This window comes from Rhodococcus sp. WS3 (genome assembly GCF_003797085.1).
Taxonomy (GTDB): Bacteria; Actinomycetota; Actinomycetes; order Mycobacteriales; family Mycobacteriaceae; genus Rhodococcus_F; species Rhodococcus_F globerula.
In genome coordinates this window covers 1889819-2120504 of record NZ_RKMA01000001.1, presented here as the reverse complement: position 1 = coordinate 2120504, position 230686 = coordinate 1889819, and the positions used below count along the sequence as shown (strand labels likewise).

At 61.8% G+C, this 230686-nt stretch carries 210 protein-coding genes and 1 pseudogene (2 of these 211 cut by a window edge); 107 read left to right on the top strand and 104 right to left on the bottom strand.

The features are described from left to right. On the top strand, positions 1–540 hold the 3' portion of the coding sequence (locus EEB13_RS09545) for an esterase/lipase family protein (RefSeq protein WP_261984486.1). Its footprint begins 285 nt before the window's first position; only the last 540 of its 825 coding nucleotides appear in the window; the start codon falls outside the window, past its left edge; it ends in the stop codon at positions 538–540. Between the two features lie 15 nt (positions 541–555). On the opposite strand, the gene EEB13_RS09540 is transcribed toward EEB13_RS09545, so the two are convergent. From EEB13_RS09540 to EEB13_RS09530, 3 genes are read right to left on the bottom strand one after another with little or no spacing between them, the layout of a single operon-like run. Continuing rightward, on the bottom strand, positions 556–1749 hold the full coding sequence (locus EEB13_RS09540; RefSeq protein ID WP_141485115.1) for an acetyl-CoA C-acetyltransferase: 1194 nt from the start codon (positions 1747–1749) through the stop codon (positions 556–558). Beyond that, positions 1746–2408, bottom strand: coding sequence for a CoA transferase subunit B (locus EEB13_RS09535; RefSeq protein WP_095887077.1), 663 nt, complete (start codon positions 2406–2408; stop codon positions 1746–1748). Before EEB13_RS09535 ends, EEB13_RS09540 begins: the two co-directional genes overlap by 4 nt. Continuing rightward, entirely contained in the window at positions 2405–3172 is a 768-nt protein-coding gene (locus EEB13_RS09530) for a CoA transferase subunit A (protein WP_172937628.1), read from the bottom strand. Before EEB13_RS09530 ends, EEB13_RS09535 begins: the two co-directional genes overlap by 4 nt. A gap of 169 nt (positions 3173–3341) precedes the next feature. Between EEB13_RS09530 and EEB13_RS09525 the strand changes: the two genes are divergently transcribed. Further along, a complete protein-coding gene (locus EEB13_RS09525; RefSeq protein ID WP_084702460.1) occupies positions 3342–4121 on the top strand; it encodes an IclR family transcriptional regulator in 780 nt (259 codons plus the stop codon). Between the two features lie 11 nt (positions 4122–4132). On the opposite strand, the gene EEB13_RS09520 is transcribed toward EEB13_RS09525, so the two are convergent. Then, positions 4133–4987: an alpha/beta fold hydrolase gene (locus tag EEB13_RS09520; protein ID WP_045064837.1), complete on the bottom strand. Its 855-nt coding sequence runs from the start codon at positions 4985–4987 to the stop codon at positions 4133–4135. 201 nt (positions 4988–5188) lie between these two features. Here EEB13_RS09520 and EEB13_RS09515 point away from each other — a divergent pair, with 201 nt between their 5' ends. Further along, the gene (locus EEB13_RS09515) at positions 5189–5392 is read left to right on the top strand and encodes a PspC domain-containing protein (protein ID WP_033237019.1); all 204 of its coding nucleotides are present in this window, start codon (positions 5189–5191) and stop codon (positions 5390–5392) included. 9 nt (positions 5393–5401) lie between these two features. Here the strand turns inward: EEB13_RS09515 and EEB13_RS09510 are convergent, their stop codons facing one another. Then, positions 5402–6061 carry a TetR/AcrR family transcriptional regulator gene (locus tag EEB13_RS09510; RefSeq protein ID WP_261984485.1) on the bottom strand — a complete coding sequence of 220 codons (660 nt, stop codon included), beginning with the start codon at positions 6059–6061 and terminating at the stop codon, positions 5402–5404. 100 nt (positions 6062–6161) lie between these two features. Between EEB13_RS09510 and EEB13_RS09505 the strand changes: the two genes are divergently transcribed. Further along, positions 6162–7661 carry an MFS transporter gene (locus EEB13_RS09505; RefSeq protein ID WP_092803601.1) on the top strand — a complete coding sequence of 500 codons (1500 nt, stop codon included), beginning with the start codon at positions 6162–6164 and terminating at the stop codon, positions 7659–7661. A gap of 61 nt (positions 7662–7722) precedes the next feature. Here the strand turns inward: EEB13_RS09505 and EEB13_RS09500 are convergent, their stop codons facing one another. Continuing rightward, complete coding sequence (locus EEB13_RS09500; protein WP_045064834.1) at positions 7723–8427, bottom strand: TetR/AcrR family transcriptional regulator; 705 nt, start codon at positions 8425–8427, stop codon at positions 7723–7725. 142 nt (positions 8428–8569) lie between these two features. Between EEB13_RS09500 and EEB13_RS09495 the strand changes: the two genes are divergently transcribed. Both EEB13_RS09495 and EEB13_RS09490 read left to right on the top strand, forming a co-directional pair. Further along, positions 8570–9007: a GtrA family protein gene (locus tag EEB13_RS09495; protein WP_045066699.1), complete on the top strand. Its 438-nt coding sequence runs from the start codon at positions 8570–8572 to the stop codon at positions 9005–9007. A 35-nt stretch (positions 9008–9042) separates the two neighbouring features. Next, entirely contained in the window at positions 9043–9813 is a 771-nt protein-coding gene (locus EEB13_RS09490) for an ABC transporter permease (protein ID WP_045064832.1), read from the top strand. Here the strand turns inward: EEB13_RS09490 and EEB13_RS09485 are convergent. Beyond that, positions 9791–10462 (bottom strand): NAD(P)H-binding protein, encoded by a 672-nt coding sequence (locus EEB13_RS09485; RefSeq protein WP_095887074.1) that lies wholly within the window; start codon positions 10460–10462, stop codon positions 9791–9793. The genes EEB13_RS09490 and EEB13_RS09485 overlap by 23 nt on opposite strands. A 184-nt stretch (positions 10463–10646) precedes the next feature. Between EEB13_RS09485 and EEB13_RS09480 the strand changes: the two genes are divergently transcribed. After that, positions 10647–10895: a hypothetical protein gene (locus EEB13_RS09480; protein WP_133637934.1), complete on the top strand. Its 249-nt coding sequence runs from the start codon at positions 10647–10649 to the stop codon at positions 10893–10895. Here the strand turns inward: EEB13_RS09480 and EEB13_RS09475 are convergent. Continuing rightward, positions 10808–12271 (bottom strand): flavin-containing monooxygenase, encoded by a 1464-nt coding sequence (locus tag EEB13_RS09475; protein ID WP_141485114.1) that lies wholly within the window; start codon positions 12269–12271, stop codon positions 10808–10810. The two genes, EEB13_RS09480 and EEB13_RS09475, sit on opposite strands and share 88 nt — an antisense overlap. A 184-nt stretch (positions 12272–12455) precedes the next feature. Between EEB13_RS09475 and EEB13_RS09470 the strand changes: the two genes are divergently transcribed. Continuing rightward, positions 12456–13589, top strand: a complete 1134-nt coding sequence (locus tag EEB13_RS09470; protein ID WP_141485113.1) for an alpha/beta hydrolase — start codon at positions 12456–12458, stop codon at positions 13587–13589. Here EEB13_RS09470 and EEB13_RS09465 read toward each other — a convergent pair. The 4 genes from EEB13_RS09465 to EEB13_RS09450 form a co-directional block, all read right to left on the bottom strand. After that, positions 13586–13960 (bottom strand): CD225/dispanin family protein, encoded by a 375-nt coding sequence (locus EEB13_RS09465; RefSeq protein WP_095887071.1) that lies wholly within the window; start codon positions 13958–13960, stop codon positions 13586–13588. The genes EEB13_RS09470 and EEB13_RS09465 overlap by 4 nt on opposite strands. Positions 13961–14032: 72 nt before the next feature. Beyond that, positions 14033–14596: an FMN reductase gene (gene msuE / locus EEB13_RS09460; protein WP_045064822.1), complete on the bottom strand. Its 564-nt coding sequence runs from the start codon at positions 14594–14596 to the stop codon at positions 14033–14035. A gap of 8 nt (positions 14597–14604) precedes the next feature. Continuing rightward, positions 14605–15663 (bottom strand): LLM class flavin-dependent oxidoreductase, encoded by a 1059-nt coding sequence (locus tag EEB13_RS09455; protein WP_141485112.1) that lies wholly within the window; start codon positions 15661–15663, stop codon positions 14605–14607. Positions 15664–15674: 11 nt separating this feature from the next. Further along, positions 15675–16178 carry a MarR family winged helix-turn-helix transcriptional regulator gene (locus tag EEB13_RS09450; protein WP_141485111.1) on the bottom strand — a complete coding sequence of 168 codons (504 nt, stop codon included), beginning with the start codon at positions 16176–16178 and terminating at the stop codon, positions 15675–15677. 118 nt (positions 16179–16296) lie between these two features. Here EEB13_RS09450 and EEB13_RS09445 point away from each other — a divergent pair, with 118 nt between their 5' ends. Next, on the top strand, positions 16297–17559 hold the full coding sequence (locus tag EEB13_RS09445; protein ID WP_141485110.1) for a vWA domain-containing protein: 1263 nt from the start codon (positions 16297–16299) through the stop codon (positions 17557–17559). On the opposite strand, the gene EEB13_RS09440 is transcribed toward EEB13_RS09445, so the two are convergent. Then, complete coding sequence (locus tag EEB13_RS09440) at positions 17494–18171, bottom strand: TetR/AcrR family transcriptional regulator (RefSeq protein WP_141485109.1); 678 nt, start codon at positions 18169–18171, stop codon at positions 17494–17496. The genes EEB13_RS09445 and EEB13_RS09440 overlap by 66 nt on opposite strands. Positions 18172–18332: 161 nt before the next feature. Between EEB13_RS09440 and EEB13_RS09435 the strand changes: the two genes are divergently transcribed. Further along, positions 18333–19457 (top strand): phosphotransferase family protein, encoded by a 1125-nt coding sequence (locus EEB13_RS09435; RefSeq protein WP_261984484.1) that lies wholly within the window; start codon positions 18333–18335, stop codon positions 19455–19457. Next, positions 19442–20554, top strand: a complete 1113-nt coding sequence (locus EEB13_RS09430; RefSeq protein WP_261984483.1) for a hypothetical protein — start codon at positions 19442–19444, stop codon at positions 20552–20554. Before EEB13_RS09435 ends, EEB13_RS09430 begins: the two co-directional genes overlap by 16 nt. 8 nt (positions 20555–20562) lie before the next feature. Here EEB13_RS09430 and EEB13_RS09425 read toward each other — a convergent pair whose 3' ends face one another. Together EEB13_RS09425 and EEB13_RS09420 are read right to left on the bottom strand one after the other, a co-directional pair. Beyond that, the gene (locus EEB13_RS09425; protein WP_033237005.1) at positions 20563–21621 is read right to left on the bottom strand and encodes an alpha/beta fold hydrolase; all 1059 of its coding nucleotides are present in this window, start codon (positions 21619–21621) and stop codon (positions 20563–20565) included. A gap of 89 nt (positions 21622–21710) precedes the next feature. Then, positions 21711–22538 (bottom strand): SDR family oxidoreductase, encoded by an 828-nt coding sequence (locus EEB13_RS09420; RefSeq protein ID WP_045064808.1) that lies wholly within the window; start codon positions 22536–22538, stop codon positions 21711–21713. Positions 22539–22608: 70 nt separating this feature from the next. Between EEB13_RS09420 and EEB13_RS09415 the strand changes: the two genes are divergently transcribed. The 4 genes from EEB13_RS09415 to EEB13_RS09400 are packed head-to-tail and all read left to right on the top strand — an operon-like array spanning position 22609 to position 26604. Further along, entirely contained in the window at positions 22609–24186 is a 1578-nt protein-coding gene (locus EEB13_RS09415; RefSeq protein ID WP_033237029.1) for a methylmalonyl-CoA mutase family protein, read from the top strand. After that, the gene (locus EEB13_RS09410) at positions 24186–24614 is read left to right on the top strand and encodes a cobalamin B12-binding domain-containing protein (protein ID WP_033237028.1); all 429 of its coding nucleotides are present in this window, start codon (positions 24186–24188) and stop codon (positions 24612–24614) included. Before EEB13_RS09415 ends, EEB13_RS09410 begins: the two co-directional genes overlap by 1 nt. Continuing rightward, the gene (locus EEB13_RS09405; protein WP_033237003.1) at positions 24599–25555 is read left to right on the top strand and encodes an LLM class F420-dependent oxidoreductase; all 957 of its coding nucleotides are present in this window, start codon (positions 24599–24601) and stop codon (positions 25553–25555) included. The genes EEB13_RS09410 and EEB13_RS09405 overlap by 16 nt, the downstream gene beginning before the upstream one ends. After that, complete coding sequence (locus EEB13_RS09400) at positions 25552–26604, top strand: CaiB/BaiF CoA transferase family protein (RefSeq protein ID WP_033237002.1); 1053 nt, start codon at positions 25552–25554, stop codon at positions 26602–26604. Before EEB13_RS09405 ends, EEB13_RS09400 begins: the two co-directional genes overlap by 4 nt. Positions 26605–26606: 2 nt before the next feature. Here the strand turns inward: EEB13_RS09400 and EEB13_RS09395 are convergent, their stop codons facing one another. The 10 genes from EEB13_RS09395 to EEB13_RS09350 all read right to left on the bottom strand — a co-directional run bounded on the left by EEB13_RS09395 (position 26607) and on the right by EEB13_RS09350 (position 40296). Further along, a complete protein-coding gene (locus tag EEB13_RS09395) occupies positions 26607–27524 on the bottom strand; it encodes a LysR family transcriptional regulator (RefSeq protein WP_033237001.1) in 918 nt (305 codons plus the stop codon). 55 nt (positions 27525–27579) lie between these two features. Next, a complete protein-coding gene (locus EEB13_RS09390; RefSeq protein WP_072782747.1) occupies positions 27580–29817 on the bottom strand; it encodes an arylsulfatase in 2238 nt (745 codons plus the stop codon). Positions 29818–29849: 32 nt separating this feature from the next. Continuing rightward, positions 29850–31298, bottom strand: coding sequence for an ABC transporter substrate-binding protein (locus tag EEB13_RS09385; protein ID WP_315985021.1), 1449 nt, complete (start codon positions 31296–31298; stop codon positions 29850–29852). Positions 31299–31678: 380 nt separating this feature from the next. Continuing rightward, complete coding sequence (locus EEB13_RS09380) at positions 31679–33253, bottom strand: ABC transporter substrate-binding protein (protein WP_141485106.1); 1575 nt, start codon at positions 33251–33253, stop codon at positions 31679–31681. 39 nt (positions 33254–33292) lie between these two features. Further along, complete coding sequence (locus EEB13_RS09375; RefSeq protein ID WP_141485105.1) at positions 33293–34312, bottom strand: ABC transporter ATP-binding protein; 1020 nt, start codon at positions 34310–34312, stop codon at positions 33293–33295. Positions 34313–34320: 8 nt separating this feature from the next. Continuing rightward, positions 34321–35319: an ABC transporter ATP-binding protein gene (locus tag EEB13_RS09370; protein ID WP_033236997.1), complete on the bottom strand. Its 999-nt coding sequence runs from the start codon at positions 35317–35319 to the stop codon at positions 34321–34323. A 52-nt stretch (positions 35320–35371) separates the two neighbouring features. Next, entirely contained in the window at positions 35372–36940 is a 1569-nt protein-coding gene (locus EEB13_RS09365) for an ABC transporter substrate-binding protein (RefSeq protein WP_033236996.1), read from the bottom strand. A 90-nt stretch (positions 36941–37030) separates the two neighbouring features. Beyond that, positions 37031–37933, bottom strand: a complete 903-nt coding sequence (locus EEB13_RS09360) for an ABC transporter permease (protein WP_141485104.1) — start codon at positions 37931–37933, stop codon at positions 37031–37033. Then, positions 37930–38883: an ABC transporter permease gene (locus EEB13_RS09355; protein ID WP_033236994.1), complete on the bottom strand. Its 954-nt coding sequence runs from the start codon at positions 38881–38883 to the stop codon at positions 37930–37932. Before EEB13_RS09355 ends, EEB13_RS09360 begins: the two co-directional genes overlap by 4 nt. 366 nt (positions 38884–39249) lie before the next feature. Next, positions 39250–40296 (bottom strand): ferredoxin--NADP reductase, encoded by a 1047-nt coding sequence (locus EEB13_RS09350; RefSeq protein ID WP_045064797.1) that lies wholly within the window; start codon positions 40294–40296, stop codon positions 39250–39252. A gap of 139 nt (positions 40297–40435) precedes the next feature. Between EEB13_RS09350 and EEB13_RS09345 the strand changes: the two genes are divergently transcribed. Genes EEB13_RS09345 through EEB13_RS09330 form a run of 4 tightly spaced genes read left to right on the top strand, consistent with a single transcriptional unit; the run spans position 40436 to position 44572 of the window. Further along, positions 40436–41842 (top strand): class I adenylate-forming enzyme family protein, encoded by a 1407-nt coding sequence (locus EEB13_RS09345; protein ID WP_141485103.1) that lies wholly within the window; start codon positions 40436–40438, stop codon positions 41840–41842. After that, a complete protein-coding gene (locus EEB13_RS09340; RefSeq protein WP_033236991.1) occupies positions 41823–42728 on the top strand; it encodes an acyl-CoA dehydrogenase family protein in 906 nt (301 codons plus the stop codon). Before EEB13_RS09345 ends, EEB13_RS09340 begins: the two co-directional genes overlap by 20 nt. Further along, complete coding sequence (locus tag EEB13_RS09335) at positions 42715–43803, top strand: acyl-CoA dehydrogenase family protein (RefSeq protein WP_141485102.1); 1089 nt, start codon at positions 42715–42717, stop codon at positions 43801–43803. The genes EEB13_RS09340 and EEB13_RS09335 overlap by 14 nt, the downstream gene beginning before the upstream one ends. Position 43804: 1 nt before the next feature. After that, positions 43805–44572, top strand: a complete 768-nt coding sequence (locus EEB13_RS09330; RefSeq protein ID WP_033236989.1) for an enoyl-CoA hydratase/isomerase family protein — start codon at positions 43805–43807, stop codon at positions 44570–44572. Between the two features lie 60 nt (positions 44573–44632). Here the strand turns inward: EEB13_RS09330 and EEB13_RS09325 are convergent, their stop codons facing one another. Continuing rightward, positions 44633–45526, bottom strand: coding sequence for a TIGR03619 family F420-dependent LLM class oxidoreductase (locus EEB13_RS09325; protein WP_116103663.1), 894 nt, complete (start codon positions 45524–45526; stop codon positions 44633–44635). Positions 45527–45720: 194 nt separating this feature from the next. Continuing rightward, on the bottom strand, positions 45721–46482 hold the full coding sequence (locus EEB13_RS09320) for an SDR family NAD(P)-dependent oxidoreductase (RefSeq protein WP_033236987.1): 762 nt from the start codon (positions 46480–46482) through the stop codon (positions 45721–45723). 52 nt (positions 46483–46534) lie between these two features. Between EEB13_RS09320 and EEB13_RS09315 the strand changes: the two genes are divergently transcribed. The 3 genes from EEB13_RS09315 to EEB13_RS09305 are packed head-to-tail and all read left to right on the top strand — an operon-like array spanning position 46535 to position 50056. Beyond that, a complete protein-coding gene (locus EEB13_RS09315; RefSeq protein ID WP_045064786.1) occupies positions 46535–47998 on the top strand; it encodes a class I adenylate-forming enzyme family protein in 1464 nt (487 codons plus the stop codon). Then, on the top strand, positions 47991–49130 hold the full coding sequence (locus EEB13_RS09310) for a thiolase family protein (protein WP_033236985.1): 1140 nt from the start codon (positions 47991–47993) through the stop codon (positions 49128–49130). The genes EEB13_RS09315 and EEB13_RS09310 overlap by 8 nt, the downstream gene beginning before the upstream one ends. A 47-nt stretch (positions 49131–49177) precedes the next feature. Continuing rightward, entirely contained in the window at positions 49178–50056 is an 879-nt protein-coding gene (locus EEB13_RS09305) for an ArgK/MeaB family GTPase (RefSeq protein WP_033236984.1), read from the top strand. A 9-nt stretch (positions 50057–50065) separates the two neighbouring features. Here EEB13_RS09305 and EEB13_RS09300 read toward each other — a convergent pair whose 3' ends face one another. From EEB13_RS09300 to EEB13_RS09290, 3 genes are all read right to left on the bottom strand, one after another. After that, positions 50066–51097, bottom strand: coding sequence for a dihydrodipicolinate reductase (locus tag EEB13_RS09300; RefSeq protein ID WP_230590429.1), 1032 nt, complete (start codon positions 51095–51097; stop codon positions 50066–50068). Positions 51098–51187: 90 nt separating this feature from the next. Beyond that, the gene (locus EEB13_RS09295) at positions 51188–52012 is read right to left on the bottom strand and encodes an acyl-CoA thioesterase (protein ID WP_141485101.1); all 825 of its coding nucleotides are present in this window, start codon (positions 52010–52012) and stop codon (positions 51188–51190) included. Positions 52013–52068: 56 nt separating this feature from the next. Next, positions 52069–52725 (bottom strand): TetR/AcrR family transcriptional regulator, encoded by a 657-nt coding sequence (locus EEB13_RS09290; protein WP_230590427.1) that lies wholly within the window; start codon positions 52723–52725, stop codon positions 52069–52071. Between the two features lie 176 nt (positions 52726–52901). On the opposite strand from EEB13_RS09290, the gene EEB13_RS09285 reads away from it, so the two are divergent. Genes EEB13_RS09285 through EEB13_RS09275 form a run of 3 tightly spaced genes read left to right on the top strand, consistent with a single transcriptional unit; the run spans position 52902 to position 55852 of the window. Then, complete coding sequence (locus EEB13_RS09285) at positions 52902–53900, top strand: acyl-CoA dehydrogenase family protein (RefSeq protein ID WP_033236981.1); 999 nt, start codon at positions 52902–52904, stop codon at positions 53898–53900. Further along, a complete protein-coding gene (locus tag EEB13_RS09280; protein ID WP_033236980.1) occupies positions 53884–55059 on the top strand; it encodes an acyl-CoA dehydrogenase family protein in 1176 nt (391 codons plus the stop codon). Before EEB13_RS09285 ends, EEB13_RS09280 begins: the two co-directional genes overlap by 17 nt. Before the next feature lie 10 nt (positions 55060–55069). Further along, the gene (locus tag EEB13_RS09275; protein WP_033236979.1) at positions 55070–55852 is read left to right on the top strand and encodes an enoyl-CoA hydratase; all 783 of its coding nucleotides are present in this window, start codon (positions 55070–55072) and stop codon (positions 55850–55852) included. 57 nt (positions 55853–55909) lie between these two features. On the opposite strand, the gene EEB13_RS09270 is transcribed toward EEB13_RS09275, so the two are convergent. Next, positions 55910–56491: a nuclear transport factor 2 family protein gene (locus EEB13_RS09270; RefSeq protein ID WP_141485100.1), complete on the bottom strand. Its 582-nt coding sequence runs from the start codon at positions 56489–56491 to the stop codon at positions 55910–55912. 199 nt (positions 56492–56690) lie between these two features. Between EEB13_RS09270 and EEB13_RS09265 the strand changes: the two genes are divergently transcribed. The 3 genes from EEB13_RS09265 to EEB13_RS09255 are packed head-to-tail and all read left to right on the top strand — an operon-like array spanning position 56691 to position 58805. Next, entirely contained in the window at positions 56691–57617 is a 927-nt protein-coding gene (locus tag EEB13_RS09265) for a TIGR03564 family F420-dependent LLM class oxidoreductase (protein ID WP_033236977.1), read from the top strand. Between the two features lie 17 nt (positions 57618–57634). After that, a complete protein-coding gene (locus EEB13_RS09260; protein ID WP_045064778.1) occupies positions 57635–58264 on the top strand; it encodes a PaaI family thioesterase in 630 nt (209 codons plus the stop codon). Further along, complete coding sequence (locus EEB13_RS09255) at positions 58242–58805, top strand: PaaI family thioesterase (protein ID WP_141485099.1); 564 nt, start codon at positions 58242–58244, stop codon at positions 58803–58805. The genes EEB13_RS09260 and EEB13_RS09255 overlap by 23 nt, the downstream gene beginning before the upstream one ends. 11 nt (positions 58806–58816) lie before the next feature. On the opposite strand, the gene EEB13_RS09250 is transcribed toward EEB13_RS09255, so the two are convergent. From EEB13_RS09250 to EEB13_RS09180, 15 genes are all read right to left on the bottom strand, one after another. After that, positions 58817–59614, bottom strand: a complete 798-nt coding sequence (locus EEB13_RS09250; RefSeq protein ID WP_218833729.1) for an acyl-CoA dehydrogenase family protein — start codon at positions 59612–59614, stop codon at positions 58817–58819. Then, positions 59611–60705 carry an acyl-CoA dehydrogenase family protein gene (locus EEB13_RS09245; protein ID WP_033236975.1) on the bottom strand — a complete coding sequence of 365 codons (1095 nt, stop codon included), beginning with the start codon at positions 60703–60705 and terminating at the stop codon, positions 59611–59613. Before EEB13_RS09245 ends, EEB13_RS09250 begins: the two co-directional genes overlap by 4 nt. After that, entirely contained in the window at positions 60702–61121 is a 420-nt protein-coding gene (locus tag EEB13_RS09240; RefSeq protein WP_045064773.1) for a nuclear transport factor 2 family protein, read from the bottom strand. Before EEB13_RS09240 ends, EEB13_RS09245 begins: the two co-directional genes overlap by 4 nt. After that, complete coding sequence (locus EEB13_RS09235) at positions 61108–62319, bottom strand: metal-dependent hydrolase family protein (RefSeq protein ID WP_033236973.1); 1212 nt, start codon at positions 62317–62319, stop codon at positions 61108–61110. The genes EEB13_RS09240 and EEB13_RS09235 overlap by 14 nt, the downstream gene beginning before the upstream one ends. Positions 62320–62373: 54 nt before the next feature. Continuing rightward, complete coding sequence (locus tag EEB13_RS09230) at positions 62374–62697, bottom strand: hypothetical protein (protein WP_033237421.1); 324 nt, start codon at positions 62695–62697, stop codon at positions 62374–62376. After that, positions 62681–63946: an aromatic ring-hydroxylating oxygenase subunit alpha gene (locus EEB13_RS09225; protein ID WP_033237420.1), complete on the bottom strand. Its 1266-nt coding sequence runs from the start codon at positions 63944–63946 to the stop codon at positions 62681–62683. Before EEB13_RS09225 ends, EEB13_RS09230 begins: the two co-directional genes overlap by 17 nt. A 3-nt stretch (positions 63947–63949) precedes the next feature. Next, positions 63950–64486 (bottom strand): carboxymuconolactone decarboxylase family protein, encoded by a 537-nt coding sequence (locus tag EEB13_RS09220; RefSeq protein ID WP_033237414.1) that lies wholly within the window; start codon positions 64484–64486, stop codon positions 63950–63952. 217 nt (positions 64487–64703) lie between these two features. Next, complete coding sequence (locus EEB13_RS09215) at positions 64704–65015, bottom strand: DUF1330 domain-containing protein (RefSeq protein ID WP_033237409.1); 312 nt, start codon at positions 65013–65015, stop codon at positions 64704–64706. A 41-nt stretch (positions 65016–65056) separates the two neighbouring features. Then, complete coding sequence (locus EEB13_RS09210) at positions 65057–65245, bottom strand: ferredoxin (RefSeq protein ID WP_045064766.1); 189 nt, start codon at positions 65243–65245, stop codon at positions 65057–65059. Then, the gene (locus EEB13_RS09205) at positions 65245–66537 is read right to left on the bottom strand and encodes a cytochrome P450 (RefSeq protein ID WP_141485098.1); all 1293 of its coding nucleotides are present in this window, start codon (positions 66535–66537) and stop codon (positions 65245–65247) included. The genes EEB13_RS09210 and EEB13_RS09205 overlap by 1 nt, the downstream gene beginning before the upstream one ends. Positions 66538–66640: 103 nt before the next feature. Next, complete coding sequence (locus EEB13_RS09200) at positions 66641–66982, bottom strand: hypothetical protein (RefSeq protein ID WP_045064761.1); 342 nt, start codon at positions 66980–66982, stop codon at positions 66641–66643. Beyond that, positions 66979–68244 (bottom strand): aromatic ring-hydroxylating oxygenase subunit alpha, encoded by a 1266-nt coding sequence (locus tag EEB13_RS09195; RefSeq protein WP_095887052.1) that lies wholly within the window; start codon positions 68242–68244, stop codon positions 66979–66981. The genes EEB13_RS09200 and EEB13_RS09195 overlap by 4 nt, the downstream gene beginning before the upstream one ends. A gap of 293 nt (positions 68245–68537) precedes the next feature. Then, positions 68538–68861 (bottom strand): hypothetical protein, encoded by a 324-nt coding sequence (locus tag EEB13_RS09190; RefSeq protein WP_033237421.1) that lies wholly within the window; start codon positions 68859–68861, stop codon positions 68538–68540. After that, the gene (locus EEB13_RS09185) at positions 68845–70110 is read right to left on the bottom strand and encodes an aromatic ring-hydroxylating oxygenase subunit alpha (protein WP_033237420.1); all 1266 of its coding nucleotides are present in this window, start codon (positions 70108–70110) and stop codon (positions 68845–68847) included. Before EEB13_RS09185 ends, EEB13_RS09190 begins: the two co-directional genes overlap by 17 nt. 175 nt (positions 70111–70285) lie before the next feature. After that, positions 70286–70753 carry a pyridoxamine 5'-phosphate oxidase family protein gene (locus EEB13_RS09180; RefSeq protein WP_141485097.1) on the bottom strand — a complete coding sequence of 156 codons (468 nt, stop codon included), beginning with the start codon at positions 70751–70753 and terminating at the stop codon, positions 70286–70288. Between the two features lie 191 nt (positions 70754–70944). Between EEB13_RS09180 and EEB13_RS09175 the strand changes: the two genes are divergently transcribed. From EEB13_RS09175 to EEB13_RS09120, 12 genes are all read left to right on the top strand, one after another. Further along, complete coding sequence (locus EEB13_RS09175; RefSeq protein ID WP_033231790.1) at positions 70945–71259, top strand: hypothetical protein; 315 nt, start codon at positions 70945–70947, stop codon at positions 71257–71259. 106 nt (positions 71260–71365) lie between these two features. Next, positions 71366–72532: an acyl-CoA dehydrogenase family protein gene (locus EEB13_RS09170; RefSeq protein WP_033231878.1), complete on the top strand. Its 1167-nt coding sequence runs from the start codon at positions 71366–71368 to the stop codon at positions 72530–72532. Continuing rightward, complete coding sequence (locus EEB13_RS09165; RefSeq protein ID WP_033231789.1) at positions 72532–73299, top strand: SDR family NAD(P)-dependent oxidoreductase; 768 nt, start codon at positions 72532–72534, stop codon at positions 73297–73299. The genes EEB13_RS09170 and EEB13_RS09165 overlap by 1 nt, the downstream gene beginning before the upstream one ends. Further along, positions 73299–74540, top strand: coding sequence for a CaiB/BaiF CoA transferase family protein (locus EEB13_RS09160; protein WP_045064751.1), 1242 nt, complete (start codon positions 73299–73301; stop codon positions 74538–74540). Before EEB13_RS09165 ends, EEB13_RS09160 begins: the two co-directional genes overlap by 1 nt. Next, positions 74540–75361 carry an enoyl-CoA hydratase/isomerase family protein gene (locus tag EEB13_RS09155; RefSeq protein WP_116103656.1) on the top strand — a complete coding sequence of 274 codons (822 nt, stop codon included), beginning with the start codon at positions 74540–74542 and terminating at the stop codon, positions 75359–75361. The genes EEB13_RS09160 and EEB13_RS09155 overlap by 1 nt, the downstream gene beginning before the upstream one ends. Before the next feature lie 28 nt (positions 75362–75389). After that, positions 75390–76535 (top strand): thiolase family protein, encoded by a 1146-nt coding sequence (locus EEB13_RS09150; RefSeq protein WP_033231788.1) that lies wholly within the window; start codon positions 75390–75392, stop codon positions 76533–76535. Positions 76536–76547: 12 nt separating this feature from the next. Then, complete coding sequence (locus EEB13_RS09145) at positions 76548–77696, top strand: acyl-CoA dehydrogenase family protein (protein ID WP_045064746.1); 1149 nt, start codon at positions 76548–76550, stop codon at positions 77694–77696. Between the two features lie 150 nt (positions 77697–77846). Continuing rightward, complete coding sequence (locus EEB13_RS09140; RefSeq protein ID WP_033231786.1) at positions 77847–78452, top strand: TetR/AcrR family transcriptional regulator; 606 nt, start codon at positions 77847–77849, stop codon at positions 78450–78452. Beyond that, entirely contained in the window at positions 78449–78958 is a 510-nt protein-coding gene (locus EEB13_RS09135) for a hypothetical protein (RefSeq protein WP_141485575.1), read from the top strand. The genes EEB13_RS09140 and EEB13_RS09135 overlap by 4 nt, the downstream gene beginning before the upstream one ends. A 259-nt stretch (positions 78959–79217) precedes the next feature. Next, positions 79218–79700: a VOC family protein gene (locus EEB13_RS09130; RefSeq protein WP_141485096.1), complete on the top strand. Its 483-nt coding sequence runs from the start codon at positions 79218–79220 to the stop codon at positions 79698–79700. Next, complete coding sequence (locus EEB13_RS09125; RefSeq protein ID WP_141485095.1) at positions 79697–80542, top strand: SDR family oxidoreductase; 846 nt, start codon at positions 79697–79699, stop codon at positions 80540–80542. The genes EEB13_RS09130 and EEB13_RS09125 overlap by 4 nt, the downstream gene beginning before the upstream one ends. Before the next feature lie 17 nt (positions 80543–80559). Further along, positions 80560–81204 (top strand): TetR/AcrR family transcriptional regulator, encoded by a 645-nt coding sequence (locus tag EEB13_RS09120; RefSeq protein WP_052683470.1) that lies wholly within the window; start codon positions 80560–80562, stop codon positions 81202–81204. A gap of 6 nt (positions 81205–81210) precedes the next feature. On the opposite strand, the gene EEB13_RS09115 is transcribed toward EEB13_RS09120, so the two are convergent. Beyond that, the gene (locus EEB13_RS09115) at positions 81211–81876 is read right to left on the bottom strand and encodes a TetR/AcrR family transcriptional regulator (RefSeq protein ID WP_033231872.1); all 666 of its coding nucleotides are present in this window, start codon (positions 81874–81876) and stop codon (positions 81211–81213) included. 93 nt (positions 81877–81969) lie between these two features. Between EEB13_RS09115 and EEB13_RS09110 the strand changes: the two genes are divergently transcribed. The 8 genes from EEB13_RS09110 (at position 81970) to EEB13_RS09075 (ending at position 90280) form a co-directional block, all read left to right on the top strand. Next, positions 81970–83268 carry a hypothetical protein gene (locus EEB13_RS09110; protein WP_141485094.1) on the top strand — a complete coding sequence of 433 codons (1299 nt, stop codon included), beginning with the start codon at positions 81970–81972 and terminating at the stop codon, positions 83266–83268. 11 nt (positions 83269–83279) lie between these two features. Then, positions 83280–84692: an acyl-CoA reductase gene (locus EEB13_RS09105; RefSeq protein WP_033231782.1), complete on the top strand. Its 1413-nt coding sequence runs from the start codon at positions 83280–83282 to the stop codon at positions 84690–84692. Next, positions 84685–85668 carry an aldo/keto reductase gene (locus EEB13_RS09100; RefSeq protein ID WP_233365064.1) on the top strand — a complete coding sequence of 328 codons (984 nt, stop codon included), beginning with the start codon at positions 84685–84687 and terminating at the stop codon, positions 85666–85668. Before EEB13_RS09105 ends, EEB13_RS09100 begins: the two co-directional genes overlap by 8 nt. Positions 85669–85756: 88 nt before the next feature. Then, a complete protein-coding gene (locus EEB13_RS09095; protein ID WP_242484624.1) occupies positions 85757–87202 on the top strand; it encodes an aldehyde dehydrogenase family protein in 1446 nt (481 codons plus the stop codon). Then, entirely contained in the window at positions 87199–87630 is a 432-nt protein-coding gene (locus EEB13_RS09090; RefSeq protein WP_261984481.1) for a carboxymuconolactone decarboxylase family protein, read from the top strand. Before EEB13_RS09095 ends, EEB13_RS09090 begins: the two co-directional genes overlap by 4 nt. Continuing rightward, complete coding sequence (locus tag EEB13_RS09085) at positions 87627–88541, top strand: NAD(P)-dependent oxidoreductase (RefSeq protein ID WP_033231781.1); 915 nt, start codon at positions 87627–87629, stop codon at positions 88539–88541. The genes EEB13_RS09090 and EEB13_RS09085 overlap by 4 nt, the downstream gene beginning before the upstream one ends. 108 nt (positions 88542–88649) lie before the next feature. Further along, a complete protein-coding gene (locus EEB13_RS09080) occupies positions 88650–89276 on the top strand; it encodes a TetR/AcrR family transcriptional regulator (RefSeq protein WP_172936621.1) in 627 nt (208 codons plus the stop codon). A 161-nt stretch (positions 89277–89437) separates the two neighbouring features. After that, positions 89438–90280 (top strand): TauD/TfdA dioxygenase family protein, encoded by an 843-nt coding sequence (locus EEB13_RS09075; protein ID WP_141485092.1) that lies wholly within the window; start codon positions 89438–89440, stop codon positions 90278–90280. Positions 90281–90411: 131 nt separating this feature from the next. Here the strand turns inward: EEB13_RS09075 and EEB13_RS09070 are convergent, their stop codons facing one another. From EEB13_RS09070 to EEB13_RS09030, 9 genes are all read right to left on the bottom strand, one after another. Continuing rightward, positions 90412–91752 (bottom strand): HNH endonuclease signature motif containing protein, encoded by a 1341-nt coding sequence (locus tag EEB13_RS09070; protein ID WP_141485091.1) that lies wholly within the window; start codon positions 91750–91752, stop codon positions 90412–90414. A 121-nt stretch (positions 91753–91873) separates the two neighbouring features. Then, a complete protein-coding gene (locus tag EEB13_RS09065) occupies positions 91874–92635 on the bottom strand; it encodes a GntR family transcriptional regulator (RefSeq protein ID WP_162487724.1) in 762 nt (253 codons plus the stop codon). An 80-nt stretch (positions 92636–92715) separates the two neighbouring features. Further along, entirely contained in the window at positions 92716–93522 is an 807-nt protein-coding gene (locus EEB13_RS09060) for an NAD(P)-dependent oxidoreductase (RefSeq protein ID WP_033231778.1), read from the bottom strand. Then, on the bottom strand, positions 93519–94337 hold the full coding sequence (locus EEB13_RS09055; RefSeq protein WP_045064732.1) for an NAD(P)-dependent oxidoreductase: 819 nt from the start codon (positions 94335–94337) through the stop codon (positions 93519–93521). The genes EEB13_RS09060 and EEB13_RS09055 overlap by 4 nt, the downstream gene beginning before the upstream one ends. Positions 94338–94357: 20 nt before the next feature. After that, positions 94358–94861: a DoxX family protein gene (locus EEB13_RS09050; RefSeq protein WP_141485090.1), complete on the bottom strand. Its 504-nt coding sequence runs from the start codon at positions 94859–94861 to the stop codon at positions 94358–94360. A 4-nt stretch (positions 94862–94865) separates the two neighbouring features. Next, entirely contained in the window at positions 94866–95831 is a 966-nt protein-coding gene (locus tag EEB13_RS09045) for an alpha/beta hydrolase (protein ID WP_141485089.1), read from the bottom strand. Between the two features lie 83 nt (positions 95832–95914). Beyond that, positions 95915–96775, bottom strand: coding sequence for a mycofactocin-coupled SDR family oxidoreductase (locus EEB13_RS09040; protein WP_141485088.1), 861 nt, complete (start codon positions 96773–96775; stop codon positions 95915–95917). A gap of 82 nt (positions 96776–96857) precedes the next feature. Further along, positions 96858–97577, bottom strand: a complete 720-nt coding sequence (locus EEB13_RS09035; protein WP_230590010.1) for an SDR family NAD(P)-dependent oxidoreductase — start codon at positions 97575–97577, stop codon at positions 96858–96860. 23 nt (positions 97578–97600) lie between these two features. Beyond that, a complete protein-coding gene (locus EEB13_RS09030) occupies positions 97601–98404 on the bottom strand; it encodes a TauD/TfdA dioxygenase family protein (RefSeq protein WP_080711616.1) in 804 nt (267 codons plus the stop codon). A gap of 319 nt (positions 98405–98723) precedes the next feature. On the opposite strand from EEB13_RS09030, the gene EEB13_RS09025 reads away from it, so the two are divergent. The 11 genes from EEB13_RS09025 (at position 98724) to EEB13_RS08975 (ending at position 111307) form a co-directional block, all read left to right on the top strand. Beyond that, positions 98724–99917: an OB-fold domain-containing protein gene (locus tag EEB13_RS09025; RefSeq protein ID WP_033231773.1), complete on the top strand. Its 1194-nt coding sequence runs from the start codon at positions 98724–98726 to the stop codon at positions 99915–99917. Continuing rightward, positions 99914–101074 carry a thiolase C-terminal domain-containing protein gene (locus tag EEB13_RS09020; protein WP_033231772.1) on the top strand — a complete coding sequence of 387 codons (1161 nt, stop codon included), beginning with the start codon at positions 99914–99916 and terminating at the stop codon, positions 101072–101074. The genes EEB13_RS09025 and EEB13_RS09020 overlap by 4 nt, the downstream gene beginning before the upstream one ends. A gap of 926 nt (positions 101075–102000) precedes the next feature. After that, positions 102001–102861: an MlaE family ABC transporter permease gene (locus tag EEB13_RS09015; RefSeq protein ID WP_141485087.1), complete on the top strand. Its 861-nt coding sequence runs from the start codon at positions 102001–102003 to the stop codon at positions 102859–102861. Then, positions 102862–103716, top strand: a complete 855-nt coding sequence (locus tag EEB13_RS09010; RefSeq protein WP_033231770.1) for an ABC transporter permease — start codon at positions 102862–102864, stop codon at positions 103714–103716. 3 nt (positions 103717–103719) lie between these two features. Further along, the gene (locus EEB13_RS09005; protein WP_141485086.1) at positions 103720–105042 is read left to right on the top strand and encodes an MlaD family protein; all 1323 of its coding nucleotides are present in this window, start codon (positions 103720–103722) and stop codon (positions 105040–105042) included. After that, entirely contained in the window at positions 105039–106076 is a 1038-nt protein-coding gene (locus EEB13_RS09000) for an MCE family protein (protein ID WP_033231769.1), read from the top strand. The genes EEB13_RS09005 and EEB13_RS09000 overlap by 4 nt, the downstream gene beginning before the upstream one ends. A gap of 7 nt (positions 106077–106083) precedes the next feature. Next, positions 106084–107136, top strand: a complete 1053-nt coding sequence (locus tag EEB13_RS08995) for an MCE family protein (protein WP_141485085.1) — start codon at positions 106084–106086, stop codon at positions 107134–107136. Continuing rightward, positions 107133–108239, top strand: a complete 1107-nt coding sequence (locus EEB13_RS08990) for an MCE family protein (RefSeq protein ID WP_261984480.1) — start codon at positions 107133–107135, stop codon at positions 108237–108239. Before EEB13_RS08995 ends, EEB13_RS08990 begins: the two co-directional genes overlap by 4 nt. Further along, the gene (locus EEB13_RS08985) at positions 108236–109345 is read left to right on the top strand and encodes an MlaD family protein (RefSeq protein ID WP_033231768.1); all 1110 of its coding nucleotides are present in this window, start codon (positions 108236–108238) and stop codon (positions 109343–109345) included. Before EEB13_RS08990 ends, EEB13_RS08985 begins: the two co-directional genes overlap by 4 nt. Beyond that, the gene (locus EEB13_RS08980; protein WP_080711615.1) at positions 109342–110649 is read left to right on the top strand and encodes an MlaD family protein; all 1308 of its coding nucleotides are present in this window, start codon (positions 109342–109344) and stop codon (positions 110647–110649) included. The genes EEB13_RS08985 and EEB13_RS08980 overlap by 4 nt, the downstream gene beginning before the upstream one ends. 49 nt (positions 110650–110698) lie before the next feature. Next, positions 110699–111307, top strand: coding sequence for a hypothetical protein (locus EEB13_RS08975; RefSeq protein ID WP_181933068.1), 609 nt, complete (start codon positions 110699–110701; stop codon positions 111305–111307). A 49-nt stretch (positions 111308–111356) separates the two neighbouring features. Here EEB13_RS08975 and EEB13_RS08970 read toward each other — a convergent pair whose 3' ends face one another. Beyond that, positions 111357–111587 carry a ferredoxin gene (locus EEB13_RS08970; protein ID WP_410055748.1) on the bottom strand — a complete coding sequence of 77 codons (231 nt, stop codon included), beginning with the start codon at positions 111585–111587 and terminating at the stop codon, positions 111357–111359. A 141-nt stretch (positions 111588–111728) separates the two neighbouring features. Next, on the bottom strand, positions 111729–112328 hold the full coding sequence (locus EEB13_RS08965; protein WP_033231766.1) for a TetR/AcrR family transcriptional regulator: 600 nt from the start codon (positions 112326–112328) through the stop codon (positions 111729–111731). 275 nt (positions 112329–112603) lie between these two features. Here EEB13_RS08965 and EEB13_RS08960 point away from each other — a divergent pair, with 275 nt between their 5' ends. The 8 genes from EEB13_RS08960 to EEB13_RS08925 all read left to right on the top strand — a co-directional run bounded on the left by EEB13_RS08960 (position 112604) and on the right by EEB13_RS08925 (position 120924). After that, the gene (locus tag EEB13_RS08960) at positions 112604–113911 is read left to right on the top strand and encodes a cytochrome P450 (protein ID WP_045064720.1); all 1308 of its coding nucleotides are present in this window, start codon (positions 112604–112606) and stop codon (positions 113909–113911) included. Positions 113912–113984: 73 nt separating this feature from the next. Further along, on the top strand, positions 113985–114758 hold the full coding sequence (locus tag EEB13_RS08955) for an SDR family NAD(P)-dependent oxidoreductase (protein WP_141485082.1): 774 nt from the start codon (positions 113985–113987) through the stop codon (positions 114756–114758). 228 nt (positions 114759–114986) lie between these two features. Beyond that, positions 114987–116369: an ABC transporter substrate-binding protein gene (locus EEB13_RS08950; protein WP_202026128.1), complete on the top strand. Its 1383-nt coding sequence runs from the start codon at positions 114987–114989 to the stop codon at positions 116367–116369. Further along, a complete protein-coding gene (locus tag EEB13_RS08945; RefSeq protein WP_033231764.1) occupies positions 116369–118492 on the top strand; it encodes an ABC transporter permease subunit in 2124 nt (707 codons plus the stop codon). Before EEB13_RS08950 ends, EEB13_RS08945 begins: the two co-directional genes overlap by 1 nt. Beyond that, complete coding sequence (locus tag EEB13_RS08940; RefSeq protein WP_261984479.1) at positions 118470–119183, top strand: ABC transporter ATP-binding protein; 714 nt, start codon at positions 118470–118472, stop codon at positions 119181–119183. Before EEB13_RS08945 ends, EEB13_RS08940 begins: the two co-directional genes overlap by 23 nt. Continuing rightward, the gene (locus tag EEB13_RS08935; protein WP_033231763.1) at positions 119180–119887 is read left to right on the top strand and encodes an ABC transporter ATP-binding protein; all 708 of its coding nucleotides are present in this window, start codon (positions 119180–119182) and stop codon (positions 119885–119887) included. The genes EEB13_RS08940 and EEB13_RS08935 overlap by 4 nt, the downstream gene beginning before the upstream one ends. Then, complete coding sequence (locus EEB13_RS08930) at positions 119884–120237, top strand: hypothetical protein (protein ID WP_033231762.1); 354 nt, start codon at positions 119884–119886, stop codon at positions 120235–120237. Before EEB13_RS08935 ends, EEB13_RS08930 begins: the two co-directional genes overlap by 4 nt. A 153-nt stretch (positions 120238–120390) precedes the next feature. Continuing rightward, positions 120391–120924: a hypothetical protein gene (locus EEB13_RS08925; RefSeq protein WP_033231761.1), complete on the top strand. Its 534-nt coding sequence runs from the start codon at positions 120391–120393 to the stop codon at positions 120922–120924. A 74-nt stretch (positions 120925–120998) separates the two neighbouring features. Here the strand turns inward: EEB13_RS08925 and EEB13_RS08920 are convergent, their stop codons facing one another. The 5 genes from EEB13_RS08920 to EEB13_RS08900 are packed head-to-tail and all read right to left on the bottom strand — an operon-like array spanning position 120999 to position 125917. Continuing rightward, positions 120999–121475: a MaoC family dehydratase gene (locus tag EEB13_RS08920; RefSeq protein WP_033231760.1), complete on the bottom strand. Its 477-nt coding sequence runs from the start codon at positions 121473–121475 to the stop codon at positions 120999–121001. Continuing rightward, positions 121472–121705 carry a DUF3263 domain-containing protein gene (locus EEB13_RS08915; RefSeq protein ID WP_095887037.1) on the bottom strand — a complete coding sequence of 78 codons (234 nt, stop codon included), beginning with the start codon at positions 121703–121705 and terminating at the stop codon, positions 121472–121474. Before EEB13_RS08915 ends, EEB13_RS08920 begins: the two co-directional genes overlap by 4 nt. A 32-nt stretch (positions 121706–121737) precedes the next feature. Further along, a complete protein-coding gene (locus tag EEB13_RS08910; RefSeq protein WP_095887036.1) occupies positions 121738–123165 on the bottom strand; it encodes a FadD3 family acyl-CoA ligase in 1428 nt (475 codons plus the stop codon). Further along, the gene (locus tag EEB13_RS08905; RefSeq protein WP_033231757.1) at positions 123162–124343 is read right to left on the bottom strand and encodes an amidohydrolase family protein; all 1182 of its coding nucleotides are present in this window, start codon (positions 124341–124343) and stop codon (positions 123162–123164) included. Before EEB13_RS08905 ends, EEB13_RS08910 begins: the two co-directional genes overlap by 4 nt. A gap of 41 nt (positions 124344–124384) precedes the next feature. After that, positions 124385–125917, bottom strand: coding sequence for an AMP-binding protein (locus EEB13_RS08900; protein ID WP_141485081.1), 1533 nt, complete (start codon positions 125915–125917; stop codon positions 124385–124387). Between the two features lie 90 nt (positions 125918–126007). Between EEB13_RS08900 and EEB13_RS08895 the strand changes: the two genes are divergently transcribed. Together EEB13_RS08895 and EEB13_RS08890 are read left to right on the top strand one after the other, a co-directional pair. Next, a complete protein-coding gene (locus EEB13_RS08895) occupies positions 126008–126772 on the top strand; it encodes an enoyl-CoA hydratase/isomerase family protein (RefSeq protein WP_045064706.1) in 765 nt (254 codons plus the stop codon). A 62-nt stretch (positions 126773–126834) separates the two neighbouring features. After that, on the top strand, positions 126835–128469 hold the full coding sequence (locus tag EEB13_RS08890) for an FAD-dependent oxidoreductase (protein WP_141485080.1): 1635 nt from the start codon (positions 126835–126837) through the stop codon (positions 128467–128469). A 5-nt stretch (positions 128470–128474) separates the two neighbouring features. Here the strand turns inward: EEB13_RS08890 and EEB13_RS08885 are convergent, their stop codons facing one another. The 3 genes from EEB13_RS08885 to EEB13_RS08875 form a co-directional block, all read right to left on the bottom strand. Beyond that, entirely contained in the window at positions 128475–129095 is a 621-nt protein-coding gene (locus EEB13_RS08885) for a superoxide dismutase (RefSeq protein WP_033231754.1), read from the bottom strand. Further along, the gene (locus EEB13_RS08880; protein ID WP_141485079.1) at positions 129092–129649 is read right to left on the bottom strand and encodes a flavin reductase family protein; all 558 of its coding nucleotides are present in this window, start codon (positions 129647–129649) and stop codon (positions 129092–129094) included. The genes EEB13_RS08885 and EEB13_RS08880 overlap by 4 nt, the downstream gene beginning before the upstream one ends. A gap of 109 nt (positions 129650–129758) precedes the next feature. After that, positions 129759–130604, bottom strand: coding sequence for an LLM class F420-dependent oxidoreductase (locus tag EEB13_RS08875; protein ID WP_033231753.1), 846 nt, complete (start codon positions 130602–130604; stop codon positions 129759–129761). Positions 130605–130816: 212 nt separating this feature from the next. Here EEB13_RS08875 and EEB13_RS08870 point away from each other — a divergent pair, with 212 nt between their 5' ends. After that, positions 130817–131044 carry a hypothetical protein gene (locus EEB13_RS08870; RefSeq protein WP_033231855.1) on the top strand — a complete coding sequence of 76 codons (228 nt, stop codon included), beginning with the start codon at positions 130817–130819 and terminating at the stop codon, positions 131042–131044. A gap of 3 nt (positions 131045–131047) precedes the next feature. On the opposite strand, the gene EEB13_RS08865 is transcribed toward EEB13_RS08870, so the two are convergent. The 3 genes from EEB13_RS08865 to EEB13_RS08855 all read right to left on the bottom strand — a co-directional run bounded on the left by EEB13_RS08865 (position 131048) and on the right by EEB13_RS08855 (position 133259). Next, complete coding sequence (locus EEB13_RS08865) at positions 131048–131566, bottom strand: GNAT family N-acetyltransferase (protein WP_141485078.1); 519 nt, start codon at positions 131564–131566, stop codon at positions 131048–131050. A 107-nt stretch (positions 131567–131673) separates the two neighbouring features. After that, positions 131674–132645: a hypothetical protein gene (locus EEB13_RS08860; RefSeq protein ID WP_141485077.1), complete on the bottom strand. Its 972-nt coding sequence runs from the start codon at positions 132643–132645 to the stop codon at positions 131674–131676. 2 nt (positions 132646–132647) lie between these two features. Beyond that, the gene (locus EEB13_RS08855; RefSeq protein ID WP_141485076.1) at positions 132648–133259 is read right to left on the bottom strand and encodes a hypothetical protein; all 612 of its coding nucleotides are present in this window, start codon (positions 133257–133259) and stop codon (positions 132648–132650) included. Positions 133260–133369: 110 nt separating this feature from the next. On the opposite strand from EEB13_RS08855, the gene EEB13_RS08850 reads away from it, so the two are divergent. Next, on the top strand, positions 133370–133750 hold the full coding sequence (locus tag EEB13_RS08850; protein ID WP_033231749.1) for a DUF1801 domain-containing protein: 381 nt from the start codon (positions 133370–133372) through the stop codon (positions 133748–133750). Positions 133751–133755: 5 nt separating this feature from the next. On the opposite strand, the gene EEB13_RS08845 is transcribed toward EEB13_RS08850, so the two are convergent. Continuing rightward, positions 133756–134823 carry an alpha/beta hydrolase gene (locus tag EEB13_RS08845; RefSeq protein ID WP_261984478.1) on the bottom strand — a complete coding sequence of 356 codons (1068 nt, stop codon included), beginning with the start codon at positions 134821–134823 and terminating at the stop codon, positions 133756–133758. Between the two features lie 19 nt (positions 134824–134842). Here EEB13_RS08845 and EEB13_RS08840 point away from each other — a divergent pair, with 19 nt between their 5' ends. From EEB13_RS08840 to EEB13_RS08830, 3 genes are read left to right on the top strand one after another with little or no spacing between them, the layout of a single operon-like run. Then, positions 134843–135607, top strand: a complete 765-nt coding sequence (locus EEB13_RS08840) for an MBL fold metallo-hydrolase (RefSeq protein WP_141485074.1) — start codon at positions 134843–134845, stop codon at positions 135605–135607. Next, on the top strand, positions 135604–136260 hold the full coding sequence (locus EEB13_RS08835) for an alpha/beta fold hydrolase (protein ID WP_045064687.1): 657 nt from the start codon (positions 135604–135606) through the stop codon (positions 136258–136260). Before EEB13_RS08840 ends, EEB13_RS08835 begins: the two co-directional genes overlap by 4 nt. A gap of 41 nt (positions 136261–136301) precedes the next feature. Continuing rightward, positions 136302–136853: an SRPBCC family protein gene (locus tag EEB13_RS08830; protein ID WP_033231745.1), complete on the top strand. Its 552-nt coding sequence runs from the start codon at positions 136302–136304 to the stop codon at positions 136851–136853. Here EEB13_RS08830 and EEB13_RS08825 read toward each other — a convergent pair. Then, positions 136820–137878, bottom strand: a complete 1059-nt coding sequence (locus tag EEB13_RS08825) for a LacI family DNA-binding transcriptional regulator (RefSeq protein ID WP_141485073.1) — start codon at positions 137876–137878, stop codon at positions 136820–136822. The two genes, EEB13_RS08830 and EEB13_RS08825, sit on opposite strands and share 34 nt — an antisense overlap. 135 nt (positions 137879–138013) lie before the next feature. Between EEB13_RS08825 and EEB13_RS08820 the strand changes: the two genes are divergently transcribed. Further along, positions 138014–139186: an acyl-CoA dehydrogenase family protein gene (locus EEB13_RS08820; RefSeq protein ID WP_141485072.1), complete on the top strand. Its 1173-nt coding sequence runs from the start codon at positions 138014–138016 to the stop codon at positions 139184–139186. Next, positions 139183–140331, top strand: a complete 1149-nt coding sequence (locus EEB13_RS08815) for a CaiB/BaiF CoA transferase family protein (RefSeq protein ID WP_141485071.1) — start codon at positions 139183–139185, stop codon at positions 140329–140331. Before EEB13_RS08820 ends, EEB13_RS08815 begins: the two co-directional genes overlap by 4 nt. Here the strand turns inward: EEB13_RS08815 and EEB13_RS08810 are convergent. Next, the gene (locus EEB13_RS08810; protein ID WP_095887028.1) at positions 140300–141298 is read right to left on the bottom strand and encodes an NADP-dependent oxidoreductase; all 999 of its coding nucleotides are present in this window, start codon (positions 141296–141298) and stop codon (positions 140300–140302) included. The genes EEB13_RS08815 and EEB13_RS08810 overlap by 32 nt on opposite strands. 112 nt (positions 141299–141410) lie before the next feature. Here EEB13_RS08810 and EEB13_RS08805 point away from each other — a divergent pair, with 112 nt between their 5' ends. After that, entirely contained in the window at positions 141411–142313 is a 903-nt protein-coding gene (locus tag EEB13_RS08805; protein WP_141485070.1) for an alpha/beta fold hydrolase, read from the top strand. Here EEB13_RS08805 and EEB13_RS08800 read toward each other — a convergent pair. Further along, positions 142310–142906 carry a phosphoribosylanthranilate isomerase gene (locus EEB13_RS08800; protein ID WP_141485069.1) on the bottom strand — a complete coding sequence of 199 codons (597 nt, stop codon included), beginning with the start codon at positions 142904–142906 and terminating at the stop codon, positions 142310–142312. The two genes, EEB13_RS08805 and EEB13_RS08800, sit on opposite strands and share 4 nt — an antisense overlap. Before the next feature lie 109 nt (positions 142907–143015). On the opposite strand from EEB13_RS08800, the gene EEB13_RS08795 reads away from it, so the two are divergent. Together EEB13_RS08795 and EEB13_RS08790 are read left to right on the top strand one after the other, a co-directional pair. Then, positions 143016–144317, top strand: a complete 1302-nt coding sequence (locus EEB13_RS08795; protein ID WP_116103614.1) for an alpha/beta hydrolase — start codon at positions 143016–143018, stop codon at positions 144315–144317. Between the two features lie 103 nt (positions 144318–144420). After that, on the top strand, positions 144421–145650 hold the full coding sequence (locus tag EEB13_RS08790) for an acyl-CoA dehydrogenase family protein (RefSeq protein WP_141485068.1): 1230 nt from the start codon (positions 144421–144423) through the stop codon (positions 145648–145650). Here EEB13_RS08790 and EEB13_RS08785 read toward each other — a convergent pair. From EEB13_RS08785 to EEB13_RS08775, 3 genes are all read right to left on the bottom strand, one after another. Next, positions 145647–146438, bottom strand: coding sequence for an alpha/beta fold hydrolase (locus EEB13_RS08785; RefSeq protein WP_141485067.1), 792 nt, complete (start codon positions 146436–146438; stop codon positions 145647–145649). The genes EEB13_RS08790 and EEB13_RS08785 overlap by 4 nt on opposite strands. 30 nt (positions 146439–146468) lie before the next feature. Next, positions 146469–148076, bottom strand: a complete 1608-nt coding sequence (locus EEB13_RS08780; protein WP_141485066.1) for an ABC-F family ATP-binding cassette domain-containing protein — start codon at positions 148074–148076, stop codon at positions 146469–146471. A 181-nt stretch (positions 148077–148257) separates the two neighbouring features. Continuing rightward, positions 148258–148812: a hypothetical protein gene (locus EEB13_RS08775; RefSeq protein WP_033231734.1), complete on the bottom strand. Its 555-nt coding sequence runs from the start codon at positions 148810–148812 to the stop codon at positions 148258–148260. Positions 148813–148898: 86 nt separating this feature from the next. Here EEB13_RS08775 and EEB13_RS08770 point away from each other — a divergent pair, with 86 nt between their 5' ends. From EEB13_RS08770 to EEB13_RS08750, 5 genes are all read left to right on the top strand, one after another. Beyond that, positions 148899–150704 carry a penicillin-binding transpeptidase domain-containing protein gene (locus EEB13_RS08770; RefSeq protein ID WP_141485065.1) on the top strand — a complete coding sequence of 602 codons (1806 nt, stop codon included), beginning with the start codon at positions 148899–148901 and terminating at the stop codon, positions 150702–150704. Positions 150705–150811: 107 nt separating this feature from the next. Further along, positions 150812–152491, top strand: coding sequence for an NTF2-like N-terminal transpeptidase domain-containing protein (locus tag EEB13_RS08765; protein WP_141485064.1), 1680 nt, complete (start codon positions 150812–150814; stop codon positions 152489–152491). Positions 152492–152572: 81 nt separating this feature from the next. Continuing rightward, positions 152573–153475, top strand: a complete 903-nt coding sequence (locus EEB13_RS08760) for an LLM class F420-dependent oxidoreductase (RefSeq protein ID WP_116103609.1) — start codon at positions 152573–152575, stop codon at positions 153473–153475. Further along, positions 153472–154332, top strand: a complete 861-nt coding sequence (locus EEB13_RS08755; protein WP_141485063.1) for an SDR family NAD(P)-dependent oxidoreductase — start codon at positions 153472–153474, stop codon at positions 154330–154332. Before EEB13_RS08760 ends, EEB13_RS08755 begins: the two co-directional genes overlap by 4 nt. Before the next feature lie 45 nt (positions 154333–154377). Next, positions 154378–155115 (top strand): sulfite exporter TauE/SafE family protein, encoded by a 738-nt coding sequence (locus EEB13_RS08750; RefSeq protein ID WP_033231729.1) that lies wholly within the window; start codon positions 154378–154380, stop codon positions 155113–155115. Between the two features lie 3 nt (positions 155116–155118). Here the strand turns inward: EEB13_RS08750 and EEB13_RS08745 are convergent, their stop codons facing one another. The 4 genes from EEB13_RS08745 to EEB13_RS08730 form a co-directional block, all read right to left on the bottom strand. Continuing rightward, positions 155119–156591 (bottom strand): peptide MFS transporter, encoded by a 1473-nt coding sequence (locus EEB13_RS08745; RefSeq protein ID WP_033231728.1) that lies wholly within the window; start codon positions 156589–156591, stop codon positions 155119–155121. A 57-nt stretch (positions 156592–156648) separates the two neighbouring features. Then, on the bottom strand, positions 156649–157026 hold the full coding sequence (locus EEB13_RS08740; RefSeq protein ID WP_033231727.1) for a DUF3054 domain-containing protein: 378 nt from the start codon (positions 157024–157026) through the stop codon (positions 156649–156651). Between the two features lie 71 nt (positions 157027–157097). Beyond that, the gene (locus EEB13_RS08735; protein WP_033231726.1) at positions 157098–157652 is read right to left on the bottom strand and encodes a YceI family protein; all 555 of its coding nucleotides are present in this window, start codon (positions 157650–157652) and stop codon (positions 157098–157100) included. A gap of 28 nt (positions 157653–157680) precedes the next feature. Continuing rightward, positions 157681–159456: a 2-isopropylmalate synthase gene (locus EEB13_RS08730; RefSeq protein WP_141485062.1), complete on the bottom strand. Its 1776-nt coding sequence runs from the start codon at positions 159454–159456 to the stop codon at positions 157681–157683. Positions 159457–159621: 165 nt separating this feature from the next. Between EEB13_RS08730 and EEB13_RS08725 the strand changes: the two genes are divergently transcribed. After that, on the top strand, positions 159622–160302 hold the full coding sequence (locus tag EEB13_RS08725; protein ID WP_141485061.1) for a FadR/GntR family transcriptional regulator: 681 nt from the start codon (positions 159622–159624) through the stop codon (positions 160300–160302). Here the strand turns inward: EEB13_RS08725 and EEB13_RS08720 are convergent. Together EEB13_RS08720 and EEB13_RS08715 are read right to left on the bottom strand one after the other, a co-directional pair. Beyond that, positions 160299–161405 (bottom strand): TIGR00374 family protein, encoded by a 1107-nt coding sequence (locus EEB13_RS08720; protein WP_051730285.1) that lies wholly within the window; start codon positions 161403–161405, stop codon positions 160299–160301. The genes EEB13_RS08725 and EEB13_RS08720 overlap by 4 nt on opposite strands. A 9-nt stretch (positions 161406–161414) precedes the next feature. Further along, a complete protein-coding gene (locus EEB13_RS08715; protein ID WP_033231724.1) occupies positions 161415–162893 on the bottom strand; it encodes an adenylate/guanylate cyclase domain-containing protein in 1479 nt (492 codons plus the stop codon). A 224-nt stretch (positions 162894–163117) separates the two neighbouring features. Here EEB13_RS08715 and EEB13_RS08710 point away from each other — a divergent pair, with 224 nt between their 5' ends. From EEB13_RS08710 to EEB13_RS08690, 5 genes are all read left to right on the top strand, one after another. Continuing rightward, complete coding sequence (locus tag EEB13_RS08710) at positions 163118–164311, top strand: AI-2E family transporter (RefSeq protein ID WP_141485060.1); 1194 nt, start codon at positions 163118–163120, stop codon at positions 164309–164311. 19 nt (positions 164312–164330) lie between these two features. Further along, positions 164331–165536 carry a MacS family sensor histidine kinase gene (gene macS / locus EEB13_RS08705; RefSeq protein ID WP_141485059.1) on the top strand — a complete coding sequence of 402 codons (1206 nt, stop codon included), beginning with the start codon at positions 164331–164333 and terminating at the stop codon, positions 165534–165536. Between the two features lie 64 nt (positions 165537–165600). After that, complete coding sequence (locus EEB13_RS08700) at positions 165601–166233, top strand: response regulator (protein ID WP_045066679.1); 633 nt, start codon at positions 165601–165603, stop codon at positions 166231–166233. A 39-nt stretch (positions 166234–166272) separates the two neighbouring features. After that, positions 166273–167004: a DUF1707 domain-containing protein gene (locus tag EEB13_RS08695; protein ID WP_141485058.1), complete on the top strand. Its 732-nt coding sequence runs from the start codon at positions 166273–166275 to the stop codon at positions 167002–167004. 86 nt (positions 167005–167090) lie between these two features. Next, entirely contained in the window at positions 167091–168986 is a 1896-nt protein-coding gene (locus EEB13_RS08690; protein ID WP_141485057.1) for a DUF2339 domain-containing protein, read from the top strand. Here the strand turns inward: EEB13_RS08690 and EEB13_RS08685 are convergent. The 3 genes from EEB13_RS08685 to trmB are packed head-to-tail and all read right to left on the bottom strand — an operon-like array spanning position 168961 to position 173340. Further along, a complete protein-coding gene (locus tag EEB13_RS08685) occupies positions 168961–171867 on the bottom strand; it encodes an MMPL family transporter (RefSeq protein WP_141485056.1) in 2907 nt (968 codons plus the stop codon). The genes EEB13_RS08690 and EEB13_RS08685 overlap by 26 nt on opposite strands. Positions 171868–171877: 10 nt before the next feature. After that, a complete protein-coding gene (locus tag EEB13_RS08680; protein WP_033231717.1) occupies positions 171878–172585 on the bottom strand; it encodes an NYN domain-containing protein in 708 nt (235 codons plus the stop codon). Then, on the bottom strand, positions 172582–173340 hold the full coding sequence (gene trmB, locus EEB13_RS08675) for a tRNA (guanosine(46)-N7)-methyltransferase TrmB (protein ID WP_045064652.1): 759 nt from the start codon (positions 173338–173340) through the stop codon (positions 172582–172584). The genes EEB13_RS08680 and trmB overlap by 4 nt, the downstream gene beginning before the upstream one ends. Before the next feature lie 172 nt (positions 173341–173512). Between trmB and EEB13_RS08670 the strand changes: the two genes are divergently transcribed. From EEB13_RS08670 to epsC, 6 genes are all read left to right on the top strand, one after another. Then, positions 173513–174457, top strand: coding sequence for a hypothetical protein (locus EEB13_RS08670; RefSeq protein WP_261984477.1), 945 nt, complete (start codon positions 173513–173515; stop codon positions 174455–174457). Positions 174458–174633: 176 nt separating this feature from the next. After that, positions 174634–175809 (top strand): hypothetical protein, encoded by a 1176-nt coding sequence (locus EEB13_RS08665; RefSeq protein WP_141485055.1) that lies wholly within the window; start codon positions 174634–174636, stop codon positions 175807–175809. Positions 175810–175931: 122 nt separating this feature from the next. Further along, positions 175932–176297, top strand: coding sequence for a DUF6802 family protein (locus EEB13_RS08660; protein WP_141485054.1), 366 nt, complete (start codon positions 175932–175934; stop codon positions 176295–176297). 329 nt (positions 176298–176626) lie between these two features. After that, positions 176627–178456 carry a phosphoenolpyruvate carboxykinase (GTP) gene (locus tag EEB13_RS08655; RefSeq protein WP_033231714.1) on the top strand — a complete coding sequence of 610 codons (1830 nt, stop codon included), beginning with the start codon at positions 176627–176629 and terminating at the stop codon, positions 178454–178456. 197 nt (positions 178457–178653) lie between these two features. Then, the gene (gene cysK, locus EEB13_RS08650; RefSeq protein WP_141485053.1) at positions 178654–179589 is read left to right on the top strand and encodes a cysteine synthase A; all 936 of its coding nucleotides are present in this window, start codon (positions 178654–178656) and stop codon (positions 179587–179589) included. Positions 179590–179594: 5 nt separating this feature from the next. After that, on the top strand, positions 179595–180173 hold the full coding sequence (epsC, locus tag EEB13_RS08645; RefSeq protein ID WP_033231712.1) for a serine O-acetyltransferase EpsC: 579 nt from the start codon (positions 179595–179597) through the stop codon (positions 180171–180173). A 58-nt stretch (positions 180174–180231) separates the two neighbouring features. On the opposite strand, the gene EEB13_RS08640 is transcribed toward epsC, so the two are convergent. The 7 genes from EEB13_RS08640 to EEB13_RS08610 all read right to left on the bottom strand — a co-directional run bounded on the left by EEB13_RS08640 (position 180232) and on the right by EEB13_RS08610 (position 187227). Next, positions 180232–180540, bottom strand: a complete 309-nt coding sequence (locus EEB13_RS08640) for a hypothetical protein (protein WP_141485052.1) — start codon at positions 180538–180540, stop codon at positions 180232–180234. 16 nt (positions 180541–180556) lie between these two features. Beyond that, positions 180557–181504 (bottom strand): cation diffusion facilitator family transporter, encoded by a 948-nt coding sequence (locus EEB13_RS08635; protein WP_141485051.1) that lies wholly within the window; start codon positions 181502–181504, stop codon positions 180557–180559. A 119-nt stretch (positions 181505–181623) separates the two neighbouring features. Then, positions 181624–183072 carry an aldehyde dehydrogenase gene (locus tag EEB13_RS08630; RefSeq protein ID WP_141485050.1) on the bottom strand — a complete coding sequence of 483 codons (1449 nt, stop codon included), beginning with the start codon at positions 183070–183072 and terminating at the stop codon, positions 181624–181626. Further along, positions 183072–184229: a hypothetical protein gene (locus EEB13_RS08625; protein ID WP_141485049.1), complete on the bottom strand. Its 1158-nt coding sequence runs from the start codon at positions 184227–184229 to the stop codon at positions 183072–183074. The genes EEB13_RS08630 and EEB13_RS08625 overlap by 1 nt, the downstream gene beginning before the upstream one ends. Before the next feature lie 2 nt (positions 184230–184231). Further along, positions 184232–185395 (bottom strand): phosphotransferase family protein, encoded by a 1164-nt coding sequence (locus EEB13_RS08620; protein WP_141485048.1) that lies wholly within the window; start codon positions 185393–185395, stop codon positions 184232–184234. A 133-nt stretch (positions 185396–185528) separates the two neighbouring features. Beyond that, positions 185529–186419, bottom strand: coding sequence for an ROK family protein (locus EEB13_RS08615; RefSeq protein ID WP_141485047.1), 891 nt, complete (start codon positions 186417–186419; stop codon positions 185529–185531). A 1-nt stretch (position 186420) separates the two neighbouring features. Beyond that, positions 186421–187227, bottom strand: coding sequence for a class I SAM-dependent methyltransferase (locus EEB13_RS08610; protein ID WP_051730282.1), 807 nt, complete (start codon positions 187225–187227; stop codon positions 186421–186423). A gap of 153 nt (positions 187228–187380) precedes the next feature. Here EEB13_RS08610 and EEB13_RS08605 point away from each other — a divergent pair, with 153 nt between their 5' ends. Continuing rightward, positions 187381–188601 (top strand): glycosyltransferase family 4 protein, encoded by a 1221-nt coding sequence (locus EEB13_RS08605; RefSeq protein WP_045064630.1) that lies wholly within the window; start codon positions 187381–187383, stop codon positions 188599–188601. On the opposite strand, the gene EEB13_RS08600 is transcribed toward EEB13_RS08605, so the two are convergent. After that, a complete protein-coding gene (locus EEB13_RS08600; protein WP_141485046.1) occupies positions 188542–190275 on the bottom strand; it encodes a hypothetical protein in 1734 nt (577 codons plus the stop codon). The two genes, EEB13_RS08605 and EEB13_RS08600, sit on opposite strands and share 60 nt — an antisense overlap. Positions 190276–190308: 33 nt before the next feature. Between EEB13_RS08600 and EEB13_RS08595 the strand changes: the two genes are divergently transcribed. After that, entirely contained in the window at positions 190309–191505 is a 1197-nt protein-coding gene (locus EEB13_RS08595) for a polysaccharide biosynthesis protein (protein WP_033231704.1), read from the top strand. Positions 191506–191593: 88 nt separating this feature from the next. Here EEB13_RS08595 and EEB13_RS08590 read toward each other — a convergent pair whose 3' ends face one another. Next, entirely contained in the window at positions 191594–192718 is a 1125-nt protein-coding gene (locus EEB13_RS08590) for a DUF3068 domain-containing protein (protein WP_045064624.1), read from the bottom strand. Between the two features lie 216 nt (positions 192719–192934). Here EEB13_RS08590 and EEB13_RS08585 point away from each other — a divergent pair. Continuing rightward, positions 192935–193984 (top strand): annotated as a pseudogene (locus tag EEB13_RS08585) (acyltransferase family protein); the annotation flags it as partial. A 23-nt stretch (positions 193985–194007) separates the two neighbouring features. Here the strand turns inward: EEB13_RS08585 and EEB13_RS32315 are convergent. From EEB13_RS32315 to EEB13_RS08565, 4 genes are all read right to left on the bottom strand, one after another. Next, positions 194008–198306, bottom strand: coding sequence for an alpha-(1->3)-arabinofuranosyltransferase (locus EEB13_RS32315; RefSeq protein WP_315985018.1), 4299 nt, complete (start codon positions 198304–198306; stop codon positions 194008–194010). Between the two features lie 46 nt (positions 198307–198352). Then, complete coding sequence (locus EEB13_RS08575; RefSeq protein WP_072782243.1) at positions 198353–198526, bottom strand: DUF2613 domain-containing protein; 174 nt, start codon at positions 198524–198526, stop codon at positions 198353–198355. Between the two features lie 118 nt (positions 198527–198644). After that, positions 198645–199733 carry an isochorismate synthase MenF gene (locus tag EEB13_RS08570; RefSeq protein ID WP_141485044.1) on the bottom strand — a complete coding sequence of 363 codons (1089 nt, stop codon included), beginning with the start codon at positions 199731–199733 and terminating at the stop codon, positions 198645–198647. Between the two features lie 34 nt (positions 199734–199767). Next, positions 199768–200235, bottom strand: coding sequence for a universal stress protein (locus EEB13_RS08565; protein WP_033231847.1), 468 nt, complete (start codon positions 200233–200235; stop codon positions 199768–199770). 102 nt (positions 200236–200337) lie between these two features. Here EEB13_RS08565 and EEB13_RS08560 point away from each other — a divergent pair, with 102 nt between their 5' ends. Further along, positions 200338–201519 (top strand): glycoside hydrolase family 3 N-terminal domain-containing protein, encoded by a 1182-nt coding sequence (locus EEB13_RS08560; protein ID WP_141485043.1) that lies wholly within the window; start codon positions 200338–200340, stop codon positions 201517–201519. Positions 201520–201590: 71 nt separating this feature from the next. Next, positions 201591–202190, top strand: coding sequence for a TetR/AcrR family transcriptional regulator (locus EEB13_RS08555; protein WP_033231699.1), 600 nt, complete (start codon positions 201591–201593; stop codon positions 202188–202190). An 89-nt stretch (positions 202191–202279) separates the two neighbouring features. Here the strand turns inward: EEB13_RS08555 and EEB13_RS08550 are convergent, their stop codons facing one another. Then, positions 202280–203143, bottom strand: coding sequence for a MaoC/PaaZ C-terminal domain-containing protein (locus tag EEB13_RS08550; protein ID WP_187328518.1), 864 nt, complete (start codon positions 203141–203143; stop codon positions 202280–202282). Then, positions 203143–204489, bottom strand: a complete 1347-nt coding sequence (locus tag EEB13_RS08545; RefSeq protein ID WP_033231697.1) for a 3-oxoacyl-ACP reductase — start codon at positions 204487–204489, stop codon at positions 203143–203145. Before EEB13_RS08545 ends, EEB13_RS08550 begins: the two co-directional genes overlap by 1 nt. Positions 204490–204620: 131 nt before the next feature. On the opposite strand from EEB13_RS08545, the gene EEB13_RS08540 reads away from it, so the two are divergent. Continuing rightward, complete coding sequence (locus EEB13_RS08540; RefSeq protein ID WP_033231696.1) at positions 204621–205964, top strand: acetyl-CoA C-acetyltransferase; 1344 nt, start codon at positions 204621–204623, stop codon at positions 205962–205964. A gap of 284 nt (positions 205965–206248) precedes the next feature. Continuing rightward, a complete protein-coding gene (locus tag EEB13_RS08535; protein WP_410055747.1) occupies positions 206249–208306 on the top strand; it encodes a VanW family protein in 2058 nt (685 codons plus the stop codon). A gap of 7 nt (positions 208307–208313) precedes the next feature. Here the strand turns inward: EEB13_RS08535 and EEB13_RS08530 are convergent, their stop codons facing one another. Then, positions 208314–209297: an LLM class F420-dependent oxidoreductase gene (locus tag EEB13_RS08530; protein WP_033231695.1), complete on the bottom strand. Its 984-nt coding sequence runs from the start codon at positions 209295–209297 to the stop codon at positions 208314–208316. Between the two features lie 78 nt (positions 209298–209375). Here EEB13_RS08530 and EEB13_RS08525 point away from each other — a divergent pair, with 78 nt between their 5' ends. Genes EEB13_RS08525 through EEB13_RS31980 form a run of 3 tightly spaced genes read left to right on the top strand, consistent with a single transcriptional unit; the run spans position 209376 to position 213768 of the window. After that, positions 209376–211949 carry an AMP-binding protein gene (locus tag EEB13_RS08525; RefSeq protein ID WP_141485040.1) on the top strand — a complete coding sequence of 858 codons (2574 nt, stop codon included), beginning with the start codon at positions 209376–209378 and terminating at the stop codon, positions 211947–211949. Continuing rightward, entirely contained in the window at positions 211946–212878 is a 933-nt protein-coding gene (locus EEB13_RS31985) for a glycosyltransferase (protein WP_045064603.1), read from the top strand. The genes EEB13_RS08525 and EEB13_RS31985 overlap by 4 nt, the downstream gene beginning before the upstream one ends. Then, the gene (locus tag EEB13_RS31980; RefSeq protein WP_261984476.1) at positions 212875–213768 is read left to right on the top strand and encodes a glycosyltransferase; all 894 of its coding nucleotides are present in this window, start codon (positions 212875–212877) and stop codon (positions 213766–213768) included. Before EEB13_RS31985 ends, EEB13_RS31980 begins: the two co-directional genes overlap by 4 nt. Before the next feature lies 1 nt (position 213769). On the opposite strand, the gene EEB13_RS08515 is transcribed toward EEB13_RS31980, so the two are convergent. Genes EEB13_RS08515 through EEB13_RS08505 form a run of 3 tightly spaced genes read right to left on the bottom strand, consistent with a single transcriptional unit; the run spans position 213770 to position 216415 of the window. Beyond that, positions 213770–214645 (bottom strand): ABC transporter permease, encoded by an 876-nt coding sequence (locus tag EEB13_RS08515; RefSeq protein ID WP_141485039.1) that lies wholly within the window; start codon positions 214643–214645, stop codon positions 213770–213772. Next, positions 214642–215457, bottom strand: a complete 816-nt coding sequence (locus EEB13_RS08510; protein ID WP_373557455.1) for an ABC transporter permease — start codon at positions 215455–215457, stop codon at positions 214642–214644. The genes EEB13_RS08515 and EEB13_RS08510 overlap by 4 nt, the downstream gene beginning before the upstream one ends. Further along, positions 215450–216415: a daunorubicin resistance protein DrrA family ABC transporter ATP-binding protein gene (locus tag EEB13_RS08505; RefSeq protein ID WP_045064598.1), complete on the bottom strand. Its 966-nt coding sequence runs from the start codon at positions 216413–216415 to the stop codon at positions 215450–215452. Before EEB13_RS08505 ends, EEB13_RS08510 begins: the two co-directional genes overlap by 8 nt. Before the next feature lie 259 nt (positions 216416–216674). On the opposite strand from EEB13_RS08505, the gene EEB13_RS08500 reads away from it, so the two are divergent. Further along, positions 216675–230686: the 5' portion of a non-ribosomal peptide synthetase gene (locus EEB13_RS08500; RefSeq protein ID WP_141485038.1), read on the top strand. The gene runs 3256 nt beyond the window's last position; the window shows 14012 of its 17268 coding nt (coding positions 1–14012); the start codon lies at positions 216675–216677; its stop codon lies off the right edge, out of view.

Below are 230686 nucleotides of genomic sequence, written 5' to 3'. Positions count from 1 at the left end.
TGGAACCTCGGCATCAACACCGGGCCGACGCCTCAGGTTGTCGACGGTCTGCCTGGGGTCCTCGCAGGTCTGGCGGATCGCTACGACAAACCGGTGTCGGTGATCGGGTGGAGCTTGGGCGGAATCTATGCCCGCCAACTTGCGCGGGATCTCCCGCACGCCGTGCGCCAGGTGATCACCCTGGGAAGTCCATTCGGGCTGAGTAACCTGCAGCAAACGCGTGTCGGTGCGCTGTATTCACGTATGTCCGGCAACCATGCGATTCTCCCACCCGTCAACGGTATCGAGTGGGAACTCGGTCACCCGTTACCCGTTCCGGCAACGTCGCTCTACTCCAAGCGGGACGGTGTGGTTCCGTGGCAGGTGTGCCGCGACTTTCCTTCGGATCGTTCGGAAAGTGTTGCGGTACATGGCAGTCACATGGGGTTGACGCACAATCCTTCGGCGTTGTGGGCCGTGGCCGACAGGCTCGCGCAGGCCGCAGATACCTGGGATCCGTTTGTCGTTCCCAGGCATCTGCGGCGACTGTATCCGCGCTGAACCGTCGTCTGGCCTCTAGGCCTTGGGTACGCGGACGATCAGTGCGTCGCCCTGCCCGCCGCCGCCGCACAGTGCGGCCGCGCCGATGCCGCCGCCGCGGCGCGCCAACTCGAGTGCCAGGTGCAGCGCGATCCGGGCACCGGACATCCCGAGCGGGTGCCCGACGGCGATGGCGCCGCCGTTGACGTTCACCTTCGCCGGATCGAGGCCGAGCTCACGCGTGGAGGCGATACCGACGGCCGCGAACGCCTCGTTGATCTCGACGAGATCGAGATCGGCGGGGTCGATACCTTCCTTCGCGCAGGCCTTCGCGATGGCCCGCGCCGGCTGGGACTGCAGAGTCGAATCGGGACCGGCGACCACACCGTGGGCGCCGATCTCCGCGATCCACGCCACACCGAGTTCTTCGGCCTTGGCCTTGCTCATCACCACCACGGCGGCGGCGCCGTCGGAGATCGGGGAGGCGGAGCCGGCGGTGATGGTGCCGTCCTTGCTGAACGCGGGACGCAATTTGCCGAGGGATTCGACGGTGGTGTCGGCGCGGATGCCCTCGTCCTGCGCGAAGACGATCGGATCGCCCTTGCGCTGCGGGATCGAGACGGGGACGACCTCGTAGTCGAAGAGGCCGTCCTTCCAGGCGCGGGCCGCGTTCTGGTGCGAGGCCGCGGCAAACGCGTCCTGCTCCGCGCGGGTGATGTGGGTTCCGTCCTGCTGATTGACCTGTTCGGTGAGCAGGCCCATCGCCTGGTCGGTGAAGATGTCGTGCAGGCCGTCGTACGCCATGTGGTCGCGCATCGTGACGTCGCCGTACTTGAACCCTTCGCGGCTTTTTTCGAGCATGTGCGGTGCGCGGGACATCGATTCCTGCCCGCCGGCGACGACGACGTCGAATTCGCCGGCGCGGATCAGCTGATCGGCCAGGGCGATGGCGTCGACACCGGAGAGGCAGACCTTGTTGATGCTCAGAGCGGGAACGCTCATCGGGATGCCCGCGGCGACGGCGGCCTGGCGGGCCGGCATCTGACCGGCGCCGGCGGTGAGAACCTGACCCATGATGACGTACTCGACCTGCTCGGGGGCGACACCGGCCTTGTCCAGGGCGCCCTTGATGGCGATGCCACCGAGATCGGACCCGGACAGGTCCTTCAACGAACCCATGAGTCGACCCATCGGGGTACGGGCTCCGGCAACAATCACAGAACTGGTCATGTCAGGTCTACTTTCAATTCGGTGCCGGTGGCACTGACAACGTCATCGACCGTGACGCCGGGGGCCAATTCACGCAAGGTGAGTGTGCCGCCGTCGGTGACGTCGATGACCGCGAGGTTCGTGATGATGCGATCTACGACGCCTTGGCCGGTCAGCGGCAGGGTGCATGCGTCGACAATCTTGGGGTTGCCGTCGCGATCGGTGTGTTCCATGACGACGATGACACGACGGGCACCATGGACAAGATCCATCGCGCCGCCCATGCCCTTGACCATCTTGCCGGGCACCATCCAGTTGGCGAGGTCGCCGGTCTTCGAGACCTGCATGCCACCGAGAACTGCGGTGTCGATGTGGCCGCCGCGGATCATGCCGAAGGAAAGAGCGGAATCGAAGTATGCCGCACCGGGATTGACGGTGACGGTTTCCTTGCCCGCGTTGATGAGATCCGGGTCGACGTTGTCCTCGGTGGGATACGGGCCGGTGCCCAGGATTCCGTTCTCCGAGTGAAGAACTACCCGAACGTCCGAGCCGAGGTACCCGGGGATCAAGGTGGGCAGACCGATTCCGAGGTTCACGTATTCGCCGTCGATCATCTCGGCCGCGGCACGGGCCGCCATGTCGTTGCGGGTCCAACCGGTCACTGTTGCTGATGCGGTCATCGTGTTGCTCCTTCGGACGCGCTGACGGTTCGCTTTTCGATTCGTTTGTTCTGGGGCCCGGTATGGACAACACGCTGGACGAAAACCCCGGGAAGATGAACTGAAGCCGGGTCGATCTCGCCAGGCTCGACAAGCCGTTCCACCTGGGCGATGGTGATTCGCCCCGCCATAGCGGCGAGTGGGTTGAAGTTCATCGCCGTCTTGTCGAAGACGAGGTTGCCCTCGGTGTCACCCATGACGGCGTGAACCAGGGCGTAATCGGCCGTGATTGCTTCTTCCATCACGTATCGCTTGGTTCCGAAGGTGCGAGTTTCCTTGGGTGGGGACGCAATTGCGATGGAACCGTCGCTGTTGTAGCGCCAGGGCATGCCGCCGTCGGAGATAGGGCTACCGACACCTGCCGGAGTGAAGAACGCCGGGATTCCGGTTCCGCCGGCGCGCAGGCGTTCTGCCAGTGTTCCTTGCGGTGTCAGTTCCACTTCGAGTTCGCCAGCCAGGTACTGACGCGCGAATTCCTTGTTCTCTCCGACGTACGACGCCGTCACGCGCCGAATTCGACCGGCAGACAGCAGGATTCCGAGTCCGTGATCGTCAACGCCGCAGTTGTTGGAGAACACTTCGAGTTCCCGTGCGCTGGTTGCCGCGATCGCTTCGATCAAGGCGTCAGGGATTCCGCACAGTCCGAATCCGCCGACGGCCAGGGTCGCGGCGTCGGTGATGTCGGCGACCGCATCGGTCGCGGACTGGTACACCTTCGTTGCCATCGTCATCTCCCCATCTTGCGTTCATCTGACGAACGCATTGTTTTTCTCTGGATGAATTCAACTATGCGCAGATCCAGCAATCAATGACGATGGGAAAGATGATAGAAAATGGTCGCTGGGCGACCAATTCTCGTTGATACGTTCATTCAGTGAACGCTAGGATGGACACATGGCATCGAGGGAGCAAGCGCCGCACATGGTGGCGCGGGTGGCAGCGGTTTTGCGTGCGGTCGCCGCGTCGGAACCAGACGGCGCAACGACCACTGAGCTGAGCAAGGCGGCCGATCTCGCTCGTCCGACGGCTCACAGGCTGCTTACGTCGCTGGCGGAAGAGGGTCTGGTGGACCGCGACGCGAAGAGTGGGCGTTGGTCTCTGGGGCCGGAGTTGTATCTCCTCGGTACCGCTGCGGGCAGTCGATATGACATCACCGACTCGGCGCGCGATGTTCTCGAGGATCTGGCCCGATTGACGGGGGAGAGTGCCTTCTTGTCCGCACGGCGCGGCGACGAAACAGTGTGTGTCGTGAGGCAGGAGGGGAGCTTTCCTCTGAGATCCCATGTGCTCTATGAAGGAAAACGATTTCCACTAGGCGTCGCGTCGGCTGGTCTGGTGATCCTGAGTCACTCGCCTGCCAGTGAGGTCGACAGTTATTTCGCGCGTAGAGATCTCGCCGCGGAGTGGGGAGACGGCCACAGTGAGGAAGCCGTTCGCCGTCGAATCAGCCTGACCCGCGCCGCCGGCTACGCCGTCAATCCGGCTCTCCTCGTCGAGGGGAGTTGGGGAATGGGCGCCGCCGTCTTCGACCGACGGGGACGGCCGGCGTGGGCCCTGAGCTTGACCGGTGTCGAGACTCGATTCCGGCCGGACCGGATCCCCGAACTGGGAAGACTCCTGCTCGAGCAGGCACATGTCCTGACGACTCGGCTCAAAACCCACTCCGTACCGTAGAACTTGCCGCGTCACTTCCGGAGGAGGAACTCGAGCGTGACTCGTTCGAATGCTTCTTTCGCTTCGACCATGACCCAGTGCCCGCAGTTCGGGAAGATGTGCAACTCGGCGTTCGGTATGAGTCGCATCGGGATCATCGGCATGTCGGGCGGGCACTGACGGTCGTCGAGGCCCCAGGTCAGCAATGTCGGGCATTGCACGGCGTGCATCATGGACCAGTACGGTGGCCGATTCGACTCGGACGTCATTTTCTGCTGCGCGGCAAAGGCTTTGGACCCGTACATCGCTGCGAGGCTCTTGTGGGATTCCGGATCCTTGGCGCTCTCCCAGCGTTCCTCGATGCGTTCTTCGGTAATGATGCCGGGGTCATGCACCATGCATCGAAGCCATCGAATCAACTTCTCCCGAGTGGGACCGTCGGCAAATTCCTGAAGCAGTCGAGTGCCCTCGCTCGGGTTCTGGCTGAAAATGTTGGGGCCAACACCGCCGATCGTGACCAGTTTCTTCACTCGCTCGGGGTGCCGCATCGCCACGTTCGACCCGACGACACCGCCCATCGAGTTGCCGATCATCGCAGCGGATTCGATGTCCAAAGCATTCATGAAGCGAGTGACTGAGGAACCTGCGGTGACGACGGGATGCCCGTCGACGGGATCGCTGATACCGAAGCCGGGGAATTCCAGTACGTAACAATGGAAGTGCTGCGCGAAGGTGGCAAGGTTGCCGCGGTAGTTTCGCCATCCACTGACTCCGATTCCGGATCCGTGCAACAGAATCAGCGGTGGACCGTCGCCCGCCTCGTGATAACGCAATACCCCTTTGTCGGTAGCGATTTCTCTCTTGGTTCCCTCGTAGCTCACGTCCATTCGGCAATGCTAGAACAGGTTTCAGTTTTGAGGTGCTTTTCTGTCGGGGTCAACCCTGATTGCGACTCGGGGTAGCACTGATACCTGAGGATGAACCGTGGCCGGAAAGATGGGTCCTGCGCCCGATGTGCGGCGCGGCAGTTCGGCGGATAGTTGATGTCAACGCGGCAGTCGCCGCGACACGTACCGAAAGGTCAATCCATGACGTCATCGATGAAGACCCGCAAGCTCACTCGCGCACGGTCGGGCGCAATGTTCGGCGGTGTGTGCGCCGGCATTGCACGCTACTTCGGGTGGAAGGCGTCGACTGTTCGGTTGCTGTTCGTACTGTCGTGCTTGCTGCCCGGACCGCAGTTTCTGATCTACCTCGTGATGTGGATTTTCATTCCGCGCGAGGCGATCTGAGCGCGCTGTTCAGCGTTTGCGAGATTTGAGGATCAGCTTTGCCTCATGCAGCTCGTCCGGCGTCAGGGGTGGCAAAGGTAAGGGGTCTCGGTGTTTGCCCTCGGCGCGGAGTCCGTCGAGCATCACCGACAGGAACCGGCGCCACACCGTCGGGTTGACGGGTTGGGCGAACTCGGTGACCGCTCCCACCATGAAGATAAGTCCGAAGAGATCGGTGGACACGGCATCGGGACGCAGCATTCCGGCGTCTCGGGCTCGCCGAAAGATCTCTTCGACGGCAGGTTCGATGATGGATCGCTGACTCGCGACCTGCTCGCATCCTTCGTCTGTTCCGTTGAGTACGTCCTTGAGTCCACGGTTGACAGACATTCGGCCACAAGCGAATTCGGCAAATGTCACCAAGGCGTCCCAGGGGTCCGGATTGGCGAGTGACGCCTCGGTGGCAGCGGCCATGTCGGCGAAGTTCTGCTGGAAGACGCCGTCGATCAATTCTTCTTTGTTTGAGAACCGTCGGTACACCGTGCCGACGCCGACGCCGGCTCGGCGAGCCACGTCGTCGAGTGTGACGTCGATGCCTTCTTCTGCGTACAACTCACGCGCGGCGTCGATGATCAATCGCCTGTTGCGGGCGGCGTCGGCGCGAAGAGGGCGCTCCATTGCGGTGCTCATGGTGTCCAGTTTACTCGCCAAGTGGAGACATGATCTCCATTTGGGTGTACCGTTTTTGCTAACCGGAGAAGCCATCTCCGCATAGCTCGGGCGAGGGAACATGTCAGAAACTGCTGAGTGGACTGAAATCGACAAGTCCCCGGCGCCTTCAGGGGACAACCACGCAAAACGGTGGCTGATTCTCGCGGTTCTGGGAATTGCGCAGCTCATGGTGGTCTTGGACGCCACTATCGTCAACATCGCGCTGCCGGCAGCGCAGCGTTCATTGGAATTCGGGGATTCCGATCGTCAGTGGATCATCACCGCGTATGCCTTGGCCTTCGGTAGCTTGCTGCTGCTCGGTGGCCGGTTGAGCGACCTGTTCGGCCGCAGGCGCACCTTTATCGTCGGGCTGATCGGATTTGCGGTTACCTCGGCAATCGGCGGCGCGGCGGTCAATTTCGAAATGTTGGTCGCCGCGCGTGCAGGTCAGGGCGTCTTCGGTGCGCTACTTGCTCCGGCGGCACTGTCACTGCTGTCGGTGACCTTCACGGATCCGGCAGAACGGGCAAAGGCGTTCGGCATCTTCGGCGCAGTGGCCGGCGGCGGTGGCGCTATCGGATTGCTCCTCGGCGGTGCGCTTACCGAGTGGGTGGACTGGCGCTGGTGCCTGTATGTGAACCTGTTCTTCGCGGCAATCGCGCTGGTCGGAGCCGTGCTGCTGTTTGCGCCCCACGTCACTACCGGAGCCAGGCCGAAACTCGACATCCCCGGAACGGTTCTGGTGTCGATCAGCCTCTTCAGTATCGTCTTCGGATTCTCGAAGGCTGAATCGAACGGTTGGGCTGCCGGTACCACCATTGCGTGGCTGACCGCGGGCGTCGTATTCATGGCCGCATTCATCTACTGGCAGACCAAGTCCGACCATCCGCTGCTCCCGCTGCGAGTGGTCACCGATCGAATCCGCGCCGGCTCGTACCTGGCTATCTTCCTTTCCGGCGCAGGCATGTTCGCGGTCTTCTTGTTCTTGACGTACTACATGCAGTTGATCCTCGGATACACGCCGATCGTGACCGGTCTGGCCTTCATGCCCATGGTGTTCGGAATCGTCACGGCGGCAACGCTGTCCACGGCAGTGCTTCTGCCGAGATTCGGTCCTCGTATCCTGATCACCAGCGGAATGGTCATCGCCGCAATCGGAATGACAATTCTGGCGCAGATTTCGGTGGACAGCACGTACGCCGTCCACATTCTGCCCGGACTGGTCGTCACCGGCCTCGGTATGGGCAGCATCTTCGCGCCGTCGATGCAGGGCGCAACCTCGGGTGTGCGCTACGAAGATGCCGGAGTTGCGTCGGCAACGGTCAACACGATGCAACAGGTGGGCGGTTCCATCGGGACAGCACTACTGAGCACCATCGCGGCATCCGCGTCTACGAATTACCTCGTCGGTCGTGAGGTCAACCCCATCACGCAGGCGCAGGCCGCCGTCGAAAGTTACACCACGACGTTCTACTGGGCTGCAGCCATTTTTGCGGTCGGCGCTGTGCTGACGGCATTGGTTGTTCGGAGTGGACTACTCCCGACGGCACCTGAGGGTGAACCGGTTCTGGTGCACTGAGACAAAGGTCGGGGCCGCTGTCTGAATGAACTGGTCAGCAGGCGGCCCCGACCTTCTCGACTCAGCAGGGGCCGTCCGGTCCACTTCCGTAACGGTGCATGACGTGGTCGAGTTGTTCGGTCGTGAGGGCCGGCACGGGAAGTTCACGGTGCGTGGTCCGCGATGCCCGCAAGCCGTCGATGATGAAGCCGAGAACGCGGCGGTATGCCTCCGGAGCATCGTCGCCCGTGAAATTCTGCGACAGCTTGATGGTCTGGATGAGAAGTGGAACGTCGCTGATTTCGAAGTCGTCGCGCAAGGTGCCCTCATCCTTCGCACGGTTGACGAGGGCGGCGGTACTGCGAGTGATGCTGGCACGGGCACGGGTGAACGCGTCGGACGTGAAACGGGCGTCCATCAGAATGTCGCCGAATCCGCGACTGTCTGCCATACGACGCGAGATCGCTTCGAGGTAGTGGACAAGCCCGTCCCAGGCGCCGGGAATCTCGAGTGACGTTGTCGCAAGGGATTCGATCTCCGCGCAGCGGGAGTCGAACAAGGCCTGGATCAATTCGTCCTTGCTGGCGAATCGTCGGTAGACGGTGCCGACTCCGACGCCCGCGTGACGAGCGACATCCGCCAGCGTGGCATCGAGGCCCTGGGCCCCGAAGACTTCACGCGCGGAACAGAGGATGCGTTCGAGGTTCGCTTGGGCGTCGGCACGCAGACGTGGCTGTCCGCAAATGTCCGACGATCCCACTAGTGCATCGGGGTGACTTGTCGGCATCCTCACAGTCTACGACACTAAGCGGAACATACGGTTCCGCTAGTGTTATATTGCTAAGCGGAACGAATGGTTCCGATTAACTTCACGAGAGAAGCCATTTATGAGCACGTCTGACATCTGGGTCGGGAGTAAAACGACCTCGATGATGGGTACGCGGAATATCGGCTTCTCGGGCCGCGCACTGCGGGCTCTCTCCGGTGACGGTGCGTTCATCCAGCTCATCCGATTCGCTCTTGTCGGCGGCATCAGTAACATCCTGTACTTCGCCGCGTTCCTTGCTCTGCATGGCGACGGAGTCCTTGTCGCCAACGCCGTGGGCGCGGTGCTCAGCACTATTCTTGCCAACGAACTTCATCGGCGGCTCACGTTCCACGCCGCTGACCGCGTCCACTGGTTCACCGCGCAGTGGGAAGGCGGCGGACTGGCACTTGTCGGACTGCTCGCCAGCTCGGCTGCCATCAGCGCACTCGGTTTCCTGTTCCCCGGCGCAACTGGCGTTGTACAAGCCGGCCTCGTGATCGGAGTCAGCGCACTCGTCGGAGGCCTGCGCTTTGTCGCCCTCCGCGGATGGGTGTTCTGACCGAACCAGACGCAGCGTGCGGAACACTGTGAGTCATGAGCATGTCGATAGCCGACTCCGGTATCCGTCTCGGGCTGCTCTGTCTGGCGATGGCGGTGTTGGCGGCGCTCGTTTATCGCTTCACTCGCATCGGCAGTGTTCGTGTCGTCCCCGGTGCGCTGGTGCGCGGCGCCATCCAATTGGCAGCGATTTCCTTGATCCTGGCTGCTGCTCTCGCTCACCTCTGGTCGGCGGTACTCGTGCTGATCGGGATGTTTGCGGCCGCGTCATTCACGGCTGCGCGTAGATCGAACTCCGGTCGCTCCGGCGTTTGGCTGAGTGCCGCTGTGCTCGCGGGCATCGCCGTTGTGCTCCCACTCATGCTCATATCAGGGGTGGTTCCCTTGGAGGGGGTTGCGATCGTGCCGATCGGCGGGATCGTGATGGGCGGCGCTATGACCGCGACATCGATGGCCGCTAAACGTGGACTCGACGCCGTCGACTCCCGATACGGTGAGGTCGAAGCTGCCCTCAGCCTTGGTTTTTCGCAGCGCGACGCCCGGTGGGAGGTGGCGAGAACTGCCGCCGCCGACGCTTTGCTGCCAGGAGTCGACCAGACGCGAACCGTCGGCCTGGTGACTTTGCCCGGAGCGTTTGTCGGCGTTCTGCTTGCGACGGGATCCGCGGTGCAGGCCGGGGCTGTGCAGATCCTCGTATTGGCAGGGCTGTTGTTGGCGCAAACCTGCGCGGTAGCTGTTGCCGTGGAGTTGGTTGCGCGAGGCCGCGTCTACCGAGGTAGGAGAGTCAGAGCTGCGCGAGTTCGTTGATCTTGTTGCTGCGCAGGACCCGATCGGGCAGATCAGGGGCGTTCGACGCGAGAGTGATCATTGCCGTACCGATGTTCTCACTTGTTGTGACGCTTGCCGGCAGCACAATGCGCAGCAGTGGGTACAACCCCGCTGACAGTTGATAGAACGCCTTGTACCACCACGTCTTCGACGGTGATCCGGGGTGCGGGCGGATAAACCCCGGCCGGAAGATGTAGACGGTCAGAGGTAGTGCCAGCAGTGCGTTCTCGGTTGCGCCACGTACCCGCTTCCACATGGTCGTGCTGGTCTCTGTGGAGTCGGCACTCTCGCCGGAAACGTAGACGAACACCATGTGCGGATTCAGCCGTGCGAGTGTCGTCGCGGCAGCGAGTGTGAGGTCGCGGGTGATCCGGGTGTAGTCGGTTTCGTTCATTCCGGCAGACGAGGCACCGAGGCAGAAGAAGCAGGCATCGGCGCCGATGAGGTCTCCCTCGATGCTCGTGAGATCAAGCAGATCGCGATGAACGATGTCGACTATTTTTGCGTCGCCGATCGTGATCGGATTACGGCCGACGGTCACTACCGTGTCGATTCGCGAATCCGTCAGGCACTCGCGCAGAACACTGTTGCCCACCATTCCCGTTGCCCCGAAAATTACGACCTTCATCTGTGTTGCCCCCCGTTGTCGAATTCTGCGTTGTCGAATTCTGCGAACACACTACGCAGCGGTGTCGGGGCGGAGTATGCCGGAGCGCCAACTGAACGTTTGACCTGCAACGATTGGTCTCTTTCATCCAACTTGCGACCAAAGTCCCTACAAACCGTCCGGACGGTAGGGAGAGGATGGGTGCATGGACGAAGCGGGGGACGAGCTACATGTGCTCGGGTCGGAAACCGCCGGTCGATGTGTGGAGGCGTTGACCATCATCGTTTTCGGCGCGCTGTGTGCTGTTGTCGCAGGTTCCGCGATGTGCCTTCTCATCGGTGTGGTGGTGGGACTCGTTCGACTGGTCTACCTGTTTGCGCGCGAGTTGTTCTTCGAGAACGACATGTGGTCGTTGATGCTCCCGAACGTCGAGTGGAAGCGATCCAGGATGTAATTCTGACGCATGTTCCAGGGCGACTTCGATCCTTGCTTCGGGAATTGTTCGACGGCACGCATCACATATCCCGACTCGAGATCGAGAATGGGGCGTTGATCCATGTCCTCGGTTACCTGCGGAACGCAGGTGGAGTATCCGCGCTTGTCCATCTCGGCGAGCAGGCGGCACACGTACATAGACGTCAGGTCTGCCCGCAGCGTCCACGACGCGTTGGTATACCCGACGCACATCGCGAGATTCGGAACTTCGCTGATCATCATGCCTTTGTAGACGTATCGATCGCCAAGGGATACCGGCTCACCGTCTACGTCGAGGGACATTCCGCCACAGGCTTCCATCTTCAATCCTGTTGCTGTGACCACGATGTCCGCGTCGAGTTCAGTGCCGGACATCAAGCGAATCCCGGACTCGGTGAACGTCTCGATGCGATCGGTTTCGATGGAGGCCTTGCCGGATTTCAGCGCCTTGAACAGATCGCCGTCGGGTACGACGCACAACCTCTGGTCCCACGGATCGTACGTGGGCGTGAAGTGCGGATCGATCGGAACATCATGGGGGAGTTGCCGCTTGGCGGCTATGCTCAACAGCTTTTTCGCGCGAGCCGGGCTGCGACGGCACAGTTGGTAGAAGCCGAGATTGACCAGGACGCTTTTCCACCGGGCCACACTGTGTGCCACCTTGCTCGGCAGGTACTTGCGGAAGGAATCCGCGATCTTGTCTTTCGATGCCAACGTCAGAATGTACGACGGCGACCGCTGCAGCATCGTGACGTGCTCGGCGCTCTTGGACATCGTAGGAACCAAAGTGACTGCGGTAGCGCCACTTCCGATCACAACCACCTTCTTGCCGTTGTAATCGAGATCGTCCGGCCAGAACTGTGGATGCACGACGGTTCCGCCAAACGTTTCCAAGCCTGGGAAATCGGGTGTGTATCCGGCGTCGTAGCTGTAGTACCCGCTGCAGAGATAGAGAAAATTGCAGGTGAGTGTGTGTTCCCGATCCTCGGACACGACAGTGAGCGTCCAGACCGACGTTTCCGACGACCAGGACGCCGCAGTCACTTTCTGGTTGTACCGAATCTTCTGATCGATACCGTTCTCACTGGCGGTGTCCCGGACGTATTGCAGGATCGACGGGCCGTCGGCGATTGCCTTGGCATCGGTCCACGGGCGGAACGGATACCCCAGCGTGAACATGTCGGAGTCGGAGCGAATGCCGGGATACTTGAACAGATCCCAGGTTCCGCCACTGTTCGAGCGAGCCTCGAGAATGGCGTACGACTTTCCGGGAAGCTCGGTTTGAAGGCGATACGCAGCACCGATACCCGACAGGCCTGCACCGACGATCAGTACATCGAGGTGTTCGGTGCTCATCTGTGTACTCCGTATCGAGTGCGCCGTCCCGGTGAAAAGGTGGTCGAAACCCAGCCTACTGACCGATGCGCCGGCGATCGAAATCGGAACCTCGCGCCGCGAAGCTCCACAATTCACGGCTGTTATGGCAGATGATGGGATGTCCGAGTACACGTCATGGGCATTGTTGTGGAGAAAAGAAAACATGGGCTGTTCGAGTAGGGTCGGCGCGGCACTGGTGGTTGTGTGTACAGCGCTGTCACTGAATGCGACAGTTGCGCGCGCGGAAGAACCGATCGCGGGATCGGTTGTCTCTCATATGCCACTCGCCGCGGCGACGCTACCGATTGGAGCCGCCGTTTCCGAACAGATTGTCTACCGAACTCTTCGGACGGCCGATCGGCAAGGAATCTCGTCGGGTTCGATATTCCTGCCGGAGGGGGCACCGCCGACGGGTGGGTGGCCGGTGATCTCGTACGCCCACGGAACTGTGGGCAGCGCTGATCGCTGCGCGCCTTCGGTGGCCGGGTTCTACGAGACCGAACGACGCCCCATCGAGCGATGGTTGGCGGAGGGCTACGCAGTTGTGGCGACGGACTACTCGGGACTCGGGACCGAGGGCGCTCTGGCCTACCTCGACGGCCCAGCCGCGGGTGCCAACGCAATCGACATCGTTCGCGCCGCGCACGAGGTGTACGGCGACGTGCTGGACGAACGCTGGATGGTGGCGGGTCTGTCGGAAGGTGGGCATGCTGCCTACTTCGCCGGCCATGAAGCAAGTTCCCGCGCACCGGAATTGGATTTCCGGGGCACAGTGGTTGTTGCCGGACCTACTCACCTTGAGGGGTTGTTCCCGCTCGGTGGCCCGTTGTTCCCGGAGTTGGGTATTCCCGGCCTCGTGGTTTATGTCCTCTACCTTCTCGGCGGGATCGATGATCAGCGCCCGGAAGAGAATGTCCGACAGTATCTTTCGCCCCTCGGAATTTCGTGGATGGAGAAGGCCGCGACGCAGTGTGCGGTCGATATCGGTAAGACTGTTGCAAGCGAGAGGGTTCCCTTGGGTGCTCTCTTTTCTCAATCGCTGTGGACGCCACACATTTACGAATTGATGCGAGAGATGCTTCAGGTTCCTGTCGACGGTTACGACCGGCCGTTGCGCATCGTTCAGTCCACCGCCGACACAACACTCCCCATTCCGTTCACCTGGGCGCAACTCGTCGATCTACGTTCCAGAGGTACGCAATTCGAGTATCAAGAAATCCAGGGAGTCCCCCACAGTCAGTCCGTGATTGCATCTATGGATCAGACTGTCGAGTTCACGCAGCGAGTAATGCGCTAGCGCATGCGGCGATGAAAATCGCTGTCGCCGGTCTGCGCGAACCACACTATTGCCGCGATCGCGTACAGGATGACGAAGATCAACAGCAGTCCGCCCGCTATCACGAGTGATATCTGTCCAAGCCTCTTGACCCGGTCCGATGCGTAGCGTGAACCGTCCGCGTCGCCGTCCGCCCACAACGGATACACGTTGAACGCGTGGTTGAAAGCCGAGAAGGCCAGCGGCCAGAAGAAGAGCAAGGACACCACCGCCCACCCGGCATTGACCGGTGGGCGGTCGGGGTTCCGTGGGAAGGCTGCAGACGTGGGTTGCGCAGCGGTGGGTTGCGCAGCGGTGGGTTGCGACCGAGGGGGTTGTTCCGAACTTGTCATGATGGGCTCCTGACATGAGGGTTCTCCTCGACGCTACTGCGATTCAGCTCGAGAATCATCGGAGTAACCCAACTAGGCGGAAACCGATGTGTGATCCGCGAGCAACCTGGCTACCGGAAGAACGTCCTTGACGGCCATGTCGATACGTTCGAATACCTCAGGGTTGAGGATGGTCGTCCCGTCGAAATCACCGGCGCTGAGATAGATGCCGACAGGAGCAGTCCATGCTTGGAAGAACGCAAAGAGTGGCCGCAGTGCCTGGTCGAGAACCAGTGCATGCCGATCACTTCCGCCGGTTGCCGCGAGAATGACAGGCGTGTTCGCGAGAGCATATTGATCGACGAGATCGAAGAAATGCTTGAACATTCCGGTGTACGAACCGCGGAACACAGGCGACGCCGCAATCACGATGTCTGCGTTTTCGACCGCGTTCAGCGCGTCGGCGGTGGCTGCGTCGACGTGGTCACGATCGAGTGCGCCGGCCAAGCCGGGTACCAGATCCACGATCTCGATCACCCGAGCGTCGACTTGCTCGACGTCTCCCATCGTCTCGATGACGAGGTCGACCAGTGCCCGGGTTTTCGACGGCCTGGACATGCTGCCGACAACGGCAACAACTTTCAGGGGTGTTGTCATGAGTTGTCCTACTTCTCGGTTGGTGTCAGGGATTCGATTTCCTTGCGGACGACGGGAGCGACTTCGGTGCCCAGGATCTCGATGGCTCGGAGCATGTCCTTCTGGGGAACGTTGCCGAAACCCATCTGGATCATGATCCGGTCGTGGTGAAACAGTTCGTACTGCGCCATTGTCTTGTCGATGATCTCTTGCGGACCACCGAGGAAGAAGGCTCCGGCTGTTGTCGCCTGCGCTTCGTATGCCCTGCGCGGCATGGGAACTCCATTGCCACGCTGGTGGTGGTTCTGCATCCAACCGGCTTTGAAGTACGGGTACGACGTATCGAGAGCGGCCTGCTTCGACGTGTCGACGAAGCCTGGCGACGCAATCGAAACCTTCAGGTTCTTCGGGTCGTGGCCGAACTCCACGGCGGCCCGGCGGTACAGGTCGACAAAGGGCTCGAACTGCTGGTAACTACCGCCGATGATGGCCAGCGACAACGGAAGTCCCAGCTTGGCTGCCCGAACTACCGACGCCGGGGTGCCGCCGACAGCGATCCACACCGGGATCTGACGGTCAGGCCGAGGTGTTACGTCACCGTCGACGAGGCTGGGACGCAGGTGTCCCTCCCACGTGATCGGATTCTCGTCCCGCAGTTTCAGGAGCAGATCGAGCTTTTCGGCAAAAAGCTCGTTGTACTGGGACAGGTCGTATCCGAACAGTGGGAACGATTCGGTGTACGACCCGCGTCCGGCGATGATCTCCGCTCGTCCCTCGGACAGGAGGTCGAGCGTCGAGAACTGCTGGAAGACGCGGACCGGATCGTCGGAGCTGAGTACGGTGACAGCGCTGGAGAGTTTGATGGAGTCGGTGGCCTGCGCCATCGCGGCGAGCACCACAGCGGGCGACGAGACCGCGAAGTCCGTCCGATGATGCTCGCCGACTCCGAAGACGTCCAACCCGACCTGGTCGGCAACGGTTGCCTGCTCCACCAAATGTCGAAGGTGGACACCGGGGTTCATCGTCTTGCCGGTTTCGGGGTCGGGCGTGAGTTCGCCGAAATGGTAGATGCCGAGTTCGAATGCCATGGTGATTCTCTCTATCGTGTCGTGGGGGTGATGGGGACGCGCGTGCCGCCGACATCACAGGTGTCAGTTGTTGTGGTGTGGTGAGCCGCGAGGCGGCTGAAGAAGCGATCGAGGACCGGAAGTTCTTCCGCTTCGACCAGGTCGGCGAAGTACTCCGCTATTCCGCGCGAATGAATGGCAGATGCGGCTCGCAGAGTTTCCTTGCCTGCGGGCGTCATCGAGACCGTGACGACCCGTCGGTCGGCGTCGGGGCGCACTCGCTCCACCAGTCCGGCGTTGACCAGTCGATCCGCGACTCGGGTGACGCCACTGGTGGTAACCAGGACTTGCTGGGCGAGGTCGCCCATACGCAGTGAATTGCCGGGGGCTTCGTGCAGTCGCAGCAGTACGTCGTACTGACCGAGCGTCAGCCCGGTGCTTGCGCGCAGGTCAGCCTCCATTTTTCCGAGGATGACGCTGTGCGCGACGACAAGATTGCGCCACACCCGGCCGCGCGTCCGTTTGTCCTGGTCCATCGCCCTCGCTCCTCGATTTATTTGCTTACGCAAGTATTGCTTACTCAACTATTACACTGGGAGGGCGGAATCTATTCCCGAACGCTCTGAGAGGTCCGGATCTCGATAGTGTTCCCGCATGGAGTTGGTACGCGGAGCGAACACAACGGTCGACGGACACACGCTGAGAGTGGCGGTGACGGGTGCCGCCCCTGGCAGCGTCGACCTGATGGTTTTCCAGCTCGACGGCAACAACAAGGTCCGCAGCGACGCGGATTTCATCTTTTTCAATCAGCCGAATTCGCCGGAAGGTGCGGTACGCCTGAGCGACGGAGGAGTTGTCGAGATCGACAGCGCCGGCGTGCCGGCCGACATCATGATGCTCAGCGTTGCGGTCGCGCTCGACGGCAATGTGTCCGGTGCTCTTGCCGACGTGCCGCAGTTGGGGGCCATGGTTGATCAGGCAGGGGGCGATCAGGCAGGCGGTGAACGGATCGCTGCCCCTGCGCTGGGGTTGACCACCGAGCGGGCGGCTGTGCTGGTCGAGATCTACCGCCGCGGTGAGGCGTGGAAGATCCGCAACGTCTCAGCCGGATGGGACGGGGGATTGGCGGATCTGGTGACCACTTTCGGGGTCTCGGTCGACGAGGAGCCTGCAGAAGCGTCGACGGACGGTATTCGCAGCGTTCCCGACGAAGCCAAGCTGTCGATGGTCAAGCGCGAGAAGCTCGACCTTCGTAAACGCGAAGTCGCGAAGGTGCTGTTGACCAAGGGCGGCAACGGAATCCGCGCCCGCGTGATCCTGGTGATCGACAAAACCGGCAGCATGAGCAAGCAGTACAGGTCGAAGGTGGTTCACCGGGTCGTCGAGCGAATGGTTCCCGTCGCGATTCAGCTCGACGACGACGGCAAGCTCGAGCCGTACCTGTATGCGGTTGGCTTCCACAAACTTCCGGAGATATCGGTGCACGACGCCGAATCCTGGTCGGAGGAATACCTCCACCTGCGCGGATCGCACGGGGGATTCGACTACGACGCGATCGGTGCGTCCAACCGCGAAATTCCGATCATGACGGAAATCGTCTCCGGCTTGCGCTCCGGTACGGCGCCAACGCTTGTCCTCTTCTTCACCGACGGAGGATTCACCGAGCGTCGGGAAATTACGGCGCTGATGCGCGACGCGTCGGCGCTACCGGCGTTCTGGCAGTTCGTCGGGATCGGCAAGGCCAAGTACGGAGTGCTCGAGAAGCTCGACGACATGGACGGGCGAGTGGTCGACAACGCCGGGTTCTTTGCACTCGACGACATCGATTCCGTTTCCGACTCCGAGCTCTATTCACGGTTGTTGAGCGAATTCCCCGACTGGCACAAGAGTGCCGTCGCCGCCGGAATCACGAGATAGCTCTCGCGGTTCGAGTGCTTCGGCGATGAAGCGTAGAGCGTCGTCGAAGCTGTCGGTGTTATCCGTGTTGTCGGCTGCCGGTGGCCGCGAGTATTGAACCGATGAGATATACACGGCAGCAACGGTCTGAGCGAGAAAATGGGCCGAGAAGTCCGTGCGCACTTCGCCGTCTACGATTCCGCGATCGAGTAGTCGGCGGATTTGATCGTGGAACTGTTCGGTGCGTTCGGGACTGATCTGTTCGCGCGCCGGGTCCCGCTCGAGTTCGCCGGCGCGGAGGTACTCCCTGAATCTGTGCGTTGCGTCGGTGACGTCTTCGAGGACGAGGCGAATCCGTTCATTTGTGGTCATTTCGCGCTCGAGCAGTCCGTCGATCAGAACGCCCAGCTTCTGCATGTGGCCGTCGTGTAGTGCCGAGACCACCGCATCCTTGCTGGGGAAGTAATTGAAGAACGTCGCGCGCGAGACATCGGCTGCCTCGGCGAGGTCGTCGATCGTCGTGCCTGTTACACCCCTTTCGGCAAACAATGTGCGGGCTGCGCTCAGGAGTCGCTGGCGTGTCTCGTACTTGTTGCGCTCGCGGCGTGAGAGCGGCATCTGTTCGTCGGTCATCAATTCTCCCGAAAACCTTCCACAAAACTAAACTCAAGTCTATATTTGGCCTGCAGTACAGAAAGTTTAGCCCAATCACGGAACTTTTGACGCTGCCGGCGATTTTCTCGGAGTCGAAGATGCGGCGCGAACGTGAATCAAGTGAAGGAAGGCTCCCTGAAGTGACAACGAGCATGCCGGACGACGTGGAAGCGTCGATCACCACAACGGAGACCGACCTCGAGGTTGTCTCTGCGCAACTCGAAAAGTGGCTTGTCGGAACGCTCGGCGCCGCCACCGATGTGCGTGTGTACAACGTGAGCAGGCCGGCCCATTCGGGAATGTCCAGTGTCTCAGTGCTGTTCGATCTGGACTGGACCGAGGAAGGAGCCCCGCAGTCGGCACAGTTGGTGGCGCGACTGGCACCTGAGGTCTCGGCATTTCCTGTTTTCCCCACGTACGACCTCCAATATCAGTTCGACGTCCTGACCGCGGTACGCGAGCGAAGTGATGTGCCCGTCCCGCACGTTCGCTGGGTCGAGACCTCGTCGGAAGCCCTCGGGACCTCGTTCCTGGTCATGGACCGAGTGACCGGCGCAGTCCCGGTGGACAACCCGCCCTACGTATTTGGTGGATGGCTTCTGGAATCGAGCAGTGAAGACCAGGCGCGTGTCCAGTCGAGCAGTATCGATATTCTGGCGCGGATTCACGGCATCGACGCAGAACTGCCCTTTCTGAGGGGCATGTCAGGTTTGCGCCGACACTTCGAGGGCGAGCGTGCATACTACGACTGGACCCGCCGCGACGACGGACTACGAATCCCGCTGTTGGAAGCTGCTTTCGAATGGCTCGAAGCCCACTGGCCGATTGAGCCGAGTGCAGATGTGCTGTGCTGGGGTGACTCTCGGGTTGGCAATATCATGTTCCAAGGGACCACTCCGGTCGCGGTCCTCGACTGGGAATCGGCAGCCGCGGCGCCGTGCGAAGTTGATCTCGGTTGGTTCATATTCTTCCACCGTCAGTTCCAGGACCTGGCGGAACAGTTCTCCATGCCCGGACTGCCGAAGCTGTTCCGACGCGAAGACGTAGTCGCACAATACGAGCAGGCGACGGGTGTGGCAGTGCGTGACCTCGACTTCTATCTGGTGTACGCGGCGCTGCGGCACGGAATCGTCATGTCACAGATCGCTCGACGTCGAATCCACTTCGGGGAGATAGAGGCTCCGGAGAATCCCGACGAATACGTACTGCATCACCGCATGCTTGCCGACCTCATCGATGGAACCTACGAATGGGACAAGAAATGAAGCCGATCGATCTGGACGAATACCCGGTGCACCAGGCGCCGCTGTCCATGGCGCGCGTTGCCAGCACGGACCGCAATTTCTACGACCGATGCTACTTCAACGCCCACGACCGCACCGGGGACGTCTTCCTCGTGACCGGACTCGGGGTGTACCCCAACCTCGGCGTCGTCGACGCATTTGCCACCGTCCGCACCGGTGATACGCAAGTAGCAGTGCGATTTTCGGATGCACACGACGGTGCGTCGACGAAGACCGAAGTAGGTGGGTACCGGGTCGAGGTGATCAAGCCGCTGCAGACCTTGCGGGTTGTCTGCGAACATGAAGACCTTTCCTTCGACATGACATGGGAGGGTGCCTTCGATTCGGTTCTCGAGGAACACCACACTTTGATGTCGGGTCCGCGAGCGATCCTCGACGCCACCCGCTTTGCGCAGGTCGGCAGCTGGTCCGGCACGATGAGCGTGCACGGCACCGATATTGCCGTCGATCCGGCAGTGTGGACGGGAAGTCGTGACCGCTCGTGGGGGATCAGACCCGTCGGCGAGCCGGATCCAGCGGGCCGCATGGGCGACGAGCCCCCCGGCGGTCACTGGTGGACGTATGTGCCGCTTCGATTCGACGATTTTGCGTTGATGATCATCGTGCAGGAAAGCCCCGACGGCTACCGCACTCTGAGCCACGCGACGCGGACCTTCCCGGACGGACGAGTCGAGCAATTGGGTTGGCCGCGTACCGAAATCGCGTACCGACCCGGAACCAGGCATCCCGAGAGTGCACGTATTCACCTGACCACGCCGGCCGGCGAGGCTCTGGTTGTCGATATCGACACCATCGGATTTGTTGCTCTCAACGTCGGTGCCGGCTACGGCGGCGACAGCGACTGGACTCATGGAGAATGGCGCGGCCGTAACTGGAGCTCGTCGTCGGTGTACGACCTCACCGATCCGGCGATCGTCGCGAAGCTTCCCTACGGAACAATTGACCACATCGCGCGGGCAACCTGCAACGGGTCCGAGGGGTGGGGCATGTTCGAACACGCCGTCATGGGGCGCCACGACCCGTCCGGCTTTGTGGGTTGGCTCGACATGGCGAAGTGAACGTGTATCTAGAGAGCCGTAACCATCTGCTGGGTAACGTCTTTCAAGAAGCTGTCGATGTGCGCCCAGGTGGAGTTCTCTGACGTCGGGCCGGCCACAATGCCGAGGTGGCTTCCCGGCACCTCCTCGAATCGAACGGACGGTGATCCGGTCAGGACCGACCGGATTGCCGCCACCGAGGCGGCGGGTGCGATGACATCGGATGTTCCGCCGATGGCGAGTACCGGCACATTCAGTTCGGACAGGTCGATGCTTCGGCCTCCCAGAACGATTGTGTTCTTGTACAACCCGTTTCCCAGGATGAGTTGCCTACAGATCTGCCTGAATGCCCGCCCGGGGTAGCCGGGCATGTCCGCCATGAAGGTGTCGATCGATTCCATGCGGGCAAGGGTCTCGGTGTTGTGCAGGTTCTTGGCTATGAACCACGGCTTGAGTAGTTCCCGTTGCGGCGCGGTCACGCGATAACTAGCTTGCACCAGGGGAGCGGGAAGCCCGCCGATCAGATCGGTGGCCGTCGTGAGTGGGCGATCGCCGGTGTATCCACCGATCAGCCGAAGTGGGCTGATTGTGGGAATTTTGGTGTAGTCGACCGGGGTGCCGATCGCTGTGATCGACGCTATCGGCAGGTCGGAGTGAGCCGACGCGGTCAACAGCGTCATGGTTCCACCGAGGCTCCATCCGATGACGGAAACATCTGTGCCGTCGTGCAATTCGGAGACCGCACGTATGGCATCGGGGATGATGCCGTCGATCCAGGATTCAAATCCCATGTGCCGATCTGTGTATTGCATCGTTCCGTAGTCGAGCGCGTACGGCGTATGTCCACCTCGAACGAGATGGGAAGCGAGACTCTGGCCGGGCCGGAGATCGTAACAATATGCGGGGACAGCCAACGGGGGCACCAGGAGTACGGGTCGTCCCTGGATTTCTCCGAAGCGGTACAGATCGCGGTGCGGACCTTCGGAGATCAGGGTGGACGGGGTGCGCCGGCGCCCTTCGACTCCGTCGCCGAAGGACAGACCCCACGCGTTACGCGCACTCGTGATCAAACGCCTCGTATCCAACACAGCTGTCCCCTCGCAGTCGGCAGCCGTGCTTCGGCCACAACGAGTGTATGTTACCTACGATCACATACACCCGCTGCAGTGTGTTCGAATCAGTCCAGGAACAGATCAAGCTGCGGATTGTCGCCGCCGCCGTAGACCGACAGGTCCGTGATTCCCGACTCGATGAGTACATCGGCGTCGATGAAGCAGTTGCCGGTGGTCTTCGTGGACGGCTGGGAGAAGATCTCGACGGCCGCGTCGGCCATGATTTCCGGACTACGTGACGAGGACAGCAGGCTGTCGCCGTCGGCCATGTTGGCGACCGCTGCAGTGGCGATGTACGTCTGTGGCCACAAGCAATTCGCGGCGATGCCGGCGTCGGCAAATTCTGCCGCAAAGCCCAAGGTGAGCAGGCTCATTCCGTACTTCGAGAGCGTGTATGCGGGGTGTGCGCCGAGCCAGTACGGGTTCATGTTCACCGGTGGTGCGATGGTGAGGATGTGTGCGTTTTCCGACTCGCGCAGGTGTGGCAGGGCAGCCTGTGTAAGTAGGAACGTGCCTCGCGAATTGATTTCCTGCATGAGGTCGTACTTCTTTGCCGGCAGGTTTTCCGTGCTTTCGAGGGCTATTGCACTCGCATTGTTGACGCAGATGTCGACGCCACCGAAATTCTCGACCGCGACGGCGACAGCGCGCCTGGCGTCTTCTTCTTTCCGGACGTCGCCGACGACGGCAACGGCCTTTCCGCCGGCAGCTTGGATGCCTTCGACGGCTGTGTGCACGGTTCCCTGAAGTCTCGGGTGTGGTTCGCCTGTCTTGGCGAGCAGAACGACGTTCGCTCCGTACTTGGCTGCTGCGGTGGCGATGGCAAGGCCGATTCCACGGCTTCCGCCGGAAATGACCAAGGTGCGATCGGTGAGTGCGTTCTGGCTGGGCATCGTTCTCCTAAGTTCTCGTTCTCTGGAATGGTATTGGCATTCTCATTTTTTGCAAGTACCGTATTCAACGATGAACGACTTCACGGAAACCTCGTCCGGCATCCCTCTCGCTCCGGTCTACGGACCGGAGGACAGGACTGTCGATCCGCCCGCACCGGGCGCGTACCCCTTCACCCGCGGCAACTTCTCCTCGGGATATCGAGGGCGCTTGTGGACTTTTCGGCAGTACTCCGGGTTCGGCACCGCGGAAGAGTCCAACGCTCGCTATCGCTATCTCCTCGCGCAAGGCGGCACCGGACTCTCGGTTGCCCTCGACCTGCCCACCCAATGCGGCTACGACTCCGATGACCCAGAGGTCACCGAAGAAGTCGGGCGCGTCGGTGTAGCCGTCGATACCCTTGCCGACGCGGAGGTGCTGTTCGAGGACATCCCGCTCGACAAGATCAGCACCAGTTTCACGATCAACGGAACGGCCGCGATTCTGCTGGCGTTCTACGTGGCTGCTGCTGAACGCAAGGGTGTTCCGCGGGAGAAGCTCACCGGGACAATCCAGAACGACATCCTGAAGGAATATGCCTCCCGAGGTACGTGGATCTGGCCCCCGGAGCCGTCGCTGCGGTTGATTGCCGACACCATCGAGTTCTGCGCCGCCGAGGTGCCCAGGTTCAATGCAATCTCGGTGGCCGGAGCGCACTTCCGTGATGCCGGCGCCACCGCCGTCCAGGAGATGGCCTTCACACTCGCGGACGGTGTCACCTACTGCGACACAGTGGTCGAGCGTGGACGCATGACCATCGACGAGTTTGCGCCGCAGATTTCGTTCTTCTTCTACACGCACGGCGACTTCTTCGAGGAGATCGCCAAATACCGTGCCGGACGCCGTCGTTGGGCCACCATCGTCCGGGAGCGTTACGGCGCCACCACGGACAAGGCGTCGATGTTCCGCTTCGGTTGTGTCGCCGGTGGCGCGTCGCTGTACGCGCCGCAGGCGCAGAACAACCTCGTGCGTGTGGCGTACGAGTCCATGGCGTCGGTACTCGGCGGCGTCCAGTCCATGTTCACAGCGGCCTGGGACGAACCGTTTGCTCTTCCCAGTGAAGAGTCCGCAACGCTGGCCCTGCGTACCCAGCAGATCCTCGCTTACGAGACCGGCGTGACGCGGGTGGCTGACCCGCTCGGTGGGTCCTACTTCGTCGAAGCCCTTACGGACGCAACGGAAGAGCGACTCATCGAGATCATGGCGGATCTCGAGGCGCACGGCGGCATGGTTCGAGCCATCGAGGACGGTTACCTGCAGGGGCTGATCGCCGATGAGGCCTACCAACTCCACAAGGACGTCGAATCGGGCGTAAAGCCGGTTGTCGGTGTCAACCGGTTTGTCTCCGAGGAACCCGCGCCGGAGATTTCGACTTACGAGCTCAACGCCGAAGGGCGTGAGCTGCAACTGAAACGGCTCGCGAGGGTCAAAGCGGACCGTGATCCTGACGAGGTGGCGAGGTCACTGACGGCACTGTCCCGAGCAGCGGAAGGAACGGACAATCTGATGCACAAGTTGATCGACTGCGCCAACGCGTACTGCACAGTCGGCGAGATGGTTTCGTCCCTCAAGGCAGTATGGGGCGAATTCCAGCAGCCGGTGGTGTTCTGATGAGCGCCCGCGTTCTTGTCGCAAAGCCAGGCCTCGACGGCCATGACCGTGGTGCCAAGATCGTCGCACGAGCGTTGCGCGACGCCGGATTCGAAGTTATCTATACCGGTATCAGGCGGACGGTCGAAGACATCGTCACCATTGCGCTGCAAGAAGATGTGGCTGTTGTCGGACTCAGTATTCTCTCCGGTGCTCACGTCGCGCTCACATCTCGAACCGTCGAGGCTCTTCGGGCTGCGGACGCAGGAGATATCAAAGTTGTTGTAGGAGGCACAATCCCGCAGTCGGATGTGCCGCGCCTGCTCGAGGCCGGTGCCTCGGCAGTGTTTCCCACCGGCGCTTCACTGGAAGAGCTGGTCAGCGGAGTACGCGCATTGACTGAAACATCGGCAACAGCAAATCTGGAGGAACCGTGCGCATCGGAGTGATGATCGGCCCCGAGCGGGGCGACTCCGCGAAGAAGGTCGCCCGCATGATGGCGGACGTGGAGTGGGCAGAGGCCGCCGGTCTCGACAGTGTCTGGGTGCCGCAGGTTCCCAGCGACTTCGACGCGTTGACGGCTGTGTCCCTGATGGGCACGCGGACGTCGAGAATCGAAATCGGCACAGCCGTGGTTCCGCTGCAGGCACAACATCCGATTGCACTGGCGCGGCAAGCACTCTCGGCTCACGCGGCAACCGACGGGCGGTTGGCGCTCGGTGTCGGTCCGTCGCATCACTGGATCATCGAGGACATGCTCGGCTTGCCCTACGACAAGCCGGCCGGGCTCACCCGCGACTACCTCGAGGTCCTTGCCGCTGCCCTCAACGGCCCCGGTCCGGTAGACGTGGAGAACTCGACGTTCACGGTGCACAATCCGCTCGAGATCGGTCCCGTATCTCCGATGCCAGTTCTGGTTGCCGCTCTCGGACCAGTCATGCTGAAGATCGCCGGCGAGCGCGCAGACGGAACCATACTGTGGATGGCAGACCAGCGTGCGATCGAAGATCACGTCGTTCCTCGGATCAGCAAGGCAGCAGCCGACGCCGGCCGTCCCGATCCGCGCATCATCGCCGGCATCCCGGTCTGTCTGTGCAGTCCGTCCGAAGTCGACAAAGCGCGCGAGCGAGCCAACCGGATCCTCGGTGAAGCCGAGGTGTCGCCGAACTATCAGAAACTCTTGGAAAAGGGTGGCGCCAAGGACATTGGTGATCTGTGCGTTGTGGGTGACGAGAATGCGATACTCGAGGGATTCCGCAGCTACGAGGCCGCCGGGGTTACCGATCTTTCGATGCGACTACTCCCCATCGGTGACAACCGGGACGAGCTGATCGCCTCCAAATACCGGACGCGCGAAGTGATCGCACAGATCGCAGCGGAGTTCCGGTGACCTCCGGGCCGCTGGCAGGCATCCGGATCCTCGAGATCGGGCACATGCTCGCCGGACCGTACGCCACCATGATGCTGGCTGATCTCGGAGCCGACGTCATCAAGATCGAACCGCCGAGCGGAGACATATCGCGCCAGGTCAGCGATTCTTACTTCGCGAGTCTCAATCGCGGCAAGCGGAGTATCTGCATCGACCTCACGACAGAGGCCGGGCAGGCGCGACTCGGCGAATTGGTGGAGGAATCCGATGCGCTGCTGGCAAACCTGAAACCGTCGGCCATCCACCGGTACGGCCTGACCTACGAGGCTCTGCGTAAATGGAACGAACAAATCGTCTGCGTTGCACTCACCGGATTCGGGCTGGCCGCCGGTGACGATCCTGCCTTCGACTACGTCATCCAGGCAGCAACCGGCGTAGCTTCGCTGACCGGTGACCCGTCCGGTCCGCCGACACTTCCCGGATACTCCTCGGCAGACAATTCCTCCGGGCTTACTGCGGCTCTTGGACTTCTGGCGCAGATCGTATCGGGTAGCGGCGGACAGGTCGAGGTGTCGTTGCAAGACGTCATGCTCTCGCAGCTCAACTATCGAGCGTCGTCCTACCTCAACGACGGTGTGGAGCCGCGTCGACTCCCTTCAGGCGCGCATTCGTACTATGTTCCCGCTCAACTATTTCCGACGGCAGACGGACACCTCGCACTGTTCATCACACACGACGGTTTCTGGCGCTCGTTTGCCGGCGAAGCCGGCATCGTGGGATTCGAGACGATGGCTGAGCGAGCTGAGCGCAGAGACGAGGTACTGGGCGCCGTTACCGAAGTGCTGGCCACGGACACCGCCGCCAACTGGGAATCTCGCCTGCGCCCATTAGGAGTGCCCGCATCTGCAGTGCGTTCACTACCTGACGCGCTCGACGCGCTTCCGGAGGCGATAGTGACCGCGGGGGACTACCGTCTGGTCGGAAGTCCGATCCGCGTCGCTGGTTACGAACCCGAGTACGGCCCGCCGCCCCTGCTCGGTGAGCACGGGGACATTCCGGCTCGGATCTGATGTCACGCCGGCCGTGCACCGAGCTCGAATTGCGCTACTTGCGGAAAGTTGTCCGTGAAATATTCTCGCGCAAGGGATTTGAATGCGTGCACGGTCGGGGGAACCGAGTGACTTCGGTTGATGACTCCGATCTTCGTGGGAATCGGGGGATTGATGGAGTCGATTCGAAACCCCGGCAAGCCGAGTACCGATACTCGGTCTGCAATCGTGGAACCCAAACCCATTCGTGCCATGTCCACGCGTGACTCGAAATTCTCGCTCTCGATGCAGACCTTCATCTGCAATGACTGTTCGATGAAGATACGCTCCAACCCCACCCGCACAGGGCTGCCAGCAGACGGTGCGATCAACTCCAACTCCGCGACGTCTGGCCAACTGAGAACTCTCGGCGGGCAGTCGTCGGCAGTAGCGGCGCTCAGCACCACCAGTTCGCTCTCGTACAAGACCTGGAAGTCGAGCCCGGGTAAACGTCCGCCGATCCGGCAGAACCCCACGTCGCACTTGCCTTGATCGACAGCGTCGAAGACCTCCTCGTCGGTCATCGGATCCGTGACGTCGATGGAGACCAATGGGTACTTCTCGTGAAAGCGGCGCACCAACTCGGTGGTCGTACGCATGAACGTCCGGCGTGTGGCGATCCGCAATGCACCCGTCGTGACGCCTTTGATGCTGTCGACGACGGAATTCAATTCGCCGAGACTGTGCAACACTCGCCGGGCTGAATCGACAACTCTGGCGCCGTCCACGCTCACTTCCGCCCCGCGCGGGGTCCGAACGAAAATCTTGAGCTCTAGTTCCTTCTCGAGCTTCGCGATGGCATTGGACAGTGCCGGTTGAGTGAGGTGCAAAGACTGTGCGGCGCGGGTGAAATGGGCGTAGTCGGCAACGGCGACGATGCAGCGGAGTTGCTGTACTTCCATGCGCGCGAGTCTACCTGCCGGGATGTCGTGTCCCGACAGGTAGAACGGTGCCCCGCTACTCGACCTGGAGCGCGATTCTGATGACATCCTTCTCCGGAATGATCTGCGTACCGGCCTCGATCCGAACCTGGTGCAGCACTCCGTTCCACGCGAAAGGCGGACGGTAGCTGTTACTGACCGGGAGGCCGCGGTCGTACCCGAGCGTCATCGATGTGCCGCCGTGTTGCCAGGCATGGGGCAGAGAATGATCGCTGTGCCCGGTCCCGACAATGTTGCCGTCGACGAAAATCTGCACGCGCGCACCGCCTTCGGGTACAGGACTGAGAACACACCCGAGCTGATGACGTCCACTGGTGAGTTTCCGATCGGCCGAGAGCAGGATCTCCCCGCCCGGTGTCGCCACCGTGACGGTAAGGACCCCGTCGCAGACGTACGCCGCGAAGCCACCGGTCCAATCTCCGAGAGCAAACAGAACGCCCTCGGGATTCTCGGCTGCCACATCGACGTCAGCGGTGATACGCCCGCCTGCAAAAAGTCGGGGAATCGCCTCGTCCGAGACCGGACCGCCCTTCGGATAGAGCGTGATGTCCGAGCCGACGGGATAGTCCCGCGGCACAATGCTTGCAGTGCGGCCCCGCAGGTTGTCGGCGATCGGTGTGACGTTGTTCCGTTCCGCCTCGGCGAACCACAGCTGCTCGAGTTTCGCTACGACGTCGGGGAATTCGTCGGCCACGTCGTTGGCTTCGGAGAAGTCGGATTCCAGGTTGAACAACGACCAACGGTCGTTGTCGAAATCGCGACTGCCCTCCATCAGCAGTTCCTCGTCCATCACACCCATCGACACGTGATTGGTTGTTGCCTTCCACCCGTCCGCCACGATCGATCGTGAACCGAGCATCTCGAAATACTGAACAGTCCGCGGGTCGGGAGCAGATGCGTCGCTGAACGTCGACAGCAGGCTTGCCCCGTCGACCGACTGCTGTGCGACGCCTCCGACTGTATCGGGAGCGGTGACGCCGCAGGCTTCCAAGATTGTGGGGAAGACGTCGATAACGTGCGCGAACTGCCCACGCACCGCGCCGCCAGAGCTGATGCCCTTGGGCCAGTGCGCAATCATCGGGACACGAGTACCGCCGAGCCAGGTGTATCGCTTCCACAGTTGGAACGGAGTGTTACCGGCCCAGGCCCAACCCCAGGCGTAGTGCGGGTATCCGTGAATTCCACCCCAATCCTCGAGTTGATCGAGACTCTCCTCGATGTTGTCGTGAATGCGGTGCGTGAACCGGTGTTCGTTGGATGTGCCGGCGACCCCACCCTCAGCACTGGCGCCGTTGTCTGACATCACGAATATCAGTGTGTTGTCGAGGATCCCCAATTCCTCGAGACTGTCCACGACGCGGCCGATCTGAGCGTCGGTGTGTGTCAGGAACCCGGCGTACACCTCGTGCATACGTGAGTACAGGCGCCGCTCGTCAGAGGTGAGCTGCTCCCAGTCCGGAACCCACGACGGTCGCTCCGTCAGTATCGTATCGGCGGGGACGATTCCTTCGGCCACCTGCCGCTCGAAGACGTTCTGGCGCCATCGATCCCAGCCGAGGTCGAATTGACCGGCGTAGTCGTCCGCCCATTTCCTCTCGACATGGTGCGGCGCATGCATGGCGCCGGTGGCGAAATAGAGGAAGAAGGGTTTGCCCGGCGCCGACTCCTGCTGGTTGACCACCATCCGAATAGCCTCGTCTGCAAGATCTTCGGTGAGGTGATAGCCGTCCTCTGGGCCGCTCGGAGGATCTACGTACGAGTTGTCGCGGACCAACTCGGGAGCCCAGTGGTTGGCGTCGCCGCGCAGGAAACCGTAGTACTTCTCGAAGCCAAGTCCCGACGGCCACCGATCGTACGGTCCGGCGCTGCTGCGTTCACCGGACGGGAGTAGGTGCCACTTGCCGACGGCCATCGTGTTCCACCCAGCGTCACGCAGGATGCGGGGGACGGTTGCCGCTTCCGGCGGAATCTTGGCGGTGTAGCCGGGATCCGACGTCGGGATATCGGCGAGAAACCCCATTCCAACGGCATGGTGATTGCGCCCGGTCAAGAGGGCGGCACGCGTCGGCGAGCACAGAGCGGTGACATGAAATCGGTTGTAGCGCAGTCCACCCTGGGCCAGTTTGTCGATGTTCGGAGTCTCGATATCCGAACCGTAGCAGCCGAATTGGCCGAAGCCCAGATCATCGAGAACGATGACGACGACGTTGGGTGAACCTTCTGGTGCCTTGCGGCTGTGCGCATTCGCGGACATCCCACTCCTTCGGTGAACGGTGTGTTGACGGGTCAGTTCTGGAACCAGAGTTCCTCGGGTAGTGGAGATCCAAGGCCGTACATCAGTGCGCCATGTACATTTTTGCCGGTGATGACGGACGGTGACGACCGCACGTACCAGATCCCGGGATTCAATGCGACCAGACGATTCTGCACTGTTTCGTAGGCTTCCTTGCGCGCAGCCGGGTCTTCGGCAACGCGGCCGGCGTCCAGCGCAGCGGTGAGCTCTCGATCGTCGACGCCGATCGTGTTTCCGCGTGAGGTCGAGTGAAAGGCGTTCCACAGACCGGAATCCGGATCCTGGATGAGCGCAGACGTGATGGTCATATCGAAATCGTGCGCCGCGGTTCGCGCCGTGGCGGCAGCAAAGTCGACGACATCGATCTTGGCTTCGACGTTCTCGAATGCACTCAACTGGGCCTGAACGCTCTCGGCCGTTGCCTTGGCTTCCGGCGTCGGGTAGGTGGTGAAGGCAAAGGAGACAGGCTTGCCTTCGGCTGCCAGTTCGTCGAACAGTTTCTGAGCTTCGACCTTGTCCGGACTCGGCAGCGCAATATCGGTGAAGTAGGGGGAGTTCTTCTGGAACAGGGTGGCGGGAACTTGCCCCTTGCCGTTGTACACGGCGACATTGACCGATTCCGGATCGATCGCGAGAATGACTGCCCGGCGAGCCCTGGGATCGTCGAAAGGTGCTCGGCGGAAATTCATTCCGATGAACTGGCCGCCGCCCAGCGGCACCGTCTGAGTGGGGAATCCGGCCTCTTCTGCCTTTGCGAGGTTCGCCCAACTCGTTTCTGCTGCGACGTCGACAGCGCCAGTCGTGACCGCGTTGAGTCGCTGAGCGTTATCGCTCGCGGCGCGGAGGGTAATGCTGTCGAGGTATGGACGTGGCGCGTCCCAGTAACCCGTGTTCTTCGACAGTTCGATGACATCTTGGCGCATCCACTTGGCGAGGGTGAATGGACCGGCTCCGACGGGTTCCGCGTCGAATGCCGCCTGTCCCTTCTGTAGAGCCGTGGGTGAGGCTATCCAGTTCATGGCGCCGGCGAGCAGGTTCTGCGGGAAGTGCGGACTGGGGGAGGTCATGGTGACGCGAAGTGTGGTTGCGTCCACCACATCGTTGCTCGCGACCTGCGCGGCCTGTCGGAGCGACGTCGATGCCAACGCAGGGTCGCGCAATCGGTCCCAGTTGAACTTCACGGCAGCGGCATCGAGCGCAGTGCCGTCGGTGAACTGAAGCCCCGGGCGAAGCTTCAACATGAAGGTCCGGCCGCCGTCGGTGGTAGAGAAGTCCGTGGCCATCTTGTACTCGATCGCGAGGGTATCGACGTTGTTGACGATCAACGTTCCGTACAGTGCGTTACCCAGAACCGCCTGGTGTGCCCACGTGTTGGACAGTGCTGCAGGGTCGAGGGTGCGAGGCTCGCTGTTGTACGTGAGCGCTGCGCTGCCGCCGGCCACCGGATCTCCTGCAGTGGTCGATGTTTGATCGACAGTTCCGCCGCCGCAAGCACTCAGGAAGAGCACCGCCGCACACGCCAAGACTAGTGTCGTTCTAGCTTGCCGTGTGGGTCGAAACTTTCTCAAAGACACTCGCTGCGCTCGAGTCATCGTCAGCCTTTCGGAGGAATCGCGTGCCGGGGAAGTTGCCTGATCGGCAAGGGGTGCTTGTTATTACAAGTCAGCGCCAGGCGGTACGTCCAATAGACATTTCGTATCGAGACAATCATTGGAATGTATCGACGCCGCGTGTCCTGTGACTTCGGCCTTGCCGGACGACGAAGATGGTCCCGCGAGTTCGCAACTCGCGGGACCATAGTTGTGTCTTCAGTTGTGGAAGATCAGTTGGTCATCCAGAACTCCTCGGGCAGTGGTGATCCGAAGCCGTACATCACAACGCCATGTGCATTCTTTGCAGTGATGACCGACGGTGCAGACTTTGCGTACCAAATACCCGGATTGAGTGCTACCAGACGCTTCTGCACGGTTTCGTACGCCGCGCGGCGTTCCTCGATCGTCTTCCCGACACGGCCGGCGTCCAGGGCGCCGGTGAGTTGCTGGTCGCTGATTCCGGTGATGTTTCCCTGCGAGGAGGAATGAAATGCGGTCCACAGCGCGGCATCGGGATCCTGGAACAGTGCCGATGCAATGATCATGTCGAAATCGTGAGTGGCATTGCGGGAATTTCCGGTCGCGGCATCCACAACTTCGATATCCATGGACACATTCTTGAAGGCGCTCAGTTGCGCCTGCACAGTTTCGGCGGTTGCCTTGTTCTCCGGCAGTGCATAGGTGGTGAAGGTGAAGGACAGGGGTTTGCCCTCGGCTGCCAACTCGTCGAAGAGTTTCTGCGCCGTTTCCTTGTTGGGGGTCGTCAGTGGAATGTGGGAGAAGAACGGTGACGTCTCCGGGAAGAGTGTTTGCGGGACAACGCCTTTGCCGTCGTTGATCACGGTGTTGACTGCTTCGAGATCCACAGCCATGGAGACTGCCCGACGGGCGCGTTCGTCGTCGAACGGTGCGCGCCGCACGTTCATGCCCATGTAGAGTCCGCCGCCGAACGATACTGTGTCAGTGGACAAACCGGCGTCCTGCGCCTGAGCCAGGCTCGCCCAGTTCGTTTCCATGGCAAAGTCTGCGCCGCCCGCGATCATCGTGTTGAGGCGTTGCGTGGCGTCAGCGACCGTTCGGAGGGTCAGCCCGTCGAGGTACGGCTTCGGTGCATCCCAGTACTGCGGGTTCTTCTTCAGCTCCATGACGTCCTGGCGTGTCCACCTCGTCAGCGTGAAAGGCCCGGCACCGACGGGGTTTTCGTCGAAGGCGGCTTGCCCCTTCTGCAATGCAGTTGGTGAGGCGATCCAGTTCATGGCACCGGTCACCAGCGCCTGTGGGAAGACCGGACTGGGCGCTGCCATCACGACGTTCAGAGTCGTCGCGTCCACCACCTCGGTGGACGCCACCTGCGACGCCTGCCTGATCGAATCGGATGGATTCGCAGGATCACGCAGACGATCCCAGTTGAACTTCACGGCAGCCGCATCCAACGGTGTTTCGTCGGAAAATGTCAGCCCGGGGCGAAGTTTCAGTGTGAACGTCGATCCGCCGTCGACTGTGGAGAAGTCTGTCGCCATGGTGAACTTCATGTCGAGCGTCGAGGGATCCTCGATCATCAACGTCCCGTACAGCGCGTTTCCGAGAAGGCTTTGCCGCGTCCACGAATTACCCAGTCCAGCCGGGTCGAGAGTGCGAGGTTCGCCGATGACAATGGCACGCGCCACCCCACCAGCTACCGGTTCACCGGCATCGGCGCTGGTTCCTGTGGTTTCTGCGGGGCTGGTGCCGCACGCACTGACAAACACTGCCACGGAACACACCGCGGCCAGAGTCGCGGCTAGTGCGCGCCTCGTTCGGATCATGGTCGACCTTTCAGAAGTAATGCAGCTGGCAAGTCGAGATCACCCGGCGACGCTGTCCACCGGAAGGTTCTTGCTCACCGAAGCCAGGGGGAAGTGACACGCTGCGAACTGGCCGGGACGAACCTCTCTCATCTCAGGTTCCTCCGTAACGCAACGTTCCTCGACCTGGGGACAACGGGTGCGGAATCGGCATCCACTCGGCGGTGAAAGCGGCGACGGCACATCCCCTTCCAGCGCTGGCCCGGCAAAGCCCTTCTCCGGATCGGTCAGCGGTACGGAATCGAGTAGTGCGCGGGTGTAAGGGTGTGCGGGGTCGTCGTAGACCTCGACGGAGTCGCCGAACTCGCAGACTTTGCCCAAGTACATGACCATGACGTTGTCGCTGACCGTTCGCACCACACCGAGGTCGTGGGCGATGAAGACAACGGTGAGGTCGAACTCGCTCTTGAGTACCTCGATGAGGTTCAGGATCTGTGCCTGCACGGAGACGTCGAGTGCGGAGACGGGTTCGTCGCAGATCAACAGTCGTGGGCTCAGCGCGAGTGCGCGCGCGATCGCTACACGCTGTGCCTGGCCGCCGGAAAGTTGGCGCGGCAACATCTCTGCGAACCGCGTACCGGACAGGCCGACCTGTTCGAGTACCGATGCCGAGGTGGTGACTTTTTCTGCGGTGGGGGCGCCGGCGACTGCCATGCCCTCGACGACGATGTCCTTGACGGAACGCCGCGGGTTCAGCGACGCTACCGGATCTTGGAAGATCATCTGCATGTCGCGGCGCAGTTTACGCATCTGCGATTCGTCGGCGTTTTCGATCCAGTCCTCGCCGAAGCGGATTCGGCCTGCGGTGACTCGGTCCAGACGCAGAACTGCGCGTCCGGTGGTGGACTTTCCGCAACCGGATTCGCCGACGATGCCGAGGGTTTCGCCGGGCAGGACGTCGAAACTGATCTTGGATACGGCCTGAACGGTTCCGGAACTTGTGTGGTATTCCACGACAAGATCTTGAACACTCAGGAGAGCGTCGTCGCCCCGTAGATGGGCGCTACCACTACCAGCCATGAGATTCTTTACCTTCCGGACATTGCCGACGCCGGAACGGCGACCGGGTTGAGGCACGCCACGTCATGGTCTGCGCCAACTGATTCCAACTGCAGGCCGGGAGTGGAACACTCTGCGACGGCCTGACCGCAGCGTGGCTCGAAGCGGCAACCCTCGGGTGGGGATGTGGGGTCGGGGAGCGATCCGTCGATCAAACGCAACGGTGAGTGGCGTTCGTGGTCGATGGTGGGCGTTGCTCCCAGGAGGGCGTGGGTGTAGCGGTGGCGTGGCTCGTCGAATACTTCTCGGGTGGAGCCGATTTCGGCGATCTTTCCGGCATACATGACGGAGACGCGGTCGGTTCGGCCGGCGACGACAGCCAGGTCGTGGCTGATCAGCAGCATCGAGGTGCCACGTTCGCGTTGGATGCGTCGCAGCAGGTCCAGGATCTGGCGCTGAATCGTCACGTCCAATGCCGTGGTGGGCTCGTCGGCGATCAACAGATCCGGCTCGCACGCGAGTGCGATCGCGATCATGACGCGTTGGCGCATGCCGCCGGACATTTCGTGGGGGTAGTTGCTCAGACGTCGTTCGGGGTCGGGCACCCCGACCTCCTTGAGGAGGTCGAGGGCCCGACTGTGAGCTTCGGAACGGCTGACTCCGAGATGGCGGCGCATCCCTTCGGTCATCTGTCGTTCCACTTTGACTACAGGGTTGAGTGATCTGCCCGGATCTTGGAAGACCATGGCGATCTGGTTGCCCCAGATCTCGAGCTTTTCCTTCTTCGTCAGCGACAGTAGATCGCGTCCTTGGAACGTGACTTCCCCTGATCGGCCCGAACGCGGTGGCATCAGGCCCATGATGGCCCGTGCCATGACGGACTTGCCGGAGCCGGATTCACCGACGATTCCCAGTGCTTGACTTCGGTCCAAGGTCAAGGAGACCCCGTCCACGGCACGCACGATTCCGCGTGGTGTGCCGATGTGGGCACGTAGGTTCCTCACTTCGAGGAGTGGCTGAGAGTTCATGGTGATCCGGCCCTTTGATCTGTAGTCGGCTACTGCGTCGAATTGCTTTCGGCTACTTCGCGATCCACATAGCGTCGGTGAGCGGCGAGCCCGAGCCGTACATGGTGACGCCCTGTACGTCCTTGCCCGTCACGGTCGACGGTGCTGCGCGGATGTACCAGAGTCCGACGGTGAGGTCGGCGAGGCGCTCCTGCACGGTCGTGTACGCGGCCTTGCGCTCGTCCTGCGACTGCGAGGTACGGCCGACATCGAGTGCGTCGCTCAGTTCCTGATCGTCGACACCGATGATGTTGCCAGGGGACTTGTTGTGGAAGGTCGACCACATGGAATCCGGATCCTGGATGATCGCGGAGGAGATCACCATGTCGAAGTCCTTGGTGCCCATCTTGGCGGTAGCGGCGGCGTAGTCGACCACGTCGACCTTGGCCTCGACGTTCTTGTAGGCGCTCAACTGTGCCTGCAGTGCCTCGCCGGCGGTCTTGCTCTCGGCCGTCGGGTACGACGTGAAGGTGAACGAGACAGGCTTGCCTTCAGCGGCGAGCTCGTCGAAGAGCTTCTGCGCTTCGGCCTTGTTGTACTCGCCCAACTTGATGTCCGCGTAGAACGGGGAGGATTCCTGGAACAGGGTCTCCGGGACCTCGCCCTTGCCGCTGTAGACGACGGTGTTCATGGCGTCGAGGTCAACTGCGAGTGACACTGCACGACGGGCACGCTCGTCGTTGAAGGGGGCGCGTCGGAAGTTCATGGACAAGTACTGGCCGCCGCCCATCGGAACGATTTCGGTCGGGAAGCCCGCGGTCTCGGCGGTATCCAACGTCTGCCAGTTCGATTCGTTGATCAGATCAGCGCCACCGGTCGAGAGTGTGTTGTAACGCTGATTGGTGTCAGCGGCCACACGGATGGTGAGGGTATCCAGGTACGGGCGCGGTGCGTCGTAATACGTGGGGTTCTTTGCCAATTCGATGGAGTCCTGCCGCGCCCACTTGGTGAGCGTGAACGGTCCGGCACCGATGGGGTTCTCGTCGAATCCGGCCTGACCCTTCTGCAGTGCGGCCGGTGAGGCGATCCAGTTCATCGAGCTGGCGATGAGGGTCTGCGAGTAGTGCGGGGTAGGCGTAACCATCGTGACCGCGAGGTTGGCCGGATCGACGACGCTCAAATTGGCGATCTGTGCGACGTAGCGAGCAGACGTCGAACCGAGAGCCGGGTCCTTGAGACGCTCCCAGTTGAACTTGACCGCCTCGGCGTCGAGGGGTGTTCCGTCCGAGAACTTCAGGTTCGGGCGAAGTTTCAGGTTGAACGTGGCACCACCGTCGGCGGTCGAGAAGTCCTCGGCCATGGTGTATGTGACGTCAAGGGTCTTGGTGTCGTTGATCATCAACGTGCCGTACAGCGAGTTGCCGAGGATGCCCTGGTGTGCCCAGGTGTTGGACAGCGTGGCCGGGTCGAGGGACCGCGGCTCGCCCGCCATGATCGCGCGGCCGGCACCGCCGGATACGGGATCGCCTGCAGCCGTGGTGCCCTCGTTGCTGCTGCCGGAATCGGAGCCGCAGGCGGTCAGCACGAATGCTGCGGTACACACCATCGCGACCGCTGTCAGTAAGCGTCTTTTTCGGATCATGGAAAGCCCTCTCAGGTGGAACGTGGAAATGAGTACGTCGTGTCGAGCGGGAAAACGGTCTTGGTCGTTCAGTCGTGCAGTCCTCGAGGTTCAGTCGTGCAGAGTGCGGTCGAACTTGTTGCGGAGGAAGTCACCTGCCTGATTGAGGGCGAACACCGTGAAGAAGATCGCCAACGAAGGAACGAAGACCAAGTATGGGTAGTCGGCAATGTAGTTCTTGCCGTCGCCGATCATTCCGCCCCAACTGGGCTGTGGCGGTGGGATTCCCAGGCCGAGGAAGCTCAGTGAGCCTTCGGCGACGATCAGGGCGGCCATGATGATCGGAAGGAACGCAGCCAGGGGAGCGAGGACGTTCGGCAGGATTTCCTTGAACAGGATTCGCCAGTGGCCGGCGCCCATGTTCCGTGCGGCCCGGACGAATTCCCTCGAGCTCCACGACATTGTGTTGGCTCTGGCCAGACGGATGAATCCGGGGATCACGACCAAGGTCAGTCCGAGCAGCATGGTCGGAATGGAGGGGGTCAGGACGGACGCCAGCGCCAGCAGCAGGATCAACGGCGGGAATGCGAGCATCGCGTCGGCAAGGAGGGTCACGCCGGAATCGAGACGCCTACCGAAGTAGCCGCCGATCAGGCCGATGAAGGAGCCCACCACAAATCCGATCAATCCGGCTACAGTGCCGACAAGGAGCGAGACACGGGCGCCGTAGATGATGCGGGAGAGCATCGACCGCCCGAGGGTGTCCGTCCCCAGTAGCAGATCGAGGGATTCGAACGACGGTGAAAGGCGCGGTGCGCCAACCGGAACGGAGTAGGAGGCAATGGGCAGGACATTTGCCAGCGCCGCTGCGAGAAGCACAGTGACGAGCCAACCGAAGGAGAGGTACACCAGAATGGATCGTGACTTCTTCGCCGGTGGCACCAGAGGTGCCGGCGGGTCCGACGGTTGCTCGTCCTGCGAGCCGGTCCGGTCTTCGACTACTGATCGCGTCATGCTCCGACAACCTTCCTGACCCGTGGGTCGATCAATCCGTAGCTGAGGTCGACCAGGGTGTTGATACCCACGTACACAATCGCGATGAAGACCACGATTCCCTGGACCATGATCACGTCGCGCGACGTGATGGACGAGGAGATGAGCTGTCCCAAACCGGGTAGACCGAAGAGTGTTTCGACGATGACGGTGCCACCGATGAGTCGACCGAGACTGATGCCGGCAACGGTGATCAGGGAGAACGACGACGGTCGGAGCGCGTGCCGGAACATCACGTACCACCCGGGCATTCCCTTCGCCCGAGCCGCTGCCACGTAGTCCTCGCGCAGGGTTCCGATCAGGTCGGTGCGCAGCAGACGGTGGAATGCGGCGATCTCGGTCAACGCGATTGCGATCGCGGGCAGCAGTGCGCTCTGGAGGTTTGCACCGAGGCCTTCGCTCATACGCGACCAGCCTGTCACCGGGAAGAGCTGGAATTTGATCGCGAAGTAATAGATCAGGACCGGGCCGGCGATGAACGCGGGAACCGAGAGGCACACAGCCGAAACGACATTGATGCCGCGGTCGAGCTTGCTTCCTGGGCGCGACGCGGAGGCGACGGCCATCAGAACGGCAACAACCAGAGCAATGATCAGGCCCATAGCGGCCAACTGCAGAGTGACAGGGAGGCGCTCGACGATCGCCTCGCTGACTGACTGTCCGGTGAGCGGCGAGGTTCCGAAGTCTCCGCGGAATGCGTCACCGAGCCAATTGAAGTACTGAGTCCAGACGGGAACGTCGAGTCCCATCTTTGCTTCCATCGCCGCAACGGCCTCGGGGGTAGCGTTTTCACCCAGGATCACCTCGGCGGCAGACCCGGGTGCCAGGCTCAACAGCAGAACAGCTGCTGCCGCTACCAACAAGACGACCACCAAGCTGCGGCCTACACGCCTCGTAATTGTGAGAATCATCCAACTCGACTTTCATCATGCAAGCGCGGCCAAAGTTCCTTGTATGCAGAGATTTTGGACTGTTACGAAGCTTGCGTGTGATTATGCGCACTCTTGGCGCACCTGGATTTGTTGTAATATATTCAATGATCGCTGCGAATAGCAAGAGAAACCTGGATCGAACTCCCGTTGGTGCATTTCGACGTTCGCCGATTTCCAGTTAATGATCTTGTAATTCAACAGGATTGAGGGTCGTCAAAGTAGCGCCCTCAGCGTGTCTGCCGAAATTGGGCGCGGCGATGTTGCTCATGTCGGCGAGCTGATGGCCCCGAGCGAATGCGTCAATTCTGTTGTTTTACAACGACTTTTGGCCTGGAATCTCCTGTCTCACTCGTATTTCACCGTGATCGACTCGGAGTCGGGTATTGCCTGGCAGGTCAGAACGTAGCCGTCCGACACCTCCTCGTCGGTCAGTGCGTCATTGATTCTCATCACGGCGCTTCCCGAGGTGACGTGTGCCATGCAGGTTGCGCAGTTTCCGGCTTCGCAGGAGAACGGCGGCGTAAGTCCAGCGCGCCGAGCACTTTCCAGCAGAGTCTCGTTGGGGTGTCGTGGTACCGAGGTCTTCTTTCGCCCGAGAACGATGGTCACTGTTCCGGTGACTTCGGTGGAAGTTGGTTCGGTAGCGGCAGATTCACCCGTGCTCACCGGTTCGGCCGCAATCGGTTCGGCCACAATCGGTTCGGCCGCACTGCCGAATCGTTCGCTGAAGACGCGGCCCGGTCCCGGTAGGGCCGATTCGATCAGGTCCATGAAGGGTTCGGGGCCACACAGGTAGCTGTCGGCGCCCACGTGCTTGCCGACAAAGTCGAGTACTGCGGCCTTGTCGAGGAATCCGTTCTTGTCGTCGAGGTGGCGTGTGACGGTGAGCCGACCGGGGTAGCGGTCGACGAGTTCCGAGAGAACGCGCTCGAAGATCATCGAGTCGTGATCACGATCGGCGCACAGAAGGTGAACCTCGCGATCGGTGGTGGCGAGAGTGGTCTTGGCGAGCGACAGGATCGGGGTGATGCCGCTGCCGCCGCTGAACCCGAGCAACGGCGCCTCGGATTCGCGAAGGCGAAACGTGCCGGCCGGCCTGGTGACGACCACCTCGTCACCTTCGGAGACATTGTCGTGTAGCCAGTTCGAGACCTTGCCTCCGGCAACACGTTTGACGGTGGTCATCAATTCGTTGTCGGTGTCCGGTGAGCTCGACATCGAGTACGAGCGGAACAGTTCGGTGCCGTCGACCTCGACGCGGAATGTGCAGAACTGCCCGGCGCTGTAGGTGAACGGACCGTCTGCCGGAGCGAGAACAAATGTACGCGCGTCGGAGCTCTCTTTGACGATCCGGGTGACGGTCGCTCGTTGGAACAACGGTGGTCTCGCCATGGCTACCTCCTGCTGATATTGAGATTCTATAAGTTTGAGAATACTATTCTCTCAAACGAGATAGGATCTTCTCAATGAAGCATTTGTACACGCGAGACGGGGGATGCGCTAGCCCCCATCCCCCAGTGAGGAGCCAAGGATGAGCGGGCAGAGCGTCCTTGTGTTCGACGAACAGAAATACAGCCGAGACGAGCTGGAGGCGCTTGCCGACGCGCTTGCATCGCGATTGGTTCGGGATGGTGTCACTGCTGGTCAACGCGTTGCTCTCATGTCGTCGAATCGTCCGGAGTTTGTCGTCGCGGTACTTGCGATCTGGCGCGCGGGCGCCGCTGTCGTGCTGATCAGTCCGGTGTGGAAGAGCGTCGAGGTTGCGCACGCACTGGCGACAACGAGCCCCGTGTATGCAATCGGAGACAATCCTGTGCTCGCGGAACTGATGCCGATGCTGAGCCTTGACGAGTCGGTCTCGTGCAGCGCCGATACCGAAACGTTCGGCGAGCCCGATCCCGCGTCGGATGCCGTTCTCGTCTTCAGTTCGGGAACAACCGGCTTACCCAAGGCGGTCCGGCACACTCATGCGTCGTTTGCCGTTGCCGTCGAGCAGTGGCGAGACGTGCTGGAGCTGACGGAACGCGATCGCATGCAGATCGTGACTCCGCCTTCACACATACTCGGGCTGCTCAACATCGTGACGGCACTCGAGTCCGGTGCATGGCTGCGGCTTCACCGCCGATTCGATCTCGATACGATGCTGCACCACATCGAGGTAGACCGGATTACCGTCGAAATGGCCGTGGCGCCCATCGCTCTGGCAATCGCCTCGCATCCGAAACTCGAATCGTACGATCTCTCGTCGCTGCGCTACATCATGTGGGGCGCAACGCCGGTGACACCCAGCGTTGCCGAGGAAGTCACGCGGCGAACAGGTGTCGGGTGGATGCCGGCGTACGGTGCCAGCGAGCTGCCCGTCATCGCGTGCAACCCCGTCGAGGGTGCACAACTCGACAGCGTGGGGCGTGCGGCACCGGGCGTGAGCCTTCGAATCGTGTCCACCGAAACCGGCGAGGTGCTCGGCACCGGCGAGACCGGAGAAATCCAGGCACTGTCGGCTTCGGTCATGGCTGGGTATCTTCCCGACGAGGAAACCGCCGGTGCGTTCGCCGGCGGTTGGTACCGCACCGGTGACGTCGGACATCTCGACAACGACGGTTGGCTGCGAATCACCGACCGCCTCAAGGAAATGATCAAGGTTCGCGGCTTCCAGGTAGCCCCGGCCGAGATCGAAGCAGTCCTCCACGGACACCCCGACGTCGCGGATTGCGCGGTGTTCGGAATCCCCGACCCGAAAGACGGCGAAGCGATCGTCGCGGCTGTCGCGACAAGCGGCTCGATCGGGGAAGTGGAACTCATGGAACTCGTAGCCGGCCGGATGGCCGGCTACAAACGCCTGCGGCGAGTGGTGTTCGTGCCCGAAATTCCTCGCCTGCCCTCCGGCAAGGTGTTGCGCCGAGAACTCAAGGAGCGCTATGGACGTACGTCTGACTAATGAACAGCGGCAGCTGCGTGACGCTGCCGCAAAACTGGCCGACGATTTGGGACCGGGTTCGGTCCTCGATTTGGAGGACGGCTCTCGCATCGCTCGTCTGGAGAAGGCGGTGGCCACAACCGGCTGGCGTTCACTCCGCTCGGACGGAGCGTCTGGCGTCGAAGTTGCTATCGTCGCAGAGGAATTCGGCCGCGGACTGGTCGACGTTCCATTTCTCGGACCGGTGCTTGCCGACGATCTACGTCGTCATGTCGCCGATGATCAGCTCACGTGGGCAATAGCTGTCGGTGACGAGGCGGTCGACGCGACCGGTCTCGACCACGCTCTCGTCTTGCGTGAGAACAAGGCATTTGCCGGCCGCGTCGGACCGGTAGCTGCAGGCGCCGATCTGACCAGAGGTTTTGCCGAGTTGCTCGATCCGACGGATTCCCTCGGGGAGATATCGACGGACGACGTGACGCGGTGGGAGGCACTTGCGCTCGTCGCTACCTGTGCCGATCTGGTCGGCACGGCGCGGGGCGCTCACCATGTTGCGACCGAGTACGCCAAGGTCCGTGAGCAGTACGGCACGGCGATCGGGTCGTACCAGGCTGTTGCACATCTGCTGGCCGAAGGCCTCGCGCTGATCGAAGGATCGGTGAGTGTGCTCCGGTACGCGGCGTGGGCCGTGGACGAGCTGCCGCCGACCGAGGCGATCGCAGCGGCGCGGATCGCAAAGATCTACTGCGCACGGGCAACTCGAACCGTGTGTGAAACCGCAGTGCAGGTGCACGGCGGAATCGGCAACACGTGGGAGTGCCTCGTGCATGTGTACCTGCGGCGGGCATTGACGTCCACCGAACTGTTTCCCGTAAGGCTGGAGGAGATCGACCTTGGACTTTCGTGATTCGCCGGAAGAAGCCGCTTTCCGAGACCGACTGCGGTCATGGGCAGCTGAGCGGGCAAAGACATTCCCGAGCTCGGGAGACGAGTACTGGGCACGGCAGGGCGAGTGGCATCAGGCGCTCTACAGCGGCGGATTCTTCGGCGCATCGTGGCCCAAAGAATATGGCGGACAGGAACTGCCGCCCGTCTACGACGTCATCGTCGACGAGGAACTGGCCATAGCGGGTGCTCCGCCTCGGCCCAGCCTCGGATACCTGGTGCACGGACTCGGCAGGCACGGCAGTGAGGATCTTCGGCGTCGTTTCCTTCCCGGAATGATCAACGGCACCGAACGCTGGTGCCAGGGATTCAGTGAGCCAGGTGCCGGTTCGGACCTTGCCTCGCTCACGACCACCGCCGTCCGTGAGGGCGACGAGTACGTCATACACGGCCACAAGATCTGGACAAGCTACAGCGATGTCGCCGACTGGTGCCTGCTCTTGGCGCGGACGGAACCCGATGCAAAGCGTCACCGCGGACTGACCGCATTCATCGTCTCGATGGACCAGTCCGGTATCGAGCAGCGTCCGCTCAAGATGATGAACGGTGTCACCAAGGAGTTCGGCCAGGTGCTCTTCGACGGTGCTCGTGTGCCGGTCGATCAGATGGTCGGTGCTCCCGGTGAAGGCTGGGCGTTGGCCATGACGGTTGTCGGGCACGAACGTGAACCCTCCACGCTGGGCTATGCGGCGCGCTACGGCAAACTGGTCCGCCAGCTCGCAGCCAGGAGCGACGGACCGCCGTCGACGGAATTAGCTTGGGCTGCAGTGGAAACGGAGATGTTGCGGCTACACGTGCGTCGCCGGTTGTCCGAGCAGTTGGACGGACTCTCCCACGGTTCTGAGGGCTCGCTCGACAAGCTCCTGATGACCTGGGTGGATCAGGCCGTCGGGCACGCAGCGTTGACGGAGGCGGGTAGCCGCGACACCGAGATGCTCGGTTCGTACCTGTACAGCCGCGCCCAGAGCGTCATGGGTGGGACATCACAAATTCAGAAGAACATCATTGCCTCGCGCATTCTCGGATTGGGAGTTTGACATGTACGACATGCCCGAAGAGATTGACGTCCGCGCAGAAGGCTCGCTGCGGATCATCACTCTCAATCGACCGGACGCGCTCAACGCCGTCAACGACAGTCTGCATACCGGCTTGGCGGAGTTGTGGCCACGGCTCAGCGCGGATCGTGACGCCCGTGCCGCAGTACTCACCGGCAACGGTAAGGCTTTCTCGGCGGGTGGCGATTTTGCCTACCTCGCAGAGTTGGCCGAAGACTCCGAAATGCGGGCTCGCACAATCGCGCACGGTCGTGATCTGGTGCTCGGAATGGCTCGGTGCCGTGTCCCCGTGATCGCGGCTGTCAACGGCCCGGCCGTCGGCCTGGGATGCAGCCTCGTTGCACTGAGCGACATCGTCTACATCGCAGAATCCGCCTACCTGGCCGACCCGCACGTACAGGTCGGACTGGTTGCCGCCGACGGTGGACCGCTGACGTGGCCGCTGCAGATCAGTCTGCTGCTGGCAAAGGAATACGCATTGACCGGGACGCGCATCGGAGCGGAGAAGGCCTGCACGCTCGGCCTGGCCAACCATGTGTCGCTCGATCCACTTGCCGACGCCATCGAATGCGCGAAAAAGATTGCCTCGCAGCCGCGTCAGGCCGTCGAGAGCACCAAGCGACTGCTGAACATGCACCTCGAGCGGGCGATTCTCGCGACACTCGACTTTGCGACGACGGCCGAAGAGCTGACATTCCAGAGCGAGGATTTCCGGGACAACATCGCGAAGCTCACCGCCGTCAAGAGCTGAATCGGAGAAAGTGGAAGAGGCTGGGCACCAGGGGATCTGTGCCCAGCCTTTTCTTTCACGTCACAGGCACTTGGAGACGATCTCTTCGGCGAACTTCTCGATCGGCGCTCGGTACTGCTCCGCGCTTCCCTTCAGGTGCGAGTGGTCTCCGCTGTGCTGGAGGTCCCAGTTGGCCCACGGTGAGCACATGACGCCGGTGATCCCGATGTCTTCTGCCCGCTTGTACAGGTCAGGTGTCCGCTCGTCGAACAATCCGAGAATGATCTCGAAAGGCTCGTTTTCGCGTCCGTATTCGCGGCGGTAGCCCTTGATTCGGTCGATCCACACTGTGGCTTCTTCGAGCGTGTACGCGGTCCCGACCCAGCCGTCGCAGTAACGTGCTGCGCGTTTGAGGGCGGCAGCGGATTCGCCGCCGCAGAGGATCGGGACCGGGGCAGGCGGGTGCGGTTCGATCATCATTTCCGGGATGTCGTAGTACTCGCCTTTCCACGACACCCAGCCGCCCTTCCAGAGGGCCCGCAGTGCCTGGATCATTTCGTTGAGTCGTGGTCCACGGTTGTCGAAGTCCTGGCCGAGTAGTTCGAATTCCTCACGCATCCAGCCGGCTGAGAGTCCGATGGACACGCGTCCGTTGGACAGTGCACCCGCGGTGCCCACCTGTTTGGCGACCTCGAGGATGGGGCGCGCGGGAGCGATGTAGACGTTGTTGCCGAAATGCAGGTTCTCCGTCACCGCGGCCATTGCGCCGATGAGAACCCAGGCATCGGGCCACTCGGTGTCGGGTTGCCAGTACGGCACGCCGCTTTCCGTTGCCGGATAACGTGTTTTGAGTTCACGCGGGAAGATGAGGTGGTCCGATACGAGGACGCCGTGGTAGCCGTTTTCGTCGAGCATCTTTGCGACGGAGGGCATCTCGGCGGTGTTCATGAAGGCTGTGCCGGTCCAGAATTTCATGCTTCTGCCCTACGCTGGCCGCTGGTTGTCGAATGTATGGAAGTCATGCGGACACAGTATGGGACTGGCATTCAAGTTGTCGGATAACCAGAATCTTTGATTGTTATTGCAGAACAAAGGTTTTCATAGTGTTTCGCGAACGGTCGGGGGCGTCGCACTGGCGTCGACGCCCCCTGGCGTCGCGGTCCGGCAATTTACTTCGGGGGGAACCGCAGTGCGCCGTCGAGGCGGATGACCTCGCCGTTGAGGTAGTCGTTCTCCACGATCGAGGAGACCAGCGTGGCGTACTCCGGCGAGCGGCCCATGCGCTGGGGATGCGGAACCTGCGGTCCCCAGTACGCCTCGAGCTGATCGCCGGCCTTTCCGTATGCGGGCGTCAGGAAAGTGCCGGGAGCGATCGTCACGACGCGGATGCCGAGCGGCGAGAGGTCGCGTGCGGCAACAAGAGTCATGCCGACAACGCCGCCCTTGGCTGCGGAGTATGGCAGCTGGCCGATCTGGCCTTCGTACGCGGCGATGGACGCCGTGTTGATGATGACGCCGCGCCCACTCTCGAGAGCCTCCTGACGACCCATCGCTGCTGCCGACAGGCGCATCACGTTGAACACCGAGATCAAGTACGAATTGATCGTGGTCGTGAACGCCTCGAGGCTCATGGCGCTGCCGTCCTTGCCGACCAGGCGGCCGCCACCGGCGGGGCCGCCGTGGCAGTCGACCGAGATGCGCAGCGGACCCAGTGATTCGGCTTCGGCGATTGCGGCAAGAACGCTGTCTTCGTCGCCGGCATCGGTGCGGACGTATCGAACGCCGAGTTCGCGTTCGAGTTCCTTGCCCTTGTCGTCGGCAACGTCGGCCACGACGACCTTGGCTCCCTCCGAGTGGAGACGGCGAACCGTAGCCTCGCCGAGCCCTCCGGTGCCACCGACGACGATGGCGGAACAACCGTTGATCTGCATTTTGATTTCCCTTCTTGCAAGTATTGATCTCTGTTGAGAGAATAATGTTCTCATGAACATCACCATGATTGCAGAAATGGCCGCATCGAGTTGCGATCGGGCCGTAGTGACCGTCGAAAATCGGTCATTGACCGCCGCGCAACTCCTTGCCCTTGCCCGCCGCGCCGCCGACCGATTCCGGCAATACCCTGCCGTGCTCTACCTCGGCACCAACCACCTCGCGTACCCCGTCGCGCTGTTCGGCGCCGCGATGGCCGGGGTTCCGTTCGTGCCACTCAACTACCGATTGGGCGATCAGCAGTTGACTGCCCTGATCGACCGCCACCCCGGTGCACTGGTGCTGCGTCTCGACGATCTCGACGAACTGATCGACATCGAAGCGATACAGCAGGATTCGGCCGAATCCGAAGCTCCGGCTCCATCCGATGCTCCGGCTCCACAGTGGGACGGTGACAGCGTCGCCGCAATCATCTACACCAGCGGAACCACCGCTGATCCCAAGCCCGCGATACTCCGGCATCGGCATCTACTTGCTTACGTGCTCAACACCATGGAGTTCTCGTCGGCCGACGAGAGCGACGCGTCGTTGGTCTCTGTTCCGCCGTACCACATCGCAGGTCTGACGAACCTGCTCTCCAATCTCTACACCGGGCGTCGGATCGTCTATCTGGCCGCTTTCGACGCCAACGTGTGGCTCGACACCGTCCGGAGCCAAAGCGTCACTCACGCAATGCTCGTTCCCACGATGCTGGCGCGTGTTGTCGCCGAATTGGGGGAGAACGATGCAAATACTCCCTCGCTGGCAAGTTTGGCGTACGGCGGATCGAGAACACCCCGGCCGGTACTCGAGCACGCGCTGCGAAGCTTCCCGGATACCGGATTCGTCAATGCCTACGGACTCACGGAGACAGCGTCGTCGGTGGCAGTTCTCGGCCCCGACGATCACCGGATTGCGTTTGCCTCTACCGATCCGGCAGTGCGTGATCGTCTCGGATCGGTCGGAAAAACGCTGCCGGGCATCGAAATCGAGGTGCGCAGCGAGGACGGTGATCCGGTCGGTGCCGGGGTTACCGGCCTGGTGTTCGTTCGAGGCGAGCAGATTTCCGGTGAGTACGGAAATCGGAGCGTCCTCGACGAGAACGGCTGGTTCGCCACGCGTGATCTCGGCCGACTCGACTCCGACGGTTTCCTGTTCATCGAGGGGCGCGCGGACGACACCATCATCCGAGGGGGTGAGAACATCGCCCCCGCAGAAATCGAGGACGTGCTTCTTGCGCATCCCGCCATCATCGAGGCTGCTGTGATCGGCGTTCCGGATCCTGAATGGGGACAGCGGATAGTTGCTGTTCTCGTCGGTGAGGTCGATCAGGCAGAGATCAAGGCGTGGGTCAAGGAACGACTGCGTTCGTCCAAGACTCCCGACATCGTCGTGTTCCGACACGAACTCCCGAAGACCGAAACCGGAAAACTACTGCGCCGCGTTCTGCTGGCCGAATTGGAGAACACCCATGCCTGAAGCAATTATCGTCTCCGCTCTGCGAACCCCCATCGGTACCGCGGGTAAGGGAACGTTGCGAGACACCACCGCTCACGACCTCGCGCACCATGTCGTCGCGGCGGCAGCAGAAACTCTCGACGCGAGTCAGATCGACGACGTCATGCTCGCCGAGGGACTGTACGGCGGCGGCGTGATCGCCCGCCACGCGGCAATTACCGCGGGCCTGACTACGGTGCCAGGCCTGGCACTGAACCGGCACTGTGCGGCTAGCCTGGGCGCCGTGCAGGCCGCTGCAGGGTCCATCCGTTCCGGGATGGACAAGCTGATCATCGCCGGTGGCGTCAACTCCTCGTCGACCAGCCCGCGGTCGTTGTTCCGCGTCGACGGCGAATTTGTGCCGTGGATGTCCCCGACGCACCCGGATCGCCCCGATGCGCCGAACAAGGACATGTCGATCACGGTGGGCTGGAATGCCGCGGTGAAGGCCGGAGTCTCGCGCGAGGACATGGACGCGTGGGCTCTGCTCTCGCACCAGAAGGCAGTGAGCGCCATTGACGAGGGGCGGTTCAAAGAAGAGATCGTGCCCATCAGCACACCGCACGGACTCTTCTCCGTCGACGAGCATCCGCGCCGTGAGACGAGCCTGGAGAAGCTCGGCTCGCTCAAGGTGCTGCACCCCGAGATCGAAGGCTTCAGCATCACCGCCGGAAATGCGAGCGGCGCCAACGATGCTGCTGCGGTTCTCACCATCGCCAGCAGCGATCTGGGGATGCCTGGACTGGGAACGGTAAAGTCGTGGGCATCCGTCGCGGTCGATCCCGCATTCACGGGTCTGGCTCCTGTCGAGGCAATTCCGAAGGCGTTGGCACGCGCGGGAATGTCGTTGGCCGACGTGGATCTGTTCGAGATCAACGAGGCGTTCGCAGCTATGTGCGTGGCGACGATCAAGATGCTCGGAATCGATGCCGATCGTGTAAATGTCAGCGGCAGTGGATGTTCTCTCGGGCATCCCGTGGCAGCCACCGGTGCGCGCATGCTGGTGACCCTGGTGCACGAGCTGCGACGCCGCGGCGGTGGAATCGGTGTGGCAGCTATGTGCGCCGGTGGCGGTATGGGTTCGGCGGTTGTCATCGAGGTTCCGGCTCCGTGATGTCGACTCCGGATATCGACTGGCACCGAGAGGTATTCGAGTAATCGATGACGGTCATTACTGTTGCAACGATCGAGGATCTTGTCACCGCGGCGCGCTCAGGTTCACTGCGCGCCGCGGGTCGGCTGTTGAGTCTGGTCGAGAGTAGTCGGAGAGAAGAAGTTCTCGACATCGTCGGCTCACGACCGGTGCGGGTGGTCGGAGTGACCGGTCCGCCGGGCGCAGGCAAGTCGACCACCATCGCAGTCCTCGTGCGGGCCTACCGTCAGCGCGGACTGCGGGTTGCCGTTCTTGCGGTCGATCCTTCCTCGCCGTACAGCGGCGGGGCATTGTTGGGCGATCGAATCAGGATGGCAGAGCACATCGACGACGCCGACGTCCTCATCCGCTCGGTGGCCACTCGCGGTCACCTGGGCGGTCTGGCCGTTGCCGTACCCGCAGCGATCCGCCTCCTCGCGGCGCTCGACTACGATCTGATTCTGCTCGAATCGGTGGGCGTCGGGCAGTCCGAAATCGAGATCTCGGCCATCGCCGATCCCGCAGTGGTCGTTCTCAATCCCGGTGCGGGGGATGCAGTTCAAGCGGCCAAGGCCGGACTGCTCGAGGTTGCCGACATCCTGGTAGTGAACAAAGCGGATCGAGAGGGCGCGGATCAGACCGTCCGGGACTTGCGCGCCGAGGCCGGCGTCCCCATTCTCAAGCTGATTGCGTCCAAAGGTGTTGGTGCGGAAGAACTGGCTGATGCCATCGACGCTCACCAGCGTGCAGACACCCTTGCCCGGCGAACGGCTCGGGCAAGGGTGCAGATTCTGTCGTTGGCGCAATCGAGGTTGCGTGCCCACGCAGACCTCGACGAACTTGCCGCTGCCGTCGCAGCGGGCCGCAGCGATGCGTACACCGCTGCGGCGCGACTGCTCGGAACGTAGGAAAGCCAGCTAGCTCAGATGCGCGACAATCTGCGGAAGATCGTGTGTCGTACGAATTCCCGGAGCTGCATCACAGACAGAAGGAATGGCGTTGACTGCCCGGTTTGCCGTGTAGGCCGGGGCGGTCTCGCTCATCCTCTCCAAGGGGATGGGGAAACGAAGATCGATGTCGAGTGGCGCATCGCCGTCGACGTCGATGTGCCAGCCGGTGTCACGAATCTTCCAATCCACGTCGAGTTCGCTCGAGCAGTACCACGTTGCGCAGAAGCTCAGCAGTTCTCGGCCGGCATGTTTGCCGCTCACGGTGATCCGTTGAGCGGCAACGGTGCCCGCCTCCAGGGTTCCCGCTGCGATCTGGACTGTAGTTCGGGTGGTGGCCAGCTCGCCGTGGGCGTCGACGGAGTCCAGCGGCATACCGATCGACTCGGCGACCAGCTGGAGAGACGGACCGAAGTTCGACTTCACGTGTGCGATTCGGTTCTCGTCGAAATCGGTCGGGGTGAGCCCGAATCCCATGACATCGAAGAGTATCCCGGGTGAATTACGTTGGGAGAGATCGGCGAATTCACTGATCGCGAGGTGGTTCAGGCGACGTTGAATCGAGCTCAACACCAGGGGGAGTGCCTCGGTCACGAATCCGGGACTGCTGCCGGTGCTGTGGATCGACGTTCCTCCGGTTCGGCACGCGGCTTCGATCCGCTCGCGCAGTGCTGGGTCCATGCCGGCAGGGTAGTGAAATTCTCCACGAGTGGTGACGATGTTCGAGCCGGCCGCGAGAATGCGGCATACTTCGTCGGCGTCGAACTGGCGTGGCATGTACAGCACACAATCCGCGGCCAGTCCGATGACGTCGTCGATGCTGTTGGTGGCCACCACCCCGGCGTCGTCGATACCGCACAGTTCACCGGCGTCTCGACCGGCCTTGTCAGCCGAATGCACGTATACCCCGGCCAATTCCAGATTTGAATGTTCGATGACGCCGCGCAACGAGCGGGTGCCGATGTTGCCGGTCGCCCACTGAACCACCCGGTAGGGTCTCACGGCAGAGATTCTCTGAACAGAGCTGTCGGACAGTGTATTTGAACTCATGTCACACCTAACTGATCGGTCGGTGCTACCGAGAATCGGTTGTCACGGTAGGCGGAGCAGGGCTTCCTGTGCATACGAGGCAACGAGGTTGCCGTCCTCGGAGTACACGTCGCCGCGGCCGAAGCAGCGCCCGTGAGCAGTCACGGGGCTGTCCTGACGCAGCAATAGCCACGAGTCGGTCGTGAAGGGTCGGTGAAACCACAGATTGTGTGAGGTGACTGCGGACGTGAAGGTGGTTCCGTTGCCGAGTTGGCTCAATCCGTCGACCGGGCGTAGGGCGGTGCCGATCAGCGTGAGGTCGGTGGCGTAGGTGGCGATGGCGGGCGCGAGGTTCTGGCTGACCGGTGGGGTGCGCATCCACATTTCGAACTCGGGCGCGCCGATGTCGGTGGAGTTGAGGTCGACGTCGGTGCGTATTTCCCACGGGATCAGGTCGACGTCGGTCCGGAACTCTTCGCCGAGTGGCGACGCAATTGTGTTCTCTGACTGACGATCCGGGCCGTCCTCGGGAGCATGCATTGAGATCAGGGACGTGGCGATGACGCCTTTGGATTGGCGCGCAATGATGGTCAATGTTGCGAAGGAACGGCCTTCGTGTTGACGCGTCACTTCGTAGCGGACGGTTTCGTCGGCGCTGCCTTCCCTGGCAAACAGGGAATGAAGCGACTTGATGCTCTTGTTCGGACAGGTCAATTCGGCCGCGCGGACGAACTGACCGAGAATTTGCCCGCCGAAAAGTCGGTGGTACGTCAAATGCAGGTTGGGACCCTCGAAAACGAGGGTTGTCGCATTCTCGTCGGTATCAGTTCGTCCGGTCTGCGGTTGCAGGTCGAGGCAGGCGAGGAGGTCGTTCCATAACTCGGACATCGGCCGAGTGTATATAAAATTTCCTCAATTGAGAATGAAGTTCTCAATCCTGTTTTTCAGCCCTTGTGTGCGAACCCCTGTGAACAGAAGGCCCAGACCTCGTCGGAGGAAATGGGATGGACGGTCGCGTCGTCCGGGGCGCCGCTGGACTGCGCAATGAACATCACCGTCTGCATGGTCATGGCGGCAATTCGGCGGGGGTTGACGCCCTCGCGCAACTGTCCGGCTTCGCTCACCTTTTCCATCAGTTCGACGAAGAACGCGAGAAGCGAGGAGTGGGCAACCTTGACCTCGGCCGGATGCGACAGCAGCAACTGGGGGGCGAAATCGGTGAACAGCGGACGCTGCGCAGCCGGGTCGGGGCGACAGAACTCGAAAAGAAGCTCGACGGCGATCTTGAGTTGGTCCATCGGTTCGGATGTACCGGCGGTCGCTGCACGGATCTGTTCGGCGCTACGGCTCAGGGCGTCTTCGAACAATGCCAACAGTAGTTCGTGCTTACCGTCGAATTGGAGGTAGAAGCTACGCAAGGACAGTTTGGACCGGTCGACCACCTCTTGCACGGTGAAGTCGGTGGTGCCTTTTTCGGTGATGATCGACTGTGCCGCATCGAGAAATCGCTGCACGCGTTGCTCTGCGCGAAGCTTTGCGGTCTTGATGGAACGCTCGACCGACCGTTGCTTCCATGCCGGCTCTTCGCTGGGCGTGGTCACCACTGCACCAGCCCCCTTCCGATTGTCAAAAACATGTTTGCACTGTACCGGAGATGTCTGTGTCACAGTGGAACGACCAAGTGTTATTTACATTTTCGAGACTATTACTATCGCTAAGCGAGAATGCTATTCTCAAACAATAATGCACCGCAGCTCCGACAGGGAGGCAGTTCGGGATGCTCTTCGAGTTCGACTCCGATCAGCGACTATGGCAAAACACCGTGCGCGAAGTGACGGCAAAGGAATGCCCGTCGTCGCTGATCCGGGAGGTCGTCGACAACGACGCCAACCCGATACAAATTTGGAAAACTTACGTTTCGCTCGGTTGGACCGAGTTGACCGATCCTGATACCGCAGTTGAATTGGCAATCGTCTTGGAAGAGTTGGGCCGAGCGACGGATCCCACTCCCTACCTGGCGACAATGACACAATTTGCTCCACTTTCGAGTGAGCCGATCGATCCTGAGCAGCCGGGAACGGCAGTATTCGAGGGCGTCAGTGCCAGCCGTGACGGAAACGGGTGGCGTCTGGACGGCACGGCGCACCGCGTACTCGACGGTGATCGCGCCGAGAAGTTGGCCGTCGTCACGTCGGCGGGAGTCTTTGTTGTTCCGGCCGCGGACGTCACAGCGACGCGCAGTCCGATTTTCGATCCGGTACTTCATGTTGCGGAAGTGTCGTTCGACGGCGTGCGGGTCGGCGTCGACCAGCGCAGTAGCGCAGATCCGGCACGGGCCATGGACCTCGCGCTCACCGGAATGGCGCTCACGACAGTCGGAGCGTGTCAGCGCGTCCTTGATCTTGCACTCGACCATGTGCGGAACCGCAAGCAGTTCGGTTCCCTCATCGGATCGTTCCAGGCTGTCCAGCACAAAGCTGCCGACATGCACCTCGCAATCGAGCGTGCCCGTGCCCTCGCGTACTACGCAGCGCTGACGATTGCCGAGAACGACCCGAGACGGCGGCTGGCCGCGTCCATGGCCAAGGCTGCAGCCGGGGAGTGCCAATCGTTGGTGTTCCGCAACGGAATGCAGCTGTTCGGAGCGATGAGCTTCACCTGGGAAAACGACCTACAGTTTGCGCTCAAGCGTGCCAAAGCCGGTGAGCTACTGCTCGGCGGTGCGGCACAGCATCGGGCGCTGATCGCCGAGGAGTACCGTGCAACTCAACTTTGACGCCGACGTCGAGGAATTCCGGGCAGAGTTCCGCGCTTTCCTGGACGAGAATCTTCCCAGCGAGGCGCAGGCCGCGGAGCGCGCCGGATCCAGCGCGGATATTCCGCAGTGGGCGCGCGAATGGCAGCGTCTGCAGTTCGACAACGGTTGGCTGTTACCGGGCAACCCGCCGGAATTCGGTGGGCGCAATGCTGGGATCCTCGAGCAGTACGTGCATCTGGAGGAACTGTCGAAGCGGCGGATCTATCACAGCTTCAATCCGCAAGGACTGGGCATCATCGCCGCGTCGTTGCTCTCGTTCGGAACCGAGGAGCAGAAAAAGCAGTGGGCCGCACCGATTTTGCGTGCTGAGATCACCGCTGCACTCGGCATGAGCGAGCCAGGCGCAGGTTCGGATCTTGCGTCGCTGCGCACCCGTGCCGATCGTGACGGAGACCATTTTGTGGTCAACGGTCAGAAGGTCTGGACATCCGGCGCGCATGACGCCGACGTGATCCTGACCTTCGTCCGCACCGATCCCGACGCCCCCAAGCATCAGGGCATCAGTGTGCTGATGATCCCCACCGACTCACCAGGCTTGGTTCGCCGGCCCTTTGCATCAATCTGCGCAGACGATGATCTCGATTTCAACGAAGTGTTTTTCACCGATGTGAAAGTTCCGGCAGAGAACCTGATCGGTGAACTGAACAAGGGGTGGTCAGTGGCAACCGGTTCGCTCGGACACGAGCGAAACCTGTTGTGGCTCAGCTTTGCCGATCGCCTGCAAGATCTGATGGCGGACTTCCATCCGGCGACGGACATCGACCGGGATCACTACGCGACGCTCGTGATGGACCATCAGGCACTGCGTCTGCTCGGTTCGGCAGCGTTGGCGCGCGCTGCTCGCGGTGAACAGGACGTGGCCGCCCTGTCGATACTCAAACTGCTCGGTTCCGAAGCGGTACAACGCTCTTCGGAAGAGGCCTTGATCGCCGCCGGACCTGAAGGTTTGGTTCATCCGGCTTTGACGTCGGCGTACAACCCGATGGACAACGAGGCCTTCAGTTCGAGTTGGTTCGAACGTTATGCACGAAGCTTCGCCGGCACGATCGCCGGTGGAACCTCCGAAATCCAGCGCACTATCGTCGCCGAGCGCGTGCTCGGCCTTCCCCGAAGCTGAGGAGCCTGACATGTACATTCTCTACGAGGTGGCCGACAAGATCGCGACCATCACCCTCAACCGTCCCGAAGTTGCGAACGTCCAGAACATGCAGTTGCTCGACGAACTCGACGCAGCCTGGACCCGTGCGGCCGAGGACGACGACGTCGCGGTGATCGTAGTTCGCGCCGAAGGCAAGCACTTCTCGGCCGGTCACGACCTCAATGATCGTTGGCCCTCGCCCAAGGAAATCACCTTGGAATGGATCTACCGCGCCGAAAGCCGTCGATACCTGGAATACACGTTGCGCTGGCGCAACACTCCCAAGCCGTCGATCGCAGCGGTTCAGGGGCGCATCATCGCGGGTGGCTTGATGCTGTGCTGGCCGTGCGACCTCATCATTGCTTCCGAGGACGCATTGTTCTCCGATCCGGTTGCGCTGATGGGCATCGGCGGCGTCGAATACCACGGTCACACTTGGGAACTCGGCGCCCGTAAGGCAAAGGAAATCCTCTTCACCGGTCGTCCGGTGACGGCCGAAGAGGCTGAGAAGACCGGCATGGTCAACAAGGTTGTGCCGCGCGATCAGCTCGATGCCGAGGCGCGCGCCATGGCCTTGCAGATTGCCGAGATGCCGTCATTCGGCCTCCGTCAGGCCAAGCGCGCAGTCAACCAGACACTCGACGTGCAGGGCTTCTATGCTGCCGTGCAGTCCGTGTTCGACATCCACCAGACCGGTCACGGCAACGCCCTCAGTGTTTCGGGCTACCCGATCCTGGTGAAGTTGGACGAGATGAAGGAAAAGATCAAGTAGGGCCTTCGGCCCTGTGCGCCTTTCTGGTAGTTCGCGCTACCGGAAAGGCGCACAGGGTTATTCCCACCTTGCGGGTGCAGGCTTCTCCAACGTCAGCGGACGTTCGTATGACAAATCCTCGCGGTCGCGGGTGCCGACGAGGTAGCCCTTTTCTGTGAAGAAGGGCGATTGTAGCACCCGTGCGTCGGCGATGAACATTGCCTCGACGGTTGATCTCCGAACTGCAATGCGCCACTGCCCCTCTCGCCGTTCCAGGCGATCGAGATAGCGTCCGCTGATGAACTGCGCGCTCTTGCCGTCATTGCCGACGAGGACAACGATGACATAGCTCTCGGCATGTGCGACCTCGCCGTCGATGTCGCATGAGTGCGTGGTGATGTTGTGCGTGTGTACCTGCGAGGTTTCGGCGTGGGCAGTGTTCGCCCATTCACCGTATTCGGGACCGGTATTGGTTGCGAACCCGTGCTCGTCGACGCCGTCGTCGTGGTACGCGGCGGTGATGAGATCGATGTCGTGTCGATCGCATCCGCGGGCGTGCCGGCTGATGCAGTCCAGGATCGCGGTGCGATCCATGAGATAGCGAACTTCTTTCTGTAGTGTCTCGAGCTGCTGGGTCTCGGTGGAGTTGTCGAGGGTCATCCTCTGCTCATTTCAGCTGATGTGATGTCGGCGGGAAAGTCTGCCGCGATAGACGTATTGGACTATACAGTTGTATAGTCCAATCGTGGCGTGATTCGGCCGGGGGTCGTCTTTCTCCGTCGAGGCCAACCCAATTCTCTGGCAGCGTGATTCGCGCCAGACGGTGGCCGGGATCAGCCACTCCAACATTGGAGGAATCATGCGAATCGGATTGACCGGCGGCGCTTCGTCCACCGACAAAATTGTCCAGCAAGCACAACGAGCAGAGGCAGACGGTTTTACCTCACTCTGGTATGCCAGCACGGTAGCCGGTGATCCGCTGACTGCACTTGCGGTAGCCGGGCGGGCCACGACGTCGATCGAACTCGGAACTGCTGTTCTGCAGACCTATCCGTGCCATCCACTGCTGCAGGCGAATCGCGTTGCTGCCGTAGCAGAGGCCATGGGACGCAAGGGATTCACATTGGGGCTCGGACCTTCGCACGAATCGCTGGTCCGGGACGTGTACGGCTTGTCCTACGACCGCCCGGGTCGCAATACCGAAGAATATGTACAGATCGTCACCGCACTGCTTCGCGGGGAAGACGTCGACTTCCGCGGCGCGGATTGGTCGACGCGCAGTGCCGGCCGGATGGCCAAGGTCGTCCACGACGTCCCGGTGCTGCTCTCCGCCATGTCGCCCCGCATGTTGCGGGTGGCAGGACAATACGCCGATGGCACGGTGTTATGGATGGCGTCGGGCAAGGTGATCGAGTCCCACATCGCTCCCGCGCTCCATACTGCTGCGGAATCTGCGGGTCGCCCAGCGCCTCGAATTGTCGCCGGGTTGCCGGTGGCGGTTCACGACGATGCCGACGAAGCTCGCGCCGCTGTTGCTGCAAATGCCACCGCGTATGCCGGAATGCCCAACTATCAACGGGTTCTCGACGCCGGCGGAGCAAGCAGCCCAGCGGATGTGGCGATTGTCGGCAACGCTCGATCGGTGCGCGCACAATTGCAGTCCCTGGTGGATGCCGGTGCGACCGATATCTGGGCTGCCGTCTTCCCCGTCGGTGCGGACCGGAAGGAATCCGTCCGCCGGACCACTGATCTTCTCGCCGAAATGGCAACTCCGGTAACAGGGTAACTTCCGGGAGGAACCGAATGAGGTACGACGTGGACACGGTGGCACAGCAGGATTCGGATGAGGTTGCCCGAGCTGTTGTGTCCGTGCGGCGGCTGACAGCGGCTGTAGCGGCCGCCCGCTCCGACATGCCGGGGCTCTCTGCCGTGGCCTCGCGGATACATGCTCTCGCTGACGATCTCGAGGCTCGCTCCTGCTCTGCCGCGGAGCGGGTGAATCAGATGAACACTATCGGCAGGATCGTCCGATACAGTCCGGTAGTCGGATCCGCCAATGTGCTTGCAGCTCCGCTCCACTTGCGTCACATCGGCGACGGTAACGAGGGGACAGTCACTTTTTCGGTCGCGCATCAGGGTTCCCTCGGAGTAGTGCATGAGGGTTTTGCGGCGATGGTCCTCGACGTTGCTCTCGCGGAAGCGAACATGGCAGCAGGAGTCCCCGCCATGACAGCAGGTTTGACGCTTCGCTACCACCACCCGATGCCGGTGTGCTGCGACCTGACGGTACGGGCCTGGCATGTGTACGTAGACGGCCGAAAGTCGTGGTGCCGTGGAGAAATCTGGTGGGAACACGACCTGTGCGTGAGTGCAGAAGGACTGTTCATCGTTCCGCGCGAAGGAGGGGCTCGTGGCCAGGATCGACAGGGCTGACGTGATTAACCCGTCACCGATCGACGACGCGGCGGACGGACTGCGGCGATTGACTGACCTTCTCCTGAGGGTGGACGAGAACGATCCCGCCCTGGTCGCGGTAGCCGACGAACTCGACCGCATCGAAGCGGCGCTCGAGCAGAACGCTGGACCCGTGGAGTTCCGTGACCCTGTCAGTGGGAGAGGCAATGCCCTCGCACCGCCCCTGGATATGGAGAGATTGCCTGACGGCACTGTCCGGGCGACCGGCTCGCTCGGCCTGCCCTACCAAGGACCGCAGGGACTTGTGCATGGTGGGATGTCGGCGCTGATGCTCGATCACATACTCGGCCTGACACACCCGGAGGGATCGACCCTTCTGGAGGAACTGGTGGTGCGCTACCACCAGCCGCTCCCACTCTTCGAAGGCGTTGTGATCACCGGTCGTCGGATGAGCGACGAAGACGAGAAGGTCCGCGCTCACGGTGAGATCACCGTGGACGGGTACCTGGCGGTGTCGGCGGAGGCGCTCTTCCGTGACGCGCCTCCGCCGACGACCTGACTTGTGTGAGCTCAGCTCAGTTGCGTCAGACGTGGAGCAAATCCCTGAGTTCGGATGGTTGCCCCCGCCTCACGGGTGAGTTCCCGTGCACTGCCGAGCAATCCGTCGAGAAGCATGGCCCGACGGACGTGACGGTGAAGGTCGTGTTCGGCAGTGAAACCGATCCCGCCGAGTACTTGCTGGCAGTGGCGGGCCGTTGTCAGAGCGGCTTTGCCGGCCGCGGCCTTCGCCAGCAGCGAGCCGAGGTCGTCGGTGGCGGTATTCAACGTTGCTTCCGCGCCCTCGATGGCGACCAGCGTCTCGGCAAGCCGATGACGAACAGCCTGGAACGATGCCACCGGCTTACCGAACTGCATGCGGTTCAAGGCATGGGTGCGGGCGAGATCGAGCATTGCGCGACTGGTACCCACCAACCACCATCCGAGTGCCCGGCGACCCGCCGCGAGCGGGACGGCATCACCGGCCTCCACGACGCGTAGCGGAACATCGGTGTCCAATGTTGTTCCGGGTCCCTCGCTCCGTTCCCACAGGACCCAGCGCCCACCGGAGTACGGCAGCGCGACGGTACCGCCCACGGGCAGACTCAGCGCGGTATCGGCCAACACCACGTCGTTGACCAGTGGTGCATGGGCGCCGGTCTCGCCGAGCAGGCGAAATACCAGAGGCACTGCTACATCGGGCATTTCGGTGAGCATCTCGGTCCAACCGAGTTCGGTCATGGCGGCATCGAGTTTGCTGCCGGACACACTGAGCATTGTCTTGCGGAGCGTTTCGGTGAGCAGATTCAGCTCGTCGTCGTGCATGCTCATTCCTTCCCCAGATCCAGCAGCCGCCGCGCGATGATGTTGCGCTGAATTTCAGCTGTACCGCCGTAGATGGTGGCTGCACGCGAGTACAGGAACTCCGACCGCCATGGCGTCTCGTCGAGTTCGATGGTGCCAGGCAACAAGTCGCGCACGGTATCGAACAACTGCTGCTCGGAGGTCGCCAGCAGAACCTTGTCGATCGATGTCTCCGGGCCGATCTTTGCGCCCTCCGCCAATCGGGTTTGTGTCGCGAGGGACCGGGCTCGCACGGTGTGCAGTGCCAGGTAGGCGGCGCCGAGTTCGGCGTCATCTGTTGCGTCTGTGTCGGATTCGGCGAGCAGCTGATCCAGACGGGAGAACAGGTACGCGATCCGATGCCAGAAGCACGTGGAACGCTCATGGGGCAGTAGATCCATCGCCACTCGCCAACCGTCGCCCGGCTTGCCGAGCATGCGGTCCGCCGGAACGACGACGTCGTCGAAGTAGACCTCGGCAAACTCGTCGACTCCGTGCATGGTGCGCAGCGGCCGGACGGTGATGCCTGGAGTGTCCATGTCGACGAAGAAGGCGGTAATTCCGTCGTGGCCCGGCCCGGTACGGGTGAGCAGGACACATCGCGCCGAATACTGAGCCAGCGACGTCCAGACTTTCTGACCGTTGACAACCCAGTTTTCCCCGTCTCGGACTGCCCGGGTGCTCAGCGACGCGAGATCGCTACCCGAACCGGGTTCGGAGAAGCCCTGGCACCATTGCTCACGTCCACTGAGAAGTCGCGGAACCATTTCCGCTGCCAACTCCGGCCGGGCGTACGAAATCATCGTGGGAGCAAGGACTTCGATCATCGAGTAGATGCCGGGCTCGGCGAGGTCGCGAGTGGCAACTTCCTCGCCGAGAACCGCACGCAGGACAGCGGGCCCACCGAGCCCGCCGACCTCCTCGGGCCAGCCGTACCGCATCCAACCCGCGTCGAACAGTGCACCTCGAACGCGGCCGAGCTGTTCTACCTGACCGTCGAGCGAATGATCGGATCCGGGGGAGAGATCGTTTTCGGCCAGCCAGGTCTGAACGGCCGACCGAAATTCGGGGACGTTCATGCCCCCGGACGATCGAAAGCGTGAGGAATACCCGAATCATGATCGCCGTTGCGGCGCAGGAACGTCATCGCGCGCGTCTGCAGCCGCCAACCGTCTTCGGTGCGCAGGTACGTATCGCTGTAGTAGCCGATCCGCATGTCGTGCGTTGCATGATCGACGAAGCACAGTGTCTGGCTTCCGGTTGCCGTGTCGGCACCGGTGAATTCGACGACGGGTGTCCCCGTCATGAACAGCCCCTGGGGAGCGGCCGCAACCAGAGCGGGAAACTCGTCGAGTGGGTACTTGTCGCCGAAAGCGCTGTACGTGCCGTCCGGAGTGAACACAGCGACAACACCGTCGACATCGCCCTTGGTCATGTTGACCGCATAGCGAGCGAGAAGTTGCGAGATCTCCATGATCTCGTCAGTTGTTGACATAAATCTTTCCGCCCTTCATGACGAAGCCGACTCGCTGGGTAACCGTGATGTCCTCCAACGGATCTCCGGGTACCGCAATGATGTCGGCGAGTAGACCTTCGGCCAGACGGCCACGGTCGGTGACGTTGATGAGATCTGCGGCGACGGTGGTGGCCGCCCGCAACACCGCGATATTGCTCATGCCGCGAGAGACGAGGGCAACCAGTTCGTCTGCATTCTTTCCGTGCGGGATTGCCGGCGCATCGGTGCCTACGGCGATCTTCACACCGGCGTCGTATGCCGCCTTGACCGAAAGTCGTGCACGCGGGAACATTTCGGCCGCCTTGGCCTGTAGCTCCGGCGCGGCCTTGGAGGTATCCATGGCGTCGGCCAAGCGCGTGGTCGGCACCAGGAAGGTGCCGTGCTCGACCATCATTGCGATGGCCTCGTCGTCGACCAGGAAGCCGTGCTCGATGCAGTCGATGCCGGCTTCGATTGCCGCCTTCACTGCTTCTGCGCCGTGCGTGTGCGACGCGACACGCAGACCGCGTCGGTGCGCCTCGTCCACGATCGCACGCAGTTCTTCGTTGGAATAGTGTTGCGCACCAGGTAGTCCGGTGTGTGACATGACTCCACCCGAAACGCAGACCTTGATCAACTGAGCGCCGTGCTTGATCTGGTAGCGAACAGCCTTACGGCACTCGTCGACACCGTTGGCGATGCCCTCTTCGATAGTCAGGTCCAACACGCCGGGAGCAAACGCCGCGAACATCGTCGGATCGAGGTGGCCACCAGTGGGAGTGATCGCGTGGCCGGCCGGGATGATTCGCGGTCCGTCGACCCAACCCGCATCGATTGCCTTGCCGAGAGCCACGTCGAGCAGGTAGCCACCGGTTTTCACGAACAGTCCCAGGTTGCGAACAGTGGTGAAACCCGCGCGCAGAGTGCGACGTGAGTTGCCGACGGCACGCAGCATCCGGAGCGGCGGATCATCCTGAACCGTTGAGTAGACCGGCTTTTCGCCGCGTCCACCCATCAGCAGGTTTACCTCCATGTCCATGAGTCCGGGAAGAAGAATCTGGTCGCCGAGGTCGACGATTTCGCCTTCGGGTGTTCCGCCGATTCCGACGATCTTGCCTTCGTCGACCTTGATGACGGCCGGCCGGACGATCTCGCCGCTGTCGACGTCGAGCATTCCCGCTGCTTTGAGTGTGATCATGTTCAGTCCCTTTGAGATCAGAAGATCAGAAGATCAGACGATCGGTAGATCGGGTCAGACGACGGGTTCGACGGTGACGGCTACGTAGGCTGCGCCGCTGTCGGGGACGCGGGGTTGTTTCCAGACTTCGATGGGGAAGGTGACCATGACGAAGGATTGCATGAGGTGTACGAGTGCTCGTGCGTCGTCGGGTAGGTCGTCGAGGGGGAATTTGTCGCAGTAGGTGATGGCGTCTTCGAGTCGGTTGAAGGCGGCGTCGTAGAAGTCTTGCATTTCGGGCATGGTGGAGGCGAGGCGTTTTGCGTAGCGTTCGCCTTCGGTGGGGAGGATCCAGTCGGCGAAGCGTTCGAGGTCGGCGAAGTCAGTTGGTAGTGGCATCGCGGTGCTCCTTGACGTGTGTTCGTGCGGTGTGGTGAAGGTGGCGGATGAGGAGTTCTTGGTCGCAGAGGGGGAATTCGGTGACGGTGCGGGTGGCCATCATTGTTTGTGAGGCTTCGAGGGTGTTCGCGTCTTGGAGTGCGTATTCCTTGAAGGTGACTGCGGCGAGTTCGTGTGCGAGTCGTTCGCGGGTGTTCTTGGGGGGTACGAAGTAGAGGCTGGCTTCGAAGATGTGTTTGTCGACTGCGGTGGGCCAGTAGTGGTAGGTGAGGTACCAGCCTGGTGCCCAGATGAGGAGCATGAAGTTGGGGAAGATGGTGAAGCTGTCTTCGCCCCAGGCTGCGTGGCGTGCGGGGTTGAGCGTGGGGGGTAGGGGGTCGAGGCCTTCGATGTCGGGGCGGTCCCAGGGGCCGAAGAGTCCGCTGCGCAGTGCGCGTTCGATGGGCTTGACCATGTTGAGGTCTTTCGGCGGTGCCATTCCGCCCCATGAGGAGATGAGGGAGTGGGGTCCGTCGAGTTCGTAGTGGAGTGCTTCGAAGCCGGTGGCGGCGAGTTTGTCTGCTTCGGCCTTGGTTGCCTGCTTCTGGTGCAGGATGGGGGCGTGGTAGAACTCGGCGAATGCGTCGATGAAGAGTTTCCAGTTGCTGCCGATTTCGGCGCGGTAGCTGTAGACCTCGGTCATTTCGTGGAAGGGGTAGCCTTCGACGCCCTTGAGCATGGGGCCGAGGTATTCCTCGAGGCTTTGCTGGGGGTTGAGGTTGACGAAGATGAAGCCTTGCCAGGTTTCGCAGGTGACTTCGACGAGTCCGTAGTCCTGCTTGTCGACGTCGAAGAATTCGCCTTCTTGTTGGATGAAGGAGAGTTTGCCGTCGAGGTCGTAGCGCCAGGCGTGGTATTTGCAGGTGAACTGGCGGCAGGTGCCTGAGGTTTCGTCGCCGGGGATTTCGTTCCATACCAGCTTGTTTCCGCGGTGGCGGCAGACGTTGTGGAATGCGCGGATGGTTCCGTCGGCGCCTTTGACGATGATCAGGGAGGTGTTGACGGCGGCGAGTTCTTTGGTGAAGTAGCTGCCGGTGCGGGGGACTCGTTCGACGCGTCCGACGTTGAGCCAGGTGCGTTTGAAGATTGCTTCGCGTTCGGCTTCGTAGTGTTCGGGGTCGATGGAGTCGGTGTAGTCGACGGGTGCGGTGCCGAGGTGGGGATACTGTTCGGTCCAGCTTCCCGCGGCCGGTTTGGCGAAGTGTGGCACGGTCTACTCGCTTTCGTGGTCTGGCTCGATGCCAAATGAGTTGAAGGCCATGGCCATCAGGCCATAGCAGCCGACGGTGAAGACAAAATCCATCAGCTGTCGTTTGTCGAAGTACTCGCTGAGTGCAGCCCAGGTCTCGTCGGAGACGATCGAATCGACTTCGAGCTCTTCGACGGCGCGCAACACCGTGATGTCGGGTTCGACGAGGGCTTCGCCGCGCATCGCCGATTCGATCTCGGTCGGCGTCAGGCCTGCTTCCTCCTGGGCGATGATGATGTGGTGGGTCTTCTCGTAAGCGCAGTTTCGGCGCGTTGCAACCCTCAGGATGGCGAGTTCGCGCAGGCGCGGCGGAAGGCTGTTGCGGTACAGCATTCGCGTGCTGAAGATGAGGAAGTCCCTGGTCAGTTCAGGGTGATTCACCAGAGTGGACAGAGCCGGTCCGGCACCTTCCGGGTTCTGCCGCTCACGGGGCAGCATTCCGCGCAACGACATTCGGACCTGGTCGTCCCAATCTGCTTCGGGTAACGGAGATAGCCGCATCAGATGTTCGTTTCCTTTGCTGTCATCGAAAGGCGCAATATTTTCGATCTCATCTTTGAGAATCACATTCTCTTTAACTGAGCGCAATATTTCCACAGTCCTCACCCGTCGTCAACGTCGGCCGGGTTCGGTCGGTCTACACACAAAAAACACGCGGTGTTCGACAGACGAACACCGCGTGAGATTCAGGGTCTGCTCGACCCGTTAGAGGTCGACATCACCCACGGCGACTCGGCATCTCGAATCCTGACAGGATCACGGCATTGGTCTCGGCAGCACTCTCGCGCAACACCTTTGCCTCCTGGTACTCGTCGGACTCGTACCAAGTGCGGGCCGCCTCGACCGATGCGAACTCGAGGACGACTGTCCGGTCGCCGTGCCAATCGCCCTCGAGTACGCGAGGTGTCGTCTCGACCGACAGAACTGTGGCGCCGCCCTTTGCCAGTGAGGGCGCAGATGCCCGGCCATAGGCATTCATGCCGGCTTCGTCCTTGACGGCTTCGGTCAAGATGACATATCCCTTGGGCATTACGTACTCCTGGTAGTCGTGATTGATGGTTGAAAGTGAAGTCAGGTCAGGGTGATTGCGCGCTCGGGGCAATTCGAGACAGCGTCACGAACTGCACCTTCCGAGTCTGTCGGAACCTCGTCGGCAATCGCCTCGGCGTAACCGTCGTCGGTGAGAGTAAAGACCTCAGGGGCGATCGTGAGGCAGACGCCGTGCCCCTTGCATCCGTCCGGGTCGACAGTGACCTTCATCAGGCGCCCTCCTCGGCGAGGGTGTACTCGAGATTCAAGTTGGTGAGACCGCGGAGGATGAACGTCGGGACATACTGGAATTTACGGTTATCCGCCGTTCCGTGAATACTCTCCGAAATTCGGATGTCCGTGGTGCGGTCCAGAAGGCGCTCGAGGCAAATCCGGGCTTCCGTACGAGCGAGTGGGGCGCCGGGGCAGCTGTGAATGCCACGGCCGAAGGCGATATGTGTGCGGGAATTGGGTCGATCGATGTCGAACGTCGCAGCATCCGGGAACTGGCGCGGATCGCGATTGGCAGCGCCGTTGACCAGCATTACCGTGGTGCCTGCCGGGATATCTACTCCGCCAATGGTTGTGGGAACCCGAGAGAGCCGGAAATCGCCTTTGATCGGGCTTTCGATCCGCAGTGTCTCTTCGATGAAGTTGGGAATGCGGTCGCGTTCCTTGCGTAGAAGTGCTTGGAGCTCCGGCTCTTCGGCAAGAATCTTGAGTGCGGAGCTGAGCAGGCGGACCGTGGTTTCCTGGCCGGCCGAAAAGAGGTTGGCAGCAACATGTACGACGTCTGCGACATCGGGGGTCGAGCCGTCCGGGAACGTTGCGGTGGCCAATCCGGTCATGACATCGTCACGTGGTTCACGGCGACGATCCTCGACGTAGGCGGTGAACTGCGCGTACATGAATTCCATCGGAGTGTGTGCCATCGTGTCGTCGCCGGTGCTTCCGACACCGCCGCCCCCACCGCCGTGCGGTTGTCCGAGATTCCGAACAAAATCGTTGCGATCGTCCTCGGGAACACCGAGCAGATCGGCGATGGCCAGCAACGCATACGGGAGGGCGAACTCGCTGATGAATTCACCTTCGCCGCCCTCGAGTGCCTTGTCCAGCAACTGGTCTGCGAGCGTCCACATCCAGTCCTCGTTCTCCTTGAGGCGCTTGGGGGTGATCAATCGCATGAGCAGCGCGCGGTGATCGGTGTGCATCGGGGGATCGAGTGTCGGTAGCTGATCGTTCATCGGGAGCTTGTGTCGGTGCAGTTCGATCAATTCCGAGACGTCGTCGCCTTCGAGTGGGACCGGGAAACCTGGGAACGGACCGGTAACCGACGTGCACGACGAGAATGTCACGCTGTCCTGCAGCACCTCCACGGCTTCCTCGTACCCCGTCACCATGACTACGTCGTGGTGCGGTTCGCGCTTGACGGGGCATTGACCGCGCATCGCCTCGAAGTACGGATACGGGTCCACGACAAGATCGTCGTCTTTGAAAAAGTTCTTGGTCTCGAAGTCGGTCATGGCTACACCGTTTCCCGCGACATCGCTCGCGCGTATGTCTCGATTCTTGAGGCGAGGGGCTGCTCACCTGAGTCAGTGGGTCATTTCGAACAGTGGGACATTTTCAGAAGGATGGTTCGGTGAGACGGTTCAGGACCGCGTCGCCGCCGTCTACGACCCTGGGCTGATGCCAGATTTCGACGCACATCGCGACCATGATGACGGAGTGCACCAGGCGGAGCAGATTGCGCGCGTCGTCGGGGAGATCGTCGAGCGGAAACTTGTCGCAGTAGGCAAGAGCGTCTTGAAGGACGGGGAAACCGGCGTCGTAGAACGCCTGCATCGTTGCCATGCTGCTCGTCATCCGCATATTCCAGCGTTCAGCCTCCGTTTCGAGACTCCACACGGCGGCAAAACCCTCGAGTTCCGAGAATTGCTGAGGAAGAAGAGGATTGATGTTCGTCATGCATTCACCCCGGAGCCTTGGTAATTCGCGACCCAGTCGGCAACGGACTTGTGGAAATGCCGGACGAGGAGTTCCTGGTCGTTGAGTGGGAAGTCGCTCGAGTCGCCCAGAGCGTCGAGACCCTGTTGAGTTCCGACGAGGGTGCCGGCGTCCTGCAGAGCGAACTCCTTGAACATGACGACGGCGCATTCCTGTGCAGCGCGGTCGCTGGCGGTTTTGGCCGGTGGGAAGAAGAGCGTGCCCTCGAACCGGTGCGTGTTATGCGACGTAGGCCAGTAGCGGTAGACGAGGTACCACCCGCTCGCCCAGATCAGGATCTCCAGGTTGGGGAAGATCTGGAAGTTGTCGGCCGCCCAGGCCTTGATGCGTCCAGGGTTGGTTCCGGACAGCTCGCCCCCGAGATCGGGTTCGTTCCACGGGCCGAACAAGCCGCTGCGCGTTTCCATTTCGATCGGATACTGGAAATTGGCCGGCCACAGTCGACGCGGAACGCTGGACGTGGACACCATTCGATGGGGCCCGTCGAGTTGATAGTGCGGCGCCTCGAAACCCTTCATCATCTGGGGCCTGGCGTCGGGGGTTGCTTCCTGGGTATGCAGCGACGGGACGTGGTAGTACTCCTGGAATGCGTCCAGGAAGACCTTCCAGTTGCAGTCGATGTCGGCGCTGAAATCGTAGCGCTCGGGCATCTCCTCGAACGGATACCCCGCCAGATCGGTGATCATCGAACCGAGGAATTCGGTAAGAGTGGTGGGCGGTTCCTTGGCGAGATTGACGAAGATGAACCCGGCCCAGACATCGCAGTGGACCGGGACCAGTCCGTAATCGGCCTTGTCCAAGTCGAAGAACTCGCCCTCCTGCTGCACAAACGTCAGTGACCCGTCGAGCGAGTAACGCCACGCGTGGTACTTGCAGGTGAAGGCGCGGCACGAGCCGCTGGTCTCCGCACTGGGAATGTCGTTCCACACCAACTTGTTTCCGCGGTGACGGCAGATGTTGTGGAAGGCGCGAACCTGCCCCTCCAGATCGCGCACGATGATGAGCGAGGTATTGGCGACCTCGATTTCCTTGGTGAAATAGCGACCTTTGTCAGCGACGTCCTCGACGCGCCCGACATTGAGCCACGCCTGCTTGAACACTGCTTCGCGTTCGGCTTCGTAGAATTCGGGCGAAATGCAGTCCTGATAGGACACCGGCCCGGTTCCGACGTCCGGATAGTGCTGGGTCCAGCTTCCTTCGGCAGGTTTGGGAAAGAGTGCCATGCGGATGTCCTTCTATAGTGGCGGCGCTTCCGATGCTTCCCAGCGCGCCGTCAATTGTCAAGAATTGCATTCTGTTACAAGAGTATTCGTATCCTAGGCAGTGATGCCAAGACTTTGTCCGTAATTGTGCATTGTGGTGCAACATATTTCGATATCTCGGGCAGTGCGGGCGAAAATGAAAAGACCGCAACGCCCGGCATGCGTGAAGCTATGCATGCCGGACGCTACGGTCTGTACAGTTTTCTTGCTTCCCAACCACTCTCGTGGGAATCCGTGCCTAAATGATCAGCAGGTCAGACGACGGGTTCGACGGTGACGGCTACGTAGGCTGCGCCGCTGTCGGGGACGCGGGGTTGTTTCCAGACTTCGATGGGGAAGGTGACCATGACGAAGGATTGCATGAGGTGTACGAGTGCTCGTGCGTCGTCGGGTAGGTCGTCGAGGGGGAATTTGTCGCAGTAGGTGATGGCGTCTTCGAGTCGGTTGAAGGCGGCGTCGTAGAAGTCTTGCATTTCGGGCATGGTGGAGGCGAGGCGTTTTGCGTAGCGTTCGCCTTCGGTGGGGAGGATCCAGTCGGCGAAGCGTTCGAGGTCGGCGAAGTCAGTTGGTAGTGGCATCGCGGTGCTCCTTGACGTGTGTTCGTGCGGTGTGGTGAAGGTGGCGGATGAGGAGTTCTTGGTCGCAGAGGGGGAATTCGGTGACGGTGCGGGTGGCCATCATTGTTTGTGAGGCTTCGAGGGTGTTCGCGTCTTGGAGTGCGTATTCCTTGAAGGTGACTGCGGCGAGTTCGTGTGCGAGTCGTTCGCGGGTGTTCTTGGGGGGTACGAAGTAGAGGCTGGCTTCGAAGATGTGTTTGTCGACTGCGGTGGGCCAGTAGTGGTAGGTGAGGTACCAGCCTGGTGCCCAGATGAGGAGCATGAAGTTGGGGAAGATGGTGAAGCTGTCTTCGCCCCAGGCTGCGTGGCGTGCGGGGTTGAGCGTGGGGGGTAGGGGGTCGAGGCCTTCGATGTCGGGGCGGTCCCAGGGGCCGAAGAGTCCGCTGCGCAGTGCGCGTTCGATGGGCTTGACCATGTTGAGGTCTTTCGGCGGTGCCATTCCGCCCCATGAGGAGATGAGGGAGTGGGGTCCGTCGAGTTCGTAGTGGAGTGCTTCGAAGCCGGTGGCGGCGAGTTTGTCTGCTTCGGCCTTGGTTGCCTGCTTCTGGTGCAGGATGGGGGCGTGGTAGAACTCGGCGAATGCGTCGATGAAGAGTTTCCAGTTGCTGCCGATTTCGGCGCGGTAGCTGTAGACCTCGGTCATTTCGTGGAAGGGGTAGCCTTCGACGCCCTTGAGCATGGGGCCGAGGTATTCCTCGAGGCTTTGCTGGGGGTTGAGGTTGACGAAGATGAAGCCTTGCCAGGTTTCGCAGGTGACTTCGACGAGTCCGTAGTCCTGCTTGTCGACGTCGAAGAATTCGCCTTCTTGTTGGATGAAGGAGAGTTTGCCGTCGAGGTCGTAGCGCCAGGCGTGGTATTTGCAGGTGAACTGGCGGCAGGTGCCTGAGGTTTCGTCGCCGGGGATTTCGTTCCATACCAGCTTGTTTCCGCGGTGGCGGCAGACGTTGTGGAATGCGCGGATGGTTCCGTCGGCGCCTTTGACGATGATCAGGGAGGTGTTGACGGCGGCGAGTTCTTTGGTGAAGTAGCTGCCGGTGCGGGGGACTCGTTCGACGCGTCCGACGTTGAGCCAGGTGCGTTTGAAGATTGCTTCGCGTTCGGCTTCGTAGTGTTCGGGGTCGATGGAGTCGGTGTAGTCGACGGGTGCGGTGCCGAGGTGGGGATACTGTTCGGTCCAGCTTCCCGCGGCCGGTTTGGCGAAGTGTGGCACGGTCTACCTCTCGTTCTCATGTTCGTGTTCCGCCGCGATGCCGAAGCGTGATTTGGCTGTGCGCTGCGGCTGGTTCGGCTGGTACAGATTTCTGAAGGATGCACTCTCTCGAATGAGAATGCGATTCTCAACAACGAAATTCAGACTGCCATACGCGAATGTCGGTAGTCAACCGCTATCGCCGGAGTTTGGAGAAATCCCAGCTCACGATGTTCTCGGGAACGAGTTGGAGCCAGCCGTGCCGGCCGTCGTAACTGAAGTTCCCGTCCTTGCCGATGTACTTGTCGGCAAACAGGCGCTCGGGGGTGATCAAGGCGTCGTCCGGTTCCCCGTGGCGAGGTATTTCGCCTACTTGTCGCACCTTTCCCTCCAGCTCAACGCCGCGTAAGCCGAGGAAGTCCGTATCTCCCTCGTCGACGATGACGCTTACCCGGGGATCGAGTTCGAGATCGGTCCACCGTCTGCTCCGGGTGAGTGAATTGAGCCAGATCGAGGTTCCGTCCCAGACGAACCACAGGGCGCTGACGTGCGGTCTTCCGCTCTGTCCGACGGTCGCCACTCGGCAGATCGGCTGCGCGGAGAGGAACGAATGGCGTTCCTCCTCTGTCATGGCGATGGCGGTTCCACGACGCTGTCCTGACATTTTTCCTCCTGCGAATAGTCAAAGAGAGCTTGATTCTCTAGTATGGAGAATATAATTTCCTAGGAAGTCGTCAATTTGGACGATCCACCGACGAGTACCTGTCGGCTCGGCCTGATTTCTTCGCGTCGACACTTGACGCCCACAGGTTCGGCCCTGCTCGGCGATCGACCTATCGAAAAGGGAGGTTCACCATGACCGCACCAATACCTTTGCGGCCGGGAGGCCAGCTCGCCAGTTCCGTGTGCACCACGCGGGTGATCGTCGTCCGCGCACCTGCAGCCGGAAACCCGGTAATCGCCTGTGGGGGTAGCCCAATGGTTCCCGCTGCGCCGGGGCAGGCGGCCGCCTCAACAGTCACCGACGCGGTCACGCTCATCGGGAAACGCTATGTAGACGCCGATCAGAGCCTCGAAGTGCTGTGCACGTCGTCCGGAGTAGGTGAACTGAGCTGCGACGGCGTTGCCATGACCCTCAAGGCTGCCAACGCGCTCCCCGCCTCCGATTGAACACGTAGACAGCAACGAAAGTCGGTGCGGGAGTTCGGGTAACCGGGCGCCGCACCGACGAGCCTTCAGGTGATGCACAGCAGAGGAGTCGATTGTGTCCGGCGGTATGAATTTCGAACTGACCGAGGATCAGGAATTGATCCGCAAGTCGGTCGCTGAACTGGTGAAGAAGTTCGACGATCAGTACTGGATGGAGAAGGACCGGGCGCACGAGTTCCCCGTCGAGTTCTACAACGCCATCGCCGAGGGCGGTTGGCTGGGAATGACCATCCCCGAGGAATACGGCGGTCACGGGCTCGGAATCACCGAAGCCACAATACTTCTCGAAGAGGTGGCCAGGTCCGGCGGCGGCATGAACGCCGCCAGTTCGATTCACCTGTCCATCTTCGGCATGCATCCGGTGGTGGTCCACGGATCCGATGAACTCAAAGCGCGAACACTGCCGCGTATCGCGTCAGGTGACCTGCATGTCTGCTTCGGAGTGACGGAACCTGGGGCCGGTCTGGATACGTCTCGAATCTCGACCTTCGCCAAGCGCGACGGAGACCACTATGTGGTCAACGGGCGTAAGGTGTGGATCTCGAAAGCACTTGAATCCGAGAAGATTCTGCTTCTGACCCGTACCGAGCGTTATGACGACGTCAAGAAGAAAACCGACGGAATGACGTTGTTCCTGACCGATCTGGACCGCAGTTGTGTCGACATCCGGCCGATTGCGAAAATGGGTCGAAACGCCGTCACGTCCAACGAATTGTTCATCGACAATCTTCGGATTCCCGTCGAGGACAGGGTTGGTGAGGAAGGTAAGGGGTTCTCGTACCTCCTCGACGGCCTGAATCCGGAACGCATGCTCATCGCGTCCGAGGCGCTCGGTATCGGCCGGGTGGCACTCGAGAAAGCAGTGAAGTACGCCAACGAGCGTGAGGTATTCGGTCGGCCGATCGGCATGAATCAGGGCATTCAGTTTCCGCTTGCGGACGCGCTTGCCCATCTTGATGCCGCAGAGCTGGTGCTGCGCAAGGCAACCTGGTTGTACGACCAGGGGAATCAGTGTGGTCGCGAAGCCAACACGGCCAAGTATCTGTGTGCCGAAGCAGGTTTTGCAGCTGCGGACCGAGCACTGCAAACTCACGGTGGGATGGGCTATTCCGAGGAATACCACGTCGCCCGCTACTTCCGTGAGGCCCGACTGATGCGGATTGCACCCATCAGTCAGGAAATGATTTTGAACTATCTGGGATCACATACTTTGGGAATGCCGAGGAGCTACTGATGACCGCAACCAATCCGATGTTCGACTTGACGGGACGATCAGCACTGGTCACCGGCGCGGCCGGCGGTATCGGCTCCGCCGTTGCGCGGGCGTTTGCGACGGCTGGAGCGACCGTGCTGGTCACCGACGTCGACGGTGACGCGGCAGCTGCTGTTGCAGAACGTATTACGGCGGCGGGTGGCAAGGCGGACAGTTTTGCGCTCGATGTCAGGGACCGTGCAGCCGCCGACGCCGCGGTGGCACGCGCCGCCGGTTTCACCGAGGGGAAGCTGCACATCCTGGTGAACAATGCCGGCGTGACCGCGCCCGCGATGTTCAAGGATCTTGCGCAGGATTCGTTCCAGCGGATGCTCGACATCCACCTGCTCGGCGCATTCCATTGCTCGCAGGCAGCTTTGCCGTTCCTGGCTACCGACGGGACAGGGCGAATCATCAACGTGACGTCCTCGGCCGGAATCACCGGAACGCTCGGCCAGGTGAACTACTCGGCCGCGAAGGCCGGGATCATCGGCCTGACCAAGTCTCTGGCTCGGGAACTGGCGCGTAAGAACATCCTGGTCAACGCACTTGCCCCATTGGCTGCAACGCCGATGACCGAGACCATTCGCACCGACGAGAAGTTCGCCGCGAACATGATGACGCGAATCCCGTTGCGCCGCTGGGCGGAGCCCGAGGAAATCGCGGGTGCCTTTGTGTTCCTGGCGTCGAATGCTTCTTCCTTCGTCACCGGGCAGGTGCTGCCGGTGGATGGTGGCATGGTGATGTGATGTCGGGTTCGGAGCCTGCCGCGGGCTCCTCTGCTACATCAGGGGGGCCGCTCGCGGGAATTACCGTGGTGACGTTGGAGCAAGCCGTGTCCGCTCCGATGTGTACGCGTACGTTGGCGGATTTCGGCGCCCGCGTGATCAAGGTCGAGAATCCGCAGGGTGGCGATTTTGCGCGAGACTACGACGATGTCGTGAATGGTCTTGCCGCACATTTTGTCTGGGCCAATCGCGGTAAGGAATCAGTCACCTTGAACTTGAAATCCGAGGCCGGGATCGAAACCATGCACAGGCTGTTGGACAAGGCTCACGTGTTGGTGTCGAACTTGGCGCCGGGCGCGATGGCACGACTTCGTCTGTCGGCGAGTGATCTGGCCGAACGGCATCCGGATTTGATCACGGTGGAAATCGACGGCTACGGCGCCGGTGGTCCGCTGTCGCACAAGCGGGCGTACGACCTTCTCGTCCAGGCAGAGTCCGGTGCATGTGCCGTCACCGGACGCCCGGGCGAGCCGGCAAAACCCGGACCGCCCGTCGCCGATATCTCCTCGGGACTGTATGCGGCGCTGTCGATCCTGGCGCTGCTGTGCGGCAAGGGTCGTGGAAACGGCGGCGAACTGTCGTCGGTGTCGGTGAGTCTGTTCGACACCATGACGGAGTTGATGGGCTACCCGCTCACGTACACGAAGTACTCGGGGATCGATCAGCAACCATTGGGGATGAGTTCGCCTGCCGTATCACCGTACGGTTCGTACGGGACCCGAGACGGGCAGACGGTTGTACTCGGCACGACCAACGACCGTGAATGGCAGCGACTTGCCCGCGAGATACTGGAGCGTCCCGACCTGGCGGACGACACGCGGTTTGCCGGCAACTCCGGGAGGGTTCGTCATCGGGAGGTTCTCGACGAGGCCATCGAATCATGGTGTGGTCGACACGATCTCGAGCACATTCAGAAGACTGCCGACGCTGCCGGAATCGGAAACTCTCGCTACAACCTCCCCAGCGAAGTGCTCGAGCACCCACAACTGAGTGCTCGTGACCGCTGGCGGCAGGTCGACACATCTGCCGGCCCGATCGAGGCACTGCTGCCACCGCCGATCATTGCGGGCTTCGAGCCGCCGATGGGGGCGGTACCGGGACTCGGGCAGCACACGGATCGTGTGCTCGCGGACTTCGGTTTCACCGGAGACGACATCGCGGCGTTGCGCGGCGACGGCGCGATCGGACCGGCGTACTGCTGATGGCGCACGAGAAAAACACATCGGTGGCGCCCGGCCCCGTCCTGCTGAGCGACGACCGCGACGGCGTTCGGACACTGACGCTCAACCGCCCGCACCGTAAGAATGCGATCAATCCGGAACTATGGGCAGCACTGCGCGATTCGCTGGTATCCCTCGAGACCAACCGCGATGTTCGGGCGCTGGTCATCGAGGGGGCAGACGGCGCGTTCTGTTCGGGTGCGGATCTGTCGGAAATCGCCGACATCCACCCCATGCACAAGTTGCGCGTCCTCACCGATGTTGCCCTGCTGCTCCACGAACTGCCGATACCGACCGTCGCCAAGGTGTCCGGAGTGGCCGTCGGTGCAGGGTGGAATCTGGCGCTCGGGTGCGACCTGGTGGTGGCCACACCCGAATCGACGTTTTCGCAGATCTTCTCCAAGCGCGGGTTGTCATTGGACCTCGGCGGATCATGGCTGCTGCCAAAACTTGTCGGTCTACAACAGGCCAAACGCCTTGTATTGCTCGCCGAGACCATCGGCGCCGAGGAAGCCGAGGCACTTGGCCTGGTGACCTGGGTTGTGCCGAAATCGGAGATCGACGGATATGCCCGCGACCTGGCACAGCGATTGGCGTCAGGACCACCTATCGCGCTGGCACAGAGTAAATCGTTGTTGAACGAAGGCGCCGACCGCACGATGCGGGATGCGCTCGCCAACGAGGCACGCGCGCAGGCAATGAATTTCGGTACCTCCGACGCACCGGAGGCGTACGCCGCATTCGCGGAGAAACGTGAACCACGATTTGCCGGCCGCTGGGCCGTGCCGCGAATCGGTAGTTGAACAGAATCAGTTCGGAGAGTGGAGAGACATGCGTGAAGTTGTAATCGCCGAAGCAGTTCGGACTCCGGTGGGGAAGCGCAACGGCGGGTTGTCGAGCGTACATCCGGCGGACTTGTCCGCAGTGGTCCTCGCCGCCCTGGCCGAGCGCACCGGAATTGATCCTGGGATCGTCGACGACGTGATCTGGGGTTGCGTCTCCCAGGTCGGTGACCAGTCGAGCAATATCGGCCGCTACTCGGTACTCGCAGCCGGATGGCCCGAGTCCATCCCGGGTACGACGGTCAACCGGGCGTGCGGTTCGAGCCAGCAGGCACTTGATTTTGCGGTGCAGGCCGTCATGTCGGGTCAGCAGGATGTTGTTGTCGCGGGCGGCGTCGAAGTCATGAGTCGGGTTCCGCTGGGCGCCGCCAAGGCGTCCGGGCAGCCGTATGGCCCCAAAGTCTTCGAACGCTACGACAATTTCTCGTTCAATCAGGGATTGTCGGCTGAGGCCATCGCACAGAAGTGGGCTCTCACGCGTACACATCTCGACGAGTTCTCCGCCCTCTCACACGAGCGTGCCGCCGCGGCCCAGGACGACGGCGCTTTCGAGAGCCAGATCGTCTCGGTGACAACCGATTCCGGAGTCGTCTCGGCTGACGAAGGTATTCGCCGCGGAACCTCGGTGGAGACTCTCGCGAAGTTGAAGCCCGCATTCGCAGATGACGGAGTCATTCACGCGGGCAACTCGTCGCAGATTTCCGACGGCGCCGCAGCACTGTTGGTGACGACGCCGGAGCGGGCACGTCAGCTCGGACTGACGCCGATTGTTCGCTACTGCGCAGGCGCTGTGACCGGTTCCGATCCGGTGCTCATGCTCACCGGTCCGATTCCGGCGACGGACAAGGTCTTGAAGAAGGCTCGAGTCGACCTGAACGAGGTCGGAGTGTTCGAGGTCAACGAAGCCTTCGCGTCGGTGCCACTGGCGTGGCTTGCGGAAACCGGTGCGGATCCGGCATTGGTCAACCCCCTCGGCGGCGCGATCGCGCTCGGACATCCGCTCGGTGGTTCCGGAGCGGTTCTGATGACTCGAATGATTCATCACATGCGCTACAACGGAATTCAGTACGGATTGCAAACAATGTGTGAGGGTGGCGGCACCGCGAACGCCACGCTCGTCGAACTGGCTGTGTGAGGAAGATACAAAATGCGCAGAGAAGTGTTCACTCCCGATCACGAGTCATTCCGTAAGCTCGCTCGCGATTTCATCGAGAAGCACGTTGTCCCCGAGTACCCGTCGTGGGAAAAGGCCGGCCAGATGCCGCGGGCAACTTTCGAACAACTCGGCTCGTTGGGGCTGCTCGGTACCGCAATCCCCGAGGAGTACGGGGGAGCAGGGATGCCCGACTATCGGTACAACGTCATCTTGCAGGAGGAGTCGGCGCGCGCGCTGGTCACGTTGAGCACGGTCCGCACACAACTCGATGTGATCCTTCCGTATTTCCTTGCCTACGCTAACGAGGAACAGCGATCACGTTGGTTCCCCGGGTTGGCGGCAGGAACACTTCTCTCGGCGATCGCGATGACCGAACCGGGTACCGGTTCAGATCTTGCGGGCGTACGCACCACTGCGGTGCGCGACGGGGACGAGTACGTGATCAACGGTGCCAAGACATTCATCACCGGCGGCTTGCTCGCTGATCTCGTGATCGTTGTCGCGCGCACGTCGACGGATCCGGAGAATCGACGCGCCGGTCTTTCACTGCTGGTCGTGGAGGATGGAATGCCCGGGTTCACCCGCGGGCGTGTCCTCGACAAGATGGGCTGCAAGGTTCAGGACACAGTCGAGTTGTCGTTCGACAATGTGCGAGTGCCTGCTGCGAACAGATTGGGCGACGAAGGCGCCGCGTTCGGCTACCTCGGTCGCAATCTTCCGCAGGAGCGGATGACTGTTGCTGTCGGTTCGGTGGCTCAGGCTCGGGCCGCGGTGACGGCAACTATCGAGTACGTCAAGGAGCGCAAGGCTTTCGGGACACCGGTTGCGTCGTTCCAGAATACGAAGTTCGAATTGGCGGCTATGTCGGCGGAGATCGAGGCCGGGCAGACGATGATCGATCGGGCGGTTCTCGATCTGGTCGACGGCGAGTTGTCGGGTGCTGATGCAGCACGGGTCAAGTTGTTCTGCACCGAAATGCAAGCGCGCGTGGTCGACCGATGCCTTCAGCTTTTCGGTGGTTACGGCTACATGATGGAGTATCCGATCGCGAGGCTGTACACAGATGCCCGGGTGGCACGTATTTATGCAGGTACGAGCGAGGTTATGAAGGTGATAATCGCGAAGTCCCTCGGGTTGTAAGCGATTTAGGGGTCTTTGCGCGCGCGGCGACCGAAAAGCGGCACATTAGCTGTGTCCTGTTGCACAACTTCATCTTTGATGAGACGCTTGTCACAGAGCTGAAAACAACCTACTGTGTGTTCAGTAGGTTGCTTTGAGCAGAGGAGTTCGATGACCGCGCAGCGCCCGTATGCCACTCTTTTAGCAAAGGGCGAAGACCGGAAACAGCTCATCCTTTCCGCTGCTCAGCGACTACTTGCACTAAACGGGTGGCGCAGTACGACGCTTGCGCAGATCGCCGGTGAAGCCGGTGTGACGTCGGCTGGACTTTTGCACCACTTCGAGTCCAAAGAACAGTTACTGCATGCCGTGCTCGACGCGCGGGATGCAGATGACGATGCTCATGCTGATCGAACTGGCGATGTCATAGAACAGCTCGAGCAAGTGGGTGCGCGGTTCGAACGCTCGCCTCACTTGATCGGGATGTACTCGGTGCTTCTGATCGAGAGTTTGGATCCGGAAGCCCCGTTGCATGGTCGCCTGCTCGCTCGGCAGCGTGCGGCAATCGACACGATTGCCGCAGGTATTCTGCGCGGTCAACGCGCAGGAAAATACCGCAATGATATTGACCCGGCCGTCAAGGCCGTAGAGATTGTCGCGTTTCTCAACGGAATGGAGACCTCATGGCTGCTCGATCGTTCGATTCCACTGACCGAAATCTTCAAGGACTACACGCAATCGCTGACTCGACAGCTCGCGCTCGCCGGCACAGCCTGAGGTACCGTCTGGCAGTCCTCGCGCCCAGCGTTGTCGACGTGGTGCGCCATGCCGGCGGGTGGATGTTCGACCAGGTAATGGCTGGCTGGGACGTCACGGTTATCGTCGAAAAGCACGAGAACACCCGGCCGTTGCAGATTCTCGGGGCAACCACGTTGGATTTGGACTCCGTGATGGCCGCGCCCAACGGGCCGCGCCCGCAAGCGATTGCTCTGGCAGGTGATCTGTTCGAGTCCAATGCGATGGTGCGTGAAGGATTGCTCGATACCCTCGATCGCGGCATTATCGACGTCACGTTGTGGGGTGACACGGTCCCGAGCGATCTTGCTCATCACTTCGGGCCGAGCTCGCACCAGTTAAGCCGCGCTGCAATGGTTTTCAAGTCCCACGCCCTCGCTGCCGCATCCAGCTCGCCCGATCCCGTCGGCGCGACCGAAATGTTTCGTGGGGTCAGTCTGTTCGGCAAGTGTCCGGCAGACGGAGTGAACCTCGTGTCAGTCGGTTAGTGAACCACTTCCCGCGCACAGTCCGGTGCGGGAAGGATCGAGAAGCCGCATGCTCCGGCTGTTGATACGCGTGAACGTGTATCAACAGGCGGAGCATTGTTGTGGAAAGCATTGGTCGCGTGTTGTTTTGCGGGGATCGCGAGATTTCCTTGCATTCCGCGCATCCGGGTGAGAATATTCTTCTCATGCCAAAGAATCTTGTTCTGGGTGTTTCGGGCGCACGGGTGTCACAGGCGCCGCGGATCGAGGTGATCGAGGAATGAAGGCCGAGGATCTTTTCCATCTCGGGATCGTCACCGAAACGTTCGAGCAGACCAGGGACGAACTGTCGTCGCTGTTCGGGTACGAATGGGGCCCTGAGGTCGGTGGCCCGATCAACGTCACATTGCCGAGCGGCGATACCACCGTTGATCTGCGATGTGCGTATTCGGTGACCGCGCCGCGCGTGGAAATCGTTCGCGCCGTTCCGCAGTCGACTCTGTGGGATGCAAGTAGAGGGCAAGGCATTCATCATGTCGGGTACTGGTCCGACGACGTCGCGGCAGATTCTGCAGAGCTGGCGCGTCACGGATACGTCACCGAGGCAACACGTCTCGGGTCTGATGGCATACCGTTCTTCTCGTTCCAGCGTAGTCCTTGGGGATTTCGGATCGAACTCGTGAGCAGAACCGCGAAGACCGGCCTCGAACAGTGCTGGGCGACACCGGTCGTGCGGGAAGCGGAAGTTGGTGCGAAGTCATGACTACTGTCGGAATTGTGACCGGCGCGGGACGTGGCATGGGTTTTGCCTGCGCGCGGCGTCTGACCGACTCGGTGGAACGTTTGTTGCTGGTCGACATGGATCCGGAAACCGTGGCGGCGGCAGCAGCTGAACTTTCCGGGACCGGCCGCGCCGTCGTAGAACCGTTTGTTCTCGATGTCACGGACCCTGCTGGCCTTGCTCGTCTAGTCGATCGAGTGAGTGAACTCGGAACCTTGCGGTCGGTCGCACATGTCGCCGGAATCTCGCCGACCATGGCCGACTGGCGCAGAATCTTTTCTGTCGATCTTGTGGGTACCGCCTTGCTCGCGCAAGCGTTGCGCCCGCTCGCCACGGCTGGCACGGCAATGGTGTGTTTTGCATCCATGGCGCCGACACTGGCGTCGCTCGAGCCGGACGCTGCCACCGCTGCAGCACTGGAAGATCCTCTGCGAGATAACTTTCTGGACGAGATCTACGAAGCGGTCGGGTCCGCGATCGAACACACCGGCGCCGCGTATGCATGGGCGAAATACGGTGTTCAGCGTTTCGTGAAACACGAGGCCGTGCGATTGGGAGCCGTCGGCGCACGGGTCTGCTCGCTGTCACCCGGATTGATCGACACCCCTCAAGGCCGACAAGAAGCCGAGAACAACGCGCATCTGAGTGCGCTGGTCACACAGACGCCTCTTGCCCGGACCGGTACTGCTGGCGAAGTAGCAGCAGTCGTGTCGTTCCTGCTCTCGGATGGCGCCAGCTTCCTCAACGGAACAGATATTCTCGTCGACGGTGGAATCTGCGCCGCGGTGCATACCAGCGGCGGACTGAGTGCGGCTCGTTCGTGACGGGGTATCTTCTTCCGATGGACATGAGTGGTTCGACCACCGAGCCGACACAAGATCTGGCAACCCGAATTGCTGCGCGGGCCTTGGCAGATCGAGGCGCTGTGTATGCCAGCGAGGTTCGCCGATTGCTTGACGCCGCGTTGGTGGTCATCAGGTCACTGGGAACGAACTCCCGCCCTCGCGTCGCGGATATCGTGGCACAAGCGGGACTGTCCAACGATGTCTTCTATCGGCACTTCAAGTCGAAAGATGCACTGGTTTCGGCAATCTTGGAGGATGGCTCCGAGCGATTGACAACGTATGTTGCGCATCAGATGGACAAGGAGAACACCCCAGAGGGGAAGATTCGGCGGTGGGTCGAAGGTGTCCTGTCCCAGGCCGACGAAGATTCGGCGGCCACCACCCGAGCGGTGCTCTGGAATGCGGGTGGGACGGGCGTCGGCGCAGTTTCGGGGCCACCGTCGGCGAGCGGTCCACTGGCGACCCTGCTGCGTGGTCCCCTTGCGGAACTGGGCAGCGCAGCACCGGAGTTCGATGCCACATTGGCGGCACACGCGACAGTCGGAAAGCTTTCCGACTACCTCTGGCAGCGGATTCAGCCTACCGATTCGGATATCGACCGGATCACCGAATTCTGTTTACGCACAATAACGCCCGCCTAGTCGATCTCAATCAGGTCTGAGACTTCGAAGAAACAGTGCTACCGCGGACTGAACATGCCGTTCTTGATCTGCGGGGTCATGCACAATTCCGAACGAGGCCAGGCGGGCCGGACCGCCGGACGCCATGCCGAGAAAGAGTTCGGCGAGTACGTCCGGTTCCTCGGCGACGATCTCGCCGGCCTCGGCATGCCGCACGAGTAGATCTGTGACCAACTGTTTGCGCGGCCAGAATCCCGTGCCGTGAGTTCGACGAGCGATGTCCGGAAAGCGCTCAGCGTAGGTGATCGCGATCTGTTCGAGTTTGATCATGGACGGGTTCAGGGCGCGGCTCAGTGCCGTCCTCGCGATGGTGGTCAACGCGACTTCCAGATTGTCGAGATCAGGTGCAGGTGGTTCTGGCACAGGCCAATCCGTGCGTTGGACGGCCCAGCCGAGAACCGAGCGGAAGACTGCTTCCTTGGTGGGGAATCGTGTGTACAGCGTCGGTTTGGTAGTGCCGGCCGCGGCAGCGATGGCATTCATCGACGTCCCCTCGTATCCATGCTCGAGGAACATGGCGAGGGCGCCTTCACGTATGGCGTGATCCAGTGCGGTGGCTTGCTCGAGAGTGGGGCGCCCCCCGCGGCTTCGGCGTGCTCCGGCTGCGCCCGGTTCGGACCTGTGCGACGTCATGAACATCAGTGTGCCAGTCGAACTCAGCTATAGACAGAAAACTAAACCCATGGGTAAAGTTAATTCCGGGGGGCAACATCGACTGGAGGCACAATGTCAGGGACGACCACACAGCGAGATGAGATTGTCGAGCGACTCGACGCGCGATTCCAGGAACTGCGTCAGCAGGTACCGGTACTGAAGCAGCGGGCAGACGACGAGGGGATCACCGAAATCGCACGGCGTGAGGACATGATTCCTCTGCTGTTTCCGCATACCACGTACAAGAGCTACCCGGAATCGTTGATCGCTAAAGGTCAATGGGCGCAGCTTAATCGGTGGCTTGATTCGCTTTCGGCGCATCGCGTCGAGGGAGTGGACGTGTCGGACGTCGTCGACGTCGACGGGTATATCGATGCCCTCGAAGCTGTCGGGCACCTGGTGTCGAGTTCGAGTGGAACGAGCGGGAAGAGTTCCTTCCTCAACAAGTCCGTACAGGATCGCGAAGTGTCCATGCAGAACATGCTGGACTGCCTGACGGACTTGGGGATTCATCGCGACAACTCGTGGCACGTTATCCCGGTCGGGCCGGAAACGGGTCTGAGTGGACACAACGCCCTGCGTGATCTCATCTACAAGGAGTACGGCCGACCGGACGGAATCGAGCGGCCGTCGGGCGCGGAGGCAAGCGGTCACTATGCGTATATGGCGCGTCTGTCCGCCATGCGTAAGGCGATGGCAGACGGGACCGCGGCGCCGGACGAGCTCGCTACCCATGAGGCAGCTTCCGCTGCCCGCCAAGCGGAAAACGAACGCCGTCTGCGGCATTGGGCAGAGCAGATCATCGAACACCGCACCGAGAAGATCTTCTTCAATTCTCAGTTCCCGAACCTGTTCCGCCTCACCGAGATTCTGCGAGAACTCGGAATGAAGGAAGGAGACATCACGGGGGAGAACGCGATGACTGCGGGCGGCGGGCTCAAGGGCATGTCACTGCCGGCTGACTACCAGAACCAGATCTTTCGAATGCTGAATATCGATCCGAGCCGGTTCTTTCACTACTACTCGATGCAAGAGTTGAATATTCGTTTGCCGAAATGCGCGTCGGGTCGGTACCACGTTCCTTCGGAGCTGGTTCTGTTCGTTCTCGACAAGAACGGCGAAGCGCTTGCACCCGAGTCGGATGGCAAGGTGGAAGGCCGCGCCGCGTTCTTCGACACTACCGTCGACGGACGTTGGGGCGGAACGATCACCGGAGACAAGATCTCGGTCGAACTCGGTGACTGCTCCTGTGGCCGAACCGGCCCCACGGTTGACGCAGACATCACCCGCTACTCCGATCTGGCAGACGACGACAAGATCACCTGTGCCGGCACCACGGACGCGTACGTCCGCGGATTCCTCGAGGACTGAGAGAAACTTCAATGACTACGTCATCAACACTCGCACCGAGTAAGTCCAAGATCCGTGTACCTCATTTCATCCGAGGCAAGCTCGTCTGGGGTGAGGACACCGAGTATCTGTCGCGGGACTTCGGGGTTCCGTTTGTCACGCCGGCTCTGGAACTGAACAGATTGTTCGTGCCACGCACCGAACCCGGACCGGCATTCGACGTGCCGGTCACGGACATCATCGACTTCCTGGTCGAGACGGCAAAGCATCTCACGCTAGAGACAAACGAGTACCTGCAGGAATCCCTCGAGATGACCCTTCAGGTCAGTGCGCTGCCCAGGAGAATCATCGAGAACACCTTCGCGCGGCCGGGCCAGTTCCTGACGCGGGAGGCGCTGGAATACCGTCTTGACCGCACCTTCGGTGATCGCAACCTCCTCGACGGATGGGTGGAGCGCACCGACCCCAACGGTCGTGTGAGCCGGGTCCGGGCATTCCCACCCCGCCTCGTGCACATGCTTGCCGGAAACTCGCCGAGCGCCGCTATGACATCGATCGCAGACGCGGCGCTTGTCAAGGCAGTCAACGTCTTCAAGATGCCATCGGCCGACCCGTTCACCACCGTGGCGGTACTGCGCACCATGTCCGACATCGAACCCGATCATCCGATCCTGCGCTCGATGTCCGCCGTGTACTGGCGCGGCGGTGACGAGAAGGTCGAGAGCGTGCTCTACCGCTCCCAGTACTTCGACAAGCTTGTGGCGTGGGGTGGTGGCCCCGCCATCGAGAACGCCGCGAAGTACGCCGGTCCCGGCTTCCAGCTGATCTCCTTCGACCCCAAGGTCTCGATGTCCGTCATCGGACGCGAAGCCTTCGAGTCCGAAGAGACCCTCCGTGAGGTGGCGGAGCTGGCAGCGTCCGATGCCACGATCTTCAACCAGGACGCCTGCCTCGCGGCGCGTCACATTGCCGTCGAGGGTGACATCGAGCAGGTGGATCGCTTCTGTGCGTTGCTGTGTGAGCGTCTGGGAGTCGACCGCGACTTTGCCGAGGCCGTTGGTCCCAAGACGCCGCGCGATATTCGCGAAGAAGTCGAGGGCATGCGGTTCCTCGAGCCCGACTACCGCATCTGGGGCAGCTACGACGGCAGTGGTCTTGTTGTCCGCTCACCGGAACCGGTGGACTTTCACCCGACCAACAAGACGGTCAACGTCGTCCCCATTGCATCGATGGCCGACGCGGCGCATTTCGCGACGGTGGCAACACAGACCGTGGGTGTTTACCCGACACACCGCAAGGCCGAGGTACGAGATCGCCTGGCAACAGCAGGAGTTCAGCGTGTGGTGAAGCTCGGTAGCGCGTTGACCGGCAGTATGGGCAGCCCGCACGACGGCATGTACCCGTTGCATCGATTCGTCAACTGGGTAGTGGACGACGATGCCTGAAGCCGTGAGTGGTGCAGGCATGCCGCTGCGAGTGCTCGGCAGATCCGGACTGCGAGTCAGTGAAATGTGTCTGGGCGCCATGACGTTCGGAACGGACTGGGGCTTCGGAGCCGACGAGTCCATTTGTCAGGATATCTACAAGGAGTTCCGCAGTGCCGGCGGTAATTTCATCGACACAGCCAACAATTACACCAACGGTGCGAGCGAGACGATTCTCGGGCGGCTGATCGCTTCCGAGCGTGACGATGTTGTCGTGAGTACCAAGTACACGCTGCCGACACATCCGGGTGATCCCAATTCCGGTGGAAACCATCGGAAAAGCTTGCGTCGCAGTGTCGAAGAGAGTCTGCGACGCCTCGGCACCGACTACATCGACTTATTGTGGGTGCATGCGTGGGATCGGCAGACGCCGGCCGAGGAGACGCTCCGCGGACTCGACGATCTGGTCCGCAGTGGCAAGGTCTTGGCGATCGGTATCACCAATACTCCGGCCTGGGTGGTTGCCCGCTCGAACGCAATCGCCGAGTTGCGGGGTTGGAGCGCCTACTGCGCCATGCAGGTCGAATACTCCTTGGTGGCACGAAGTCCCGACCGTGAGCTTCTTCCGATGGCGAGCGAATTGGATTTAGCCCTGTGTGCGTGGAGTCCTTTGGCTCGCGGCCTACTTGCCGGAAAGGGAGACCCCGAACGACTCTCGCCTGCCGGTCGGGAGGCCCGAACCGTTGCCCAAGACATTGCAGCCGAACTGGGAGTCAGCCCCGCGCAGGTTGCCTTGGCGTGGGTCATACGTCGGGGGCTCATGCCGTCGATCGGCGCGCGCACGGTGGAACAGCTTCGAGACAACCTCGGCGCTCTGCAGGTGATGCTCGACGAAGGGCAGCAGGAGCGTCTCGACGCAGCATCGCGGGTGCGACTCGGCTATCCGCACGATTTCCTGAACGAGCGGCGCGCGGTGTTGGAGCCGCAGGAGTTGTAGCAGCTTCAATTTCTGAAAAGCATCGACAAAGGGTCGGCACTTTGTTAGATTCTCGACATTAGAGTCGGCTTATTACGTCATCTTGTAGATGGGAAGTGCGTTGGACAAGCTCGATCATTGGATCGCCGGTAGTGCGGTGATGCCGACCAGTGCCAACTACATGGCTGTCACAGACCCGGCAACCGGATGTGAGGCAAGACAACTCGCGTGCGGCAATGCTCACGACGTCGACCTGGCGGTTCAGGCCGCATCTGCTGCCGAAACGGCATGGAAGCAGATACCGGCGCTTGCTCGGGCGCGGTTGTTCGGTGACCTCGCCCGGGCCATGCGCGCCGATTCTGCGGAGTTGGCCCGGTTGGAGATCAGTGAAACCGGTAAACCGGAGGCCGTTGCACTGGCTGAAGTCGAGAACTCGGCGACGTACTTCGATTTCTACGGCGGGTTGATCGGCATGCCGGCCGGTGACACTCTCGACGTGGCACCGGATCAGCATGTGTACACCCGCCGTGAGGCTTTCGGAGTAATCGGAGTCATCACGCCGTGGAATGTGCCACTGAATCAGGCAGCGAGGGCGTGCGCACCAGCTTTGGCTGCCGGCAACACGGTGGTGGTCAAGCCGTCGGAGAGCACGTCGGCGTCGACGGTTCGGTTGGCTCAACTCGCGACCGAGGTGGGTTTTCCGGCCGGAGTCTTCAACGTGGTTCTCGGTACGGGTCAGGATGCGGGTGCCGCGTTGGTGGCCCATCCGGATGTGTCCAAGGTGGCATTTACGGGTTCCGTGGGCACCGGCCGTGCGATCGGGCATGTTGCTGCAGACCGAATCATCCCGGTGACACTGGAATTGGGTGGAAAGTCCGCCAACATCGTCTTTGCCGACGCCGATGTGGAGAAGGCGGTTGCAGGTTCGCTGCTTGCATTCACGGCCAATGCCGGCCAGGTGTGTTCCGCCGGCACAAGGCTCCTGGTTCATCGGTCGATCCACGACGAGGTCGTACAGAAATTGGCTGCGAGTGCCGCAGCGGTGCGTCCCGGGCGCGATATCGGTCCGCTCATTACCAGGGCGCAGTTCGAACGAGTGCAGGAGTACTTCAAGATCGCGGAATCCGAAGGTGCACAGGCTGTAACCGGAGGAACAGTATCTGTGGTGGCACAGGAGACCGGCGGCTTCTACATCGATCCCACGGTGTACATCGGAGTCGACAACTCGGCCCGGATCGCGCGCGAAGAGATATTCGGACCCGTGGTTCTCGTGCTCGCGTTCGATACCGAAGACGAGGCGATCGAACTGGCCAACGACTCTGATTACGGACTGGTAGCGGGTGTTTGGACCAGCAATGTGTCGCGGGCACTGCGAGTCAGTGAGCGGATCCGAGTTGGTCAGGTGTTCGTCAACACCTGGTCAACCGGATCCGTGCAGACTCCGTTCGGTGGGTGGAAGAACAGCGGCTACGGGCGCGAAAAAGGTGTGGAGGCACTCCATCACTACAGCCAGGTCAAGTGCGTGACCATCAAATTCGAGGGAGATTCACAGTGACACAAGAGAGCCCGCTCGATCTGGCTCACCAGACCGTCTTCGAGGCCGGCCTGGCGGTGCGTAGGGAAGTCCTCGGTGCCGAATACGTCGATGCGGCAATGACCCGTAATGCCGGGACTGACGGCGAAGAGTTGCAGAAGTTCGTGAGCGAGTTCGTGTGGGGCGGTGCCTGGACAAGGCCAGGCCTGGACCGTCGGAGTCGTTCGCTGATCAATCTCGGAATACTGATCGCCCTCAGCCAGCCCCATGAGTTGTCCGTCCACGTTCGCGTGGGTCTGAGCAACGGCCTGACTCGCACAGAGATCACCGAAGCCGTTATCCACGCCACGGCCTATGTGGGAGTGCCCATGGGTATGGCGGCGATGCGTGTGGTTCAAGAAACCCTGACTGCCGAACTGGGCCCCCTCACCGCGGAGGTCTCGGCATGAGCGTGATTCCGTTGCCGGGTAAAAGTGTCGGTCTTGTCGGACTGGGTGCGATGGGCGGCCCGATAGCCCGCAACTTCGTCAACTCCGGCCAACCGTTGATCGTCCGTGACGCCGATGCCGCGTCGCAGCAACGGTTTCTCGACAGTCATCCGAGCGCTGTGGGCACAACGGATTTCGCGGACTTCGCGAAGTGCGACGTGGTGGTGCTGGTCCTGCCGACCAGTGACATCGTCGATGCCGTGGTTCTCGGTGAGGGGGGACTACTGTCGCAACTGCAGGCAGGTAGCACCATCGTGGACATGGGGTCGAGCATTCCGGACCGCACTCAGAAGTTGGCTGGAATAGCCGCCGAGCAGGGTGTTCGAGTTGTCGACGCCCCGGTCAGTGGCGGAGTCGGACGTGCACTGAAGGCGGATCTTGCCGTGATGGCGGGCGGTGACGCCGATGTGGTTGCAGAGGTTCTGCCGCTCCTGCGTGCCACCGGAACGGCAATCATCCACGTCGGTCCGGTTGGGTCGGGGCACGCTGCAAAGGCACTCAACAACCTTCTTGCAGCCAATGGTCTTGTTGCCGCAGCGGAGGCCATGTTGGTGGGCCGCAAATTCGGTATCGATCCGGCGACGCTCCTTTCGGTGATCAATGCCAGTAGCGGCCGGAACCAGGCAACGGAGACGAAGTATGAAAAGTTTGTTCTGTCAGGAACATTCGACTCAGGATTCGCCGCAACTCTGATGCGCAAGGACATCGGAATCGCTTTGGATTTGGCTCGTTCTCAGGACGTATCCACTGTTCTCGGCGACACGCTCGGCAAGATCTGGGAAACCGCTGTCGACGGCTTGGCTCCAGGAGCAGACCAAACCGAGGTTGTGCGATACCTCGAGGAGCTTGCGCAGGTGTCGCTTCACGATTAGCTCCGTGTAGGTGATGCGAGGCGCGTACCCCTCATTCCACGACACCCCGTCGGATGCGAAGATGATTCGAATCCAACGGGGTTTCGAATTCAGCGGAGTGAGGTGGTCATGGCTTCATCGCCGCGGCGCGTGGGTGCCGAGAAGTCGAAGACGCGAGATGTTCTGCTGGACAGTGTCGAGAAGATGATGCTGGACACCGGCTACGCCAGCGTGACCTATCGATCTTTGGCAGCAGAGGCCGGTGTGACCGCGAGCCTGGTCCAGTATTACTTTCCCACTCTTGACGACATCTTCCGCGCCGCAATTGCGAGGTACACCAATCGCAACCTCGCGGTACTGCAATCTGCGCTGCAGAAACGAGCCGAAGATCCGCTGCATGTGTTGTGGGAGTACAGCTGGGATGAAGCCACAAGTGCTCTGATGACGGAGTTCATGGCTCTCGGGAATCACCGTGAGTCAATCCGTGCTGAAATCGCCGAAGTCACCGAACGGGTCCGGCAACTGCAGATGGAGGCCGTGGCTCGCAAGTTCGGGCCGGATGCTCGACCGGACGGCCGACTGTCTCTCGGCGCAATGGTGTTGCTGATCACCGGGATTCCCAAGTTCCTCAATCTGGAATCGGGTATCGGCGTCGACACTGCGCATGCCGAAGTGGTGGAAGCACTCGAGGGCTACATCGATTCGGTGGAGCCTCGCATCACGCAGACTGCGCGCACAAAGCGGCCGCGGACGTAAGAAACGGATCGCGAACTTTTCTCGAAAATTGGTACGACTGTATAGCAAGTGCGCTACTGTCCTGTAGTGCGCGAGCTCGCTTGACCTCAGACTGCTTACCGAGCGCCAAAAGTACCTCTTCCCAGTATTTTTCGAGAAACGTGCCGATCGAGGAGTTCTTCTTGCCTGCTTCCATACGTCCCATCACGTCGACCGTCGGACTGGAGGTCGCAGGTCTGACTGCCGACGATCTCATGAAGTCGGACTCTGCCCGAGAGATTCGGCAACTCCTGGACCGGCATGGGGTCCTGGTGTACCGCGAGATCAACATCGACGACGACGCCCTGTTGGCTCTCAGTCGTGCACTGGGCACCGTCGTAGTCCAATCCACCGGCGAGCACCGCCTCCCGGAGATTCAGACCATCACCATGGATCCGTCCAAGACGAATGCAATTCTCGCGTCGTATCGAGCGGGAAACTTTCACTGGCACATCGACGGTGCCACACAAGTCATTCCGCAGCAGGCGACGCTCCTGAGCGCTCGTGAGGTCGATCCAGCCGGGGGCGACACCGAGTTCGCCAGTACGTACGCGGCCTATGACGGCTTGAGCGACGAGGAGAAGGCCGAGTTCGAGTCTCTCGAGGTTGTGCACACGTTTGGGCATGCACAGTCGCTGGCGAACCCGGATCCAGACGAAGCAACCAGGCGAGCCTGGGCACGGGTACCAGCGCAGGTTCATCCGTTGGTATGGACGAGAAAGAATGGACGGAAGTCGCTGTTGCTGGGCGCTACCGCGTCCGAAGTTGTCGGTTGGCCGATCGAGCGAAGTCGTGCGTTGTTGGATCGACTGCTCGAGTGGTCCACGCGACCCGAATACGTCCTGCGCCAGGTGTGGCGCAAAGGTGACCTGGTCATCTGGGACAACACCGGAATGCTGCATCGAGCGACGGAGTTCGAGCCCTCGTCTCAGCGTCTCATGCACCGCACGACCTTGGCGGGGGAGGAATCAGTCTGTCGTGGTTAGGGTCTGTGGTGGTTGAGGATTGGCCGAGTCCGTGAACACTATTTGCGACTATGACATGCGTGTGGGCTTCGCATCGTCTTTGTTGGTGATGCGAAGCTTGCACGCCGTATATGGTTCTGGCAGAGTCGGGTTCAGTCTCGGTGGACTGGGCCTTGGCGGGTTGTGGAGCGGCGGCGTCGTTGTTTCGGGTCGATCGCGGCTGGTGGGATGAACCACGGTTTATGATCGTCGCCCATCTTGACTTCCCAGATGCCGCGGAGCCCGCTGGTGCTGTGGATCAATCGGTGATGATTTCGGCAGAGGAGGGTGAGATTGTCCATCACCGTCAAGCCTCCGGTTGACCAGGGTTTTATATGGTGCGCGTCGCACCAAGCGGGTACGGCATCACAGTTGGGGAAGGCGCATCCTTTGTCCCGGGCGATCAGCGCGGTGCGTTGCTCGGGTGTGACGAGGCGTTTGTGTGGGGTCGCATCCAGCGGTGCACCGTTGCCGTCCATCAGGACGGTGGAGAGCATGCAGTCACAGGCAAGCATCCGGGTGAGGCTCACACTGAGTGGTCCCATCCAGGGCATGTATCCGACGTCAAGATCCTCGACATCAGGCTCATCGAAATCCGCTGCGACATCGTTGCGCATGGTGGCGCATTCCCGATGCTCGGCAAGATCTTTCGCGGTGATGTGCACGTTCACGTGCGGACGCTGACCGCCATCAACACCGGTCATGGCGTTGTCGAGGTACCGGCGAATCAGTTCCGTGAACGCGTCGGCGGTGCGCTTGGCTGCCGACCGCTGATCCGGGGTTCCTTCAGCGGCCGGTTTCGGCATCGACAAACCCGAGAGAGCCGACAACAACATTTCACCGGTCAACGCGTCGAAATCACCCTTGATCGCGACCCGACCGTTCAACGTCGGCGAAATCCGCAAGACATTGAGGTCATCATCCTCACCGGGCGGGGTGTCGTCGGATTCGAATATCCGCTCGAGAACCGCAATCGCGTAGCGGAGTTTGATGGTGGTCGCCTCCACCCCGGATGCGGCAGCCAACAGAGTCTTCATACAGGACGGCAACGCCCTGTCCGGCATTCCTTTTGGTGGGGATTCGCAGAACGAGGCGATCATTGCCGCATGATCGAGCGAGAGGTCGCCGGCCTCGAATTGGGCAGCAATGTCGGGGAACCCCCGCAGCGCGGCACCGAGAGCGGCGATCTTGTTGCAGGCCGCATTCTGCAGCATCGTGTTCGCCGCCAGCCAGCGACCGATGCCGCGGTAGCACAGCACCTGCTCATCCGGATTGAGTGACAACTCGTCGACTGCGGCAACCCGAATCGCTTCCAACCGAAGAATTTCCGCCGATACACAGACTGCAACGTCTCGAACCTCGGCCGGTCGTAGCCGCCACAACCTGCCACGCACACCCGCAGCCGGACCGGCTACAACATCCTCCACCGAAACAAAATCGCTCACCGTAGTCATCAAGGCCTCCCCACCCTGACCCAATTATAGTCGAACAGACATTCGAATCAAGAGACATTTCGGGCACATTTCGGCCGAATGATATTTGTAGCCAGAATCTTTGACCAAAGCCGAAGTGGTTTCAGGAGCCGTGACGACCGGCGCGCTGAATCGAGAGTCGATGCTCGTACCGTTCCGACGCATGCACCGTCAACGAGATCTCGACCGGAACTCCATTGCCGTTCCGGTAGACCCGCTCGATGTGCAGGGCGGGTCTGCCCGGCGGGGTGTGCAGAATTTCGGCGATGTCGTCGGATACGAGAATCGCGGTGACAGTTTCTTCAGCTCCGGCAACAGGACCCGCGACGCTACCGACCGAGGCAAGGATGGTCCCGGGAGTACGGACTGTCGGGATCAGGTTCTCCGATATCAGTGTTTCGGCGACGTCGGGCGGAAGAATGATCGTGTTGACCGCATACGGCTGGTTGTCGATCCATCGCCGAACCTTCAACTGCGCCACAACAAGACTGTCGAGTTCGAGCTTCTCGGCGTGGACACGGTCGCGTTTGAGTTCGAGAGGCGAGATGACTTCCATCTCGGTGCCCGGCCACTCCTCGAGTTGTTCGATCGAATCGGTGGAGCGGACGGAGCGGCCGGTGCTGGGCTGATCCGTCGGAAATGTTCCCCGACCGCGGACGCGATATACCAGTCCGTCCGCCACAAGCTCCTGAAACGCTCGCCGCACCGTTTGTCGTCCGAGGCTGTACTCGGTCATCAGTTCGGTATCGGTGGGCAGCGGAGTGTCCTTGTCGTACCTGCCGGCAGCGACCGCTTCGGCGAGCGTCAGAGCCAGGCGCCGGTACCCCGGTAGATCGGTACTGCCCGACAGGACTGACCCGCCCATCTTGTTCTCCCAGATCATGGTCGATTGACTGCCGATAGTGTCATCGGCAACGCTATCCCATTCGGAAGAACCGGCGTGAGTCAGACGCGATTCGGTAGAGCGGCGTTGACTGCGTCGTCGAGCAGTCCGAGATTGCCGTCCAGCTCGGTGACGATCTTTCGGACGACGCCCACGTCCTTGCTCAGGAAATCTCCGACCGAATCTGCGAATGCGGACACTGAGCCCTTGGCTGAAACACTGGTCAGTGCACGGCTGTTGGAACTGCCGTATGGCAGGGCCGCGAGCAGATCGCCCTCGTCGATGCCGAGTTGTGTTCCCAGTGCGACAGCTTCGGTGAGAAGGCCGATCTGAGCGGCGAACAGAGCATTGTTGACTAGCTTGACCCGCTGTCCGTTGCCAGTGGGGCCGACATAGAGAACTGGATCTGCGTAGCTTTCCAGGGTCGGCTGGATGCGTGCCAGGGTGTTGGCATCGCCGCCGACAAAGAGGGTCAACCTACCTGCGGCGATATCGTGCGGTCCACCGCTGACCGGTGAGTCCACGACTGCGACACCAAACTGTGCTGCGTGCTCGGTTACGGCTTCAGCTGTGCGCGGGCTTCCCGTTGTATGCAACACCAGGGTGGATCCGCGAGGCATCGACGCGAGCAAGTCGCTGCCGAGACATATCTCGCGAACCTGCTCGTCCGTGAAAACGCAGATGATCACGAGGTCGGTATCGCCGCCGACCTCTGCGAAGGTGGACACGGCCTGCGCACCGGAGGCTTCCAGCGCAGTTTTTGTTGCGGCGGAGCGTGCAAGCCCGCGAACCTCGTGACCGGCTTCGACGAGACGGCTGACCATCGGTCCGCCCATCCGCCCGGCGCCGATGAACCCGACGCGTGTCATCGGCGGTGATCCATGAGTTCGAGGGTGGCGTCAGCTGCGGTCAGGACGACTCCGGTGGGTGCTTGGGCTGTTGTCGCGAGATCTGCAATCAGCCCGACGTCCTTCTGCAGCAATGTGCCCGCGTGCTGGGCGATACGCTCGAGCGTTCCACCGGCAGAGACGATCCGGCTCAGCGCGAAGCTGTTTGCCGTGCCGTGTGAGATCACGTCTCCGAGGCGGTTGGGATCAACACCGAGCGACTGGCCGAGCGCAAGCGTGTTCGCGGCTGTAGCCAAATTTGCCGTGAAGAGGAGATTGTTGAGCAGCTTCGTGATCTGACCGGACCCCAAAGGTCCAAGGTGAACAACAGGATTCGCGTACATCGAGAATACGGGACGGACGCGTTCGAAGTCTTCGTCGCTGCCGCCCACCATCACCAGAAGGCGGCCCTCGGTTGCGGCGATGCCACCGCCACTGACGGGAGCGTCAACGACGGAGATTCCTCGAGTAGCCGCTATTTCCCCGAGTTCGCGACAGGTATCCGGGTGAACCGTGCTGTGCACGGCAATGATTCCACCTGGCTTCATGCCCGCGAGGACGCCGTCCTCACCCGTGACAACGTCGAGAACATCGGCGTCGCTGCCGACGCAGATGCACACGAGATCGCTTGCCGCGCCTAGTTCCGCCGCAGATTCGGCGAACTTGGCTGCGGTGTCGGCAAAGGGAACGCGGGCTTCGGGACGTCGTGCCCACAGCGTGGTTTCGTAGCCGGAGTGGACGATTCGCCGTGCCATCGGCGCGCCTTGGCTACCGAGTCCGATGAATCCTACGTGCATCGCGGGTCCTCCTAGAGTGATCATGAAACCTCCTGTAGCTGTGGCCGCCAGAACAAGCCGAGAAGTACGGCGGTGCCGACCGCGCCCACTCCGAGGGCGATACCGCCACCTGCCCACCCGGAGAGTTCGATGTTCAGTGCGCCGTCGAGCGATATGCTGCCTGGCCCGAGCATGGCTGCGGCGAGCGCTACAAGCGCGAGCACCATCACATACTCGTAGCCGTCACGAAAGATGAAGAATCCGTTGGGGCGGTGTGCCAGTATCCCGGCAACCAGCATGACCGAGATGACCGCCGCACAGGCAAACGGATTCAGGAATCCGACGATCAGCAAGACACCGGCACCGACTTCGGTGACCACGCTCATCCAGGCCTGGAATGTGCCGTTGCGTAGTCCCAGTCCGCTGAACCAGCGAGCCGTGCCCTCGATCTTTCCGCCACCGACCCAGTGATTGATTCCGTGAGCAATCATGGTCGAGCCCACGGCCAATCGGATCAGTAGAAGTGCAACATCTGCGGAATTCATGGGGTCACCTTCCGTGGCTCGCGTGCGCGGCCGTGCTGTCGTCTGTTGTCAGGTCTGCGAATTCGGATCGGCCGGCGATGCATTCCTCGACAAACGCCAAGACGCGGAGGTGATATGCAGTCGCGGTGTAGCCAAGGCTGAGGTTGTGTCCACCGTCGAACTGCTTGTCCACGACTACTCTCGGCGCAGCGGTGAACAACTCGGCGACGGTGAGCAACGCCTCGGGATCGTTACGCCACACATGCTCGTATTCGCCTGCAGTGAAATGGACGGGAATATTCACGCGTGCAGCAAGATTCGGAAAGTTCTCGCGGGGCCAACTTCGCACCACGTCACCTTCGTACTTCGGTGTCCGGGATGCGATCGGAAGACCGCCGAACAGTTCTTCCGGGTACAGCCGACTCGGCTGCCACAGCAACTCGCGCACGGCGATCGGATCGGCGTTGCGGGCGGTGACGCCCAGGATTTCCTGGGCAAGGGGCTGTTGCTCTCGGCCGGTGCCGGAGAGTTCGATTCCGAGGAAGGCGTCTCCGCGATCGTCCGCGGCCAACCTGGTGGCCAATTCGCAGCCGATGGAGTGAGCCAATACGAATATTCCTGCGCCGCGGTCGATTCCCTCGAGGTGACGCTCGAGCGCCGCATACGTTACGTCGACGCGAACATCGGGATCGACCAATTCGGTCGCATGGGGATTCGAGCTGCCGTAACCCGGCCGGTCGAGCGCCAGCACGGTGAATCCGAGGGCTGCTGCGGTGTGCAACAGCGACAGGCGGGGGTGCCCGGGGCAGTCGAAGTACGCAGAGTTTGTTGCTCCGCCATGCACAGCGAGAATGACCGCGCGCGGTTCTGGAACCTCGATCAGCAACGCGGACATGGGAATACCGTCGACATCGACGATCCGGTGTACGGGAACGGGGTCTGAAGCGATTGTGCCAGCCGAACTGGCTACTACGGTATTCGTGGTGCTCATGTATCCGTCCTGAAAAATAGCGAGCAGGGTGAGCATTGAAACTTCGCCTTCACGAATGCGTTTCGTGAAGGCGAAGTCTCGAATCAGATGTGGTAGTCGTACGACTTCAGGTAGCCGCCGCCGTCGACGCGCATCTGCATGCCGGTGACGTAACGAGCTTGCTCCGACGCGAGAAAGAGGACGGTTTCGCTGATGTCCTCGGGCTCGACCCACGGGATCTGCATTGCCTGCTGAACCGGAAAGGACAGCACAGCGTCTTCACGGCCCGGGTTCTCGAGATCGGGGCGGAATGACTTGTACATCGATTCGTTGTGCAGCATGTCGGTGTTGCAGTTGGTGGGGTGCACAACGTTTGCGCGAATTCCGCGAGGTGCGAGGTGCGTCGCCAGCTCGTGTACGTAGTGGGAGAGTGCACGCTTGGAGAACACGTAGGCAACTCCGCCGAGGTCCTTACCTGGTACATCGACCTTGCTGGTGTCGATCATGGACGCCGTCGAACCGGTGGCGATGATCGAGGCGCCCTTGCCCAGGTAGGGCAGCGCTGCCTGGATGGCATTGATGGTGCCGACGAGGTTGGTGTCGACGGTGTCGGACCAGGCCGCGATATCCGGTTCGCCGCGCATTCCGGCGACGCCTGCCTGCGCGACAACGATGTCGAGGTGACCCAACTCGGCAACGCCGCGCTCTAGTGCCGCACGCAGTTCGTCGACCTTACGGACGTCGGCCTTGGCAGTGACGATGCGGCGACCGTGCTTCTCGACGAGACGAGCGGTCTCCTCGAGGTCCTCAGGAGTGGCCATCGGGTAGGTGATGGAATCGAAGTCGGCGCAGATGTCGACGGCGATGATGTCGGCGCCCTCTTCGGCCAAACGAACCGCATGGCTTCGGCCCTGACCTCGTGCTGCGCCGGTGATGAACGCAACCTTGCCTTCAACGCTTCCCATGGTGAATCCCTTCGTTTGATGTGTTGGGTTGTTCAAACTGGTTGCGCAACAGTGTTATTTGCCACGCGTGCAGCGGAAGGACTTAGGTGTTGCGGCCGCCGTTGACGCCGAGGATCTGACCGGTGATGTAGCCGGCCTCTTCGGAGATGAGGAACGCGCAGGCTGCGGCGATGTCTTCCGGTCGGCCGACGCGCCGAACCGGTGTCTTGGCAATGTGGTCTTCGACGGTGCCGCCCAGGAGGCGCTTGCCTTCGGCCGTACGCAGCATCGGGGTGTCGATGAATCCCGGTGGCACGGCGTTGACGGTTATTCCTTCGGGGCCGAGTTCCAGCGCCAAGGACTTGGTGAGTCCGTTGACCGCTGACTTGGACGCGACGTAGTGAGTCATGAACGGCTGCCCGGAATGCGCGCTGGACGACGAAATATTGACGATGCGTCCCCAGCCGGCTTCGAGCATGTCGGGGAGCGCCGCCTGGCAGCAGTGGAATACGCCGTCGAGGTTGACGTCGAGGACGCGCTTCCAATCGTCGAACGACAGTTTCGTGAATCGCTGGAATCCGTCGAGGCCGGCTGCGTTCACCAGAATGGTGACGGGACCCAACTCGGTGCGGATCTCCGCCAGAACCTCGTCCAACCGCGCGCGGTCCGTGACATTAGCTGTGTACGAATACTTTTCGTCCGAGGGTGTGAGGTCGATCGTGGCAACGTTGTAACCGTCGGCGCGCAGGCGTTCTGCGACAGCGCGGCCGATACCCGAACTGCCACCGGTGACAACTGCAGTTCGCGTGATCTGAGTACTCACGTTTTCTCCGTTCGCGGATTCGCTCATGCCCACGGCTCATTGCCGAGGATGGTGGTGCGGTGCATCGTTCGCTCCGACTTGGGGTCGTAGGGAAGTGCGCGGTGCAGCATTCCGGTGTTGTCCCAGATGACTACGTCGTCGACCTCCCACGTATGGCTGTAGGAGAAGCGCTCCTGAGTGGTCCATGCGAGCAGTTCGTCGAGGAGCGCCCGGCTTTCGTCGGGCTGCATTCCGACGACGTGGTCAGCCGTTGCGCCGAGGACGAGTGACTTGCGTCCGTCGCGGTGTTCCCAGACCAAGGATGATTCATGGGTGGGCAGACGGCGCCAGGATGCAAGTTGCTCGTCCGTGGGGTTCGGCTCGATAAGTCGCTGCGCAGCTTCGAAGCTGTGTACGACGCGAAGATCGTCGTAACGCTTACGTTCCTGCTCCGGCAGGTTCTCGTAAGCCGCGTAGGTGCTGGCGAATTCGGTGCCACCGCCAGTCATGGCCACGTGCCGTGCCGTCAGCATTGTCGCCTTGGCCGGCACGTCGTTGGTGGTGTCGTCGATGTGCCAATTGAACGTGCCCCGAAGGTATTCGGCCGACGGGTTCTTGGCCGGGTCGAGCGTGACCTTGAAAATTTCCTTGCCCGCGGGGGCCAATACCGGTCCGAGCTTGCGGCTGAATGCGACCTGAGCCTCGTCGTCGAGGTGCAAACCGCGGATGAGCAGTACCCCGCGCCACTTCAATGCCTCCAGGCATCTCGCAACTACAGCCTCGTCGTCCAAGCTGTCGATACCGATGACCTCTACGCCCAATGCCGGGCTGAGCGCCTTAGTCTCCATCAGAAGAATCTCCCTTCAATTTATGAGAACCATACTCTCGCCTTCATGATGCCCGCAAGAGTCGAAGAAGGGCAGATCACTCGGGTGGAAGTCCGGCGATCGGGGAACGCGGTTCGTTCCTGTGGGGCTATGCGAGAGTCTGTCTGATTGCTACAATTCCCGGAGCGAGAATGCAGTATTCTCATTTGTGAGAATGACGTATTCAAATCAGAGGGAGGCGAGATGCACTCGATGGATATCAGGAGTGACCTCCTGATTTACCGCGTACCTGCTCTCGCTTGAAGTTCTGAGCGATTTTCACGATTACGGGGAGACTGGCATGTCATACATCGCTTCGATAGGGACGTACCTACCGTGCTGGGGAACGTCGGATTCCCGCGTGCCGGGTGACGACGAGGACGCGATTACTCTCGCGGTCGAGGCCGGCAGAGCGGCGTGTAGCACCAGCACCTCCGTAGAACACGTCATTCTGGTGAGCCGGGATCTGCCGCTGCTGGAAAGTAGTAATGCCGCGGTTCTGCTGGCCGGACTCGGACTCGATCCAGAGCTGGAGGTGGTCGAGCGCCTCGGCGGCGCACCCGCAACGCTCGACGCCGTCAGTAATGCTCGGCCGCGGACACTGATCATCGGCGTCGACCTTGAACCGGCAGGGGCAGCCGCCGTACTGACGTCGGACCACGGACTGCGAGTCCGCACCGCTGCTCGGGTGTCGCGCAGCCTTCCGGTGCGTACTCGTAACTCCATTGGCGTTGTACATGATTACGGCGATCCGCGGTTGCTCAAGGAACGCGGATTTGTTGCATCGCTGTCAGCTGCGTGGGTGGATGCACCGGTTGCGGTAGCCGGTGTCGAGCACAAGCAGGCCACGACATTGTGCGCGGCAGAGCCGGTTCGGCTACCGACACTCGGCGCGAGTTCGGGTCTGTTTGCCCTTGCTGCCATGGTCGATTCGGGAAGCACCGGATCGCTCGTCGGTGTCGAGCAGGCCAGCCTCTCGGGAGTCCGGGTCGCGGACGGCACTGCTGAGGTACACCGCCGGGAGCCCGCGCCGCGTCCCAAAGTGGAAGGCCAGTTCGTGCCGGGCGCCGATATTCCGATTTCGCTGGCAGCCTACGAGCGTGCCTTCGACGCAAAAGTCCGGTGGGAGGCCGGAAAATACGAGGACAGCGACGACCTGGACTTTCCCCCTCGCTATCGGGTCGACAACGACGGCACATTGCAGACGGACTACACGTTTGTGCCACTACCACGAACCGGGTCGGTGTATACCGAAGTAACCGTGCATGTTCCGGTTCCCGGACTGAAGACTCCCTACTCCTTGGTGATCGTGGAACTCGACGACGTCGACGTTCGAGCGCTCGTCAAGGTGACCGGCGTCGAACCGGGAACTGTTGATCTCGGCGATCGTGGCCGGATGGTTCTACGCCGGGTGGCGATCCGCTCCGGGGTGCCGGACTACGGATACGCATTCGAACCGGAAACAGCATTTCTGATCGAGCAGGAGGCGGTATGAGAAACGTGGCGATAGTCGGCGCGGGGATGACACCCTTTGCCGAGCATTTCACCCTGGGTATCAAAGACCTGTTGCCCATGGCGTTCTCCGAATGCGCCGCCAGTATCGACAAGGGCTTGGACAAGTCCGATCTGCAGGCGGCCTGGTTCGGTGCGATGGGAACTCCCGACGGCTTTCCGTCCGGCATTCTCGCAGACACTCTCGGCCTGGCAGACATCCCCGTAACACGCATCGAAAACTCCTGTGCAACAGGCCATGATGCCGTCCGCAACGCACTGTTCGGAATCGCGTCCGGTGCCTTCGACGTCGCGGTGGTCGTAGGAGCGGACAAACTCCGTGAGAGTGCGTCCAAAGACATGCTGTGGGAGTGGGAAGCTATGGCCCGCGACATGGCGTGGGATTACCCGCTCGGTCTGGTGGCTCCGGCCGGCTTCGCCTTGCACGTGCGTCGCTACCTGCACGAATCTCCTGCCACCCGGGAGCATATGGCCATGGTGGCCGTCAAGAATCATCTTCACGGCGTCAATAACCCGAAGGCCTGCAAGCGGTTCGAGATCACCATCGAGGAAGCTCTGAACGCACCGACCATCGTGACGCCGTTCAGTGCCTACGATTGCGCACCGCAGAGCGACGGCGCGGCAGCGTTGGTGCTGGCGGCAGAAGACGTCGTGGAGAGATACACCGATCGGCCGGTCTGGATCCGCGGCGTCGGCTTGGGCCTGGATTCCGTCATGCACCAGCACAAGCGTGACATGACGTCGTTCCCCGCCACGGTTCGCGCTGCGAAGCAAGCCTTTTCGATGGCCGGCATGACCCCTTCCGACGTGGATGTCGCAGAGGTACACGACTTCTTCACCGGCATCGAGTTGATCAGTTACGAGGATCTCGGCTTCGCCGACCGGTTCGAGGGGTTCAAACTCATCGAATCGGGAGCTACCGGAATCGGCGGCTCCATTCCGGTGAATCCGAGTGGAGGTCTGATCGCCAAGGGGCACCCGCCGGGAGCAACGGGTGTCGCGCAGTGCGTCGAGTTGTTCGAACAGTTGCGCGGTGATGCCGTCAATCAGGTTGACGGTGCCCGGATCGGTTTGGCACACAACGTCGGTGGACCGACAGCCGTTGCAGCAGTGACCATTTTGGAGGGGCCGAACGTCTGACAGTAATAAGTACCGAGAACTTCAGGCAGTGGGCGAGCGTCGAGCGACGCTCTCTCACTGCTGCCCAGAAGGCGACGCGCGAATCACCGACATGGTGTGTGAGCGCGTCGTCAATGGTGCTCTTTTGCAGTGCAACTGAAAGCTGATCGACTGTGTCGATAGCTCGAGATTTGCCGTAGCCGCCTGTGTTCACACGCCAGGCGGCTGGTCTTGTTGTCGTGGCCCGTGTCGGTCGTTTTCACCAGTGGCGCCGAAGATCTCGATAATCGTCTGTGTGTTTCTTCCTTCCTGGGTACTCGATTCCGGTGACGTGGGCATTCTTCGACGTGCGGACCTGCGCAGAACCATTTTCCTTGACACTTTGCGCAATAGTGTCTAGTTTTATGATCGCTCAGCCAGGTGCCGCTCAGCCAGATTTACTGCGGCAGGGTTTGCCGTTGCAAGCCGAGCCCGGGTGGGTTGATCTCCGTTCCGCGCATTTCTCGAGGGGGTAGCAGTGTCTGTGGGTGACGTGACGGAATTTTTGCTGGGCCGGCGGCGGGGCGGATTTTACCGATTGCCTTGCAATAGGCACTGATTCATTGCAGTGATCGAGGTGGGGTCGCGCTCCTGGTGTCGATTCGCCTTGTGAGAGTCGGTGTTTCAGTGTATTCGACGGGGGAAATACTGTAATGCGCACTCGGCGACGAAGGTTCGGTACGCACTGTGATCTTGACCTCATTCGGCAACTCGTGCTAAGAAGGTGCTCAGCATTTTAGTGTGAAAGCTGAGATCCGCACAGGTGGTCATCATCTTTCGGGGGCAATGCTCAGTTCGGAAGGTGGCAGATCACTCGGTAGCGGTGACGGCAGGTTCGACGCAATGCGTGCCCACTCTCGTATGCGGCGGCGGACTGAACTTGTGGGCGAACGGAAAGTGGAAGATCCATGGAGATCCCAGATCGAAGTTTTGGCCAGAAGCGTTCTGCATCAAGTGAAATCACGAGTTGGATGCACGGGTATACGCGACGGCATCCCGTTGCCGCACTGGAAACGGTTGGTGGACAATGCGTTCTCGGGCTTCGTGCGATCCAGTACTTGGTGATCGACATCGCGACATTCCGTTTTCCAGTAGCGGAGTTCGTGCGTCAGACGGCCTTCATGGCGTCGGCATCCGCCGTTCCGACTCTGTTTGTCGCTATACCGATCGGCGTGACATTGTCGATTCAATTCGGCTTGCTCGCCGGACAGGTCGGTGCGACATCCCTGGCGGGCGCTGCCAGTGGCCTCGCGGTGATCAGACAGGGCGCTCCGATGGTCGCTGCATTACTCATGGCATCGGCAGCGGGATCGGCGATATGCGCTGACCTCGGATCTCGCAAGATCCGCGACGAGATCGATGCGTTGGAGGTCATGGGGATTTCGGTGATCCGGAGGCTTGTGGTGCCCAGGTTTGTAGCGGCGATTACGGTTGGTGTTGCACTGACGGGGCTCGTCTGTTTTGTGGGATTCTTTTCCGGCTACCTGTTCAACACCTTTGTCCAGAACGGCACTCCCGGCAGTTTCGTGTCGACATTTGCATCCTTTGCCACCGTCGGTGATTTCTTCCTGACGATGATCAAGGCAGTGCTCTACGGCGCGATCGTGGCAATCGTCGCCTGCCACAAGGGACTTACCACTCGCGGTGGACCCGCCGGCGTTGCCAACTCGGTCAATGCCACAGTGGTGGCGTCGATCTTGCTCCTCATGGTCGTGAACGTGGTCCTGACACAGTTATACGTGTTGATGTTCCCGCGGACGGGTTTCTAGATGGCATCGCGGTATTACCCGCCGGGTATGAGGTCAGCGGTCAAGGTGGTCTCGGCGCAGGCAACAGTTGTCATGCGTCTGGGTCACATGGTCACCTTTCTGGGCCGGGCACTGGCCGCAGTTCCCTGGACCTTGAGGCATTACCGGAAGGAATTTCTGCGGATTCTTGCCGATGTCACATGGGGCAACGGTTCGATCGTAGTTGGCGGCGGAACGGCGGGTGTGATCATCGTTCTGGGTGCGGCGGCGGGGGCGATCGTGGGAATCGAAGGCTACAACGCGTTGCATCTGCTCGGTTTGGAGCCGGCGACCGGGATGATCGCGTCGACCGCAACAACGAGGGAACTGGCACCCATCATGGCGTCGTTGGCTTTTGCCGCGCAAGCAGGATGCCGCTTCACAGCGCAACTGGGTGCGATGCGGATCTCGGAGGAGATCGACGCGATGGAAGCGTTGGCGATCCGTCCTATCCCGTATCTCGTGACAACGAGGCTGATGGCATCCGTGGTTGCGGTGGTGCCGCTGTATCTACTCTGCCTCGCCTTGAACTACGTTGCGGTGAAGGTAGTCATCGGGCTGTCGGGTGGGGTGTCGACAGGTACCTACGAGCACTACTTCCGCCTGGTTCTCAGCGCGACGGACATCGGTTACTCGTTGGTGAAAGCTGTTGTCTTCGTGATTATTACCTCTACCATTCAGTGCTACTACGGTTTCTTCGCGTCCGGTGGCCCACAAGGGGTCGGGACTGCCGCCGGCCGAGCGATGCGTGCCAGCATCTCTGCGATGATTGTCGTCAATCTGCTACTGACAGTAGCGTTCTGGGGCATCGGCTCCGGGGCAAGGCTCGGTGGGTAGCTGATGCCGATACTGTTCGAAGCCGACGGCCGAGGCCCCTCTGCGACAACACTTCTCCTGCACGGTGTTGGCGCGCTGATTGTCGTGGCGCTGCTGATCACCGGATTGATCGCGAAAATGAACGGAGTCTTCGACAAGGCATTCGAGGTTACAGCGGTTCTTGCCGATGTCGGGGACGGATTGCCTGCGCGCTCGGACGTGAAATTTCGAGGCGTGCTGGTCGGAGTGGTGAACAGTGTGGATACATCGAGCGGCGGCGAGTCGAAGTATGTCGACATCGCTCTGAAACCGGAGTACGCGGCCGGGATTCCGGCAACAGTCACGGCTCGTGTTGTGCCCAGCAACGTCTTTGCCGTGTCGTCCGTTCAGTTGGTCGACAACGGGAGCGGCCCCCCGCTGTCACCCGACGCGGAAATCCCGCAAGACGAAAGTCTGTCGACGGTACAGTTGCAGACCGCGTTGACAAAACTCCGTGAAATCGTCTCTGCTACAGCACGTATCGGGACGGATCGCACACTCGGAATGCTCGCGGCCGTTGCGGCGGCAACAGACCGTCGGGGCGCCGATATCGTCACTGCAGGTGAGCAACTCCGCCGAATTGCCGCCGAACTCGGTGAGTTGACCACACCGAACGGTGAACCTTCCAGCTTGGGTGCGTTGTCCTCCGCCATCCGCGGTCTCCAAGAAGCTGCACCCGACCTTCTTGATGCCGTACACCATTCCGTCGTACCCATGCGGACCTTGGCACAGAAGGATGCCGCGTTGACCGCGCTGCTGACTGCCGGTTCGACAACACTGTCGGAAGTCGGTTCCGTTCTCGACAACAACACGGACAAGATCGTCGCTATCACCACACAACTTTCACCGGTTCTCAGCGTAGTTGCCGACGGCAGTACGGAATTCGCGCCCATCGTCACGCGGATGAAAGTCATATCCGACAAGTGGTTCAGCGAGTTCTGGCCGGTGGGTCAGCAGAACGCGACGGGAAAATTCCTGTTCCAATTCACACCGCACAAGATGTACACCCGCGCCGATTGTCCCCGCTACGGTGAGTTGGCCGGTCCGAGTTGCGCGACTGCGCCGGAGACCGCCGCGCCACCTGTGGTAGCTGACGGCGTTGCCCGTCAATTCGACTTTGCCCCGACGTCCGGAGGGAATGTCGGTCCGGTCGGAAGTGCCCAGGAGAAGGAACTTCTGGGCGATCTTCTGGGAGGCGAATCGACCCCTGCCGACGAGTTCATCCTCGGACCGTTGGCCCGGGGCAACACCGTGCAGGTGACACCCGAACCCGACGTGCCACTCGAACTCGAGCAGGGGATCCGATGAGCTATCGAAAACCCTTGATCGGAATCGCCGTGTTCCTGCTGATCTCCTGTGGCCTCACGTGGACGGTGTTCGTCACACTGCAGCGCGGTGTTCAGGGCGAGACTAAATCCTTTACCGCGGTCTTCACCGACGTATCGGGATTACGCGCCGGCGACGACGTGCGGATGGCTGGGGTTCGGGTGGGGCGCGTCGATTCGGTCAGTCTCGACGGAACGCTTGCGCGGGTGGCTTTTCGGATCGAATCGGACCAAGCGCTGTACGGCAACACCAAAGCCGCGATCACGTATCAGAACATCATCGGACAGCGCTATCTCGGGTTGTCCCTCGGTGAGCAGGGGGAACCTCGAGTTTTGGTGAGTGGGGACGAGATTCCGGTGGAGAACACGGAACCATCCTTCGACATCTCGATTCTTCTCAATGGTTTCGAACCGCTGTTCAGCGTGCTCGATCCGCAGCAGATCGACAATGTCACAACCGCGATTGTCAGTGCACTGCAAGGTGATTCCGGATCGATCACCACATTGGTATCCGAGACGTCGACCCTTGCCGAGTCGTTTGCCGGCCCGGACAAGATTCTGGGCGACATCATCGTCAATCTGGACGGCATCGTTCACAGCCTCGCACTGCAGAGCACCAACGTCGACACGATGATCACGCAGGCACGGACGATCTTCGAACAGCTGGCAGCCAGACGCGGCGAAATGGTCGACTCGTTGGATTCGATCGCGCTCGTTGCCGATCAAGTAGCGACACTGTCGAGCGACGTCGCCCCAGACCTGAGCGAGTTCCTCACTCGGGAACCGGGTTTCGCCCAGCACTTCCTGGACAACAAGGACACCTTCGGATACTTCGGTTTCAACTTACCGCCGATGTTGAAAGGGCTTGCGCGAGCGAGCCAGGACGGAAGTTACATCAACACGTACCTGTGCAATCTCAATGTCACCCTCGTCCCGGCGATCAGTGCCGTGATCCCCGCGATCGTTGCGCAGTCGACGCCCGGTGGTCAGATTACCCAGTCGAAGATTTGCAGGTAAGCGAAAGATGATCAGAGAAGCCACATCGAATTACACTCGGAGACTGCGTAAGCCCCTCGAGGATCGCAGTGCACTGGGGATCGGGGTCTTGACGGTGGCAGGGCTTGCCATCGCGATGGTCGTTGCCCTCTGGGTTACATCCGCAGGAATCGGCAAGGTCAGCTACGACGCCGAATTCACTCAGGCCGCCGGAGTCAGCGCGGGCGACGCGGTCACCATCGCGGGTGTTCCAGTGGGAACCGTCGATGGTGTTCGACTCGCAGGAGATCACGTTGTCGTGACCATGCAGATCGACGAGGGTGTCTCACTGGGAGCCGGTACCGCAGCCTCCATCAAGTTGACGACGTTGTTGGGATCGCGCTACGTCGAGATCCGTCCCGGCGGTGACGGTGACATTGCCGATCATCGGATCGGGTTGGCCAACACCGAAGTTCCCTACGATCTGCAGCAGACACTGGATAATGCGACCACCACATTCGAGCCGGTTGACGCGGAGAAGATCGGGCAAACACTTACCACGTTGTCCGATCAACTGGAGGGCACACCTGCGCTCGTACCGCAGGTACTCGCGAACATCGAGAACTTGTCTTCGGTGCTGGCCGAACGGCGCGGACAGATCGGTTCGCTGCTGACCAGTACAAGTGAGGTGACAACTGTAATCCGCGGGCAGCAGAACAGTCTGGGTGAGTTGGTGCGCAACGGCCGTGACGTGTTGGCGGAAATCAATGCCAGACGGGAAGTAGTCGACCAACTACTCGTATCGACCACCGCACTCGTAGACCAACTGCACAACGTCGTTGTCAATGACAGTCCGGCAATCGACGAACTGATCAACAATCTGAATGGCCTGCTCCAAAGCCTGAGCAACAATGACGATCTGCTGCGCAACACATTGGAGATCCTGCCGGTTCCGTTGCGCAACTTCGCCAATACCTCCGGGACCGCCAACGAAGTCGATTTCACGGCCCCCGCTGGGCCTTTCATCGACTCGTGGATGTGCGCTGTCAGCGGCCATGCAAACGAGATGAACTTGCCGCCCTATCTGAAGGACTGCAAATGAGATCTCTCGTATCGATGGCGAAGGTCGCGTTGGTAGTTGTTCTCGCTACTGCCGGTTGTTCGGGTATTCGCAGCGCAACCTCGATGGACAATACGATCACCGTCACGGCGCAATTCGACAGTGGCGCAGGACTGTACGAAGGGAACTCCGTCTCGGTTCTCGGCGTCCCGATCGGTTCGGTGACCAGCATCGTCCCCCGCGGCACCGTGGTGGAAGTAACGATGAGCCTCGACAGCGGAGTCAAGATCCCGGAAACTGCGCAGGCAGTAACTGTGTCGACGTCGGTGTTGACCGACCGTCATGTCGAAATCACTCCGCCATACCGGGACGGCCCGGTGATGACGGACGGCGACACCATCCCGATGGACCGAACAAAGACTCCCGTCGAATTCGATCGACTGATCGCCATGGCGGACAAGATGGCGATCGAGTTGCAGGGCGATGGAGAGGGTTCCGGCCCGGTCGCTGACCTACTCGGGATCGGCAGCGCGATGGTCGACGGGAACGGGCAAGCCATCAAGTCGTCACTGAGCCAGTTGGCGTCGGCGCTGCAACTGGGTAGCGACGGCGGCGCGCAAACACAGAATGCCATCACGACTGTTGTGGACAATCTTGCAGTCTTGACTTCCGTTGCCGCGAACAATGATCAGGACATTCGTGAATTCGGTTCAGCCCTGGCGCAAGTGAGTGATCTGCTCGGTGAGGCGGACTTGGGCTCGGGGGACACCGGTACCAAGCTCAACGAAATCCTTGTCGAGGCAGATAAACTTCTCGCGGCCAACCAGGGAACTCTGCAATCGACAGTGACCAACGCAAACACCGTGGTGACCGCATTGGCCGACTATCGGCGTGAACTTTCTGAATTTCTTACTGTCACACCACTTTTGATGGACAACGCTTACAACGCAATCGATCAGGAGAACGGCGGTGCGAGGGTGCACGCTCAGCTGGAAAAGGTCTTTCTCGACGGGCAGTTGGTCAAGGAGATCTGCAATGTCCTCGGCCTGCGTCAGCTTGGCTGCAGCACGGGAACACTCGAAGATTTCGGCCCGGACTTCGGGATCTCCGGGATGCTCGAGGGCTTGGCGGGGTTGCCGCGATGACGCCCGGAGGGTGGCGGGTTGTTTCCGCCGGGGCATGCGCCGGTCTGATGCTGTCCACGGCAGCGTGTGGTGTGGGGCTCGAGAGTCTCCCGTTGCCGGCACCTGGAGTTTCCGGGGACTACTACACGCTGTACGCAGTCTTCGACAATGCACTCAATCTGCCCGCCCAAGCGAAGGTGAAACTCCAAGGTGCAGACATCGGCGAGGTCGAAGCGATGAGAGTGCAGAACTACGAAGCGATAGTCACGATGCGGATCAAGGATGGCATCAGCCTGCCGGTCGGGGCCGGCGCGGAATTGCGGTCGGCGACACCGCTGGGAGACGTGTTTGTCGCAGTGGAACCCCCGCCTGGACCTGCGTCGAACGGTGCTCTTCTGTCCGACGGAGACAGCATCCCGATTGCGTCGACTTCGTCTGCGGCGACGATCGAAGAACTCCTCACCACATCGTCGTTCTTGATCAACGGAGGCGTCCTGCGCAACCTGACGAAGGTTGTCAACGGGCTCGGAGAAGCTGTCGGCGGACGAGGTGAGGAAATGGCGGACCTGATCGGTGAATCGACCGCTCTGATCGGGACACTGTCGAGCCGGAGCAACGAGATTCGTGAGACGCTTGCGTCGACCAATCAGCTTCTCGTGACGGTGTCGGAGCAGCAATCGTCGATCGACGACGCGATTTCGGCAGCCGGTCCCGCGCTCGGCACTCTGAACGCCAACACTGCGCAAATGCTTGATCTGCTCGCACAGGTGGCGCAGGTAAGTAGTCAAGTGGGAAAGTTCCCGTCGGTGAGCGGTACCGGCGCAGGCGGGATGGTCGCCGACATCAACACAATCGCTGCAGAACTCAACGACGCGGCAACCGATCCCAACGCGAGCCTCGCAGCCGTCAACAGGCTTTTGCCGCCACTCCTCAAGATCACCAACTCGACGTCCGCCCATGTCAATGCCGACCTGGAACAGCTCGCTATCGGGGCGATTGCGGATCCGAACCATCCCGCTGACCCTGGCAGCCGACTTCCGGATTCGAGCGACTGGGATGCGCTGGTGGGAACGATTACCTACACGCTGATGCGGTTGCAGGGCAGAGTGCTGGGGACCGGCCGATGAACAAGCAGATCCCTGACGGTGAGGGTGAGATGGGCCCGGTTGCGCGGCTGTCGGAAGTCCCCGCGGCAGCTCTCGTCAGCGCCGTCCGCTTCAGTAGCGCTCACCGACTCACAATGTCGGTGGTTGCACTCGCCGCAACCCTGGTTGTCGGCGTGGTGTACCTGACCTTCGGGGTCTTTCACCTGAGCCCGATCAGCTCGAAGATTACCGTGCGCGTGCATTTTTCGATATCCGGCGGGCTGCTGCCGCAGCAGGAGGTGATGCTCCGCGGAGTTCCTGTGGGAAAGGTGAATTCGGTCGAGTTGACCGACAGTGGTGTAGTTGCCGTCGCGGAGATCGACGGGGGTGTCGAGATTCCACTGGGCGGTGAAGTGCGTGTGGCGGGACTGTCGATGGCAGGCGAACAGTATCTGGACTTCAGGCCTACCACCGACAGTGGTCCGTATCTTGTCGACGGATCGGAAATCTCTTCCGACGAAACGTCGACCCCGGTGCCGCTGGCGTCCATGTTGGGAAACCTTGACGGCATGCTGGCCCAAATCGATCCTGCCGAACTCGAGATGATCGTCGCGGAACTCGGCGTCGGACCGGAAGGGCCGAAGAAACTGTCGGCGATACTCGACGGCGGCGCCTTCCTCGTCTCGACGCTCGATTCGGTATTACCGCAGACGGCAACCCTTCTGCGCAGCAGCAAGGTTTTGCTCGGCACACTTGGTGACAGCGGCCCTGGGCTGCGCAGTACTGCGAGCAATCTGTCGGAACTTCTGCTCGGCGTCGAAGCGAAGGACACGGGGCTTCGTGAGTTCCTCGACGGTACGCCGTCGACTCTGAAGTCGATTGACGCGCTCATCGCCGACAACTCGCCGACAATGGTTCAGCTCCTCGGCAATCTGACGACGGTAGCCCAGATGGCCTACTTGAACGTACCTGCGCTGCAAGAGTTCTTCGTCCCGACATACCGTCAAGGCTCCACACTCGAAGCACTCACATCTGTTTTTCACGACGGTGGAATCTGGGCGTTTGTCAACATCTACCCGCGCTATTCGTGTGACTACGACTTGCCACGTCTACCGGCGACGGTTCCGGATTTCCCGGAACCGTACCTGTACACGTATTGCGACAACGAGGACCCGTCGGTGCTTGTCCGCGGCGCTCGGAATGCGCCACGTCAACCAGGTGACGACACCGCCGGCCCGCCTGCCGGTGTTGCACCCGACACGCGAGCGTCGCCGACACCGATTGGGCCTCAATCGATTCCGCTTCCCTATGGAGGTCCTGATCTCGAACAGAGTCCACCGGGGTGAACGCGGAAGAGCAGTTGAAACAGGAACATCGCCGCAGAGGAGAAGGAAAATGAGCGAACGCGGTTCGACAACAACAATCGACAAGGCTGCAGATCTGGACCCGGAAGTAGACGAATCCGCAGCGGAGGGCAAGAGTGATGTGGGGTCGAGCGACACGGAGCCGGAGGTTCGCGTTCGCCGATGGGGGAGAGTAGTCGGAATCTCTGTGATCGCAGCCGTGGGGGCCATATCACTGTCCATGGCAGCAGTTTTCGGTTGGAAGCTACACGAAGCGCGCGCTGTCGACTCGGCAGCGGCCGCCGCACTCGATGCGGCGCGCCAGTACGCGGTGACTCTGACAAGTGTGAGTTCGGATTCGCTCGATCAGAACTTTGCGGCCGTACTCGACGGAGCCACCGGGGAATTCAAGGACATGTATTCCCAGTCCAGTGAACAGTTGAAGCAACTGCTGGTCGACAACAAGGCCGCAGCTCAGGGAGTTGTGATCGATGCCGGGATCAAATCGGCGACCGCTACGGAAGTCGAGGTCCTGTTGTTCATCGACCAGACCGTCAGCAATACAGTCGCACCTGATCCGCGGATCGACCGCAGTCGAGTCGTGATGACGATGAACCTGGTGGACGGTCGCTGGCTCGCCGGCAAGGTGGATCTACCGTGACACCGCGAGCGGGGAGCGGGGATGCCACTTGGACGGCCCCGCTCCGCACTCATTCACGTTCGGAGAGAGCCGCTCTGGGACATTGTGCAATCGACGTGCGAACTCGGTCTTCGGCGTCGTGCGGTACCTGGCCGGCAGTTACTTCCAATTCCTCGTTGGTGTCGAGGGCAAATACATCCGGCGCGTTTTCCACGCAGAGTGCATTTGCCTCACACAGATTCTTGTCGACGACGACGCGCATCCGGAGTCCTCCCTGATCAAGTTCACGGCTCGAATCCATGCCGTGTTGCACTGAGTGCGCGAACGAAATTGGTTCCAGCGGATCGGAACGCATACCCGCGTGAATGTAAAGTCATCCACCACCTTGGATACTGTACCTTCGCAGAAGAGATTGCAAGCCCCAAAAGGGTTAGGGCTGTGTCTAATTCGTGTCTTCGAGCCGTTTGCCTTCGAGTCGAACCAAATACTCCTCGACCAAGGCGAAGGTCTCCGCGTGCCCACCGAAAACGCCGAGTGACTCTTCCATCACGAGTACGCGTGACAAGCTTGTGATCAATACCAGCGCTGCGGCAGGCGGGCATGTTTTCGGATCGATACCATACTCCTGCAACACATTTCCCATTATTTCGAGTTGAGCTGCGCGGAATCGCTCGGAGTAGTCGGCGATTTCCGCCCGGATGACTTTCCGATGATTGGCGAGGGCGACAAACTCCATAGTGAAGGCGGTGCCCTCCGCTGCGATGCTGAACTCCCACAGTGCTCTCAGGGGTTGTGGCGATTTCAGTAGTTCGGCCTGACGCTCGAGACCTTCTACCGCGCGGCGACGAAACAGTTCGAGAAACAGATCGTCCATCGTGCGGAAGTAGTAGTACACGAGCGGCGGCTTCAGTCCGGCCTTCTTTGCGATGCGGCGAGAGCTGACCGCCGCATACCCCTCTTCCAGCATGACTTGTTCTGCGGCGTCGAGGAGGAGTGCTCGATTTTTTGCATCAGGTGCGCCGATTCTGCGTGGCGAAGTCATCCGTGGCTCCCTAAGCGTCAAAGGCTGGTCATGTGAACGGTTCTCGCTACAGCCTAATGCGAAGAAAACTCCGCTAGACCATTGCCTACACCCTAAGCTACGCATATGCTCAGCATTATGTTGATCGACTGATCAGCATTTGCCAGGCGACGTCGACAATTCGGCTCGCCTAGATGCCCGTCGACCCCGCCCGTCCCGAGGGTGCGCTGCCTTCCGACACACGTGCCTAGCCCCAAAGACGTCAATGCCCTGCTTTCCGACACAGGAGACCCGTAATGACTGAAATCGATCAGGTCGACTTCTTCACCGATCCGTCGATCGTGGATGATCCGTACCCGTACTTCGAATCCCTACGCGCGCAGTGTCCCGTCGTGCGAGAGCCACACCACGGTGTTGTTGCCGTGACAGGGTACGACGCGGCGACTGCTGTGTACCGCGACTCCGAGGTGTTCTCGTCGTGTGTTTCGGCAACGGGCCCCTTCCCCGGGTTGCCGTTCGAACCCGAGGGTGACGACCTCGGCGCTCTGATCGAGCAGTACCGCGATCATTTCCCGCTGCACGAGCATCTGGTGACCATGGACATGCCGCAGCACGCGGCGCACCGGTCGTTGTTGAAGCGACTGCTGACGCCCAGGCGTTTGGCAGAGAACGAAGAGTTCATGTGGCGGCTCGCGGATCGCCAGATCGACGAGTTCATCGCCCGGGGTTCGTGCAACCTCATGAGCGACTATGCGCAACCGTTTGCGCTGCTTGTCATTGCTGATCTGCTCGGTGTTCCGGAAGAGGACCATCAGGTATTTCGCGTGACGCTCGGCGCGCAACAGGCGGGCTCGATCGACGAGTCCGAGGCCTTCACGAGCAATCCGCTCGAGTTCCTGGCAGAGCGATTCACGTCGTACATCGAGGACCGTCGACGGGAACCGCGCGACGATGTTCTGACGGCCATCGCCACAGCCAAGTATCCCGACGGCTCGACTCCGGAGGTCGTCGATCTCGTGCACGTCGCGTGCTTCTTGTTCGCTGCCGGCCAGGACACGACGGCGCGGTTGTTGACCGCGTCCTTCCGATTCATCGCCGAGAATCCAGAACTGCAGCAACTGCTTCGCGACGAACCGGAACGTATACCCAATTTCGTCGAGGAGACACTTCGGATGGAGGGGCCGGTCAAGAGCGACTTCAGGCTTGCGAAGAACCCGACAACTGTTGGCGACATGGATGTTCCGGCCGGGACCATCGTCATGATCTTGAACAGTGCTGTGAACCGTGATCCGGAAAGGTTCGAAGATCCCGACACGTTCGACATCGAACGGCAGAATGCGCGCGAGCACATAGCTTTCGGTCGAGGAATCCACGCGTGCCCGGGTGGTCCGCTGGCCCGCGTCGAATCACGTGTCAGCATCACTCGACTTCTGGATCGACTGAAGGACATTCGGATTTCCGAGGCCGAGCACGGACCAGCTGACTCGCGGACGTACGAATACGAACCGACATACATTCTGCGGGGCCTCAAGGCGCTGCATCTCGACTACACCCCCGCGACGGAATCCTCGTCGGCGGAATCCGTGATGACTGAAACCCACTGACTAGCACCCACTGACTAGCACCCACTAACTAGCACCCGTTGACTGAAACTCGTTGACGAACAAGGAGAACAACATGACTTCATCCACTCAGGGGACCTCCGCGAACGACCGTGTGGCGGTCGTGACCGGCGCTGGATCGGGTATCGGGCTGTCTGTGGCTCAGGCTCTTTCGGAGCAGGGTCACCGAGTTGCATTGTTGGACAGAAATATCGACGAAGCGCAACGTGTTGCCGAGAAGTTGAGTGCGGACGGCACCGAGGCCATGGCGTACCAAGTGGATGTCACCGATCGTGTTGGTGTCAGGGCTGCCATGGACGCGGTACGCGGTGAACTCGGCCCGATCTCGATCATCGTCACCAGCGCGGGTGTCGAGACGTTCACACCGGTAACCGAGATCAGTGCGGAGGAGTGGGACCATATCGTCGCGGTCAACCTCACCGGAACCTTCACCTCCATTCAGGCAGTTGTTCCCGACATGATCGAAGCCGGGTGGGGTCGAATCGTCACCATCTCGTCGTCGAGCGCTCAGTCGGGCGCGCCGAACATGGCCCACTACGTAGCGTCCAAAGGTGGCGTCATCGCACTTACTAAGGCACTGTCCTTCGAGCTTGCGCCGCAGGGGATTACCGTCAACTCGATCCCGCCATCGATCATCGATACCCCGATGGCTCGTAAGTCCGAAGCGGACGGAGATTTTCCCGGCGTCGACGTCATCGCAAGTATGACGCCGGTCCGTCGTGCCGGACTGCCCACTGATGTGGCTGCGGCGTGCGCGTTCCTCTGTACAGACAACGCGGGCTTCATCACGGGACAGCTCATCGGTGTCAACGGAGGTTGGTATATGTAAATTGTCCGTTTCCTGGTTTCTTTTCCAGTGGCACAGTACGATTCCGTTCAGATTTCGACTTACTCGACCCTCGCTCGTCGGAGATCCACCGGCCACGGGGTTCGGTCCGAATTCATCTAGGCGCGCTGCCTCTCCCACCCGTGGCCTTGGCACTCACGCCGCCGGCGTCCGCCGGTCTCTTCAGCCTGTATCGGTCGGCCCGTGGGGCCAAGTAACGAGGAGGAACGGTTGAAACTACAGCGAATACTTGTTGCCGTCGCGGCGACAGCACTTCTTGTCAGCGGATGTAGTGGCCGCGAGAGCGGCGGCAGCGAGAACATCGAAGGCGGTGGTGAGGGGGCTACCGCACAGTCTGCATCTGGCGACTTCGGTGATCTCCAGGACGTCTGTCAGTCTGGGGACGCCCAAGGCGGCACTGCTCAAGGTGTCACTGCCGACGAGATCGACGTTGGAGTTTTCTCGGACATGGGATTCACCAAGAATGCCGAATTCGAGGAAGCCGCAAAAGTTTTCACGTCCTGGTGTAACGACGCCGGAGGTATCAACGGTCGTAAAGTGGTCGCTACCACCCGCGATGCGAAGCTGATGGAGGTTCGTCAGCGAATGGTCGAAGCCTGTCGTGACGACTTTGCGCTCGTCGGTGGTGGCGCCGCCTTGGATGCTCTCGGCGTCAAGGACCGGCTGACGTGTATGTTGCCGAGTTTCCCAGCTCAGGCCGTCCAAGAGCGTTCTGCCGGAGCTGATCTCGAAGTCAGTGCATCTCCCGCAAAGATCCCGGGCTATGACAATTACAACGGTTTCCGAACCTGGGTGGTGAACGAGGCGTATCCGGATTCGAAGGGTGCGGTGGGAATGATCAACGGCGATTCCGCTGTCACCAAAGCGATTGCGGGCGTTACCGCTGAGACCCTCGAGGCCGCCGGTGCCACGCTGGTCTACAACGAGCTGTATCCGGCGATGGGTGTGTCGGACTGGACTCCGTACGCGCAAGCAATCAAGAGCAAGGGCGTCAAAGGGTTGATCTTCATGGGTGAGTTCGGTCAGTTGGCCAAGCTCGAAGAGGTCCTCACCAACATGGACTACAAGCTCGACTGGATCGATGCCAACAATAACGCCTACAACGCGTCGTTCATCGAACTGCTGGGGAAGTCCGCCGACTTCCAGAACAACCTCGTAGATCTCAGTGGTGTGGCGCCGTTGGAAAGTGACGAGCCTGCGGTGGCGGAGCTCGAGGCTCTGTACGAGAAGTACGCACCGAATGCGCAGATCACACTCCCGGCGATGCGGGCGATGTCATCGTGGCTGCTGTTCGCGAAGTCGGCTGCCAGTTGTGGCGACGAACTTACCCGTGCTTGCCTCTACAAGGCAGCGACGGCCGAGACTGCTTGGACCGGAGGCGGTTTGCATGCCGCAAACGATTTGGCGAATCCGATTCCACCGCAGCCGTGCTTCAATGTCGAACAGGCCACGTCGGACGGTTGGCAGGCAGCAGACTTCAATCCCGACAACGGTCTCTACCGCTGCGATATCCCGGCTCGCAAGTTGGTCGCCGACTTCGGCACGCCGATGACACTGGCAGACGTCGGTATGAGCATGGGCGATTTCGAGTAATGGAACAATTCGTCACCTTCGGGATCGTCGGTCTGAGCACGGCCGCGATCTACGCGATCATCGGCAGCGGCTTGGTGGTCACCTACACCACCACCGGAGTGTTCAACTTCGCACACGGCGCGACCGGCATGATGGCGGCATTCTCCTACTGGCAGCTCAGTGTCGGGTGGGGCTGGCCGGTGTGGTTGTCGGTAGCCACCGTACTTCTGGTTCTTGCACCGGCTTTCGGGCTTCTCGTCGAACTGTTGGTGCGGCCGGTTCAGGCTCTCGGCGAGGCCGAGAAGCTGGTGATGACGATCGCGTTGCTGAGCGGTCTGATTGCGCTCGCCCGATGGATCTGGAATCCGAACAAAGCTCGCTCGCTTCCCAGGTTCTTTGCCGAGCAGAACTCTTTTCACATCGGGTCAGCAACAATCAGTTGGCATCAAGCCTTGACACTGGTGGTGGCGATCGCCGTTGCGGTGTCTCTACGAATACTGATGCTGCGCACCCGAACCGGAACCGAAATGCGAGCGACCGTCGATGACCGTGCCTTGGTGGGACTTACCGGGGCAGATCCGGTACGGGCCAACCGGGTTGCTTGGATTCTGGGAACCGTGTTGGCCGCAATCGGAGGTATCCTCATCGCTCCGATGGTTGCGCTCGACGCGACCCAACTGTCGCTGGTCATCGTCAGTGCTTATGCCGCAGCGATATTCGGTCGGTTGAAGAGCCTGCCCATGACATTTGTCGGCGCAATTGTCGTGGGCTGCATGGAGGCGTATCTGACCGGCTACCTCCCGCAGAATCCGTACCTCCCAGGTCTGCGGCTGGCGGCGCCGGCGATATTGCTGTTGCTCGCGCTGTTGCTCTTTCCGCACGGGCGACTTCGAGGACGCGACCGTCACCTCAGTGCGGTTCCGCTACCGAGCGTTCGAGGGACGTTAGTCTTCGCCGGGGTGATCGTCGCGTTCGGTCTCGTCTTGGCCACAGTGCTGGGTGAAGGTGATCTGATCACCTACGGACAGATCTTCGCGTTCGGCGTGATCGCGTTGTCCTTCGTTCCACTTGTCGGTTACGCCGGTCAGATATCACTTGCGCAGTTGACCATGGCGGGGGTGGGTGCAATTGTCTGTGCACGCTTGGGCGGAAATGGGCAGTGGTGGGCACTTTTGGCGGTGATGGTCATCGCGGGCATTGTCGGAGCGGTCATCGCGATCCCCGCGCTCCGGCTCAATGGTGTCTACCTGGCACTCGGGACGGCGGCCATTGCGGCCGTCTTCGACCGATGGATATTCACGATCCCGTCCTTCGAGGTGTTCGGAGTCGAGATCGTGCTGTTCGACCAGGGCTCAGTGGATTTGGTCGGCCCACGACTGTTCGGATTAGAGGTGAATACTCCGGCAGAACTGACGGTGTTCTCCGCGATCTGTCTTGCCCTCGTCACGATCGCCGTGGCCGCGTTGCGCCGCGGGCGACTCGGCCGCCGGTTGATTGCGCTGCGCGACAGTGAGGCTGCCTTCGCGACCCTCGGGGGCAGTCTGCTGTTGACCAAGATGCTGGTGTTTGCGCTTGCCGCTGGTATTGCGGGGCTTGGTGGGGCGCTGTACGGAATGCAACTGATGTCGGTCACCGCCGAACAGTTCAGTTTTGTTGCCGGGCTGGGTATTTTCCTGATCGCTGTCGTGGGTGGCCTGGGAGTTGTGGGTAACGGGCTCTTCACGGGCACGATGATTGCCGGCCCGTTGAACGCGATCGTGGCATTGTGGCCGGCGGCCGCCAACCTCGTGCAGACGCTGCCCGCTGCTGCCGGCCTCGCTTACAGTTCCGGAGCGGTCGACGACGGAGTTGTGCCGAGCTTGCGCCGGCGCTGGGAATCGGCTCTCCGGGACCGCCTTGTAATGGCGGTCTTGCTGGGTTGGATTGCAGCGCTGTGGGTTTTGCGTGTCAATGACGTCGTCAACGGGTACGTACTCGTGGTGGGCGTAGTGATCGGGGCATTGGCCGCCCGCAGTTGGGCCGAAGCGCGGCATCGTCAGGTTCCGGCGGAGCCGGAAATTCCGGTGGAGTTGTGGGGCATATCGCGCCCATGGACCGCCGAAGACGGGGAGGTGCTCAGTCGTGAAGTCGCAGCTCGAAGTTGAGGACATCACGGTGATGTTCGGCGGTCAACGCGCGCTCTCCGGGGTCTCGCTGAAGGCGGAGCGTGGTCACGTGACCGGACTGATCGGACCGAACGGGGCAGGCAAGAGCACGCTGTTCGACGTCATTTCCGGGCTCCGCAAGCCGGCCACGGCAAAGGTGTTTCTCGGTGGCCGCGACGTGACCAGAGCCGGGCCGTCCCGGCGTGCGAAACACGGTCTGGCGCGGACGTTTCAACGACTGGAACTCTTCGGCCGACTCAGCGTCCGCGACAACCTCCTGGTTGCCGCGGAACTGGGGTCGCAGCGACGCAAGGCCGGATCCGTCGCCGACGACATCATCGATCGACTCGGATTAGGACTGGTTGCCACGACAACCGCGGACTCCTTGTCCACCGGCATGGGTCGCCTCGTCGAGGTGGCCAGAGCAATGGCCGTGAATCCCACCACCCTTTTGCTCGACGAGCCCGCCGCAGGTCAGGACCGCGAAGAAACAGAGCGGTTCTCGCTGATTTTGCGCTCTCTGGCGGAGGAGGGGATGGCTGTCCTGCTTGTCGAACATGACATGGAATTGGTGATGAACGTGTGCGACCAGGTGTATGTACTCGATCTCGGGAAGATCATCTCCGTCGGCCCGCCCGAACTGATCCGCCGCGACGACGCTGTTCTGGCAGCGTATCTGGGGGGATCATGAATCCGATCCTCGAATTGCGGCGTGTACGAGCGCGTTACGACGAGATCACGGTTCTGCACGGGATCGACCTCAGTGTGGCGCCAGGTCAGATAACTGCCTTGCTGGGGCCCAACGGTGCCGGGAAGACGACGACTCTCCGAGTCGCTGCCGGAGTTCATCCGATCACCTCGGGGCAACTCGTGGTTGGAGGGCGCGATGTCAGTGGGATTCGTCCTCGGGATCTGGCCAGATCCGGTGTCTGCCTGATCCCGGAAGGCCGTGGTGTGTTTCCCAACCTGAGCGTCCGGGACAACTTGCTCATGATGACGTTCACCGGTCGCACGCGCGAGGAAATCGAGGAGATCGCGTTTGCTCGGTTTCCGATCCTCGCCCAGCGCGCATCGCAGACGGCAGGCACACTGTCCGGCGGTGAGCAGCAGATGCTCGCGCTCGCCCGCGGTCTCGCGACGGACCCCGCTGTCCTTCTCCTCGACGAGTTGTCGATGGGGCTCGCGCCGTTGATCGTCGGCCAACTCTACGAGCAGGTCGCCCTGATTGCCAGAGCGGGTGTCGCCGTACTGGTGGTCGAGCAGTTCGCGAACACCGTGCTCGAATTTGCCGATCACGCAGCAGTTCTGGTGCGTGGCCGGATCCAGAAGCAGGGCAGCCCAGATGGCTCACTGCGTTCCGAACTAGCTGCCCTCTACCTTGGGAGTGTCACATGACCGCGACTGAAACCCGCGCCGACCGCTTCACTCGCGAGTTGGCCGAACAGAAAATTCCCGATCCCTCCGCCGGCCGATCCGCCCTTTGGCTCAGGTTGGGACTGGTGCTGATGGTGATCGGTCCGGCCTTGGGTATCGCGTCGTACTTTCTCTCGCACAACACTTCCGATCCCTTGGTGCAGCGCGACGCGATCATTCTTGCCCTCGTCGGGATTTCACTCGGCGTGAGCGGGTCGGCACTGTACATCCGCTATTCCATTACCGGATTCCTCAGGTTCTGGATGGCCAGGCAGTCCTACGACCTGAGCCTGGTGGGAGATCGACTCTCCGAGCACGATATTCAACCCTGACAGCCGCAGCTGCCGTTGTTCCTCGCGGCGGTTCGGTGCGGACGGGCGCGTCCGTGAGCTGGTGAAAGTTTTTTGCAACCACGGTGTTCCGAAACATCGTGGTGGAAAGCCCATGGTGGGTGGAACCCGTCCGCCCATCGGAGAGGATCCGTCATGCGCAATTCGGTAATTCGTCGAGTCGTGGCCGCCGCCGGTTTTGTTGCCGTCGTGGCCGCCACGGTCACAGGCTGCAGCAGTGATTCCGACAGCGACACCGCTGACACCACAACAACTTCGGCAGCGGCCACGAAGGCTTCGGGCACGTCGTCTGCGGGGACCACCGCGGCGGCTGCGGCCGACGACGCGACGACAAAGGAGATCACGGACGTCTTTGTCACCTTCTTCAACGGAACTACTCCGCCCGCGGATCGTGCCGCTCTGGTCGAAAACGGTGACGTGTTCCTGCCGACTCTCGAAGCGCTGACGGCCAATCCGCAGGCCACGGCAACCACTGCAACGGTGCAAGGCGTCGAGGCCACCGGTACGAACGCTGCCGTCAAGTGGACGCTTCTGATGAACGGGGCTCCGGTTCTGCCGGACCAGTCCGGTGAAGCGCTAGAGCAGGCCGGTGAGTGGAAGGTGTCGGCCGCGACGTTCTGCACGCTGTTGGCGATTCAGGGCGGCGGGGCGCCGGTTCCCGGTTGCTGATCGCCCACAACGATGCGACGTCGACGCCGATAGCACCGGCATCGACGTCGCATCGTTGTGCACGCCAACAGATGTCAGCTCAAGTATCGAACCAGATTTTGTGCGACACAGGCGGGCCGCTCGGAGCCTTCGGCGGTGATCGTGACGGTGCGCTCCACCTGGATTCCGCCGTCGATGTCGGTGACGGATGTGAGCTCCACTGTTCCCCGCACCCGGCTGTCCACCAAGACCGGGCTGATGAACCGCACTTTCCCCAGTCCGTAGTTGAGCGCCATGCGGGCGCAACTGACGGCCATCACTGTCTGAACTATCGGTGCCAGCAACGACAGTGTCAGGAATCCATGCGCGATGGTGGCGCCGTACGGTCCGTCTGCAGCACGGTCCGTATCGACATGTATCCACTGGTCGTCGTCGGTGGCTGCCGCGAAGAGATCGATCCGTTTCTGATCGATCGTGATCCAATCACTGGTGCCGATCGTTGTCCCGACAGCGGCTCGGATATCGTCGAAGGTGGTGAAATCAGTCTGGTCCAAACCACTCTGGGTGCTCAACCGGCCAGCCTGAGTTCAACGGGGTTCAGTCGCAGATCGCAGATGTACGCGAGTTCTGCCGCGATCTCCGGTGAGAGGCCGCTCTGCTCTTCGACCTCCAGGATGCTGTGGAGGCGACGGAAGAATTGATCAGGCGTGATCCCGAATTGGACAAAAATGTCTTCGGCGGGTCCGCCGTTCCAATGCCGCCACTTCAGGGCGAACGTCAATATCGCATCATGGTCGTTCATTACACGCCCCCTCAATTCAAACGTGAGTTCGGTTATCTCAATTGGTCTTTCATGACTTTGCCAGTCGCATTGAGTGGCAGTGCGTCGAGGAACTCGACAGTGCGTGGAGCCTTGAACCCGGCCATCCGCTCGCGGCTCCAGGAGAGTAGGTCTTCCGCTGCCACAGGATGTTTGGTGACGACAAAGGCTTTGCCGACCTGCCCCATTCGTTCGTCGGGAACGCCGATCACGGCAACCTGATCGACTGCCGGGTGTTCGAGGAGGAAACCTTCGATCTCGGCTGGATATGCGTTGAACCCGCCGACGATGAACATGTCCTTCTTGCGGCCGACGATACTGAGCCGTCCCTCGTCGTCAAGCTTTCCGAGATCGCCCGTGTGCAGCCAACCGTCCGTGTCGATCGCTTCGGCGGTTGCCTGCGGATCGTCAAGGTATCCCTGCATGACGTTGTATCCGCGAATCAGTACCTCGGAATCATCTGCGATTCGCAATTCGATTCCGTCACATGGTGTACCGACGGTAGTTGCTATCTGCTCGAACGAGTCGCCGGGGCGCGACGCGGTTGCCGTTCCCCCTTCGCTCAAGCCGTAACCCGTCATGATGGTCTGGAACGGAAGTTCCTTTGCGACCCGGCGGATGAGTTCTACCGGAATGTCCGCCGATCCGGTGACCGCAGCACGTAGTGACGACAGATCTCGGGTGTTGGGAGCGGACAGCAGTGACTGGTAGAGCGTCGGCGGTCCCGGGAGCATGGTGATCTTCTCGGTCTCGACCAGTTCCAGTACCTGATCCACGTCGAGAACGGCTACGGGCAGGATGGTGGCGCCGCGAATCAACGACGCGACAACGCCTGCTTTGTAGCCGAACATGTGGAAGAACGGGTTGACGACCAGGTAGCGATCGCCTTCCCTCAGGTCTGCGAGATCGCACCACTCCGAGAACATTCGCAGTGTCTGGTGATGGTTCATCATGACGCCCTTGGGGCGGCCGGTCGTTCCCGACGTGTACATGATGTCGGCGATGTCGTCGCCGCTGATCTCGCATTCGAAAGGTGCACCGCTGGAAAGGAAATCCGACTTCAAGTCGATGACCGGTACGTCATCGGGTGCGCTGTACCCCCGGCCCAGGAACCCCTTCTGGACGAGTACGGCTTTGGCGCCGCTCCGTCGGATGATGTCGGCGGCCTCGTCGGCCTTGTACCGCGTGTTGACGGGAACCAGCACTCCGCCGGCGGTCAAGATGCCGAATGCGGCGATGATCCATTCGGCGGAGTTGGGCGCCCAGATCGCCACTCGATCGCCCTTGTCCACGCCGATCGAGGCCAGAGCGCCAGCGGCCCGGCGGACCCGATCAGCGAGTTCGACGAAGGTGATCCGGACGGGCCCGTCGACGACCGCTTCGGCAGTGCCGAAGCGGTCGGCCGCACTCAGGACCATCTCAGGGATGGTCTGCCACTTCACAGCGAAAGGAGCCCTGCAAGGTTGCCGCCCATGATCTTTGCCTGATCCTTCTCGTCCAGGTGCCCGAGCATGTCCGCGAAGTGCCGCGGCTCTGCCAAGCCCTCCGGATGCGGGTAGTCCGAGCCGAAGAGCACTCGGTCGACTCCGACGAGATCGATCAGATCGGTCACGCCCTCCTCGTAGAACGGGCTGACGTGGACCTGGCGCTTGATCGCAGCGACGGGATCCTGCATACCGAAGCCTTCAGGTGCCTTCTTGAAGGTGTCGGCGAGGCTGTCCAGAAGTGGTCGCAGCCAGGCAGATCCACTTTCGATGACCGCAAGCTTGAGGTCAGGGAAGCGGAACAGTGCGCCGTGGCAGACCCACGATGCCACGGTGTCCTGTACGGGACGCCACTCGTTGACCATGCGGAACGTGTTGGTCTGGAACGGCAGCATCTCGCCGTCCGTGCCTTCCCACTCGGCGTCGAAGCGCGCGTATCCGCTGTCCGACGAGTGCATCGCGACGAGGAGGTCGAGCTCAACGACGCGCTTCCAGAAGGGGTCGAACTCCGGCATGGCAAACGAACGAGGGCCCTTGAATCCGGGGACGGGTGCAGGACGCACGAGAATAGCCCTTGCGCCGCGCTCGGCAACCCACTCGAGTTCTTCGAGTGCCTTGTCGAGGATCGGCAGGCTGATCACCGGGGTGGTGAAGATGCGGTCCTTGTAGTTGAACTGCCATGTCTCGTACAGCCACTCGTTGAGTGCGTGCACAACAGCGTGAATCAGGTCCGGATCGTCACGCATCCGCTCTTCGACCAGGCTGGCGAGGGTCGGGAACATCAGCGTGCGGTCGACGCCCAACTCGTCCATGAGTTCCAGGCGCGGGCCCGGCTCGCTGAAGGCGGGGATTGCCTTCATGGACTTACCGAAGATCTCGCGACGGCTCTTGCCTTCGGGGTTTCCGTTCTTGAAGTACTCCTCCATGGAACCCGGGCGTGCAACGACGCTGAACGTGGGGTTGGGGATGTACTCACTGATCTGTCCGCGAATGGCGATCTTGGTGCGTCCGTCGACCTCGACGTACTTGATGGCGTCCTTGTACTTCGCCGGGAGGTACTTGGTGAGGGCCTCGGCAGTCTCGTACAGATGGTTGTCTGCGTCGAACAGCGGGTAAGGCAGGTCCTTCGGGGGCATGAGATTCTCCTTTGCGTTTGATGAGAACACTATTCTCTTTTTTAAACGGTCGCAATATCCTGGCGGACCAAAAACTTCTGAATCTTGCCGCTGGCCGTCCGGTGGAAGTCGTCCACCTGGTGCAATTCCTCCGGCCACTTCTGTTTTGCGACGCCGGCTCGGTCGAAGTGAGCGCGGAGTTCGTCCATCGTCGGCAAGCTGTGGCCGGGCAGCAGGCGCAGCACAGCGGCAACGTGTTCGCCGAGGCGCTCGTCCGGGGCGGATACCGCTGCGGCTTCGGCAACTCCCGGCATCGAGAGAAGGATTTCCTCGACCTCGAGTGCGCTCACGTTCTCGCCGCCACGAATGATGATGTCGGACTTGCGGTCCGTGATTGTCAGGTAGCCGTCCTCGTCGATTTCACCGATGTCCCCGGTGTGGTACCAACCGTCGGCGTCGAATGTCGCGTCGGTGAGCGCCTGGTCGGTGTACCCGATGCAGAGATCGGGTCCACGGCTGAGGATTTCTCCGTCATCGGCAAGCCGGATCTCCGCGCCCTCCATGACATTTCCGTCGGTGAATAACCGCTTGTCTTCCGGGGCAAGGTGGCTCGATCCCGTGATCGACGGATGTTCGGTGCTCCCGTACGAACGGAAGACGGTGATGCCGAAGTCGGCCAGTCTTCTCGTGACCGCCGCGGGGACGGACGAGCCGCCGAGTCCCGCATATTTCATGCACGCGAGATGTTCCGGCGTGAACTTCGGATGATCGAGCAGGCTGGTGAGGAAGTAGGTTGCGCCGCCGCCGACGGTGAGTTGATCGCTGGTCATCAACTCCAGTGCCTGTTCCGGATCCCACGCATCGGTGAGGTTGATCGGGGAGCCGTCGACGACTGGAATGAGGAAGGCATTGACCATGCCGATGAAGTGACCGACCGGGGCCGACGTGAGTTGCTTGCCACGGTCTTTCGGGTACAGGCCCAAGAGCTGGCGGGTTTCGTGCCCGAGTGTCTGATGGCTGTGGATGACGCCCTTGGGAGCGCGCGTCGTGCCGGAGGTGAAAGCGATGAGCACGGCGGAAGTGGGGTCTGCGTCGATGTTCTCCGCCAGTGGTACATCGCTGAGCAGATCTTCGAAATCACGTCCGACAACTCCGACGACGGGGATGTTCGCGCACAGATCCGGCTGGTACTCGGTGCGCCCGAACTTCTCGGCCGTGATGAAGACCTTCGGCTTCGTCTCGTCGAGGATGTAGGCAACTTCCTTGCGGCCGTAGAAGTGAACGATGGGAACAACCGTTGCGCCGAGGAAGGTCGAGGCCCAGAAGACCGCTGCTGCTTCCATCCAGTTCGGAAGCTGGAACGCGACGACATCACCCGCGCCGACGCCCCGTTCGCGCAGGCCGCCGGCCAACCTGCGTGCCACCAGGTCCACGTCGGCAAAAGTTCCGGTCCACGGACGGATCTTCGAGTGGATACGAAATTCGGTGTCGGGGGCGGCAGCGAGGCCTCGGGTGAGCATCGTGCCGATCGTGTCCTGAGTCCACCAACCCTCTTCGAGGTACCGGGTGGCAAGCGTGGTGGGAATGTGCCGCATATGAGCTCCAATGCAGGTAACCGGGCCGCTCCTAGGCCGAACTGCGGCACGAGACGGGAGCGGTCGAACTGGCTTCTGCCAGTCGTGAATATGTTATTCTCACAAAACAAGAATGCCAATATCGTAACGGAGAACATCTTGGTTATCGTTGAAATGGACGGCGAGTTGGCGATCATCACCATCGACCGTCCACAAGCACGCAATGCCATCGCGCCGGAAACGATGGACCAATTGGACGAGGCACTCGACTCGGTTCGCGGGGCCCGCGCCCTGGTGATCACCGGCGCTGGTGATCGTGCGTTTGTCTCCGGTGGCGATCTCAAGGAACTGGCCAAACTCCGGACGCTGGAACAGGCTGCGGACATGGCCCGGCGGATGCGGTCGATCTGTGACCGCATCGCACAATTCCCCGGACCCGTCATTGCTGCATTGAACGGGCATGCGCTCGGCGGAGGCGCCGAAGTTGCCGTGGCGGCAGATATTCGAATTGCCGCGCACGACATCAAGATCGGCTTCAATCAGGTGAGTCTCGGAATCATGCCCGCGTGGGGTGGAGCCGAGCGGCTTGCCGCACTTGTCGGGCGCGGTCGGGCATTGATGCTGGCCGGTTCCGGAACGATCATGGGTGCTGCTGACGCGGAATCGCTCGGACTCGTCGATCGCGTACTACCCCGAGAATCCTTCGACGAGGGCTGGCGCTCACTGGCGAAGTCTCTTGCCAACGCTCCGGCCGAGAGCATCAAACGGGTGATGTCCGGGGTTGCTCCTCCCGAAGCTATCGACGCTTTTGCGCGCTTGTGGATTACCGACGAACACTGGGCAGCAGCAGACCGGGTTATGAACCGCAACAAGTGAACTGAAATCCTACGAGTGCGTGCGAATCGGTGCCGCACTTTCCGACCAGTTACGGACTCCACATGACTTTTGTGATCACTCAACGATGCTGCAACGACACCAGTTGCGTAGCGGTGTGCCCGGTCGACTGCATCCGTCCGCGGCCCGGAGACCCCGGATACACCACCGCTGAGATGCTGTACATCGATCCGGACACCTGCATCGACTGCGGGGCATGCGTCGACGCGTGTCCGGTGGATGCGATCTACTCCGAATACGATCTCAGTGAGTCGATGAGTCGGTACACGGAGATCAATGCGGCGTACTTCGAGCAGAATCCACTGGACACCGATGACGTTGCATTCCCCACTCCGCCGAAACGCCCGTCAGCGGATCTGCCTCGAATACGTGTCGCGATAGTCGGATCCGGTCCTGCAGCCTGCTACTGCGCTGCCGAACTGCTGGCGCGGGGATCAGTGGAGGTCGAGATGTTCGACCGCTTGCCCTCGCCTTGGGGGTTGGTGCGCAGTGGAGTTGCGCCGGATCATCAGGAAACCAAAGGCGTCGTGAGTGTCTTCGGGTCTTCGTTCAAATCGGAGTCGTTTCAGTTCTACCTCGACGTCGAAGTGGGCAAGCATATTTCGCACGACGAGCTACTGCGGCACCATGATGCCGTGATCTATGCCGTTGGCGCCGCAACCGATCGCAAACTGGGCATCCCCGGAGAATCATTGCCCGGCAGTCATTCCGCGACGGAATTCGTGTCCTGGTACAACGGGCATCCGGACTTTTCGGATCGTGAATTCGACCTTTCGGGGGAGCGCGCGGTTATCGTCGGAAACGGCAACGTGGCACTCGATGTCGCGCGTGTTCTCACGTGCGATGTCGACGAACTCGCAAGAACCGACATTGCTGACCACACGTTGGACGCCCTGCGCAACAGCAATATCCGTGAGGTTGTTGTTCTCGGACGACGGGGCCCACTCCAGGCCGCGTACTCCGCCCCGGAGTTTCTCGCGCTGGGTCACCTGAACGGTGTCGACATCGTAATCGACCAACAGGACGTCGTGCTGGACGCGGCAAGCGCAGCAGCCCTGGATGATCCCGATGCGCTGCTGTCCGACAAACTCAAAGTTGGCCTTGCACGTGAGTACGCACAGAAGCCGGCGGACGGAGGCAACAAGCGAATCGTCTTCCGGTATCTCGTCGCGCCCACCGAACTGCAGGGCACCGACCGCGTCGAATCGGTGACGTTGGTGCACAACACACTTGACGACGACCTTGCGGCATCGGCGACCGAGAAGGTCGAGACACTGGAAGCGTCGCTTGTTCTGCGGTCGGTGGGTTATCGCGGCGAACCAGTCGCTGACGTTCCGTTCGACGAAGCACGGGGAATCATTCCCAACCATCAGGGCCGGGTGGACGGCGCGGTCGGCGTCTACACCAGCGGCTGGATCAAGCGGGGCCCGCGCGGTGTGATCGGCACCAACCGAGTCGACGCGAAGGAAACCGTCGCGCAACTACTGGCAGACTTCGACGCCGGATTGCTGACCGCGCCTGAACTCGACCGGACATCCTTGGTCGAACTGGTGACGGAACGTCAACCCGACATGATCGACAAGGCGGGGTGGGCGGCCCGGGACACACAAGAGAAGGCGGCCGGTAAAGCTGCCGGCCGCCCTCGCATCAAGATCACTGCACGGACTGTAAGTCGTTAAGGGGGTTACTTTCCGGAACCCAGGACCGACGTGGCGTCGGCGTAGCGCTGCGCCACGTCGTCCCAGTTGATGACATTCCAGTATGCCTTCACGTAGTCGGCCTTGACGTTCTTGTACTGAAGATAGAAGGCGTGCTCCCACATGTCGAGCATCAGGAGCGGAACAATGCCGATGCTGATGTTTCCCTGCTGATCTGTGAGCTGCTCGATGATCAGACGCTGACCGATCGTGTCGTAGGCCAGTACGGCCCAGCCGGAGCCCTGCAAAGTGGTTGCGACCGCGGAGAAGTGCGTCACGAACGCGTCGAACGAGCCGAAGTGTTCGTCGATGGCAGCAGCCAGTTCTCCTTCAGGTCGCTCACCACCGTTGGGGGAGAGATTCTTCCAGAAGATCGAGTGATTGGTGTGGCCGCCGAGGTGGAAGGCGAGGTTCTTACTGAGTTGCGGAGCCTTGGCTGCGATCGTGCCGTCTTCTCGTGCGGCGGCCAACTGCTCGATTGCACTGTTTGCGCCGGCGACGTAGGTCGCGTGATGCTTGCTGTGGTGCAGCTCCATGATCTCGCCTGAGATGTGAGGTTCGAGGGCTGCGTAATCGTAATCGAGCTGGGGCAAGACGTATTCGGTCATTGTGGTGTGCCTTTCGATCGGTGATGAGTCGCTGGGGTGAGATGGTGGTACGCCCGGTTGTGGTAGACGAGTGGGGAGAGAACACGCGTCGGCGCGATGACCTCGACAACTTCTGCCGTGACGATGAGCGCCGAACCACAAGCGGTGGCGCCGAGTGGGACCGCGCGGAGAGCATGCGCCGTTCCGTGGAGGAACGGTTCACCGGTCGACAGAAACGACCAGTCCATGTCCGCGCCGAAGCGGACGGCGCCACGCGTGGCAAATGTTTCTGCCAGCTCGACATTGTCGGAATGCGCAAGGTGAACAAGGAAACTGGACGCGGCCGCGATCGCTGCAGCAGATCCTCGCAGGGATTGTAGTGAGAACGCGAGTACAGCGGGGTCGGCACTGATCGACATCACGGACGACGACGTTATCCCGACCGGGCCGTCTTCGCCGGCGGCAGTGATAATGGCGACGCCCGCAGGATGTCGACGGAAGGCATCGACAAAAGATTCACGGATCGACGGTTCCGGTATCGAATCGGTATGCGGTCCACTTAGTTCCGTCGTCACGTGAGAGTTCACCTTCCGCTACTCGGGTAATTCCGCCGATGCACGTGGCCTGTGCTGTATTGACGGTAAAACCTCGAGCGCGCTTGAGATCAAGGTGATGTGACGGGGTTCACCGTCCTAGCTTGGCGGCCAATCTCTTGATGTATTCCACAACGTCGGTGGGAGCGGCGTCCGGCGTGCCGAACATTGCCTCGGTAACTCCGATGCTCTCCCAGTGAGCGAGCTTGTCCGCCTCGGGCTTTCCGGCGAGGACGGTGATTTCGGGTTCGCCGACTCGACCGGCTTCGGACCAGATCTTGCGAAACAGCTCTACGTTTTCCTCGATCTCTTGCTGGATCGGCGTCGTGATCCAGCCGTCGGCGGACTGTGCGATCCACTTGAAGGTCTTTTCGCTCGCACCAGCGCCGAGGAGGATGGGTGGACGCGGTTTCTGTACGGGCTTGGGCCATGCCCAACTGGCTCCGTACTTCACGAACTGGCCTTCGTAGGACGCCTCGTCCTTCGACCAGAGTTCACCCATTGCTTCGAGGTATTCGCGCAGAGCCGTACGACGTTTGTTCGGGGGTACCCCGTGATCGGCGAGTTCCTCTGCATTCCAGCCGAATCCGACACCGAAGACAACACGTCCATCGGACAGGTGATCCAGTGAGGCGATGGTTTTTGCCAGAGTAATCGGATCATGTTCGAGGGGGAGTGCCACCGACGTGCCCAGGCGAATGGTGCTGGTGACCGATGCTGCAGTGCCGAGCGCAACCCAGGGGTCGAGGGTGCGCATGTAGCGGTCGTCCGGAAGTTCCGCGGATTTGGTCCCCGGATGATCCGACGCCCGTGATGCCGGGATGTGCGTGTGCTCGGGAACGTAGAAGGCGTCGAACCCGGCAGCTTCGGCGGCAACGGCCGCATCAGCAGGGCGAATGCCGCGGTCGCTGGTGAACAAGCTGACTCCGTAGCGCACAGGCTTCTCCTTCGATGGTCCGTCGAAAAACTGTAACTTGTTGCAGGTTCGTTCGGGGTGGTTTTGGGCCTTCGGACCTGTGCGCCTTTCTGGTAGTCGGCGCTACCGAAAAGGCGCACGGGGCGAAGCCCTACCCTGCGCGTCTGCCGCTACATGGTCACGTCGATAATGTGAAGGAGAACGTGCAGGACACGAGGAACTAAGGAGTGGTCATGGCAACTGAGGTGGAGTCCGGTGACCTCGTACAGGCGGCCGACCATGCGGGTCCGTGGACGGTAGTCGAAGTCCGGCAGGGTATGGCGTTGCTCGAACACGGTGACGGGCACAGGCTGTCGCTACGGACGACCAGTCTGACTGTCGTGCGTAAGGGTGGCGGCAAGAAGATCGCCCCCGCCGAAGGTGCTTCCGACGAGGGCGTGTCACCGACACTGTTCGACTGACGGTCAGGGCATATTGAACGGTGCCGCGTATTTGAACGTGCCAACCTGATCTGGGGTGTGCGCATACAGGGTGCGAATCTGGAAATGGGCACCCCATTCGGCTTCCGGTGATTCGACGCCCACCTTCGTGCTGGTCACAAACCCGAACCGTGGGTAGTACTCAGTGCTGCCCAGTAGTGCGAGCAACGGCACGTCCAGAGCGTCCGCTGCACCGATGACCGCGTGCATCAACGCAGAGCCGACGCCGGACCGTTGGTTTTCGGGTGTCACTGCCAGCGGGCCTAGGCCCACAGCCTCCACCTCGCCGACCCATCCCCGGGTTCCGATGACGAAGCCGAGAATCTCGCCGTCTGCCTCGGCCACCAGGGACAACTTCGGCAGGTACTCGTCGGACGCAAAGAGTTGGCGCGTCAGTTCGATTTCGTACGGCGTTTCGCCCGGCGGTGCCTGATCCGCAAATGCAGCGTCGAGAAGTGAGTAGACGGCGTCACGGTCGGACGGGCATTCGCGGCGGATGTACATGGAGTACGAAGCTACCCGAGGTAGCTGCCGTCGTGCGACTCTATATTCCGCGTTCACCAACTATTTGGCTCGAAATACACAGTGATGCAATGGCTTTCTCAATGGCATCATCGCGACAGCAGTTCGGTGATCGATGTGGGTATCTGGCGGTATCCGCCGAATCTGATGCGTTGGCAACCGTCGAGTTCGGCAAGAACTTGGGTTCCCCCGGAGCCGTCAGCTCGACGGAGATCGATCGACGCCACCTGTTGCGCGATCTGATCGCAGGGTGGGGCGATGGGTGCTGTGGACGCCGCGTGCATCAGCTCGGCACTGTCTGCCAATGTCAGGCGGATATGCGAGGACCCCTGGCCCAGGTTGTAGCGGCATACCTGCAGTCGGCCGACGTCGTCGACGGGTGTGGCCAACGGACTGTCGAGAGGTGAGTATCCGGTGTTCTCGGAACGCACTGATCGCTCGACGTCGTCGGGGGTGGTGAGATCGAACAACGATCCGATCGACGTTGTGCAGATTCCCGGTTCGTCCGCCGATATGGCGTCGATCGGGTGCTGCTGACGGCTGACCTCATGCAAGGTGTCCAGCGTTTCGAGAGGTGCGTCCTGGAATCCGCACGGCGCTGACGGCCAAGCTGGACGAAATGCGTTACCCGACGCGTCGACGAACCACAGGCCGACGGGGACGATTTCCCGTATCGCGCAGTCAGCAGAGATGTTGTCGCGGAACCGGTGCGAGTCGGTTCGGAATGCTTCGACTACTGCAGATACGTCGCCTTCAAGGCGAACCGCGTCGATAGTCAACCCACCGGCGGCGTTTTCCCCGCGTTCGCACCGGATGAGCGCTACCGGTTCGAAATCCGATGGCGGATAGCCGGGTTCGGTTGTTGGCGGGAATTGTGAATCCATCTGAGCGAGCCCGCTGAGTGGTCCGGAGATATCGGGTGTAGTGCATTCCGCATGGTCGACTACCGACGCCACGGCAGGAGTGAACGCGACGCTATCTCCGCGCACGGAAAGGTACATCGCTGCCACTGCGAACACGCTCACCGCGACAATGAACGTGACAGCCAGGAATTTGCGCATTCTCAGACCAGGCCGGCGCGTTCGAGGAATGCCTTGGCGGTTACGGCATTCGGAAAAACGGCGCTCGAGGTGATGTGGAGCCCGCTGTCGGAGTTGGCGTACTCCGTGGTGCTGACGGCGTCTCGATACTCGATGCGGGCGGCTGCGGTACGCGAGCGGTTCTCTGTGATGAGTTCGGGCCGCTCGTTCTCGCGCCAGTCGACGAGTGTTTTACCAGCTTCGGTCTGGTTCACCCAGGTGATGAATGTGATGTTGTAGTCGGTCGAGACGCTCTGGGCGAGAGCTGACCCGGAGTCGACCGTGCAGAGTAGGTACAAGTCGCCGGTCGAGTTGAGCGAGCCCTGCGAGCAGATGCTCTCCTCGGCAAGGGCCGGCGGGAACGTCCCGACGATGGCTTCGGCGCTGTTGTGGGTTCCACCATTCGTAGCGGTGGGTGATCCTGATGCGGTGCCGGCTTCACGGTTGTCACCGCCGAGTGAGAGGACCGCGGAGATGACTACGCCGACGGTGGCGACTCCCATGAGTGTGGACCGGACCAACAACCCGCTTCGCGTTTTCGCCGACAGGGTAGTTGCTACTCGCGTTCCGAGTGGTGCCATCGCTGCATTATTCATCACGAAATTCTGGATGCGGGCACACGCAACATATTTGCCGCACGGTGCAATGACGATCGGGCATACTCGAGTGACTTGGAGCGAGTCGATCGTGGAGAGGGTGACCGACCATGAAGAAGGACGCAGCAGGGGGTACCCCCTCGGAATTGATCGACGCGAGGATCGAGGAACTCGGTGACTGGCGAGGGGAGATGCTCGCTCGGATCCGGACTTTGGTCAAGGAAGCCGACCCCGATGTGGTCGAGGAGTGGAAATGGCGTGGAGTTCCGGTGTGGGAACACGACGGCATTCTCTGCACCGGTGAGACGTACAAGAAGGCTGTGAAGGTGACGTTCTTCAAGGGGGCCGCATTGGATGACCCGACGGGAATGTTCAACTCCAGCCTCGAAGGCAACACCAGGCGCGCTATCGACTTCAACGAAGGCGACACCATCGACGAGAAAGCCTTCACGGCCCTCATTCACGCCGCGATTGCGCTCAATACGGCATAGGTGCTCTAGCTCAACAGTGCTCGGAGCATTCCGCCTATTTCGACAACCGCCGCACGCGATCGGGCACTGGGGCCGAGAACATTCACGAACCCGTGGATGAATCCGGGATAGCGCCGCGCGACAACGCGAACTCCGTTGTCGCGCAGCAGCTGTGCGTATGCTTCACCTTCGTCGCGCAGTGGATCGAATCCAGCTGTCACCACAATTGCCGGTGGAAGATCGTTGTGGCTTTGGGCACGCAATGGAGACACCCACGGGTCCAGCCGATCCGAGTTCTCGCCGAGGAAACTGCGCTCGTAGAAGTTCATATTTGCCTCGGTCAGAAAGAATCCTTCGCCGAACGTCGTTCGGGACGGCCTTCTCTCGTGAAAGTCGGTGGCCGGATAGATCAACAACTGGGCTGCCGGTGACGGATATCCGTCATCGCGGGCGCGGAGTGAAACAACAGCCGACAGGTGTCCACCCGCGCTGTCGCCACCCACCGCGATGCGAGTGGGGTCGACGGCGAACTCGGCTGCCCGAGAAACAATATCAAGATACGACGCATAGGCGTCGTGTACCGGTGTGGGGAAAGGGAATTCGGGTGCAAGTCGATATTCGACAGCGACGATTCTGGCCCCTGAGGTTTCAGCCAACAGTCGGCACGGTGCGTCATGTGATTCGAGATCGCCCTGAACCCAGCCGCCGCCGTGGAAGAACACCAGCAGTGCCCCGGACTCGTGGGTGGGCACGTAGAGGCGAGCGCGAAGTGGGCCGTCGGCGCCTTGTACAGAGATGTCTTCCGTGTGCGCCGACGCCGGTCGGCCGGCCATCAACATCGCCGTTCGCGTCAATTCGGCGCGCGCGGCGGAAAGTACATGTGGCTCCGACGACAGTGCGGGCCGTGGGCGTGCCTTGGCGAGAGTCAACAACATGTGCGCGTCGGCGTCGAGAGTGTGCCCGTCTCTGTGCACCGGCGGTCCGGTGATGCGGCGTTTTACCGCTGCAGGCAGCGCGAATGCTGCTGCAACCAGGCCTGCCTCGGCGAGGCCCCGAACTGTGCGATCACTGGCGCTGTTCCACGATTCCGGCACGTGGCGCACACTACCAATCATGAGTACAAAGACACTGTCGATCACGCAGATCGACAACACACACCTCGTTCGATGTGGGCACGCAAATTGGGTTCTCGTCGAGGAAGGCTCCGATCTCACTCTGATCGACGGTGGGTATCCCGCCGACGGCGGTGACGTGGAGCGCTCGATCGAGCAGATCGGTCACAGCATCGGCGATGTGCGCGCCGTGCTTGTCACTCACGCCCATATCGATCACATCGGCGGGATCGCGGACATACTGACCCGCCACGACCTACCGGTATTGATGGACCCGTTGGAAGTACCGCATGCGCGACGCGAATACCTGCAGCAACTCGGGCCGGTCAAAGTTCCGTTACTGCTGTGGCGCCGGGGCGCGCCGAAGTGGCTGTTCGACGTGATCGGCGCCGGCGCGCTGAAGGGAGCGAAACTGCCTCAGGCACAGGCTTTCGCGGAAGGTGGTGCCTTGGATGTTCCCGGCCGTATCGTGCCGATTCCCACTCACGGACATACCGACGGGCACAGTGCGTACCTGATTCCCGGTGCCGGCGTCGTTGCTTCGGGTGACGCTCTGGTGACTGGCCATGCCACGTCCCGGCAGACGGGGCCGCAGTTCCTGGTGTGCCCGTTCAATCACCACCGGGAAGCAACGGACGAGGCGTTGGACGCCATTGCGGAAACCCCGGCCGGTGTCATTTTCCCGGGGCACGGGCCCGCGTACGAGGGGACGATGACGGCGGCAGTCGAGCAGGCCCGCGCGGGCCGGACAAGGATGCGACCATGACCACCTTCGAGACCGTCGACCGCGGTGAGCTGCAAGGATTCCTGCATCGGCCGGATACGGACCCGATCGCGACTTTGGCTCTGACACACGGCGCCGGAAGCAACTGCGACACGGTGCTCCTTCGCGCTGTTGCCGATGGTTTTGCCGAAGCCGGAGTGCAGGTTTTGCGATTCGATCTTGCCTACCGGGTGCGCCGCCCGAAGGGGCCACCGCACCCGTCCCGTGCTGCCGAAGACCGATCGGGAATCGCTGATGTTGTTGCGACACTGCGTAAGGACTACCCGAGCGATGGACCTCTACTTCTCGGTGGACATTCGTACGGTGGACGCCAGTCCTCGATGGCGGCGGCCGAGAACCCTGGTTTGGTGGATGGGCTGATCTTGCTGTCCTACCCATTGCATCCGCCGAAGAAGCCGGAGAAACTGCGCACCGAGCACCTTCCGGCACTGACCACCCCCACGGTGGTGGTCCACGGGTCGAAGGACGAATTCGCGACGACGGACGAGATGCAGTCGGCACTTGACTTGATCCCCGCAGCAACGACGTTGGTGGAGTTCGACGGCGCCAAACACGACCTCGGGGTGACCAAGTTTCCCGTGGTCGAACAGACTGTCGCGGCGGCATTCGGGCTCTTCGGAATCAGGCCACGCTGACGCCGGTTGCTCCTGTCGGTGGCACCTGGTGAGATCGAACTATGAGTGCCCAGCAATATCAGCCCAGTGCCCTGTCCGACGTGACGGTAACCGTCGACGGCGACGACACGGTTGTCACCTTCCCGAGAACGTTGCCTTATCCCGTGGATCAGGTGTGGGCGGCGGTGACCGATCCGGAAATGTTGGCCCAGTGGACTCCGTACACGGCTGATCGCAACTTGGGCAGCGTCGGCGAAGTGGTCATCGCCATGCTGTCTGAGGAAGGCGATCCGGAGATGTCGTTTCCGGCGTCCGTCCGCGTGGTCGACGAAGCTCGTCGACTCGAACACGAATGGGGCCCGGACGAATTGATCTGGGAGCTCACTCCGGTCGAGGGCGGAACCAGGGTGGTTCTGACGCAGCGTTCGCGCGCCGAGGGAATGGCATCCGCGTTGGCGGCGGGGTGGCACCTGTGTTTCGACGTTCTCGACGGGCTGCTTGCCGGTTCGCCGTTCGGCCCGATCGTTGGAGCGAAGGCACGCGAGTACGGCTGGGACGATCTCAACTCGCGCTACGCCCGTCAGTTGGGGATCGAGGAATCCGAAGTCTGGTAACGCGTCGATGCCCGCACGATCAGTTCGATCGGCAGCTTTACAGATTCGACGCTCCGTCCTGCCATGAGGGCGAGCAGATTCTGCACCCCGGTTGCGCCGATCTTGCGGGCGGGTGAGCGAACCGTAGTCAGTGGAACCGGAAGTTGCGAGACCACGGGAATGTCGTTGTAGCCCACCAGCGCAAGGTCGTCCGGAATACTCAGGCCCAGATCGCGGGCAACACCGAGAACGCCGATGGCGATGGTGTCGCTGACGGTGAAGATGGCGTCGGGACGCGTCGGGGTGCTCAGCAGTTGTGTTGCTGCTCGAACGCCGCCCTCTACCTCGAAATCGGAGGCAACGATCCGGTGCGGCGGTAATTCCAGGCCTGCTTCGGCGAGTGCGTCGCGGAATCCGGCGACGCGTTCGCGCGAGGTGCTGGCGTGATCCGGCCCCGCGATCACGCCGAGGTCGCGATAGCCGCAGTCCAGCAGGTGTCTGCCCGCGAGGTACCCACCGCGGCGGTCGTCGCCGCTGACATAGGGGAGCCCGACGTCGATGTGGCGGTTGAGGAGCAGAACCGGGAGCGAACGGATGGGGAGCGAACTGACAAAATCGGTGCCGGGCAGGTGGATGCTGCTGAGCATGAGGCCGTCGACCTGACGGCTGATCAGGAATTCGACGGCTTTGCGCTGGGCATCGAGATCGTCGGGCGGGCTGGACAGCAGAACCGAATAACCGGCTGCCGTCGCGGCTTCCTCGATGCCGCCGAACATGGTGGCGACGACGCCGTCGGTGAGTCTCGGCATGACCACACCGATGGTTGTCGTTTTGCGTGTTCGTAGACTTGCTGCCCACAGATTTGGCTGGTAGCCGAGTTCTTCGGCGACCTGGCGCACACGCTGAGCCGAGTCCGACCAGCCGTCGACGGGTTCGGGTTGGCGCAGGACGCGCGATGCCGTCGAGATGTGGACGCCCGCCTTGTCTGCGATCTCACGCAGCGTCGGTGGGCGTCCGCTGCTGCGGGTCGACGGGTCCGGCGACATCAACTCGGGGGCTCCTGAGACTCATTTTGGGGATTGACGTGATGCTAGGTCGGTCCCTACTCTAGGTGATGCAAACGATTGCACAATCGTTCTCGCATACCTGATGAATCCCGTACGTACATCCTTGGAGGCAACGTGAACACGCCGCAGTCCCTGTCCGAACTGTTTTCCATCGACACGCTGCTCGACGCCGAGGAAATCGCGATCCGCGACACGGTGCGCGCGATGGTCGACAGCCGTATCCGCCCGAACATCGGTCAGTGGTTCGAGGACGCGGCACTGCCGGTGCGCGAGTTGGCTCAGGAACTCGGATCGTTGGGTGTGCTGGGAATGCACCTCGAGGGATATGGCTGCGCCGGAACGAGTGCAACCGCCTACGGTCTGGCGTGCCAAGAACTCGAAGCCGTCGATTCAGGTATCCGCAGTCTGGTTTCCGTTCAGGGTTCGCTGGCGATGTTCGCGATTCACCACAATGGCAGCGAAGAGCAAAAGGAAGAGTGGCTTCCGCGGATGGCGGCGGGCACGGCCCTCGGCTGCTTCGGTCTCACGGAACCCGACTTCGGTTCCAATCCCGGCGGTATGCGCACCAACGCCAAGCGCGACGGTGACGACTGGATTCTGAACGGCACCAAGATGTGGATCACCAACGGATCCGTCGCTGACGTCGCCGTGGTCTGGGCGCGAACCGAGGACGGTGTGCGCGGATTTGTAGTTCCGACAAACACTCCCGGGTTCTCGGCCCCCGAAATCAAGAACAAGATGTCGCTGCGTGCGTCCGTTACCTCCGAACTCGTGCTCGAGGATGTACGACTGCCCGCGTCTGCGATGCTACCCAAGGCCCGCGGACTGTCCGGGCCGCTCGGTTGCCTCAACGAGGCCAGGTTCGGCATCATCTTCGGCTCGATGGGCGCTGCCCGCGACTGCCTCGAAACTGCCATCGCCTACGCCCGTGATCGACAGGTTTTCGACAAGTCACTGGCGGCTTACCAGCTCACGCAGGCCAAGATCGCCGACATGGCAGTCGAATTGGGTAAGGGGCAGTTGCTCGCGATTCATCTCGGACGCCTCAAGGATGCCGACACGGTACGTCCCGAGCAGGTCAGTACCGGCAAACTGAACAACGTGCGTGAAGCCATCAAGATTGCCCGACAGTGCCGAACGATCTTGGGCGCCAACGGCATCACCTTGGAGTATCCGGTCATCCGTCACGCCAACAATCTCGAATCCGTGCTCACGTACGAAGGCACCTCCGAGGTTCACCAGTTGGTGATCGGCCGGGCACTGACGGGTGAGGAAGCATTCCGGTGACAACGCCTGGCGCACTGGACGGACTGGTGATCGCCGACTTCGGCCGGGTACTCGCCGGACCGTACGCCACCATGATCCTGGCGGATCTCGGCGCCGAGGTGATCAAGATCGAGCGTCCCGGTGTTGGTGACGACACCCGCAGTTGGGGTCCACCGTGGGTGGGTGAGGAGTCGAGTTACTTTCTCTCCGTAAACCGCAACAAGAAGTCGGTAACCTTGGACTTGCGCGACGCTCAGGACCTGGAGGTTGCACAGGATCTGGTGCGCACGGCGGATGTTGTGGTGCAGAACTTCCTTCCCGGGACCATGGACCGGCTCGGATTGGGTTACGACGCTGCGCGAGAGATGAATCCGTCGATCGTGTACTGCTCGATCAGCGGATTCGGTGGAAACAACTCACTACCGGGATACGATTTGTTGATTCAGGCCGTCGGCGGGTTGATGAGCATCACCGGGCCGGACCCGCGCTCGCCTACCAAGGTCGGTGTTGCGGTGGTGGACGTCATCACCGGACTGCATGCCAGTGTCGGAATCCTTGCCGCGCTGCGTCATCGGGACCGGACGGGTGAAGGTCAACACGTCGAGGTCAATCTGTTGTCCTCGTTGCTGTCGGCACTGGCCAATCAGTCGTCCGGCTACGTCGCTGCCGGGGTGGTTCCGCAGGCGATGGGTAACCGTCACCCCAGTATTGCGCCCTACGAACTGTTCGACACGGCCGATCGGCAGCTCGTCTTGGCGGTGGGAAACGATCGTCAATTCGCTTCTCTGGTAGACGTTCTGGGAATGCCTTCACTGGCGACCGACGCACGTTTTATGACCAACCGTGAGCGGGTTGCGCATCGCGAGGAACTGTTCGACGCGTTGACACTCGCGTTGGCGTCTCACACCGCCGACTACTGGTTCGAGAAATTGACGGCGCGCGGTGTTCCGTGCGGTCCGCTCAACAACATCGCCGACGCGATGGCGCTGGCCGAACGCCTGAACCTCGATCCGGTTGCCACTATCGATGATCCGCGCCGTGCGGCACCGATCCGGCAGGTGGCCAATCCGATTCGGCTCAGCGCCACTCCGGCCACCTACCGCACCGCGCCGCCGCGCCTGGGGGAGGATTCGGCTACACCCGCAGAACCAGCTTTCCCGTGTTAGCCCCTGCGAAGAGGAGATTGAGGCTGTCACCAAACGCATCGATGCCGCCGTCGACGATGTGTTCGCGAGCCGTCAACTGACCGCTCTTGATCCACTTCCCGATCTGTTCCTGCGCTTCGGAGTACCGATCGAGATAATCGAAAACCACGAATCCGGCCATGGTTGCCCGGTTTACGAGAAGCGACAGATAGTGCGACGGGCCCGGCTGCGGCTCGGTGGCGTTGTAGCCGGCAATAGCGCCGCAGATGACAACGCGAGCGCCCAGGCGCAGGCGGGAGAGTGCGGCGTCGAGGATTTCACCGCCGACGTTGTCGAAGTACACGTCGATTCCGTCGGGCGCCGCAGCGCGTAGGGCCTTGTAGACGGATTCGTTCTTGTAGTCGATCGAGACGTCGAATCCGAGTTCGTCGGTGAGCCAGGCGCACTTCTCGGGGCCACCGGCGATGCCGATCACCTTGCAGCCGTGGATCTTTGCTATCTGGCCGACGAGACTGCCAACGGCACCAGCGGCGCCGGAAACGACCACGGTGTCGCCGTCTTTCAGCTTTCCGACCTCGAGGAGGCCGAAATAGGCTGTCACACCCGGGAATCCGAGTGCGCCGAGCCAAGTGGGCATGGGTGCGATCGATTCGTCGACCCGCGTGACGTCGGTACCGTCGGAGAGCCCGTACTCCGCTGCGCCGAAAGCTCCGGCGACAACATCTCCGACCTTGAACTCGGGATGCTGAGTTTGCGTGACGTGGCCGACGCCGTGAGCGCGCATGACGGAACCGAGTTTCACCGGCGGAACATACGACTTGACGTCGTTGAGCCAACCACGCATAGCGGGGTCGAGCGAGAGGTATTCGACCTTGACGACAAACTCGCCCGGCCCGGCAACGGGGATGTCGGAATCGACGTATTCCCAGGTGGAAGCGTCGGGGAGTCCCGTCGGTCGGGCGGCGAGGCGTACTTGGCGGTTCGGCATGTGTCCCTCTCGGTTGAACAATTGAACTTGAGACCGGATTCAATATAGGCGATGTTGTGGTTACAGGGGAAGGGCTCCGAAGGGATCGAGACGGGTGGGTTATGTTCAGGAAATGAGCAACACGAGCGTCGAAGAGGCGCAGCAGGCGCCGGAGTGGTTCACGAAGGCGTTGTCGACGCCCGCCCAAACAGGCTCGGTTGATGTCGAGGGTGTAGCCGTACGATTCCGCGCCTGGGGGCCCGTCGGGCCGGGAATCGTGCTGGTTCACGGCGGCGCCGCCCACAGTCGGTGGTGGGATCACATCGGCCCGCAGCTGGCTGCCGATCGCCGAGTTGTCGCACTCGACCTGACCGGACACGGAGACAGCGGCACCCGGGAGAGTTACGGACTGGCGATGTGGGCGCGCGAGATTGTCGAGGCCGCGCGAGCCGGCGGGATCGAGGGAAAGCCGATCCTGGTGGGGCACAGCATGGGCGGGATCATCTCGTTCGTGGCCGCGGACCTCCATGGCGACGAACTGGGTGGTGTCGTCATCATCGATTCGCCGGTGCGGGCATTGACCCCGGAAGAAGAAGCCAGCCAAAAAGAAAACGCCTTCGGTCCGAAGAAGGTCTATCCGACTCGTGAGGACGCGAAGGCGCGCTTCCGCTTTGTTCCGGCACAAGACACCGGATTGCCGTGCATCCGAGACCACGTTGCCGAGACCTCGATGGAAGCCGTCGACGGTGGTTGGTCGTGGAAGTTCGATCCGAGGGTGTTTGTGCGCGAGGGTACGGGCAACGTCACCGATCATCGTCCACGTTGCCGCACAGCATATTTCCGAGCGGAGAACGGAATTGTCTCCGAGGAACTGATGGCCGACATCCGAATCCTGTTGGGACCGGAATCCATCGTCGCGGAGATTCCCGAGGCCGGCCACCATGTGATGATCGATCAGCCACTTCCGTTGGTAACCGGAGTGCGGACCGTGCTCGGTGCGTGGGCTGCGGCCGACAGATCGACAGCTCCGATCTAGGCCCGCGCGGCTGCTACGAATCTCTCGATCAACGCGTGGTCTTTGACCCCGCGCGAGGACTCGACGCCACTGGACACGTCGACACCCCAGGCTCCAGTGGCGTCCAGCGCGGCACGGACGTTGTCGGGGCCGAGACCGCCGGCCAGAATCCACTGACCAGCGGGCCTGGACTGCTGCTGCGCCCAATCCCAGGCCACTCCGGAACCGGCATCGGCTCCGTCGATGAGGAGTTCGTCCTCGCCCAGGTCGAGGCTGTAGCCGTCGCGAACCCGGCCGGAGACGACGGCACGAATCACGGTGAGCCCCGCGCCGTGTAGTTGCTTCACCTGCTCAGATGACTCGAGATCATGGACCTGGACATACTTCAGCCGCGTGGACTTGGCGATCTCGAGGATCTGGTCGAGCGGGTTACCGAGAAACACGCCGACAGCTCTGATGGTGTCGGGAACTCGGGCAATGAGGTCGGCGGCAAGCTCGGTGTCGACTTTGCGGACGCTCTCGGCAAAGACAAAACCAATGGCATCGACGCCGAGTCGGACGGCGAGGTCGACGGTATCGGCGTCGCGGAGGCCACAGATCTTGATGAAAGTCACCTGCTTCAGGGTACTAGCCGTACCCGAGAACCCCTCGATCGTGGCGAACCCTCGATTACGGCTCTAGGCTTTCGACGGACAGGCGTAGCGGCATTACGAGAGGCGACACGTGGACTGGCTCTACCGGACGAGTGTGATCTCTGGACCCGTGCCTGTGGTCCTGACGATTCTGGGCGTACTCGGCGGAGTGTGGTTGCTCAGCGGGAAGCCTCGGTGGTTCTACCGCTACGCGATCCCGGTGTGCGGTGTTGCGGCGCTGGTGATCATGGTGGCGGCGTGGATTCTGGTGGAGAAGGTGATCGTGCCTTTCCCCGATCCGATTGCGATGTCGATCTACGTGTGGATCGGTTTTGCCGTGTACGGGCTGTTGCTTCTCGGCCCGCGCATCAAAGCCGGGGGCAGTATCGCTAGCGCAGTGCTGTCCGTGGTGGCAGCGCTGCTGATGGTGCTTACGGCCGCGGTACAGATCAACCTCGAATTCTCCGCATATCCGACCGTGGGAATTGTGTTGGGCCACGACGATTTCGACCGGATCGAGCTCGCGGACGTACCCGGTCCGACCGATCCTGTTATCAGCGGTGATCCCACGGATTCGGTCTGGAAAGCCCCGGAAGACATGCCGAATCGTGGCCGGGTGACGACTCTGCCTGTCCCCGGCGCGATTTCGGGATTCACCGCGCGCGATGCCGAGGTGTATCTGCCACCGTCGTACTTCACGAATCCTCGTCCGCTGCTCCCCGTTCTGGTTCTGATGGCCGGGCAACCCGGAAGCCCGCAGGACTGGCTGCAAGGCGGGAAGATCACCGCCACAATGGATTCCTTTGCCCGCGAGCATTCCGGGCTGTCGCCGATCGTCGTGATGGCGGACGCCACCGGGACACAGTTCGCCAATCCTTTGTGCACCGACTCGCCGGCAGGAAATGTGGCGACGTATCTCGCCAAGGATCTGCCCGCGGCAGTGACCTCGGCATTCCAGGTCGATACCGATCCCAAAGCCTGGGCCATCGGCGGACTCTCGTACGGCGGGACATGCTCGCTCCAGATGGCGACCAATTTCCCGGAAATCTACCCGACGTTCCTGGACTTCTCCGGGCAGGTCGAGCCATCGCTCGGTGATCGGCAAAGGACAGTCGATCAGATCTTCGGCGGCAACGAGGCCGCGTTCGAGAAGGTCAATCCGATGGACATCATGGCGAACCGGAAGTTCCCCGATTCTGCCGGGATCGTGGTGGTCGGAACCGACGACAACGACTTCAAGTCCGGGCAGCAGAAGATCTACGACGCGGCCAAGGCAGCGGGAATGAACGTCAAGTATCTGGAACTGCCCGGAGCCCACAGTTTTGTCGTGTGGTCGGCCGCTATGAAGCAGGAATTGGAGTGGCTATCGCAGCGGATGGGACTGATCGGCTGAGTTTCATCCACTCAGTTCTACCCCACCAATTGGAACGTGTTCTATATTCGGAGTGAGGCTGCTTTTCCGGCAGCCAACCGTTCAGCGAGTGGAGTGCACGCACATGTACGAGTGGTCCGACACCGACCTGATGTTCCGCGACGCCTTGCGGGGCTTTATCGACAAGGAGGTGCGGCCTCACGTCGACGAACTCGAAAGCGGAGCGCTCCCGCCCTTCGACATCATCCGCAAGCTGTACTCGACATTCGGTTTGGCCGACATGGCACGCGAGGGCCTCGAGAAATCACTTGCCCGCGAGCGCGGCGACGCACCAGCCGGTGACGGTGAGAAGGGCAGCGCCTTCAGCGGGGCCGGGAGCATGGGCGTCGTGCTCAACAGTGAACTGGCCGGGGTGAGCCTCGGCCTGGTCGCGTCGCTTGGCGTCAGCCTCGGGCTCGCAGCCGGAACGATCCGCAGCCGCGGCACCCTCGCTCAGAAGGAACGTTGGCTGCCCGGACTGGTCACCTTCGAGACCGTCGGCGCCTGGGCGATCACCGAACCCGACTCGGGATCCGACGCTTTCGGCGGCATGAAATCCTACGTTCGCCGCGATGGCGACGACTACATCCTCAACGGCAACAAGACGTTCATCACCAACGGACCGTACGCCGACGTCACCATCGTCTACGCCAAACTCGACGAAGGTGACGCCTCCGTCGACCGTCGTGACCGCAAGGTGCTCGCGTTCATCCTCGACAAGGGCATGGAAGGGTTCACCCAGAGCCCGCCCTTCAAGAAGATGGGCATGAACTCCTCACCCACCGGCGAGCTGTTCTTCGACAACGTCCGCATCACCAAGGACCGCCTGCTCGGCGAAACGGAAGACAGCGGAAAATCCGACGGAAAGTCCAGTGCCAAGGAAAGCTTTGCCGCCGAACGCATCGGCATTGCATCCCTGTCCCTCGGAATCATCAACGAATGCCACCGGCTCTGCATCGACTACGCAAAGTCCCGCAAACTGTGGGGCCGCGAAATCGGACAGTTCCAGCTCATCCAACTCAAGCTCGCCGAGATGGAAGTAGCTCGAATCAATGTGCAGAACATGGTCTTCAACGCGATCGAGCGAACCGCAGCAGGCGACAGGGTGACCCTGGCGGAGGCGTCGGCGATGAAGCTGTACTCCTCGCGCGCGGCAACCGAAGTTGCCATGGAGGCCGTCCAGTTGTTCGGCGGAAACGGCTACATGGCCGAGTATCGCGTCGAGCAGTTGGCTCGCGACGCGAAGTCGCTCATGATCTACGCCGGAAGCAACGAAATCCAGGTCACGCACATCGCAAAGGGACTGCTCGGCTAGTGCCGGAGCAGAAACGGAATCAACGACGCTAGAACGGCGTCAGACGCCACGACGGCGCTGGCGTGGTCGGTGCCGTCGATGACAGTCAACGAACAATCCGGGATCAGGGACGCGGCGTGCTCGGTATCGGGCCGCCGCTCCCGGTCTTTGGACCCGACGAACATCAATGTCGGAGTGATCATCTCGCGAAGCACGGTGTCGTCGATACCTGGTTCGACGTCGGACCGTCGCATGTACGCGGCGAGAGCGAGCGGATCGTTCCGACGAAACGCCGCCGCGGTCTGCGGATCAACCGGCCTGCCGCGCCTAGCGCCCCAGCCGTCGAGAAAGCCTTCGATCCCACCCTGCTCGAGGGCGTCGACGCAGCCTGGGAAGAACAGTGCGTCGAACGCGCCTGTCATGGGCCGGCTGCTCCCACCGCCGACGGTCAACGACCGCACCCGTTCGGAGTGCTCGATTGCCAACGACAGTGTCGCGCGCCCGCCGAACGAATACCCCAGGACGTGGGCGGGTTCGAACGGCGACTCGGTGTCGAGGATCTCGAGTAGATCGCCGACCACCAGATCCATCGCGTACGAATCGGGCGTGTGCGGCTTCTCGCTGCGACCGTGCCCGCGCATGTCGACCAGGATCATCCGGTACCGATCCTGCAGGGCTTTGACATAACCGAAGCCGCGCCAGATCGAATGTGACAGAGCACTGCCGTGAACCATCAGCAGGGGGATGCCCGTCCCCACAACCTGATACGCGATCCGGGTACCGTCAACGGGGTTTCTCGCGTCCTGCATCACCGATCCATTATGGACGTGTGAATGGCGTCATTGCCATTCGGGATCGATTTCCTGAATTCCGTTCTCGTCCATCCTGATCCACCGGGTGATGTTGATCTCCCGCAGAAACGGCAGATCGTGACTGACAACAACGAGTGCACCCCGGAAATCGTGAAGCGCTTGCGTGAGATGGGCAAGGCTGGGGAGATCCAGATTGTTGGTCGGCTCGTCTAGGATCAGGAGTTTGGGTGCGGGCTGCGCGAGGAGGATGGTCGCCAGCGCTGCCCGGAGACGTTCGCCGCCGGACAGGGCGGAGGCTGTCACGTCGGAATCTGTTCCACGAAAAAGGAATCGAGCCAGTTGGCCACGAATTTCCTCGCTGGTTGCGTGTGGCGCCGCCAGTGCAACGTTGTCCGCCACCGACAGATTTTCGTCGAACACGTCCAACCGCTGACGCAGTGCGCGGCAGGGAACAAGTGGCTTTTTCTCCACCATGACGTCGAGAAGGGTTGTCTTCCCAATTCCGTTGGGCCCCACAATCGCGATCCGTTCGGGACCGGTGACATGCAGCGACACAATCTGGCCGCTGCGCAGCACAACACCCTCGAGCGTCACTACCTGCTGGCCCGGATGTACCTGTGTATCAGGAAGATCCAATCGTATTTCGCGATCGACGCGAAGCAGCTTCTCCGCATCGGCAAGAGCGGACTTCGCGTCGTCGACCTTGCCGATATGGTTGACCGACAGTTTTCCCGCTGAAACTTCGGCTTTTCGCTTGCGGGTCTGCGCCAGGATCGGCGGTAGCCGCTTCTCGTCTTGAATCTTCTGGCCGTATCGCTTGCGCCGATCCAGTTTGGTTCGCGCCTCGATCAATTCGCGGTTCTGCTTTGCCAGATCGGTTTTGGCGTCGCGAACCGCAGCCAAGGCGTTTTCCTGTTCCGCCGTTGTCGCCTCCTGGTACAGCGAGTAATTGCCGCCGAATGTCCGAAGATTGCCACGACGCAGTTCCACGGTGGATTCCATGCTGTTCAACAACTCCCGGTCGTGGCTCACCACCACGACGGTGCCGGGGAATTGTTGGACAGCGGCATGAACCCGGGCGCGCGCCAACCGGTCCAGATTGTTGGTCGGCTCGTCCAGTAGCAGTACCTGCGGATTTTTCAACAGGGTCGCGGTGAGGCCGAGTAGCACCGTCTCGCCACCGGACAGCGTGCCGACGGTGCGTCCCAAGGCTTCGATGTCGGGTACAACGCGTTCGAGCCCAAGGCGGTGCAGCGTCGAAATCGCACGTTCCTCGATGTCCCAGTTGCCTTCGGCCACAGCGAAGTCTTTCTCTGTGCCCTCGCCGGATTCTATGCGGTGCAAGGCAATACGCAGATCACCGATATCCAGGATGTCGTCGACTCGAACATTCGGGTCGAGGGTGATGTCCTGGCGCAGATAGCCGATCTCGCCGGAAGCGTGGACTGAACCGGCATCGGGTGTCAATCGACCGGCGATCAGGCGCAACAGCGTGGACTTCCCGGATCCGTTCAATCCCACCAGACCGATTCGGCCGCTGGGGAACACAAAGCTCAGACCGGAGAAGACAGGCTCGCCGTCGGGCCAGGTGAACGTGAGGTCGGACAGAGACAGAGAGGAATGAGAGTGGGTCATGTGAACTCCAGAGGGTGCGGGGACCACCCGGCTCAGCCGCAACTGATGGGTGTGGATGCCTTCGCGTAATGAACCTCTAGATGAGCAACGGCCCGTTTCCTGTTCGTCGGGGATGATTCGACGTCGACGCTACTCGATGACCGTTGACGTAGGCAATCGAATTAACGTGTGATGTGCATCGTCAGATCTTCGGTCCCTCCGTCCGCAGATCGTCGACCTTCTTCATCGCGTCCCGCAGTTCCGCGAGCCACTGTTCGCTGTGCTGACCGGCCAGGCGGACAGTCCACTTGAGTGCGTCGGCCCGCGACCTGGCAACACCGGCATCCACCAACGTGTCGAGTACCTTGCGCTCGGGTTGACGCAATCGCGTCATCACCGGCACCGCGAGATGTGTGAACAGAACCGTCTTTTCGTCGAGTTTCACACCCCATGCCACCTTCCGGCCGTATCTGGCCTCGGCCTCGTCGGCGATGCGCATGCGATCGGCGCGCGTGGTTTCACGAAAGCGTGAGATACGACCTTCCGCTGCCGCAGACCCGCCCTCGACGGGTGGTAGTTCCCCGATGACAACGATCTCCTCGCGGTCCACCTGGACGTCGGCCGGGCCGGTGAACCAGGTGTCGGGGAGCCTGCCGGCAAACCAGTCGCCGGCATCACCCGCGTCGGGAACCGATGCTTGTTGCCAACCTCCGGGGCGTCCGAATCCGCGCTCGCCGGGGCCGTGTGAGTTCTTCATGACGTTCTCCTGAAAGTCGTCGGAAGCATTTATTGCTCTGATTACATGATTACACCGATATTCCGGCGTTCGCCACAATTTCGGGCATGATCGAGAAGGTGCGCCCATCGAGAGTTGATATTCGCCACCCGTTGATCCGAAAAATCACCGTGTTCACGGTGATCGGAGTAGCCGCCGCGAGTAGTATCGTCGCGTGCAGTAGTGGCCCTGACCAGCCGCGATCAGTGGCTGAGCAGTTCGCGACTGCCCTCACCGACGACGATGTGTCGGCGGCGGCAAACCTGACTACCGATCCCGCGGCGGCTTCCACCGCGATCACCGCCATGATTGACGGACTGGGGAAGGACGAGGGAACGTTCACGGTTTCCGAAGCCGAACAATCCGGCGATGACGCCGGCACCTTCACTCTCGATGCGGCCTGGAACTTCGGCGAAGGCCAGGACTGGACGTACTCGACACACGGGAACGCATCGGCCAGTGGTGATCAGTGGTTGATCGAGTGGGATCCGGCATTGCTCGCACCGGATCTGAGGGCGTCGACCACCCTGCGGTACACACCCACTACCGGTGCACCGCCGTCGGTTCTCGATTCGGCCGGGCAGCCCGTCATGGAGCAACAGGTGGTGACACTGGTCAATCTCGAGCCCACAGCTGATGCCGCTGCCGTGGCGGCGCTCATCTCCCCGGTTGCCCCGACAATTACGGCAGATTCGTTGCGCAGTGATCTCGCCGCGGCTGCCGGAAAGCCGATCACTGCCATCACGCTTCGTGCGGAAGACCTTGCGCCCATTGAAGATCGGTTGGCTTCCCTGCCCGGAGTGACGCTTGCGCCACAGGCCCGGTTGCTGTCCGTCGACAAGGCTTTGACGTCGCCGACCTTCACCGGACTGAGCGACCTGTGGCAGGAAGGGCAGGACAAATCCGCCGGCTGGGCGGTGCAGATGGTGAAGGAGAACGGGTCGGCGACCACTATCGCCGGACAGGACGGCCCGGTTGCGCCGAATATCGCGACAACAATCGACCGCAACCTTCAACTGGGCGCGGAGAACGCACTCGCCGGGGTGACACAGCCTGCGGTGATCGTGGCGCTGCAACCGTCGTCCGGCGCTGTTCTGGCCGTGGCCCAGAACTCGGCCGCCGATGCTCAGGGGCCGATCGCGCTCACAGGTCTGTATCCGCCCGGTTCGACATTCAAAACCGTGACAACGTCGGCGGCGCTGCAAGCCGGGGTGGCGACCCCCGACACAATTCTGCCGTGTCCTGGCACCGAGAACGTCGAGGGACGACAGATCCCCAACGACGACGAATTCGATCTCGGCTCGGTGCCCCTGCACACCGCATTCGCGCATTCGTGCAACACGACGATGGCGCGCCTAGCCGTCGGTCTGCCTGCGGACGCACTGCACAATGCGGGACTGCAATTCGGATTGGGCGTCGACTACGTCACTCCGGGCCTGACGACGGTGACCGGAAACGTACCGGACGCGAACACTCCGGCCGAACGCGTCGAATCGGCGATCGGGCAGGGAACTGTCACTGCCACGCCGTTTGGGATGGCGTTGGTCGCGGCGTCGATCGCACACGGTGAAACGCCGACCCCGATGCTCGTGAAAGGGCAGCCCGGGGTTGCCGATCAGACCGCGGCGCCCACTCCCGCGGTGGTGACCGAACAGTTGCGGACCATGATGCGTGAGACCGTCACCGGTGGTACTGCGACGACTCTCGCAGATATCGACGGACTGCTGGGCAAGACCGGAACAGCCGAAGTTGACGGCGGTCCAGCGCATGGATGGTTTGTCGGAATCAAGGGAGATCTGGCGTTTGCGGTTTTTATCGCCGGGGCAGACAGCTCCGCTCCTGCAGTGCAGGTCGCGGGCACTTTTCTGCGGTGAAACCTGATTTCGATTGCAGTTCGATGACACCGCCGTGGCTCAACCGTGACACGTTCGTAGGCATCCCGTGCTTGTTACGGCTGTGACAGAAGTGAAGAGTTGCACCAATGGGGCCCGGAGCACAGAAAAGCAGCCGTGGAAAATACGTCATTGCTTCGATAGCTGCTGTTGTCATGACAGTGGCACTCGCGTCGTGCGTCGTCGGGGGAGAAGAGGAAACTGACGCCGCGACGGTCGTCGAAGACTTTGTCACCGCACTCAACAATCACGACGTCGACGGAGCCGCCAACCTCACGTCGTACCCCAATGCCGCACGCGCATCCATTTCGCAGATGTTCGACGGATTGGAAGCACGTTCCACCGACTTCGACGTCGCCCAGGTCATCGACCTCGGTAGTGACTCCGGATTCTTCACTCTCGACGCGGCCTGGAACTTCGGCGAAGGCAAGGACTGGACATACCAGTCACAAGGTGAGGTCCGAGACCTCTCCGTCGGTTGGCGAGTGTCCTGGGATCCGTCGGTCATCGTCCCCGGCCTCGGCAGCGGACGCACCGTCGACTACACCCGGACCGACGCCGCTCCGCCCAAGGTGGTCGATGCAGGCGGGACTCTGCTCATGAACGAGCAGACCATCAATGCCATCACTCTCGACCCGGCATCCATGCCCGATCCAGTCGACTCGACGCGCCGGCTCGCGAAAGTCATCGAACCCGTCGCTCCGCTGGTGACCAGCGAATCGATGCTCGCTGATCTCGCGGCGCACCCGGGGCAGTCGATTACAGCAGTTCTCCTGCGCGACCCCGACTATCTGTACCTCGAAAGCGACTTCGCCATCCCCGGAGTTGTTGTCGTGAAGACGCCCAAGCTCATTGCGTCGGATCGCCGGATCAATTCGCCGCTCCTGGACCCGTTGCGTACCGCGTGGCAGGCAAACCGCGACGCCACCGCAGGTTGGGCGGTCAATCTTGTCGACCAAAACGGAGCAGCAGTCAAACAAGCCGGTTTCCAGGGACCTTCAGGACCCGACGTTGCCGCGACCATGGACTCGCACACACAACTCGCGGCAATCGAAGCTGTGGTGAGCGCTGGAACGCCGGCGGCGATAGTCGCGATCCGACCCTCGGACGGCGCGATTCTTGCTGCTGCACAGAACAATCAGGCCATCGAGCAGGGGCCGATCGCCTTCACCGGGCTTCGTCCGGCAGGCGGCGCGCTGGACCTCGTGCGGTTGGCTTCGTCGATGCAGAACGGCATCGAGCCGCGTGCCGTGTCCGGCGAACAGCTGGCCGACACGGCGCGGCAACTCGGTCTGGGCAACGGATTCCACATCCCCAGCCTCGAGCAGCAGACGGCCACGTTTGCGTCGGATGGTTCCGGCGGAAACGAGTCGGTGAACAATATCGTGGCTAATCGGACATCCTCCAGTGTCGGTGAACCTCAGGTCACGCCATTCGGTATGGCTATGCTCGCGGCGTCCATTGCCCGCGGCAGTGCGCCGACGCCGATGATGGTGTTCGGTCAGCCCGCGACCGCCGATACCGCGGCGTCAGCGCTGCCGGAGGACGTGACCAACCGACTCCGTGATTCCATGCGCGGCGCGGGCGGCCTGGTCGGATACCCGGATCTGATCGCTGCCGGTGCGGCAAGTGGTGACGATCGCTGGTTCTTCGGATCACGTGGTGACCTGGCCTTTGCGGTCTTCGTCGCTGATGCCGACGGCAATGATCGGGCACAGCAGATGACGGAGAAGTTGTTCCAGGAGCTGGCAAAGCCTGCCGACAAATAAATGAGAGCGTGACTTTCAAATACGTAATCGCTATTCTCATCTCTGGAAGAGTATCTGCCAGAGAGGGCGCACTCGGTGACAATGCGATTCATCTACCACTACCCGGAAATAAGTGGTCTGGACGGAGACGTCCTCGATCCCGGGCCGTTGCGGGACGTGGCCGTCGCGGCCGAGCGGGCAGGATTCGACACGCTGTCTCTCAGCGAACACCCGATACCCGGCGCAAAATGGCTGGCCTCCGGCGGGCACCAGACGCTCGATCCATTTGTTGCCCTCGGCTACGTCGCCGCCGCAACCGAACGGTTGCGGTTGCTCACGTATCTGGCGGTGGCGCCGTACCGAAACCCCTTCCTGCTGGCAAAATCCGCGTCGACCCTCGACAAACTGTCCGGTGGCCGCCTCACGCTCGGACTCGGAACGGGATATCAGAAGAGCGAGTTCCATGCTCTCGGAATCGATTTCGACGAGCGCAACGAACTCTTCGACGAGGCGCTCGATGTGCTTCCGCTGCATTGGAGCGGTGAACCGTTCACGTATCGCGGCAAGCACTTCAGTGCCCTCGACGTCATCGCCCGGCCGAGGCCGATCCAGAATCCGATCCCCATCTGGATTGGCGGCAACTCCAAGCTGACTCGTCGCCGAGTAGCCGAGCGCGCACAGGGATGGATGCCGATGTCCGGTGGGGCAGAGTTGAGCGCTACCGCGCGAACACCCACGCTCGGATCGGTTGATCAGATCGGCGGCCACATCACCGAACTGCGAAATGCGGCGCTCGCCGCCGGACGCGCCGAGCCCATCGACGTTGTGTACTCCTATCACGGCGACGGGATACACACCCCGACAGTCGAATCTGACCGGCACCGCGAAGTGTTCGAAGACCTCGAAAAATCAGGCGTCACCGCAGTGGTGGTTTCCGGTCCCATCGACGGTTTGGCCGCCACCGTCGAATTCCTCGAAGCGTTCGGGTCCACGTACCTGTCATGAGCACACCATGGTTCGAAGATCGGGCCGGGTTCGACGGATGCGTAGCCGTCATCACCGGCGGCGCCGGTGGGCTCGGCAGTGCGATTGCCGCTGATCTTGCCGAAAACGGTGTGCGGCTTGCCGTCGTCGATATCGATGCAGAGGCTGTCGAGCGTCTGCGTCGTGAGTTGGCGGAGGGCGGATGCGACGCCGTCGTACATCACGGTGACGCGCGTGATCCGGACGAGTTGAACGTGTTGTTCGAGGCTGCTCACGAGCGGTGGGGCAGGCTCGACATCCTGGTCAACGTTGTCGGTGGCACCTTCCGAACACCATTTGCGGAATCGACACCGAAAGGGTGGGACGCGCTTTTGCGCACGAACTTCCATCACGTCCTACATGCGTGCTCCCTCGCGGTGCCGATGATGAAAAGCGGTGGGCGAGGCGGCAGCATCGTCAACGTGACAACCATCGAAGCGCACCGCGCGGCGCCCGGTTTTGCCGTCTACTCTGCGGCAAAGGCTGCCGTCGAGCAGTTTTCGCGGACACTGGCCGTCGAACTAGCCCCGGACCGGATTCGCGTGAACAACGTTGCACCGGACTTCGTCCCGACGCCAAATCTTGCCCGATTCGGCAGTGGGAACCATTCGATGGCAACCCCGGTGGGGGCTCGGGTGGCCATACCGATGGGACGAGTCGGGCATGTCTCCGATGTCTCGAACAGCGTCGTCTTTCTTGCTTCCGGACTCTCCACCTTCATCACCGGGACAACACTTCATCCCGACGGCGGAACATTGGCGTCGTCCGGGTGGTTCAACTGGCCGGACACGGGTTGGGCGAACTACGCACCGACACGGTTTCTGGAGGGGCACGCGTAGGCGCGTGGCGCGGGTGAGAATCCGCGCCCGGTAGGTTCATGAGCTGTGAACCTGCTCGATTTCCTCTTTCTTGTCGTAGCGGGATTCTTCAGCGGTCTAGTCGGCTTTGTCACCGGACTGGCGTCCATCGTGTCGTACCCGGCGCTGCTCAGTGTCGGGTTGTCGCCTGTCAGCGCCAATATGACCAACACCGTGGCACTGGTGGCCGTCGGAGTCGGCGCATTGGCGAACTCATCGCGCGAAGTTGCCGATACGGGACCCAAACTTGTTCGCTGGTCTCTGTATTCAGCCGCAGGCGGCATCATCGGTGCGTTGATTCTGTGGCTCGCACCGGAGGGTTCGTTCGAATCGGTTGTGCCGGCGATGGTTGCGTTTGCGGCGCTGGCACTGCTCCTTCAACCGAAGATTCGTGAACTCTCCGGGGGCGGCGACCGTCCGGGAATCTACTCGGCCGCCCTGTTTGCCGTGGCCGTGTACGGCGGGTATTTCGGCGCGGGTGCCGGCGTCATCTTTCTGGCGGCAACCCTCATCCTCACATCCGAAACTGTGTGGCGGGCCACAATTCTGAAGAGCTTCTTCCTCGGCATTGCGAATCTGGTTGCCGCCCTCATCTTCGCTTTTTCCGGGCAAGTGCACTGGGTGGCCGCGCTGGCCATGGCTCTCGGCGCATTGGTGGGTGGCTGGTGCGGGCCACCCGTCGTGAAGAAAATCCCGCCATCGGTACTGCGGGTGGCAGTAGCGATAGCGGGATTCGCTTTGGCGCTGTGGCTGTGGGTCAAATAGCGTTTACTGCACGCCTTGCATCAGCTTCTTGATCCACGGCGACGCGGCAGCAAGCACAACGCCGATTCCGATCGACGAGAATCCGATGATCAGGAAGAACGGCTTGCTGTCGTCGATGTCGAAATGACCGGCAAGCGTTCCGGCCATCGAGGATCCCAACGCGACGGACAGGAAGAACAACGCGACCATCTGCGTGTGGAAACGCTCCGGCGCCAGTTTGGTTGCGAGCGACAATCCGACGGGGGAGAGGAACAGCTCCGCAAACGTGAACAGCAGAAGGACTCCGGCCAGCCCGAGGAGCGGTGCACTGTTCGGACCGCCGCCGGTGATCGGAATGAAGGCGAGGAAAGCCAAGCCCATGATCCCGGTGCCGATCGCGAACTTGATGGGCGACGACGGCTGCCGTGGGCCGAGTTTGGTCCACATCGCCGCGAACACGCCTGCGAAGACGATGATGAACACGGGGTTGATGGACTGAACCCAGCTCGGCGGGAAGTCCCAGCCGAAGAGGTTGCGGTCCAGAAGCTTGTCCGAGATCAGCGGAACCGTCGTGAATTGCTGCTGGAACAGCGACCAGAAGGCAGCGCTGGCAATGAACATCGGGATGAACGCAAACACACGGCTGCGTTCGACCTTTGTGATCTGCTTGCTGGTCAACATCAGAAGGAAATATCCGACCGATGCAATGACAGTCAGACCGACCACAACGTCGGACATGTTGTCCGCGGTGATCAAACCGGTAATCGATGCGATGGCGACCACAACGATCGCAGCAACACCGATTCCGATGTAGAGGGTGCGCTTGTCCGCGGGAAGCGGGTTGCCCGGTGCGGCGCCGATTCCGTGAAGGTGCTTGCGGCCCAACGTGTACTGGATAAGGCCGAGCGCCATGCCGACGGCCGCCAGAGCAAATCCGGCATGGAATCCCCAGGCATCCTGCACTGCGCCGGTCAGCAGCGGACCGACCAAACCGCCGATGTTGATGCCCATGTAGAAGATCGAGAAACCGGCGTCGCGGCGCTCGTCCGTCGGCGAATACAGATCGCCGACCAACGACGTGGCGTTGGCCTTGAGGCCACCACTGCCGAAGGCCACCATGACAAGACCGATGCCAACGCCCCACAGACCGGGGAACACGGCCAACGCGATGTGGCCGGCCATGACCAGCGAAGCACTGTAGAAGAGCGTCCGTTCCGACCCGAGGAGGCGGTCGGCCACCCACGCACCGAGGATCGTGGACAGGTACACGGTGCCGCCGTACGCACCGACAATGCTTGTCGCGGCGGCCTGGCTGATACCGAGACCACCGTCGGCGACGGTGTAATACAGGTAATAGATCAGGATGCCTTGCATCCCGTAGAAGGAGAACCTCTCCCACATCTCCACGCCGAACAGATTGGCCAATGCAAACGGTTGGCCGAAGAAGCCCTTGTCTTCCTTCTCGGTCCGTTCGGCAGGCTCCGTAGTGTTACTCATCCGAAAAGTGTCCTACTTCGTAGCGCAATTCGGGTAGTTCCGGACCGCTCGACACGGTTACGACCTGGCACGAATTTTTGCGATGACCGGAACCAGTGCGCGCCACCCGAGTAGGAAAGCGCCGAGGACAAGCGTGGCGACCACGATGAAACTGAACTGCGTACCTTGACCGCTGAGCACTCGCAGGACCATGCCGATGACGACGGTGGAGAGCCATACGACTATGCCGGTGGGGAGTAGGAGAACGGCGTTGAACTTGTCGCGGTACAGCGCGAACGTGGCAGACCATCCGATTACCAGGCCGGTCAGGAACGGCCAGGATGTCTTCGCCAGTCCGGCGAGCGCATTGGCTTCTTCGTGTGTACGGCGCCCTATCGCGCAAAAGATAATGACAAGAACGGCGTCGATCAGCAGGAATGGTGCGTACTTCTTCACCTGGTCACCATACGACTGTGCGCCTTTCCGGTAGTTGGCACTACCGGAAAGGCGCACGTGGCCGAAGGCCCTTATGCCTGCAGACCAGCCTCGATCTCGAGGGTGATGGTGATCTTGTCGCCGACAACTGCTCCGCCGCCTTCGAGGGGCATCTCGATGGAGATGTCGAAGTCCTTGCGGTTGATGACTGTGGTGGCTTCGAATCCGGCAACCGGGCCGTTGCCCATACCGGGGTTGACGCCGTTGAACTCGAGGTTCAGCTCGACCTCGCGGGTGACACCGTGGAGGGTGAAGTCGCCTGCGAGTACGAAGTCGCTGCCCTTGGCGCGCACTGCGGTGGACTTGAAGGTAGCCGTCGGGTACTTCTCGACGTCGAAGAAGTCAGCGGACTTGATGTGGCCGTCACGCTGCTCGTTCTTGGTGTTGATGGAGGCGACCGAGATTTCGGCTTCGACGGCCGGGGTGCCGTCCTCGGCAACCGTGATGGCGCCCGAGAACTCGTCGAACGTGCCGCGAACCTTGGACACCATGAGGTGGCGAACCGAGAAGCCGACGGTCGAGTGGACCGTGTCGATAACCCAGGTTCCTGCGGTCAATGCGGGCAATGTGGTGGTAGCGGCGGTCATCGAAGCTCCTTGATAAGTAGTTGAATGTTCAATTGCTTGTAGGTTCAACTATGAACCCTCGAGAATCCTTCCGCAAGTTCGTGTGACTGTCATCACATGTGCGGGATGCGGCCGCGTAGACGGCATGAAGCGCCGACGCCGTGACGGACTGATGAACAGCCACTCCCCAGTGCTGGACTCCGTTGACCAGGGCTTCTGTGATGGTGACTGCCGAAGTTGCACTGGCCGGAGAATCCGAGTGGCCGGGAAGTGAATGCTGCGTGAGTGACAGAACTTCGACGCCGGTGCCGTTCTCGGTCAGGATCCTGGCCAGCGCCTCGACGGGCCCGGACGCACTGGCCTGTGCGGTAATTTCCTTGCCGTCGCGATCGAGGACGACAAACAGATGATCACCACCGGAGTCGTGTTCCACCGAATATCGGCGCATTCCTCCGCTGTACCCGTACTCGCGCAGCAGGAGGTTCCACAGCTGGTCGGCGGTTATCTCGAGTCCGGAGCCATCGGTTTCACGTTGAACGCGCGCCGCAAAATCGATTTGCAGGCGTCGAGGGAGTTCGACGCCGTATTCCGATGCCAGCAAGTAGGCGATGCCTCCCTTGCCTGACTGGCTGTTTACCCGGATCACTGCCTGGTAGTCACGACCGACGTCAGCGGGATCGATCGGCAGGTACGGCACTTCCCACGGCGCCTGCGACGGATCGATGCCAAGGATTTCGGCGCGCTCGTAGTGATGCGCAAACCCCTTCTTGATCGCGTCCTGGTGGGTTCCCGAGAACGCGGTGTACACCAGATCGCCGCCGTACGGGTGGCGCTCGTGCACCGGAATTCTGTTGCAGTACTCCACTGTTCGACGAATTTCGTCGATGTCGGTGAAGTCGATTCTCGGGTCGACGCCCTGTGCGTGGAGGTTGAGCCCGAGCGTCACCAGATCGACATTGCCGGTGCGCTCACCGTTACCGAACAGGCAGCCTTCGACCCGCTGAGCGCCGGCGAGTACTGCCAGTTCGGCGCACGCCACTCCGGTGCCACGATCGTTGTGTGGATGTACGGACTGGATTACCGAATCGCGTCGAGCGAGATGGTGGTGCATGTATTCGATCTGGTCCGCGTAGATGTTAGGAGTGGCGATTTCCACTGTGGCAGGCAGATTGTGGATGACCGGGCGATCTGGGCTCGCATCCCAGAGTTCGCTGAGGCTGTTGCATATCTGCAGCACGTAGTCCGGTTCCGTCAGGTTGAAGACCTCGGGTGAGAACTCGAACCGCCACCCGTCGTGAGCGTCACCGCCGCGAGCGACATCCTCGGCGGCGCGAAAGATCATGCCGTGCAGTTCGTCTCGTTCCTTCCCCAGGACCACATCGCGCCATGTGGGCGCGGTAGCGGTGTACATGTGAACTACCGCGTTCGGCAGTCCGGCGATGGACTGGTAGGTTCGCTCGATCAAATCTGTTCGGGCTGCGGTGAATACAACGATCGTGACATCGTCGGGAACCAGGTCGAGGTGCACGAGGTCGCGAACGAAGTCGAAATCCGTCGCACTGGCGGAAGGGTAGCCGACCTCGATTTCCTTGTAGCCGATCGCCACCATCAGTTCGAACATTCGGCGTTTGCGGGCCGGGTCCATCGGTTCGGCTAGGGCCTGGTTGCCGTCGCGCAGATCCACGGGAACCCACAGGGGTGCTTCGGTGGTGCGATTGGCCGGCCAGGTTCGATCGAATGCCGGAATGTCGACTCGATCCCACGCGGCGCGATAACGCGCGGACGGCATGGGGGAGGGTTTCTGGTTGTTCCAGGTGGTGCTCATCGGGGGTTCTCCTGCGGGTCTTGGTGAGAGACCGGCCATGGCGGAACCCCGCGGAGGGGTGCCGGTCTTTTCAGGCCCCGCCGCGGCAGTCGAGAAGGAGTCCTCGGTAAGCCATGCGGGCTACACTAGAACGAAATCACTTATCAGACAACCTGAGGAGTTTCCGTGCCGCCGATGGTCGAACGCCGTCTACTCACCGATCAAGCCGCTGAGCTTCTTCGTGCTCGTATCATCGGTGGCGAATGGGCAGTCGGTGACAAACTTCCAGGTGAAACCACTCTGGCGGCGGAATTGGGTATCGGTCGTTCCACGATCCGCGAAGCCGTTCGCACCCTCGCCGGACTCGGCATGCTGGAATCGCGTCAGGGCGCCGGAGTGTTCTTGCGCAGTTCAACTCCACCCGACCAGTGGCCTCGGGTCCTCGAATCAGAAGCCATCCTGCATGTAGTCGAAGTGCGCAACGCCGTCGAGGTGGAGGCAGCTGGATTGGCAGCCAAACGACGCGACGACACCGACATCGCAGAACTCAGGCGTGCGCTCGGCGGTAGGGCCGCGGCCGCGAATTCCGGTGATGCCGCCTTTGTCGACGCCGACATCGCGGTGCACCGCGCGGTGGTCGAGGCGGCGCACAATCCGGTTCTGTCTGAGTTGTTCGAAACGTTTGTCCCACGACTTCGGACTGCGTTGATCGAGCTGATCGGCGTCCTCGATCTCAATCCGCACAGCCAACCCGATGCCGACGAACACCGAATGTTGGTGGACGCCATCGAAGCCGGTGACGCGGAGGCTGCCGTGCGAATCAGCCGTGCCCATCTGGATGACATGGCAGCAGCGTTGCGACGCTAAACGCCGGGTTGTTCGCCGCGTTCGAAGTCGATGGTCATGTCGGCGTCGTCGCGATGCGTCGCTCGGAACGAAATCAGGAAGACGACCCACCCCACGAGCGCCACGAGTACAAGACTCACCATTCGGTAGACGAAGACCGCCGCGAGAGCTTGTGCGCCGGTCGCTCCGGCGATGGTGAGCGCAGTGATCAGTGCTGTGTCCACGTATCCCAAACCACCGGGCATCAGAGGAATACTCCCGACGGCCTTGGCTGCGGTGAATGCGATCAGCAAACCGGCAAACGAGGGGTGCGCACCCACAGCCCAACAGGCAAACCCGAGACAGGCGACGTCGGCAACACGATGGATCGCCGACCAGCCGAAAGCGATGACGGTATCGGTGCGCCCGAGTTCCACGGAATCGAGTTGAGTGAGAATCTCGGACCAGCGTGACACTCCACGGTCTGGATGATTACCGCGAAAGCTGTTGTACCGAGCAAGGACCCAGTGTCCTAGGCGTTCGAGGCTACCGGGGTTCTGGGCGATATATCGCAGGCCGACGAATAGAAGCGCCACGCAGATAATCGAGATGGTCAGCGTAACCGGACTGACCTTGGTGCCGAAAGCCAAAGCGCCGGTTGCGCCGAGAAGTGCCAGCGTTGCTGCGGCGATCACACCGCACATAGCCAATTGCCACGACGCGACAATGGGCGTCGCACCCCACTTGCGGGTCTGCTTGTATGTGAACGCGGTGGAGAACACCTGCCCCGCAGGCAATGTGAGCGCCATCGCGGTACTTGCGTAGATCACGGAGAGATTTTTCAGGTGGCCGGCCACCACACCGGCAGCATTGAGAAGCCGCTGCTGAACCGACGCGTATCCGCTGAGTGAGACGGCCTGGGCGGCGATGCAGGCCGCAACCCAACCCCAGTGGATTTCCGTCAGTGCCTGCCATGACTCATTGAGCTTTGGCCACAGCAGTGTCCCTTCGACAACCAGCAGAGTGATCAGCGCCAGCCCGAGAACATACTTCAGCCACCAGAATCGCCCACGAACCCGACCGGGCTCGGCGACGGACGGCGGGGGCCGTCTCAGTCGCCACGGGGTCTTTCCAGGCAGTGCCATCGATTCAGACTAACCAATCTGTTCTGGATCTACCTCGGGATATTTCTGTGGCCAGGCTAGATGAGTGAGCCGTCTGCGCCCACGAAGTTGAACCTGCTCGCCCAGTTCCCACTCGGCCTGCTCCTCCTCGTCCGCAAAATACAGCGCACTCGTCGACGCCAGGACTCTGCTGGGACGGAACTTCGCGAGCTCCGTCAAACGCGAGGCCTCGTTGACCGGGTCGCCGATCACGGTGTACTCGAAACGTTCCGCCGCACCGATATTTCCCGCGACCGCCAAACCTGCGCTCACACCGATACCGATGTCGAGGCCGGTGATCGCGTCGAGCTTGAACCGCAACTCGCGCGCAGCAGCCAGCGCAGCCGTCGGTGCGTCGGGTCGATCGAGGGGAGCGCCAAAGATCGCGAGCGCCGCATCGCCCATGAACTTGTTGACAAAGCCGTGGTGACGGTCGATCACGTCCACGACGATGCGGAAGAATTCGTTGAGCAATTCGACGACCTCGCCAGGCGGACGTTCAGCCGCAGCGCCCGTCGACCCGACCATGTCCACGAACAGAACCGCGACAAAGCGTGTTTCACCGCCCAGTTCCGTACCGAACTGCAAAGCGCGTCGAGCGACGTCCTCGCCGACATGTTGGCCGAACAACTGGCGCAGCAGACGACGTTCGTCCGACTCCTTCATCATGCGGTTGAATCCGACCTGCAGACGCCCGATCTCACTGCCGTCGAACACCTCGACACGAACGTCCGTCGCACCGCGCTGGACCCGCTCGATGGCGCGTCGAAGTTGGCGGATGGGGTCGGAGATCTGGCTGGCCGTCAGCATCGACAGCGCAAATGCCTGCACGATCGCCATGATCGAGATCAACAAGATCGCCCACGCCAACGAGTTGGGTGAGAACTCGAGATCAGTGGTGAGTTGGGTGGCGCACAGCAAGATGATGCCGGCGACGGGCATGAGCGTGCCCAATCCCCACGTCATTGCCAAACGGGTGCCGACGCCTGGAGCCATGGTCCGATCGAATTCGCCCTCGCTCAATGCGAGTGCAGCGACGGGACGCAGGATTCGCTCGCCGAGCATGTACGTGAACCCGAACGTCGTGGTCGCGGCCATGCAGACGGTGACAATCACCGCGATAGCCAACCCGGGCATCTCGTTGATCGTCAGAATGACGAAGATGATGCCGCCGAGGAACCAGAGAACAAGGTGGACGATCGCTTGGCGCAGCGGCGCATGCAGCGCTGCCATCTGTTCACTGCGCGTCGGGGGACCGCCGCGCAATCTCCACCGGATGACCTTGCGGAGCATCATGGCTGCCGCCGTCAGACTGACAACACCGGCAAACGCGAGGTAGATGCCGAACACCGCGAAGTTCCGGACATGATCGGCAACGATCGCGTCGGATTCCTCGATGGGGACGCCGTACCGCACAAAGGCAAAGACCAGCACCGCGCCGATCAGGTTGGCTGCGAGCATCGAAACCATATAGATGGGCCATCGACTGCGGATCGTCACCGCTATCGCTCTGTATGAAGCCCGCACAGCGTTCAATTTAGCTGGCCAGGGTCGAAGTACTGGTATGCGCGTCCCATTTGTGTCTGCCCACGGTTGTCGGCTCAGGCGGTTAGGCTCCCGAAGGGAACGCAGGATAAGGGGAATGCGGAGGGGATTCGGCCCATGAATGAGTTCGAGAATGAGTTCGAGCGGGAATGAACAAGCCCATCACGTCCGACGCGAAGTCGGTTCATCCCGGCGTGCGGATCGCAGCCGAGTGGTCGTGGCGCCTGATCGTGATCTTTGCCGGCTTGGCGGTCCTCGGATACGTCGTGCTGCGGCTCGAGACGGTGCTGATTCCCGTCGGCTTGGCGCTCCTGGCTTCGGCGCTGCTCATTCCGTTCGTAGACCGGATGCAAACGTGGGGCGTGCCGCGATCAGCTGCCGTTGTAGTGGTGTTGCTCGGTGCCCTCGGCATCGTTGCCGGAATCATGACGTTTGTGGTCGAGCAGTTCATCGACGGTCTTCCAGAGCTCACCGATCAATTTGCTGCCAGCGTCACACAGATCCAGAACTGGTTGACCAGCGGCCCGTTCCATTTCAGTGAGGACCAGATTCGCCAAGCGGGCGATTCCGTCGTCAAATCGGTGCAGTCCAATCGCGAAGAACTGACCAGTGGCGCACTGACCACCGCGGCGGTTGTCACCGAGATCTTCACCGGCGCGCTGTTGACCTTCTTCACCCTGATCTTCTTCCTGTACGGCGGAGACCAGATCTGGGAGTTCGTCACGCGGATCGTTCCGCGCGATTCGAGGCGTCGGATCCGGATCGCGGGCGCCGCCGGCTTCGGTTCACTCATCGGATACGTACGTGCAACGGTTGCCGTCGCCGCAGCGGACGCCATCGGTATCGGCGCGGGCCTCGCGATTCTGGGAGTCCCGCTGGCGTTGCCCCTGGCATCGCTGGTGTTCATCGGCGCGTTCATCCCGATCGTCGGTGCTTTTCTCACAGGTTTTCTTGCAGTCCTCGTCGCCCTGGTCACCAAGGGATTCCTGACTGCCCTGATCGTGCTCGGCATCATCATCGGCGTCATGCAGCTCGAAGCGCACGTCATGCAGCCCCTGCTGCTCGGCCGCGCAGTCAGGCTCCACCCGCTGGCCGTGGTTCTCGCGATCACCGCGGGCATCGTCCTGGCCGGAATAGTCGGCGGGCTCCTCGCCGTACCGATCGTCGCGGTCCTCAACACGGCCATCCGCTCACTGCTCGCCGACGATCCCGACGCCGTGTACGCCCAACTGCACGTCGAAGATCCGGAGACACCGCTCTATCCGGCGGAACCCGACGAACCACGAACCGAACCGCGCATCGAAAATCCGATCCCACCCGACCGGGCCACCCCCGATGACTGACCCGACCGGGCCACCCCCGATGACTGACCCGACCCGCCGACGCCGATTGCACTACCGGCCCACCGTCCGCGAAGCATCCGGAATAGACACCGACCCTGACGCACCGCTGTGGCGGGCCGCGCAGGCCTTTCGGCTGGTCACTCTGGTGTACGCGATCAGCTACCAGTTCGCTTCGGCGTCGGACTACACCAACGCACGTCTGAGTTGGTTCTTCGTCGCGCTCATGGCGGTGTGGTCCGGTGCCTCCGCAGTCATGTTGGCCGCTGAAACGGTCCCACGAAAATATGTCGTACTGGCAGATCAGCTGATCGTCATCGCGCTCATGGCGTCGACGAGGCTTGTGTCAGATCACGAGTGGTACCAAAATCACCAGACCCTACCGACGACGCTGTGGGCCACCAACGCCGTGATCTCGGCGGCGATCCTCGGCGGGCCGTGGCTCGGAATCGCATCAGGCGTTGTCATCTCCTCGGCCAGCGCGATCATTCGGGACCAGATCAATCTTGATCTCTGGCGCGACGCCACAGCCCCCGTCCTTGTATCAGTCGGCTTGGCGCTGGGCCTCGCCACCACCACCGCACGGCGCGCACATCGCCAACTCGAACAAGCCGTGCGCCTCGCCGCAGCCACCGAAGAACGCGAAAGACTCGCCCGTGAAGTCCACGACGGAGTACTCCAAGTTCTTGCGATGGTCCGAAGACGAGGCGCAGCGCTCGGCGGTGAAGCCGCAGAACTCGCAGAACTGGCCGGAGAGCAGGAAGTGGCACTGCGCATGCTCATCTCCGAACAGGGCTCAGGCGCAACCGCCGACACGGGAGGTCAGAGCGTCGACCTGTGCCCACTGCTCACCACTGGGGCGAGTGCGACGGTATCCGTCTCGACACCAGCCGACCCTGTCATCCTCGACCGAGACCGCGCCATCGAACTGGCCGCCATCGTCGACAACGCCCTGTCCAACGCAGCCCTCCACGCCGGCTCAGGCGCCAAGGTGTTCGTACTGCTCGAAGATCTACCGGGCGAGGTCATCGTCAGCATCCGCGACGACGGAGTCGGTATCCCCGACGGCCGGTTGGCCGAAGCCGAAGCCGAAGGCCGCATGGGAGTATCGAAGTCCATTCTCGGACGCGTCGCGCTGCTCGGCGGTACCGCGAGCCTGTACACCGAACCCGGAGAGGGCACAGAATGGGAAATCACGGTGCCGAAGGAAAGTAGTGGAAGTGACTGAGCAACAAGGTGTAGCAGGGCAACAAGGTGTAGCAGGGCAACAAGGTGTAGCAGGGGTGTCCGTCATGGTGGTCGACGATCACCCGATGTGGCGAGACGGAGTGTCCCGCGACCTCGAAGCAGCCGGATTCATCGTCGCAGCCACCGCAGACGGCGTCGAGCGTGCCCGAAACCGCGCCGCTGCAGTGACACCGGACGTTGTTCTCATGGACATGCACCTCCCTGACGGAAACGGAGCCGACGCAACCGCAGCGGTGCTCGAAGTTTCGCCCCACAGCAAGATCCTTGTGCTGTCGGCGTCGTCGGAACGCGACGACGTACTGGACGCGATCAAGGCGGGAGCGTCCGGTTACCTGGTCAAGAGTGCTTCCGTCGACGAACTCCTGGGAGCCGTACGCGCAACCTACGACGGGCAAGCCGTCTTCACCCCTGGCCTTGCCGGACTGGTACTCGGTGAATACCGACGCATGTCCACCGCCCCCGCCGACGACCGTGCACCCGAGGTCCCGAAGCTCACCGAACGGGAGACCGAAGTGCTGCGACTGGTCGCGAAAGGGCTCAGCGCCAAGCAGATTGCGACCAGGCTCTCGCTGAGCCACCGAACCGTCGAAAACCACGTACAAGCCACGCTACGCAAACTTCAATTGGCCAACCGTGTCGAGTTGACGCGTTACGCAATCGAGCAGGGTCTTGATTGATATCCGGGAAAGTCTCGATTAACGCTTATCCTGGAAACCATGGAGGCCAGGAATCTACGCGTATCGGATGCAGAACGAGAGCATGTCGGCGAATTGCTGCAGAAAGCCGTCGGTCAGGGGATGCTCTCACTCGGTGAGTTCACCGAACGTATGGACACTGCGCTGGCAGCAAAGACCAGGGGCGAACTCAACGTCGTACTTGCCGATCTCCCGGGCATCACCCTGATCTCGGACTACGAGCCTCCCGCGTATCCCGCGTCGGCCGGCCAGTCCGGTTATCAGTATCCGGCGCCGGGTTACCAGCAGCCGCCGGTTCATCAGCAGGTTCAGTATCCGCAGCCGCAGCCGCAGCCCTATGCCGGACAGAGTGGGCCTCCGGCGGCCGGTGCCTACGGCGCAGCCAATGCCGCGATCATCCGCGGACGGATGTCGACAGTGACGCGTAACGGCGCGTGGATCGTTCCGCCGGCCGTTGTGATCGACACTCGAATGTCCAGTGTCACCGTAGATTTCACGCGTGCGGTCATGCAAACACAGATCGTGCATGTCTCGATCAACGACTATGCAAGCTCGATCTCGCTGGTCGTCCCCGAAGAGGCCACGGTGGACATGAACGATGTCGAAGCCATCGGTGGCAGCGCTTCCAACAAGGTGCGGTCCGGGCCTCAGATGGGCCCGCTTCACGTAGTGGTGCACGGCAAGGTGCGCTTCGGTAGCGTCACCGCAAAGCATCCCTTCGGAACCACCTTTCGCAAGTTCCTTGGGTCCTAGATCGCCGGCGTGCTCACCGAAAGCCCCTATGCCGGTCGAGTAGTACTACTCATTCAATCGAGGATTGACTGAAGCAAGCTCGGTGTATGACCACACCAAGTTCTCCTGCCGTCGATCCGCGACTGGTGACCGCTCTGTCGGACGAATGCGAAAGCATCGGACGGCAGTTGCGCCACATGGGGCAGAACCTGTCGATTCTGCAGACGCAGCTGACCACGATGCGGCCTGCAGCGCCGGCTTCGGCGCCCGTTCAGGTTCCCGCGTACGTTCCACAGCCGGCCCCGCAGCACGTGGCCTCGCAGCACGTTGCCCCGCAACCGCAGTACCTGCGCCCGCCAAGTCCGCCGCAGCAACCCAGTGTGCCGTGGCAACCGAGTCCTCCGAAGCAGCCCAGTGTGCCGTGGTGGCAACGTGACGGCGTGATCAGCCGACTCCTCGCGATTGCCGGGGTGGCAGTCACCTTGATCGGTGTTGTCATGCTGTTGGTTCTGGCAGCCCAGGCCGGTTTCTTCGGACCGCCTCTTCGAGTGATCGGCGGAGCAGCCCTGTCCGGTGCCCTGATCTTCGCAGGGTTCCGGGTGTACGGACGCCCGGGCGGCCGGGTGGGAGCAATCGCGCTGGCGGCCACCGGATTTGCCGGTCTCTACCTCGATGTGATGGCAGCGTCGGTCCTGTACGGCTGGATCGTCTCGCCGCTGTCGATGGTGACTGCCTTCGGTATCGCTGCTGCCGGAGTCTCGGTGGCGGTCAGGTGGAACTCCGAACCTCTTGCGCTGCTGATCGTGCTCGGCGCGGCATTGGCAGCCCCCGCCTTGGCCGGCGCACTGACGTTGTCGCTCATCGGTTTTCTTGTTGCTCTCCAAGTGGCAGGGTTCTCCGCTCAACTCGGTCGCGACTGGAAATATCTTGGCATGGCCCGGACGGTGCCGGTTGCGATCGTATTGATCGCAGCAATCATCGGAGTGTCCCTCTTCGATGGAATGCAGGTTGATTCATCGGCATTGACGATCAGTGCGGTTGTTGTCTCCCTGATCGGACTGAGCGCCGCAGTTGCCTTGCAGTGGAAGGGATCCCCGTCGCGTGACGGTGTTGCCGGCGCCTGGTCGAGTGCGACGTTCATTGTCGCAACGCTCCCACTGCTGGGAGTCGACGTACTCCTCGGTGATCAGATGGCCTCCCTGCTCTACGGCGTCATGGCACTGGTGCTCCTGGTCGGTGCTGCAGCAGGCGCGGCATTGTCGACTCACCTGCGCATGGGTATCGCCGGTACCGGTGCAGTGGCTCTGCTGCTGTGCTGTGTTGCCGGGTCGCCGCAGTCGTTGACTGCTGCAGTTCTGCTTGCCGTCGCCACCGTCTTCATCGTGATCGCAGGTTCGACCGGATCACGTTTCGTCTGTGCGCTCGGATCCGTTTTTGCCGCAATCGGATTGATCGGATTCCTGGAATCCGCGTCGCCGTCCATGTTGATGACGTCCCGTGCCGCGTCTGCCCATCTCGATGCGCTGACGGCACTCACGAGCCTGACTGTGATCGGAGTGCTCGTGGCATTCGTGTGGGTCATGAGTCGATTGGCATTGGTCTCGGAGAACAACATTGCCGTCGCCTGGGCCATCAGCGGAATGGGTATCCTCTACGCCGCTACCTGCGCACTGGTTGCTTCGGGCATCGAGATATGGGGCGGCACAACAGGGTTTGTGTTCGGCCACAGTGCAGCAACGGTCGTATGGATGCTGGCCGCCACATCCGCACTCGTATTCGGACTGAACAATCGCGAGCACGCACACACGATGCTGGGAACCGGCCTGACGCTGACCTGCGCAGCGCTGGCAAAACTCTTCCTGTTCGATCTCGCCACCTTGAGCGGACTGGTTCGCGGTGTCGCGTTCCTGGTGGTCGGGCTACTGCTCCTGCTTGTCGGGACGCGCTATGCACGCGCCTTCGGCAAGGCGGACCAGATCAACTCCGCTTCTGCCGCGCGATGAGCTCGCTGACGCTCACGGCATTACCGTCGTCGGGGCGGTGGCGTCCGCTGACTGCGTTGCCGGACGACGGACCGTTGGGCGTGGATTCAGACGCCGCGCCGGTGGTGGCCGCTCCGTTACTGCCCGCTCCGTTACTGCCTGCGCCGTTGGTCGCTGCGCCGTTGGTTCCAGCCCCGTTGGTTGAAGCACCATTGGTGCCGGCACCGTTTGTTGCTGCACCGTTTGTGGCTGCACCGTTGGTCGGTGCCGAAGTGCGGACGGCCGGCAATGGCCTCGATGCAGGTTGCGCCTCACCCGGGGTGCGCAGGTCGGACAACCAGCTTTCGATCGGTCGTTCAGTGGAAGCCGGTGTAGCGGGGGAGGTGCGGCGAGCGGTCGGAGCCGGTGTCGGTGTTGCCGTTTGTTCCGGCTTGGCCGCCTTGTACGTCGGGTTGGGGACTGGTGCTTCGATCAGGTCCTGCGGCGCACCGGCCGGTCGGTCGGTACTGCGGCGGCGGGGTGTCTCGCCGGGCGCGTATGTCCTGGGCGTTGGCGCCTTGACCGACATCTCGCTCAGGGGGATGGGCTCGGTGAGGGGATCGGGTTCGCGCTTGCCCCCGACCGTTGCTGGGGGCGGGAGTACCCGCGACGGCGTCGCAGCTTTTGCCTGCGCTGACTCGGTGATTTTTGCCTGGCCGGGTCCGGCGATCGCGCCGACGGGCGTGAGCTGGGGGACATCGACGAGCGCAAGTTCGTTGTCGAGGATCGGCTCGCCCAGTCCGATCTTCTCCTGGATTCGTTTCATCCACGCCGGGGCCCACCAGCAGTCGTCGCCGAGCAGTTTCATCGTGGCGGGCACGAGGAACATGCGGATGAGCGTGGCGTCGATGACCAGGGCCGCGATCATGCCGTACGAGATGTACTTCATCATCACCAGTTCGGACAGGCCGAACGCGCCGGTCACCACGATGAGGATCAACGCCGCCGCGGTGATGATGCGGCCGGTGTGCGCTGTTCCGATGCGGATGGATTCGGTGGTGCTCGCACCCTGCGCGCGCGCTTCCACCATTCGTGAGAGCAGGAAGACTTCGTAGTCGGTGGAAAGCCCGTAGACGATCGCGATGATCAACACCAGAACTGGCGACATGATCGGGCCGGGTGTGAAGTTGAGCAGTTCGCTGCCGTGGCCGTCGATGAAGATCCACGTCAAAATGCCCAGCGTCGAACCCAGTCCGAGAGCGCTCATCAGAGCTGCCTTGATCGGCAGGACCAACGATCCGAAGGTCAGGAACATGAGCAGTGTGGTCAGCAAAATGACCGTGACGACCATCAGCGGTAGACGGTCGAGTAGAGCGTCGACGCTGTCCTGCTCGATGGCGGGGGTGCCGCCGACAAGGACCGTCGTGCCTTCCGGCCAGTCCGCGGCGCGGAGGTAGTCGATGGTGGGGCGAGCTTCGTTGCGCTCGGTCAGGCCGGCTTTGAGGACGTTGACGCCGTCCTTGGTGGCCACTTCGGGGGTGAACTTCTCGACCAGGCCCGGTGCGTTGTTGGCGGTCTTCGCTATCTGGCCGAGCGCGGTGTTGTCTGCGCCCTGGATGACCAGACGGACAGGTTCGGTGCGGTTACCCGGGAAGAGCTCGTCGAACTCGGCTTGAGCTACGCGCGTGGGGCTGTCGGGCGGCAGGTACGTCTCGTTGATGCCACCGAACTTGATGCCGGTGAGCGGAATGATCATCAGGAGCAGTGCGGCCACGATCGGAACGGCAACCTTGAGCGGATGCCGCATCACGAACCTGGTGAGGTTGCCCCAGAAGCCGTTTTCGATTTCCTCGTTGGTCTTGGTCTGGCGAAGCCTCTTGAACGTCAACGCATCGATCCGCTTGCCGAGGATTCCGAGGATGGCAGGCAGGATCGTGACGGACGAAATGGCCGCAAGCATGACGGCCGCGATTGCGCCGTACGCAACGGATTTCAGGAAGCCCTGGGGGAACAGCAGAAGGCCGCCGAGGCTGACGGCAACCATGGTCGCCGAGAACATGACAGTGCGGCCGGCGGTCATGACCGTTCTGCGGACCGCCGTCGGCGTCTCGTGCCCTTCGGCGATTTCTTCACGGAAACGACTGACGATGAACAGCCCGTAGTCGATGGCCAGACCCAGCCCGACCAAGGACACCACGGGCGCGACAAACGCGTTGACCTCGGTGAAATTGGTGATCAGACGGATGATGCCGTTGGCACCGATGACGGTCAGGCCGCCCACGATCAGGGGCAGGGCAGCAGCGACGACGCCACCGAACACGAAGAAGAGCAGCACACCGACAGCAGGAATTGCGAGCATTTCCATGCGCTTGATGTCGTTGGCCATCGTGTCGTTCAACGAGTTCGCGACCGGTTGCAGACCGGCCAACTGCACGTTGACACCGTCGATGTAGAACTCGCTCTCGACATCGCGGAAGTTGTTGGACACCGCGGTGTCGTTGTCGCCGGCAATGGCCACGCTGGCAACGGCATGTTGCTTCGTCGGGTCTGCCAAGGCGGCGACGGAAAGTCCGTCACCGACCTTGAAGTACGAACCGTTGATCTTCATGATCTGATCCGGATGGTCCGAGACCAGTCGTTGCAGGCTGTCGATGACCTTCGCTTGGAACTCCGGGTCGTCGACGGTTTTTCCTTCGGGCGCTGTGTACAGCGCCAGAACGTCGCCGGCGGTGCTACGTCCGAACGTGCCGTCGGCGAGCTTTGCAGCCTCGACCGATTGTGACCCCGGATCGTCCCAGCCGCTCTGGCTGAGATGGTCCTGCAGGCTCATGCCGTACGCGGCAAGCCCGAGGAGTCCCGCCACCATGACAGCGATGACGGTGAAGCGGGCACGATAGACGATGCTTCCCCAGCTGGCGAACACTGATCAACTCCTACTCGGCAACACTTTTTCGCCCGATGAGCAGGGCGGAAAGCGGTCGGAACGGCTGCAACCAGGCGCCCTCGTCGGGCAAAGTATCCAGGCTTACCCGCGGCAGAGGCTCGCGGAAGACACCGGGAATGTCCTCGAGATCGACGAAGTCCAGGATGTCGGACGACACAGCCCAGCTGGCGTGCTCGCGGAATCCGAGTACCTGAACCGGAATGCCGGTCGCTGCGATGTCTTCCAACGGTTCGCGGAATGCTTGACCGTCGGCGGACGCGACCATGATTCCGGCCAGTCCCTCGCCGTACCGCAGAGCGATGTGCTCGAGCATGTCTGAATCGACATCGCTGTCCTCATCGACCTTCGGCTTGGCGAACACCGCAAAACCCACGTTACGCAACGCTTCGACCCATGGGCGCACAACGTCGGCGCTGCCCGTGGCGATGTTGGTGAAGACCGTTGCTTCGGGTTCGAGGTTGCCGGACTCACGCGCGGACAGTTCAGCGGTCCGTGACAGCAACCAACGTCCGAGTGCGTCGAATCGTGGCCGGTAGGCAGCGGTAGGTCGGCCGCCGAGGATGGCGCCGAGGCCCATGTCCAGGTTGGGGGCGTCCCACACCAGGAGAACCCGTTTGGGGTGGCGGGAGTCACGACCGAGGTCGAGGGGAGATCCTGACGACTCGAGGTCGTCGGATAACTGTTCGCTGACGCTCATGCTCTGATCTTCCCCCATATAAGCTCGGTAATTGCGCTTCCGACCTTATGGGCCTTGTCTTCGAACTTCGTGACTGGGCGCTCGTGGGTCATCGGTGATTCCCAGTCGAGAGCGCTCAAGAGCGGTTCGGCGTTTCCGGTTTCCTCGATCCACTCCGCGTATTCGGCGTGGTCGGTGGCAACGTGGAGGACTCCGCCTGGCTTGAGGCGATTGGCGATCAACGAGAACGTCGGGGCCTGCAACAGACGACGCTTGTGATGGCGAGCCTTGGGCCACGGATCCGGGAAGAACACCCGAACACCCGTCAGCGACTCCGGGGCAATCATGTTTTCCAGTACGTCCATCGCGTCACCGCGCAGGACGCGGACGTTCGGGATCTCTTCGCGTTCGACCTGCTGAAGGAGTTGCGCGAGCCCGGGGCGGTAGACCTCGATGGCAATGAGATTGACGTGCGGTTCGGCTTTGGCCATCGCAGCGGTCGCGGTTCCGGTGCCCGATCCGATCTCGATGATCAGTGGGGCATCGCGTCCGAACCAGGCGGTCGCGTCGAGGGGAGTGTCGGACACATCGGCGCCGATAAGGGGCCACTGGCGGTCCCAGGACTTCTGCTGTGCGTCGGTCAGCGCACCCCTGCGCGAACGGAAACTTGTCACGCGCGGATGGAGACGGGAACCCTTGGAGTCTTCCGTCTCGCCCGCGTTCGGGGTTGGCAGTGCGTGCTGATCGGCTTCGTTCACGCGTCCATTGTCACGCATGACTGCCATATAGCGCAGACGGGTCTGAAGTTCGAGTTGAGACTTTCTGGGAAAATTCCGGAGAACTGCCCGCGAAATCGGACAGCTGAACGTGAGATGACCTGCCGGGAACAGCCGTGTCGTCGTAAACCTGACAGAATCTGCCCATCACGAAGGGGAACGTGGGGTGGGGATGAACACAGGGGAAAATGTGAAGGTGTGGGCTCGAATTGTGCCCGCAGTCTCACTCGACGACGCTTGTGCGCCGCCGATGGACGAGTTGCGACGGCTTGCCTACCGGTTGATGTCGATCGATCAGCACGCCGCGGAGGCGGTGCATTCGATAGTCGGGTCGTTGACAGCACCGCTGCAGGTACTGGTTGCCGGTCGTAGCGGAGTCGGCCGGTCCGCGGTGACCACGTTGCTCCAGAGTGATGTCTTCGCGAGCCATCGAGTGGGAGGCGCGCCGATCATTCCCACGGAGACGAGGGCGTTCGACGTGCCCGGTGCGATAGATCCGGATCTGAGTAGTCACTGCGTTGTGGTCGTCGTGGTCGACGCACTCCGAGACGCAGATCGACGCGCGGTCGGTCGCGCGTCCGATCACTGCCTTGCCGTTCTGAACAAAGCCGACCACATCGGTGACGGGTGGGAGGATGCGCTCACGCGTGCGGCCGAGATTTCCGGTGACCTCTCCGTTGCCACCGTTCCTCTGGTTGCGTTGACCGGACAAGGTCGAGAGGCGTTCTTCGGTGAGTTGTCGCTGCTACTCGAGACGTGGTGGTGGCGCAGAGTCGACGGAATTCGATCGATACTGGAGCGCGTTGCTGCCGGCGCCGAGGCGGCGGAGGTCGCCGGTGCCCGAGATGAGATCGAACAGTATCTACGGACCGATTCCGGTCTGATCTTTGCCGCGACGGGTGCGCTGGTGCGTCCGGAACTGCGTGGGTTTGTGGCAAGCGCACCGCCTGCGCCGACAACGGTTGAGGAAGCGCGCAGATGCGCTCAGTGGTGGGGCGGGCCGACGCAACGTGAACATCGCGCATGGGCCGACGCGATTTCGCTGGTCCACCGGGCGTACGTCAGGCGGTGGGTGCTTCTCGGCGGTGAGCGAGAGCGGTCGGAGATGAGCGCGTGAGCGATGTAGCTTCCGTGCTGCCGGCGGCGGTCCATCCTGTGGTTCGGAGATGGAACCCAGCTGGGCTCTCTGGTGATGTCGATGTCGCTTGGGCTGATGAATCATCAAGTAATGCAAGTGTTTTCGTTCTCGGCTTGCCGCGATGTGGTCGCGAAGAGGTCGAAAGGCTCCTGAGCGTGGCGGGCCGATACACGAGCGTCGATCACGCAAGCGACGCCATCATCGTGCTGCTGGTGGTCGACGCGGCAAGTGTGATCGGGCGGGAAGAGTTGGAACTGCTCGACGAGTCCGGAGTGGGAGGCTTGCCGTTTGTGGTTGTGATGACCAAGACGGATGTGAACCCGGACTGGGAATCGGTTCGCGACCGCGATCAGCGCATTCTTGCAGATCACAGTGATGTTTACGGTGGGGCGGCAATCATCGTCCTGTCCGAGCATGGCGGTGTCGCACCGTTGTTCCACGCCGTCGACGCAGTTCGTCGACGCGCCGTATCTCAGCCTGGCGGCGGTGTGATCGCGGAAACCCGACGGATGATCGACCTCGAGGTTCGAAACCTGCGCGAGAGCGATCCCGGCGGCGAACTGCGTGCGGAGCGCAGCGAATTACTCACCGACCGTGACGGTCGGCGTAGTGAACGACTTGCTCAGATGAGGACCAGGCTCCAGCGCGCGCGAGCCGAACTTTCGCAGCAGATCGCGGACACCACTCGAACGACAGTGGCGTCGGCGCGCCTGTGGATCGACGAGTCCACCCGAAGCGAACTCGACAGTTTGCCGGCACGTCTGCAACACGAAGTCGAGAGCAACACAGTGGCTTTCGACGCTGCGATCGCCACAGCAGTCGGAATCGGCGAAACGGGTGTAAGCGTCGCACTCCCACATTTTCCCGACGACCCCGCGACACGGCCGCGTGGTAACGAAGAGCGCATCACCGTGTTGGTCGGTGCCTCGGCGGGGCTCGGTTTGGGGCGGATCGCGGTCATTCCGCTGGAGATGGTGCCGGCCCTGGACATCGCGAGCATTCCGGTAACTCTGGTGCTTGGCGCAACTGCGGCGTGGTGGTTGAGCCGCACGAGAGGCGTTGCGGCAGATCGGGCGCACGCGCGTGCGTGGCTGGCGGAAACGATGGCCACCGTCAGAGCGCAATGGGAGCAGCGCGTGCTGAACCGGCTCCTTGACGCGGAAGTGGATCTCGGCAGCGCGATCCTGGCCGAGAGCCGAGAGCTGGTTGCGTCGGCGCAAGCGCGAATTGCGGAGATCGATGTCGAGCTCCGAGCACTGGGACAGGCACGTTCCGGACAATTGGCCGCCTGTGAACGTGACCTGGCAATTCTGAACGGTGCCGGGGCCTGAACGAGTTGTCCACAGGCCCGGATTTTTGTCGGTGACTGTCGACGGAAATCTGGTAGTACTGATGCATCTCGGTAGGGGTTGCCGGGAGAAGACACCAGCAAGATCAAGCACAGGGGGAAGTAATGGACGGACTTCTGATCACCGCCGACGTCGTCGACATGGGACGGTTCGACGTGCCGGCAGATCATCTACCGGCAGAGGGCATCGATCCGGCAACGTTCGGACCGGGTACGGGGACTGTGGACGTCGGTGATCTGACGACGACATTCGACGCATTCGATCTCGATGGCGACGGGATCGTCGACAGTCGCGTCGTGTCGCCGGACAACGATGCAGCTGCCATTGTCGTGGTGTCGGATTTCGATCGTGACGGCGCTGCCGACCGCGTGACGATGGTGGAGTCGGACGGAGACTTCGCGGCGTGGGAATGCCACCGAGACACGCACGGTGCGTTGGTGTGGGATCGCATCGATTCTGGCACTGTGTGACACCGAAAATAGGCACTGAGTGAAGTACCTGGAGGACTGTTCGCCTTGCGATCCGGGACCGTTTGCCTCTATTCGAAGCCGGGTACGCGTTGTGGATACACCATCTGAATCGTTTCTGTGACATTTCTGACCGCACCCGATTACCTGCAGGTGAACAGCCAGCGTTAACCTCAGTACATAGGACACCCGGCGTCCGTGAAATCCACGTGAGTGGATGACGCGGCTGGACCCCGTCGAGAGGGGGACACCGGGATCAACTGGTATCGGGGAGCTGCAGTTTGCATCCGGTGTCACGAGAACCCGGTTCCGGCTCACCCCAGGAGAGTTTGATGACCTCAGCGACCATTCCCGGTCTCAACGGAACTGACGGCACGCCCCCCACGCAGCACAAGGAACTGCTTGCATGGGTGCAAGAGGTTGCCGAACTCACCCAGCCCGCTCGCGTCGTCTTTGCGGACGGCTCGGACGAAGAGTGGGACCGGCTGACCGACAAGCTGGTCGAGGCAGGCACGTTCACGCGCCTCAACGACGAGAAGAAGCCGAACTCGTTCCTCGGTAATTCCGATCCTTCCGATGTGGCTCGCGTCGAATCGCGCACCTACATCTGCTCGAAGGAAGAAATCGACGCAGGCCCCACCAACAACTGGATGGACCCGTCGGAGATGCGCACCCTCATGGGTGACCTGTACCGCGGTTCCATGCGCGGACGCACCATGTACGTCGTGCCGTTCTGCATGGGTCCCCTCGACGCCGAGGATCCGAAGTTGGGTGTCGAGCTCACGGACTCCGAGTACGTCGTCGTCTCCATGCGCGTCATGACCCGCATGGGCAGCAAGGTTCTCGACAAGCTCGGCACCGACGGATTCTTCGTCAAGGCGCTGCACTCGTTGGGCGCTCCGCTCGCCGATGGCGAAGCCGATGTCGCGTGGCCGTGCAACGACACCAAGTACATCACTCACTTCCCCGAGGATCGTGAGATCTGGAGCTTCGGTTCCGGCTACGGCGGAAACGCTCTCCTCGGTAAGAAGTGCTACTCGCTGCGTATCGCTTCGGCAATGGCGCACGACGAGGGCTGGCTGGCCGAGCACATGCTCATCCTCAAGCTGATCTCCCCCGAGGACAAGGCCTACTACATCGCGGCGGCATTCCCGTCCGCATGTGGCAAGACCAACCTCGCGATGATCCAGCCGACCATCCCCGGATGGCGTGCCGAGACTCTCGGTGACGACATCGCGTGGATGCGTTTCGGTGACGACGGACAGCTGTACGCCGTCAACCCCGAATTCGGTTTCTTCGGCGTGGCACCGGGCACCAACTGGTCCTCGAACCCCAACGCGATGCGCACCATCGACCAGGGCAACACGGTGTTCACCAACGTTGCACTGACCGACGACGGCGACGTCTGGTGGGAAGGCCTCGAAGGCGACCCGCAGCACCTGATCGACTGGAAGGGCAACGAGTGGACGCCTGAATCCGGTACGCAGGCCGCTCACCCCAACTCGCGTTACTGCACCCCGATGTCGCAGTGCCCGATCATGGCTCCCGAGTGGGACGACCCGAAGGGCGTGCCGATCTCGGCAATCCTGTTCGGTGGACGTCGTAAGACGACGGTTCCGCTGGTCACCGAGGCCCGCGACTGGCAGCACGGCGTCTTCATGGGTGCCACGGTCGGCTCCGAGCAGACCGCAGCAGCCGAAGGCCAGGTCGGTACGGTTCGCCGCGACCCGATGGCAATGCTTCCGTTCCTCGGCTACAACGTGGGCGACTACTTCCAGCACTGGATCGACCTCGGCAAGTCTGCCGACGAGTCCAAGCTGCCCAAGGTCTTCTACGTGAACTGGTTCCGCCGCGGCGACGACGGACGCTTCCTGTGGCCAGGCTTCGGCGAGAACTCTCGCGTCCTGAAGTGGATCGTCGAGCGTATCGAGCACAAGGCTGCCGGTATCGACACCCCGATCGGCGTCGTTCCCACGGGATCGGCACTCGACATCGACGGCTTGGACGTGTCGGACGCCGACATCACCGAGGCCCTCGCCGTGAACATCGACGAGTGGAAGGCCGAGATCCCGCTGATCGAGGAGTGGTTCGACTTCGTCGGCGAGAAGCTGCCCACCGGTATCCGTGACGAGTTCGAAGCTCTGAAGCAGCGCCTGGGCTGAGTCCCTCGCGATTCTGTTCTGCGTAACCCGAATGCCGCATCTGATCGAACAGATGCGGCATTCGGCATTCGAGGAGATTATTTTGGTAGTTCTCGGGTTTTTACCGGCCCGGTTGAGCTATAGGACACACCGAATGATGCAATAACGTCATTAACGAAACGACCCGGTCGACACTGCGGCCACATGGAGGTACGGAAATGACCGGTATTTACAACAACGTCACCGAATTGGTCGGGCGCACCCCGCTGGTGCGACTCAACCGCCTGACCGAGGGTCTGGACGCACAGGTTGTAGTGAAGCTCGAGTTCTACAATCCGGCCAACAGCGTCAAGGACCGGATCGGTGTTGCGATCATCGACGCTGCCGAGAAGTCCGGAGCACTCAAGCCCGGCGGAACCATCGTCGAGGGCACCAGTGGTAACACCGGTATCGCACTTGCCATGGTCGGCGCTGCTCGTGGCTACAAGGTCATCCTGACCATGCCGGAGACGATGTCCACCGAGCGTCGCGTCATGCTGCGTGCGTACGGCGCCGAGATCGTGCTGACCCCGGGCTCCGAGGGCATGGCCGGCGCAGTCGCCAAGGCCAAGGAAATTGTCGAGCAGACTGAAAACGCTGTCTCGGCCAGCCAGTTCGCAAACCCCGCCAACCCGGCCATCCACGAGGTGACGACCGGTGAAGAGGTCTGGGCCGACACTGACGGCGCCGTCGACATCTTCGTTTCCGGTATCGGCACCGGCGGCACCATCACCGGCGTCGGACGCACTCTCAAGAAGTACAAGCCCGAGGTCAAGATCGTCGGCGTCGAGCCCGTCGATTCGCCGATCCTCAACGGTGGCCAGCCCGGCCCCCACAAGATCCAGGGAATCGGTGCGAACTTCGTACCCGAGATCCTCGATCGTAAAATCTACGACGAGATCATCGACGTCTCGTTCCCCGATTCCATCGAGGTCGCTCGCGCTCTCGGAACTCAGGAAGGCATCCTGGGTGGCATCTCGTCCGGCGCCATCGTGTGGGCCGCCCTCGAGTTGGCAAAGCGCCCCGAGAATGCGGGCAAGCTGATCGTGGCGGTTGTTTGCGACTTCGGTGAGCGTTACATCTCCACCCCACTGTTCGAACACATCCGGGACTGAGATACGTGAGTATCCTCGGCGTCATTCGCGAGGACCTACAGGCTGCGCGCGGTCAGGATCCTGCCGCGCGCAGCAATGTGGAGAATGCCCTCGTTTACTCAGGGCTGCATGCCATCTGGTCGCATCGGATCGCACATAAGCTGTGGGCTGTGCCCGCTCTGCGCGGTCCGGCCCGGGTGTTGTCGCAGCTGACACGTTTTGCCACGGGCATCGAGATTCATCCCGGCGCGACCATCGGTCGACGGTTTTTCATCGACCACGGCATGGGCGTCGTGATCGGTGAGACGGCTGAGATCGGCAACGACGTCATGCTTTATCACGGTGTCACGCTCGGCGGCCGTTCACTCGAGCAGGTCAAGCGCCATCCGACGCTCGGCGATCGGGTCACGGTGGGCGCGGGCGCCAAGATCCTGGGACCGGTTGTCATCGGCGAAGGTAGTGCTATCGGCGCCAATGCTGTTGTGACGCGTGATGTTCCAGCCGATTCCATTGCGACGGGTATTCCGGCAGTAGCTCGGCCGCGGACCGCCAAGGAGAAGTTGGTGGATCCGAACAGCTACATCGATCCTGCGATGTACATCTGACTCTGTTCTGACGGTGGCCGCCCCTCGTTTCGACGGTGGGGCGGCCACCGGCGTCTTTTCAGGCTCGCGTCAGGTGCCACCCGCGGCGCCCCATCAGCGCAGCCGTCAGAGCGCCCAAACCTGCTCCGAGGAATGGGAAACTGGCAAGCAGGAACCAATTCCTCGACGCATTCGATTGAGAATCGAAGTAGAGGTTCAGCGACGATTCGTAATCCCGGCTCATCTGCACGCCCGTCAGCGGTGCGTACCCTCCCTGGTACACGATGTCCTTGTCCGAACTGGTCATCACGTCGATCAGGACGCCCAACAAGGGAATTCCCCCGACGACAAATCCGAGGACCATCAGGACAACGACCAGAGCGCGCATCAAATGAGCGTATCGCTCAGGCGGTGATCGACGGTTCTTCCGGTGTCGAGAGCGTCAGGATCGCCCGTACGACGCGTGGGCTCTGCTCGAGTGTGCGCTCGAGGTCGCGCAATGTGTGGGCTACTCGAGATTCGGCGTAGTCCCCGACGACATCGATGCTGGCAACCAGGTACACCTGCCGCGGCCCGAGGTATTCCATGCGCAGGAACGTGATTCGGTTGACGTCGGGTAGCTGTGTCAGCGCTTCGATGCCGGCGGCGCGCAGGGTCGGGGACGCTTCCTCACCGACCAGGAAACGTCGGTTGCGGTCGATCAGAATCACCGCGATGACACCAAGCAGGATGCCCACGCAGATGGATCCGAGGGCGTCGGGGATCGGTGAACCAGTGATCTGGTGAAGCAGGACGCCCGCGAACGCGATGATCAAACCGATAAGTGCCGCAGCATCTTCGGCGAACACAGCCCGCGTGGTGGGGTCGGAAGTATTGAGAGCTTGCGTGAGAACATCGCTGTTGACGGCCGAAGCTTCTGCCCGCAATTGTTTGTAGGCCTGGCGGAACGAGATGCCTTCGAGGATGAAGGAGACGCCGAGGACTGCGTAGGCAACTCCGAAATCGGTGGCCGGTTCCGAATGGAACAGTTCCTGGATTCCGTGGGTGATCGACACTCCGGCACCAAGCGCAAAGAGTCCGAGGGCCGCGAACATCGACCAGATGTAGGCTTCGCGGCCGTAGCCGAGGGGTTGATCGCGATCGGGAACCCGCTTGGATCGTCGGTTTGCGATGAGGAGCAGGATCTCGTTGCCGGTGTCGGCCCACGAGTGGGTGGCTTCGGCAACCATCGACGCCGATCCGGTGACGATCGCGGCCGCTGTTTTTGCTCCGGCGATCAGCGCGTTTGCGGCAAAGGCCAGGACAACGGTGGTGGTGCTCTCGTCAGCCGATGCTTTCGTTTCGGTGGTCACGGAGCTAAGGCTAAGCCCGCTCGGACGGTTATGTCTGGGGAGTGAGCACAGCTTCTATGAAGTGAGCACCCCTTCCGTCGTGCTGGAAGGGGTGCTCACTGTGTACAACGGGTGCTAACTCAGCTCGTGTATCCGGGCGGCATGAGCACGGACTTGGTTTCGCAGAAGGCTTCGAGGCCCTCAGGTCCGTTCTCGCGGCCGATTCCGGAGTTCTTGTAACCGCCGAACGGTGAACCGGCGTCGAAGGCGTACCAGTTGATCGCGTAGGTGCCCGTGCGGATCTGCGCCGCGATTTCGAGGCCGTGATCGATGTCGGTGGTCCAGACGGATCCGGCGAGGCCGTAGTCGGAATCGTTGGCGATCTTGACGGCCTCGTCCTCGGAGTCGTACGGAATCACCGACAGCACGGGTCCGAAGATCTCTTCGCGGGCAATGGTCATGGAGTTGTCGACGTCGGCGAAGATGGTCGGCTCGACGTACCAGCCCTTGTCGAGTCCGGCGGGACGACCGCCGCCGAGGACCAGTCGAGCGCCCTCTTCCTTGCCCTTGGCGATGTAGCCCTCGACGCGCTCGCGCTGCTTTTCGGAGATCAGCGGGCCCAGCTGCGCGGCCGGATCGGACGGATCGCCGACGGTCATGTAACCGGCCGCGGTCTTGAGTCCCTCGATGACCTCGTCGTAACGTGAACGGGGAGCGAGGATTCGGGTCTGCGCGACGCACGCCTGACCGGTGTTCATCAGGCCGGACATGACAAGCATCGGCATTCCGGCAGCGAGATCGGCGTCCTCGAGGATGATGGCGGCGGACTTGCCACCGAGTTCGAGGGAGCAGCGCTTGAGGTTCTGGGCGGCGATGGCGCCGATCTTGCGCCCGACCGCGCTGGAGCCGGTGAAGGTGATCTTGTCGATGTCAGGATGCGAGACGAGGTATTCGCCGGTCTCGGCGCCGCCGGGGAGCACGGAGATGACGCCGGCGGGAACGCCTGCCTCAGCGAAGATCTCCGCGATCACATGGACCGAGAGCGGTGACTCGGGGGCCGGCTTGAGCAGGACGGTGCAGCCGGCGAGCAGTGCGGGGGCCAGCTTGTTGATCGCGAGGAACAGCGGAACATTCCACGCGAGAACGGCAGCGACAACGCCGACGGGCTCGCGGGTGACCTTGGTCTGCCCGAAGGCGCCGGTGCGCTTCTCTTCCCACGCGAACTTGTCGGCGAGTTCGGAGTAGAAACCGAGCGTCGCCATCGACGGGGTCTGCTGCATCATGCCGACCATGGCGGGTGGCTGGCCCATCTCGTTTGAGATGAGCTGGTTGAGATCTGCGCTGCGCTCTTCGAGGAGCTTGGCTGCCTTCGCGAGGATCGCACCGCGCTCGGAAGGGGTCGTCTTGGCCCACGGTCCGTTGTCGAAAGCGTTGCGCGCAGCGGAGACTGCGGCGTCGATGTCTGCCGGAGCGGCGACGGGACAGCTTCCGACGCGCTCCTCCGTTGCCGGTGAGAACACCTCGAGTACCTGGTCGGTGGCGGGGGTTACCCACTCGCCGCCGATGTAGAGCTTGTCGTAGTTCGTCATCACAATCTTTCCTCGGTGTTGTCGGTCTCGCGCTCTGGTGCCATATCGATGAAACTGGTGAAGCCGTAACGCTCGTGGGGTCCGATGGCAGCGACTTCGAAAAGGCCGGTGCCGTCGAAGGTCTGATCACCCTCGGTGAGATGGAATTTGCTGAGATTGTCCACGGGGGAGAACATGCGCTGCATGGGTTCGAATTCGTGGACCTTGTGCCGCAGGCCTTGGACAACCAGCTCGCCTTGCCACATGCCGTGGCGCCAGTCCTGTTCGAGCCCGTACCCGGTGCCGATGCCGATGTGGTTGGCCAGCAACAGTTCACAGTCGACGGTCAGAACCTCGCCGCTGGGCCGGTGGAAGGTGAGGGTAGCTCCGGTGACGTCGCGGGTGGCGGGGCAGAAGATCAGGTCGTGCTCGGGCCGGCCGAGCCATTCCGGATCGCGTCCTTCTTCCGGCCAGATTCGCATCGCTTCCTCGACGATGCGACGGCCTTGCTCGTCTTCCTGCATGATGACCGAGATGGTGAACTCGTCGAACTGCATGACGGAGTAGATCCAGAAGAAGTTCTGGATACCGTCGACGGCGCGTCGGCCGGGTGGCTCGGCTTCACCGACCGGCCGTACGCCCCAGGAGCGGTCACGATTTCCGCGCCAGGTGTCGGGGTCGATCGAGATTTCTTCTCCGTCGACGGTGAGGTGGCCGCTCCACGTTCCGGTCTGCAGGAAGCGGGACGTGTCGAAGGTGACGCGCTCGAGTTGGCGTCGAAAGTGCTTGGGCTCGAGCGCTGCCGGGATGGTGGCGTCGAAGGTGATGTCGAAGGAGAGATCGTATTCGCTGCTGGGTTCGAGGACGACACGAAGTTTCTGCAGGCCCTCCAGCACTTCGATGCGCAGTGGTCCGACCGTGGTGTCGGTGCGATCGGCGCCCAGGGCTTTCGACATGCGGGCCACGATGTGGTGATCCCCGTGGCGTAGGACGGCAAAACCGTCCATGACACCGAGATTGGGGTACTGGCCCAGACCGACGATGAGGAAGGTGTCGTTGTTGCCGGTGGGGTAGCAGTTGAAGTAGTAGCGGTCGTAGAAGTTTCGGTCCGAGGTGGCGACGTGGCGGACCGGTTCCGCGATCTGGTGAATGGGGTAATCGTCCATCGGCGACAACATGGTCAGTTCAACCTCTCCCAGTAAGTGCCGTCGAGCATCGCGGTGAGCGATGCGCGGTGCATGATCATGTCGTCGGGGTCTGCGGGTTGCTCGGCTTGACCGAAAGCTATGGCACGGGCCTGAATTCGCCACATGATGACGGCCTGGCGCAGCGCTGCGTACGTAACGTAGAACTCCAGATCGTGTGGTGTGTGACCGGTGATGTCGGCGTAAGTTGCCGCGATGTCCGGCAGTCGCAGGAAGTCGGGAAGACCGGGCAGGTTTGCCAACCCGGCAATGTCCTCGAAGAACCTGTGCAGGAAGGCCATCCAGCCCAGGTCCATCTCACGCGGGCCGAGAGTTGCCATTTCCCAGTCGAGTACGGCAACTGGTGCAAAGTCCTGGTACATGACGTTGCCGATGCGTGAGTCGCCCCAACAGAGCACGGCCGGTGAATCGTCGGCGGGATTGTGTGCTTCGACCCAGTCGAGTGCCCGCTCGATGAGTGGCGATCGGACGCCATCCTTGACGACCCACTCGTAGTATGCGCGCTGCTCGGCGATGTGCGCCGAGAATGCCTCTCGCGCAGTCGGTCCCGAACCAGGCAGTTGGAGGAAATCGAAGCGCTCGATCGGATTGTCGATGGCGTGCAATTGCGCCAGGACGTCGACCGAGTTCTGCTGGAGAGTCTTTCGCTGCGCCGGGGACGCTTCGGTGACCCACGATCCGAAGTTGTACGGCATGACGTCGGGAGGCACGTCACCGGAGATGCGCTCCATGACGAAGAACGGCGCACCCAACGCATCCGGGTCGGATTCGGACCAGTACACCGTCGGTACGGGCACCGCGGAGTGCTCGTGCACCTGCGCCATGGTGCGGAACTGGGATTCGAGGTCGTAGGTCGGAAACACCGGCATGGTGGTCTCTGCCGGGGCGACACGGGCGACCAGCGGATGATGATCGCCGTCCCAGGTCGCGTCGAAGAGGATGGTTTCGCTGGACATGCCGTTGGCTGCGGGCAGGGTGACATCGGAGACGGTCACGGTGGATCCGGCCGGCACCTTCCCGGCCATCCAGCGTTCCAGGCGTTCGCGGAGGTCTTCGGTGTCGCGGAGGGAATCACTTGGTCGGGCGACCTGTGCGTGATGCTCGGCTTCTGTCGAGGAAACATCGGGGCTCACGGTCACCTCCTTCCCGCTTGTGTCACGCGCAATGCCCGTAACGGTGTGAGTCAGAACACTAAAACACGTTACAGAAATTGGGAACAGGTGGCACCCGTTTAGTGGGACTCCCTGCGGATTTCTCGGAGAAGAACGCGTGTCAGATGGCGGCGACGAGCGACAGGAGCCCCGCGCCGGTCAGAGTTCCACGCTCACCCAACTCGGCGGAGACGATTCGTAGGTCCTTGATGAACGACAAACGGGCATGTCGGGCAGCCGATTCGCGGAGAGGTTCCCACAAGGCTGAGCCGGACTGGGAAAATCCGCCGCCCACCACCGCAAGATTTACATCCAGGAGTGCTGCAGCCGACGCGATGGCAACACCCAGCGCGGTTCCGGCACGGTGAAGCGCTGCCCGGGCGAGGGCGTCGCCGCGGTGGGCGTCGTCGGCAAGCTCGAGGCCGGTGGTGCCGGTCCACCCCTGACTGCGAGCCCAACGAACTGCTGCCGGACCACTCGCGACCGTCTCGAGGCAGCCGACGCCACCGCAGGAGCAGGGTTCGTCGGCTCCAGGGACAACAAGGTGCCCGATGTGGCCGGCATTTCCCGTACGGCCAGGTGCGATGCGACCGCCAAGGACAACTCCGCCGCCCACGCCGGTGGAAACGACCAGACTCAACAGGTCCAGGTTTCCGCGTCCGGCGCCGTGGTGATGTTCGGCCAGCGCAGCGGCAGCCCCGTCCATGGCCAGAGTGGCCGCTGCGCCCGGGAAAACACTGCGTACCGCGTCCTGCAGGGGGAAGCCGCCAGCCCACTCGGAGATGTTGATGGGAGCCACAACACCGCCGACGGTATCGACCGGGCCGGCGCAGGCGATTCCGACGGCGTCAACCGCGCGTCCGTCGGCAACGTTCTGAAGTAATGCCGCGCAGGCTGCCCACGTATCCGTTTTCGGTGTGGGAACCGTGCGGAATTCGGGAACGCGCCCGTCCTCGGAAGCCAAACCGGCAGCCATCTTGGTGCCGCCGATGTCGAGGGCGAGGCGAATCACGTCAACGCTTCTCGAGGACCACAACGAGGTTGCTCACGAGGAATTCGCGAAGGCCGGGAACACGAACCATCCACCACGCCCAGGACGGGTGATATCGGGGGATCGCGGCGAGTAGTTCACCTTGGTCTGTTCCGCGGGCCCAGCGCAAACCGTCGGTGGCACCCACTTTGAACAGGGACTCTCCGTACTTGTTCTTCGGTTCGCGGCCGGTTGTGCGGCGGTACCGCTTGGCTGCGTATTCACCACCGAAAGCGTGCCACGGACCGGTCTCGTGCCCTCCGAACGGACCCCACCACAGGGTGTACGAGAGGACCATCAGTCCGCCGGGTTTGGTGACGCGCAGCATTTCCTCCGCCATGAGCCACGGCTCGCTGACGTGTTCCGCCACGTTCGAGGAGAAGCAGATATCGACCGACGAATCCCGAAAGGGCAACGCCAGGCCTGATCCGCGCACCGCGCCGCCGACGGTCAGGCCCGCGGCATGCATTTCCGACGGATCGGGTTCGACCGGGATGTAGCGGGCACCGGCAGCTTGGAACACTTCCGCGAAGTAGCCCGGTCCGCCGCCGACGTCGAGGACGGTGAGGCCGTCGAGCGTGTGACCGGTGTGACCTTCATGCAGGTCGGAGATCAATTCGACGGAATCGCGAGCGAGCGCGCCGTAGAAGATGTCAGGCGCGGTCTGCTCGTGGCGGAAGTCGCTGAGCAAGCCGACGGATCGTTTGAGGGTTGCCCGTCGGCCGAAAATGCGGGTCACTGCGGGCTTGGTCACGAGAATCAACTTTAGCGACTGCGACTTCTGCTCCATGAACACCGTCAATTTCACTGTGAGGAGCGCGGCAATACGGACGCGGAAACAGTTAGGGTGTTCCGCAGGGTTACCGACCGGTCAGGGTGGGCATCCCCCGCAGGACCACTCGCATCCGCGCCGGTCACCGACGAGCTCTAGGGAGTAACGCACGTGCACGAGGTTCTGTTGCTCTGTTGGCGTGACACCGGGCATCCGCAGGGCGGCGGAAGTGAGCGGTACCTCGAACAGGTCGGAACCCAGTTGGCGGCGCGCGGAATCAAGGTGACTCTGCGGACGGCGTCGTACCCGGGTGCGCCCGCCACCGAGTATCGAGACGGCATCACCATCAGTCGTTCCGGCGGACGTTTCAGCGTGTACCCGCGGGCACTGGCCGCGATTGCGGCCGGACGCCTCGGGTTCGGTTCCCTGAAAGGCCTTCACCCCGACGCCGTGGTCGACACGCAGAACGGGATTCCCTTCTTCTCGAAGATGGTGGCCGGTGCGCCGGTCACGCTGCTCGTGCACCATTGCCACCGCGAACAGTGGCCGGTGGCAGGCACACTCGTCGGACGGATCGGGTGGTGGGTGGAATCGCGCCTGTCGCCGAAGCGTCACAGCGACAACCAGTATTTGACGGTGTCACTACCCTCGGCGGAGGAACTGGTGGATCTGGGCGTCGACCGCGATCGAATTGCCGTGGTGCGCAACGGAGCTGATCGTCTTCCGATGGGCGTCGACGCGGGTGGTTCGATCACCCGGGCGATCCGGCCTACCATGTCGGTGCTCTCGCGGTTGGTGCCGCACAAGCAGATCGAAGACGCGCTCGAAGCGGTTGCGACACTTCGCCCGACGCAGCCCGAACTTCACCTCGACGTCATCGGCGGCGGTTGGTGGGAGCAGAACCTGCGTGATCGCGCTGCGGAACTCGGGATCGGCGACGCGGTGACATTCCACGGGCACGTCGACGAGTCCCGCAAACACGAACTGTTGGCGCAGTCCTGGATTCACCTCATGCCGTCCCGCAAGGAAGGGTGGGGCCTCGCCGTCATCGAGGCCGCGCAACACGGAGTTCCGACTGTTGGTTACCGCAGTTCCAAGGGATTGACCGATTCCATCGTCGACGGCGTGACGGGTCTTCTGGTAGGCGGCGAAAGTGTCGGCGACGGCGATGTGGCAGAATTGACGCAGGCTGCAGGCACCCTGTTGCAGGATCACGAACTGCGGACGGTGCTCGGTGAGAAAGCTCGGGTGTGGTCGAGCGAATTCTCGTGGGAACAAACGGGAACCGGTGTTTTCGAGGTTTTGTCGGCGACGACGGTCGGACAGCGCGTTTCAGGTCTTGTCACGTCGCGCGAGTCGAATCCGGTTCTGGTTCAGTCCGAGCACGAGTAGAGCCGCAACGCCCGTCATCACCCAGGCGATGTGGGCGAGCGCGACGATGATCCGGGCAGATGCCGAAGCCTGGTGCAGTGCAACATCTCCGGGCACCCGGTACAGCTCGAGATAGTTGTCTGCGAACACTCTCTCGAGGTTGCGCAGCGCCGCGTCGTCGGATCGGCCAGGAGTGTCGAGTTCCACCAGCACCCAGCCGACGCCAAGGGCCGCGAGTTCGGTGTTGCTTCCGCCCGTGAGGAGGAGTTCCTCGACCTGGGCGGCGCGTGTTCCCTCGCCGCCGACAGAGCCACCGGCCACGATCAGTTCGCCGGTCTGCAGTACATCGAGCGGGAGAAATCGCGGAGCCGGATCGAGAACCGGAGCGTCACCGGTGTAGGAGAAGGCTCGAAACATTCCGGTGGGAAGCACTGCCACATCACCGGTTTCGCCTCGCAACTGCTCGGCGACAACGGTCCAGGACTGCGGATACTGCACCGGTTTCAGAGCCCCGCCGACGCCCCACGCGATGTCGGGCAGAGCCATGATCGTCACGACAACAGCGGCGATCGACCACGTAGGGCGCGGAAGAGTGAAGCGTCGCTGTGCCCACATCACGCCCGCTGCCGCGGACAGTGCGTAGAACGGTGCGGCAAGCGCCACCCATTTCTGGGAATCGCGGAGCAGGCCTGCGCCGGAGAAGTATTCGACCGACCAGCGACCAACACCCAGGCCCCACGGTGTTGCGCCGAGTGCCGGGGCGAGGACCGCGACGAGTGCCAGCCCTGCCAGGGCGGTGATCACAGGATTGCGACGCCGTCGCCACAGCGCGGGAATGCCGCTGAGCACCACGATCAGGAGTAGTAGCGTCCCTGCCGCCGCGAAGAGTGTTGTGCGAGAGTCCGGGACGGCAGCGGAGTTCCAGACGCCGCCCAGCCCGGCGAGGCTGCCGAGCGTTCCGAGGCCCGGTTCCGCGCGGGCGGCAAAGGCTGCCACACCGGCGGGATCGGAACCGTCGGCGGCGCCGCTCGACAGAAGTGTTGCCGCGAGCCACGGCGAGGCAGTGATCAGGAAGAGTGCGAAGACGCCGCTGACGCGTCGTAGAACCGACGTTCGCCCGCCTGGGGAGGCTACGGCCACCAACGCGATGGTCAATCCCAGGAGCGCGCCGGTAGGTGTCAGGCCCGCGAATGCCAGCGATGCGGCCAATGCCCACCAGGCGCCGGGCTGAGCGCGTCGAACCCCGATGCCCGCGATCACGATCCACGGCAAAGCGCCGTACCCGGCCAACAGGCTCCAATGTCCTTGCAGCAGACGCTCGGCCACGTACGGGTTCCACAGCATGACCGTTGACGCCACCAACTGCGGCCCGAGCCCGGCTGTCGGCAGCAGGGCTCGGACCAAGCGGGCAGTGCCCAACCCCGCCAGCCACAGTGCGGCGAGGAGTAGCGCCTTCACCACCAACCCACCGTCGACAACCGTGCTCACTGCCGCGATCAGCGCATCCTGCGGCACGGCGCGGGCAGCGGCATCGGTGAGTCCGAGGGCGGAGTCGGTGAGGTACGACCGGGGAGTGCTGACAGCGTCGCGCAGCAGTAGATAACCGGGACCGAGCAGTGGTCCGAGGATCAACAATGTCAACGCCAGGCTGTACACCGCGGCCACGACGCTGTGGTGTTTCGGCCGCACTGTCATGACGGGCACGATACGTGGTGCATCATTGGTCGCATGGCCCGCCAACCTCTTGATCGTTCCGCTGCGGCCGGGGTCAGTATGGTGTTGGCCGGTTCGATGACGGCAAATGTTGCGTCGTATCTGCTGGCCTGGTTGGCAAGTCGCTGGTTGGGTCCGGCGGGCTACGGAGAATTCGCCAGTCTTCTCGCCGCGCAGTTGGTGCTGGCCGTGCCGGCGTTGGCGCTGCAAACAGTGGTCGCCCGAGAGGCTGTGCGCGGCAAGAGCGCTGACACATTGCGATCGCTCGGGTACAGATGCGCAGCGATCGTGGCTGTTCTGGCGGTGGTGCTGACCCCGGCGATGGCGTGGCTACTCGACACCGGAATAGTTGCAGCGTTCTCGGCTCTTGTGACGGCGCCGATGCTGGTGCTGCTGGCGACGGAGCAGGGATTGTTGCAGGGGCACGGCCGGTTTGGCGTGCTCAGCGCAGTCCTGGCCGGTGCGGGTGTGATGAAAGTTCTTCCCGCAGTGGCAGTCCTGGCGCTGGGCGGAGCTGCGGCCGCAGCGTTGGTGGCGAGCGCGGCCGGAACGGCGGTTCTGGTCGCGGTTGTCCGGGTGCTTGACCGCACGGCGCCGGTGAGCGAGAACAAAGCAGTGCGGATCGGTGTTGTATCCGTGCTCGCCGCCTCCCAGGTTCAGCTCGCCCTGATTGCGTTGTCGTCGCTGGACCTGCTTGTCGTGCGCGTGGTTCTGAGCGAATACGACGCGGGTGTGTACGCACTGGGCGCCGTCGCGACCAAAGCCGCGTTCTGGCTGCCACAAGCGGTTGGTGTTGTCCTGTACCCGAAGATGGCCAATCCAGCCCAATCGGCGCAGGCCGTTCGCACAGCTTTGGCTGTGTTGGTGGGAATCGGGGCTGTGCTGGTGCTCGGCGCGGCCCTCGCCGGTCCGTTGGTACCGATCCTGGTGGGCGACGCCTACGCTGCCGTGGCACCGATGCTGTGGGCCTTTGCATTGCACGGTGCCGTCCTTGCAGTGCTGCAGTGCGCCCTGCTGTCCGCAATCGCGTCGGAACGCACGAGAGTCGCCGTGCTGGCCTGGATCGGATTGGCCGTCGAGGCCGTCGTGATGCTCCTGTGGGCAACGACGCCGGGGCAGTTGATCGGGACAGCGGTTGTCGTGGCGTCGGTGACGGCTGTGGCGGTCTCTGTTGCTGCAGTGCGCAGTGCGGACCGGGCAAGCGCGAGCTAGCAACCCCTGTATGAAGCGAGCACCCCTTCCGACTAGCTGGAAGGGGTGCTCGCTTCACAAAACCTGTGCCAGGTTCACTGGCGACGTGTTATTCCTTGCGCAGATCCGGGCGCGGGATCACCTGGGTGTCGTCGTTGGTCCAGTCGTGCTCGCCGGGAGCGGGGGTACCTGCTCCGCTCGGAGACTGGCCACCGCCGCCGTGTGCAGGCGCCGGGGTTCCACCCTTGCCGCCGCGCACGCCGAGGAAGATGCCGGCGATCAGAGCGATCACGCCGAGGACGCCGGCGACGATCGGAACGGTGCGGCCGACAAGGTTGAGCGTGTCCATGCCGTCCTGCGCCTGTTGGATCTGGTACTCGATCGTCTCTTCGTCGAACGGCAGCGTGACGTTGAGGACGTCGACGTCGACGGAGTTCTTGTTGCGGCCGTAGTACTGGTGCAGCTGCTCCTGGCCCTTGATGACGACACCGGTCTTGGGCTCGACCCACAGGTCACGGACGTTGGTGTACCAGCGCGTCATCGTGACGGGGGTGGTGCCGCCGGGAACGCCCCAGGTGTCGGCAGGCAAGGTGAGCTTGTTCGTGGGGGAGTTGACGACCTTGGACAGGTCGACGGGCTCGATGGTCTGGTTGAAGTGGTAGACCTTCATGCCGTTGATCTCGGTCTCTTCGACGAAGTTGATGTCGTAGTTCGCGCGAGCGTTGAGATCGAAGTAGGGATAGGTCTGCTGCTCCGTGTTGAACGGGAACTTGTACTGCAGACCCTCGCGGGAAACTTCTTCCGCCGGCTGATCAGCTGACGTCTGGATCGTTCCGACCGGATCGTTGGTCGGCATCGAGCTGACGCGGTCCAGGGTGACGGTGTCGACGGTTGCCGTCAGCAGGCCGCTCTCGCCCTGCTTGTCGGTGCGGATGACAGTCTGGCCGGCCTGGACGGTGATGTCGTCGGCGTTGGACGGTTCCTGCGTTGTGACGTAGCGCTGAGCAACGATCGGGACGTTCTTGTCGACCTGAGCTTTGCCGGCAAGTAGCGCGGCAGAGTTGAGGACGTTGCCGTTGCCCGTGGCGATCGTGGTGACCTCGAGGTCGAGCGGCGTCTTCTCCAACTTGCCGACCATGTAGGTGGGAATGAGAACAGCGATGGCCAAGAGGAAGGCGCCGAGACCTACCAGAATGCAAGGAAGTATCCGGCTCGACCCTGAGCGTTCCGCCATGCTGGGACTCCTACCCGTTAGTAGTTTAGACGTGGTGCAACCTGCACAATATGAGTTGTGCTGGCCGTATGGGGTCACAGTAGAACCCATGTGTGGCAGAACACTAACAGTCCAGCGGCCCGGTTTGTCGCATGAGGTGGCGATTTGGCCTCGCATTTTTTTACAGGGCGTCCGGATGGTTTAAGGCGAACGTGCCCCGGTGCACACTTATCCGTGATGATGAGTCCCGTGAATTCTTCCGCAGCCGTCCCGCCGCAGGCCCGTGGCTTCGTTCCGGCCTTGGACGGTATGCGAGGTTTGGCAGCGCTCGGGGTTCTGGTGACCCACGTCGCGTTCCAGACGGGCGAGGCTCAGTCGGGCGCGATCGGTCGGGCTTTCGGGCGGCTCGACCTGGCCGTTGCAGTGTTCTTTGCGCTGTCCGGGTTTCTGTTGTGGCGTCCGCATGCGGCCGCTGCCCGCGGAATCGGTCGGCCACAGGCCACCGTGCGGTACTGGATATCCCGAGCGACGCGCATTCTTCCCGCGTACTGGGTGGCAGTGACGCTGATTCTCCTGTTCCTGCCAGGTGCAGGCGGTGGTTATCAGGTGTGGCTGGCGAACCTCGGCCTGGTGCAGGTCTTTGTTCCGCTCACCCTCACCGAGGGGCTCACTCAGATGTGGAGCCTGTCGGTCGAGGTGATGTTCTATCTGTTGCTGCCGTTGTTCGCGGTTCTCCTGGTACGCCTGCGCGGGAGCAGTGCCCGGTTCCGGATCCCACTTCTCACCGTTGTCTCGCTGATTGCTCTCAGTTGGGCGTTCCTGCCGATTCCCGCGCCGGATTTCATCCACCACGACAATTGGTTGCCGGGATACCTGCCGTGGTTCGGGGTCGGCATGGTGTTGGCCGAACTCGCCGTCGGAGATTCGACGTGGGTTCACCGTCTGGCGCACCGCCGGCTTCTGCTGACCGGTGTGGCGTTGGTGGCGTTTGTTCTCTCGTGCACCGACCTCGCCGGCCCGGAAGGTCTGGTACGTCCCGAACCTTGGCAGTTCGCCGTCAAGATCGCGCTCGGAGCAATCATCAGCTTTTCGTTGATCGCACCGTTGGTTCTGCGGGACGAGGCGCAGCACCGATTCCTGGCAAGTCCGTTTGCCTTGGCGATCGGTCGCTGGTCGTACGGAATCTTCATCTGGCATCTGGCGGTGCTCAATGCGGTGTTCCCGGTGTTCGGCATCGCGCCGTTCTCCGGCAGCTTCTTCTACGTACTTGCCTTGACGCTTGTTCTGAGTGTGGCTGTCGCGTCGGCCAGCTACGCCTTGGTGGAGGAACCTGCTCGTTTGGCAGTCAAGCGCTGGGAGAACCGTCGCCACATCGGTGAACCCGCAAATGGCAACGCCGCCAACCCCGTGACCACCAACGCCAGCAACATCACGAACTGAATCAGGAACGAATCGCCCACGTATCCGCCGGGTGCTCGCCATGGTCCTGTGGAAAGAAGCGTGATTCCGGCAATTGCTGCCACGCCGGCGGTGCCGACCAGAATTCGGGCTGTGCGATCCGGGCCGACTGCTCGCACGAGCGCCAGCGCGACGAGTGAGCACGCCACGAAGATCCCGGTTCCCACGACGCCGCCGATCACGGTGGCAGCCACAGCCACACCCAGCCACCCCGCTGCGACGCTGTGCCACGGGCGCGGCGGCTCGGTGGGCTTCGGTACACGCCGCACCGGAATCAGGGCAGCGAGGAACAGGGGGATCAGCAGCATCAGGCCGCCGAAGATGCCCAGGCGGTACCAGCGGTCGCTGGGGAAATCGAGGGTGATCGTTCCGGACGTGCCTGCGGGCACTATCCAGCCTTGCTGCCAACCGTTCACCACTACCGGAGTCAGCTCGGAACCGTCGGGCGCGGTAGCGATCCAGCCGATGCTGGTGCTTTCGGGGTTCACGATCAACTGATCGGACGTCGACGCGGTGACGGCAAGTTCGCGATGGTTTTCTGTCCATGCTGTCGAGGTGAGAGCGCTCTGGCTCTGTAGTGGGAGCGGACCGGAGCCAACTGTCGTGAGATCCAGGTTGTCGACGGAGAACGCCGCTCCCGGCTCGACCGAGACCTCCGGCTGACCCGCTGGTAACAGTGCCGTTCCGGTGGGGCCGCACACGCTCACCACGATGGGAGCGCCGGTACGGAGCTCATGCGCCGTGGTCTCGATCGACGTCGGGAACTGTTGCCCGGCAATGGTGATCGTGGGACCGATACCGCACGGGACCGTGATCTGACGGTTATCGAGCCTGTTGTCGGTCTGCACACCGGAATCGGCGACGGCTGTGCCGTCCGCACCGATCACGCCGACTTCCGCAAACCCGGTGGGCTGTACCTGAGCGAAGCCGAGCGCGTTCTGATCGAGAACGGGATCCCAATCGGTGATGCTCAGGACGATCGTGTCGGTGACAAAGGGGGACAGGGGCACTCGCGTGTCGCCCTCCGGCAACTCGCGAACCTGAGGCCCGTTCCCGAGGTTGACGGCAACACTGGTGGGCGGTGACGGCAGGATTCCGACGCTGGGGGTGATATCCAGTGCTGTCACCAGTGTCGGTTCCGGAAGAGTCAGCGTGAGAGTCGGTTTCGGGCCACCCGGCTCGGTGGTGCTCTGCGGCGCCGACCACGTTGTCCGAGCGTCGCCGTCGGTGGCGGCAAAGGCTGAACCACGGGTGTCGCCGATGTCGCTCGAGCCTGATGCGGTGATGCGGCCGGGGACGGTGAGAAGTGAGTCCAGCTCGCTGCCCTGTCGGGCCCGAACCGTCAGTTCGGCTGTGACAGAAGTATTTTCCGGGACACTCAGGGTGCGCTGGAATCGACTCGGCTCCTCGGCAATCGCCATGAAGGCGTTGCTGCAGCGCACGCGATCGGCGCTGTCGGCGCAGGAACCTCGGCCCGGGAACTCCTGCGTCAGATTCCAGGACGTCACCGACGCGTCGTTCGGAACCGCAGGCAGCACGGTGTCGAACGTGATGGGTACGAATGTCGGTGCACTGCGGTCGGAGAAGTCCTCCACGGACAGTTCGCTGATACCGAACTGTGTTCCCGCCGAGCCATTTTCGGTGTGCGTCGCTGTTACTCGCACCCAAGGTGTGGTGCCGCCCGGAATCGATACCGCGACGGGTTCACCCGGCCGGTCGACCTTGACAGCCTTGGTTCCGTTGGGAGTGGATATCTCGAGCCACTTGACCGGAGCGCCGATCGCAGCTGCACTGGTGGTCAGATGCAGTAGACCGCTCGAGATGGGAGTGTCGAAGTCGATCTGCAGCCACTGCCCCAACGCGCGCTCGATTCCGTTGCTGAACCATCCGGTGCCCGGATCGCCGTCCACCGTTGCGGCAGGGCTACTCGACGGCGAGGTCCCGCCAAGCTGGGTGGCGTCGGAGGCGCTACTGGAGACTGTGATCTCGGCGCCGTTCCAACGGCCCTGCACCAGCGGCGTATCGGTGACGGGGTAGTCGGGAACCAGGTTGTACGTGCGTCGCTCGCTGTCCGGTGTCCGCAGAGCCGAACTGTGATTGTCGACCTGTCCGAAATCGGTTTCACGGTCACGCGGTGTGTCGGTGACGGTGAGCGCATCGACCGGTAGTCCGGCCGCCGCGGCGTCGGCGGCAAAAACGACGGGACCGGTGCCGGGAAGTGTTCCACTTTCATGAAGGCGGAGAACGGCTTCCGGTCCGCCCTGAACCACGGGAACCTGATCGAGATCCACCGAGTACGGGCCGCTGAGTGCAGTGCTTCCGTCAGTCGCCGTGACCGCGAAGATCTCGATCGGTGAGTAGTCGGGTCGCAGGTCGCTGTCGGCCACCAGCCCGTCGATGGGCTCGGGGTGGACGTTCTCACCGAACTCGGCGACCTTCGTGATGCCGGGGGAACCGTCGACGGCTTGGTGAACGAGGAGCGGGCGGGCTGAGCGTGAGGTGTCGCCGTCGAGGTCGTTGCGCATCACGAGGTAGTGGATGCCCTGGCCGAGCAGAGTCTGCGCGAGACCGTCGGAGGGGCGACCGTCGGCGATCAGGCGCTGTACCGAATCGAGGGCGCGGATGGCGCCGGGCGGTGTCAGCGGGACGGAGTCTCGCACGGCCCACGGTGTGGTGGCCAGTGCTTGCAGCGGCTCGTCTCGAGTCAGTCCCCACACCTGGCTGCCGAACGGTGCTCCCGGGATGACAAGGGCGCGCTCGGCTTCGGAGCCGGGTGCGGTGTTGTCCTCGAGCCACTGCGCGGCTTCGGTCCAGTACGACGGCACCTCGGGGTACGCGCCGCGCGGTGCGAGTTTGCCGGTCCACGCCAAGGCGGTCGAGAGGGTGAGAGCAACCAGGATCAGGGACGTCAACGCCACCATCGGTTCGCGCTCGGGATGAGCGAAGGCGCGTCGCCACCGCGGCATCGGAACCGAACCGGGCAAGGGAACTTTTGCCAGGAGATGCGCGAGGCCGAGAACCAACGGCAGACGCACGAGTGGTTCGAGTTTGTGGACGTTGCGCAGCGGTGCGCCCGCGGAGTCCAGGAACAGGCGCACTTGATCGGAGATCGGGGAGCTGAGTTCGCCCACGTATCCCGCAGCCAAACCGGTGATGCCGACAAACAAGATGAGCGTCAGGCGTCCGCGGGCGGGCATCGACCGCATGCAGAGTCCGGCGAGTCCGGCGGCGGCAACCAGTCCGGTGGCGACAACGGCCGCCGGTTGGGTTACGAGGACCGCGCCTGCGATGCGTTCGGGTGAGACGAAGGGCGTCCAACTGTCCGTGCCGCGCAGGATCTCCGCGAGTGACGCCCATTGCGTCGTGACGCCGGCCGATTCGATGTAGTCGAGGAACGGTGGGCTGACCTTGCCGAGCAGCAGGAGCGGGACGATCCACCACAGCGTGCCCAGCGCAACAAACAGGGCCCACCACGCGGTGAAGGTCAGCCACGCCCGGTTGGGTTTGTGCGAGAGCCACCAGATGACGGCGACGAGGCAGGCCGCGGCGGTAGCGATGGCATTGATCGAACCCATGAGCGCAACGGCGAGGCCGGACTGGGCGGCCAATTTCCACTGTGCGCGTTTGTGGTAGTCCGGGCTACCGGAAAGGCGCACAGGGTGGAACGCCCAAATCACCGGCAACAGCACCCACGGCGCCAACATCATCGGCAGGGTTTCCGAGGAAATCGATCCGAGAGTTGTCAGAACGCGCGGAGAGAGCGCAAACGCAACTGCGGCGATGACACGAGAACTGCGGCTACCGACACCCAGCGCCTCGGCGACGCGGACGATGCCCCAGAACCCGGCAATCAGCAGCAGCGCCCACCAGATGCGCTGCGTGATCCACGGCGGAATGTGGGCGAGTTCGCCCAACGCAAAAAACGGCCCGTGCGGGAAAAAGTAACCGTAGGCCTGATTTTGCACCTGGCCAAGCGGGGCCTGACTACTCCACTGATGCGAAGCACGTTCGAGGAAGCCGAACGGATTCTGCGTCAGGTCGTACTTGGTGTCGGCGGTGATCAGCCCTGGTGACTGGAAAAAGGTGAGAAGAAACGCTACGACGGAGGCGCCGAACAGCCACCGCTTCGACAGAGGCTCCGCCGAAGGCACAATGGTGCCTTCGGCGGAAGAACGGGAACTCGCGAGGCCTGCGCTCTCAGCGGCTGCCGTACTCAACCTGGTTCAGGACGGAAGAATCGGCATTTCCGCTGCGGTCGATGTCGGGACGAGTGTTGTCCGCAGCTACAGCCGTGGCACCGAAGATTGCAGCAGCGCCCAGAACGACGCCGACGACAGCGCTGGCCACACCGGGGACAAGGAACTTCGTCATCGTGGATCTCCCAATAGGTCGTGTCGGTCGGCCGGGACTTACCGGTCCGTACGAACTGTTCGCGTCAAGGTATCACTCGCTGCCGAGAATTCGGACGATTGGCCCCGCAGCGGACTGATTAGTTTGTGTCAGAGACACCCAGTGCTGTGAGCAATGTCCGTAATTTGGTGGTTGTCTCGTCCAATTCATCCTGTGGGTCCGAATCTGCGACGATCCCGCCCCCTGCGCTTGCCCAGGCAGTTCGGCCGTCGGCGCTGATTTCGGCGCAGCGGATCGCGACCACCCAGTCGCCGTCGCCGACGTTGTTGCACCACCCCACTGCGCCGCCGTAGAAGCGCCGCGGCTCCTCGGTGTCGCGGATGACGTTCAAAGCCGCGGTAGTGGGTGTTCCGCACAGCGCGGGTGTCGGGTGGAGCGCGATTGCCAACTCGAGGGCAGTGGTGGGGTCACGCAGAATGCCGCGGATCGGGCTGGCCAGGTGCCAGACCTCATGGGTACTGGTCAATTCTGGCGTCGACGGGATCGACAACTCACTGCACAGCGGGCCGAGGACGTCCCGAATCCAGTCGGTGACAAAGGCATGCTCGGCAAGATTCTTCGTCGAACTCAGAAGGCTGTCGCCGGCAACCCGATCCGCCTCGGTTTCAGCTGTCCGACGCGCGGATCCCGCGAGCGGACGGCAGGTCACGACATTTCCGCGTCGGCTCACCAGAACCTCGGGTGTCGCGCCGACAAGGGAGTGGCCGACGAAATCGGTTCCGGCAGCGCTGAGGTCGACGGCAAATGTATTTGCCGCGGGATTGAGCGTAGCCATCCGAGCCGCGAGTGCTGTTGGTGAGATGGGAGATTCGGCGCGAAGTTCGACGGTCCGAGCCGAGACCACCTTGCCGAGGTCGCCGTCACGCAGACGGGTGACCAGTTTTTCTACTCGTCGAAGATGATCTGCCGGTGACGGAATTTCTCGCACTGCATGCGTGTGCGGCAAGTCCACTGAAGTGTCCGAACGCCACGCGCTGCCGGTAACGGTTACTTCGGCCGGTTCGTACAACGCCGTCGCTCCAGACGGGTCGAAGGGGAGAGCGCCGACGATCAGAGTCGCCGAACCTTCCGACAATGCATGCGTCGCCGCGCCCGCGTCGTCGAAACTGCGTCGTACGCCGCGCGTGAGCACGCTGTGATCATGCCGAGAGAGAACAAAACCGTCCATGGTGACTAGAACACTAGTCGCCTGGGACCGACGCTCACTTGCCAGGAGGGACGATCAACACCGGCCGATGACTGTGACGCAGAACATGATCCGCCACGCTGCTCTGCAACAACGAACGCAAACCGGTAGTGCCGCGAGTGCCGGTGACGATGATGTCGACGTCCAATTCGTCAGCAGTCTCCACGATCGCGGACCAGATGGCCGACCGGCATTCGGCACTACGGCCTTCGACGGTCAAACCGGCGGCCTCGGCCAATGCGACGCCTTCCGCGAGAGTTGCCTTGGCATCGGTGTACGCGATGTCCTCGACATCGTCGTCGGGAATCCACTCGGGCTGCATGACACCGGAGAGCCCGGACATCCGGGCGGCTTGGCGAACCATCGGCTCCCAGGCGGTGACAAGAATCGCGCGATTGGCGGACAGGAAACGTCCTGCGTACTCGACGGCACGTCGGGCGTTCTCGGAACCGTCGTACGCGATGAGCATCAGTCCTTGTGGCATCACGACCTCCTCGTCAGCGGGGAATCGGTTCACGTCCAGGTTACCTTCCTGCCGTGCCGGTGAGGGGAGTGTATGGGTACGGAGTCCGATACCGTCGTAGGAATGCGGATCAAGTTTGTGAAAACGGCAACCACTCTTGCCCTGTGTGGCGGATTGGTGGCGGGATGCTCGGGCGACGGAGGGGACGTGGCAGCGCCATCGACGTCTGCTGCGGCGAGTGTCACGTCCGACATCACGACAACATCGGAGACGTCCACCGCCCTCCCCGCACCTACCGTCTGCGGCAGTGACCTCCTGGCGTCGTTGTCCACCAGGCAGAAACTTGCCCAGCTCCTCAACGTCGGCGTGACCGGTACCGACGACGCATTGGCCATTGTGGCGAGCGAGCAGATCGGTGGCATCTTCGTCGGCAGCTGGACCGATCAGTCGATGCTGACCAATCGTGAAGTACCACAAGTGGCTTCGGCGTCGAAGATTCCGTTGATGGTGACAATCGACGAGGAGGGTGGCCGGGTGTCCCGTGTCGAGGACATTCTCGGACCCGATCCGTCGGCGCGTGAGACTGCCGAGACGATGACAGTGGAACAGACGTACCAGATGGCGCTCGAGCGGGGCCGGGGTCTGAAGGACCTCGGCATCACGGTCAATTACGCACCGGACGTCGATGTCAGCTCGCAGCCTGATAATTCGGTCATCGGTGACCGCTCGTACTCGGACGATCCCGCAACAGTGATCGCCTATGCCGGTGCGTACGCCCAGGGAATGCGCGACGCCGGAATCTTCCCGGTGATCAAACATTTTCCCGGACACGGTAGCGCGTCTGGAGATTCGCACACCGGCGCGGTGACGACGCCACCTCTGGAAGATCTGATGAACTCGGATCTTGTTCCGTTCCGGGAGTTGGTGAACACCGGTGTCGGCGTCATGATCGGTCACCTCGAGGTTCCTGGCCTGACAGAACCGGGTGTCCCGGCAAGTATCAGTCCGGCCGCGGTGTCGCTGCTTCGCGACGGAGTAGGTTACGGCGCAGCGCCGTTCACGGGGCCGATCTTCACCGACGACCTCAGCGGTATGCAGGCGATTACCGACCGCTACGATATTGCCGACGCGGTGCAGGCTGCACTGGTGGCAGGCGTTGACCAGGCTTTGTGGCTCACAACCGACGACGTACCGCGGGTGCTCGATCAGCTCGAAGGTGCCGTTGCGTCCGGTGCTTTGCCCCAGGCCCGCCTGGACCAGGCTGTAGTGACGGTCGCGCAGGCGAAGGGTGCTCTCACCTGCTGAGTCGAAGTGCGATTCGACGCCGGATCTTACCGTAGAGTAAGATAGATACTTACCCTGTGGTTGGAGGATACATGGCCGGTGGCACGAAGAGACTGCCACGCGCGGTACGCGAGCAGCAGATGCTCGATGCGGCAGTGGACGTGTTCTCCGACAGAGGTTTTCACGAAACCTCGATGGACGCCATTGCGGCAAAAGCAGAGATTTCCAAGCCGATGCTGTACCTGTACTACGGCTCCAAGGAAGAACTGTTTGCCGCGTGCATTCATCGTGAAGGTCTGCGTTTTGTCGAAGCCTTGGCTCCTGCAGGCGCACCTGATCTGTCGCCTCGTGAGCAACTGCGTGCTGCTCTGGAAGGTTTCCTCGGATTTGTGGGGGCCAACCGAAAGTCGTGGATGGTGCTCTACCGTCAGGCCGTCGGGCAGCAGGCTTTTGCGGGCACCGTGCAGACAAGTCGCGACAGGTTGATCGAACTGACAGCGCATCTGCTCGAGTCCAGCACCAAGGATCCGGATGCGTCTCACGACTTCGGGATCATCGCAATCGCCTTGGTCGGTGCCGGTGAGGCCGTGGCCGACCGCGTTGCCGGCGGAGAAATCGAAGTGGACGAGGCAGCCGATCTTCTCGAGTCCTTGGCGTGGCGCGGATTGTCGGGCAAGAAGAAGTCGGAATAGTCCCCAGCCACATCGAGCGAACGTACCTTTCAGCGCCTTGGATGCGCCGAAAGGTACGTTCGCTCAAATGGGGCGGGTGAAAACCAGGCTCAGCGCAGCGTCGCTGTGACGTGCGGGTAGCCCTTCTTCGGGTGCAGTAGCGCCAGATCCCAACCTTCGCCGACGCGATCGGCGTACGCGTTCAGGGTTGCAGGCAGCAGAATCGGCTTACCGAATCGCACACTGTACGTGACCGTGTCGGCCACATCGCCTTCGACGGTCCGCAGCAGTGCCGCGGCGCTCCACATTCCGTGAGCGATGGTTTTCGGGAATCCGAAAGCCTTGGCGCCCAGGGACGAGACGTGGATGGGGTTGCGGTCCCCGGAAATGGATGCGTACTTGCTGATCGTGGTCTGGTCGACGCGGATGGTGGTCATCGGCATCGGCGGAACCTCGTCGGCCTTCGGTTCCGGTCGGGCTTCGCCGGACAGTGAGGTCTTCTGCTGGTTGAGGAACGACGACGTCTGACGCCACACCAGTTCCCGCCCCACCCGGATTTCGGTGATCACGTCGATCAGCAGACCCTTGCGATGCTCGCGCAGGTTCTCGGCGTGCACCGAGAGATCAAGCGGTTCGCTCACGGAGATGGGGCGCAGTGATTCGATGACGTTCCCGGCGTGCACGGAACCGACTGCGGGGAAGGGGAATTCCTTCGACACCATCAGTTTCATCACCGTCGGGAATGCCAAGGTGAATGGGTAGGTGATCGGCAGTGAATCGCCGAATCTCAGACCCGTGACTCGGCAGTACGCGGCCAGATTGTCGGTGTCGACCTTCAGCCCGGTGAGGGTGATTCTCTGCTGCGGCACCGAGCGCGAGTCCGACTTGTTCCACGGCATCAACCCGAGCACTGCGCGGGAGTAGATGTCGAGGGTTTTGGGTTGCTCGGTGAGTGCGACGGTCTTGGCTGCCATCATGCTCCCAGGAGGCTCTGGCCGCACACGCGAACAACCTGTCCCGTAACGGCATTGGATGCCGGGCTGGCGAAGTAGGCGACCGTCTCGGCGACGTCGACGGTTTCGCCGCCTTGCAGCAGGGAGCTCATGCGGCGGCCGGCTTCGCGGGTCGCGAAGGGGATGGCTGCGGTCATGGCGGTTTCGATGAAGCCGGGTGCTACCGCGTTGATGGTGATGTTCTTCTGTGCCAGGACCGGAGCTTCGGCGTGGACGAGGCCGATGACGCCGGCCTTGGAGGTTCCGTAGTTGGTCTGGCCGCGGTTGCCGGCGATACCGGCGATGGAGGACACGTCGACGACGCGTCCGCCTTCCTTGAGTGCGCCCTTCGCGACAAGGTGCTCGGTGATCTTCTGCGGTGCAAGAAGATTGACGCCGATAACCATGTTCCAGCGGCCTTCGTCCATGTTGGCGAGGGTTTTGTCGCGGGTGATTCCGGCGTTGTGGACGATGATGTCGGCGCCGCCGTGACGCTCCAGCAGATGCGCCGCGAGGACCTCGGCTGCGTCGTCTGCCGTGACGTCGAGTGCGAGGGAGGTTCCGCCGACCTTGTTGGCGGTGGCCGAAAGTGCTTCTCCCGCAGCGGGGATGTCGGCGCAGATCACGTGCGCGCCGTCGCGGGCGAGGACCTCGGCGATGGTGGCGCCGATGCCGCGGGCCGCGCCGGTGACAACGGCTACCTTGCCGTCGAGCGGCTTGTCCCAGTTGGCCGGCGCAACGGAATCTTCATCTCCGACGACGATGACCTGGCCGTCGACAAATGCGGACTTGGCCGAAAGCAGAAAGCGCAGAGTCGATTCGACGCCCGAAAGGCCGGTGGATGCCTTGGGGGAGACGTAGACGAGCTGCGCGGTGGAGCCGCGCTTGATCTCCTTGCCGACGCTGCGGGTGAAGCCTTCGAGAGCTCGCTGCGCGACATGCTCGTCGACGCTCGACGTCTCTTCGGGCGTCGTGCCCAGTACAACAACGCGAGCGCATGATGCGAGATTGCGGATCACGGGCTGGAAGAACTCGAACAGCTGCTCGAGTTCGGTGACCTGTGTGATGCCGGTGGCGTCGAATACCAGCGCGCCGAAGGTGGTGTCGTGGGCCTGCGCGGCGGGGTAATCGGAGAGCAAGACGCGCAGAGGTTCTACGAGTCGGCCTTTACCGCCGATGAGGACCGGTCCGGCCAACGGCGGTTCCCCGGCTTTGTAGCGGCGCAGGTTCTCGGGCCTTGGCAGGCCTGCCTTCGACGCGATGAACGCGCCGGGGCCGGACGAGAGGAACTGTGAATAGAGGTCGGGAGCTCCCTTGCTGGCTGCCACGGTCCTACCTTCTGTCGTGTTTCGGTGTGCCTTGCGCCGTGTATCCGAATCGGATGTGGCGATAGACAAGTAACTTACTACTGAGTAAGAATAGTCTTCAACAGGTAATCGCACCATCCTTGGAGACGCAAGTGACCAGCAAAGCCCGTTCGAACGCACAATCCGCAGCCAAAACGACGCCGGCCGCAAAGCCTGCAGGTCAGCGCCGCCGCGTTGCCATCGTCGGTGGCAATCGCATTCCTTTCGCCCGTTCGGACAAGGCCTACGCGCAGGCGTCCAATCAGGACATGTTCACCGCCACGCTCGACGGACTGGTGAGCCGTTTCAACCTGCAGGGTGAGCAACTCGGCATGGTCGTCGGCGGCGCGGTCCTCAAGCACAGCCGTGATTTCAATCTCATCCGTGAGTCGGTTCTCGGGAGTGCGTTGAGCCCGTACACACCCGCGTACGACCTTCAGCAGGCCTGTGGCACCGGCCTGCAGTCGATCGTCGCAGTCGGCGACGCCATCTCGGCCGGGCGTATCGACTCAGGCATCGGCGGCGGTACCGACACCACGTCCGACGCCCCGATCGGCGTCAACGATCAGGCTCGTGAGTTCCTGCTGTCCCTCAACCGCGCGAAGTCGACGGGCGACCGCATCAAGCTTCTCGGCAACGTACGCGCCGGCATGCTCGGTCTCGAGATCCCGCGTAACGGCGAGCCGCGCACCGGAAAGTCGATGGGCGACCACGCTGCCATCACCGCCAAGGAATTCGGCGTAAAGCGCGAGGACCAGGACGAACTGGCCGCCGCCAGCCACAAGAACATGGCAGCCGCATACGACCGCGGATTCTTCGACGACCTCGTCACCCCGTTCCTTGGCCTGACCCGCGACGACAACCTCCGTCCCGGTTCGACCGTCGAGAAGCTGTCGACGCTCAAGCCCGTATTCGGCACCAAGCTCGGCGACGCCACCATGACGGCAGGCAACTCCACGCCGCTCACCGACGGCGCGTCTGCTGTGCTCCTCTCGACCGACGAGTGGGCAGCCGAGCGCAACCTCCCCGTCCTCGCGCATCTCGTCGACTCGGAGACAGCAGCCGTCGATTACGTCCACGGCAAGGACGGCCTGCTGATGGCGCCGACGTACGCGATCCCGCGACTGTTGGCCCGCAACGGTCTCACCTTGCAGGACTTCGACTACTACGAAATCCACGAGGCATTTGCCTCTGTTGTTCTCGCGACCCTGCAGGCTTTCGAGTCCGACGAGTACTGCAAGGAACGCCTGGGCCTCGACGGCGCATTGGGCTCGATCGATCGCAGCAAACTCAACGTCAACGGTTCGTCTTTGGCCGCCGGACACCCGTTTGCTGCGACTGGCGGACGCATTGTGGCGACTCTCGCAAAAATGCTTGCGGAGAAGGGTTCAGGGCGCGGTCTTATCTCGATTTGTGCAGCGGGCGGACAGGGCGTCACCGCAATCATCGAGCGGTAGTCCCGTGACTGGCAATTGCTGCGCTCACCTGCGGTAACAGCCGGTCTGGGGTGGTGAAGAAGGAGATCCGGTCGCGAGGGGTGACCGGATCTCCTTTTCTTTTTCGGACAAATTTCTGTGGCCTTGTAACGCTGACGGATAGCTACCGATATTCAAGACAGCCCCGTGCTGCTGCCTGACCCCCGACCTGGCAGCAACGCGGGGCTCTTGTATGTCCAGATACCCTGTTGAGTAGTGCTGGGTACGCGCCGCAGCCCCGGTCGATGCAGCGAGGAGTCAAACGAGTGAGTGACGCAGACGGTTCACCCCCGGAGAAAAACAACGGTGTGGACGGCTCCGACACTCCCGAGCGCTCCGCGTCGGATTCGGAAGGATCAGCGCCCGACCAAACAGCGTCGGATCAACCAGCTTCGGATCAAGCACCTCAGGATCAATCGGTTCCAGAGGAGCAAGCCCGGGGCGAGTCGGCTCCGGATGAATCGGCCAACGAGATCACGACCGTCATTCCGGTAGTTCCAGCTAACTCCGAGATTCCGACTGGCCCGGCTGTTCCGCCGACTGTTCCGACCGATACCGGAGTGCCGGCCAATGCGGCGGAGCCGACCCAACAGTTCGAACCGGTTCTTCCGGCAGTCGCGCCCGAGCCTGTGGCAGTTGATCAGTCGCCCGCGTCGAAGAAGTGGGTCAAGCCCGCTCTGATTGTCGGCGGGATTTTTGCGGTCGCAGTTCTTGCATACGGGGTGGACGTGTTCACGTCGTCCGGAAACACGCCTCGGGGAACTCAGGTTGCCGGGATCGACATCGGTAACCGCTCGCCGGCCGACGCGGAGACAGTCCTGCGCGCGGAGTTGGCTCCGAAGCTCGTCGAACCGGTCACGGTGAGGGCGGACGATGTGGAATCCACGATCATTCCCGCGTCGGCTGGTATCGATGTGGACTGGTCGGCGACGTTGGCGGGCGTGAATGAGCAACCGCTCAATCCGATCACCCGGATCACCTCGTTCTTCAGCTCGCGTGAGGTGCCGGTGGTGTCGACGGTAGATCAGGCGGCATTGGACGCGTCGATGACGGTTGTCGCGGCCACCAGTGATCGCGCGCCGGTCGAAGGTGCTGTTGTCATTTCCGGTGGTGAAGCGTCTGGTGTGTCGCCGGTGGTTGGCCGCGCCCTCGATCTGCCCGGTGCGGCAGCAACATTCAGTGACGAGTGGTCCTCGGGCGACGTTGTCGACCTGCCTGTGGAAGACACCCCCGTGACGGTGACGCAGGCCGGTGTCGATCGTGCGTTGCAGGACGTTGCGCAGCCCGCTGTGTCCGGTGAGGTTGTAGTCAACGGCCGCGACGGCAAGGAAGCAACCATCGGCGTCGACCAGATCGGTGAGATTCTGACGTTTGCTCCCGACGGTTCGGGCGGATTGGCGCCGCAGTACAACACAGAAGCTGCAGTGAAGATCTTGGCACCGCAATTGGTGTCGACGGAGGTTCAGCCCAAGGACGCGTCGATCACGTTGGCCGGCGGAACACCGACTGTGGTTCCGGGTGTGGTCGGCGACCTGATCAACTGGCCGGAAACCGTGAAGGAACTGCCGGTTCTGCTGACCAGCACGGGTTCTCGGGCAACTCCGGCGGTGTATGCGCCGGTTCCACCGGCACTCACCACCGAGGGAGCCGAGGCGCTCGGCATCAAGGAAGTGATCGGTGAGTTCACCACCGGCGGCTTCGAGTACGCGTCCGGTGTGAACATCGCGTTGGCGGCGTCGGTGCTCGACGGTGCGATAGTCAAACCGGGAGAAACGTTCTCGTTCAACGAGTACACCGGACCTCGGGGCGCTGCCCAGGGGTATGTGGAATCGGGAATCATCAACAACGGTCGACCGGACAAAGCCGTCGGCGGCGGCATCAGCCAGCTGGCGACGACGCTCTACAACGCAACGTACTTCGCGGGGATGGAAGACGTCGCGCACACCGAGCACAGTTATTACATCTCGCGGTACCCGGAGGCCCGTGAGGCCACGATCTTCGACGGCGCGATCGACCTGCAGTTCCGCAACCCGTCGAAGACCGGTGTGATGATCCAGACGATCACGACGTCATCGAATGTGACAGTGAAGATCTGGGGAACGAAGACCGTCGACGTGGAGTCGATCACCGGTCCGCGTACGTCTCCCACATCGCCTAATACCGTGGTCCTCCCCAAGGGCGACGGATGTATCGCGTCCAGTGGCGCGCCCGGCTTCACGGCGAGTGATACCCGCGTGATCACCGATCACGCCACCGGCGCGCAGGTTTCCTCGAATACTCGCACCGTGAAATACGATCCGGTTCCGATCGTGAAGTGCGAGTAGGAAACTACTACTTACCGACCAGCGGGCCGAGTGTCCGCCCGGCCAGGTCGACGATTCCTGGCTCGTTGCCGTTGGTGATGAGGTTGATGACAACGCCGTCGATCCCGTGGTCGAGGATGCGCGTCTGAACCTGTTCGGCGACGTCGTCGGGGTTGCCGACGAAGTGACGCTCGGTGGCCTTGGCGACCACGTCGTCCGGCGCCGTGGTGATGTCGAGCCCGCGCTCGGCAAGGAATGTTCGCTGATGCGCGCGAGCCTTGTCGCCGTCCTCGTCGATCATCATGAACGTGAGGAAGCTGGTTTCGAGTGTGGTGCGGTCGCGTCCTTCTTCATCGCATCGGGCCGCAATGGCGTCCATCTTGCGCGGCAGTTCGGACGGGTCGCAGATGATGTTGAGGTGGTCGGCGAAGCGCGCGGCGAGGGCAAACGTCTTTTTCTCGCCGCCGCCACCGAGCAGAATCGGCAGGTCGTCGCGGACGCGGGGTTCGTTGATGGCTTCCTTGACGTGGTACCAGGTGCCGTCGAAGGTGGGGCGTTTGCCGCGGAGCATCGGTTCGATGATCTGCAGAGCCTCGTCGAGTTTCTGGAACCGTTCGGTGAAGGTGCCGAACTCGTAGCCGAAAGAATCGTGTTCGAGTTCGAACCAACCCGCTCCGATACCGAGGATGGCGCGACCACCACTCACTACATCGAGTGTGGTGACGGTCTTGGCGAGCATCGGCGGGTTTCGGTACGTATTGCCGGTAACGAGGGCGGACAGCTGAATGGTGTCGGTGGCTGTCGCCAGCCCGGAGAGCGCTGAATACGCCTCGAGCATGGGCGCATCGGGGTCTCCGATGCCGGGCAGTTGGTAGAAGTGATCCATCACGAACGCGGTGTCGAAGCCGGCGGCTTCGGCTTCACGAGCTTGCGCGATGACGGTGGGGAAGAGGTCCTTGACCGGGCCACCGTAGCTGAAATTGGGCATTTGGTATCCGAGGCGAGTACTCACTCGTTCGACGCTACTCGCTGGGCCGCCGACATGAACTGCGAAAATGCTGTGAAAATTTCAGTAGGTTAGCCTTGCCTGGTGCATGCCGAGACGATGACTGCCAGATGGAACGCCGTCTGTGGCGATACCCCCGAGGCGGTTGCTGTGCGTACCCGTGATCGTGAGTTCACGTTTGCGCAGGCGCACGCGCTCTCGACAGCATGGGCACGCGCGTTGGTCGATTGTGAACCGGACACATCGCGTGCGATAGCGCTCGAGCCCGGCGCCGGCGCGGAATCTGTTGTCGCTGCGCTAGCGGTCATCGCTTCCGGACACCCGCTGATCATGCTCGATCCTCTACTGCCCGAGCAACGACGCACACATATCCTCTCGCTGACCGGCGCACTGCGCGTCGACGTGCCGATGCTGACCGAACTCCCGCAGGCTTCGCACGTCACACTGCCCGAGCCGAATGCGCAGGACACAGCGATTATCGTGTTCACGTCCGGTTCGACGGGGCAGCCGAAGGGCGTTCTGCACAGTCACGAGAATTGGATAAACCAGGCCTTCGAAGCGAAGGAAGCACTCGAGATCGGACCGGGTGATCGCGTCGGAATGCTGTTGCCGATGAGTTTCGGTGCCGGACTGGACGTGATCGTGATGTCGCTACTCAACGGCGCCGGCCTGTACTACTGGGATCCGCGCACCGAGTCGACAACCGGGCTGGCCGAGTGGTTGTCCGAGTGCGGCGTCAGCACCGCACATTGCACTCCGTCGTTCCTGAGATCCTGGCTACCGGAGCTCACCTCCGTAGACACTCCGGCGCTGTCCTCGCTACGCGTTCTGACAACGTGCGGCGAGTCGATTCACAGCTCTGACGTGTCAGCTCTGCGGCCACACTTACGACCGGATGCGTTGTATTGCAGCTGGTCTGGTTCTTCCGAGACCGGGCACCTCGCGTTCAATCCGTACCCGAGTGATCGAGAGCTTCCAGGCGGCGTGGTCCCGGTCGGCCGTCCTGCGGCCAACAAGGAGGTTCTGATTCTCGATGCGGATCAGAACCCCGTCGAGGTCGGGTGTATTGGCGAAATTTACGTTGTATCAAGGTATTTGGCTAACGGATACTACGGCGAAGACCAGTCTGGGGCGTCGAAATTTGCGGTGCAGGCCGACGGTTCGACGCGCTACCGGATGGGAGATCTCGGACGCTTCGACGAACACGGTGATCTGCATCTGTCCGGTCGCAGCGACGACGCGGTGAAGATCCGTGGCTACCTCGTCGAACCTGCCGAAGTGGAAGCGGCGTTGCGCTCCCTCGAATGGGTGTCCGACGCGGTCGTTGTCGCGGACAAGACTGTGCCACAACCGATTCTGATCGGCTATGTGGCAGTCGGCGGATCGGAGTGGACGCCGTCTGCCGCCGAGGTGCGCAGCGCGCTTGGGCAGCGAATCCCGGCGTGGATGGTGCCACGCGATATCGTTATTCTGGCGGCTTTGCCTCGCAACGAACGGGGAAAGGTGGATCGCGCCGGCCTACCTCCCGTGCCGATGCGCGGCGAACCGGTCCCATTGCGTGGCCCCACCGAGACGCTCCTCTCGTTCATCTGGCAACCGATTCTCGGTATCGAAGCGGTTGGACGAGACGAGGATTTCACGGCGCTCGGTGGTGATTCGCTTGCTGCGGCAAAGATGCTCGGCGAAGTGGCTGAACAGTTCTACATTCAGATCTCGTCGGCTGAGTTCTCGCAGGCGCCGACCATCGAGGGTTTGGCAAAACTGGTCGATTCCGCAGGCCGTCGCCGTTCGCCGGTTTCGGATTCCTCGTTGGTGCCGCTGCGAACCGACGGCAGCGAGCCGGCTCTCTTCCTCATTGCCGGTGGTGGAGCACCCGCTGCGGTCTTTGCTCATCTCGTGCGGGAAATGCGCAGTGGCGTACCGGTATACGGAATCCAATCTCACGGACTCGAGCACCGCGGTCGCGCGGATCGGACGATTGCTGCCGCTGCCGCCCGAGCCCTGCGTTCGATTCGGACGGTTCAACCACACGGTCCGTATCGGCTGGGGGGATACTCATTCGGTGGATTTGTCGCTCTCGAAATTGCGTCGTTACTCGAGCGCGCGGGCGAGCACGTCGAAATAGTGGTGCTGCTGGATGCGGTGCTCGACGGCGACGTGGCAGCGAAGGTGGGAGCACTCGGTAGCGCGCGCCTGCCGATCAGCAAGAGCGCGAAGTCTCGCACTGCGGCCGAACTGCCGCAGCGTGAGACACCGCAGGAGTACGTGCCGCAGAACGTGGTTGCTCGACTGTGGAGCAAGGTGTTGATGAATTCGTTGGTCGCGACTGCAGGCTTGTTCCGACTGCGAGCGTCGGCGCAATGGATCGTCTACTACGAGCTGAGCCGGCGCATGCTGGCGAAATACGAGCCGAGTCGGCACGTGGGCCGCGTTCAGGTGATCACCGCATCCGAACCGGGTGACATCGGGGACAGAGACGTGGCCGCCGAGTCGAAGCTATGGGCAGTCCTCGCGCCGGACGACCTGCACATCGAGAGTGTTCCCGGTGATCATCAGTCAATTCTGCGGCAGCCGTTTGTCATTCGCACGGCGGCAGTGGTGGACGCAGCTGTGTCCGGCCGGCAAGGCGCGAGCAATCTGGGGAACGAGAGGTCATGACAACAGCGGCTGTGGTCAGCAGTTTCAATCCGGCGGAAGGTTTGCTCGATACGTGCAGGGCTGTGCGTGAGCAAGTCGATGTTGTTGTCGTCGTGGACGACGGGTCCACAAAGGACGTGTCCGGTGTTCTCGGGCAGTGCCGCGCAGCGGGCTACGAAGTGATCGAGTTGGGCACCAATCGTGGGATTGCGCACGCCCTCAATCGTGGCATCGAGCGGGCTTTGGCCGGTGGCGCCGACCACGTGTTGACGCTGGATCAGGACACCGTTCTTTCGGACGGATATCTGCGTCGCATGTCCGAGCATCTCGAGTTGGCTCGGTCTCTCGGTCTGGATCGAACGATATTGGCTACCAGCACGATCAACGGCGAGGTGGCTCCGTTCTGGCATGCGGAACGGGGACTGACGCTGGCCTTCGAGCCCATCCAGTCCGGCATGCTGTTGCCCCGGGAAGTGCTCGAGCACGTCGGACTGTTCGAAGAAGAACTGTTCATCGATTGTGTCGAGACCGAGTTCTATTTGCGGGCGCGCGCCAAGGGCGTCCATTCCTTGATCACGCCGGGCACCGACATCGAGCACGGCTTCGGGTCGCCGACCACCTGGGTTCCACCACGACCACTGCGCTTGGTGCTCGGTTCGGGACGTGGCGGGTTTACGTTCACGGAGGATGCGCCGTTCCGGCACTACTACATCGCGCGAAACCGCGCGATCATGTACGCGCGGTACTGGCGAACGGAACCGCTGTGGTGCATGGTTTCTGTGGCCAAGGACGTTCTCAGCCGTGGACGGGCAATGCTGTTCGGTACCGAGAGAATGGCCCGTACGTATCTGACTGTGCGCGGATTCTGGGGCGCCGCTCGCGGTGAACGAGGAAAGGTCCCCGGCGCTGTGTTGCGCCGTGCGGCAGTTCTGTCGAGATCTCGCTCGTGAGTGCACCGAAGAAACCCGAGTCGGTGGCCGTGATCATTCCGGTCCGCAACGGACGCGCGATGATCGACGTTCAACTCGATGCGTTGGCGGCACAGGATTACTCGGGTTCCTTCGAGGTGATCGTTGCCGACAACGGTTCCACCGACGGGCTTGCCGAGTATCTCACCGGGCATCCGAGAACCGAGGAGTTGGCACTGCGGCGGGTTGATGCCTCGGATCGCCCTGGCGCCGCGCACGCCCGCAATGTCGGCGCGCGTAGCACCTCTGCACAGTTTCTGGCGTTCTGCGACGGCGACGACCGGGTGCATTCGAACTGGCTGTCGGAGTTGGTCAGGGTAGCGGCCGAACATGACGCAGTAACCGGCACTGCCGAGATCGAGTCCATCAACAGCGAATGGGTGCAGTCCTGGCGGCAGATGCCGGATCGTCACGAGGGTTATTCGTTGTACCGATTCCTGCCGGTTGGCCTCAGCGGAAGCTTCGGGATCTGGCGAGAAGCCTTCGAAGAGGTCGGCGGCTGGGATGAAACCTTCACCAGAGGCGGCGAAGACAGCGACATGTGCCTGCGGATCCAGTTGGCGGGCATGTCCTTCGGTCATTCCCCCGACGCGCAGATTGCCTATCGGCAGCGCGACACGTTGGCCGGGATCTGGCAGCAATCGGTGATGTGCGGTGAGGGCGATGTTCGGTTGTACGCCGAGTACCGCGGTTACGGGATGCCCAGGCGCAGTCAGCTCGCGCTGGCAGACACCGTTGCCTATCTGATCCTGCGTAACCCGCTACTGCCACAGTTCATCTCGCGGGTACCCACCGGCCGTTGGCTCTTCCATGCCGGGAATCTGTGGGGGCGGATTGTCGGAAGTGTGCGCCACCGCGTGTACTACCTCTGAACTACTTGCGGGACGCTTTGCGGTAACCGATGACGGCAGGACGCAGAAACACCGCGAGAATACCGACGGACCACGCACAGGTCAGGAACATCGGGCGGGCGATCTCGCCGTTCAGCGCGAGGCCACGGATGGCATCGACTGCGCAGCTGAGTGGTTGGTACTCCACGACGGGCTGGAGCCACGTCGGGTAGGCGTCCACCGGAACGAATCCCGAGTTGAAGAACATCAGCAGATTGGTCGTGATCGCGATCCATTCGGTGATGGTCGACTTGTTCGTCAGCAGCGTAATCGCGGTGACCATGATCGAGAACGAGATACCGAAGAGCACCGCGACGCCCAGCATTCCGAGCAGACCGGGTATCCCGGTCTCGATTCGGAAGCCGATGAACGTTCCGACGACGAAGATCAGCACCGTAGTGACGAGGATCCGCACGACCTCGGCGCACAGACGCCCGAGCAGTGCCGACGACCGATGTACCGGCATCGTCCAGAACTTGTGGAGCATTCCGCCTGCCAGCTCGCGGCGCAGGCCGATTCCGCTGACGGAGGCGCCGGCCATGGCTCCCACCAACGCAACCATCGGGACCATTCCGTACGAGCTGCTCACTCCGGTTCGTTCGGAGATCGATTCGCCCAGTACGAGTCGGAACATCAACACCATGAGCGCGGGATACAACAGCGACTGCGCCAAGGTGACCGGATCGCGTGACCACTTGATCAGGATTCGCTTGCACTGTTGTCCGCTCTGGACCGACAACGCTCGCAGTGAGGTCTCGTGATGGGCTTGATCGCGCGGGCGAAAACCGAAGGGCGTCGCCGCGGTGTTCGACGGCGGTGCCGGTGGGATGGAAGCTTCCGTCGCTGTGGAATCGGTCATGATCGACGTGCCCCTGCCCATAGTGCCAACGGAACGAATACGGCAGCCAACCCCGCTGCCCACAGCAACGCGGGCGCCAGAGTCGGCCAGGTGAGTGTTCCGGTTGCCATGTCACGCATGGCAGCAGAGAAGTGCGAGATCGGCTGGTTGCGAGCGAATGGTCGGGCCCATTCGGGAAAACCGGATTCGGGAACAAAGCCGGTGGACAGCATTCCGAGGATCATCTGTGGCAGAACCAACGCCTGCCCGGATGCCTCCGGACTTTTCGAGAGCAATCCGATGGCGTCGGCTCCGAGCGAGAGAACGAGGCTGAACACCAAGGCAAACGCGCAGAAGTACAGGATATTTGCGCTTGGACCGACAAATCGGAAGCCGAGTACGTAGCCGTAGACGATCGAGGCGAACAGCGAGACTGCCGAGCGCACCAGAGCGACGCTCATTCGTGCCGCCAGGGGGGTAAGAGGTCCGACCGGCATGGTCTGCAGTCGCTTACTCATACCTCGAACTGAGTCCATCGCCGAGCGTTGTGCCGCTGAGAGCGCGGTGAACGTCATTGCCTGCAGAACAATGATCGGCATGAGGAACTGGGCGTAGTCGAGACCGCGGTCCTCCATCACGATCCGCAGGGGCAGGTAGAAACCCAGTGCGAACACCAAAGGCGCGACGACAGCCGAGACGAATTCGCCTTCCGCCACCATCGATCGCAGTGATCGCTCGGTCAGGGTGAGCCATTGGGGGAGAAACGCCGGCCGGATGGGGGTGCGGGCGACGAATTCGGTTTCGGGAACTCGCAGTTCGGATCGGTCAACCACGGCTGCTGTTTTCGTGATCGGTGAGCGTCATGAACACATCGTCGAGTGACGGCTTTCGCAATCCGATGTCGGCGAGTCGTATACCGGCGTGGCGAGTGCGAGCGATGACTTCGGCCATCAGGTCGACTCCGGACTCGGCAGGAATGGACAGCGTGCCGGCAGCCGTCGACGGATCGAACTCGTAAGACGGGGGAAGTAGATCTCCCAGCAGTTCGATGATGGCGGGTATCGCGCCCGGATCGACCGGCACGATTTCGCAATAGCGATCACCGATCTCGGCTTTGAGGCTGTCCGAGGTGCCTTCGGCGATGACGCGTCCCTTGTCGATCACGATGATGTTGTCGCTGAGAACGTCGGCTTCTTCGAGATATTGGGTGGTGAGGAGAGTGGTGATCCCAAGATCTTTGAGTGAGCCGATGAGCGACCACAAACCTTGTCGGCTGCGCGGATCGAGGCCTGTGGTGGGCTCGTCGAGAAAGACCACCAAGGGTTCTACGACAAGTCCGCAGGCGATGTCGAGTCGTCGGCGCATGCCACCCGAGTAGCCGTCGACCGTGCGCACGCCGGCTTCGGTCAGCTCGAATCGCTCGAGTAGATCGTCCGCACGTAGTTTTGCGGTGCGGCGACCGAGCCCCATCATCCTGCCGAAGAACATCAGGTTCTCGCGGCCGGTGAGAGTGGGGTCGATGGCTGCGTATTGGCCGGTCATCATGATCAACCCGCGCACCTGAGCGGCATCTGCCACGACGTCGAAGCCGGCGACAGTGGCGCGTCCGGAATCCGGGGTGAGCAGTGTGGACAGGACGTCGACGGTTGTGGTCTTGCCTGCGCCGTTGGGGCCCAGTATCCCGAGGATGCTGCCTCGTTCGACTTCGAAGGAGATTCCACGGAGTGCTTCGACGTCGCCGAATGACTTGGTGATGCCCTCGACGACGACGGCTTTGGGCTCTTCGGGCATTTGCTCTCCATGCGCTGTCGGTGGATCGAACCGACCTAGCACTTTGTCGATATCGGGTAAGTCCGGTGGCGTGCCGGCTCGCCGTGAACGAGCGTACAGACCAGGTTTCGCGTGGGATCCATCGAGTTGAGAGGATGTCACCTGATCTGTGCCGATCGCCACCGCGTCGATTCGCGAACGAAGCTATAGGTTAGCCTAAGCTTTTCTGCTTGCGTGTGCAGCGTGGTTTCGTGGATGTGTGAATTGGGGATGACGAGCGATGTCGGTAGTTGTTGGTGGCGCTCGGGATTTCTCGAATCTGCCGGCCGGGGCGTTCGAGCTGTCCGCAGCGCAGAAGAGTATCTGGTTCGCACAACATGCGGCCGGCTCCGTTCCGATCACGATTGCTCAGTACGTCGCGATCGACGGGGATCTCGACGCTGATCTGCTCACCGAGGCAGCCAGACACACCGCCCGTGAACTCGGAACGGCGATGATTCGTTTTGTCGCGGCTGAGCCGGTGCCGTATCAAGTCGTCGACGACACTCAGCGTGACGAACTGATCAGACTCGACTTGCGTTCCGAATTCGATCCCGAGGCCGCCGCTCAGGAGTGGATGCAGGACGAGTACAGCACGCCCATCGACATCGTTCGGGATCGATCGATCGAGGTGGCGCTGATTCGTGTCGCCGATCGCAGGCACTTCCTGTACGCCCGCATCCATCACATCGCGCTCGACGGTTTCGGCGCGAAGACACTTGTCGACAGAGTTGCCGAGCGCTACACAGCGGCGGTGGCCGGTCGTGAACCCAGGCCGAGCAAGGCGGTGCCGTTGCCGGAAATCGTCTCCGATGAACAGAAGTACCGACTGTCGAGCAGATTCCAGCTGGACGCGAAGCACTGGGCGGAGCGGCTACGCGACCTACCCGATCCGATCAGTCTGGCCGATCGAACCGGGACGCTCGACACCCACTCGAAGGTGGTCAGCGGAGCATTGCCCGCGGAGACGGCCACCGCGATCGACAGCGCAGCAGTGCGTCTGAGAGCGACGTTTTCATCGATAGCCGTCGCATCCACAGCGCTCTATTTCGCAAAGATGACCGGCAGCTCCGATGTAGTACTGAGCTTGCCGGTCTCGTCGCGAGTGAATGCTCTGTTGCGCAACTCGGGTGGGATGGTCTCCAACGTCGTTCCGATCCGATTGTCGGTCACCGCAACAACAACGGTTGCCGATCTGGTGGCGGATGCGTCGTTGGAGCTGACAGGCGCACTCCGTCATCAGCGGTATCGATTCGAAGATATGAGGCGGGACGCAGCCGATCGCGGGGAGATTCAATCCTCCGGCCGGCGTGGGCTTTTCGGACCGGCCGTCAACATCATGATGTTCGGCAACGAACTCACTTTCGGATCGATGACCGGACGATTGCACATTCTGTCGACCGGGCCGGTCGAGGACCTGTCGATCAACGTTTATCCCAGCGTCGCGGACCAGGAATCGCGCGTGGACCTCGAGGCCAACCCATCGTTGTACAGCCGCGCTGAGCTCGCGAATCACCACAGTCGCTTCCTGCAGTTACTGGATCGATTTGTCAACGCGCCCAGTGATCGGCGCGTCGCCGAGATTTCGCTTGTCGGAGAAGACGATCGGCGTGACCTGGTACCTGCGTACGGTCGACCCGCCCCGGAACCCACTCTGATGCAGAACGTCCTCACGGGCGCCGTCAGCCGTCATCCGGACAGCCCCGCGATAGTTCACGGGGACGAGGTTCTGACCTACCGCGAAGTCGGCGCCCGCGCGAACAAGCTCACCCGGATGTTGCTGGCCCGCGGTGCCGGACCGGGAAGTTTTGTGCCAGTGGTGCTGCCGAGGGGGCCGCGACTGGTTGTCGCAGAACTGGCAGTGCTCCAGTCCGGAAGCGCATTCGTCCCCATCGATCCGGACCTTCCGACGGCCAGGATCGAAGCGACGATCGCCGATTGTGGCGCTGCCGTGGTGATCGCGGCCGGTCGGAACTGGCCGTATCACCCGATCACTGTGGATTTCGACGACGAGCTCGCGCGATCCGAATTCGCTTCCACCTCTGCGGCTCCGATCACCGACGCTGAGCGTCCTCGCATTCGGATCAGCGATGTGGCATACCTGATCTACACCTCCGGTTCGACCGGAAAGCCCAAAGGTGTGGCGATCACCCATTCCGGGATCGCGTCGTTCGCGGCCGAGCAACAGCATCGCTACGGTGTGAAACCGCACTCTCGCACATTGCAATTCGCGTCTCCCGGATTCGACGCATCCATCCTCGAGCTGATTCTCGCATTTGGAGCCGGGGCGGCAATGGTGATTGCACCCCCGTATCTCTACGGCGGTGAACAGCTCACCGATTTCCTGCGTGCCGAGCGAATCACGCACGCGTTCTTGACGCCTTCCGCGCTGGCCTCGGTGGAGCCCGAACAACTCCCGGACCTTGCTGTGGTCATTGTCGGTGGTGAAGCGTGTCCGCCGGAACTGGCAGCAAAATGGGCGCGCGGGCGCGCGATGTTCAACGCGTACGGACCGACCGAGTCGACAATCATGGCGACGGTTGCCGGACCGTTGGATCCTGGTGCACCCGTTGATATCGGTTATCCGATCACCGGTACGTCGGTGGTGGTGCTCGACAAGTTCCTGCAGCCGGTTCCTCGGGGCGTCACCGGCGAGCTGTATGTCAGTGGCAGGGGACTCGCCCGTGGTTACCATCGGAGACTATCCCTGACTGCCGCAACTTTTGTGGCAAACCCACTGGCGGCCAACGGTTCCCGGATCTATCGGACCGGAGACCTGGTGCAGTGGACACCCGAGGGTACGTTGCGTTATCTCGGGCGCGCCGACTTCCAGGTGAAAATCCGTGGTTTTCGCATCGAGTTGGGTGAGATCGACGCGGCGCTTACCAGCCACCGCGACGTGGAGTCGGCAATCACGATCACCTACGAAGGTGGGCCGTCCGGTGATTCCGCGTCGCTGGTCTCGTATCTGCTTCCCGTCTCCGGTCGGGAGATCGACACTGCCGGTGTCCTCGCACACGTGCAACCGCTCCTGGCGTCGCACATGATTCCCTCTGCGCTCATGGTGATCGATCGGATACCGCTCACCTCCGCCGGCAAGCTGGATCGGACGGCTCTGCCGGCGCCGGTGTGGAACCGGGCCCCGTATGTCGAACCCGCACCTGGTTTGGAATCACTGGTTGCTGCAACCTATTCCGAGTCAACCGGAGCAGACACCGTCGGAGCGCACGACGAATTTTTTTCGTTGGGTGGAAACTCACTGACAGCTACTCGGGTGGCGAGTGTGCTCGGGCGAGCGCTCGGCACCACAGTTGCTGTGCGATCGATTTTCGAAGCGCCGTCGGTGCGTGCGCTTGCCGACAAGCTCGCCGGTCTCACGCCGGAGGCCGGCCGACCCGCACTACGGCCCATGCCTCGAACCAGCCCGATCGGTGTTTCGCCCGCACAACACCGCATGTGGTTTCTCAATCAATTCGACACCGGCTCAGCTGCATACAACATTCCGGTGGCAGTTCGACTGTCGGGTGAACTCGATCATGTGGCTCTTGCCGGTGCATTCGGCGACGTGGTCGATCGACACGAGGTGCTGCGCACGAGCTATCCGGATTCACCGGACGGACCGATTCAGCGCATCGCTCCGATCAGCGACCAGGCGACGGGGCTACCGTTGCGGGAGGTCTCACGGGAAGATCTGGCCGGCGAACTCGAACGCGTCGCGCGTCGAGGGTTTGACGTTTCTTCCGAGATTCCCTTTCGCGCCGCCTTGTTCAAGGTTGGGCCGAGCGAACATGTACTGATCCTCGTCATCCACCACATCAGTGCCGACGGGTCCTCGACGGCGCCCCTGGCTCGCGATATCGCTCAGGCGTACCTGGCTCGGCTCGAGAACCGAGATCCAGGCTTCGAGCCCTTGCCGGTTCAGTACGCGGATTACACTCTCTGGCATCGAGAATTGATGGGCAGCGAACTCGATCCGCATTCGTTGTCGCGGACGCAGACCGAGTACTGGTCACGGCAACTGGGCGGCCTTCCGGTTCGGTTGGATCTGCCAAGCGACCGTGCTCGCCCAGCGCTTGTGTCGACCAGCGGGCAGGCGTTCTCCGGCTCGATCGACGCCGATCTGTTCGCACGGGTCTCGGCGCTGGCAGTACGCTCCGGTGCAACGGCTTTCATGGTCATGCACGCGGCGTTGGCCGTGCTGCTTGCCAGACTCAGTGCCACGTCCGACATCTCGGTGGGCACTCCCGTTGCAGGACGCGGCGATCCGGCTCTCGACGATCTTGTCGGCATGTTCGTCGGCACGGTGGTCTTACGTACCAAGGTGCATGCGCACGAGACGTTCTCGGCACTCCTCGACCAGGTTCGAGACGTAGACCTCGGGGCGTTCGCGAATGCCGACATACCGTTCGAGCGTTTGGTGGAACTACTCAACCCGGAGCGTTCGGCCGCACATCATCCACTTTTCCAAGTTGGATTCTCCTATCAGAATCTCAATTCCGGATCGTTGGTGCTCGACGGTCTCGACGCCGAGATCATCGATCTGCCGCTGGGCATTTCGAAGTTCGACCTGCACTTGACGTTGTCCGAGAAGACCAGCCCGACTGCGCCGACCGAGGTGCACATGCAGTGGGACTATGCCGACGCACTCTTCGACGAAGAAACTGTCGCCCGGTTCGCTCACAAGTTCGTGCACATCCTGGAATCCGTAGTCGCGCAGTCGGATCGGGTGATCGGAGATATCGATCTGACCACCGATCGATCGACGACCGTGATCGGTGCGCTCAACAACACGCGCCATGCTCTGCCGCCCGCGACCCTTGCCGACCTGCTGTCCGCTCAGGCAGGCGCCACCCCCGAGGCGATTGCTCTTGTCACGGACACGATGTCGATGTCCTACGGCGAGTTCGCTTGCCAGGTCGGAGATCTGGCCAGGACGCTGATCTCGAAGGGGATCGGAACCGAGGATCGTGTTGCCGTCGCCATCGAGCGTTCGCCGGCCATGATGGTGGCACTGTGCGCGGTACTGCAAGCGGGTGCCGCGTACGTACCCGTCGACCCGAGTGCTCCCACCGAACGGATTGCGCGGATTCTGTCCTCCGCGTCGCCCGTCCTGATGCTGACCGTAGAAGCGGTCCGTACCCAGTGTGAGGCTGCGGCCCGAGTCAGCCCGGTTGACGTGTTTGTGGTGGATCGCCAAGGCGTGCCGGCCGAGTTGTCGGGTCCGATCACGGACCGAGTCAGGATTCGCCCCCTGCGACCGGACAACACGGCGTACGTGATCTACACGTCGGGATCGACGGGAATGCCGAAGGGCGTCGCGGTTTCGCATTCGGCGGTAGTGAATCAACTGCTCTGGAAGCAGGATCGGTACCCGCTCGGCGGCACAGACACCGTGCTTCAGAAGACGCCGATCACGTTCGACCTGTCGGTGTGGGAACTGTTCTGGCCGTTGATCAGCGGCGCGCGGTTGGCGCTCGCCCGGCCGGACGGACATCGTGATCCGGAGTATGTCGCCACGGCGATGCGTGACTTCGAGGTCACGACAGCACATTTTGTTCCCTCGCTCCTCGACGCGTTTCTCGAATCCGGTGGCGGAGTGGATCAGCCGTCGCTGCGCCGTGTTCTGTGCATCGGTGAAGCGTTGCGTCCGCACACTGTTGTAGAACTTCGACGCAATCTCGACGTCGAGATTCACAACCTCTACGGACCGACCGAGGCAGCGGTGAGCGTCACTGCGTTCGACTGCGACGACGTGCAGGACGCCACCGTCCCGATCGGCACACCGGTGTCGAATACACAGCTGCTGGTGCTGGATTCGCGTCTGAAGCAGGTCCCGCTCGGCGTTCCCGGCGAGTTGTATCTCGGCGGTGCACAGTTGGCGTCGTGGTACGAGGGGCGGGCGGATCTGACCGCCGAACGATTTGTGGCGGGACCGTGGTCCGGAGAAGGACGACGGATGTACCGCACCGGTGACCTGGTTCGCCATCGCAAGAACGGCGTGCTGGAGTACCTGGGTCGGAATGATACCCAGATCAAACTGCGGGGCCAGCGCATCGAACTGGGGGAGATCGAAGCGGCGCTCGGCCGAGATCGGCGTGTGCGTGCGTGCGCGGTCATCGTCCACGAGTGGCGGTCGGCTCCGGAATCGGCGTCCTTGGTGGCGTACATAGTTCCCGCAGAGGGCGCCACCTTCGACGGATCAGCCGTTCTTGCCGATCTCAAGGGTGTGCTGCCGGGCTACATGGTGCCCACTGTTCTCGAGGTTCTCGACTCGATCCCACTGAATGCGAACGGCAAAATCGATCGGCGGACTTTGCCGGAACCGACTCCGGTGCTTCGTGAATACCGCTCGCCGCAAGGGCACATCGAACAGCAGGTTGCCGATATCATCGAGGAGATCCTCGGGATCGAGAACGTCGGACGAGCCGACAATTTCTTCGAGATCGGTGGAAACTCACTGGTCGCAACGAGGGTGACACACAAGCTGACGGGAGTGTTCTCCCGGGAGGTTCCGATCCGGGCGCTTTTCGAGGCTCCGACCGTTGCCGAGTTGGCCCATTGGATCGAGAGTGCGCCCCGCAGCTCGGCCGCCTTCGGTGTGCCGCCGCTGCCGCCACCGCCGCGTCCGGACATTGTGCCGCTGTCCGTAGCGCAGGAACGTATGTGGTTTCTCGGCCGGCTCGATCCGCAGTCGCCGGTGTACAACCTTCCGGTTGCCCTCGGTCTGGACGGCGATCTCGACCCGTCGGCCTTGGCGACGGCGATGTCGGACATCGTCGATCGTCACGAGGTGCTGCGGACCTACTACCCGGAGTTCGATGGTGTTGCCCGCCAGCATGTTCTCGACGCACCGTCGTGGATTTTGCAGCCGGCAGTCGACGTCGAACCGGAGAACGTGGGCGAGCTGATCGCGAAACTCGCCGGTCGGGGCTTCGATCTGACCCGCGAGGTACCGCTCCGTGGGGTTCTGCTCCGGATCGGTGACCATGCGCACGTTCTGGTGCTTGTGGTGCATCATATTGCGGCGGACGGTCTGTCGATGGGCCCCTTGATCCGTGATCTGATGGTCGCGTACTCGGCACGGGCCAACGGCAACGCGCCGGCTTGGTCGCCACTTCCGTTGCAGTATGCAGATTTTGCACTATGGCAGCGGAGTCTTGTATCCGATACCGCGACCGCTACCGGGCGCTTCGACGGACAACTCGAATACTGGCAGTCGGCGTTGGCCGACCTACCAGCGGTGCTTGATCTGCCAACAGATCGGCCCCGCGGTCAGGTGCGCTCTGCCGAGGGCGACACAGTGCGGTTCCAGGTGAGCGGCGACGTGCACCAACTGTTGCGAGGGTTCGCTCGTTCGCGCCGCACAACTCTGTTTGCCGTAGTCCACTCTGTCGTCGCGGTTCTGTTGGCACGGTTGTCCGGTCAGGGCGACGTCGCGGTCGGTACGCCCGTTGCCGGACGTACCCATGAGTCGGTGGACAACCTCGTCGGGATGTTTGTCGGCACAGTGGTTCTGCGTACTGCCGTCGATCCGGACCTCTCGTTCGACGACCTCGTGGCGCAGGTGAGTCGTTCGGACATCGAGGCGATGAGTAACAGCGATGTTCCGTTCGAACAGGTTGTGGCCGCACTCGATCCACCGCGCTCGGGTTCATTTCACCCGCTTTTCCAGGTGATGCTGGCTTTTCAGGATGCGGTTCCCACAGAGATCGAATTGGCCGGGGTGAGAGCGCGTCCGATCCCGATCGATCTACCGGTGTCGCGTTTCGATCTGCATCTGACTGTTGCGACAGATCCGGATCCGGAGCAGGCGCTCGACGTCCTGCTGACCTACGCCGTTGATATCTTCGACCGGGCGACGGCAGTGTCCATTGCGCAGCGATTCACCGGGTTGCTTGCGACGTTGGTCGGCGATCCCGCCGCCGGGATCGGCTCGGCGGATATTCTCGGGCGCACCGAGCGAGAGCTGATCCTCGACAATTGGGGCAGTGGGCCGAAAACTGTTGTCGGAGTGCCCTGCACGTACTCCAAGTTGCTCGCCGAGCGAGCTGCACCGAGCAGCGACGCCGTGGCGTTGAGATCGGCGGATCAGGTACTGACCGAAGACGAATTCCGATCTCGGGTGAACAGGTTGGCCAGGCTGCTGATCGATCGCGGAATTGGTCCGGAAAAGATAGTGGCACTGGAACTTCCGCGCGGAATCGACCTTGTCGTGTCAGTGCACGCCGTGCTGGCCGCTGGTGGAGCCTATCTACCGGTGGATCCCGGCCTGCCTCGCCCGAGGGTCGACGCGATGATGTCAGCTGCCGGTGCGACGCTGACGATCACCGAGGCGGTACTGGCTGAATTCGACACTGCGCATTACTCGTCCGATCCGATCGAGGATTGCGACCGCATGCGCCCGCTGCTCGGTGGACATCCGGCATACGTGATCTTCACGTCTGGTTCCACCGGTGAGCCGAAGGGCGTTGTGGTGTCGCATGAGAGTCTGGTCAACCGTCTGACGTGGATGAGAGATGATTACTCCCTCGACCGAGAAGACGTGTTCCTGCTCAAGACACCGGCGACGTTCGACGTCTCGGTGTGGGAGCTGTTACTGCCTGCGGTGATCGGGGCAACGCTGGTGATCGCCTCGCCGGACGGCCACCGCGATCCGCGATATCTGGGGGAGTTGATCGACCGGTCACAGGTGACGGTGGTTCACTTCGTTCCTTCCATGCTGGATGCATTTGTCGGCTCTCATGTCGAGAGCGCACCCATGTTCCGGAGCCTGCGCATCGTATTCACCAGTGGCGAGGCACTGTCACTGACGAGTGCTGCCGCGCTTCACCGTTTGGCGCAGGTCGAGATGCACAACCTCTACGGCCCCACCGAGGCCGCTGTGGACGTCACCGCAGTCGAGGTGCCTCGCTCGGTGGCTCTGGACGGGCCGGAGATCTCGATAGGCTCCCCGGTAAGCGGCACCGCTGTTTACGTCCTGGATTCGCGATTGAATCCCGTCCCTGTCGGCGTGCGTGGAGAGTTGTATCTGGCGGGCGTTCAGTTGGCGCGGGGCTATGTCGGGCGGAGCGATCTGTCAGCCGGTCGCTTCCTCGCGAACCCGTTCGCCCCGGGCAGCCGGATGTACCGAACAGGCGACGTGGTCGCGTGGCGTGCTGACGGGACACTCGAATATCTGGGGCGCAGTGACTTCCAGGTGAAGCTGCGAGGTCAGCGACTGGAGCTGGGGGACATCGAGGCAGCCTTCGTCGGACTGCCGGGTGTTGCCGGTGCGGTGGCAACGGTGTACGACAATCCGTCGACCGGTGCCGAAATCGCTGCCTACGTGATGCTTACGGGTGACATCGTTCCCGACACGGCACAGCTCCTGGCGGATGTGCGGCAGACTTTGCCTGCGTACATGGTGCCCAGCTCGGTCACAGTGCTGAGCGAACTCCCGCTCGGATCTACCGGCAAGCTCGATCGCCGAGCCTTGCCGACGCCGGAACGGCCGATCGACCGAGTGGTTCTCGCACCGCGAAACGCGGCCGAAGCCGAGATCACCGAGGTGTTCCGCGCGGTGCTGGGCCACGACGAGGTGAGCGTCGACCGGGACTTCTTCGATCTCGGCGGAAATTCGCTGGTGGCCAATCGCATAATCGGTGAGGTCAACGCACGGATGGGCGCTGACCTCCGATTGCGCGATATTTTCGACAATCCGACAGTGTCCGGGCTGGCAGATGCACTCGCGCAGTTGCCTCGCCGCATCGAGGAGTCCGCGCGTCTGGGGGAGCTGGCTCGGCCGGAGCGGTTGCCGCTCTCGCCGGCTCAGCAGAGAATGTGGGTTCTGAACCGACTCGATCCCTCGTCGGCGGCCTACAACATCGCCGGGGCAGTAACGGTGAACAACGACGTGAATGCCGCGGCACTTGTTGCGGCGGTGGGCGATCTGGTGATCCGGCACGAGGTTTTGCGCACGGTGTATGTCGAGAGCGGCGACGGCGTCGCACAGGTCGTCCAGGAAGCGGCTGCACCAGGTACCGACAGTGCGGCAGTCACTTTCGAGGACCTGAGCGATACCGATTCCGAACAGCGCACCGCGCGGATGCGTGAGTTGATCTCGGGCAGCTTCGATATCACTGCTCGTGGGCCATTGCGGGTGCACTGCCTGCGGGTCGGTGCAGACCGCCACACGCTGGTTCTGGTGCTGCACCATATTGCCGGAGACGGCGCATCGATACCGATCCTGTTGCGGGAACTGGTGCAGGCGTACGTTGCTCGAGTTTCGGGCGGCAGCCCGCAGTGGGCTCCGCTGGTGCATCAGTATGCCGATTACGTGTTGTGGAATCGTGCGGCGATCGGTGACCCACGCGATCCGCAGTCGGTTGCGGGGCAGCAACTTGCATATTGGCGAGAAGAACTTGCCGACGCTCCGGCCCTGCTCGAACTTCCGTGGGACAGGCCACGAACCGATCAGCCCACTCAGCGCGGAGCGCGGGTCAGTTGCCCTCTGACGCCGGCTGTCCGCGAAGGCTTGGCAGATCTCGCCCGAGCACAGCAGGTTTCGATGTTCATGGTCGTGCACGCCGGTGTGGTGGCCTTGCTGTCCCAACTGGGCGGGGGGTCGGACATCGTTGTGGGGACACCGGTTTCGGGCCGAAACGACCCGCGTTTGGCCGATACGATCGGCATGTTCGTGGGAACGGTGGCGTTGCGTACGGCAGTTGATCCCGTTGCCTCGTTCGGCGAGCTTCTTGCCGTGGTGCGCGCACAAGATCTCGCGGCGCTGGCAAACGCAGACGTCGCGTTCGAGCACGTCGTGGAGGCCGTCGGAGTGTTGCCGACACGAAGCCACCACCCGGTGTTCCAGAGCACGGTCACGGTCGCCGAATCGGCTGCAGACCTGGTGCAGATTGCGGCCGGCGATCTCGGCGGCGTCGAGGTGGAACCAATCGACACCGGTTCGGTGCGCTTCGACCTCGAGTGGAGCGCAACGTCAAACCTGGGTGTCTCGGGTGAACCTTCCGGGCTGGATCTGGAATTGGCCTATGCCACAGACCTGTTCGACGAGTCGACGGCTCAGAGCCTGGTAGATCGGCTCGCACGCGTGTTGAACGTGGTTGCGGCCGACGCAACGATTGCCGTGCGTTCGATCGATCTGCGACTTGCCACGGATCAATTTCCGGAGGCCGTGCCGTTCGATGGAACGCGGCTGACATTGCCCGAGATCCTGGAGGGTGGGGTTTCGCTCGGCACGACGGCACTGATCGATCCTGACCGTGGCGGACAGTTGTCCTACGTCGAGTTGGACCGAGCGTCGAATATTCTGGCGCGCACATTGATTCGACGCGGTTTCGGTCCGGAATCCGTTGTCGCGATTTGTGTACCCCGCTCGTTCGACTACGTGATTGCGGTGTGGGCAGTAGCAAAGTCCGGGGCCGCGTTCCTTCCCGTCGATCCGAATTACCCGGCCGATCGCATCGTGCACATGCTCGAGGATTCAGGTACGACGCTAGTTATAGGGTCTGACGTGGAACGGGTTCTGTCGGCGAATCTTTCTGCTCGGATCGAGGTGTTGGACCTCGGTGATCTGCGGAGCCGGAGTGAGCCGGATGGTGCCCCGATCGTGGACAGCGACCGACGCTCCCCGATCCGTTTGTCCAACGTCGCATATCTGATCTACACGTCAGGCTCGACCGGCACGCCGAAAGCAGTAGCGGTCACTCACGGCGGCCTGTCCGCATTTGTGGAGGCGCAGAAGCACTACGGAGTCGATGCCCGTTCGCGCACTATGCAATTCGCGTCGACGAGCTTTGATGCCTCGGTACTCGAGTTGCTCTTGGCGTTCGGTGTGGGTGCGGCGATGGTTGTCGTCCCCGACGACGTGTACGGCGGCACAGAGCTGACGCAGCTCCTTCGTGAACAGCACGTCACTCACGCTTTTGTGACCCCGTCTGCGTTGGAGTCGATGGATGCGCAACACCTACCGGAACTATCGGTGGTCATCGTCGGCGGTGACCAATGCTCCGAGGCTCTGGTTCGGACGTGGGGCGACGGTCGACGGATGTACAACGCGTACGGACCTACCGAATCCACGGTGATGGCAACACAATGCGGTCCGATGGATCCGTCAGTGCCGGTGTCGATCGGCGCTCCCGTAGTGGGTACAACGGCCGTGGTGCGCGGGGACGGGCTTGTGCCGGTTCCCCCGGGTATCGAGGGTGAGCTGTATCTGTCGGGCGCTGCGTTGGCCAGGGGTTATCACGGAAAACCAGGCCTGACGGCGTCGCGCTTCGTCGCGGACCCGGACGGCGCTCCGGGTTCTCGCACCTATCGAACGGGCGACCGGGTACGTGTGACGGGTTCGAACGCCGCTACTCGAGAGCTCCGGTATTGCGGGCGCGGCGACGATCAGGTGAAGATCCGGGGTTACCGGATCGAATTGGGTGAGGTGGAGTCGGCCGTAGCGACTTATCCGAATGTCGCTGCTGCGGTGGCGATCGCCTACCGTGGTCCGCAATCATCCGAACCGGTGCTGGTGGCGTATGTGCTCGCTCACCGAGGTGTCGAGATTGAACGTGCAGGATTGCGCGCACACCTCGCGGCACATCTGCCGACGTACATGCGTCCGGCATCGATTACGTTCATCGATTCGCTGCCTGTGACGCCGGCCGGAAAACTGGATCGAAAAGCCCTGCCTGAACCTGTTTTCGAGCAACGTGTGTACGTGGCGCCGCGAACCGATGACGAAATGGCACTGGCCGGCATCTTCGAAACAGTGACCGGCTCGGCAACTGTGGGTATTCACGACGGATTCTTCGAGATCGGCGGCAATTCCTTGCTTGCCACTCGATTGGTAGCCCGTGCAAACGAGGCATTCGACGCAGGGTTGAGTGTGCGTGATCTTTTCGACGCACCCACAGTGGCGGAGTTGGCGCCACGAATCACTCGGGGTGCTTCGACGCGTCCACCGCTGCGCGCGTTTGCACGTCCCGAACGCGTCCCGTTGTCGCTTGCGCAGCAGAGGATGTGGTTCCTCAATCGTTTCGATCCGACGTCGGCTACGGAGAACATTCCGATTGTGCTGCGTGTGACGGGTGACCTTGACGTGGTAGCGCTCGGGTCGGCGATCACAGATGTCGTAACACGGCACGAGGTGCTGCGGACGGTGTACCCGGATTCGGTGGCCGGTCCGTATCAGGACGTGCTGCCGCCGTCATCGCTCGACGCGGAGTTGCAAGCCGAGTGGACTCCGGAAACTTCTCTGCACGAGCGTATTCTGGTGTCGGCGAGAACACCCTTCGACGTCACCGCGAGGGTTCCGATCCATGTCGACCTGCTCCGGGTGGGGGGCCGAGATGCGGATGCGGTTCCTGTCCACGTACTGGTGCTGGTGGTTCACCACATCAGTGCCGACGGCTATTCGATGGCGCAGCTGGCGGCAGACACGATGACTGCGTACGCGGCTCGCATCAGCGGATTCGCACCTACGTGGGCGCCACTCGAGATCCAGTACGCCGACTTCGCGATCTGGCAGCGAACGGTTCTCGGTGACGAGAAGGAATCGGGTTCGGTTGCTGCGCAACAACTCGGCTACTGGCGCGGGCAACTGAGCGGTGCCCCGGAAGTGCTCGATCTTCCCTGTGATCGTCCTCGGCCTGCACGGCAGTCGTTTGTGGGTGCCAGATATCAGTTCGAGGTGAACGCAGAACTGCACACTTCGTTGCGCGATCTTGCCGCTGCTCGAGGCGTTACGGTATTCATGCTCATGCACACCGCTTTGGCGGTGCTCCTGGGGCGACTTGCCGGCACCGATGACGTCACGATCGGAACTCCCGTCGCCGGCCGCGGCGAGCAGGCTCTTGATCCGGTGGTCGGTATGTTCGTCAATACCCTTGCGCTGCGGACGGTTTTGCCGCTGTCAACGAGTTTTTCCGATGCGGTCGACATGGTGCGAGAAGTGGATCTCGGTGCATTTGCCAACGCGGATATCCCCTTCGAACGGCTGGTGGAGGTACTGGAGCCGACGAGGACACAGGCTCATCATCCCCTGTTCCAGGTCGCACTCTCGTTCCAGAACCTTGGCGATATGACCTTTGCCTTGCCGGGACTGGAGGTGTCCGTCGTCGATCCGGATATCGAACTGGCGGAATTCGATCTCCATCTGACCCTGGTTCCCGGCGCAGACGGCGAATCGGGACCCATGGCGGCGCAAATTGTCTACGCCACCGACCTTTTCGATTCGGGTACCATCGCCGACTTTGCCGATCGCTA

Excerpts from the sequence above, each read along its gene's own strand:
- EEB13_RS09145 (WP_045064746.1), top strand. The coding sequence starts at position 76,548 with ATGCGCAGAGAAGTGTTCACTCCCGATCACGAGTCATTCCGTAAGCTC.
- EEB13_RS09440 (WP_141485109.1), bottom strand. The coding sequence starts at position 18,171 with ATGACCGACGAACAGATGCCGCTCTCACGCCGCGAGCGCAACAAGTAC.
- EEB13_RS09260 (WP_045064778.1), top strand. The coding sequence starts at position 57,635 with ATGAGGTACGACGTGGACACGGTGGCACAGCAGGATTCGGATGAGGTT.
- EEB13_RS09270 (WP_141485100.1), bottom strand. The coding sequence starts at position 56,491 with ATGACCCTCGACAACTCCACCGAGACCCAGCAGCTCGAGACACTACAG.
- EEB13_RS08720 (WP_051730285.1), bottom strand. The coding sequence starts at position 161,405 with ATGGCACTGCCTGGAAAGACCCCGTGGCGACTGAGACGGCCCCCGCCG.
- EEB13_RS09510 (WP_261984485.1), bottom strand. The coding sequence starts at position 6,061 with ATGAGCACCGCAATGGAGCGCCCTCTTCGCGCCGACGCCGCCCGCAAC.
- EEB13_RS09485 (WP_095887074.1), bottom strand. The coding sequence starts at position 10,462 with ATGAAGGTCGTAATTTTCGGGGCAACGGGAATGGTGGGCAACAGTGTT.
- EEB13_RS09420 (WP_045064808.1), bottom strand. The coding sequence starts at position 22,538 with ATGCCCAGCCAGAACGCACTCACCGATCGCACCTTGGTCATTTCCGGC.
- EEB13_RS08835 (WP_045064687.1), top strand. The coding sequence starts at position 135,604 with ATGACCACCTTCGAGACCGTCGACCGCGGTGAGCTGCAAGGATTCCTG.
- EEB13_RS09490 (WP_045064832.1), top strand. The coding sequence starts at position 9,043 with ATGAGCATGTCGATAGCCGACTCCGGTATCCGTCTCGGGCTGCTCTGT.
- EEB13_RS08985 (WP_033231768.1), top strand. The coding sequence starts at position 108,236 with ATGACGCCCGGAGGGTGGCGGGTTGTTTCCGCCGGGGCATGCGCCGGT.
- EEB13_RS09480 (WP_133637934.1), top strand. The coding sequence starts at position 10,647 with ATGGACGAAGCGGGGGACGAGCTACATGTGCTCGGGTCGGAAACCGCC.
- EEB13_RS08730 (WP_141485062.1), bottom strand. The coding sequence starts at position 159,456 with ATGAGCACCACCTGGAACAACCAGAAACCCTCCCCCATGCCGTCCGCG.
- EEB13_RS09450 (WP_141485111.1), bottom strand. The coding sequence starts at position 16,178 with ATGGACCAGGACAAACGGACGCGCGGCCGGGTGTGGCGCAATCTTGTC.
- EEB13_RS09045 (WP_141485089.1), bottom strand. The coding sequence starts at position 95,831 with ATGAGCACCACGAATACCGTAGTAGCCAGTTCGGCTGGCACAATCGCT.
- EEB13_RS08865 (WP_141485078.1), bottom strand. The coding sequence starts at position 131,566 with ATGTACATCCGCCGCGAATGCCCGTCCGACCGTGACGCCGTCTACTCA.
- EEB13_RS09055 (WP_045064732.1), bottom strand. The coding sequence starts at position 94,337 with ATGCACGTAGGATTCATCGGACTCGGTAGCCAAGGCGCGCCGATGGCA.
- EEB13_RS08770 (WP_141485065.1), top strand. The coding sequence starts at position 148,899 with ATGATCGAGAAGGTGCGCCCATCGAGAGTTGATATTCGCCACCCGTTG.
- EEB13_RS08810 (WP_095887028.1), bottom strand. The coding sequence starts at position 141,298 with ATGCCGAACCGCCAAGTACGCCTCGCCGCCCGACCGACGGGACTCCCC.
- EEB13_RS09525 (WP_084702460.1), top strand. The coding sequence starts at position 3,342 with ATGGCATCGAGGGAGCAAGCGCCGCACATGGTGGCGCGGGTGGCAGCG.
- EEB13_RS09410 (WP_033237028.1), top strand. The coding sequence starts at position 24,186 with ATGAGCGCCCGCGTTCTTGTCGCAAAGCCAGGCCTCGACGGCCATGAC.
- EEB13_RS09310 (WP_033236985.1), top strand. The coding sequence starts at position 47,991 with ATGCCTGAAGCAATTATCGTCTCCGCTCTGCGAACCCCCATCGGTACC.
- EEB13_RS08805 (WP_141485070.1), top strand. The coding sequence starts at position 141,411 with ATGAGCAACACGAGCGTCGAAGAGGCGCAGCAGGCGCCGGAGTGGTTC.
- EEB13_RS09395 (WP_033237001.1), bottom strand. The coding sequence starts at position 27,524 with ATGGAAGTACAGCAACTCCGCTGCATCGTCGCCGTTGCCGACTACGCC.
- EEB13_RS08855 (WP_141485076.1), bottom strand. The coding sequence starts at position 133,259 with ATGAATAATGCAGCGATGGCACCACTCGGAACGCGAGTAGCAACTACC.
- EEB13_RS09515 (WP_033237019.1), top strand. The coding sequence starts at position 5,189 with ATGACGTCATCGATGAAGACCCGCAAGCTCACTCGCGCACGGTCGGGC.
- EEB13_RS08735 (WP_033231726.1), bottom strand. The coding sequence starts at position 157,652 with ATGACCGCCGCTACCACCACATTGCCCGCATTGACCGCAGGAACCTGG.
- EEB13_RS09165 (WP_033231789.1), top strand. The coding sequence starts at position 72,532 with ATGACCGCAACCAATCCGATGTTCGACTTGACGGGACGATCAGCACTG.
- EEB13_RS09530 (WP_172937628.1), bottom strand. The coding sequence starts at position 3,172 with ATGGCAACGAAGGTGTACCAGTCCGCGACCGATGCGGTCGCCGACATC.
- EEB13_RS09445 (WP_141485110.1), top strand. The coding sequence starts at position 16,297 with ATGGAGTTGGTACGCGGAGCGAACACAACGGTCGACGGACACACGCTG.
- EEB13_RS09455 (WP_141485112.1), bottom strand. The coding sequence starts at position 15,663 with ATGGCATTCGAACTCGGCATCTACCATTTCGGCGAACTCACGCCCGAC.
- EEB13_RS09370 (WP_033236997.1), bottom strand. The coding sequence starts at position 35,319 with ATGAACTCTCAGCCACTCCTCGAAGTGAGGAACCTACGTGCCCACATC.
- EEB13_RS08660 (WP_141485054.1), top strand. The coding sequence starts at position 175,932 with ATGGACGGACTTCTGATCACCGCCGACGTCGTCGACATGGGACGGTTC.
- EEB13_RS09115 (WP_033231872.1), bottom strand. The coding sequence starts at position 81,876 with ATGACGTCGCACAGGTCCGAACCGGGCGCAGCCGGAGCACGCCGAAGC.
- EEB13_RS08695 (WP_141485058.1), top strand. The coding sequence starts at position 166,273 with ATGGAGGCCAGGAATCTACGCGTATCGGATGCAGAACGAGAGCATGTC.
- EEB13_RS08960 (WP_045064720.1), top strand. The coding sequence starts at position 112,604 with ATGACTGAAATCGATCAGGTCGACTTCTTCACCGATCCGTCGATCGTG.
- EEB13_RS09365 (WP_033236996.1), bottom strand. The coding sequence starts at position 36,940 with ATGATCCGAAAAAGACGCTTACTGACAGCGGTCGCGATGGTGTGTACC.
- EEB13_RS09095 (WP_242484624.1), top strand. The coding sequence starts at position 85,757 with ATGGGAAGTGCGTTGGACAAGCTCGATCATTGGATCGCCGGTAGTGCG.
- EEB13_RS09505 (WP_092803601.1), top strand. The coding sequence starts at position 6,162 with ATGTCAGAAACTGCTGAGTGGACTGAAATCGACAAGTCCCCGGCGCCT.
- EEB13_RS09375 (WP_141485105.1), bottom strand. The coding sequence starts at position 34,312 with ATGGCTGGTAGTGGTAGCGCCCATCTACGGGGCGACGACGCTCTCCTG.
- EEB13_RS09200 (WP_045064761.1), bottom strand. The coding sequence starts at position 66,982 with ATGACGAACATCAATCCTCTTCTTCCTCAGCAATTCTCGGAACTCGAG.
- EEB13_RS08785 (WP_141485067.1), bottom strand. The coding sequence starts at position 146,438 with ATGCAGGACGCGAGAAACCCCGTTGACGGTACCCGGATCGCGTATCAG.
- EEB13_RS09000 (WP_033231769.1), top strand. The coding sequence starts at position 105,039 with ATGAGCTATCGAAAACCCTTGATCGGAATCGCCGTGTTCCTGCTGATC.
- EEB13_RS08790 (WP_141485068.1), top strand. The coding sequence starts at position 144,421 with ATGTACGAGTGGTCCGACACCGACCTGATGTTCCGCGACGCCTTGCGG.
- EEB13_RS09285 (WP_033236981.1), top strand. The coding sequence starts at position 52,902 with ATGCTCTTCGAGTTCGACTCCGATCAGCGACTATGGCAAAACACCGTG.
- EEB13_RS08765 (WP_141485064.1), top strand. The coding sequence starts at position 150,812 with ATGGGGCCCGGAGCACAGAAAAGCAGCCGTGGAAAATACGTCATTGCT.
- EEB13_RS09350 (WP_045064797.1), bottom strand. The coding sequence starts at position 40,296 with ATGGCGAGACCACCGTTGTTCCAACGAGCGACCGTCACCCGGATCGTC.
- EEB13_RS08840 (WP_141485074.1), top strand. The coding sequence starts at position 134,843 with ATGAGTACAAAGACACTGTCGATCACGCAGATCGACAACACACACCTC.
- EEB13_RS09535 (WP_095887077.1), bottom strand. The coding sequence starts at position 2,408 with ATGACCGCATCAGCAACAGTGACCGGTTGGACCCGCAACGACATGGCG.
- EEB13_RS09540 (WP_141485115.1), bottom strand. The coding sequence starts at position 1,749 with ATGACCAGTTCTGTGATTGTTGCCGGAGCCCGTACCCCGATGGGTCGA.
- EEB13_RS09330 (WP_033236989.1), top strand. The coding sequence starts at position 43,805 with ATGTACGACATGCCCGAAGAGATTGACGTCCGCGCAGAAGGCTCGCTG.
- EEB13_RS09180 (WP_141485097.1), bottom strand. The coding sequence starts at position 70,753 with ATGTCAGGACAGCGTCGTGGAACCGCCATCGCCATGACAGAGGAGGAA.
- EEB13_RS08890 (WP_141485080.1), top strand. The coding sequence starts at position 126,835 with ATGACTTTTGTGATCACTCAACGATGCTGCAACGACACCAGTTGCGTA.
- EEB13_RS09305 (WP_033236984.1), top strand. The coding sequence starts at position 49,178 with ATGACGGTCATTACTGTTGCAACGATCGAGGATCTTGTCACCGCGGCG.
- EEB13_RS09040 (WP_141485088.1), bottom strand. The coding sequence starts at position 96,775 with ATGGGAAGCGTTGAAGGCAAGGTTGCGTTCATCACCGGCGCAGCACGA.
- cysK (WP_141485053.1), top strand. The coding sequence starts at position 178,654 with ATGACCGGTATTTACAACAACGTCACCGAATTGGTCGGGCGCACCCCG.
- EEB13_RS09295 (WP_141485101.1), bottom strand. The coding sequence starts at position 52,012 with ATGTCCGAGTTATGGAACGACCTCCTCGCCTGCCTCGACCTGCAACCG.
- EEB13_RS09360 (WP_141485104.1), bottom strand. The coding sequence starts at position 37,933 with ATGACGCGATCAGTAGTCGAAGACCGGACCGGCTCGCAGGACGAGCAA.
- EEB13_RS08505 (WP_045064598.1), bottom strand. The coding sequence starts at position 216,415 with ATGCCCGAAGAGCCCAAAGCCGTCGTCGTCGAGGGCATCACCAAGTCA.
- EEB13_RS09015 (WP_141485087.1), top strand. The coding sequence starts at position 102,001 with ATGGAGATCCCAGATCGAAGTTTTGGCCAGAAGCGTTCTGCATCAAGT.
- EEB13_RS08970 (WP_410055748.1), bottom strand. The coding sequence starts at position 111,587 with ATGGATTCGAGCCGTGAACTTGATCAGGGAGGACTCCGGATGCGCGTC.
- EEB13_RS08930 (WP_033231762.1), top strand. The coding sequence starts at position 119,884 with ATGACCGCGACTGAAACCCGCGCCGACCGCTTCACTCGCGAGTTGGCC.
- EEB13_RS09140 (WP_033231786.1), top strand. The coding sequence starts at position 77,847 with ATGACCGCGCAGCGCCCGTATGCCACTCTTTTAGCAAAGGGCGAAGAC.
- EEB13_RS08995 (WP_141485085.1), top strand. The coding sequence starts at position 106,084 with ATGATCAGAGAAGCCACATCGAATTACACTCGGAGACTGCGTAAGCCC.
- EEB13_RS09150 (WP_033231788.1), top strand. The coding sequence starts at position 75,390 with ATGCGTGAAGTTGTAATCGCCGAAGCAGTTCGGACTCCGGTGGGGAAG.
- EEB13_RS09020 (WP_033231772.1), top strand. The coding sequence starts at position 99,914 with ATGAGAAACGTGGCGATAGTCGGCGCGGGGATGACACCCTTTGCCGAG.
- EEB13_RS08935 (WP_033231763.1), top strand. The coding sequence starts at position 119,180 with ATGAATCCGATCCTCGAATTGCGGCGTGTACGAGCGCGTTACGACGAG.
- EEB13_RS09220 (WP_033237414.1), bottom strand. The coding sequence starts at position 64,486 with ATGCGGCTATCTCCGTTACCCGAAGCAGATTGGGACGACCAGGTCCGA.
- EEB13_RS09010 (WP_033231770.1), top strand. The coding sequence starts at position 102,862 with ATGGCATCGCGGTATTACCCGCCGGGTATGAGGTCAGCGGTCAAGGTG.
- EEB13_RS09315 (WP_045064786.1), top strand. The coding sequence starts at position 46,535 with ATGAACATCACCATGATTGCAGAAATGGCCGCATCGAGTTGCGATCGG.
- EEB13_RS09430 (WP_261984483.1), top strand. The coding sequence starts at position 19,442 with ATGGGACAAGAAATGAAGCCGATCGATCTGGACGAATACCCGGTGCAC.
- EEB13_RS08625 (WP_141485049.1), bottom strand. The coding sequence starts at position 184,229 with ATGTTGTCGCCGATGGACGATTACCCCATTCACCAGATCGCGGAACCG.
- EEB13_RS09380 (WP_141485106.1), bottom strand. The coding sequence starts at position 33,253 with ATGATCCGAACGAGGCGCGCACTAGCCGCGACTCTGGCCGCGGTGTGT.
- EEB13_RS09495 (WP_045066699.1), top strand. The coding sequence starts at position 8,570 with ATGATGGGTACGCGGAATATCGGCTTCTCGGGCCGCGCACTGCGGGCT.
- EEB13_RS09520 (WP_045064837.1), bottom strand. The coding sequence starts at position 4,987 with ATGGACGTGAGCTACGAGGGAACCAAGAGAGAAATCGCTACCGACAAA.
- EEB13_RS09060 (WP_033231778.1), bottom strand. The coding sequence starts at position 93,522 with ATGACACGCGTCGGGTTCATCGGCGCCGGGCGGATGGGCGGACCGATG.
- EEB13_RS08640 (WP_141485052.1), bottom strand. The coding sequence starts at position 180,540 with ATGCGCGCTCTGGTCGTTGTCCTGATGGTCCTCGGATTTGTCGTCGGG.
- EEB13_RS08885 (WP_033231754.1), bottom strand. The coding sequence starts at position 129,095 with ATGACCGAATACGTCTTGCCCCAGCTCGATTACGATTACGCAGCCCTC.
- EEB13_RS09030 (WP_080711616.1), bottom strand. The coding sequence starts at position 98,404 with ATGGAGACTAAGGCGCTCAGCCCGGCATTGGGCGTAGAGGTCATCGGT.
- EEB13_RS09155 (WP_116103656.1), top strand. The coding sequence starts at position 74,540 with ATGGCGCACGAGAAAAACACATCGGTGGCGCCCGGCCCCGTCCTGCTG.
- EEB13_RS09320 (WP_033236987.1), bottom strand. The coding sequence starts at position 46,482 with ATGCAGATCAACGGTTGTTCCGCCATCGTCGTCGGTGGCACCGGAGGG.
- trmB (WP_045064652.1), bottom strand. The coding sequence starts at position 173,340 with ATGCGTGACAATGGACGCGTGAACGAAGCCGATCAGCACGCACTGCCA.
- EEB13_RS09070 (WP_141485091.1), bottom strand. The coding sequence starts at position 91,752 with ATGACTACGGTGAGCGATTTTGTTTCGGTGGAGGATGTTGTAGCCGGT.
- EEB13_RS09205 (WP_141485098.1), bottom strand. The coding sequence starts at position 66,537 with ATGACCGACTTCGAGACCAAGAACTTTTTCAAAGACGACGATCTTGTC.
- EEB13_RS08595 (WP_033231704.1), top strand. The coding sequence starts at position 190,309 with ATGGCCCGCCAACCTCTTGATCGTTCCGCTGCGGCCGGGGTCAGTATG.
- EEB13_RS08980 (WP_080711615.1), top strand. The coding sequence starts at position 109,342 with ATGAACAAGCAGATCCCTGACGGTGAGGGTGAGATGGGCCCGGTTGCG.
- EEB13_RS09275 (WP_033236979.1), top strand. The coding sequence starts at position 55,070 with ATGTACATTCTCTACGAGGTGGCCGACAAGATCGCGACCATCACCCTC.
- EEB13_RS09120 (WP_052683470.1), top strand. The coding sequence starts at position 80,560 with ATGGACATGAGTGGTTCGACCACCGAGCCGACACAAGATCTGGCAACC.
- EEB13_RS08990 (WP_261984480.1), top strand. The coding sequence starts at position 107,133 with ATGAGATCTCTCGTATCGATGGCGAAGGTCGCGTTGGTAGTTGTTCTC.
- EEB13_RS08925 (WP_033231761.1), top strand. The coding sequence starts at position 120,391 with ATGCGCAATTCGGTAATTCGTCGAGTCGTGGCCGCCGCCGGTTTTGTT.
- EEB13_RS09465 (WP_095887071.1), bottom strand. The coding sequence starts at position 13,960 with ATGACAAGTTCGGAACAACCCCCTCGGTCGCAACCCACCGCTGCGCAA.
- EEB13_RS09355 (WP_033236994.1), bottom strand. The coding sequence starts at position 38,883 with ATGATTCTCACAATTACGAGGCGTGTAGGCCGCAGCTTGGTGGTCGTC.
- EEB13_RS08690 (WP_141485057.1), top strand. The coding sequence starts at position 167,091 with ATGACCACACCAAGTTCTCCTGCCGTCGATCCGCGACTGGTGACCGCT.
- EEB13_RS09195 (WP_095887052.1), bottom strand. The coding sequence starts at position 68,244 with ATGGCACTCTTTCCCAAACCTGCCGAAGGAAGCTGGACCCAGCACTAT.
- EEB13_RS08755 (WP_141485063.1), top strand. The coding sequence starts at position 153,472 with ATGAGCACACCATGGTTCGAAGATCGGGCCGGGTTCGACGGATGCGTA.
- EEB13_RS08900 (WP_141485081.1), bottom strand. The coding sequence starts at position 125,917 with ATGCGGCACATTCCCACCACGCTTGCCACCCGGTACCTCGAAGAGGGT.
- msuE (WP_045064822.1), bottom strand. The coding sequence starts at position 14,596 with ATGACAACACCCCTGAAAGTTGTTGCCGTTGTCGGCAGCATGTCCAGG.
- EEB13_RS09390 (WP_072782747.1), bottom strand. The coding sequence starts at position 29,817 with ATGTCCGCGAATGCGCACAGCCGCAAGGCACCAGAAGGTTCACCCAAC.
- EEB13_RS09105 (WP_033231782.1), top strand. The coding sequence starts at position 83,280 with ATGACTACGTCATCAACACTCGCACCGAGTAAGTCCAAGATCCGTGTA.
- EEB13_RS09215 (WP_033237409.1), bottom strand. The coding sequence starts at position 65,015 with ATGCCCAAGGGATATGTCATCTTGACCGAAGCCGTCAAGGACGAAGCC.
- EEB13_RS08560 (WP_141485043.1), top strand. The coding sequence starts at position 200,338 with ATGCGGATCAAGTTTGTGAAAACGGCAACCACTCTTGCCCTGTGTGGC.
- EEB13_RS08680 (WP_033231717.1), bottom strand. The coding sequence starts at position 172,585 with ATGAGCGTCAGCGAACAGTTATCCGACGACCTCGAGTCGTCAGGATCT.
- EEB13_RS08760 (WP_116103609.1), top strand. The coding sequence starts at position 152,573 with ATGCGATTCATCTACCACTACCCGGAAATAAGTGGTCTGGACGGAGAC.
- EEB13_RS09190 (WP_033237421.1), bottom strand. The coding sequence starts at position 68,861 with ATGCCACTACCAACTGACTTCGCCGACCTCGAACGCTTCGCCGACTGG.
- EEB13_RS09345 (WP_141485103.1), top strand. The coding sequence starts at position 40,436 with ATGAGCGGGCAGAGCGTCCTTGTGTTCGACGAACAGAAATACAGCCGA.
- EEB13_RS09240 (WP_045064773.1), bottom strand. The coding sequence starts at position 61,121 with ATGTCAACAACTGACGAGATCATGGAGATCTCGCAACTTCTCGCTCGC.
- EEB13_RS08870 (WP_033231855.1), top strand. The coding sequence starts at position 130,817 with ATGGCAACTGAGGTGGAGTCCGGTGACCTCGTACAGGCGGCCGACCAT.
- EEB13_RS08565 (WP_033231847.1), bottom strand. The coding sequence starts at position 200,235 with ATGCCACAAGGACTGATGCTCATCGCGTACGACGGTTCCGAGAACGCC.
- EEB13_RS08745 (WP_033231728.1), bottom strand. The coding sequence starts at position 156,591 with ATGAGTAACACTACGGAGCCTGCCGAACGGACCGAGAAGGAAGACAAG.
- EEB13_RS08945 (WP_033231764.1), top strand. The coding sequence starts at position 116,369 with ATGGAACAATTCGTCACCTTCGGGATCGTCGGTCTGAGCACGGCCGCG.
- EEB13_RS08555 (WP_033231699.1), top strand. The coding sequence starts at position 201,591 with ATGGCCGGTGGCACGAAGAGACTGCCACGCGCGGTACGCGAGCAGCAG.
- EEB13_RS09170 (WP_033231878.1), top strand. The coding sequence starts at position 71,366 with ATGAATTTCGAACTGACCGAGGATCAGGAATTGATCCGCAAGTCGGTC.
- EEB13_RS08575 (WP_072782243.1), bottom strand. The coding sequence starts at position 198,526 with ATGACGAAGTTCCTTGTCCCCGGTGTGGCCAGCGCTGTCGTCGGCGTC.
- EEB13_RS08860 (WP_141485077.1), bottom strand. The coding sequence starts at position 132,645 with ATGCGCAAATTCCTGGCTGTCACGTTCATTGTCGCGGTGAGCGTGTTC.
- EEB13_RS08780 (WP_141485066.1), bottom strand. The coding sequence starts at position 148,076 with ATGACCCACTCTCATTCCTCTCTGTCTCTGTCCGACCTCACGTTCACC.
- EEB13_RS09235 (WP_033236973.1), bottom strand. The coding sequence starts at position 62,319 with ATGATCACACTCAAAGCAGCGGGAATGCTCGACGTCGACAGCGGCGAG.
- EEB13_RS09415 (WP_033237029.1), top strand. The coding sequence starts at position 22,609 with ATGAACGACTTCACGGAAACCTCGTCCGGCATCCCTCTCGCTCCGGTC.
- EEB13_RS09005 (WP_141485086.1), top strand. The coding sequence starts at position 103,720 with ATGCCGATACTGTTCGAAGCCGACGGCCGAGGCCCCTCTGCGACAACA.
- EEB13_RS09325 (WP_116103663.1), bottom strand. The coding sequence starts at position 45,526 with ATGAAATTCTGGACCGGCACAGCCTTCATGAACACCGCCGAGATGCCC.
- EEB13_RS08975 (WP_181933068.1), top strand. The coding sequence starts at position 110,699 with ATGAGCGAACGCGGTTCGACAACAACAATCGACAAGGCTGCAGATCTG.
- EEB13_RS09130 (WP_141485096.1), top strand. The coding sequence starts at position 79,218 with ATGAAGGCCGAGGATCTTTTCCATCTCGGGATCGTCACCGAAACGTTC.
- EEB13_RS09475 (WP_141485114.1), bottom strand. The coding sequence starts at position 12,271 with ATGAGCACCGAACACCTCGATGTACTGATCGTCGGTGCAGGCCTGTCG.
- EEB13_RS08600 (WP_141485046.1), bottom strand. The coding sequence starts at position 190,275 with ATGACAGTGCGGCCGAAACACCACAGCGTCGTGGCCGCGGTGTACAGC.
- EEB13_RS09250 (WP_218833729.1), bottom strand. The coding sequence starts at position 59,614 with ATGAGCATGCACGACGACGAGCTGAATCTGCTCACCGAAACGCTCCGC.
- EEB13_RS09065 (WP_162487724.1), bottom strand. The coding sequence starts at position 92,635 with ATGGGCGGGTCAGTCCTGTCGGGCAGTACCGATCTACCGGGGTACCGG.
- EEB13_RS08830 (WP_033231745.1), top strand. The coding sequence starts at position 136,302 with ATGAGTGCCCAGCAATATCAGCCCAGTGCCCTGTCCGACGTGACGGTA.
- EEB13_RS09080 (WP_172936621.1), top strand. The coding sequence starts at position 88,650 with ATGGCTTCATCGCCGCGGCGCGTGGGTGCCGAGAAGTCGAAGACGCGA.
- EEB13_RS09230 (WP_033237421.1), bottom strand. The coding sequence starts at position 62,697 with ATGCCACTACCAACTGACTTCGCCGACCTCGAACGCTTCGCCGACTGG.
- EEB13_RS08710 (WP_141485060.1), top strand. The coding sequence starts at position 163,118 with ATGAACAAGCCCATCACGTCCGACGCGAAGTCGGTTCATCCCGGCGTG.
- EEB13_RS08700 (WP_045066679.1), top strand. The coding sequence starts at position 165,601 with ATGGTGGTCGACGATCACCCGATGTGGCGAGACGGAGTGTCCCGCGAC.
- EEB13_RS09100 (WP_233365064.1), top strand. The coding sequence starts at position 84,685 with ATGCCTGAAGCCGTGAGTGGTGCAGGCATGCCGCTGCGAGTGCTCGGC.
- macS (WP_141485059.1), top strand. The coding sequence starts at position 164,331 with ATGACTGACCCGACCCGCCGACGCCGATTGCACTACCGGCCCACCGTC.
- EEB13_RS09050 (WP_141485090.1), bottom strand. The coding sequence starts at position 94,861 with ATGAATTCCGCAGATGTTGCACTTCTACTGATCCGATTGGCCGTGGGC.
- EEB13_RS09125 (WP_141485095.1), top strand. The coding sequence starts at position 79,697 with ATGACTACTGTCGGAATTGTGACCGGCGCGGGACGTGGCATGGGTTTT.
- EEB13_RS09470 (WP_141485113.1), top strand. The coding sequence starts at position 12,456 with ATGGGCTGTTCGAGTAGGGTCGGCGCGGCACTGGTGGTTGTGTGTACA.
- EEB13_RS09025 (WP_033231773.1), top strand. The coding sequence starts at position 98,724 with ATGTCATACATCGCTTCGATAGGGACGTACCTACCGTGCTGGGGAACG.
- EEB13_RS08610 (WP_051730282.1), bottom strand. The coding sequence starts at position 187,227 with ATGGAGCAGAAGTCGCAGTCGCTAAAGTTGATTCTCGTGACCAAGCCC.
- EEB13_RS08775 (WP_033231734.1), bottom strand. The coding sequence starts at position 148,812 with ATGAAGAACTCACACGGCCCCGGCGAGCGCGGATTCGGACGCCCCGGA.
- EEB13_RS08550 (WP_187328518.1), bottom strand. The coding sequence starts at position 203,143 with ATGGCAGCCAAGACCGTCGCACTCACCGAGCAACCCAAAACCCTCGAC.
- EEB13_RS09340 (WP_033236991.1), top strand. The coding sequence starts at position 41,823 with ATGGACGTACGTCTGACTAATGAACAGCGGCAGCTGCGTGACGCTGCC.
- EEB13_RS08670 (WP_261984477.1), top strand. The coding sequence starts at position 173,513 with ATGAACACAGGGGAAAATGTGAAGGTGTGGGCTCGAATTGTGCCCGCA.
- EEB13_RS31985 (WP_045064603.1), top strand. The coding sequence starts at position 211,946 with ATGACAACAGCGGCTGTGGTCAGCAGTTTCAATCCGGCGGAAGGTTTG.
- EEB13_RS08955 (WP_141485082.1), top strand. The coding sequence starts at position 113,985 with ATGACTTCATCCACTCAGGGGACCTCCGCGAACGACCGTGTGGCGGTC.
- EEB13_RS08915 (WP_095887037.1), bottom strand. The coding sequence starts at position 121,705 with ATGAACGACCATGATGCGATATTGACGTTCGCCCTGAAGTGGCGGCAT.
- EEB13_RS08825 (WP_141485073.1), bottom strand. The coding sequence starts at position 137,878 with ATGTCGCCGGACCCGTCGACCCGCAGCAGCGGACGCCCACCGACGCTG.
- EEB13_RS09085 (WP_033231781.1), top strand. The coding sequence starts at position 87,627 with ATGAGCGTGATTCCGTTGCCGGGTAAAAGTGTCGGTCTTGTCGGACTG.
- EEB13_RS08515 (WP_141485039.1), bottom strand. The coding sequence starts at position 214,645 with ATGACCGATTCCACAGCGACGGAAGCTTCCATCCCACCGGCACCGCCG.
- EEB13_RS09175 (WP_033231790.1), top strand. The coding sequence starts at position 70,945 with ATGACCGCACCAATACCTTTGCGGCCGGGAGGCCAGCTCGCCAGTTCC.
- EEB13_RS09160 (WP_045064751.1), top strand. The coding sequence starts at position 73,299 with ATGTCGGGTTCGGAGCCTGCCGCGGGCTCCTCTGCTACATCAGGGGGG.
- EEB13_RS09245 (WP_033236975.1), bottom strand. The coding sequence starts at position 60,705 with ATGAACGTCCCCGAATTTCGGTCGGCCGTTCAGACCTGGCTGGCCGAA.
- EEB13_RS08905 (WP_033231757.1), bottom strand. The coding sequence starts at position 124,343 with ATGCCCCCGAAGGACCTGCCTTACCCGCTGTTCGACGCAGACAACCAT.
- EEB13_RS08965 (WP_033231766.1), bottom strand. The coding sequence starts at position 112,328 with ATGACTTCGCCACGCAGAATCGGCGCACCTGATGCAAAAAATCGAGCA.
- EEB13_RS09265 (WP_033236977.1), top strand. The coding sequence starts at position 56,691 with ATGCGAATCGGATTGACCGGCGGCGCTTCGTCCACCGACAAAATTGTC.
- EEB13_RS09110 (WP_141485094.1), top strand. The coding sequence starts at position 81,970 with ATGTCAGGGACGACCACACAGCGAGATGAGATTGTCGAGCGACTCGAC.
- EEB13_RS08895 (WP_045064706.1), top strand. The coding sequence starts at position 126,008 with ATGTTATTCTCACAAAACAAGAATGCCAATATCGTAACGGAGAACATC.
- EEB13_RS08715 (WP_033231724.1), bottom strand. The coding sequence starts at position 162,893 with ATGGTTTCGATGCTCGCAGCCAACCTGATCGGCGCGGTGCTGGTCTTT.
- EEB13_RS08570 (WP_141485044.1), bottom strand. The coding sequence starts at position 199,733 with ATGGACGGTTTTGTTCTCTCTCGGCATGATCACAGCGTGCTCACGCGC.
- EEB13_RS09210 (WP_045064766.1), bottom strand. The coding sequence starts at position 65,245 with ATGAAGGTCACTGTCGACCCGGACGGATGCAAGGGGCACGGCGTCTGC.
- EEB13_RS08630 (WP_141485050.1), bottom strand. The coding sequence starts at position 183,072 with ATGACGAACTACGACAAGCTCTACATCGGCGGCGAGTGGGTAACCCCC.
- EEB13_RS08590 (WP_045064624.1), bottom strand. The coding sequence starts at position 192,718 with ATGGCGGAACGCTCAGGGTCGAGCCGGATACTTCCTTGCATTCTGGTA.
- EEB13_RS09500 (WP_045064834.1), bottom strand. The coding sequence starts at position 8,427 with ATGCCGACAAGTCACCCCGATGCACTAGTGGGATCGTCGGACATTTGC.
- EEB13_RS08850 (WP_033231749.1), top strand. The coding sequence starts at position 133,370 with ATGAAGAAGGACGCAGCAGGGGGTACCCCCTCGGAATTGATCGACGCG.
- EEB13_RS08655 (WP_033231714.1), top strand. The coding sequence starts at position 176,627 with ATGACCTCAGCGACCATTCCCGGTCTCAACGGAACTGACGGCACGCCC.